This is a genomic window from Streptomyces sp. NPDC103540 (assembly GCF_055584445.1).
In genome coordinates this window covers 55,280-279,845 of the sequence record NZ_JBVJMA010000008.1, presented here as the reverse complement: position 1 = coordinate 279,845, position 224,566 = coordinate 55,280, and the positions used below count along the sequence as shown (strand labels likewise).

Sequence of the window (224,566 nt, the reverse complement as noted above, 5' to 3'; positions counted from 1 at the left end):
AATGTTAGAACCATAGCCACAACATGCGCAACGACCGTTGCGCATGTTGCAACACCCTTCATGGGGTACCGCGTCCCACCAGCCGCACCGGAGGAACACCGTGGATCACCGGACCTACGCACGACGCCCCGCGGCCCGCACCCGTACGGCCGAGAGGACGTCCACGAGGGCGTCCACGAGGGCGTGCTCCTGATGGCCGACCTGCTCTTCCGTGACGCCACCGTCGTCGACGGCACCGGCGCCGAACGCTTCCGGGCCGACGTCACCGTCACGGACGGCGCGATCGAGGAGGTGGCCGTCCCCGGTACGGGCCGGCGCACCGCGCGCCGGGTCCTCGACTGCGACGGCCTGGTCCTGGCCCCCGGGTTCATCGACATGCACGCCCATTCCGACCTGCGGCTGCTCCTGGAACCCGAGCACCCGTCCCGGGTCACGCAGGGCGTCACCTGCGAGGTCCTGGGCCAGGACGGCCTGTCCTACGCCCCGGTCGACGAGACCACGCTGCCGGCGCTGCGCCGACAGATCGCCGGCTGGAACGGCAACCCCGACGAGCGGGCCCCTGCCGAGGGGCCCGGTTTCGCCTGGGACTGGCGCACCGTCGGCGAGTACCTCGACCGGATCGACCGGGGCGCCGGTGTCAACGCCTGCTACCTGGTGCCGCACGGCTCCGTCCGGATGCTCGCGATGGGCTGGGACGACCGCCCTCCCACCCCGACCGAGCTGGACCGCATGCGCGAGATCCTCGCCCAGGGGCTGCGCGAGGGCGCGGTCGGCATGTCCAGCGGCCTGACGTACACCCCCGGCATGTACGCCGACACCGCCGAACTCGTCGCGTTGTGCGAGGTGGTCGCCGCGTACCGCGGTTTCCACGCGCCGCACCAGCGCTCGTACGGGGCCGGAGCGTTGGAGGGCTACGCGGAGATGGTGGAGATCGCCCGGCGCTCGGGCTGCCCGCTGCACCTCACCCACGCCACGATGAACTTCGGCGTCAACGAGGGCCGGGCCGGGGAACTGCTCGCGCTCGTCGACGCGGCGCTGGCCGAGGGCCTGGACCTGACCCTCGACAGCTACCCGTACCTGCCCGGCTCCACCACCCTGTCCGCCCTGCTGCCCAGTTGGGCCGCCGAGGGCGGGCCGGACGCCACCCTGGCCCGGCTGGACTCCCCCGTCGACCGCGAGCGCATCCGGGGCGACGTGGAGGAGCGGGGCAGCGACGGCTGCCACGGCGTGGTCGCCGAATGGACCACGATCCAGATCTCGGGCGTGCAGCACGAGCACCTCGCGCCGCTCGTGGGCCGCACGGTCGCCGAGATCGCCGCCGAGCGGGGCCGCACCGGCACCGAGGTCTTCTTCGACCTGCTGCGCGAGGACGCCCTCGCCACGACGATCCTCCAGCACGTGGGCCACGAGGAGAACGTGCGGGCCATCATGCGCCACCCCGCGCACACCGTCGGCAGCGACGGGCTCCTGATCGGCGCCCGCCCGCACCCCCGGGCCTGGGGCACCTTCCCCCGCTACCTGGCCCGCTACAGCCGCGAACTGGGCGTGCTCAGCCTCGAGGAGACCATCACCCGGATGACGGGCCGCCCGGCCCGCCGGCTGGGCCTGGTCCGGCGCGGCCTCGTACGGCCCGGCCACCACGCGGACCTGGTGCTCCTGGACCCGGACACGGTCGAGGACACCGCCACCTTCGAACACCCCCGACGGCCGGCCGCCGGGATCCCCCACGTCTACGTCAACGGAACGGCGGTCGTCGAAGACGGCACGCCCACCGGCGCGCTGCCCGGACGGGCACTGCGCCGCACCGACCGAGGAACCGAGGCATCCCGATGACCGTCCCCGACCCGAACCCCGCGCGCCGTCCCGTGGCGATACCCCCGCCCGCACCCACACCCGCACCCGCACCCGGCCCTGTCGCGGCGGTCGCACCCGGCCCCGTTCCCGCCGTCCGCGCCCCCTCGGCGTTGTCGGCCGTACTGACCGCGGACCCGGTCATCGCCGTGGTCCGCGCACCGCGCATACCCGACGCCGCCGCGCTCTGCGAGGCGCTGGCGGCCGGCGGCATCCGCACCACCGAGCTCACCTTCACCACCCCCGGGGTGACCGCCCACATCGAGCGGGCCGCGGACGCCGGCCACCGGATCGGGGTCGGCACCGTACTCACCGCCGACCAGGCCCGCGAAGCGGTGGCGGCCGGCGCCGGCTTCCTCGTCACCCCGGGGCTGCGCCCCCTGGTCGCGGCCGTCGCGCACGAGGCGGGCGTGGCGGTGGTGATGGGCGCGTTGACGCCGTCCGAGGTGGCCGACGCGCTCGACCTGGGCGCGGCCGCCGTGAAGATCTTCCCCGCGAGGAACTTCGGCCCCGCCTACTTCAAGGACCTGCACGGCCCCTACCCGGGCATACCCCTGGTCGCGTCGGGAGGCGTCAACGCCTCCAACGCGGGCGCCTACCTCGCGAACGGGGCGCTCGCCGTCTGCGCGGGCACCGACGTCGTCCCCCCGGCCGTCGTCGCGGCCGGGGACTGGGCGGAGATCACCCGGCGCGCGGCGGCGTTCACCGAGGCGCTGGCCGGGGCGGGGACGGGAACCGGGACGGGCCTCGGGGCGGGGGGCGCGCGATGATCGACTGGCTCCGCCACGAGACGGCCGGGCTGCTGGTCCTGTCCGCCGTCTCCATCGCCCTCCTCCTCCTGCTGATCATCAAGTTCAAGCTCGAACCCTTCATATCCCTCGTCGTCACCGGCCTGTTGCTGGCCCTCGCGGCGGGCCTGCCCGTCAACACGATCGTGGGCACGGCCCTCAGCAGCAAGGAGTCCCTGATCGAGGGCGGCTTCGGCGGGATCCTCGGCCACATCGCCCTGATCGTCGGTCTGGGCTCGCTGCTCGGTTCGCTGTTGGAGGCCTCCGGCGGCGCCGAGGTCCTCACCCGGCGGCTGCTGCGCGCGTTCGGCGAGCGGCGCGCGGGCCTGGCGATGGGTCTGACGGGTCTCGTCTTCGGCATTCCCGTCTTCTTCGACATCGGCATCTTCGTCCTCGCGCCGCTCGTGTACGTGGTGGCCAAGCGCAGCGGCCGATCGATGCTGTTGTTCGCCCTCCCGTTGCTCGCGGGCCTGTCGATGACCCACGCGTTCCTGCCGCCGCACCCGGGCCCGGTCGCCCTGGCGGGGTTCCTCGGCGTCGACCTGGGCTGGCTCATCGTCATGGGGTTGGCCTGCGGACTGCCCGCGTTCTTCGTCGCCGGCGTGCTGTGGCCGAAGTGGATCGGCAACCGGATCATGATCGAGGTGCCGGAGGAGTTCGGCGTCCCGCGGGAGAACACGGCGGGCACGGGCACGGGCGCGGGCACGGGCCTAGACGTGGGCGCGGGCATGGACGTGGACGGTCGTGCCCCGGTGTCGTTGGCCAAGGTGATCGTGGTCATCTGCGTACCGCTGGTGCTGATCCTCGGAGCCACCTTCGGAACGGTCTTCCTCGACCAGGGCTCCGCCGTGCTGCCGTTCCTGACCTTCGTCGGGAACCCGGCCGTGGCCCTCACCCTGTCCTGCCTGGTCGCCATCAAACTGCTCGGTACCGACCGGGGCATGAGCGGCCAGCAGCTCTCGGAACTCGGTGCGGCGGCGCTGCGTCCGGTCGGCATGATCCTGCTGGTGGTGGGCGCGGGAGCCTTCTTCGGCGCCGTCATCTCGGCCACCGGCGTCGGCAAGGCCCTGGCCGGCACCCTGTCCACGGCGGGACTCCCGCTGATCGTCCTGGCGTACGTGATCTCGTGCGGCCTGCGCCTGGCCCAGGGCTCGGCGACGGTCGCGATCGTGACCACGGGCGGCATCGTGGCCCCTCTGGTCCGGGACTCCGACTACGGACAGCCCGCCCTGGCCCTCATCGCGGTCTCGATCGCGGCCGGCTCGATCATCGCCTCGCACGTCAACGACGGCGGCTTCTGGATCATCTCCAAGTACTTCAACACCTCGGTGAAGGACACCCTCAAGTCCTGGACCGTGTTGGAGACGATCCTGTCGGTCACGGGCTTCGCGGCGGCGGTGGGCCTGAGCCTGGTGCTCTGAGCCCCCGCGCCGGAACAGCGCGGATCGCGAGCGCGTCCGCCCTTCCCCCTCGACGACCGCGGCCGGAGGCGGCGCGGCCCGGATGCCGCGCCACGCCACCTCCGGGGGGGCACCGACATCGGGGCCGCGCCCACCCTCACGACGGGGTCGCGGACCGGGTCGCCGCCGACTGCCGCTCCGGCGGCGAGCCGAGGGTGGAAACGCCCGGCACGGGCAGGACGGCGACCACGGTGAGGATCAGCGCGCACCCGGCGAAGGCGGTGATCACCGACGCGGACCACACTCCCAGCAGGAGTCCCGCCGCCGCCACGCACACCGGCACGAGGGCCTGGGTGAGGAGGGCGTCGAGGGCGAACACCCGGCCGAGCATGCTGTCCGGAGTGCGGTCCTGGAGTGCCGCGCCCCACAGGACGGCGAACACCGAGGATCCCGCTCCGGCGCAGACGCTGCACAGGGCCACCCACACGGTCGGGGCCCCCGCCCACACGGTGGCGATCTGCGGCAGCTCGCACAACAGGCCGAGCATGGCGACGGTACCGGTCCGGTGGGACCGGATGCGCGGGGCGACGAGCGTCGCCACCAGCGCGCCGCACGCCGTCGCACCGGTGACCAGGCCGAGCGCCGCCGGTCCGCGGCCGCCGATGACGAGCGGTACCACCACCGCCATCGGGGCGATGACCAGCGCGGCCTGCGCGGTGCCCTGCAACATGATGCCGAGCATCCAGCCGTGGCCGCGCACGTACGCGACGCCGTCCAACGCCTCCCGCACCAGACCCGTCTTCGCCGAGCCGTCGGCGGCCGGGCCGGGGTGCGGTTCGTCCAGGCGCACCAGCGTGGCCATGCTGAACACGAAGGTGGCGATGTTGATCAACAGCCCCGCCCCCGGTGACGCAGCGGCGGCGACCAACCCTCCGGCGACGGGTCCGACGATGCCGGTGAAGCGGCTGGTGGCCGCCCGCAGCGCCGACGCCTCACGCCGCCGGTCCCTCCCGGCGAGTTGGGCGATGAGCGCCGTGTACGCCGGACGGTGCACGCCCGCCCCGCAACCGAAGACGAGCCCGAGGAGGGCCAGGAGCTCGATCGGGGCGTCCGGGCCCGCGAGGAGCAGGGCGACGACGCCGAGGATCCGCAGCAGGTCCGCCACGCAGATCACCAGTGAACGACGCGTCCGGTCCGCGACGGCCCCACCGAGGAGGAGCGTGACGATCCCGCCGAGCGCGGTCGCGGCGAGCAGCGTGCCCAACGCGCGCGGGGCGTCGTCCCGGTGCAGCAGGTACAGGGCGACGGTGACGGTGTAGACGCCGTCGCCGACCAGGCTGACGAACTGTCCTGCCCACACTCGCCCCAGCTTGGGCACTCGCAGGACGGAGAACATCGTCACCTCCCCACGACCCGCACCGGCCGGTCGGCCAACGCGCCGGTGACCCGGCCGACCAGGGAGGCGAGGGGCCGGGTACCGGGTGGCCTCCTGCCCGGTGCGGCCGTCGGTACGGGGCCTGCCGTGTCCACGACGAGATCGGCGAGGGGTACGTGCGCCTGGCCGGCGCCCACCAGGGAGTCGAGGAGTCGGCAGCCGCCGTGGTCCAGCCACTCGTCGGTGCCGGTGTCGCCGGCTCCCCGCGCCCGGACGCGGGCGAGCAGGCAGCGCGTGGAACGCTCCCGATCGGCGGCGTGGGGGAGGACGAGTACGGTCAGGTCGGCTGCCGCGAGGGCGTCGCGCACCCGCCGGGCGTCCGCGTCCGCGTGTTGCAGGAGGAGGCCGCCGCCCGTGTCGAGGACCGCCTCGGGGTGGCGCGCCACCTCCTGCGCCAGGGCCCGCGCCTCGAACCGTGCCTCATAGCGGTGGAGCGCCGGTGCTCCCCCTTCCTCGAAGAGCCGGTCGGCCCGGGCACCGGTGTACCCGAACCGCGCGTACCTCTGCGCGCGGGCCGTGTCGAAGTGCACGACGTCACGCCCCAGGGCGCGGGCGACCGTCGCGGCCGCCGTCGTCTTCCCCGCCGCGGGGGGACCGATGAACACGATCGCCACCGTTCAGTCCCGCAGCGCTCGGTACAGGCGGGCGGCGAGGTCTGGCCGCACCTGTTCGCTGAGGGCGCCGTAGAGGAAGGCCACGGGGCTCTCCATCCTGTCGCCCACGTACCACTGGCGCAGCCGGCTCACGGCGAGTTCCCAGATGTGGATCTCACCGCGCAGCACGGCCAGCAGGTCGGCGCAGTTCACGTCGATGCCGCTGGGGATGGAGAAGAGGGCGTCTCGCAGCCCGCCCGGCCGGACCCGGAAGCTCGCGCTGTTCAGGTCGAGGGCGTGGACCTCGTCCCCGCGCGGCGTTCCGCGCAGGTGTACGGCGAACCGTGACGGGCCGACCGGCCGGCCCAGGTACGTGTGGGTGTTGACCAGGTTCCGGCCGAGAGGGGAGAGCATGAGGAGCGGGGCGAGTCCGGCGAGTTCCTCGCGGATGAGGCGCATGTCGGCCTCGTCGACGCCGCGCTCGAAGAGGGGCGGCAGGGGAGCGCTCAGGTCGACGTCGGCACGTGCCTGCCTGTCGGAGGACTCGACGGGCACCGAGGGAGCGACCGGGGTGATCCACGAGACCCGCTCCCTGTCGACCGGGACCCGGCCGTAGGCCGCCGACTCGCCGGGCAGCAGCCCGAGCACCTTCTTGTCGATCGACAGCGCGTTGGCGACCCGCTCCAGCGCCGCGAAGTCATTCCACAGGAACTCGCCGTGCTTGCGCGGGAGTTGGACGTATCCCCCACCGCTGAGCGCGAACAGGCGGACGGAGGGCAGCAGCTCCGCCGTGTCGTTCAGGAGGGCCGACAGCAGCCCCAGTCCCGTGACTTCCGGCGCGTCCGCCGCGGGGACGGGCAGCAGGTTGTCGAACGCCCCGAGTTCACCCGCCGGAGGGACCTGGGCGTTGTGCGTGGCGATGAACACCTCGGGGGTGCAGTCGGCCGGCGTCCGGGGGCTGACGGCGGTGTCGGATTGGACGAGGACGCCACCGGGCGCGCCGGCCGGCCTGACGTAGAGGCTGGTGACGCGGCTCTCCCAGACAGGGACGTCCTTGTCGCCCTGGAGGAGCAGCACTTCGGCTCCGCCGATCTTCATCGGTTCGGCGTGGCCGAGGAGGTGCACCTCACGCCCCAGTTCCCTGAGGTGGTCGACGCAGACCTGGGGCATCAGGCGGTGCATGACGACCGGGACGTCGGCGGGGAGGCGGCGCAGTGACGGCAAGTGGAAGTGGTCGAGGTGTTCGTTGGTGACGATCACGGCGTCCACCGGCGGCATCAGGTCCGTGTCGACGCGGCGAGCCGGGTGGATCTCGAAGCGGAGTGCGGGTGAATGTCCGAAGGACGTGTCGAGGACCGGGTCGACCAGGATCCGCGCCCCTGCGACCTCCACGAGCCACGACTGCTGGCCCATGAACGTGACGGCGTCCGTCATCTACTCGATCCCCTTCGCTATGGCGTCCAGCTGAAGGTCGTACACCTTGCAGCTGATGTCCGGCCGTGCCTGCTCGCCGAGCGCGTCGAAGAGCAGGGCCACCGGTGAACCGAACGTGTCGTTGGCGTACCAGGAGTGCATGGCGATCCCGACGACGTCCCAGATCTGGAGGCTGCCGCGGAGGACGCCGGCGAAGTCGGACGCGTGGACGACCATGCCGTAGGGGTACGCCTGGAGCGTCTCCGCCAGCGGCAGGTCCGCCACCGGAAGGAAGGCGCCGCGGCCGAGGTCGAACGCGAGTGACACATCCTCGCGGTGCGAGCGGAGCAGCTTGAGCACGAGGGGCCTGGTGTCCCGGTCGGGCGCGCGAGTCGCCTCGATCAGATCCTGGCCGAGCGGGGACAGCAGGATCGCACGGGCGAGATAGGTCAGCTCCTTCTCGATGTCGCGGAGGGCGTTCTCCTCGTCCTCCGCGCTCCGCGTCGGGATGATCCGGCGCAGGGGGATGACCTCGCCGGAACCGAGGAACGCGTCCCGCCGAGCCCGGAGCTCCGCGAATCGCCGCCGGTCGGTCCCCAGCCAGGTCAGCAGGCCCGTGCGGCTGATGCCCTCCGGGCCGGCCTCCAGGATGTCACCGGGCTCGGGGCCGTAGACGTCCACCCATCGTGAGAGCGCGGAGGCGTGCTCGGCCAGTTCCTTCTGCTCGGAGAACGGAAAGGGACCCATCTGCTCGTAGTCCTTGAGGAAGCCGCCACCGCAGATCAGGAAGTGGCTGCCCCGGAAGACGGACGTCTGCTCGATGGTGCCGGCGATGATGCCCTGCAGGATCTCCAACCCGGCGAACGCCGCACGCCGCCCGTGGTGCTCGGCCATGTCCGCGGACCGCAGGTTGTCCAACGACCCGAACACACCGGGCGGCGTGATCTGCGCGTTGTTGCTCACCGCGACGACCGCCGGCCGGGGTAGTGCGCCTTCCTCGACCTGTGCCACGAACTCGTCGGAGATCAGCGCGTCGATGCCGAGGTAGACGCCGCCGATCTCCGGGTCCTCGGCGTCCCGGACGTACACCTGACTCACCCGGCTCTCCCACAGGACGGTCTCCGCCCCCGGGGGGAAGAGGGTGATCAGGACCGACCCGTACCTGTGGGTCTCGCCGAAGGCGAGTCGGTGCACGGTGAATCCGAGGGCTTCCACGGCCTCGACAGCCCGATCGATCATCAAAGGACCGACGACGATCGGAACATTGCGGTCGATTTTATCGAGGGAGGGAAGGTGATAATGGTCCGAATGCTCGTGGCTGATCACGATCGCGGACGGCACCGGCATCCGGTCCAGTGCGATGTCCCGGGGCGGATAGATCTCCACGGGACTGGACGTGTATTCCTCGCCGTATCTCGAAAGCAATATGGCGTCGATCAGTACGGGAGCGCTCTGGTCGCCCACCGAAAATCCATTGTGTCCGAGGAATCCGAGCTGCATGGGTGGCCTCCTGTGTGCCTTCGGGCCCGCCGCTTTCACGGGCGCCCCGGCCGGGGGCCGTCTGGCCCCCGGCCGAAGCGTCGACGTGCCGGTCGACTAGCGGACGTAGTGGTGGTGAACCGTCCGCTGGCCGTTCGCCTGCTTCGACTTCTTGACCGGCGCGTTTTCCAGGTCGCCGACCAGCGCCTTCAGCGCGTCCATGTCGGTCTTCTGAAGCGTCTTCGTCTCGGTGCTCGCCATCTCACTCCCTCGTTTTATTCCGTGCCGACGGCGCGGAAATCCGGGTGAATATCTGGTGTTGCCCGAAGATCATCCGAGAGCTTTGAAGAGAAAGTCAAGGCTATTTTTTCGGTCTACAGGAACAGCGATCATCTGCTCGGGAGAATTTTCGGCACGGAAAATCGACCCTGCGGCACGGGTGGCACGCAGAGGGAGGGAAAGGCGGATGAGCGGGCCGCACGGCCGGAGGGGCCGCCCGAAGGATCAGGCCCGGTGGGTGCGCTCCGGCACGCGGCCGGCCCGTGACGCGGCGGGCGCGCCGAGGGACGCGGTGCTCCATCCACTGGAGCGAAGGCGCGTACGACGTCCTCGCGAACGCTGACACATGGGTGCCACCGAACCTCTCCCGGGGAAATCCGCCCCGATAGTCAAGGTATCGACGGGGTGAGTCTCCTGACTCGGGATCGATGCTCCTCCGCGCCTTCCGACCCATCGGGTCGTGGCCGTGCGGATTCGCTCCCCCTTCACAGTGGCGGGACCGTGCCGGATTCTCACCGGCTTCCTCGTTCCACCGTCGACGGTCAACCAGCAGCATCACAGCCGATCCGGCCGCCATGCCAGAGGCATATGAGGCACAACAGCGTCGATTCTCAGCCGAAACCGGCGCTCCCGCGTACGCGAACGATCCCGGCCGAGGCCGGTGCGACACCTCCGGCCAACCGGCCCCCCGGCCTCGCCGACACGCCGGCCACCGCCCCGAGGTGACGGAGGGAGCGCGACGGACACGGCCTCTGTGCGCCCGCCCCGGCACCCGTGGCCCGACACCCGCGTCCCGCGCCGTGCGCCGGGACGCGGGTGAGGCCGGGCGGAGGAGCGGCGTATCCCCTCCGCACCGCGTCCAGGCCGTGCCGTGCCGTGCCGTGCCGTGCCGCCCGATAATCCGGTGATCGCGGCCGGTCCGATGGCGGATGCTTGACGCACCCGGAGGCGGACGGACCGCTCCGGGGGGCGGGGACGCCGGCGCACGGTCGAGCGGCACAGGCGAGGAACAGAGGAAGTGGCGGACGTGGCGGAAGTGGAAACGGCAGTGTGGGAAACGGAGCTGGCCGAGTTCTCCCGTCTGGCCCGGACGTTCGGCGCGTTGCCGATGAGGCACCCGGCACGGCTCCAGGCGGAACGCCTCGCGGACTCCCTCACCCGCGAGGGGCGCCGGCTGCGCCGCCAGGAGCGGCGGGACGGGGCGAGGGAGGCGGACGCCGCACTCCTCGCACGGACCGCCACGGGTGCCACCGTCCGCCGTGAGGACGCCCCCCTGGGCACGCCGTCCGGGAGCGGGCCCGTCGGGGAACTCCGCAGGCCGCGCCGTTGCTACGTCTGCAAGGACCTCTACCAACGGGTCGACGCCTTCTACCACATGCTCTGTCCCGCCTGCGCGGCCGAGAACCTGGCCCGGCGCGCGCTGACCACGGACCTGCGCGGCCGACGCGCGCTGCTGACGGGAGGCCGGGTGAAGATCGGTTTCCAGCTGGCGTTGATGATGCTGCGCGACGGCGCGGAGCTCGTCGTCACCTCACGCTTCCCGCACGACACCGTGAGCCGGTTCCGGGCCGCGCCCGACAGCGCCACGTGGACGGACCGACTCACCGTCGTCGGCGTCGATCTGCGGGATCCCCGCCAGGTGCTCGGCCTGTGCGAGGAACTGCGGGCGGACGGCCGCCCGCTCGACATCCTCGTCAACAACGCGGCCCAGACGCTGCGCCGCCCCCCGGAGTCCTACGCCCGCCTCGCGGCAGGGGAGCGGAAGCCGCTCCCCGCCGGCCTCGGCACGCGCGTGCACCACGCGCCCGGCTTCGCCCCGATGCCGGCCCTCGCCACCGCCTGGCCCGCCGTCGAGCTGGAGGGGGCGGGCGGACCCGGCGACGTCCTGGACGCGATCGACGAGGCGGGGTTGCTGCCGGACACCGCGCCGGAGAACTCCTGGTCCGCGCGGTTGGGCGGACTGGACCCGGCGGAGGTGCTGGAGACCCAGTTGGTCAACTCCCTGGCGCCGGCGCTGCTCTGCGACAGGTTGCTGCCGCTGCTGCTGGCCTCGCCGCGACCACGCCGCTACATCGTCAACGTCACCGCCGTCGAGGGTCGTTTCGCGGTGCGCAACAAGACGGGCGGGCACCCGCACACCAACATGGCCAAGGCCGCCCTCAACATGCTGACCCGTACCAGCGCCGCCGACCTCGCCGAACGGGGCGTGCACATGTGCGCGGTGGACACCGGTTGGATAACGGACGAGAACCCGGCCCCGAAGAAGACCCGGATCGCCGCCCACGGCTTCCGCACGCCGCTCGACGTGGTCGACGGGGCGGCACGGATCTACGACCCCATCGTGCGCGGAGAGGCGGGAGCCCCGGTCTCCGGCACCTTCCTCAAGGACTACCGGGAAGCGGCGTGGTGAGGACCACCGGCACTCCCGGCGCTCCGGCGACCGTCCACCGCGCCCAACGCGTCACGCCCTGCTCCCGGTCCGACCGACCGGCAGGGATCCGCCCGGGACGCCGTCCCGGTGGTGAGTGCGTGATCGGACGCCGGCCACAATGCGGTGGTGCGGCCACCTCACCACCGCACCTCGCGCTTGAATGAACCAAATCGGTAAGGCTGTTGGAGGGCGGGGGCGCTGTGGTCGAGTCGGTGTTGTCCATCAGAGGGCTGGGGTACGAGGTCCCGGGCCGGTCCTTGTTCGATTCGCTGGACCTGGAGGTCCGGGCGGGGGAATCCGTCGCGGTGATGGGGCCGAGCGGTTCGGGCAAGTCCACGCTGCTCTCCTGTGCCCTGGGGCTGGTCCGGCCCTCCTTCGGAACGGTGGAGGTGGGCGGGGCCGACATGACGGCCCTGCGTGGTGCCGCCCTGGCCCGACACCGCGCCGAGCACATCGGCATGGTCTTTCAGTTCGGTGAACTGCTGCCGGAACTCTCCCCCGCCGACAACGTCGCCCTGGCGGCGCTGCTGGTGGGTTCCGGGCGCAAGCGCGCCTACGGGCGGGCGCGGGAGCTGTTGACGCAGCTGGGCGTACCACTGGCGGAGTCCAGCGAGGAGCTGTCCGGCGGAGAGCGGCAGCGGGCTGCCGTGGCACGTGCGGTGATCAACTCGCCGACGCTGCTCCTCGCGGACGAGCCGACGGGCGCCCTCGACGAGGCGGCCAAGGGGAGGGTCGCGGACATCCTCTTCGACATGCCGCGGCGCCGCGGCTGCGGTCTGCTCCTGGTGACCCACGATCCGGCCCTGGCCGGCCGGGCCGACCGGATCCTCAGCCTGGGCGCGGGAGTTCTCGTCCCGGTGACGGACGGGCGGGCGACACGGCGATGACACGGCACGGCTTGGTCCTCCGACTCCTGTCCGTGGGCGCGGCCGCGGGCCGTCGCTCCGAAGCGGGGCGAGTGCGGTTCGTCGCGCTCCTCGCGGCTGCTTCGATGCTGGCCCTGGCCGTGGCGTCGGTGATCGCCACGCATGCCACCTACGAGGGGCAGTCATCGCGGGGAGCCGCGCGCACACCGGTGTTCCAGGAGGACGTACCGGGCGGTGCGGCCCACGCCACGTGGAGCGTCGCCGGCGACTCGGTACCGGGCCGCGGCCCGTACCAGGTCGTCTTCCTCACGCGGTTGACAGCGAACGCTCCGCTGCCGCCCGGCGTGGCGAGCTGGCCGCGTCCCGGCGAGGCCGTGCTCTCGCCCGCGCTGCGCGACCATCCCGCGGCGCGGGATGTCACGACCCGGTACGGCCGAACGGTGGGCACGATCGCCGCCGAGGGGCTGCAGTCGCCGGACGAACTGTTCGCCTACGTCGTACCGCTCGTTCCCGCCGTGGGGAACGACGTCCGCCGGATCATCGGCTACGGACCGTCCGTGGGACCCGCGTTCCACACCGTGGGGCAACTGGACTACGCACAGCCCGAGTGGACGTTCCTGATCATGATCGGGCTGCTGCTCGTCCTGCCCGCCGCCGTGCTGCTGATGGTCGCCGCCCGGACCGGCTCGCACACCCGCGACCGGCGCACGGCGCTGCTCGAGGTCCTCGGCGCGACACCCCGCAGCCGGGCCCTGATCGTCCTGGGCGAGGCACTCCGACCCGTCACGGCCGGCACCTTGCTCGCGCTGTGCGCCGTCGCCGCCGCGTCGACCGTGGACGTGACCCTGCCCTGGACCGGACACGTCCTCGTGGCCGGCGACCTGCTCGGCTGGTGGTGGGCGTTCTTGACGGCCGTCCTCGCGGCAGGGGCGATCGTACTGGCCGTCGTGGTCCTGACGGACCGGGCCGGCCGAAGGCCCACGACCGGCAACCGGATCAGGGGTTCCCACCGCTCCCCCCGGAAATGGGCCGTGGCCTGTCCGGTCCTGCTCGTGACCGCCGTGTTCGGCCCGGACCTCTTCGCTCCGGGAACGACCGCCTACGTCATGACCAACTGGGCCGGTACCGCCGGCACCCTGGCCACCCTCCCCGCCGCCATCGCCGTCGCGACCGGTGTCCTGGGGGGCCGACTGGCGAAGCTGGGACGCCGCTACGGGCGACCGGGGCTCCTCATCGCCGGACGACGCGCCGCCACCCACCCGGGGCCCCTGGCACGTATGACCGCAGGGGTCGTCGTCGCCATCGGGCTTCTCCTGCAAGCAGTCGCCTGGCAGGGCCAACTCGGCGAGAGCGCAAGGCTCGCGCAGGCGACGGTGAACAGCATCGGCTCGTCAGCCCTGGTCGTCCGGCCTCGCGCGGCGACGCACGACCAGCTGACCACGTTCGTCGGCTCGCTCCCCGGCGACGTGGCGGTTCTCTCGCTGTCCGTCGATCCGGAAGCCGGCCGGCTGACGGTCAGGGGGCAGTGCCCCGCACTGCAGACGCTCCGGCTGAGGTGTTCACCGGAGCCCGCGGTCCTCACGGAACCTCCCGCGGACCCGCGCATGCGCGAACTGGTGAGCTGGAACGGCGAAATCCGGGACGAGGTGAGCGTCGAGCAGACCGATCCGGTCACCTCGCCCGAGGACGGGCGCGGACTCACACAAACGGTACTCGTGTCCCGCGGCTCGACGGATCTCGCCGTACCGCAACTCAAACGGGAGGCCTACCGCGTCTTCCCCATGGGGGCCGAAGTCAGCACGATCGGCGGCGAATGGCTCACCAGCAGCAGGGTGACCCAGCTGCAAGGGCACTGGATCACCCTCCTCGGCCTCGTGGGCATCGCCATGCTCGCGGCGGCCTCCGCGCTGGCAGGCCTGGCAGAGTTCCTGCGCAACGGACGCGCGCTGGCCCCCGTGGCCACACTGACGGGCAACTCGCGCGTCCACTGGTCCACGTCCGCCCTCGGCATCCTCGTGCCCTTGACGCTGTCCGGCCTCGTGGGGTCCGTCGTCGGCGCATGGCTCGCGTTCCCCAAGACCCGATCCGGTGCCTCCTACATCAGTGGCGACCTGCTCGTCGCGTGCACTGCCGCGGTCACGCTCGTCGGCCTCGCGGGCTGGGTGTGGGGGGCGTCCGTGTCCGTCCGCCAAGCCGCGGCCTGGCGCCCCCGCGGCGAGTGAGGGGAACGCGTCGTGGTGCCGGCTCGTCCTCTGAAGGGAACGCGTTGTTGTGCCGGCTCGTCCTCCACCCTCGGCCCCTCGTGCGGGTGGGGCCGACGCCGCCGGCGAACCGTCCCCGATGTCGTCCGACCGCATGACGCCTCCTCGCGGCTCGCTCCGGTCTCCTTGGACCGCACCAGCCGGGTACCCACCCGGGTGCACCGGCCCGGAACGACCTTCCCGTGTCGAGGAGGAGCCATGACCGACACGTCCACCCCGATGCCGACCCCCGTCGACATCAGCCTGACGCCCACCCCCCTGCCCGTTCTCCCCGCCGAGCGGCTCGGATGCTCCTGCATCGCCTGCTTCCAGGCCGATCAGACCTTCACCGTCCCGCCGGAACACCGCACGGGGCGGCCCCGGGACTGACCGCACGCCCCGCTGGGACCCGTGGCGCTCCCCCGGCCCGAGACAGTCGGGCCGGGGGACCATGGCGCCCCGCACCGCGGCCGGTGGGCAGGACGGACGTGGCCCGGCCCGAGCCCCGCCCCTCAGGCGCGGGGTTCGTCCGCGCCCGGTGCGCGACCCGGGGCGACGGGGCGGGGGGTCGCGCGGGTGGCGTCCGCGGCGAGCGCGGCGACCCTCTTGCGGACCAGGAACCAGCCTCCGACGAGGGCGACCCCCACGACCGGTATGAACAGCGCGGTCCGTCCGCCGACACCGCCGTCGGAGCAGACCAGGGCGAAGACGGCGAGCAGGAAGAGGAGGGTGACGACCTGGGTGTAGGGCGCGCCCGGCAGCCGGTAGGCGGGCCTGGTGACCAGCCCCTTGCGCGAACGGCGCCAGAACGCCAGGGAACAGGTCATGATCATGCCCCAGGTGGCCAGGACGCAGAACGAGGCGAAGTTGATGACGACCTCGAACGATTCCTCGGGAACGAAGAAGTTCAGGACCACACCCGTCACGCCGAAGGCGGCCGTGAGCAGGATGCCGCCGTACGGTACCCGCCCCTTGTTCAGCCGGGCGGTGAACCGGGGCGCGGATCCCGACACGGCCATCGAGCGCAGGATGCGGCCGGTGGAGTAGAGGCCCGAGTTGAGGGAGGAGAGCGCGGCCGTGAGGACGACCAGGTTCATGATCCCGGCCGCGTCGGGGACCCCGAGCTTGACGAAGACGGTGACGAAGGGGCTCTGGCCGGCCGAATAGGCGGTGTGCGGCAGGAGGAGCGCCAGCAGCACCACGGATCCCACGTAGAAGAGGGCGATGCGCCAGATGATCGAGTTCATGGCTCCGGGCACCACGGTCCGGGCGTTCTCGGTCTCACCGGCCGCGATCCCGGACAGTTCGAGGCCCGCGTACGCGAAGACGACGCCCTGCATGACGAGCATCATCGGCAGCACCCCGGCCGGGAAGACGCCCCCGTTGCCGCTGATCGTGGCGAATCCCGGGGTGTGGCCGTCGATGGGGTGCCGGGTGGCGATCAGGAAGACGGCGACGCCCATGAAGACCAGGAGGGCGGCGACCTTGACGACGGAGAACCAGAATTCCATCTCGCCGAAGTACCGCACCGAGACGAGGTTCGCCGCGAGGACCAGGCACAGGGCGATCAGCGCCAGGACCCACTGCGGCACGCTGGTGAACAGCGACCAGAAGTGGGCGTAGGTCGCGGCGGCGGTGATGTCGGCGATGCCGGTGACGGCCCAGTTCAGGAAGTACAACCAGCCGGCCGTGTAGGCGCCCTTCTCCCCCAGGAACTCGCGGGCGTAGGAGACGAAGGCCCCCGACGAGGGGCGGTGCACGACCAGTTCGCCCAGGGCCCGCACCACCAGCACGGCGAACACCCCGCACACCGCGTAGGCGATGGCCAGGGACGGGCCCGCGTCCGCGAGCCGGCCGCCGGCGCCGAGGAACAGGCCGGTGCCGATCGCGCCCCCGATCGCGATCATGCTCACGTGCCGGGGCCTCAACCGCTTGCTGTATCCCGCGTCGCCCGCGTCCTCGTGGGCCGGTCCGGGTTGATCCCGCTCGGTCACCACCGGTGCTTCGATGTCCGCCATCAGCTGCGCTGCCTTCCTCCGCCGTGCGGTGGACTCGGCGTACGTCCCGGCCCGGGGCCGTTCGGGCCGCCCGTCGGGGCCCCTCGCGCGGGGCCCTTCGGACAGCGAACGCCTCCGGGCGCGGGGCGCGCAGCACCCGATCAGAGGAGGAGGCGGAGGATTGCGTCCGGTCGGGTCGGACCCCGCCGGGGCGCGCCGGAGCGGGTGTCCAGCGGCTCGGGTCCGGCGCCGGCCTCCGTCCGGACACGACGTCCGGGGTCGCCGTCCCTGAGTGACACGGGATCGGCCCCTGCGCCCGGGCCCGAATCGACCCCACGCGCCGTACGGGTGGTCGGGGACCTGCTCTACGGAGCCGGGGACTCTTCCACGTGCTGCTCCAGCCGCTCCGTCGCCGGCCGCGGATCACGAACCAGCCCCCGTGTGGTGCGGACGATCTCGACCACCCCGGAGACGCCGACCAGAGCCGCCAGAATCCGCAAGGGCAGCCACCCTCCCTCCAACGCCCACACCCCACAGGCGACGACCATCAGCCACGAGAACGCGGTCTTCCGCACCCACAGCTCGATCCAGTCCCCCACGACACCCCTTCCACAGACCGACTCCCACCCCTGCCAGGGCGACGCAGGAACACCGTAGACGGCACCCGTCCCCCGGGGCACAGGGGCCCACGCCCCACCGCGCGTTCGCCGACGCGGAGGGCCGAGGGCCGGCTCGCCGCGCGGCGGGACGAGCGGCGAGCCCGAGGAGCGGGTTCCTCCCCGCCGCTCCTGCGATCGGATGAACGGTCGTACCGGGCCGGCTGGGGACGATGGACCGGCTTTGCGCCACCGACCCCCGAGAGGAGCAGCTCATGAGTGAGATGCCGTTCACCTATCAGACCTTCCCGGCCGACGAGGTCATCGTCATCACCGATTGGCAGTCCGCCCTCTTCCGCGGCGACGCGGACTGAGGCGCCACCACCGAGGTGCGCGGGCCGCGCCCACCCTGGTGGGCGCGGCCTCCGCGAACACGAGGAGCGCCATGAACAGGCTGCGCTATCCCCCGGCCCGCCGTACCGCCACCGCGGACCTGCTGCGCGGCCGCCGGGTGCCCGACCCGTACCGGTGGCTGGAGGACGGTGAGAGCGAGGCGTGCGCGCGGTGGCTCGCCTCCCAGGAGGAGCTCTACGCGTCCTGCTCGGCCCGCTGGCCGACGCGCCCCGTCTTCCGCGCCCTGCTGGAGGAACTGACCGCCGCCGGCTGCTCCCTGGCACCGGTCACCTCGCCCCCGGTGGAACGCGGCACGCGGCGGTTCTTCCTGAGCCGCACCGAGCACCAGGAGCTCCCCGTCCTGATGACCGCGCGGGGGGACGGTCCCGGCCGGGTGCTGGTCGATCCCCTCGCGGTCGACCCGTCCGGCGCGACCACGCTCGACTTCTGGCGGCCGTCCTGGACGGGTCGGATGCTCACCTACCAACTCTTCGCCAAGGGGAGCGAGGAGCCGCTCCTGTACGTGCTCGACGTGGACGGCGGAGTCCGGTCCGCCACCCCGCTGCGGCCCGGACGCCCCAGCCCGGTGGCGTGGCTTCCCGACGACTCCGGCTTCTACTACGTGGCCGGGGGCGCCGATGCCCCGTCCCGGACCGTACGGCTGCACCGGCCGGGTACCACCGGCCGGCGGGACGCCGTGGTCTTCGAGACCCCGCTGCGGCAACTGTCGGTGTCCACCGACCCGGGCGGGAAGTGGCTGGCCGTCAGCTGCGCGTCCGGCGCCCAGGCCGGCAACACGGTCTACCTCGCGGACCTGACCCGCGGCGCTCCGCAGGCTCCGGAACTGCGGTCGGTGTACGACGGGACCGGTGACGGGACCCAGGCCCTGGTCAGGTTCGGGCCGGGCGGCCACCTCTACGCGATCACGACCCGTGGCGCCCCGGGCGGCCGCGTGTGCGTCCTGACGCGGACGGCCGCGTCCGCCGGCGGACCCCGCACCCGGACCCGGGCCTGGAACTGGAACTGGAACTGGAGCGACCTCATCACGCTGCCGACCGGGCAGGCGCTGTCCGGCTGCGTGGCGCTCACCGACCCCCGGAACGGCGCCGTCCACTACCTGGTCACGGCGACCGAGGGCGGAAGCACCCTGCTCGACCTGTACGACGCCCGGGGCCGGCGGCTCCGCACGGTGCCCGTGCCCGGCGACGGGCCGGCCACGCTCTCCCACCTGACCGCGCCGCCCGGCGAAGCGGACCACGCGTGGTTCGTGCACACCGACTTCCTGCACGCCCCGGCCGTCCACCGCTTCTCCCTGGCCGATCGCTCCGTGAGCGGTCCGGGATCCGGCCGACGTACGACCGGTGGCGGACCGAGCGTCCGTCAGGTGACCTACCGCTCGGACGACGGGACCGAGATCCCGATGTACCTGGTCCTGCCGCCGTCCGGTCCCGGCGGCGGCCCGCGGCCCACGCTGCTGACCGCGTACGGCGGCTTCGGCCTCACGGCCGCGCCCACGTACAGCCCGACCCTGCTGGCCTGGGTCCGGGCAGGCGGGGTCTACGCCGTCGCGGGCGTGCGCGGCGGCGGGGAGAAGGGGGCCGTGTGGCACGCCGCCGGCCGGCGCCGCAACAAGCCCAACGCCTTCGCCGACTTCGCCGCCGCGGCACGGTGGCTCACCCGGCAGGGCTGGACGACCCCGCGGCAGCTCGCCGTTCGCGGCTCGTCCCACAGCGGGCTCACCGTCGCCGTGGCCATCACGCGCGATCCGGCCCTGTACGCCGCCGCCGTCTGCTCGGACGCCCTCGCCGACATGGTCCGCTACCCCCGCTTCGGCCTGGGCACCTGGTGGCTCGACGAGTTCGGCGACCCGGACGACCCGAGGGACCTCGACACCCTGCTCGGCTATTCCCCGTACCACCACGTGGAGGCGACCACCCCCTATCCGGCGGTGCTCCTGACCGGACCGCGCCGTGACCCGAGGGTCGGCGAGGCCCACCTCAGGAAGTTCACGGCCGCCCTGCAGTTCGCGACCGGCTCGACCGCGCCGGTCCTGCTGCGCACCGAGCACGACGTCGGCCACGGCGGTACCCGGGCGGCTTCCGGACTGATCGCCCTCCAGGCCGACTCACTCGCCTTCTGCGCCGCCCACACCGGTCTCGTGCCGCACGGCGAACGGGTGCCGCCGCGCTCCGCTTGACTCCGTCGGGCGGTGTCCGCTCAGGCCTCGGGTCCGGGGGCGAGGGCGATCAGGGCGCCGGCGATCCGGTCGAGACGATCGGGCGCGAGGGAGTAGAGGACGTAGTAGCCCTCGCGCCGGTGGGTGGTGAGTCCGGCCCGGGTGAGCTGGTGCAGGTGGCGGGAGGTCACCGAAGGGGACAGGCCGAGGAGGGTGGCGAGTTCCTGGGTGGTGCGGCTCTGGGCGGCGAGGTGGGTGACGATCTGCAGGCGTGGGGCGGCCGCCAGGGCCCGGAGCGCGGTCAGGGTGTCCTCCTGGCTGGTGGGGCGGGAGGTCGAGGCGGGGGCGAGCGGCAGGGCGGGGTAGGTGATCCGCAGGGGCCAGGGGTCGTCGCAGGTGACGCGGACGTGGGGCCAGACGTAGTGGCCGGCCGTGAACGTCACGGGGTGGTCGCGGGTGACGGTGATGTCGTGGTCGTGCGGGCGGTCGAGTCGCAGGGTGCGCCGCCCGGGGTCGACGCGGATCCGGGGGACGAGGGAGCGCAGCATCGGGAACAGGCCCTGGTGGGCGATCAGGGTTCCGGAGCGGGCGATCGACTCGTACAGGGAGGGCTCGATGCGCTCCCACTCGTGGGCGAAGGCGGCCTCCCAGTAGTCCTGGAGGACGCCGAGCACGTCGTCGAGTACGGGACGGGGGTCGGTGAGGACGGCCTCCAGCCGTGCCGCCCGGCCGGGGTCGCCGCGCCGGTATTCGGCGAGGACCGCGTCGCGGGCGGCGGGGTCGTCGACGAGGTCGTCCCCGGTGTGGCGGGTGGTGTCGACGAGGGTTCGGGCGAGCTCGGTGGCCAGCAGCCCGGGCGGCAGGGCCCGTACGGCCGCGAGCTGGTCCGCGAAGTCGACGTCGTGATCACCGGCGCGGACCTCGAAGAGGGCGGGGACGTAGTCGGCCACGACGAAACCGTGCTCGCGCATCCGCCGGCGCAGGGCCGGGGGCAGACCTCTGCACCGCCGGACCCAGGGGACGTGCAGGGCGTGGTGGCCGGGGTCGGTCAGGACGTGCCAGGAGTGGACGGCTTCGAGCAGGGGCGAGACGGAGAAGGCGATGTCCTCCTCGGCCGTCTCGGTGAAGCGCAGGGTGATCACGATTGCAGGATTCCACAATCAGTTGATCAGGACCCCACGCGTCGATCAGGCTCGGGGCAGACCACGCGGACCGCGCCCCGTCCGGCCGCGGGTCGACTTCCCCCCTCCCGAGCCGAAGGCCGCTTGATCTCCGTGAACACCCCCGAAGCGCCCTGGCGGGCCGTGCTGGACGCGGCCGGCTGCCCGTACACCGTCCACGCGCACACCGCCGCGCGGAGCGTGCCCGAGCGCCGGGCCCTGCCCTTCCCCTGGACGCAGGCGGTCAAGACGCTCGCCCTCACCACCCCGGACACCCCCCTGCTGCTCGTGGCGCTGCGCGCGGAGGACCGGGTGGACTTCGCCCGCCTGGCGGCTCTGCTGGGTACCGGCCGCTCCCTGCTGCGGGCGGCGGACGCCGACCTGCTCGCGGCGGAGGGGCTGGTACCCGGGGGCATCGCGCCGGTCAGCCACCGGCCCGGCGTGTGGTGCCTGATCGACACCGCGGTCGGCGTACCGGAACGGACCGTCTACTGCGGTGCCGGGGCGGCGGACCGCACCCTTCGGATCGACTCCGCCGCCCTGACCCGCCTGCCGCGCGCCCGGGTGGCCTCCTTCTCCCGGTAGCTCCCTCCGGGGCCTGCCGGACCCGCCCCTCGTCACACCTCACACCTCACACCTCGCACCACGCACCTCGCACCACGCGCGGCCCACACCGACCGCGCCGCACAGATCAGGAAGCACCGGCCCATGGTGAGTACGGAAAACCTTCTCGCGTTCGCGGCGATGTCCTTCGTCGTGATCGTGATCCCCGGACCGAGCGTCCTGTTCGTCGTCGGCCGTGCCCTCGCCGACGGCCGCCGTGCCGCGCTCGCCACCGTCCTGGGCAACCTCCTGGGCTCCTACGCCCTCGTCCTCGCCGTCTCGCTCGGTCTCGGCGCCCTGATCCAGGGTTCCGCCACCGTGTTCACCGCCGTGAAGCTGGCCGGCGCCGCCTACCTCGTCCACCTCGGTGTCCAGGCCTACCGCCACCGCGGCCGGCTGCGCGCCGTCGTGGCCCACGGGCAGGGTGAGCGGCGCGGTGATCTGCGCACCGTCCTGGACGGCCTGCTGGTGGGCGCCACCAACCCGAAAGGGCTGGTCTTCTTCGCCGCCGTCCTGCCACAGTTCGTGAACCACGACGCCGGGGGCGTCCCGCTGCAGATGATGGTCCTCGGCCTGGTCCCGGCCGGGATCGGCCTGGTCTGCGACACGCTGTGGGGACTGGGGGCCTCCGCGGCCCGGACCTGGTTCACCGGCTCCGACCGCCGGCTTTCGACGATCGGCGGCGCGGGCGGCATCGCCATGATCGGCCTCGGGCTCACCGTGGCCACCACCCGCCAGTGACTCCTGTCGGGAGAGGCGGCGGCGAAGCCGACCGGGCTCCCGCCACCGCGACCGGGCGGGACCGGGGAGGGGTCAGGGGCGTCCGTCAACCGTTCTCGGGGTGATCGGGACGACGGCCCGCCACCGTCCGTCGGCCCGCCCGGCGTCGTCCTGCCGGTACTCCGGTCGGACGACGCCCCGCCGAGGGGCCCGGGCCTTCACTGGACCCATCGGCCAGAACCCGGCCCCACCGAAGGTCCCCCACCCTGGAGGAACACACCATGCGCACGTCCCGAGCTCTCACCACCGCCGTCCTGACCGGCACCGTCGTCCTGGCCGGCGCAGCCCTCACCGCCACGGCGGCGAGCGCGGCACCGGTCACCACGTCGCCGCAGGCGTCGGGGTTCGATCTGCAGGGAGGTACGAAGCACCTGAACCTGCCGGCCGGGGAGAAGGCCATCAAGCTGCCCGCGGGCGAGAAGGCCATCAACCTGCCGGCGGCCGAGAAGGCCATCAACCTGCCCGCAGGCGAAAAGGCCATCAACCTGCCGGCGGGCGAGAAGGCCATCAACCTGCCGGCGGGCGAAAAGCGTCTGGATCTCCCGGCGAACGTCCTCAACGTTCCGAACAACGTGCTGAACCTTCCCCACACGGTGGTCCGGGCCTGAGCCCCTTCGGTCCCCGAGGGCCCGGTGCCGGACGGCACCGGGCCCTTCCGCATTTCCCGGCCCCCCGGGCAGCCCCGCGCGCTGCCGCGCCCCCGGACCCCGGACGGCACGGCGCTCGACGAGTCGTCCTCGCCGGTCACGTCCGCTCTACGGGAGAACGACGCGTCGAGAGGGCACGTACCGCACCCACACGTACGACGAACCCCGCGCGCCGGCCGTTCGACACCGTCGTCGGGACCCGGCCGCCGCGTGGACGACGTTCGTCACCGGGCCCGTGGCCGCCTCGACCTCACGACCTCACGCTCGTCCCGTCCGCCCTACGAACGGAGGACGCGGTCGGCCGCCGCGCGTCCCTAGCGTGGTCGCGAGCACCGAGCACCGAGCACCGAGCACCGAGCACAGCGCCCGCGAACCGGCGGGCCGAGAGGAGTTCCGATGAACGCACACGACCTCGCCGACGCCTTCCGCCTCGACCCGCGCGTCGACGCCGTGGACGGCCGCACGGCCGATTCCGCGGACCTCGCCGGCCGCGACCTGTCCGTTCCCGACTGGATGACGACCGGCTGCGCCGACCCGGGCCCCGCCCGGCGGCAACCGGACCGCCGGTAGGACCGGGCCCGGGAAGGGCCGGCGGGCGGTCTCGGCCGAAACCCCCGCGCGCGCGGCCGCCGCGATCCGGCCCCTTCCGTAGGAAGCAGGACCACCAGATGCGACGACGAGTCTTCGAAGCGGGCCCCGGAGCGCTGGCCCGCATTCCCCTGCGGCCCTTCGCGGCACGCCCCGAGCACGGACAGCGGGTGCTGGAGGAGGCCCTGCTGCTCGCCGCCCCGGACCTGTGCGGGCGGGCCGGCCCGGCCGCGGGCGGGGACGCGGGGCGCGCACGGTCCCTGCGTTCCTACGAGATCCGCTCGCGCACCCGCCCGACCCCCAGCGGCGTCTTCAGCGGCATCGCCCCGGTCCGGTTCGCCCCGCGGGAGTCCGCGGCCGGGGACGCCGGCGCCGAGCGGCTGCTCCTGCGCTCGGCCCACCGGGCCGTCACCGCGCCGAGCGGGCCGTGGCTCGCCGAGATCGCGGACCGGATGCTCGACGACCCCGCCGTCCTCGACCGCATCGCCCTCACCACCGACAACACCCTCCGCGCCGTCGACGGCAGGTTCGAGGTCGAGTCCGCGCCCGCGGGCGGCGCACGCGGCGTGCACAGCGTCCGTGACACCCCCGTGTCGAGAAGGGTGCTCGGCGCATGCGCCGACGGCCTGCCGGCGGTCGCCGTCCTCGCCCTCCTGCGTGGGCTCCTCGACGACGCCCCGGAGCCGGGCGGCGAGCCGGCTCCGGGTGCGGCCACGGCCGGGCGCAGGGCCGCCGTCGAGGCGACGGCCCGTCGGTCGCTGCTCCAGCTGGTCCGGTCCGGACTCCTCCTGACCGACCTGACCCCCGACGGCCCGCCCCACCTCACACTCGCCCGCCTCGCCTCCCTCACCCGTCCCGGCGACTCCTGGTCCGTCCTGCCGCGGCTGCGGGACCTGCTCGCCCGTGCCGACGTCCACCCGCCCGGCCATCCCCGACGCGGGGAACTGCTGCGGCGGGCGGTCGCGTTGATGCGGGATCCGAGGCCGTCCGGCAGGCCCCTGGTGGCCGACACCCGGGCCGACGCCGTGCTCGTACTGCCGGGACGGCTGGCCGAGCAGGCCGCCGAGGCCGCCTCCGTGCTGTGGCGCACCGCGCACACGAGACCCCCGCTGACCGACTACCACCGACGGTTCGTCGGGACGTACGGCGTCCACCGCATGGTCCCCCTGACCGAGGTCCTGGACCCGGCCCGCGGCCTGGGTCCCCCGGAACCGGGCGACGGGTTGGGCGCCGTCGACGAGCTCGGGCCCGACCGCCTGGCGCTGCTCGCCCGACTCGCCGTGGGAGGGGGCGCGGACAACGAGGTCGTGCTCACCGAGGATCTGGTGGACCGGCTCGCCTCGCCGCGCACCGAACCCCCGCCGCGTTCGGCGGAGATCCACGTCCGGGTGGTGCGCGAGGCCGCGGGGCCGCTGCGGCCGGCCGTCTGCCCGGCCACCGGTGCCCAGCAGGCGGGTTCGGCCGCCGCCCGGTTCGCCGCGCTCGGTCTCGCGGACGAGGTGCCCCGCCCCGCGGACGGACTCGTCGCGCACGTGGCGTGCCGGCCGCTCTCCCCCGCGGCGGTCGCGCTCGCGCCCGCCTCCGACGGCCCCGGGCCGCGCATCGCGGTCGGTGTGCCGCCGCGGCCGGGTGACCTCGTCCCCGCCGACCTGTACGTCGCCTCCGACGGGCGCGGGCTCGTCCTGTGGTCGGCGCGGCTCGGCCGGCGGGTCGTCCCCGTCGTCCCGCACCGCCTGACCCCCGAACTGCTGCCCGAAGCGGCCCGGTTGCTGCGGTTGCTCGGGCACGCGGGCACCCGCCCCTGGCACACCTGGTCGTGGGGGCCGTACGACGAGCTGCCCGCCACCCCGCGCGTCCGCCACCGGGACGTGGTCCTCGCCCCGGCCCGCTGGACCCTGCCCGCCACGCTCGTCGAAGCGGCGGACCGGGCAGCGGTGTTCGCGGCCCGGCTCGACGACTGGCGCGCGCGGACCAGCCCGTCCCCGCCCCGGCACGTGACGGTGGAGGAGGCCGACCGGTTTCTGCCGCTGGACCTCGACGACCCCCGCGACCGGGAGATCCTGCGCACCCGCGCACGGCACGGGGTGCGGGCCCTGCTGGAGCCGCTCGGCGCCGGCGCCGATCCGGCGGTGGTGCAGGGCCCCGACGGCGCCCACCTCCTCGAAGTCGTGGTCCCGCTCCACCGGGCCCCGGAGGCCGGGGACGACTCCGTACGCCTCGACCCGCGCTGCGCGCCCCGGCCCCGGCGGCGGCCCGGGGACGAGCCCCCGTCCGCGCACGCGCAGTGGCTGTCGCTGGCGGTTCGGGTACCCGCCGCGCGGCAGGACTCCGCGCTCCGCCGCCTCTCGGAGACCGTGGCCGGGCTCTCGGCGCGGGAACCGACCCCGTTCTTCTTCCTCCGCTACGCGACGCCCGACTTCGGTCCGCACCTGCGGGTCCGCTTCGCGGCCTGCCCGGGGGTGCGGGAGTCGGTGCTGCGGCAGGCCGCCGAGCGCTGGGCCGCAGAGCTGCGATCCCTCGGGCTGGCGGGTACGGCCCGCTGGGAGACGTACGTACCGGAGGTCGAGCGGTACGGCGGGCCCGACTGCGTGCCGGCCGCCGAAGCCGTGTTCGCGGCCGACAGCGCCCTGGTCCTGGCAACGCTCGACGCGCACCCCTCGCCCACGCACGACCGGCTGGTCCTGCTCGCGGCGGCCGGGGCGGTGGCCGTGGCGCGCCTGCTGGCGGAGGGTTCACCGCGAGCGGTGGCCGCCACCGCGCTGGGCCCGGAGGTACGCCGCCGGCGCGAGGCGCTCCGGGGCCCCTTCCGGGACTTCCTGTCCGGGGCGACGGCCGGCGGTACGGGCCCGCGGGCGGCCTGGCAGGCCCGCGAGAGCGCGCTGGCCGCGTACCGTTCGGCGCTCACGGCGGACCGGGAGACGTGCCCGGTCCGCCCGGTCCGGCCCGCCCCCACGGCCACCGACATCGCGGAGCTGTGTGCCTCCGACGTCATCCACCTGCACGTGAACCGGCTGCTGGGCCCGGATCCCGCGACGGAGCGCCTCGTACGCTCCCTCGCCTCGGACGCCCTGCACCGGAGGTGATCACGTGCCCCTCACGCGCGAGGCCGCCGCGACGATCGCCCTGGACGTCGCGGCCGCTCTCGCCGACCCGTGCGAGGTCGCGCGGCGGCTGCCCGCCGAACGGGCCCACACCCTGGGCGGCGGGCTCGCGGGCACCGCCCTGCTGCACGCCCGGCTGAGCACGGTCGAACCGGCCTGCGTACGACGCGCCACCGCGCATTGGGAGTCGGCCGCCGAGGCGCTGCACCGGTACGGGCCGGGCGGCCCGGACGGAGTGTTCCATGGGCGCGGCGGACTCGCCGCCTCCCTGATCGTCGGAGCCGGGCTCCTTCCGCGCGGCACCGTTCCCGAGGACGCGGTCCGCGCGGCGACCCGCTGGCTCTCCGACCGGGCCGAGGCGATCGCGGCCCGGACACCACCGCCGGGCCGGGCGCCGGTGCACGACGTCATCAGCGGGCTCAGCGGCATCGGGCGGCTGCTGCTCGCCGCGTCGCGGGGCGGCCGGCCCGCGGAAGCGGCTCCCGGGCTGACGGCGGCCCTGACCCGGCTGACCCGCACGCTCCTGGAGGCGACACCGCACCGGCCGGCCCGTGCTCCGGGCACGCGTGTGGACACCGGCATGGCCCACGGCGTCGCCGGGCCGCTGGCGCTGCTCTCCCTGGCCGAGTCCGGGGGCGTGACCGGACCCGGACGGCTCGCCGCCGTCGAAGCCGCCGCCGACTGGCTGCTGGAGCGGCGCGACGGCGACTCCTGGCCCCCCTGGACCCCGAACGCGCCGGCGAACGGCCGCCGCGACGCCTGGTGTTACGGGACGCCGGGCATCGCCCGCGCGCTGGACCTCGCCTCGTCCGCCACCGGACGGGACCGGTACGCGGAAGCGGGCCGCGCCGCCCTGCGCTCCCTCGCGGACCGGCCCCCCGACGCCTGGGACACCCGCGGAGCGGGCCTGTGCCACGGCACGGCCGGCGTGCTCCAGGCAGCCCTGCGCGTCGACTGCGCGGAGCCCGCCGAGGCGGCGGCCGGGGCGACCGAGCGGCTCCTCGCCGAGGGCGCGGGAGGGGACCCGGGTCTCCTCAGCGGTGCTTGCGGCGCGGCCCTGGCCCTGGCCCAGTACGCCCGCCTCCCGGTCCGGGCCCGCGGAGCGGCGCCCTGGGACTGCCTGCTGCTGACGGCCTGACGCCGGGCGGTCGCCGATGCCCCGGCGGGCGCGGCTTCGTGCGGCAGCCACCCGTTCGGCCTACCGCGTCCCGGGCGTCGACGAGCGCAGGTCACCCGTTCGGGGCAAGCTTGAGGCAGGTGGCCTCCGCCGTCGCGATCCCGTGAATGCCGCACCGTCGGGAGTCTTCATGGCCGTGATCGTTCTGCTGCTCCTGGCGGCGTTGCCGCTCATCCCCTTCGGGCTGGACTGGTGGGAGGACTTCCTGTTCCCTCCGAACGACGACCCCAACCCCTCGACGGAAGCCTCGGCGGGGTTCCCCGAACGGTGACACGACGATCCACCGTTCAGCTGCTCTACCGTTCGGCTGCTCTACCGTTGGGCTGCTCGGGCGATGGGCGAACGAGCCTCAGGAAGACATCGCCGCGCGCTCGGCCGAGCTGCGCAGAACGCAGAACTCATTGCCTTCGGGGTCGGCGAGGACGGCCCAGCCGCCACCATCGGGTTCCCGGCGATCGGCGACGAGGGTGGCACCGAGGCCCAGCAGTCGCTCGACCTCCTCTTCGCGGGAGGTCTCGGGGCGCAGGCACAGGTGGATCCGGTTCTTGATCGTCTTCGGCTCCGGCACCTGGTTGAAGTACAGCTGCGGGCCCTCCGGCAGGGTCACCGCGGTCTCCACGTCACCCGGCTCGCTCCCCGGATGCAGCGGACTACCGAGCGCCTCGCTCCAGAACCGAGCCAGCTCATAGGCATCCACACAGTCGACCGCCACGTTCTGCACCACCGAAACCATGTACGAGATCCTGCCCGGAGCTCCGTTCGGTCGGCAACCCACCACGTTCCGGTTTCATGATCGGAATGTGGTCCGTAGCATGGACCGGCACCGGACGTGGTGCGAACGACGAGGGGGACCGGATGGGACGCTTGGGCGACCAGCAGGCGACGGAGTACTACAACCTGGCGTACAGGCAACGCAAGAGCGCCGACGAGGCGTTCCAGGCCTGGGCACTCCACAAGGAGCAGGAGCATCACGCCGCGGCGATGCTCCACGCCCAAATGGCCACCATGTACACGGGCATGGCCCTCGCGGCCAAGGCCGTCCACACCTCCTGAGGCCGCCGGCTCTGACGCCGCTCGTCAGCGGCGGTGGAGCCGGCCGGCCACGGCGTGGCCGATGAAGAGGTAGGCCACGGCGGCGAGGCCGTAGCCGACGACCACCTGCACCCATTCACGGCTGAAGGTGAACAGGTCGTAGGACCAGCCCGCGAGCCAGGTCGCGGCGTCATGGATCGCGTCGACCAGGCCGTTGGCCTGGTTCGCCTCCAGCAGGTAGAGCAGGATCCAGAGTCCGATCACGAAGGCGAGCAGGTCCGCCACCAGTGCGACGGCTCGGCCCCCCTGACTCCTTCTTCGACCGCGTGCTCGTGTGTGAGTGCTCATGCAGCGCGTGTTGCCGCGCGCGGAGGGCGTAAACCCCCTTTCCCGCGAACGCTGTTGGAGCGCCGGGCCGGGCGGGACGGCGCGGAGTCACCAGTCGATGCCGGCCATCACGGGGAGGTGGTCGCTGGTGGTGGCGGGCAGGACGCGGGCGCTGCGCGGCTCCACGCCCCTGACCAGGATCTGGTCGATCCCCGCCACCGGGAACGTGGCCGGCCAGGTGAAGCCGAAGCCGGCCCCGGCCACCGTCTGGGCCGAACGCAGCCGCGAGGTGATGCCGGTGAGGGCCCGGTCGTCCACCGTGCCGTTCAGGTCGCCGAGGAGCACCACCCGCTCGCTCCGTTCGGCGGCGAGGGCTTCGCCGAGCGCCCGCGCGTTGCGGTCCCGGCTCTCCGTCCAGAAGCCGCCCCTGGGCATCAGGCGTACGGATCCCAGGTGGGCCGCGTACACCACCAACAGCCCCCGGTCGGTGACCACGGTGGTGCGCAGCGCCCGGTTCGAGGCCAGCCGGTCGGCGGCGGGCTTGGCCGCGCCGAGCGGCCCGACGTCGATCTCCGTGTCGACCGGCCGGCTGTCCGACAGCGGCAGCCTGCTCCACACCCCCACCGTGCCCTGCACCGTGTGGTGCGGGTACGCCTCCGCCAGGCCCTTCTCGTACGCGCCCAGGGCCTGCGGGGTCAGCTCCACGAGGGCCAGTACGTCCGCGCCGGAGGCCGCCAGGCGGCGGGCGGTGCCGGCCGGGTCGGGATTGTCGGCGTCGACGTTGTGCTCGGCCACGGTGAGGTCGGCGGCGCCGGGGTGGGAGCGGTCGCCGAGCAGGCCGCCGAAGAGGTGCAGCCAGACCGTGGCGGGCAGCAGCACCGCCGCCACGGCGGAGGCGGAGCGGCGCCATGACGCCCCGGCCAGCAGGAGGGGGACGCACAGGCCGCACCACGGCAGGAAGGTCTCGAAGAGGCTGCCGAGGCTCCACCGGTCCGTGATCCACGGGTGCAGCAGCAGGGCCAGGCCGAGCAGCAGCGCCGTCGCCGCGAGCAGCGGGCCGCGCTTCCAGGGTCCGGGCCGGCCGAGGGCGCGGAGCCGTCGCCTCCCCCGGGCGACGATCGGTGCCGGTGGGGGAGGTGGGGGAGGTGGTGTCGGCGGTTCCGGCTGGGCCGCGTGAACGGTGGGGAGCATGGCGCCCAGTCCACACGAGCCGATGTTGCCGGAGCGTATGCGTTTCCCGATACGCCGGCGATACGCGCCGCCTCGTAGCATCGCCCCATGCGCGTGCTGATCGTCGAGGACGAGCCCTACCTGGCCGAAGCCATCCGCGACGGCCTGCGCCTGGAGGCGATCGCGGCCGACATCGCGGGCGACGGCGACACCGCTCTGGAGCTGCTGGACGTCAACGCCTACGCCATCGCCGTCCTCGACCGCGACATCCCCGGGCCCTCCGGGGACGAGGTCGCCCGGCGCATCGTCGCCTCGGGCAGCGGCATGCCCATCCTCATGCTCACCGCGGCCGACCGGCTCGACGACAAGGCGTCCGGCTTCGGTCTCGGTGCCGACGACTACCTCACGAAGCCCTTCGAGATGCGGGAGCTCGTCCTCAGGCTCCGGGCGCTCGACCGCAGGCGTGCCCACGCCAGGCCACCCGTGCGGGAGATCGCGGGCCTGCGGCTGGACCCGTTCCGCAGGGAGGTCCACCGGGACGGCCGCCACGTGGCGCTCACCCGCAAGCAGTTCGCGGTACTGGAGGTCCTCGTGACCGCGGAAGGCGGCGTCGTCAGTGCCGGGGAGCTCCTGGAGCGCGCCTGGGACGAGAACGCGGACCCCTTCACCAACGCCGTGCGCATCACCGTCTCGGCACTGCGCAAACGGCTCGGCGAACCCTGGCTCATCGCGACCGTGCCCGGCGTCGGCTACCGCATCGACACGGAGCACGGCCTCGGCTGCGGAGCCGGAGCCGAGGAGGCCGAAGGGCATGGAGGGCCGGAAGGGCCTGGAGGGGCGGAAGATCCTGGAGGGCCTGGAGGGGCGGAAGGGGCCGGCCGTGGATAGGGCACCCGGACCGAGCGTCCGCCTCAAGTTGACCCTCAGCTACGCCGGATTCCTCATGATCGCGGGCGTCCTGCTGCTCGCCACCGTGTGGCGGTTCATCCTGCGCGACGTACGGGTCGTATCGAGCAGGCCCGGCGAGTTCGTACCCATCCGGACCGTCATCCTGCGGGACTACGCTCCCGCGACGGCCGGAGTGCTGGCGTTCCTGCTGGTCTTCGGTCTCCTGGGGGGATGGGCCCTCGCCGGCCGCATGCTCGCCCCGCTGAACCGGATCGCGGACGCCGCGCGCACGGCGGCCGCCGGTTCGCTCTCCCACCGCGTCCGGCTGCCGGGTCGCCAGGACGAGCTGCGCGAACTCGCCGACGCCTTCGACACCATGCTCGCCCGGCTCGAAGCGCACGTCGCCGAACAGCAGAGGTTCGCGGCGAACGCCTCCCACGAACTCCGCACCCCCCTGGCGGTCTCGAAGTCCCTGCTGGACGTCGCCCGCGCCGACCCCGGCCGCCCCGCCGACCCCCTCCTCGACCGCCTCCACACGGTGAACGCCCGGGCCATCGACCTCACCGAGGCCCTGCTCCTGCTCAGCCGCGCCGACCGCCGGTCCTTCGAGCGGGAACCCGTCGACCTCTCCCTCATGGCCGAGGAGGCCGCCGAGACGCTCCTCCCCCTCGCGGAACGGCACGGGGTCACCCTGGAGACCGCCGGTGACATCGCCCCGGCACTCGGCTCGCCGGCGCTCCTGCTCCAGCTGACCACCAACCTCGTGCACAACGCGATCGTCCACAACCTGCCCGACCGCGGCAGCGTGCGGGTCACCGCCCGCAACGCCGCCGGGACGGTACGACTCACCGTCGAGAACACCGGTGAGCGCATCGCCCCGGAGCTGGTCCCGACCCTCACCGAACCGTTCCGCCGCGGCACCGGGCGCGTACGCTCCGACCACGCCGGCACCGGCCTCGGCCTGGCGATCGCCCACAGCATCACCCGCGCCCACGACGGCAACCTCACCCTCACCCCACGGCCCGAGGGCGGGCTGCGCGTCACGGTGGAACTGCCCGCCGCGCCCCCGACGCCCGCGCCCCGCTGACCGCTGACCGCTGAGGTCGTCCCGGCGGCGCGTGCGAGGATGACCGGGAGTTCCGCCCTGTCCGACCTCGCGGAGGCCGCACGTGAACAGCAAGTTCCTCCCCTTCCGGCGCAAACGCGGGACCAGGGTCACCTACGAGGTGACCGGCACCGGTTCCTTCGAGGTGACGTACGCCGTGGGCGACCCCCTCAAAGGCGAGGAGAAGCGGGTCGAGGCCGTCGTCGCGCCGTGGAGGCAGGACGTCGTCATGTCGGGGATCGCCGCGATGCCCATGCTCACCATCGTCACGTCCAACCCCGCGCATCCTGACGGATGGCTCCAGTGCACGATCTCCGTCGACGGAGAACTCGCGGTGGAGGGAGCGGTGTCCTCGCGCTCGGCGAGCGCGACCTTCACGGCCTTGCCCGGGGCCACCGGCTGACGCCGGTGGACGGCGATCCGGGGCACGGGCGGACGGGGCTCACGCCGTGACGGGAACGCGCCTGCCCGTGGCGGCCGCGCGCGCGATGTCGTCGAGCAGGCGTTGACGCCGGGCGGCGTGTGCGAAGTCCGCTACGCGTGCGGCGCCTTCGGTCGTCAGGTCGGCGTGGATCGCGGCGTACTGGGACCCGACGTTGTAGGGCGGCCGGTCGCGCAGGTCGGCGAGGGACGGAACCCCGTGGTAGCGGGCCGGTACGGGCAGGGGTGCGAGCGCGGTGCCGGCGCCGCGTGCGCCGCGCAGGGTGAGGACGGCCTGTTGCAGGTGGCCCGAGTCACCGGTGACGACGATGTCGCCGTCGGTGCCGTTGATCTCCCAGTGGAAGTCGGTGCCCCGTGACGAGCCGCCGCGGAAGTGCGCCGAGACGACCGCGCCCGAGTCGAGCAGGCCGCTCACCGCGATCTGGTCCTCGACCGTCATGACCGCCGGGCGCCCCGTGCCGATCTCGTGCACCAGCGGCCGTCTGGTCGCCGTGGTCGCGGAGACCTCGGTGAACTCGCCCAGCACCATGCAGAGGGCGTCGACGGTGTGTCCGAACGGGATCGTCAGCATGGTGCCGCCGTTGGCGCGGTCCAGCAGGTACGCGCCGCGCGGCTCGAACGTGGGGCCCCAGCGCCGTCCGGAGGCCACCAGGCTCGTCGAGAGAACCTCACCCACGTAGCCGTCGGCGATCAGGTCGCGCAGGTAGCGGACCGCCGGGGCGTTGCGCGCCTGAAGACCCGCGAAGGTCCGCACCCCGGCCGTCGCCGCCGCGCGGGCCAGCTCGTCGGCTTCCGCCGCCCCGTTGCCCAGCGGCCACTCCGACACGACCGCCTTGCCCGCCTCCAGGGCGGCCCGTATCACCTCGCGGTGCAGCGGCACCCGGACGCTGACGACGACGAGGTCCACCTCGTCGCTGCGAACGAGCTGTTCGGTGCTGTCGAAGGCCCGAGGGATGCCGTACGCGGTGCCCGCTTCCCGGGCGGACGCGGCGCTGCCGGCCGACAGGGCCCGGACCTCGAAGCCGTCGAGCCGGGTCAGGGCGGGCAGGTGGGCCCGGGCGGCCCAACCGCCGCGCGCGGACAGGCCGACGATGCCGACCCGGATCGGTGCCCGCGTGATCCGGTGGTGCTGCTCGGTGGTGTCGTGGAAGGTCATGGGCGTGACCGTAGGAGCACCGGGGTGATTACCCGCAAGGGACATTGATATCTTCTGGAAACCATGACCCCACAAAGATCATCGCGCCCCCGTGCGGAGGGCGAGCGGCAGCACGACATCTACGCGCTGCTGTGCCCCGGTCGGGCCGTCTTCGAGCTCCTGGCCAACAAGTGGACGGGGCTCGCCATCACCGCCCTCCAGGACGGGCCGCGCCGCTTCGGAGACCTGCGCCGCAAACTGGACGGCATCAGCCCCAAGGTCCTGACCGCGACGCTGCGCCGACTGGAGGACAACGGGCTGCTCCACCGGACGGTGTACGCCGAGGTCCCACCGCGCGTCGAATACGAACTCACCCCACTGGGCCGCAGCGCCCTGGAGCCACTGGCCCACCTGCGGACCTGGGTCCGCGCCAACGTCGACAACTTCACGGTGGACGCCCCGCCCGCAAGCCGGCCGGGAGGCTGACCGGCTGCCGGCTGCCCGGCTGCCCGGCTGCCGGTGAGACGCTTCCTCGCGTTCGTCAGCCGCCCGCGGGCGGTGGCGTACCGAGGTTCAGGGACGGTGCGGGGACGATCTTGAACGACAGGATGGGAGCGTTGATGATGACCTTCCCGGGTTCCATCGGGGTCTGGTCACGCGGGGCTCCGGCGCACGCGTCGGCCTCGTAGACGAACACCGACGTGTTGGTCTGGTTGGCAACCGAACGGAAGTAGCTGCCTTCCGAGGCCTCGGGGAAGACCTCCTTGACGGTGTAGCAGTGTCCGTCGACGGGACTCTTCACGAGCGTGCGCGGGGCCCCGATGATCGGGCCCTCCTTGCCCGGCTCACCCAGCACGACCTGGACGTCGCCGACGGCCGCCGAAGCCGGGCTCGGGAGGCCCGTCGCGAGCAGCAGAGCGGTTCCGGCCGCGACGAGGAGTCCGCGCCGGCGCGGGAACGATTGACGGGGCATGGAAACCTCCGGGGCGCCACGTCGTCCGAAGTGCGTTCAGGGGGGCGCCCGACTCGATCCAGTATCACCCCGGAGCATCGGCGGCGCAGCGGACCGGCCCCGCACGGCCCCGGACCTGCGGCGTCGCGGGTCCGCGGGGTGCTCACGGCCCGAGGCGCAGGCGCTCCGTGACGAGGGCGCGGCTCCGGCCCGGGACACGGCTCGGCTCGGCTCGTCCCACCGGCCGGCCCGCTCGGCGCGATGCGGCGTCCGCGCCGCTCCGGCGAGGGGCACCCGACGAGGATGGTCTCGGCGGTTGCTCGGACCGAACTCGTCGCCCACGCCCTCAGCACAAGGCTCCGCAAGGCACTCGGCTGGAAGACACCGGCCGAGGCCTTCAACGAGCCTTGCGGAGGGAATGCTCGTGCGCTCCGAACGGGTATCGTCCGCAGGGATCCGGATCAGGAGAGGCAACGAGCTTCTTCGCCCGGCCACCCGAGTTCGATTCCGGCCCGCGCGCAGATCCGTGTCCACGCGTCCGCGTAGCTCCGTGGCGAGCGTGCTGATCTGGTCGGGTCCCTTGTCCTGGTACGTCTCGGTGAGGATGTCCACGACCTCGGAGCGCGGCGTGTCGGCGGCGATCGGCCCCGCTTCCTTGTAGCTGGTGGCGGCGTACCCGCCCGCGATCCACAGCGGCGCCTGGTCGCCCGCCCTGCCGGTCGTCAGGGTCCATATCGCGCCGATGGTGTCCAACTGTGCTTCCCCTGACTGGTGGTGCCGCGCCACCCCGAGCTTCACAGGTGCGGCGCGGCCACCCTCCACCGGCCCCGGTCAGGTCCTCAGGACAGGAACTTCTCGATGCCTCCGACGCGGGCGGCAGTGGTGTCGATCGCTTCGACGATGCCCTCGGTGTCGGAACACGCGGCCACCGCACCCGCACCACGTCGGACCCGGCTGCGCCCTCGCCCTGCTGAGGGCGGGAGAAGCGCCTCAGGGATTGGGGAGCGTTCGGTAGGCGGCCGCCATGGGAGAGGAACCGGTGGTGACGTAGTCGTGGATGGCGGCGAGGTAGTCGTCGCGGTCGACGAGGCCGTCGCCGTCGGTGTCGAGGTCGTCGAAGGCCTGGCCGGCGTCGGCCTCGGCATTGCGGGACGCCATGCGCAGCCGCGTGAACTGCTCGCGGGTGAGCCGGCCGTCAAGGTCGTGGTCGGCGACGTCGAAGAGCGAGCCGAGGGCCGGCCGGCAGGACCGCTCGAACGCGTCGTGTCCAGCCCAGGTGCGGTATTCCTCGAAGGTGACCCGGCCGTCGTGGTCGGCGTCCATGTCCGCGAAAACCTCCTCGTGCGCGGCGCGTGCCGTGTGCACCACGGGCTCGTCGGCGCCTCGGCCCATGGCCGCCGCCGCCCGGTCGACCCGCGCGAGGTACTCCGTGTGGGTGATGACGCCGTCGCCGTCCCTGTCGAGCATGGCGAAGATGCGCCGCTTGGCCGTATCGGTCATGGTGGCGGTGGCTCGCTGGGGCACTGTTCTGTTCCTGTCTGCCGTCTACGGGACCGCTCCGGCGTACGCGTCCGGCGTGGGGCTCCGTGCGTGCGCGGGCGTCTGCGGGATGACACCGCCGAGATCATCATGTTCGCCGGCCGGCGGCCCCCCGGCCCGCCCGCCGTTCACCCGAAATGCTTGCGCGGCCGCCGAGCGCGCGCCGGTCACCCGTACGTGTCCCTCGGGCCCGGGCGCGGCGGCACCGCGGGGACGGCCGCCGGCCGGCGTGCGGGACCATCCGGGGAGCTCATCGACATGGCCGCCGGCGCCGGCTGCCGGCCCCTTGCAGGGGTCCTGTGGGGCCTGCGCTCTCATGACGACCGCCTCGTCGAGCGGCTCGCCTCCCGCGCCCTCACCAGCGGCAAGGGCCGGCCGCGCATCCGGCGCGACGAGGACGGGCGGATCGTCGGGGGCCGGCGGCGAAAATGACGGTGGCGGCGAGGACCAAGACGAGGGCGCCGACGCGACGGCCGAATCGGCGCCGCCGCACTCCTCCAGCCCTCGGGACGCCGCCACCATCGCCGCGCTCCTGCGCACCCGCGCCTACCGACCCGAAAGCCTGGTGTGGCTGGACGAAGAGGCGTGGGGGCCCAACCCGTCGCACTCCGGACCTACCGGAAGGCCACCGGCTGTAAGGCGGCACCTGCGGCTGCGGTCACCCCTCAGCCGCAGGTGCGGTCCTTCGCGGGGAGCCGACCGGTCGTCAGGTAACGGGTCACGTCGGCGTCGGCGCAGGACGGCCGGCCGCTCACCAGCACTCCGTGGCCCTCACCGCCCTTGACCGTCACCATGCGGGAGCCGTGCAAGGCACGCCGCAGGCCCTGGGCCATCGCCAACGGCGTCTGCGGGTCCCACTCGTTCTGCACGATCAGCGCGTCGACGTCGTTGTCCACCACCGTGGCCGCCTCACGCGGAGCGGACTTCCAGAAGGCACAGGGCTGAATATTGGCACCGAAGTCGCCGGCCAGGGGGCGGGCGGCGCGGTCCCGAATCGCGTCGCGGCGGTACTGCTCCGGATCGCGCGGCCAGCTTCGGCCTTCGCCGCACAGAACGGACCAGGCGACCGAGACCGTGTTGTCCACGTCCGGCGCGGTGGGTGCGGCGGTGCGCGTTCCCGCCGGGCTCTCGATGCCCGCCGCCGCTGCCTTGAGCGCGACGATGAACGGCGTCACCGCCTCCAGCTGGACGAACGCACGATACTGCGCCCGGATCGCGTCCCCGTCGAACGGTTGGCCCTCCAGCACGATCGGCTTGCGGTCGGCGCTCGCGACCAGTTCCCAGAAGGCCGCGCGCACCGTCTGTGGAGTCGCCCCCAGCCCGTACGCCTCATCGCGGGCCGCGGCCCAGTGCGTCCAGCGGGTGAAGGCGAGTTCGGCCGCCTCGGTCGCTCCGCGCAGCATGCCCCGCCACAGCAGCGACGGGTCGAGCGCGCTGTCGAGGACGAAACGGTCGGACCGGCGGGGGAACATCTGGGTGTAGACCGCGCCGAGGTACGTGCCGTACGAGTGCCCCAGATAGGAGATCTTGCGCTCACCCAACGCGGCGCGGATGACGTCCATGTCCCGCGCCGTGTTGCGGGTGGTGATGTGTGGCAGCAGGTCCCCCGCCTTGGTCCAGCACTTGTCCGCGATGCTCCGGGCCCGGGCCACGTCCTGCCCGAACGTCCGAGCGTCGTAAGGGTGGTTGAGTACCTGCTCGTCCGGCGCCAGAGCGCAGTTGACCGGTGCGCTGCGTCCCACGCCTCGCGGATCGAAACCGATGAGGTCGAAGCGCTCGCGCACCTCCGGCGCCAGCAGCGGCGCCATCCCGGCCGGCATGGTCAGCCCCGAGCCACCGGGTCCGCCGGGATTCATCAGCAGTACGCCGCGCCGCTTCGCCGCATCGTCCGCCTTGACCCGGGACACCGCTATCGGGATGCTCCGCCCCTGCGGATCGGCGTAGTCCAAAGGCACCTTCACCGTCGTGCACTCCAACGATGCCGACTGCTCCTCCCCTTCCGCGCAGCGCTCCCAGCGCAGGTGCTGCCGCCCGAGCTTCTCCAGCGGATCGCCGGCCGCGAAAGCGGTGCCCGGCATCAGCGCCGCCATCACGGTCGTCACCGCCCCCGCCGTCAGGATGGAAGTCATCGGTCCAGCTCGCAGCACTGTGCCGCCCCTCTTCATATGAGTTCAGGATTCATGGCGTCGGGTCCCCGCTCCGAGGCGAGCCGGCCGGCCCTGCCCGGGCACGTCCTCTGACCCCGGCTCGTACACCGGACACTCCGCGCGGCACCCACGGAACCTGCTCCGGGGCACATGTCGCGGGGCCGGACCACGAGGAGGGCACCCCGGCGGACTCGACCCGTCCCTCGACCCGCGGGACGGATTCCGGCGGGTTGGGCGGGACTTTCTCCGCTCCCCCAGGCAACCCGATCCAGCGGCGCTGGAACAGGCAGTTCCACCCGCAAATCTGCGCACCACTTTTGCCGGTGCCACGCGTACGCGCCAAGAAGCTGCCCCAGACGGCGGCCGAGCTGTACGACACCGACACCTCCGAGGCCGGCCTCGTCGCCGCGGAGCGGCGGCTCGCCGCCATGCGCGCGCTCGCGGGCCGGCACGCCACCGTCCACCTGGGTACGCCCCGATCTCCGTAGTCGCGTGGCGCGCATCGGCTCCGAGCTGCGAAACGAGGATGCGGAGGAGCGGCCCTGAGCGCTACAACGAGGGGATGACCGTCTTCCTGTGTTCCAAGTGCGGCTCCGCGATCACGCCGGAGCTCGCCGAGCTCGCCGCCGTCCCCGACGTCTCGGACGACGAGCGCGACCGGGACAGGCAGACACGACGGGCACCGGCCACCGTTCCGCGGGGCCGGTACGCGATCGATCCCGAACCCTGGGGAGCTCCTTACGTCGTGCAGGACGATCAGGAGGACCCGAAGCCGGCTCAGTCGCGCGGACTCCTGGTCTGCGGGGAAGAGGGCTTCGTCATTTCAGTCGGCAGCCGACATATAGTGCTGGTGCATCCTGATGACGCCGCCGGCCTTCAGCCGCTGCCCAACCGGGAGAACAGCAGTGGGTGCTGCGGACCGGCAGGCGACAAGGGACTCAACCGGGCCTGCCCCTGCGGCGCTCCGGTCGCGACCCTCGCGGCCGACTGCTTCGGGCCCTTCGAACTGCACCTCGACCCCGTCCGGACCTACGCGTTCTCCCAGTAGGACCGCGGGGTGCGTGGACGACGTGCCCGACACTCCCGACGGCACCCGTCCACCCCGCTTCTTCACGACTGCTTTCCGTGGTGAACGACGCCTCTCGGTCGGAGCCGCCTCGACCCCGGCCGCAGGCGCGCTGTGCCCGCTGCGCGGCCCGGAAGGGACGGAACTCGGCGGTGACGACGACGGTGAGGGGCGCGTGACGGCGGGACGAGCGCGGGAGCCTTGTCAGCGGATGACGTCGAAGACGTTCAGCTGCAGGCCGTTGGCGTAGGCCTCGTGCTCGACCAGCTTCAGCTGCCGGGTGTCCTTGTCCGTGGTGCTGAACAGGCGCTTGCCCGCGCCGAGCAGGAGCGGGAAGACGAGCAGGTGGTAGCGGTCGATCAGGCCGGCGTCCGAGAGGGCCCGGTTCAGGGCGGCGCTGCCGTGGACGATGATCGAGCCGCCTTCGGTCTCCTTCAGCGCGGCGACCTCGTCGAGCGAGCGCAGGATCGTCGTCTCGCCCCAGTTGTCCACCAGGTCGCCTTCGGTGAGCTGGGTGGAGACGACGTACTTCGGCATCTCCTTGTAGTCGGCGAAGTCCTCCATGTCGGGCCACACCGGGCTGAACGCCTCGTAGCTCGTCCGGCCCAGGAGCATCGCGGTGGCTTCTCCCTGCTCACGGCCCTTGATCTCGAAGGCCTCGGGGAGGAACTCGATGTCCTTGAAGGTCCACCCCGAGTTCCGGTAGCCGGGCTCGCCGCCCGGGCCCTCCACGACGCCGTCGAGCGAGATGAAGGCGGAGCTGATCAGAGTACGCATCTTGTGGATCCTTGGTGTCTCGTGTGGTTGTCATCGAGCCGAACCGGTCGGGCCCGTGCGGCCGCCGGCCGCCCGACGCCGGCGTAGGCGTAGGCGTAGGCAGAGTCAGTGGACCGATTCGACTCGGTCGGCGCCCGCGTGCCGGGCCAGTTGCTCGGTGAGGAAGCGGGCGCGCGGTCGAGTGCGGCGTCGGCCTCGTCGAGTCGGCCGTAGTGGAGCTGGAAGACGTGGGGAAGGCCGGGGCAGACTTCGAGTGTGACCTCGACGTCGTCGGCGCCCGCGCGGCCGGCCAGCCGGACCGCGTCGTCGAGCAGCAGTTCGTTGGCCCCGACCTGCACGAGCAGTGGGGGCAGTCCGGTGAGGTCGGCGAGGACCGGGCTGGCCAGGGGGTGCGTGCTGTCGGCCGTGCCGAGGTACAGGTCGGCGTAGGCGCGCAGGTCGGCGTCGGTGAAGATGGGGTCGGCATCGGCCTTGGACCGCATGCTCGCGCCGGTGAGGGTCAGGTCGACCCAGGGGGAGAAGAGGACCACGGCGGCCGGCTGCGGCAGCCCGGCCTCCCGCGCCGCGAGGAGCGTGGCGATGCTCAGGCCGCCACCTGCGGAGTCACCGGCCAGGACGATGTCCCGTGGGTCGGTGCCGGATGCCAGCAGCTCGCGGTAGGCCGCGAGCCCGTCGTCGACGGCGGCCGGGAAGGGGTGCTCGGGCGCCAGGCGGTAGTCCACGGACACCGTCCGCAAGCCCGAGCGGCGGGCCAGTTCACCTGCCGGCCCGGCGTGGGTGTCGGGCGAGCCGACGACGTAGCCGCCGCCGTGCAGGAAGAGCAGCCGCCCGGGACCGGAGGCTCCGGCCGGTATCAGCTCCAGGGCCGGCCGACCGCCGAGAACGGTCCTGCGGGTGGTCACGTCCTCCGGCGCGGGCCGGGAGACACCCGCGGCGAACCCGATGCGCTGCTCCTCGACGGTGGGCGGCGTCTCGGCGCGCGGGAGGGAGCGGTAGAAGGCGTTCAAGGCGTCGCGCTGCTGTCGGGACATGGTGGGCCTCCAGAGATCAGGGTGCGAAGATGGATTCCCTGGAATCCATCTGCCAGAAGTTAAGCACATTCCGAGGAAGATGATTCCTAGGAATCTATTGGAGGTGTCCGTGAGCTCCGTCACATCACTGTTCATCGATCTGGTCCGTGTCGAGACCCGGCTCTACAACGCCGTGAACGCCCGACTGACGTCCGAACAAGGTATGTCCCTGGGGCAGTTCGATTTTCTTGAGGTCATCGACGCGGTGCCGGGGTGTCGTGTGCTCGACATCGTGGGCGAGTTGGCGATCACGGTCGGAGCGGTCAGCAAGGCGGTCGACCGTCTGGTGGCCGCGGGCTGGTGCGTGCGGGTCGCGCACCCCCAGGACCGGCGCTCGTCCATCCTCCGGCTCACCCCCGAGGGCGAGAAGAAGCTGGCCGACGCCCGCCCGGTCATCGCGGGCGCGCTCGCCGAACTGACGGCGGCGGTTTCTCCCGACGACCTCACCCGCGTCGCCGCGACGCTGTCCACCCTCCGCTCGTCCCTCGAGTCGGGGTCCCACGGCCAGCCGGGCTGAGGGGCACGGCGTACACGGCTGGAGGCCGGCTCTGCGCGAGCCGGAGGGATGAACTCGGCGACCCGCAGGGGCCGCTCCTCGGTGGGCGGTGTGCAGGACCGCGGCACCCACGCCTACGTCAGGGCTTGGAGCGCGTACAGGGCGCCGAGGGCGGTGGCGAGGGCGGCGAGGAGGAGGCGCAGGGCGGTTTCGGGGAGGCGGGGTTGGAGGCGGGCGCCGAGGTAGCCGCCGATCAGGCCGCCGAGGCCGCAGGCCAGGCCGAGTCCCCAGTCGGGGGCGACGTCGCCGGTGGCGGTGAGCGACAGAAGGGCGTAGGTGGCGGCGCCGACGATCGAGGTGGCGAAGGTGGCCGCGAGGGCGGCGGGCGCGACGCGGGTCATGGGCAGTCCGCGGGCGGCCAGGATCGGGCCGAGGAGGGACCCGCCGCCGATCCCGTAGATCCCGCCGATCACACCCACCGCGACCGCCAACACCGTGAGCGCCCTCGGCGACGGCTCCGAGCCGGCCGCAGCCTGCCGGTGTCGGGCGGGGGCGAGGGTGCGCACGCCCAGCCACAGCCCGAGCGGCAGGAGGAGAGCGGCGATCAGGAGGCGGAAGACGCCGGGACCGGGGAGCGCGAAGACGCGGATCGCCGCCCCGATGACCACGCCGGGCAGGGTCCCGGCGACCAGACGCCGGGCCAGGCCCCCGCGCAGCGCGCCGTTACGGCGGTAGCGCCACAGGGCGCCCGGGCCGGCCACCACGTTGAAGAGCAGGTTCGTCGGTGTGATGGCCGGGGACGGTACGCCGAAGACGGACAGGTGGACGGGGAGGAGGAACACCGCCCCCGACACCCCGACCGGCGCCGTGACGACCGCGATCAGCAGGCCGGCGACCAGCCCCGCCCACAGCGTCCACTCCACCGACCGCTCCCGCCCCGTACCTGCTGCCCGGCCAGTATCGGCAGAGCCGGCAGGTCACGTCGGGTTCTGCAACACGATGTTCACGAACGGCAGGAGCAGCCGGGGCCGCGGCCGCACCCGTCCGCGGCGCCGGCCGTGGGCAGGGGACGGCCGGTGGCGGGGGTGGGGGTGGGGGCGCAGCAGCCTTTGCCCTGCCAGGCGTCCCGGCCTTCCTTCAGGCCCCGGTGGAGGCCCGAGCCGCCGGCTACGATCCCCGCGCCGGTTCGCGAACCGCTCGCGATCCGCTCGCGGTCCTCGGCGTCCGGGGCGAGGCGACCCGCCGAACCGGGCACGGGCCCACTCGGATGAATCGGCGGACAATCCGTCAAGCGGACCGTCGCCGCGGCCGATGGCAGGTGTGAACGACCGTACGAGTCGTCACCCCGTGCGAATGAAGGTGCAGTCATGTCTCTCGCAGGAACCCGCCGACGGACGCTCGGACCGCGCGCCGCAAGGAGGAACCGGATCCTCGGCTGCGCCGTGGCGTCGCTGTTCGTCACCCTGCCCGTCATGAACGGGGCCGGGGCTGCGGCCGCCCCTCACGAGTCCGTCGCCGCCGCGCACAGCGTGGATCCGGACCCCGGCCGCCCCAACGGCCCCGGCGGACCGATCGACGACACCGAGCCGGTCGGCGCGAGCGTCTTCAACACGAACATCCAGAACATCCCCCATGCGGCCTCGACCAAGGTCAACTTCAATACGTCCGTCTACGCCACCGGCGTGACCTTCGATCCCGCCGACTCGACTCTCACCGTCGACACACCCGGCCGCTACCTCATCAAGAGCCGCGTCCTGTGGAGTCTCAGCCCGGAAGCCGAGGCGAACGCCTTCCGCTCCGTTCGCATCAACGTCAACGGCGGCATCTACGCCGAGGACGACCAGGCCATCGGCGGCTACGACAACCCCACCCAGGAGGTCTCGACCATCCTTCAGCTCGCCGAGGGCGACGCCGTCTCCTTGAGCGTCTTCCAGACGACCGGGTACGAGGCGGAGCTCTACCCCGGCAGGGGCGCGGACCCCGCGCAGAACGTCGCCCCCCAGCTGCAGGTGGAACTCCTCTCCTAGTCCGTCGGCAACGGGCGGTTCCAGGAGGCCGCCCGGGGCTCCGAGACCGGGAGGCCGGCGTGGGAGTCCGGGCGAAACGATGGCCCGCGACCGCGCGGAGCCCAGGGTCGGCTCGGCGGCCGGCCGTCATCGGCCGGTGGCTTCGTGGAAGCCGCGGACGGCCGTGCGCAGGTGCGTATCGCGGACGAAGGGGTAGTCGGAGCCGAGGACGACGCGGTCCGGGCCCGCGTGGTGCACGGCGAGGCCGAGGGCCGCCGCGCTCGCGTGCGTGTGGCTGTCGAAGCACAGCGTGGACGCGGCGACCCCGCGCACCGTGTCCGGGTCGAGGAGGAAGCAGGCTCCGCCGGCCCTGGCGACGATCGGCCGGATCCGGGGGTGGTGTCGCGACATGCCGGCCGTCAGCCAGTCCAGGACGACGGTGGTCTGTTCGGCGATCGCCCCGACGGACCACGCGAGCGCGGAGGGGTCCGACAGGGAGGGCCCGGCGTGTCTCCCGGTCGGGTGGTAGAGCACGGTGGCGCGGCGGTCGTCCAGTGCCTCGTACAGGGGCGTGTAGCGGGGGTCCAGGGCGGGGGCTCCGTGCCAGGACGCGGGGAGGACGACGCCGAGGGCGCCGAGCCGGTCCATGAGGTGGCCGAGCTCGCGCACCGACTCCGCGACCCCGGCGAGGGGCAGGAGGCCCAGGAAGGCGAAGCGATCGGGCTGCGTGCCGGCGGCGGCGGCCAGCGCCTCGTTCGCGAGCCGCGCCGCCCGGGCGTCGTCCTCGGGTGAGGGCAGGTCGGGGTACAGGGTCGCGGCGTTGAGGACCTGGCGGTCGATGCCGCAGGCGTCCATCTGCCGCAGGCGTCGGCGCAGCATCGCGGGACTGTCGCCGCCCTGCGGCACGCCCCTCTGGGGAAGGGGGCCCTGGCCGTGTGCTTCGAGGAGGTCGAGGTAGGCGTGCGGCCACAGGTGGGCGTGCCAGTCGGTGGTGGTGGTCATGCCGCGCGCCCCGTGGCGCGCACGCCGCGGACCTTGCGGACGCGCAGGGCGGCGTACTGGCCGGCCCGTTCGGCACCGGTGGTGCCGCTGTCCTCTTCGCCGGCCTCCATGCGCAGGCTCGGACCGGTGTCTCCGCCGAAGTGCCGGCAGACGTGGACGTGGGCGCCGTAGAGCAGCTCCAGGGCGTCGGCGAGCCGGTCGTACGCGGCCGTGGCCTCGGGGTCGGGCAGGACCCGGGTACGGAGTCCGTCCAGGGACCGCACCAGGTAGTAGTGGTCGCGGGTCTGGAGGCCGCTGAATCCCGAACCGACGCGGGGTGGCGTCATGGTGGGTCTGACGGAGCGGGCGTAGAGGTCGGGGGCGAAGTCGGCGGCGTGGCGCATGGCCAGCGCGGCGGTCCGGCAGAACAGCACGGTGTGGTCGAGGAACGCGGCCTGTTCGGTGGCGCGGGTGGCCTCGGCGGCGCAGGCGGCGGTGACGGTGACGGCCTGGAGGTGGGCGAAGAAGAGGCGGTGCCCGCAGGCCCAGCGGAGCCGGGCCGTGCGCTCGTCGGGAGGCGTGGCCGCACGGACGTCGGGAGGGCGTATGAGGTCGCCGTCCCGCCGGCCGGCGTGGGAGAGCAGGGCCGAGCCGCCTCCGACGAGCCCGGACCGCTCGGTCGGGCCGAGTGAGGAGGAGGTGCGGGCGAGGTCCAGGGCGGTGTCGATCTCCGCGATCAGCAGGGTGCGGAGGAAGACGTCCGGGGTGCCGTGGGACCTGGTCACGCCGAAGAAGGCGTCGTGCTCGCTGAAGGCCTCTTCCAGGGCGGGCGTCTCCCGCGGCGGGGCGGGTTCGTGGCGGTCCGGGGCGAGCAGTCGGCGCAGTCGTACGTACGCGGCCGCAGTGGCCGCGGATTCGCGCTCGGCGGTCAGCGCGTGGACCGCGGCCGTCGCCGACCACAGTTGTGCCCCCGTGGTGGGGAGGTCGCGCGCGTGGAGGAGGGGCAGGGGCGTGGTGGTCACGGCGGGCTCCTGTGGGGCGGGAACTACCAGGTCAGCGGGTAGCCGGGGTCCAGCATGGGCAAGGCGTCGAGTCCGGGTTCGAGCCGCTCGTGTCCGTCGAGCAGCAGGGTCCACTCGGCGGTCTCCCGGTGGGCGCGGGTGGCTTCGGAGAGGCCGGGGGGAGGGCCGTGGGGAATGCCCGGGGGGAAGACCGCCACGGACCCCTTCCGCACGCCGCTCTCGGTGCGGGAGCTGAAGTCGCCGTCGGCGAACAGCAGCAGTTCGTCGCCCCCGAGGTTCACGTGCTGGTAGGGCACTTTGACGGCGAGGGGGTGGTATTCCAGCAGGCGCGGAGTGAAGGCGATCAGGTCTCCGCCGGGCATGGAGAACACCTGGTGGACCGGGGGTGGTGCGTGCAGTCGGGCGGTGACGGGCTCGCAGTCCGCGATGTTGAGGGCGTACGGGTAGAGCGTCCCGGTCCAGCCGACGACGTCGAAGGGGTGGTGCCGGTAGGTGATCGCGGTGCCGTGGTGGCCGTGCCGGGTCAGTACCGTCGCGGCGGTTTCCTCGACGGTCCGCGGTGCGTGCGGGTGCCGCAGGTCCCGTTCGCAGTACGGGCTCCCTTCCAGGAGCAGTCCGTGCGGGGACACGTAGCGGGCCGGCGGTCCGACGCGGCCCGCCGCCTCGAACAGGGTCAGGCGCAGGGGTGGTGCGGTGTCGGCGGCGGCCGGGGGCGTTCGCCGGCCCGGGTCGGCCGCGGGGGCGGCCCCGGTGGGCTCCCCCGGCGAGGGGTGCCAGGCGTGTACGACACCTGCCGGAACGACGACCAGGTCGCCGGGCCCGACGTCGAGGTGGCCCATGGAGGTGTGCAGCCGGGCCGTCCCCGACTCGACGTAGGCGCACTCGTCGGCGGTGGCGTTGCGGTAGAGCGGGGAGGCCGTGGTGGCCACGGCCCGCCACACACGAAGCGATCGGCCGCCCACCAGCATGATCCGGTGGCGCACGGCGTCGGCCGCGGTACCTTCCTCAGGCGCCGGGGGGCGGGGGAAGTGCAGGGCGGCGTGCGGGGCCGGGGGGCCCGTCGTCGTGGAGGGCGGCTCCCACGGGTCGATCGCCTCCACTCCCGCCGGGTCGTGCGCGTGGTACAGCAGCGACGATTCGCCGGTGAAGCCGTCGTCACCGAGCAGTTCCTCCACCAGGGGCAGCCCCTCGGGACCGCACCAGTGGACGTGGCGTTTCGGCGGATAGCGGCCCACGTTCCTGTAGTGGGGCATGAGGGCCCTCCCGTCGTCGATCGGGACCGGCCACCAGCCTCAGGGCCGCCCGGCCCGTCGCGCGTCCTCCGATCGGTTCCGGGGCGGATGAACGCGGATCGTCCTTCGCGTGCCCCGCTTCGGGGGAAGGGGCGGGCCTAGCATGGAACGGCCGTTGGAAGAGGGAGGGAAGAGGGAGGGGAAGAGAGATTCGGAGCTGCCCGTGACGGTCGAACGAGTCAACCATGTGGTCCTCTGGGTGAGCGACGTGAACCGGTCCGTCGACTTCTACTGTTCCGTGCTGGGGCTTTCGGTGGTCGAGCAGCACGGCGAGGACAAGGCTTTCCTCCGGTCGCCCGTCAGCCCCAACCACCACGACCTCGGGCTCTTTCGCGCCGGCGTTGCGGAGGGCGCGGTGCCGGGCGGGCCGGGTATGTACCACACGGCGTGGCAGTGCGACTCGCTGGCCGATCTGGTGGGCATCCGCGAACGCCTGGTCGCGGTGGGCGCCTTCCTCGGGGGAACGGACCACGGGGCGACCAAGTCCCTGTACGCCGAGGACCCCGACGGCCTGGAGTTCGAGGTCATGTGGCTCACCCCCAAGGAGACCTGGGTCGAGGGGCGGCAGCCGTTCGGTCCGCTGGACCTGGAGGGCGAGCTGCGCCGTGCCGAAGGGGGCAGCGGCAGCGGGCGGTGGTAGCCCGGTCGTTCGGCCCGCCTTCCCCTGGCCCGTGCGGGGCCCCGGACGGCGGGGCGCGTCGTACGAAGGCCGGCCGACGGCCGGCGGGGGAGGACAAGGGCGAACCGACCGTGTGAGCCGCGTGCCACGGCGCCGGGGCCCGGCACGGCCCGGCCGCTCATCGGGACGTGGCCACCAGGCCCGCCTCGTAGGCCAGGATCACGAGGTGTACCCGGTCGCGGGCGCCGAGCTTGGCCAGCAGGCGGGTCAGGTAGGTCTTGGCGGTGGCGACGGTGATGTCGAGCTCGGCCGCGATCTCCGTGTTGGACAGGCCCCTGCCGACGAGGGTCAGCACCTCGCGTTCCCGGGCGGTGATGGCGTCGAGCTCCGCCCGTCGGGGCGGCGCGGCCGAGGGGCGGGCGGTGAACTCCTTGATCAGGCGGCGGGTGACGGTCGGTGCGATCAGGGCGTCCCCGGCGGCGACGATCCGGATCGCGGCGAGGATGTCGTCCAGGGCCATGTCCTTCACGAGGAACCCGGACGCGCCGGCGTGCAGCGCCCCGTAGACGTAGTCGTCGTCGTCGAAGGTCGTCAGGACGAGGACCCGTGTGGACGGGGACCCGGAAGCCGAACCGGCGTCGAGGCCGCCCGTCCTCTCCGTGATCAGCCGGGTGGCCTCGATGCCGTCCATGCCGGGCATCCGGAGGTCCATCACGACCACGTCGGGGGCGAGTTCCGCCGTCAGCCGGACGGCCTCGGCCCCGTCCCCGGCCTCGCCCACCACCTCGATGTCCGCCGTGTCGGTGATGACCATCTGGAGGGCGGCGCGGACCAGGGGCTGGTCGTCGGTGAGTATGACGCGGATGGTCATCGGGCTCTCGCTCTCTCTTCTGCCTCGGTCGTCGCCGGGATCGGCAGACGGACCGCTACCTGGAAGCCGCCCCCGGGACGGGGCCCGACCGTGAAGTCGCCGTGCAGCAGGGCGACCCGCTCGCGCATGCCGATCAACCCGAACCCGGCGTGCCCGACATCCGGGCCGCCGCGGCCTCGGTCCGAGACCTCGACGGCGAGTTCGTCCGCGCCGTACGCGATGCGTACGAGGCAGGAATCGGCCCCCGAGTGCCGTACGGCGTTGGTCACCGACTCCTGGACGATCCGGAACGCCGCGAGGTCGACGTCCGCGGGCAACGGACGGTGCGCGCCCTCCCGGCGCACCTCCACGCGTACGCCGGCGGCCGTGGCCGTCGCCGCCAGCCGCTCCACGTCCGCCAGACCGGCGGCCGGACGCAGGGACGCCGACGTGCGCCCCGCCGGGCCTCGCCCCCTTGCCTCCGGGCCCGAGGCCGGGTCGCGGTCGTGCTCCCGGTCCCGGTCGGCCCGGTCCTCCTCGGCCCGGTCCTCCTCGGCCTGGCGCAGCGCGCCGAGCATCCGTCGCAGCCCGGACAGCGTCTCGCGCCCCGCCTGCTCCACGGCGAGCATGGCCTCCCGCGCCCTGTCCGGCTGGGTCTCGACGACCCGGGCCGCCGCGCCCGCCTGCAAGGCGATGATGCCGATGCTGTGCGCGACCGTGTCGTGCATCTCGCGCGCGATGCGCAGCCGTTCGGCGGTGACGGCCTGTTCGGCGGCGCGCGCGTACAACTCCTCGGTGTGCGCGCGGGCCTGGTGCACCGAGTTGCCGATGAGCCAGGCGATGACCACGGTCAGGGCCAGGAAGGGCTCGGGCGCGATCCCCGAGTCCTCTCCCGTGACCAGCCGCAGCACGAAGTAGCAGGTGAGTACGGCGAGTGCGCCCGCGCCCGCGGCGAGCGAGTCCCGGCGGGACCGTACGGCCGCGAGGTGGCAGAGGGCCACGTCCACCGTCAGGAACTGCAACGGCGGGATCTCGTCCTGACGCCAGGCCACCGTCGAGGCGACCACGCCGGCGATCACCAGCGCGTACGCCGACGAGCCGGCGCGCCGCAGCAGGCTGCTGCCGGCCAGGACCAGGACGAAGGCGAGCACCAGCAGGAGCCGGGAGGCGGGCGAAGCGAGCCCGTCGCGGGGGAAGTTGAGCGAGTGGGTCGGGCCGGGCGGCATCACGACGTACTCGACGATGGGCTGCACCGACGTCGCGCACCACGCCAGCGCCGTCCACAGGCCCGGCGGTATGCGCTTGAGCAGAGGTAAGGACACGGAGACGGAGGCTGACATCCGGCGATCGTAACCGGGCGCCGTCCGGGGGCCATCGGCCCCCGGACGTACAACCTGGGTCGACACCCGGGCCCCGCTTTTGCCGGCCACGGTCCGACGACGGGAGGGGGTGTCCCCCGGCACCGTTGTCCTCGTGATCGAAGTCAACGAGCTCACGAAGCGATACGGCAGCACGACGGCCGTCAAGGACCTGACCTTCACCGTGCGACCCGGCCAGGTGACCGGGTTCCTCGGCCCCAACGGCGCCGGCAAGAGCACCACGCTGCGGATGATCCTCGGCCTGCACGAGCCCACCGGCGGCAGCGTCCGCGTCGGAGGCCGTGCGTTCCGCGATCGTCCCCGAGGCCTGCGCCACGTCGGCGCCCTGCTCGACGCCCACGACGTCCACGGCGGCCGCAGCGCCCGGGCGCAGCTGTCCGCCCTGGCCCGCGGCAACCGCATCCCGCGCTCCCGGGTGGACGAGGTCCTGCGGGAGGTCGGTCTCGCCGACGTCGCCCGGCGACGCGTCAGCGGATTCTCGCTCGGCATGAAGCAGCGGCTCGGCATCGCCTCCGCCCTGCTCGGCGACCCCCCGGTCCTCCTCTTCGACGAACCGCTCAACGGCCTCGACCCCGAGGGCGTGAAATGGGTGCGCGACCTGTTCAGGCGGCTCGCCGACGAGGGCCGCACCGTGTTCGTCTCCAGTCACCTCATGTCGGAGATGGAGCACACCGCCGACCGCCTGATCGTCATCGGCCGCGGCGAACTCATCGCGGCCGAGGGCCTCGCGGAGTTCTCCGCCCGCGGCACCCGACAGAGCGTCACCGTGGGCACGCCCGCGGCGAGCGCCCTCGCGAAGCTGCTCACCGCCGAGGGGGCGACCGTACAGACGACGGGCGACGCGCTCGCCGTGACCGGCATGACGGCGGTCCGCGTCGGCGAGATCGCCATGGAGCACCGCATCCCCCTGCACCACCTCAACGCCCGGTCCGCCTCCCTGGAGGAGGCCTTCATGGAGCTCACCGCCGACAGCGTGCAATACCTCGCAGGAGACCCCTCGTGACCACGACCCCGACCTACGCGGCCGACTCCGCAACCGACTCCGCCGCGTCCCCTTACGCCGACCCCCGCGCCCGCTTCCACGACCTCCTGGCCTCCGAATGGATCAAACTCCGCTCGCTGCGCTCGAACTGGATCGCCTACGGGGCCACCGCACTGGCCGTCATCGCCTTCAACGTCGGCACCGCCTACGACACCTCCACCCACTGGGCGGCGCGCGACGCGGCCGACCGGGCCGACTTCGTCCGGGCCGGCATCCCGCTCCAGGAAGCGTTCACGGCGAACGCGGCCATGGTCATGATGCTCGCCCTGGCCGCCATCGGCGCCGTCGCGATCACCGCCGAGTACAGCACGGGCACCATCCGCACGACGTTCGCGGCCGTCCCGGCCCGCCGCTCGGTGATGGCGGCCAAGGCGGCCGTCGTCGCTGCCGTCGCCACCGTCTTTGGCGCGCTCGTCGCCGGGGCCTCGTTCGGGCTCACGCAGGCGATCCTCGACGGGCGGGGCGCCGGCGTGTCGATCGGCCACCCCGGGGCCTGGCGCGTCGTCATGGCGTCCGCTCTCCTCGCACCCGTCGCCGCGCTCGCCGGTATGGCCGTCGGCTCCGTGATCAGACACACCTCGGCCACCATGGTCGGTGCGGTGGTGATCCTCCTCGTCCTGCCCCTCGCCTTCACCGACGGGCGCCACTGGTCGGCGGTGGCCGGGCACGCGACGCTCTTCCAGGCCTGGTCCCGCCTCGTGGAGGTGGGTGCGACCCGGACCGAGTTCCCGTGGACGACCGGCGGAGCGTGGACGGCGTACGCCCTCTGGGCCCTCGCCGCGGCCGCGCTCACGATCACCGGCGCGCACCGGCGCGACCAGTGAGGGGAACCACCGCTGTGCGGGCCGGCGCCTGGTACCAGGCGCCGGCCGGCGGCATTGCGGGTGCGCCGCGGCGCGTGAGCGGGGTCAGCCGGTGCCGATCGTCGCGTACGTCTCTCCGGGGCCGGGTGGGCGCCTCCAGGAGAGCGATTCGAAGGTGTGCAACCGGCCTTCGGTGAGGGCGAGGCGGGGCACGGTGACACGGTAGCGCCGAGCGACGGCGTCCAGCGCGCGGGCTGCCGCCGCGGCCTGGCCGTCCGCGTCGGGGGCGTCGAACCCGAGCGTGCGTGGGGCCAGCTCGGCGGGAACGGCGCCGGTGATCTCCTCGATCGTTCCGCCCCGCACGGTGAACGCGTGGCGCGGCGTGCCGCCCTCGGCGGCCGACACGTGGAAGACCGGGGTGTCCCCGCGCCGCTCGTGCCAGATCACGATCGCCCGGCCACCGCCGGCCGAGGCTGCCGGCGCGGGAGAGACGAAGCGCTCCGTGTCGAACCTGGCGGAGGGGTCCTGTTCGAAGGCGAAACTCCAGCCCGGTCCGGCCCGGCCGACGCTGAGCAGTGCCTTGTCGTCGTGGCTGGAGAAGACCCGGCGGCCGGATCGGTGGTGCCGGGTGACGTCCCACTGGCGCAGGGGCGGCGAGAGCCGCGCGGCGGGCGATGAGCCGAGCAGTGCGGGTATCCCGTCCGGGGCCACGCCTTCGAGGAGGATCATCCGGTAGTCGGTGACCGAGTTCTGCCAGGGGCGCAGCGCACCGGGCCGGACGAGCCAGGACAGGCCTTCGGGGTTCCGGTCACCGGCGGGGGCCGGGGCCGGGCCCCGCCCGCCGCCGCGCGGGGTCCGCAGGAGTTCCAGGCGCCGCTCGGCGGTGAGCACCGGGGCGAGCAGGGGGTCGGCGAGCAGTCCCACCGGTGCGATGTGACCCGGGCCGAGCGGCTCCCACGACGGGATCGCGGCACGCAGGACCTGCCAGGCGGCGTCGGTGTCGCCCCACCGGGCCAACTCGCGGGCCTCGTGGACGCCTTCCCCGAACGCTCCGCCGGGCCGGTAGCGGTACGTCCCCTCGCGTACCGAACGCTGGATGTCGGCCGCCGCCAGGGCGGTGTCGGGGAAGACTGCGGGGTCGGAATAGTGCCAGTCCTCCGCTGCCCGGCCGCTGTCGAGCAGGTCGGCGGCCTTCAGGGGGAGCTGTTCGCCGATGAAGCGGGGGTTGTCGGGGTGCGGCGTCTCGACCCCGTACCCGCGCGTGCCGCCCAGCTGCGCGATCTGGTGCAGGAGTTCGTGCGCGTACGGTCGGCCGTACTTCCGCGCTTCCGCCAACCGGGCGGTCGCCTCCTCGTGCCGGCCGGACAGTGCCTCGGTCCTGGCCCTGGCCACGGCGGCGTCCTGGGCCCGGGTCGTGTCGTTCTCGAACGCCGGACCGTCCTCCCCGCTCCGGCCCGGCGCGAACGTGTGGAACTCCTGGTGCATCGCGATCATGAACGCCGCGAACGACGGATACCGCGCGGGATCCGCGGCCCGCCAGGAAGCCCACACCCGCACCGCCCATTCGCCGTCCGGCCCCACGTCCTGCGGGTCGAGCAGTACGAAGGTGGCGTCCGACTCGACGTCCAGTCGCAACGCCCGGGACCACAGGCCCACCTGCGCCCGTGTTTCCTCGGGGTTCTCCTCCTCGCCCCAGAGTGCGTCGAAGCCCTCGCCGAGGCCCATGGCATCGTCGTGCCAGTGCGCCTCACGGGTGCCGGCCAGTCTCCAGACGAAGGCGCCGGCGTGCCGCCAGCCGTCACTGACCCGCAGGAACTCCCGGTAGGAGGGCGGCATCGCGCGGCCGAGCCGGCTCTCCATCGCGGCGATGTCGGCCTCGGTGGCCGGGTCGGCGCCGAGCCATCTGCCCTGCCGTGACGCGATGTCGTCGGGGCCCTGTTCCTCGACGTGCCCGTGCGCGTCCGCCCACTCCTCGCTCCACCGGGCCAGGAAGTTCCGCCAGTCGCCGTCTCTGATCTCCATGTCGGAGATCCTCGCAGCGGACACCGACAACGAGGTGAGCCGCGGGCGAAGTCACTCACCCCTACAGGGCTCCACACGGCCGCCCGTCCCCCGGCCGAACCGGAACCGAGGGGCCTGCTTCAATGCGGGCTTCCGCCTCATCGTGGCGCAGGTCCGGCGCGCACACCTGCCGGGATGCTCGGCGCGAGGGCCGGGGGCGTGGCGCCCGCCGACCTGAACCGGCGCGTCGTCAACGCGGCTGGGCTTCGGGCCGCTCGGCGCAGGTCGCGGCGACCGTGTCGGCGAAGGCGCGGGCGAGCGGGGTGAGGGCGCCCCAGCGGCGTACCGCCCAGCCCACCGGGAGCGGGGGCAGGGCGGGCACCGGTACGAGGCGCAACGGAGCGTCGCCGGCGGCGCGCAGGCCCGGTACGGCGGGGACGACGGTGTGCCCCAGACCGAGTTCGGTGAGGAGCAGGGCGGTGTCCCAGTCCGCGACGCTGGTGTCCGAGCCCACCCGGACGCCCAACTCGGTGAAGGCGGCGTCCAGGCGGGCGCCCGAGATGGAGTTCGGGGGCAGTCGTACCAGGCGCATGTCCGTGAGTTCGGCGACGTCGATGGCCGGCCGGTCCGCGAGCGGGTCGTCCGCGCGGACCGCGAGCACCCAGGGCAGGTCGACCACGGGCCGCTGCTCGATGCCGGGCACCGGTGTGCCGATGGTGATCCACGCCAGGTCCAGGGTGTTCGCCAGGAGCGCCTCGAAGCAGCGACGGCTGGAGGTCTCCGTGCGGAATTCGAGGCTCAGCCGGGGGTGGGTCCGCCGGAATCCGACGATGGCCTCGGCCATGAAGTGCCGTACGGTGGCGCCACCGGTGCCGACCCGTACGGATCCGGCTTCGCCGTCGGCCAGTTCGCCGATGCGGCGCAGGGCGCGGTCGAGGCCGTTGATCCCGTCGGAGACGGCCTCGTAGAGGATCCGCCCGGCCGCGGTCGGGACCGTCCCGCGCGGTCGACGCTCCAACAGGCTCACCCCCGTCTCGCGCTCCAGCCGCTTCACGTGCTGGCTCACCGCCGACTGGGTGCATCCCGACTCCCGCGCCACGCCGCTCAGGCTCCCCACCCGGCACACGGCCACGAACACCCGTAGATCGTCCAACGTCACGACACCCAAGCTAATGCTTGGGTGTTGACAAGAAAACCCCAGGATTGACTGGGCTCGTGACGAGGCGGCAGGATCACCGGTGGGCCCAGGCGGCAACCTGTCCGGCGACCCGCGACCGGATCCGGATCCTCTCGCGAGTTGCCGGACGGGTGCCGACCACTCACACTCGCACCTGGCACGACCGACATCGGAGGACCGGCACACCGTGACTCCCGCACCTCCTGGAGGGGCCGACCGCAGCTTCCCCACGGCGCTCACCGCCACCGGTACCGGTCGGATCCGTCTCGTCGCGGCCGCGGGGGCGGGGGCGACCGTCGGCACGGCGTTGGCACTCAGGGCCGTGGCGGCGGGGGATCTCGCCAAGTACGGCGGGGACGCGCTGTACACCGTCCTGCTCGCCGCCCTCGTCGTCCTCGTCGCACCGAGGGTGACCCCGACGAAGGCCGCCGCGTGCGCCCTCGCCCTGAGCTGGGCGGTCGAGTTCCTCCAACTCACCGCCGTCCCCGCCGAGCTGTCCCGGCACAGCACCCTCGCCCGCCTCGCCCTCGGCTCCACCTTCAACGCCCCCGACCTGTTCTGGTACGGGGTGGGCGCCGCGTCGGCCTGGGCCGCGCACACGGGCCTCGCCCGGATCCGGGCGCGCCACCGGGCGTAGCCGCCGAGGACCGGCTCGCGCCCGCGCCGCCGTGGGCGCTCAGCGCCGGCACCCTCACCGTCATCCCCGACACCGGCCACCTGCCACCTGCCACCTGCCACCTGCCACCTGCCACCAGGAACGCCCCGCAGAAGTCGCCACCGCGATCCGCTCCTTCGCGGCGTCCTTGTGAGAACGCGACCGCGCGGGTGGCGTTCTGACGGGAGAGGAGATCGGCCGCCTTGACGACGTCGCGATTCGGTCCGGGGTGTCAGGACGTGTGCGCCCCTCCTGACTCGGGGGCCGTCTCGGTTCGCCACAGGTGGAGCGCGTCGGCGTCGCCGAGTTCCCCGGTGACCTGCCGGCGTTCGGTGTCGGTGAGGTCGAGGGCGGTCAGCCGGCTGCGCCAGTCGTCGACGCCGTCGGTCTCCTCCAGGGCGGTGGCGAGTCCGATCAGGGTGGCGAGTGCACGGGCCACGTCCAGAGGGGGTGCGGTGTCCCCGTACTTGCGCAGACCTGTGGTGAGCACGCGCAGGGCCGCGCGGTCGTCGTTCTTGAAGTCGCTGAAGACACGGGCGTTGTCGAGGACCTTCGCCAGACCGGTGAGGCTCTTCGAGCCGCCGTACTCCAGCTCGGCCGGCTCGTCCCGCTGGATGAAGATGATCGAGTTGCCGGACGGGTCGACGAGGGTGAACCGGCTCGCCCCGGGCCGGAACCGGGTGATGCGCGGCCTGCCCCTGACCAGGACCTTCCCGTAGGCGGCCCGCAAGGCGCGGGTGAACTCGGCGTGGTACGCGGCGACCTCGTCGACCATGACCAGACAGCCGACCTCCTCCTGGCCCGGGTCGATGTTCTTCGGCGGCGGCCCGAAGTGCAGGACGAATCCGGACCATTCCAACGCCAGGTAGACGTAGGGCCGGGTCTGCTCGTAGGTGACCTCGAACCCGAGCGCCCGGTAGAACTCCAGCGTCTCCTCCACCGACACGCACGGCATCACCGGCACCGTCGTCTCGTTCGCCCGCACCATCGACTCCCCCACCCTTGCCACCTCTCCCGGTTCCGGACCTACCCAGGACACCGAGACTGCACCAGAACCGAGCCCGGCGCCCATGGCACTCTTGCCTTTCTCGAGAGCCACAGGTGCCGAGTGCCGATCCGATGCCGACGGGTACGGATACGGATACGGGTACGGGTACGGCAGGGCGGCATGAGAAGCAGAGCGGCCGGTGCGCGGGCTCGGCCTGGCCGGGCGCGGCGCCGGGTCGGGTGGTGGCGGGCGACCGCGGCGACGAGTCCCGAGTGCTCCAGGCCGCCCGGCGCGTGGCCGTGGGCGGCGGAAGGCCGGCGTACGTCGTAGGCGTCGGCGATGCCCGGCGCGCCGACGGCTTCGCGGAAGGCAGCGGCGGCCGGCCAAGGGACGGGCCGTGCACGGGGTCGCGGGCGGGCTGTACGGGTGGTGGCGATGAGCCAGAAGACGGGCGTTCGCCTGTCACATGTCAAGGCGACGGGCCGAGCGGGCACCCTCGCGTGCGTCCGGACCGGGTCCGATGGGCCGGACGGCCGCCGTGGCCTCCCGGCCGGCGGCCAGGCGCGATCCGCGCTCCCGACAGGGGGCCGGAAGAAGCGAGGAGAGTCCATGGTGAACCACCGCCGTCCCGTCCTTGGACGGGCGCTGACGAGTGCGGCGATCGGCCTGGTCCTGGCCGCCGCGGGTCCCGCGGGGCTCGCGCAGGCCGGCGGGAGTGCGGCCTCGGCCCACACCGGTACCGCCGCCTCCAAGGCGCGTGCGGTCTGCCCGCCCACACCGTTGTGGGCGAACACCGGTGGAGCCACCCGCAACCTCATCCAGTACGACGACGCGGGCAACACCCTCAGCACGGCCCCGCTGGTCCGCGACTACGGCGACATCACCTTCAGCCCGAACGGATCGACCCTGTACGGGGTCGACTTCCCCGGAGCCGCCGGCTCGGCCACGCTCTACACGATCAACCCCGTCACCGGCGCGGAGACGGCGAGCGTGGCCATCACCGGACCGCTGGCCGCAGTCGGCCCGGTGACCGCCGTCAACGGTCTGACCGCCCGTGCGGACGGCATGCTGATCGCCGGCTCCTTCAACAGCAGCCAGATCTTCCTGATCGACCCCGCCACCGGCGCCTCCACCCTGCTCCCGGCCGCCTTCCCCGCCGGGATCGTCTCCGCGGGCGACTTCATCACCCTGGACGACGGCGACGTCCTCGCCTTCGGCACCCCGGACACCACCAGCCCCTCCCCCGTGTTCCGGATCCGCCCCGACAACACCGTCGTCCAGATCGGCACGGTCCCCCAGACCTTCGGCGCCGCCAAGTCCGCCGGAACGGTGTACGCGTTCGCCTCCAACGGCGACATCAACCAGATCAACAGCCTTCCCACCACCGCCTCCACCGCGGCCCTGCCGGTCACGACCATCAAGGCGACCGGCAGCGGCTTCTACGGGGCCACCTCCACCCAGGACTCCGGCACCTGCGTCACCCCCGCCTACACGATCACCAAGAAGGCGACCCCGGCGAAGAAGGCCGAAGAGGGCGACACCATCAGCTACACCATCACGGTCAAGAACACCGGCCCCACCGCCGCCGCCGGCAACTTCACCGACGACCTCGGCGACGTCCTCGACGACGCCACCCTCGTCCCGGGTTCGGTCAACGCCACCACCGGCACCGCGACCGTCACCGGCGAAACCCTGGACTGGACCGGCACCCTCGCTCCCGGCGCCACCGCGACCATCACCTACCGGGTACGGGTCAACGCCCCCGACACCGGCGACCGCGTCCTGACCAACACCGCCGTGCCCACGGCACCGGGCGGCACCTGCACCACCTCCCGCTCCTGCACCGTCACCATCAAGGTGAAGGTCGAGGAGAAGGACTGCGACAAGCCCGGCCACGGCAAGCCCGACCACCACCACGGCGACGAGCCCGGCCACGGCAAGCCCGGCCACGACGACCACGGCTACGACGACGATTGCGCTGACGAGGACGACATGAACCGGAAGCAGGCCGCCGCCCGCCCCTGACCACCCCGTCCCCGTCCGGCCACGAGGCGCGCACGATGGCGCCCGACGGCCCACCGGCGCAGCATCCTCCAGGGCCGTCTCCCCCGCCTTACCCCGGGCGAGACGGCCCTGATCTCGTCCCCGGCCACAGGCCCGTCCGCGCCTGCGGTGCCACGAACTCGTACGGAGGCACCCGGCCCACGCACCCGAGGGCTGCCGACCGGCACGCTCCACCCCTAACATCACGCACATGTCGACCACTTCTCACATACCCGTTCTCCACTCCGGCGGGAAATCCGTCGTGCTCGTGGAGAACGATGCGCTGATCGTGCGCCGTCCGCACGAGCAGACGCACATCCCGTTGGAGGCCATCAGTCGTCTGTTCCTCGAGGGACGGTGCGTCACGATCGAGCTGACCGCCGCGCCGACCACGGAGATGACGCACGTCCACCGGGTCTGGGACGTGGTGGACGAGGAGGCTGCCGCCGCCTTCGCCGATGCCGTGAACGCGGCTCTGCCGGTGCGGACCGGGGAGACCGAGCCGATCGACGGCGCGGACCTCGTCTCGGGCGAACGCCTGTACCAGCCCAGCTACCGGAACTGGCTTCGCAGGATGAAGCGCGGCGCGCTCGTCGCGACCCTGCTGGCCATCGGCTCATGCGTGCTCGTGGCCTCGGCGGGCAACCCGGCCGCCCTGACCGTCATCATCCCGCTCTCCTTCCTCGGGATACCGATCCTCACGCTCGGCGTCTTCCTCGCGTACGCGCCCTTCGAGGAGTGGTACCTGCGCAAGCACGGCGTCCGGACGTCCGCCATCCGGCTTCGGGATCAGTCCGGTCTGTACGCGTACTCCGACCCGGGCGGCACGGTCCGCACCGTGCGGCACTCCATCCCGACCTGGAACATCGAGGCGGCCTACGATCCGCGCGACCCCGGCCGCGTACGTTCGCTGCAACCGCGGGGCCGGCGGATCCGGGACGCCGCCCTGGTCACCCTCACCCTCGCCATCGGCCTCCTCTTCACCGGCGGCGCCGTCACAGCGGTGTGCGGCGCCTTCTTCGGCATGTTCGACAACCTCACCTGAAACGCAGCCACTTGGAGACCCTGACTCGGCAGTACACCCGAGTGATCGACTCCGGCAGGGGCGGTACGCGCCGCGTGCCGCCCCTGTGCCGTACCCGCCGTGTCAGCCACCGTCCGGGCGTGTCCCCGCCCGGGCCGAGAGTCATCAGCACCCGGAACTCACCGGTACCGGCGGCTTACGCCTCCCGCGCCCTGAGACGTCGAGAAAAGAATCCGTGAGGCCGTTCGGCCGCTGGACCACCGAGAGGTGGCACAGTCGGCGTGTCCGTCGACCGGCAAGGGCGAAGCCGACACGATGCCGAGCAGGATCTGAGGACCACCCCATCAGAGGCACGCGCGTGATCACACCGTCGGCGGTAGGAACCGGACGTCGAGCGCGAGGTGGCCCGACGACGTGCCCGTGACCAGAAGACCCCGGTGCTCCGTCAGTGCCAGAGCCGGGTCGGCCAGCGGTAGCGCGTGCCCCGTCCCCGTACGCGGGTCCCAGATCCGCACCGTCGTGTCGTCGCTCGCGGTGGCCAGGCGGACGGTCCCGTCCGGCGCGGTGAATACGGACACCGCCCGGACCCCGGCGGTGTGGCCGACGAGGGGTGGGCCCATTTGGAGTCCGGTGGCGGGGTCCCAGACGCGGACCGTCTCGTCGTCGCCGACGGAGACGAGACGGGGAGTGCCGTCCGGGTCGGTGAACGCGGCCACCGCCGTGACCCCGTCGGTATGCCCCAGGAGGGTCGGGCCTCCCTGGGTACCGGTGGCGGGATTCCAGATCCGCACCGTGCCGTCGGTGCCGCCCGAAGCCAAGCGGGGCGCACCGTCGCGGGCCGTGAAGGCCGCCACCGCCGTGACCTGGCCGCTATGCCCCATGAGGGCCTGGCCTTCCTGGGCCTCGGCGGCGGGATTCCAGACCCGCACCGTGCCGTCGGTGCCGCCCGAAGCCAAGCGGGGCGCACCGTCGCGGGCCGTGAAGGCCGCCACCGCCGTCACCACCATCGCCACCCCCGTGAAATCGGCGAGAGCCGGGCCCTGTTGGCCCCCTGTGACCGGATCCCAGACCCGAACGGTCCCGTCCTCACCGCCGGTGACCAGGCGGGGGGCTCCGTCGGGAGCGCTGAAGGCCGCCACCGCCGTCACCCGGTCGGTGTGGCCGACGAGGGGTGGGCCCACCTGGAGTCCGGTGGCCGGGTCCCAGATCTGGACGGTGTCGTCGCGGCCGGCCGAGGCGATGCGAGGGGTACCGTCCGGGTCGGTGAACGCCGCCACGGCCCAGACCACGTTGGTGTGTCCGCTGAGGGGCGGGCCCTCCTGCCTTCCCGTTTCCGGCTCCCAGAGCACCACCGTCCCGTCGTCTTCGGCGATGGCGACCCGGTTCGTGCCGTCCGGTGCGGCGAACGTCCCCAGGACGCGCGGTGAATTGACGTGCCCGACGAGGGAACCGCTCACCGGAGTCCCCGGTACCGGTTCCCAGATCCGCACGGTGTCGTCGCGGCCGGCCGAAGCCAGGCGGGGAGTACCGTCCGGCGCCGCGAACACCGCCACCGACTGCACCCAGTCGGTGTGGCCCACGAGGGGCCGACCCTCCTGGGCCCCCGTGGCCGGATCCCAGATGCGCACCGTCCTGTCGTCGCTGGAGGTGGCGAGGCGCGTCGTGCCGTCGGGGGCGGTGAAGGCCACCACCGCCCAGACCGAATCGGTGTGACCGGTGAACGGCTCCCCCACCTGGGTGCCGGCCTGCGGATCCCAGACGCGCACCGTCATGTCGTCGCTCGCGGTGGCGAGGCGGACGGCGCCGTCGGGGTCGGTGAACACCACCACCGACTGCACCCAGTCGGTGTGGCCCACGAGCGGCTCCCCCACCTGGGTGCCGGTCTGCGGATCCCAGATGCGCACCGTCATGTCGTCGCTCGCGGTGGCGAGGCGGGGGCTCGCCTCCGGACCCGGTGCGGTGAACGTCACCACCGCGGTCACGGACGCGGTGTGGCCCGTGAGGGGCGGCCCCACCTGGGCTCCGGTCGCCGGGTCCCAGATCCGGACCGTACCGTCCCATCCCCCGGTGACGATGCGGGGGGTTCCGTCAGGTGCGGTGAACGCGGCCACCGCCGTCAGCAACTCGGTACGGCCGGTGAAGGGCGGCCCCACCTGGGCTCCGGTGTCCGGGTCCCAGACCCGCAGCGTGTCGTCCCGGCCGGCCGAGGCGAGGCGGGGGGAGCCGTCGGGGGTGGTGAACGCCGCCACCGCCCGCACCCGGTCGGTATGACCCGTGAGGGGCCGGCCCACCTGGGTTCCGGTGGCCGGGTCCCAGATCCGTACCGTCCTGTCGTCGCCGGCGGTGGCGAGGCGGGGGGTGCCGTCCGACGCGGCGAACACGGCCACCGCCCACACCGCGTCAGTGTGGCCGATGAGTTGCAGGTGGAGCCGGTGGGGCTGAACGGCGCCCGCGATGAGGGCGGGGGGCCACGGGCTGCCGGGGAGGAGCTGGTGATGGGGTACGGCGGGGGGTGGGGTGCCTTGGATGTAGGTGGTGCCGAGGCGACGCCACCACCGGCGCCATCCCGTGTCGGTGCCGGGTCGTCCGTGGGGGGTGGTGTCGCGGGCGTGGTGTTGGAGGAGAACGGTTCCGGCGATGGCGGCCGGGAGCGCGTTCGGGGCCAGGCCGTGGTGGAGGGCGTTGGTGGTGATGCCGGCCAGGTCGAGGGTGTCGAGGACGTCCGGGTGGTCCGCGAGGGCCCGGAGGGCTCCGGCCGGGTGGCCGAGGCGGGCGTGGGTGGCCAGGTGGTGGCGGATGTAGGGGTTGACGTGCTCGGGCGATGAGGGGGTGGCCTCGGGGTGGGTGTGCGGGCCCTGGAGGGCGTGCCGGATGAGGGCGGTGGTGATGGCGGCGTGTGCCTGCGGGGTGTCCGAGGCGGTCGTGAAGTGTTCGGCGAAGGTGCGATGGGCGAGGCGGTAGACGGTCTGACCGTGTTCCTGGTCGAGGGCCAGGTAGGGGGCGGCGTCTCGGAGCAGGTCGCGGATGCCGGCGCCGGTGCCGAGGCCCGTGGGGGTGGTGAGGGCGTCGGCGGCGCGTGCCCAGAGGTTGTCCTGGTCAGGCAGGCCACGGCCCTGGGTGAGGCCGAGGGCTTGGAGGAGGGGGGTGTAGTGGGGGTCGGTGCGGTGGAGGCGCTGGAGGGCCCGGGTGAAGAGCCGGCGGTGGGTCTGGCCGATGAGAGGGGTCGGGTCGGCCAGGAGTGCGGGGTCGTTGAGGAGCTCGTGGGCGGCGAGGCGTGCGTAGAGGAACTGTTGGGGCTCGGCACCGGTCTGCGGGTCGTCGGCGACGAGGCGACGGACGGCGTTCGCGATGTGGGTGTCGTCGGTGTTCAGGGTGCCGCGGTGCTGGGCGGCGTGGAGTTTGGCGCGCAGGTATCCGGCGAGCGCCTCCCGGTCCTGGGACACCTCGACGCGCCGCGGGGCGGGTGTGCCCGATCCGCCCGGGGTGGTGGGGCGGGGGTGGAGGGCGTCGAGGATGTTCTCGTCCGCGGGGGTGGGTTGGTCGGGGCCCTCGTGGGTGGAGCGGCGGGTGCCGACGATCACCCGGACGGTGGGCAGCGCGGCGAGGGGACGGAGCAACTGGTCGGCGATGGTGAGGGGTTGGTCGGCTTCGTCGAGGGCGTCGAAGAGCATGGTCAGCGGTTCCCGGCGGTCCTTCAGTCGGTCGAGGAGCCGGCCGGGGAGGTCGGCGGTGGGCCGGCCGTCGGAGGCCTCCTCGGCGAGGTCGGGGAGGCCGGCGGATTCGGCGATGAGCTGGAGCGTACGGCTGAGGGTGACGCCGGTCAGGTGGGCGACGAGGTCGAAGGGGTCGTCGGGACAGGGGGTTCCCGCGGGGAGGGGCTGGAGGTGACCGTGACGGACGAGGACGTCGCGGAGGTGGGTACGGGTGTGCAGGAGTACGTGGCCCAGGAGGGCCGACTTCCCGGCGCCGGCGGGTCCGGTGACCACCAGGGCTCCGCTCGTGGCGGTCGCGAGCCAGTGGAGGATCCGGTCGCGCTCGAGGGTCCGGCCGTGAAAGTACCAGGCGAGCTCGCCGAGCTCGGCGCCGGAGGCCTTGGGCAGGAAGTGGCGCTGCTCGTCGGCGGGGAGCCGGTCGATGACGGCCTGGATCTCGTCGAGCTGGTCCAGAGGTGCGGAAGTGGTGGCGGCGGCGTCGGGCACGACGCGCACCAGCCGGTCGCGGTGGTCGTCGGCGGTGTCACAGCGGTAGCCGCCGAGTTCGGCGCCGAGTTCGATGCCGAGGGTGGCCAGGCCGATGGACGGCCGGCCCCGGAAGGTGACGTTCAGGGCCCGGTCGAGGGCGCGGGTGAAGGCGCCGAGCTCGGCGTACCCCTTCGCGGCGGTGGACAGCAGCAGGTAGCGCTTCGCACCTTGGTGCCGGGTGAGGAGTTCGACGTGGACGCTCGCGGCGAAGCTCTCGGAGAAGCAGGCGTCGATGACGACGATGGCCCAGCTGTTCGCGGTGTCGGGGTGGACCTGACGGCTGCCGATGGCGCGGGCGACGTCGGACGGGGTGACGCCCTCGTCGATGGGGGCCGGTGCGCACTGGTGGGCGAGGAGTTCGGCGCTGCCGTGACCGACCCAGTAGAGCACCGTATCGCCCGCCTGGTGGGCAGCGGGCCTCTTCCAGGGGCCGAGCCGGTTCGACACGGCCTGCAGGTCCTTGTCCTCCGGCGGCACGGTCCACGGGTTGACGTGTACGCCGTACGGCGTGAGCAGGTCGGCGATCGCCCGGACGTGCGGGTCGGTGTCGAGGTCCTCGTGGTTCTCGTAGGCGGTGAAATGGACCGGGAACAGCTCGACCCCGCCGCTCGCGGGCAGCACTCCGCCCGCGTCCTGTTCGCGGGCCGCGGGGATGAAGGCGGATGCGCTGTGCGGGATGGGACCTGTTGAGGGGGCCGAGGTCATGGGCGGGAACCGGGGTCAGGCGTCCGGTGGGGCAACGAGGACGAGTTGGGAGACGGGCGCGTGCCGTCCGGTGTCCAACACCACCCGGTACAGGTCCGGTGCGTCGGCGAAGAACCGGGCGGAGAGGGCACCGTCGGTGCGGTCGGGGTCCCGTTGGAGGGTGAGGGGGTGGCCGACGCGGCCGGTGGTCGCGGACCGGACGCTCAGGCTCACCCCGGCGGGGGTGTCGAGACCGGTGACGGTGAGGGTGAGGGGCTCGCCGTAGGTCCCGCCGAGCCAGGGGGTTTCCAGGCCGGGCCCGGGGGTGGAGCCGTCACCGCCGAGGTGGACGCCTTGCGGGCGCTCCAGGGCGATGCGGCGGATCTGGCGCAGGACCTCGTCGTGGCGCATGAGCGTGCCGTGCTGGCCGAACACGTAGGTGACCGCCTCGGTCCCGGTGCGGGCCGAGGGCATGTGGACCGTTCCGTCGCCGGAGGCGTCGAGGCGGGCGGGGATGCCGGTGGCCGGATCACGTACCAGGTCGCCGTCCTCGCCGACGTCGAAGGAGTGGGGCAGGCCCTCGACCACCGCGGTGCCCTCTCGCGTCCGCTCGGTCAGGGTCTGTACGGTCGCCTGCGCCTCGCCGACGACCGCCCGGTGCCCCGGCAGCACGAACCCCTCCCTACGCAGGCGCGCGTGCTCGCCCAACGACCGCGCGGCCAAGGCCTCGTCACCGCCGAAACGAGCGACGTCCGGCGCGGTGAGCCGGTCCACCTCCAGCCCCCGGTCCAGGCAGCGGTAACCGGGCAGCAGGTCGTGGACGCCGGGCAGGGTGGCCGCCATCGCCTGCACCCCGCGCAGCAGCCGACGCGGTTTGACCTGGGCGTTCAGGAGGTTCAGCGCGAGGACGGCCTTCGCGGAACCCAGGAACGGCGTCCCGACGGTGATCACCGCCCGGGTGTCGGCGGCGAGTTCCGGGTCCTGCTCCAGCGCGGCACGCACCACCAAGCCGCCCATCGAGTGCGCCACGAACAGCAGCCGTGGCCGGCGGCCGGGCACCGCCGCCGCCTGCTCGCGCCACCGGGTCAGGTGCGCGCGGGCCGCTTGGGCCAGCAGGGCGCCGTTGTAGGAGACCGCGAGGCGCCAGTCGTACGGGAACGGCGCCACGGCCGCCGGTGCCAGGGTGACCTTCCGCAGGGTGTCGACCACGTCGCCGTAGGGGTCGAGGCCCTCGAAGACGGGAAGCCACCACGGCTTGTCCAGCAGGCGGGCCGCGCGGATGCCGGTCAGTGGATCGCGCCGGGCGGTGTCGGCGTCGGCGGCCCGCTCCCGCTCGTCCGCGTGCAGCGTGGCGAGCAGGCTCCCGCCGGTCGCCGCGTTCGTCAGCTTCGCCAGGTCGACGCCCCACAGGGGCTCGCCCGTCTTCGCGTCCTCGAGGACGCTGCCCATGATGCCGGGCACCACGACGCAAGCGTCCCTGGTCCGGTCGTCGAACACCGGCGGCAGTCCTGTCGGCGACATGGCACGCCCGGACCCGTCATCCCCCACAGTCGTCCCCATGCCCCGACGATAGGGGCACGCACCCGCCCGCGCAGGAGCTTCGCCGAAGGAGGACCCCACCGAGCGGGGCCCGCGGCGCCGAGCATCTCGGCGAGGACGGCGAAGTGTCCTGCGGGAGGAGCCGCTCGCCGAAGAAGCGCCGCAGCGCCGCCGTTGCCGTAGCCGCTGCCGTCGCCGTCGCCGACCACGACCCGCGGTTCCGGCGCCGCGGCGTCGCCCCGCGCCGTGATTCGCGGCGCGGGGCGACGCCTTCCCTGCCGGGTCAGAGGAGGGCGACCGAGCTCGCCCGGTCGTTCATCGCGTCCCCGATGTAGGAGGTCGACTGCTGGTACTCCTGGTGGACGCCGGAGGTGTTGGGGGCGTCCCACAACTCCAGCCAGCAGGACAGCGTGGTCAACGAACTGACGGAGTTGTTCCACGTGCCGTCGAGGTTGATCTGGGCATCGCGGCCGTTCCCGCTCCGACAACCGCTGGCACCGGTCAGGACCAGGGCCGACCCTCCGTAGTTGGCGTCCGTGTAGACGACTCCGAGCTGCACGGCCGACGCCCCCGTGGTGTCCGGGAGAGCCTTGAGGCGGTCGGTCAGCTTCTGGTCGATGTGCTTCGCCGACAGAGGTGCGTCGGTGACCCGTCCGTCGGTGGAGGCGGCCACGGCCTCCCGGAACGTGCCGTAGCAGCGCATGTCGCCCGAATCGATGTCGAGCACGCAGTTCTTCCGGACGGGCGCCGCGTTCGCGGTGGCGGCTCCCGTGCCGAGGGTCAGGACGGTGGTGGCCAAGGCGATGGCAACGGCGGTACGTGACGTGCGAGCAAACACAGGTCGCTCCTGTCTCGTGGGCGTTCTCCCAACACCGTGGATGCTGCCGCCCCCCGCCCCGCGTGGGACAGAGGCACATTCGGCCAGGGTAGATGTATGCGCCACGCGTTAAGGCGCGGGCGCGGACGGCACCGCGCACCACGCGTGCTCCGTGACCGGCCGTGACACGCCATGAAGGTCATGGGCGGAGGAGGGGAAAGGGGCTGCGGAATCGGCGCAAAAGCGTTCGAGACGCCAGTTACCCGACTGCCGGAGGCGAGGGTCGACGCTTCGAAGCGGCACGGCTTAAGGTGTCGGAGACGAGAGAAGAGACCCACCGGTGGACTCACAGATCACCCGCATACGCACCAAGTTGGCGAAGGTCCCCTACCAGCCGCGCCGAAGCCACTCCGTGTTCGAGGAACGCCACCGATTCCGGCTGCGTCCTCGTATCACCGCCTCGGACGTGAACGCCTTCGAGGCCGAGGAGCGCCTCGTTCTGCCCGCGCCCTACCGGGCGTTCCTCATGGAACTCGGGGACGGCGGCGCCGGCCCCTTCCACGGTCTCCTCCCGCTGGACGCATGCCGGTTGTACACGATGAACCGGAAACCGGCGGACGGCAGCCCGCGGGGATTCACGCACGTGGACCACCCGAACGCCGAGCGGGGCGACCTGTTCCTCCACATCATCGAGATGGGCTGCAGCGACCTGGGCCTCATCGCCGTGACCGGCCCCCTCGCCGGCCGTGTGGTCACCGGCAACGCGGACGGCTTCCGGCCACCGAACGTCTCGTCCGCGCCGGACTTCCTCGGCTGGTACGAACGGTGGCTCGACCACATGCGCGAGGGCAAGGACAACCGCGCGCTGGGACTGACCTCCCCGGCGATCGTCGCCGCCGCCTCGTGGGGCCCGCGCGCCACCGTCCGCGCGGGCTCAGCGGGTCGGGCGCCGCGGCGGGTGGGCCACCCCTGATTCCCGGCCGCTCAGTTCGGCGTCCAGCGTCTCCTGGGCCATGCGCATCGCCTCGGCGTACTTCGGCTCGGACATGCGCTCCCAGGCCCGGTCGGGCGCGACGTCCTCGACGCGGCTCACCACCCACCAGATGTTGCCGAACGGGTCCCGTACGCGACCCCCGCGATCCCCCCACGCGCTGTCGGCCGCCTCGGTGACGACCCGCGCCCCGTGTGCGACGGCGGCGGCCATGGCGGCGTCGGCGTCCGGGACATAGATCCTGAGCAGGGCCGGCATCACCGGCCAGTCGGACCGGCGGTCGAAGGCCAGTACCACCGTGTCACCGACGCGGATCTCGCCGTGGCCGATGGTGCCGTCCTCGACCGGGACGCGGGCGATCTCCTCCCCGTCGAACGCGGCGGTGATGAAGTCGAGCAGCGCACCGGTGTCGTCGGTGACGACCCACGGTGCGACGCTGGTGTAGCCCTCGGGCGCGGTGTGCCTCATCGGTCTCTTCCTCTCGCCGGAACCTTCGCGATGTGACGACCCTAGGACCCAACCAGGACAGCTGCGGTCCTACATCGGGCGTGGGAGGAGCACGAGTCGCCGCAGCGGGTCACGAGTCCAGGGCGTGGTACATGACGTGCAGCCCGACCGGTCCCAGCGTGGGATGCCGGAAGGCGCCGGGAACCGTACCGATCACCTCGAAACCGAGGCGCTCGTACAGTCCGAGCGCCGGCGCGTTGGAGGCCGCGACGGCGTTGAACTGGACCCCGGCGAATCCCTGGTTCCGCGCCCAGTCCAGCAGGTACTCGCCCAACGCCCGACCGACGCCCCGACCGCGTGCTTGCGCGGCGACCATGAAGTTTCCGCTCGCGATGTGCGCACCCGGACCGGGGCGGTTGGCGTACATGTTGGAGGTGCCGAGTACGCGCCCGCCCTCCACCGCCACGACGACGTGCCCCGGCGACGGAACCACCCACAAGTCGTGTGCCTGCGCCTCGTCTTGCAGGGGGTCGTAGCAGAAGGTGTCCCCCTTGCGAACGATCTGCTCGATGATCGGCCAGACCTGCGGCCAATCCCCCTCGTCGTACGTTCGGATGTCCATCCACGCGAGACTAGCCAACGGCGAGGGGCGCTCCCACCGGATATTCTCCGGGGTCCGTGCCGATCCCCGTTCGGATCGGGCTCTCGGTTCGGTGCGCCGTTCGTGGCGTGCGCGGGCGAGGTGACGTGCCCTCCGAGGGGAAGGACACGAGCGCCTCGGTGCGGGCCGTCCGACACGCTCACCCGGTGCGGGTGGTCGCGTGGGACAGCGCCACCCCGCCGATGATCAGGGCGAGGGCCAGGAGGCGGCCCGGGGTCACCGGGTCCTTGTGGAGCACGACGCCCAGGGTGATGGCGCCGGCCGCGCCGATCCCGGTGAAGACCGCGTAGGCGGTGCCGACCGGCAGGCCCTTCATCGCCAGGGAGAGCAGGTAGACGGCGACGGCGGCGAGCGCGAAGCAGAGCAGCGTGGGCAGGGGGCGGGTGAAGCCGGCCGTCGGCTTGATGCTCTGCGACCAGGCGACCTCCACCAGGCCGGCGGCGAGGAGGAGCAGCCAGTTCACAGGGCCGCTCCTGTCGCGCGGGCGAGCTCCAGCGCCGCCGCCCTGGACCGGTCGTGCTCCCCGCGCCGTCCGGCGAGGGCCGGATCGGTGCGGGAGTTGACGAGTTCGGTGCCGAGGAAGGTCATGTCCTCGTCGGGGACGGCGAAGTGGCCGGTGAGGAAGTCGCGCAGGTAGCGCTCCTGGTGGTCGTAGGGGTGGCGCGGGGTGCCCGGCCCGTACGCGCCGCCGCGGGCGTGGGCCACGACGAAGCGCCGTCCGGCCAGGGACATGCGGGGGAAGGTGACCTGGTCGATCCAGGCCTTCAGGGACGCGGGGATCGAGTAGTTGTACATCGGCGTGGCGATCAGGACGGCGTCGGCGGCGAGGAGTTCGGACAGCAGCGGCTCGACGACGGCCCAGGTCTCCTCCTGCGCGCGGGTGCGCACGGCTTCCCGGTAGCGGGCGGGGTCGGTGATCCCGTGCTCCAGGACGTGGTCGCACAGCTCGGTCCAGGCCTCGCCGATGTGCGGTACGGGGGCGGCCGCCAGGTCGCGCCGTACGTGGACGCCTCCTGGGTGGGACGCGCGCCAGGCGGCGGCGACGGCGTCGCCCACCTCCCGGCTGAAGGACAGGCGGCGCGCGCTGGCGTCGAGGTGCAGCAGCGTGGACATGACGGGACCCCCTCGGTACGGCCGGAACATTAACCGGACACAGTGTCCAGTTATACCGGACGTACGACCCAACCGGACAGTGCGTCCACTTATTCCGGTAGGCTGGGCCCCATGGAGACGAGGGAACGCGCGGACGCCGCCCGCAACCGGGCCAAGGTGCTCGCGGCCGCCGCCGAGCTGTTCGCCGCCGGCGATCCGCGGTCGGTCACGATGGACGACATCGCCCGGGCCGCCGGCATCGGCCGCGGCACGCTCTACCGGCGCTACCCGGACGTCACGTCCATCGCGGCGGCCCTCCTCGACGAGCACGAACGCCGCCTCCAGGCGGAACTGCTGCACGGCACGCCCCCATTGGGCCCGGGCGCGCCACCGCTCGAGCGGCTCACCGCGTTCTACGCCGCCATGGTCGACCTGCTCGACGGCCACGGCCACCTGGTGCTGGGCGCCGAGACCGGCGAGAAGCGCTTCACGGTCGGCGCGTACGGCTTCTGGCGCGCCCACGTCCTCGCCCTGCTGCGCGCGTCGGGCACCCCGGACCCGGAGGCCCTCGTGGACGGCCTCCTCGCCCCGCTCGCCCCGGAGGTCTTCCTCCAGCAACGCGCGCGGGGGGTGACGCCCGACCGGATCAAGGCGGCGCTGGGGCGACTGGCGAGGGCGCTGCCGGGCGACTGATCGAACGGGGCGCCCCGGGACCGGCGATGCAGGCGCCCCGTCGGCGGATGTCGGCGGATGTCGGTGCCGTGTGGGTCCGGTGTCGGTGGCGGCTGACACCTTCGAGGGGTCCGGCCGGGTGAGCACCCGGCCCCGGCTCGACGGGCCGGAACTCGGGATTGGGGATCTCTCATGCATGACGTGGTGATCGTGGGCGCGGGCCCGGTCGGGCTCTTCCTCGCCTGCGAACTCGGCCTCGCGGGCTGCTCCGTGCTGGTCCTGGAGCAGGAGCCGGTGCCGGAGTCGCCGTGGCGTACGGAACCGCTCGGTCTGCGGGGTCTGTTCGGCTCCTCCCTCGCGGCGTTCCACCGCCGCGGCCTGCTGGACGAGCTGATGGAGGCGTCCTTCGACTTCGACGGACGACGCGACGCCGACGCCGACGCCGAATCCGACGCCGCCTTATCGGACGGGCCGTCACGACCGCGCATGGTGGGCCACTTCGCCGGGATGATGCTCGACGCGGCCAGGCTCGACACGGCCGCCTTCCCGTTCCGGTCGACCGGCCCCGTCCCGGACATCGCCATGATCAGCCTCCAGGCCCTGGAGTCGCTGCTGGCCCGACGGGCCGTCAAACTGGGCGTCGACATCCGGCGCGGCGTCACCGTGGACGCGCTCGCCCGGCACGAGGAGCACGTGGTCGTCTCCGCGGACGGGGCCGGCTTCGAAGCCCGCTGGGTCGTCGGCTGCGACGGGGGACGCAGCGCGGTACGCCGTCTCGCCGGCTTCGCGTTCACCGGCACCGAGCCGGAGGTGACCGGATACACCGTGCTCGGCACGCTCGCCGACCCGGACCAGCTGCGTCCGGGCTTCAACCTGACTCCGACGGGCATGTACGTCCGGATGCCCCTCGCGGGCCACATCGCCATGCTGGACTTCGACGGCGGCGCGTTCGACCGCACGCGCCAGCCCACCCTCGACCACCTCCAGACGGTGCTGCGCCGCATATCGGGCACCGACGCCACCTTCACCGAGGTCCGGATGGCCTCCAGCTTCACCGACCGGGCCAAGCAGGCGACGACGTACCGCGAGGGCCGCGTCCTGCTCGCGGGCGACGCGGCGCACATCCACTCGCCACTGGGTGGCCAGGGCCTGAACACCGGCATCGGCGACGCCGTGAACCTGGGCTGGAAGCTCGCGGCGACCGCGCGCGGCCACGCCCCGGACGGGCTCCTCGACACCTACGACCGCGAGCGCCGGCCGATCGGCGCCCAGGTCCTCGACTGGTCGCGCGCCCAGGTGTCCGTCATGAGGCCGGACCGGCACGCCCATGCGATGCAGAACGTGCTCCGCGACCTGCTCGACACCCGGGACGGAACGACGTACGTCTTCGGGAGGCTGTCGGGTGCGTCGCTCCGCTACGACCTCGGCGACGCGCATCCGCTGGTGGGCCGCAGCGCCCCCGAGTTCCTGCTCGGGGAGGGCGCGCGCTTGGGCGAGCTGATGCGGGAGGGGCGGGGCGTCGTCCTCGACTTCAGTGCCGACCGGCGGTTGGACGGCCCGGCGGCGGCCTGGCGGGACCGCCTGGAGCACGTGTCCGGGGCGCCGGCGGAGGACTTCGGGCTGGGCGCCGTACTGGTCCGGCCGGACGGCGTCGTAGCCTGGGCCGCCGACCGCGACTTCACCGTGGACGGGTTCGCCCGGGCGGCAGCCCGGTGGTTCGACCGCCCGTAGACCTGACGGGGCGGACGGCGTCGCCTGTACGAACGGCTCCTCGGGGCGGTCAGGTCTGGTTGCGGATCAACCATCCCGGGCAGGTCCGCTCCGACCTGCCCGGGATCGCCCCTCGCCGGCGAGGGGCGCGACGTACCCGTCGGGCGGTCAGTCGTCGAGGGGAACGGGCTCCGTCTCCCAGACCTTGATGCTGCCGTCGCCGGTCTTGGTGCTCCAGGCCCCGAACCGGCCCTGGCTGGTGATCACGCAGAAGTCCCCGAGGGTACTGGCCAAGGGCGTCGTCTTCCGCTGCCATGCGGAAGGCGGCACCGTCAGGCAGTCCCCGAGGCCGGGCTCGTACTCCATGTACGCGAAGCGGGCACCGTTGAGGGCCTCGAGCACGAAGAGCCCGGTCTCGACGTCGGCGTCCTTGTCGGTCACCTTCGCGGTGTCGAAGTCGAAGTCCTGGTAGATCAGCGGGTAGTACTCGCCCTCGATCCTGACCGGGTCCTCCGGACTGTCGACGATGGCCACCGTGGTGTCCGTGGTCTCGGCCTTCACGGTGAGGGTCCGCTTGGCGGGCGAGAGGGTTCCGAGGACGGTGCCCTTGGCGCGCACGCTCACCTCGGCGTCCGCCGCGACCGCGTACACCTCGGAGCGGGCGGCGGTGCCCTCGCCCCGGGTGATGACGAGCCGCCAGTCCTTCGGCGCCCCCTCTCCGAGGAGGTAGGCGCTGAGGGCGTCGGCGGCCAGGTCCCCGATGGTCCGGGTGACCTTCATGCCGGCGGAGGACCGGACCACGGTGCGGCCCGCCTTGTCGGTCACCACGCGGGCCACTCCCACGGCCACCTGCCGGGTGGCCACCCGTGCGGCGGCGCCCGTGCAGGCCGTGAGGGCGCCGACCATCAGGACGAGGGCGAGGCCGATCGCGGGGAGGGCGCGCGGGCGGGTACGGCGGAGCCGCAGGAAGGGGATTCCGGAGCGGTGTCCGGGTATCGGACCTCGGGTCATGGCGTGCCGCCTTTCGGCAGGAGGTCGACGGGGCGGCGGGTCCTCGGGCGACGGGGGCCCGCCGGGGTCATCCGTTCCCCGTTCCCCACCCGCCATGCGCCCAGGGGCGGGCGGCCATCGGCCCTCCACTGCCGCGCATCGGGACGTTGCGGGAGCACCGTCGCCCTCGGCCTGTCCGGCCCGACCGCCCCCGGGTCCGGCGTCCCAGGCCGGCCGAGGCGCCCGAAGCGGTTCCGCGGAGTCGGGCCTCAGGGCCGGTAGATGAGTTCGATCAGCATCCCGACGATGCCGGCCCAGACTCCGATGCCCAGCAGCCACATCAGGTCGAGGGCCGCTCCGGTGACGACGAGCGTCAGGCCGACCGCCGTCAGGGCGAGGACAGTGCGTCGGACGGGTCGGTCGGGGCGCCAGGAAGTCGTCACAGGGAAAGGATCCCGCCGGGGTGACGCTCGGACGGGACGCAGACGGGTTTCCTGGCATTTTCCCTACGCCCGGAATCAACCTGCATGGATGTGGGGGCGGCGGGCGCGGTACGCTTCAGCCTCGCGCATGACCTCGCGCATGACCGGCGGAGACCTCGCCGTGGCCCAGGAAGATGAACCTCGCGAGGTTCCGTGTGCGGGCTCGGGAAGCCGCTCGTGTCGGTGACTGCGGTCGGTCACGCCTGCCGGCGTCCACGCGCGTCGCGTTCCGTTGCGGTGGCGTGGTGGGCGCCCGGATCACGCGTCCCAGGTGACCGGGAGACTCTTCACCCCGAAGATGTCCGCCGCCTCCGGGCGCAGGACTACCTCCTCGGCCGGTACGGCCAGGCGCAGCGTCGGGAACCGATCGAGCAGCGCGCGGAAGGCGACCCGCATCTCGATTCGGGCCAGCTGGGCGCCCAGGCACAGGTGGATGCCGTGGCCGAAGGCCAGGTGCCCGCCGTCCTGACGGTGGATGTCGAGCAGGTGGGGGTCGGCGAAGCGCTCGGGGTCGCGGTTGGCGGTGTGGTACGACAGGACGACGGTCGCGCCGGCCTTGATCGTCTGACCTCCCACCTCGACGTCCACGAGCGCCGTGCGGTGGAACGTCTTGGCGACGCTCAGGTACCGCAGCAGTTCCTCCACCGCCTGGTCGATCAGCGCGGGGTCGGCACGCAGGGCTGCCAACTGCGCCGGGTTCTGGAGCAGCGCGAAGGTGCCGAGGGACAGCATGTTCGCGGTCGTGTCGAATCCGGCCGCCAGCAGGATCAGGCTGATCCCCTTCAGCTCCTCGTCCGTCAGGTCGCTGTCGGTGAGTTCGCTGAGGACGTCGTCGGTGGGGTTCGCGCGCTTGGCGACGACGAGCCGTGCGAGGTACTCCTGGGTCGCGGTGTAGGCCGCGATCAGTTCCTCGTCGCTGGTCTCCCCGCCCATGAACGTGTCGATCTGTTCCTGGAAGGAGGCCCGGTCCTGGTAGGGGACGCCGAGCAGTTCGCAGATGACGATGGTGGGGATGGGCTTGGCGAAGGCGGTCACCAGGTCCGCGGTCGTGCCGGCCCGCTCCATGGCGTCCAGGCGGTCGGCGGTGATCTCCTCGATGCGCTCGGCCAGCAGCCGCATGCGGCGGGCGGTGAACCTGCCCACCAGCGGTTTCCGGTAACGCCCGTGCTGGGGCTCGTCCATGAGGAGGAACTCGCCGGGCGGCGCCGGAGGAAGCTCGAAGTCGACCACGTTCATGAGGTCCCTGCGCGAGCTGAACCGCGCGTCGGCGAGGACGGATTTGACCAGGTCGTATCCGGTGATGACCCAGCCGGGTTTCCCACCGGGGTGGGTGTACTTGCTGATGGAGCCGTGGCTGCGGGCGTCCGTCAGCTCCGCCGGCGGGTCGAAGGGGCAGCCGGACCGACGCTCCGTCGGCAGTGCGGTGACGGTGTGCACGGAATCGCTCATGACCAGTCCTCGTGTCGTCATGCGTCACGTGGTTGACGCATCACGAAAGCTACGTTGCGTTCACAATCCAGTCAATGACATGAAGGAAGCATCCCCAGCTGAGAGGTAGGGAATTGATGCAATGACACTGAGCATTAACGCAATCCTTCGTTGCATTGAATGGCCGCGAAGGCAACGTCGGCCGCCTGCCGTGAGGACTGTCCCCGGGGGCGTGAACGGAGCCCCTCGGCCGTCGCCGTGCGCGTCGGGGTCCCGGCAGCCCGACCGGCAGGAAAACCCGCCGGGGCGAAGGCCTTGGACCGGCTCGGTGATCCCGAGTGGCTGGGAGCGACAGCCGAAATCCCGTGGAGCCCCTACGCGTGACGTGGAATGATCTTGGTCGCTGCTCATGAAGGGGAAGGCCGAAATCGTGTACGTACCGTCATCCGCACGAGCTCTCGATGACGACGAGCGTGAACTCGTGGAGCTGGCACGCCGCACCATCGACGCGCATACCGACGCCGGTCCCGACGAGGATGGGATCCACACGGTGGGCGCCGCGGTCATGGCCGCCGACTACCGGATGTTCGCCGGCGTGAACCTCTACCACTTCACCGGCGGACCCTGCGCCGAACTCGTGGCCCTCGGGGCCGCACGGGCCCAGGGTGCCCGCCAGATGCGCTGCATCGTCGCCGTGGGAAACCACGGGCGCGGCATCATCGGCCCGTGCGGGCGCGATCGGCAGGTCTTCGTGGACTACTACCCCACCATGCGCGTCATCGTGCCCACGCCCGAGGGGCCCAGGTCCGTTCTCGCCGCCGACCTGCTGCCGCTGACCCAGCGGTGGACCCCGGAAGGCATGGGCGGTCTCGACCCGTCGCTCTACCAGGACCCCGAGACCGTCGGTCCCCCGATCATCCGGTTCAATCCCCGCTACCTCGAAGCCGTACGTTCCGGCGCCAAGACCAAAACCACCCGCTTCCGGGATCCGGCCCGACTCGGGCCGGCGCGGCTGGTGTTCGAGAGCGACCCCGAAGTCGTCCTGCCCGCGGAGGTGACCGACATCAGGCACTGCCTGGTCGGCGACCTCACCGACCAGGACGCCCGAGCCGAAGGGCTGACGACCGCGGCCGATCTCCGGGAAGGCCTCACGGGCCACTACCCGGATCTGGCGGGAACCGACGAGGTCGACGTCATCACCTTCCGGATCAGCGACGAGCCAGGGGCCCCCTGAACCTCGGAGCGCCGGTGATACGGGCCCGGCCGCAACGGCAAGGCCCGCCGCACTCCGGCGGAACATCTCCCCCACGTCGAGGAGAGCAACGCCGTCGCCGGGCACCAGGTCCACCGAGTCGTCGCCCTGGGCGGTCGAGCCCCCATGCCCTTCGCTGAGCGCGCGAAGCACCCATCAGAAACATCGAGTGCGGCAAAGGGGCGTTGATGTCAGCCGAAGTTGATCGCTGACTTCGGCTCGTCAGGGTGTCGCCAGGTCGTCGAGGTCTCCATGCACCCGGAGCTGGAGCGGTTCTTCTTCGTCGACGATGACGACGACGATCGCGACCAGCGCCGGTACGGTCCCAGGACGGGTGAGCCGGTGGTCCGGGCGGACAGACGGACCGGCGCGTGGAGTAGGTTCGCGCGCCGGCGCCGCGCGCCTTCCCGCGCTCCCCGAACGTCTGCTCAACTGTGCCCCTTCCAACCAGCAAGGGAGCCAGCCGTGGGAAAACCCGTCACCGGCCGTACCGCCCGCCGACTCTTCGCAGGTGCGGCCGGCGTCGCCGCCGCTTTCGCCTTCTCGCTCGCCACGGCTCCGCAGGCGGCCGCCACGGCGGGCGGCTGCACAACCTCCACCGGGCCCGGCTACGTCTGCGTGAACGTGTACGGCTCGGGCCTGCGGGTCGACAAGGGCAACGTGGTGCGCACCAAGCCCGACGGGATCTGCAACTACCGGGCCGCGCTCGTCGCCAAGTACCCGGGTAGGGCCGACACCTACTACTGGGGGAACTACCACCACGGCTGTGTCTACGGCCGGGCCTACGTGGACGTGACCGTCCAGTGGTCGTTCGGGTCCGGAGTCCGGGTCTGTGGCTACTTCTACGAGAGCGGAACCCTCCAGCCCGGTCAGCCGTGCGTGACCGTCAAACGCTAGAGCCGCACCCCGGCCCCTTCCTGCCGACCCGCGAAGAGGGGCCCGCCGCAGCGGTCTCTCTCGCCATGTGATGCGCCGGTTGGATGGGCAACGACGTCCTCGGCCCTGCGCGGCAGGGGTCGCGGTTGCGGTGGACGGCGACCATGGCACCCTCGGCACCGATCGTGCCTTTGATCCGGCCACCGAGGGTGCGGGACGCTCCGCCGACGAGGACGACCATGCCGTCGAGCCCGTCGGCATGGTGCCGCCCCGAGGCCGCCTCGGGGGTTGGAGCCCGGTGCCGCGGCCTACCGGCTCGGATCGCGGCCGACCGCTCCGCCCCCACTACGTCCTACTTCTCCTCCGGCTCCCAGGCGCGGAGCAGGTCGAGCAGCCCCGCGTCTCCGTCAACGCGCAAGGAGTCGGCCTTGATCCGGTCGTACAGGTAGAGGACCAGCTCACTGGCCGTGCCCTGGACGGAGGCGCCGGCCGCCTCAGCGTCCTCGCCGGTCGCGGGGATACGGGTGACGCGCGCGCCGTCGCCGTCGACGGTGAGGCGCCAGGAGTGGCCCTCGGCGGCGTGGAAGTCGAAGGCCGTGGGCTTGTGCGGCCAGGCACTCGGCGTCGCGCAGACGGTGAACAGGAACTCCTCGACGCCGTCGAGAGCCAGCTCGACCGGCAGCGACTGCGGGGAACCCCCGGCGAGCTGGGCGTCGTACGTGTGCACCGCGGTCTCCTGGACCCGGTGCCGGGCGGTACCGCCGGCGGTCTGCGGTGACTGCGACGCGGGCCACCACGTCCAGCATCCGCTCTCCGGTCCCGCCGTGCGCAGGGCGTCCAGCAGAAGCTGCGTCGACTCGTCCAGCCAGGCCAGCAGGACCTCACGGTCCTGCGGCAGTTCCAGCGCGGCGCGCGCGGCGACTGCCTCGGCCGGGGGACCGTCGGCAGGCCCAGCGCCGACGATGGCGGCCCAGAAACGGTCTCCCCCACCCAGGTGCTTCACCAGATCGAACAGCGTCCAGCCGGGGCAGGACGGCACCTCGGCGTCGAGACCGGGCGCGGCGGCGACCACGGCCCGGAAGGCGGTCGACCGCTCATCGATCAGTCGCAGCAGCTCAGGGAACTCAAGATTCTTTTCCACGCCGGATGTCTATCACCATGTCCGGTGATCGGACAGTGATTTTCACCGTGACCGCCGGTTCGCCGGGCCCCGGCGACGCGCGGATGCGTGCGGACGATCGTGGAGTCGACCGCGACCACCCTGCGCTCGGATCTCTCCGATGTCGGCGCCGTGGTGGAGGATCTCTCGCATGGCTACGACCGCTGCTGACTACCTGTGGTTCGGGAAGGACTTTCCGGACCTCGCCGAGTCCTATTGCGTCACCTTCGTACACAACATACCCCCCAGCGAGCTGCTGAACAGGTTGGGCGGCCGACCTGAACCCGAGGTCGACGGGATCACCGCGCTCGTCGACACCGCATATGACCTCTGGGGCCCCAGCACCACGCGGACGTACCTCGGAATGACGACGCTCGGCCCCTGGACCCTCATGATCGAGCCCAACGGCTGGCACGGAGTGAACGAGGAAAAGGCCCTGCCCGCATCAGTCGGCACCCGGTGGATCTCCCACTACGACAACGCGAACGCCAACAACGACGGATCGTTCCTCTGGGCCGAAGACACCGAAGTCCGAATCCACTTCGAACTCCGCGAAGCCGACCACCTCACCGGCACCCGCGCCGGGGACTTCGCCGACACCATCCGCCGCTTCGGCTTCCCCTTTCCCGAAGACCCCACCGATACGGACGGCGACCTGGCCGTTCCTGCCGCCTTCGCACTGGCCGAGCACCTCACCGGCAACCGCATCACCCCGCCCCTCCTCCAGGACACCACCTTCATCTGCGGCACCGCCGAGTTCCGCTGAAGGGCGATGCCTTGCGTTCCGCTCGCGGACCGGGCCCTCGACGGCCGGAGACCAACGCCCGGGCAGCGAGGGGACCCGATCCCGGCGTGTGGGAGGATGCCGTTCATGAGTTGCATCCGAAGGGGCCGTGCCTCGTAGAACACCGGCCTCGCTTCGATCGCGGACGCGCAGTTGGGGAAGCCCCTGGGTGCGGTACCGCGATGTCCCGGGTCTGTCGGGAGCGGCGAACGCCGCCGTCCGTGCGATCGAACGGGACCGATTGTCGCCCGGCATCGTGGCGGTGGCGCTGAGCGTGTGGTCCGTGCGGGTTCACGGCACGCAGCGGCGGTGGAGGCCATGGGAGGCTGAGTTCATCTGCCTGTGCTGTGGTGAAGGTTGGGCCCGGGACAAGCTGCAAGAGGCACTGTTCCTTCTCCCGGCGAGGGCCGCCGGCGAACTCCGGGTACGGGTCGAGCGCCTGGACGCCATGCTCCTCGGGCGAACGCATCACGAGCCGACGGCAGAGCCGGGGTTGGCGTGGTGGCATCGCAGGAGCTGACCGCGTCCCTGCCGCCGCGCCCGTCCGGCCTCCGGCTCCTTGGCAGCCTCTCCGGACAGCCTTGCGCAACACCCCGTTGCGATGGATGGCGATCCGGGAAGGCTGGAGGACCTTCTCTTCGACGAGGAGGCCAACTACGTGGCGGCCAGGGCGTTCCCCCGGGCCGCGGGGGACGAAGCGTGGGGGGAGGTGGCCAGCGCGGACGACGGCGACACGGACGTCGACCGCGAACGGCTCGATCCGGCGGAGGCGTTCGACTTCGACGACGCGGAAGAGATGCGACGCAGGCTGCCGGCCCTCGCCGCCCTGTTCCTGCCGTGAGGCCTCCCGGACCTCATCGGTGGGGGACGGGTATCCCCGCGGCGCGGAGTCTGGTCTCGGTGAGTGCGGTCAGGCGGGCCGCGACCGGTGCCCGGTCCTCACCGTGGTTGTTGATCAGCTTGTACTGGGCCGAGGCCTTGGCCCATGCCCGCAGGCTGGCCTGGTCCCTCAGCAGCGCGGGGTTGGCGAGGTAGCGGTCGGCCATGGCGGCCGCGAGTTCCTCGATCCTCGGGTCGTCCGGCTCCCAGGACGCGGCCTCCCAGCCGCGCTTGGCCAGGACGAGGTACTCGGGGTCGTCCAGACCGTGTTCGAGCTGACCGAGGAAGCCGTCGAAGCCCTCCGGCACCAGCGCCCGGGCCAGGACCAAGGCCTCCCGCTGGGCGGCCACGTAGTCGGGGCCGAAGCCGAGGCCGGGCATCCGGTCCAGGACAGCGCAGGCGCGTTCGGGCAGCAGGGCCCGGTCACCGTCGGCGAGCCGGCGCAGCGTGTCGCGGCGGGCGATCAGTTCGTCGATGCGCTCGGTGAGCTGCCGCTCGACGTCGGTGAGAGCGGCGCCGAACCGCGCGGCGTCGGCGTCGAGCATGGGCCCGATCTCGGCCAGCGGCACGCCCGCGGCCGCCAGCGTACGCACCTGGACCAGTTGCAGGAGGTCGTCGGATCCGTACCGCCGGTAGCCGGAGCCGTCACGTTCCGGTTCCGCGGCCAGGCCGAGCTTGTGGTAGTGCCGGACCGTCTTGACCGTGATGCCGACGAACGCCGCCGCCTGCCCGATCGTGATTCCGTTCCTCATCGGGCCGACTTTCCTCAGAACACCGTTTGCACGAAGCGCTGTTGGGCGCTCCGAAAGGCCGGGGCTATCGACAGGGCGGCGTCGTCCACCCAGGTCAGCCCGGCGGTCAGGGTCCTGCCGCCGTCGGGGGTGCCGTACATCAGCGACGCCGAGCCCATGATCGCGCCGTTGTGGTGGAAGATGGTGCCGCCCTCCATCTCCTGCGCGAACACTCCCAGGCCGTAGCCGACGGTCGCCTCCGGCGTACGCATCTCGGCCAGCAGCTCGGCGGGCAGGAGCCTGCCGCCCATCAGCGCGGAGAAGTAGGTGTGCAGGTCCCGGGTGGTCGAGATCATGTCACCACCGGCCCCGACCCAGGACGGGTTCTGCCGCGTCACGTCGATCGTCCGCTCCTGCCCGGCATCCTCGTAGCCGTAGTAGCCGTGGTTGTGCGGCGCGGGAATCTCGGACGAGGCGCCCGGCGCCACGGTGCCGGTCATCCCCAGCGGTCCCAGTACCAGCCGCTGCAACTCCTCGGTGAACGAACGGCCGGTGACCCTCTCGACCACCAGCCGGGCCAGCACGTAGTTGGTGTTCGCGTAACTCCAACCCTCACCCGGCGCGAACCGCGCCGGCTTGGACAAGGACAGCCGCACCAGCTCCTCGGGCGGGTAGGTCTTGAAGCGGTTGTCCACCCAGTCCTTGCCCTGCCAGGGGACCCCCGGCACGATCGTGCCGTCCTCGTAGAGCTCGCCGGTGTGGTTGAAGATCCCGCTGGTGTGCTGAAGGAGCATGCGCATGGTGATCCGCGGGTCGAGACCGAACTCGGGCAGGTGGTCATCGGCCGGGGCGTCCAGGCCGATCCTTCCCTCGGCCACCAGCATGAGCACCGAGGTGGCGACGAAACTCTTGGTGCTGCTGCCGATGCGGAAGTGCCCGTTCGTCAGCGCCCCGGTGCTCTGGCCCAGTTCGCGCGCACCGGCGCTGCCGACCCATTCGCCCCGCTCGTCGTTCACCCGGAGCTGGACCCCGACGAAGCCGGCCTCTGCCAGCTCATCGATCGCCTTCCGCAGCTCCGGACGGTCCTGCCCCTGGTCGGAAAGGTCGGTGGACGTGTTGCCGGGCATGTTGCCGGGCCTGTTGCCGGACATGTTGCTCCTCCACATCGGTCGTACCGGGTCGGCGTCGTGCCGATGCGATGAGCCTCCACCCTGCCCCGAGGTCAACCTCAAGCGTGATCCGGCCCACAGTGCCGCTGCCGGTCGGCGAGCCGAGCGTGAAGCGCCCCCTCGTCGGAGCGCGGGCAGCGCCGGTCAGGGTGAGGGGGGCGAGGGGTGGTAGCGGACGGTGGGGCCGGGGCGGTAGTGGCGGAAGTGGTCCACCAGGCTGGTGCCCCGGGCCAGGTCCAGGAGGAAGTCGGTGAAGGGGCCGGGCGCTTCCTCCCAGGTGCCGTCCTCGTCCTGGATGACGATGCGCCAGTCGGCCGGATCGGGCTCTTCGGGAAGGAAGTAGTAGAAACCCATGCCGTCCTCCGCACCGCCCCAAAGGATCAGCCCGCCGGGATCGGGGTGGACCGGGAACGGCCGGCGCTCGGGATCTCCGAGGTGAGAGCCGGGACCGGACGTCGGCCAGAGCCGTTCGAGTTCCTCCCGGCTCCCGTCCACGGGCCGGTCGATCCACAGGAAGCCCTCGAACGCGCCCGGACCGTACAGATCGAGGAAGGCCTTGTAGTCGGGCGGCAGGGCGGTCCCGAGGTGTTCCTCGGCCGCCTCCCACAAGCGCGGCCGGGCCCGGCCCCAACAGGCGGGCTCGCCGAGCAGCTCCCGCAGTCTCTCCAGTGGGGACGGCATGGCTGCTCCTGGGTCGCCGGATCCGGTCCGCGGTGAAGCGTCGCACACGGGTACGACAGCAGCCCACGCGGTGACCTTCCGCGACTCCACGGGCCTGAACACCGTGTCGCGCGTCGTCCGCCGTTTCGTCCCTTCGGAGGACGGGACGGACAAGGAAGCCCGGTGAGATGGAGGAGTCCGTTTCCCCTCCCTCCGGTCGCCCAGGAGATGCCCATGCCTACCGCCACTTCTGCCCACGGTCTTCGCGAGCCTCGACTCGACTTCCTGGAACTGCTTCGGATTCCGGTGATTTCCGACGGGCGCGCACAGGAGCAGGAACTCTGTGTCGCCGCTTGCGGTTCCTTCTGCTTTCAGAGCGGGAGCCGGCGGCGGTCGCCGAGGGTCCGCGCCCAAGTCGAGGTGCTGGCCCTCCGTTGATCGGCCTTCGGCCCTCAGCACTCGGGGGAGGGCCGCACCGGTTCATCCGGAACCGAGGCTTGTCCCGCACGCTGCCCGCTCACGGCCTGATGGCATGATCGCGGCGTGATCGGACGGTGCCTCGGAACTGCTGAACGCCCCGGAGCCCGGGGGCTGCGCGCTCGTGACCTCGAACTACGAGCACCGGGTACGTGGGCGCTTCGCGCGGACGGACCTGCCTGTCCCGAAGGTCGTCGCGGACGCGGACGGGGACGCGGCTGCCTCGGACGGTGCGAGCAGCACGTGGCCCTCACGTGCGACGGTCGCCTTGTCGTCGCTCACGGCACGTCGATGGGATCGTAGAGGACATCGGTCCTGAGAATCGTCTTCGTGCCCTCGAGAATCGGGGCCGAGTCGTGGAGCGTCCGATGCCAGAAGAGGAGCGCATCGCCCGGTTCGGGGCGGTGGGCGCTCAGGATTTCCTCGGGCTTCGCTGGCCGGGGCCAGTCCGAGAAGTCGCGTTGCGCGAAGGGGAGATCGTTCTGCTCGTCGGCGATGAACCGGGTTTCTCCGCCCACGGCCTCATAGGACAGGTAGACGACGACCGTCAGGAGAGTGCGCCTTCCGTCGGGGGCGAAGTAGGGCGAATCGTAATGCGGGACGAGGAGTCCGCCGCCTTCGTACGTGATGAAACGCATGCGGGGGTTGACGGCCGCAGGCTTCCAGGGCTTTCCGTCCGAATCCGTCGGTTCGTCCGATCCCACCTCAGGAGAAAGGAAAGTCCGCAGCCTGCGATAGAACTCCGCCGCCAGGGTTTCGGATTCAGCCGTGGCCCGGAGATGGCCGACCGGATCTCCGTCCGCGTAGTTGGCGGCATCGCCGTCCAGGCCCACCGGCACGAAGCGCTGCGCAGCCAGTTCGGCCGCGAACACCTGGACTTCGGCCGGAGTGAGGAAATGGCGGATGAGTCTGGCGTCGCAGTTCGGGATCCGCGTCTCGCTCGGGGCCCACGACTCGTCGGCAGATATTCGACTCACCGCTTCTTCGGAGAGTTCGAATGGGTTTACCGGCATTGCAAACATGCTCACTTCTCCACCTTGAGGTCATGGTCGATACCGCCGTGGCCGTGGACCCGCTCACCCGGCACAGCCGCGCGCCGCACCTTGAGGCGAGCGGCGGGACGGCCGGCCACGCGCTCGTGCGCGTCGAATCCGTGGGGGGCCTGGGCCTCGTGACCCCTGGCGTCAACGCCCGCGGGGAGCAGGGACCGCCGAGCGGTTATCGTCATGGTGACGATATTAGGCTGAGGCGAGTCCCCAAAGCAAGCAGGACGCAACCGACTCGACGGACGGCGCGCGGGGCGCCTTCCGCGAGAACGGCCCTTGAGTCGACCCCTGTCCGCTCGACCGGCCCCAACGGGCGCGCGCAGCACTGTTGAACATGTTCAGGATTCTTCTTGAACATGTTCAGAAGATCGGCGTAGGGTGCTGACATGAGCGAGCGCAGCGCCCTGCTTCGGCGCATCCGAACCTGGCTGGCCTTCTTCCTGGTCTGCCTGATCCTCAGCGGCGTCACCGCCTTCCCCCTGGTCACCGAGCTGCACTGGCTCAACTCCCTGGTGGACAACGCCTGGATCCAGCGCGTCTCCGACGGACTCGACCGGGCGGACAGCGAGTACCCCTTCCTCCTCTACGGCACCGACTGGCTGGCCTTCGCGCACTTGGTCATCGCCGTCTTCTTCCTGGGCGTGTACCGGGACCCGGTGCGCAACATCTGGATCGTCGAAGCTGGCATGATCGCCTGCGCCGGCATCATCCCGCTGGCGCTGATCTGCGGACCCATCCGGGGCATCCCGTTCTGGTGGAGCGTCATCGACATGTCGTTCGGCGTGTTCGGGGTGATCCCCCTGCTGATCCTCCGCCGCGGCATCCAGCGCCTGGAAGCACTGCCCGCGCCCTCCGGCGACGCCGAGTCGATTCCCCAGGCCACCGGGTCGAACCGCTCCGACTTGACGTTCTCCCAGGTCACGCAGTGACGAGGTTCGAGAAGCAGCCGGCGCGGGCGACGGGCGCTGTCGCCCGGCAGGAGTCGGCGCTCTGGGCCGACGCGACCGAGGCGGTGCGGGTTGTCGCGTGCCGGCGACGGCGGCACGCGACGACCCGAGTCACTTCCCCGCACGCATCAGCAGGTGCCCCCGGCGAAACCGCTCCCCGTCGCACGGCTCCCGCAGCATCCTGCCGATCTCGGTGAAGCCGGCTTCACCGGCCAGCCCCGCGAGGTCGTCGATCGGCCATCGGTAGGCCGTCGCCACCTTGTGGTCGAACGCCGTGACCGGTTCGCCTTCCGACTCGAAGAAGGCGAGCAGAAGAGTTCCCCCGGGTGCGAGCACCCGACGGAACTCGACGAGGTACGGCGGCACGTCCCGCGGTGAGGCGTGAATGACCGAGTACCAGGACACGATGCCTTGCAACTGGGCGTCGGCCAGGTCCAGGGCGTCCATGGAACCGACCTCGAAACGCAGGTCAGGGTACGTCTCGCGGGCGAGATCGATCATCACCGGCGACAGGTCGATGCCGAAGACGTCCAGTCCCAGATCCCGCAGGTGCGCGGTGACGGGTCCGGGTCCGCATCCCAGCTCGGCGACGGGTCCGAAGCCGGCGGCCCGCACGCTCTCGGCGAACGCGGCGAGCACCGCGCGATCCAGCGGCAGAGTGCGGAGGTCGTCGCGGGGCAAGGCGGCGTAGCGAACGGCGACGGCGTCGTAGGCGTCAGCCGTCGCGCGGTGATTTGAGGAAGGGTCGGTCACAAACGAGGACTCTAGAGTCTTCTGACGCCGGCGGCTGACCATCGGCCAGGTCCGCTGGTGACCATGCGAAGCGAGAGCGGCGCCACAGGTGTTGCGCGCGTGTCTTCGTGGGCGAAGGACAGTGAGCGGGTCGTTCGCCGACGCTCTGACACGCCGCGACTGAGGACCACCCGGAGTCAGGTCCGCGTCGTCCCCTTCGCCTGCGAAGCCGGCCAGGCCGTGCAACAGGACGACGGGTGCCCCCGACCCGCCCCCGTCGCGGCAGGAGACGCGTACGCCATCGCGCACCACGGTGCGCTCGGACCATGTCATGGGTTCTCCCCGGGTGTCCGTCCGCTCAGTGCGTCGTCGCGGCCGGGATCAGCGGTAGGCGGCGAGGAAGGCGCGGACGCCGGCGGTGGCGTAGTGGTCGAGGTCGGCCTCGGTGTGCCGGGGCCCGCCATGGAACATGGCCCTGTTCACGGGGATCCACAGGAGCAGGCCGGAGAAGTGGTTGGCGGCCAGGAGCGGGTCGCCGGTCTTGAGCACTCCCTGGTCGGTGAGGCGTTGGAAGGTGGCCGCCAGGGTCGCCAGGACCCGCTCGAAGCCCTGCTCGTACCAGGCCGCGCCCAGTTCGGGGAAGGCGTCGGCGTTGGCGATGATCAGGCGGCGCAGCTGGATCACCTGGGGCTGGGTGAGGGCGGCCAGGAGCCGGCGGGCGAGGCGGGTCAGGTTCTCGTCCAGGGCGTCGGCGTCCGCGGGGACGTCGGCCACCAGGTCGACCGTGGCGTCGATGCGGTCGGTGGTGGCGAGCACGATCTCGGCGAACAGCTTCTCCTTGTCCGAGAAGTGCTTGTAGACGGTCTGTTTGGATACCGCGGCGAGCTTCGCGATGTCGTCCATGCTCGTCCCCGCATAGCCCTTGTTCAGGAACACGGTGGTCGCCGCGTCCAGGATCGCCTGGTGCTTGCGCGCTGACCGGGTGTCCGTCATCGGCTTCCTCGTCTCTGTTCACTGCGTCGGCTTCTCCGAAGAGAGTACTGGACTGATCAGTACTCGCCCCGTACCGCGCTTCAACGGGGGTATTCGCATGGACGAGGTGTTCTCGGCGGACGGCACGGCCATCGCCTTCGAGCAGCAGGGCTCAGGCCCCGTGGTGGTGCTGGTCGGCGGCGCGTTCATGACCGGCGCCGATTCCGCCGAACTCGCCGGTCTGCTGGCCGAGCACTTCACGGTGATCACGTACGACCGCCGGGGCCGTGGCGCCAGCGGCGACGGTCCGGCGTACGACGTGCAGCGCGAGATCGAGGACCTCGACGCGCTGATCGAGGGTCCTGGCGGCCGGTCGGCCATGGTGTTCGGCATGTCCTCGGGCGCCGTCCTCGCCCTGGAGGCGACCGCTCGCGGCAGTGCCGTATCGCGCCTCGCGCTGTACGAGCCGCCGTTCGTCACCGACGGCAGTCGTCCGCCGCTGCCTTCCGACTACGTGGCACACCTGACGGCGCTCGTGGGCCGCGAGGCGTACGGGGACGCCGTCGCCCACTTCATGACGGCGGCGGTCGGCCTGCCCGACGAGATCGTCGCGGGCATGCGGCAGGCCCCGTTCTGGGCGGGCATGGAAGCCGTCGCCCGCACCCTCCCCTACGACGGCCAGGTCATGGGCGACACCATGTCCGGCCGCCCCCTGCCCCTCGACCGCTGGGCGTCGGTGACCGTGCCCGTCCTGGTCGGCAGCGGAGACGCGGGCGCGCCGCACATGCTGACCGGTGCGCGGGAACTCGCCGCGGCGGGCGACAACTTCACCCTGCGGATCTTCCCCGGCGAGGAGCACGCCATCGACGCGAAGGTCCTGGCCCCGGCCCTCGCCGGCTTCTTCGACGAGGCGCACACCGCATGAGCACGGTCTTCGCGAGCCTGGGCATGTCCCTCGACGGTCTCGTCGCGGGCCCGAACACCGGCGGCCCGGGAAACCCCCTGGGGGACGGCGGCCCGCGCGCCTCCACGAGTGGGTCGAGGAGGCCGAGACCTGGCGGGAGCGCCGGAGCATGGCCGGCGGCACCGGAACGGTCAAGGCTGCGGCTCCTTCGACAAGAGAGCGGTGGTCCCGTCTGACGGCGGGACCGCTCGGTGGTGCTCGATTCGCGAACGTCACACTGCGCTCGGCAGTGCTACACCAGACCGGCGACGGCCCCGCGCCGGGGGGCTATCCCCCCTTCCGATCTTGGGGTGCGCCGGATCGCGCCCCGGTAGGGGGCGAAACCAGCGTCCAGCCATGACTTCGACTCTGCGAAAGCACCTGGTCATGGCACTCGGTGTCGTTGCGCTGCTGACCGCCGAGGTGGTCCCCGCCATCGCTCGGCCCGCCGGTCACTCCCCTGCGGAGCGGTTACGCCGGGACACCGAGGCGATCCACGCCCTCGGTGTGAGCGGTGTGCAGGCCCGCGTGATCAGGCCCGCGTGATCGCGCCGGAAGGGCTTCCTCGCGCACGTCACCGAGCCGCGGACGGCCGAGCTGCGCGTCGACGTCGTCGAGCGGATCGTCGTCCCCGTCACCGCCCTGCCCGGCTCGGCCCGGAAGAAGGCGAGCCGCCCACGGAGATGTTCGCCCTGGAGGCCCTCGGGAGGGTCCTGGTGACCTCCCTGCGGATGTGGGCGCAGACCGGTCCGGATACGGCGGAGGGCATCGCCCAGGTCCTGCGCCGGCCGGAGGCGGTGGGAGTGGGCCAGGCCCTCGCCGCCAACCCCGCACCGTCTGGAGCACGCCCGGTGCCCTCTCCATCGTGTGGTCCGCGTCAGGACGGCGGTGAGCCTCCGCCGACTTGAAGTCGCGGTTCAAAGGGCTGGTGCGACCGATGCTCCACATGTTCACGCTGGTCATGGACGGGAGTCCGCGAGGAAGATCATCTGTCAGCGGTTGATTTCGATGTTCGTCAGGACGAGCGGAGCACGCAGGAGGCGGGGTGGCGCGGGCGGGGTCGGAGTCGGTGCGGAGCTTGCTGAGGATCCGCCGGTTCTCGGGATCGGCGAAGTCGTGCTTGACCGGTGTCCGTGCGATCGCGAGGACGCGGCCTGCTTCCTTCCGGTCCGGGGTGAGGTGGTGAGTGCGGCCGGCCGGCCGGGGTAGACGGCTGACCGGCCCGCCCATCGGCGCGGCCAGGACCCAGGAGAGGACACGATCAGCGTGAGCGACGCCGAGCACCGGAAGCAGACCCCCGACGGAGCGGCCGAACTCCTGGTTCGCTGCCTGGAGAACGAGGGCGTCGAGGTGGTGTTCGGCGTACCCGGCGAGGAGAACATCCGTTTCACCAACGCCCTCGCCCGCTCGGAGAAGATCCGCTACGTCCTCACCCGGCACGAGCAGGCCGCGTCCTTCATGGCGGAGATGTACGGCCGGCTCACCGGCTCGGCGGGGGTGATGTCCGCGACGCTGGGGCCCGGCGCGATCAACCTGATGCTGGGCGTCGCCGACGCCATGACGAACAGCACGCCCGTCGTCGCGATCACCGCGCAGGTCGGCAAGGAGCGCAACTACAAGGAGTCCCACCAGTTCGTGGACCTGGTGAGCATGTTCGCCCCGGTCACGAAGTGGTCGGCGGAGGTCCCGGCCACCCGGGCCGTCCCCGAGATGGTGCGGCGCGCGTTCAAGACCGCGGAGTCCGAACGGCCCGGCGCCGTCTACCTCGCCGTGCCCGAGGACGTCGACGCGGCGACGGACGGCTCGGACCTGCGCCCGCTGCGCAGGGACGTCGTGCGGCCCGAGGCGCCGTCCCCGAAGCAGATCGAGCGAGCGGTGGAGCTGCTGCGGGAGGCCCGTCGGCCGGTGATCCTCGCCGGACACGGCGCGGCGCGCGGCGGCGCCGCGGAGTCGCTGACGGCGTTCGCCACCGCGCTCGACGTGTCGACGGCGACCACCTTCCACGGCAAGGGCGTCCTGCCGGACGACCACCCGTGCGCGACCGGCACGTTCGGCTTCATGCGGCGCGACTACACCAACTTCGGGTTCGAGGAGGCCGACGTCGTCATCGCCGTCGGCTACGAGCTGCAGGAGTTCGACCCGTCCCGGATCAACCCGGACGGCGACAAGAAGATCGTCCACATCCACCGCGTCCCGGCGGAGGTGGACGACAGCTACTCGGTCGACGTCGGCATCATCGGCGACATCTCCGCCTCCCTCGACGCCCTCGCCACCGCACTCGACGGCCTGCGCTGGACCGTCGACGACGAGGACACCACGGCCACCCGCGCGCTGTTGGCCAAGGAACTCGAGCAGGGCGCCGCGGACGAGCGGTACCCGCTAGCCCCGCAGCGCGTCGTCGCCGACACCCGCGCCGCGCTCGGTCGCGACGACATCGTGCTGGTCGACACCGGCGCGCTGAAGATGTGGATGGCCCGGCTCTACCCGACGTACGCGCCGAACACCTGCCTCATCTCCAACGGCTTGTCCACCATGGGCTTCTCGCTGCCCGGCGCGCTCGCGGTTCAGCTCGCCAGGCCGCGGACGAAGGTGCTGGCGGCGGTCGGCGACGGCTCGTTCCTCATGCACTCCCAGGAGATCGAGACGGCGGTCCGCGAGAACATTCCGCTGACCGTGCTGATCTGGGAGGACAACGGCTACGGGCTCATCAGGTGGAAGATGGACCTGGAGGTCGGGGAAAGCTCCAACACCGACTTCGCCAACCCGGACATCGTCCAGTACGCCCGCAGCTTCGGCGCGAAGGGCTACCACATCGAGTCCGCCGGGGACCTGCTGCCGACGCTCCGTGAGGCACTGGCGGACCCGGGCGTGTCGATCATCAACTGCCCGGTGGACTACGCCGAGAACATGAACCTCATCGAGCGCCTCGGGCACCTCGACTCGGCGCTGTGACCCGCCCGCGGCGCGGCCCGCCCCCCGTACTGGCCGCGCGGCGGCCCTCCCGCAGGGGCGGTGCCCTCGGGTCGCGGGCACCGCGTGGCATTTCCGCGACTCGGGGTAGACGGTCACCGTGAGGTTCGGCCAGTCGAGGAAAGGAACGATCGTGACGCGTGCTCGGAGGATAGGTGCGGCGGCCGCCACGGGGTTGGCGCTGGTGGCCGCCCGCGACCTCGTGCAGAAGAAGCACGCGCTGCTGAGGAACTTCCCGCTGGTGGGACACGCCAGGTACGTGCTGGAGACGATCGGCCCCGAGCTACGGCAGTACATCGTGACGTCCAACGACGAGGAGCGTCCCTTCAGCCGTGACCAGCGCAGCTGGATCTACGCGTCGGCGAAGGGGGAGAACAACTACTTCGGGTTCGGCACCGACAACGACGTCGAGCACGTGCAGGGTCACGCATACGTGAAGCAGCGTACGTTCGCCGGTGCGCTGCCCGATCCGAGCGACCCGCAAGCGGCGTTGCCCTCGGCCAAGGTGCTCGGCGGACCACGCGGCCGCGCGAAGGCGTTCCGCCCGGCGAGCGTCGTCAACATCTCGGCGATGAGCTTCGGCTCGCTGTCCGGCGCGGCCGTCACGGCGCTCAACAAGGGCGCGGCGCTGGCCGGGACGATGCAGAACACCGGCGAGGGCGGCCTGTCGCCCTACCACCTCAACGGCGGGGACCTCGTCCTCCAGATCGGTACGTCGTACTTCGGCTGCCGCGACGAGGACGGGACGTTCAACCTCGACAAGCTCAAGTCACTGGTCGCGGGCGCGCCCGTCAAGGCGATCGAGATCAAGCTCTCCCAGGGCGCGAAGCCGGGGCTCGGCGGCATGCTGCCGGGCGCGAAGGTGACCGACGAGATCGCCGGGATCCGCGGCATTCCCGCGGGCGAGGACTGCGCTTCGCCGTCACGACACACCGCGTTCCACGACGTGGACTCGATGCTCGACTTCGTGGAACTGTTGGCCGCGGAGACCGGATTGCCGGTCGGGATCAAGAGCGCCATCGGGGAGATGGACTTTTGGGAGGAACTCGCCACGCTGATGGAGCGGGGTGAGCGAGGGGTCGACTTCGTGACCGTCGACGGTGGCGAGGGCGGCACCGGGGCGGCTCCCCTGATCTTCGCCGACTCGGTGTCCCTGCCGTTCCGCGTGGGCTTCTCCCGCGTCTACGGCGTGTTCGCCGAGCGGGGCCTGACCGACGACATCACCTTCATCGGCTCCGGCAAGCTCGGCCTGCCCGAGAACGCCGTCGTCGCGTTCGCCCTCGGCGTCGACATGATCAACGTGGGCCGCGAGGCAATGCTGTCCATCGGCTGCATCCAGGCCCAGAAGTGCCACACCGACAAGTGCCCCACCGGCATCGCCACCCAGAACCCGTGGCTGGCGCGCGGCATCGACGCGCCCTCGAAGGGCGTCCGGGCCGCGATGTACCTGCGCACCCTGCGCAGGGAGTTGCTGAGGGTCTCGGGCGCCGTCGGTGTCCCCCACCCGTCGCTCATCACCCCCACCGACATAGACATCCTGAACGGCGACTACGACGCCCGCACCCTGGGGAGTGTGTACGGCTACAAGGATGGCTGGGGCTCGCTCGGGCCGGAGCTCGCCCGTGAGATCGCCGAACTGCTCACCACCTGAGCCGGCGACCACTCGGCCACCTTCCCGGGACGGTGCTCGGACGTCGCGGCGCGCGGCGGCGTTGCCGATGCGGTTCTGCCGGAACCGGGCTGTGCCCGCACCGCGTCGGTGCGGGCCCGGGACGGGCTCGCACGAGGCGCGCCCGTGGGGCGCGGTCCGGACCTGGTCTGACCGGGCGAAACGTGGTGGCGTGGGGGCCTGGGGGCCTGGGGGCGTGTGAGGGTTCGGGCATGGGCAACTCCACGGCGTATGCCGTTTTCCGTACCGACGACGCCGCCATCGCGTACGCGAAGGCCAGGGAGCTGTGCGCGCTGTTGTCGTACCCCGAGGATCTGATCTGGTTCTCCACCGAACTGTTGACCGTGGAGGATGTCCGGCGGCCGGCGGGGTTCCTGCCCGAGGCAAGGTTCAATCACCTGGGCACACGCACCGGGCCCGAGGGCGAGGAGCTCTGGTTCGACCTCGACGTCACGACGGCGGACGATCGCGCGCTGGAGCCGCACCTGCCCCTGGAGATCGTGGCGGAGCACGTTCCGGCGGAGGTGGCGGACCGGTTCGCGGCGGCGCTGGGTCGGGGCGTCGCCTTCATCGAGTGGCATGGCTCGTGGCCGGACGAACCGGAGGCCGGCCGGTACGGGAACCCGAAGTACGACGGGGTCCAGGTCGTCTTCCACGGCGACGAACCGTATCCGGACTCGCGGAGCCATGATCACACCGTCCTCGTCCACCTCAGCAAAGCCGACTGCCTGCCCCGGGCCCGCGACTTGGCCGCCCTGGTCGGCAGCCGGGTCCTCGGCGGGCCGCACACCGGCTGATGACGGAATCCGGTCCAACGAACCGTCTTCCATCACCCGGCCGGCCGCCGTGCCGTGATCGGGGCACCACGGCCGGCGGGTGACGCCGTGCAGGCATGCCGGACGCACCCGAGCTCCCCGCCGACGCCGGAGTACAGCACCGCGTGGTGGGCCACTCCCCGAAGCGGGCCGCCGTACCTCGCGGGCCGGCCGGCCAGGCCGGCCCCACCAACAGCCCGCTCGCACCCGGCTGCTCCCTACCGGCGAACCGCAGACAGCCCAGGACCGCGACCGGCCGCGCCCCGGGCACCGTCAGCCACCCGAGCCCACGGTCGTGCTCCCCTCCAGCGGCCCGGCGAGCACGTCGGCGCCCTCGGGGGTCATCCAGCCGGCGATGCGGTCCTCGCCGGCCGCGTCCCCGGCAAGGTCCAGCGCCACGTCCTCGAACCGGACCGACCGCGGCCCCGTCCTGCGCAGCACCAGCACCCCCGACGGCAGACCGGCGGGAACGGTCGCTTCCCGACAGCGCCGAGCCAGGCCACCACCGTGAGGTCCGGAGCGGGGCTCTGTCTGTCAGCAGCGCTTGGCGAGGAGCTGCATGAACGCGTCTCCCATGACGTCCTTGTACTCGTAGGCCTCGTTGTCCGGCTTGATGCCGGACAGGAACAACGCCCTCACCAGGTCGGGCCCGAAGGTCTTGTACGAGGTGCACATCTCCTTTTGCTCGGATGCGGGCATCTTGTTCCACTGCTGTTCCGCGATGCCGGGGGCGATGGCGCGTGCCAGGGCGGCCTTCAGGGACGGGTCGACCGATGGGGTAGGGGTCGGCGCGGGGGTCGGGCTGTAAACGGGCGTGGGGAACGACGAGGGGGTGGGGGACGACGTCGACGGTCTGGGTGCCGCGGTGGTGTCGGAGTCGCCAGTCAGGGCCCAGGTGGTGAGCGCGGTTCCACCGATGGCCAGGACGGCTGCCGCGACCCCCGTGACAACCTTGGCCGAGGTGGGCCATTTCTTCGGCAGCTGCGGAGGTGCCGGCCATGCGGCAGGGTCAAGGCCTCCGGACTGCGGGTAGCCGTATGCGGGGTGCGGCGGTATCGGTTCCGGGCTGCGCGGAGGTGGAGTGGTCATGAGAATCTTCCGGGCTCAGGGGCACAGATGCCCTGGTGGTAAGGACGAGGCGCCAGACATGGCGTGCCCATGCCGAGATGAAGGCGACGGAACCCCGCCGGGTCCGGATCGCTCCGGGAGCGGGGACCGGGCTGGTCAGCCGAAGCACTCGTCGGCGAACTTCGTGAGTTCCTGCTGCGTGTTCTTGGGGGTGCGGATCGTCCAGCGGTGCGTTCCGAGATCGGAGACGAGGTCTGCGAGGTTCTCCGCAAGGACCGGCGTGGCCCACTTCGTGCGCAGGATGTGGCGGTGGTCGACGTCGTGCTCGAGGTGGTACTCGTACGGGTTCTTCTTGACGCGTCCGATGAGGAACTTGGCCCCGCCTGCGATGCGGGTGTAGAGGTAGTCGCCCTTCTCCACGTGGTCGCGGATGTGGATCAGCTGAGACGCGTACCTGATGGCGGTCGACCGTTCGATGATCTTGCCGGGCTTGTCGAGGTACAGCTGTCCCTCGAAGCGGGCGATGATCTGCGCCTTGGTGAGGCCGGATATGTCACCGCCCTCCTTGAAGGAGAAGACGGCGGCCTTGTACTCATGGAACTTGGGGAGGAAGGCGTCGTCAGACCCTCCCGCGGAGATAAGCCAGACGGTCATGTGCGCCTCTCGCTGCGATGAAGCCCCACCAGGTCCGAAGCGTTCCAGGGCGGGGCTTGGGGGGTGCGGCTCGGGTCAGAACGCGTGCCGGGTGACCTTGGACATCTTGCACTCCACCTTGTCGGAGGACTTGGCTTTCTGTGCAATGCCCTACCCGAGGCCGCCCGCGTTGTCGTCAACGAACTTCCCTCCGGGGCGCGGTTGTTGCGAGCGGACATGATGTCGGCCTTCTTCACGCCGTTCAACAGGAACTCGCCCTCGGCGAAGCAGCTGTACTTCTTGTCAGCGCCGTTGGCGGTCGCGACGGTCACCTTCAGTTCCTTGTTGCCGAAGTAGCCCTTCTCGACCTTGCACTTGGCGATCTGGACGTCCTTGGTGATGTCCGGACGGCCGTCGCCCGCCTTGCCGCCCGCGGCCGACGCGGAAGGGCCGACCTGGGCCAAGTCGAAGTTCTTGTCCAGCTCCTTGGACACGTCGTCAGCGGCTTTCCCGACGAGCGCGGTGCAGCCGCCCACGAGGATCAGGCCAAGGACGATCGGGATGCCGCAGCCGAGAGCGATCTTCTTGCCGGTGCTCATGCCCTGATGCTGCGGAGGCATGGAGGGCCGGCCGTACGGCTGCTGGGGGTAGCCGGGCTGCGGGGGCGTCGACACGCGTTGTCTCCTGCTTGTCCAAGTTGAGCGACGCTCAGCTTAAACAAAATGTCAAAGCGTGCCATCAATGCATACAGCGACGTGATGCAAGTTCGGTGGAACCGCCGGACCGAGGGCTGCCACGACCCCGGAAACGACGATGCCCTGCCCGCTCGGTACCGGGCCTTGGGGGTTGCTGGTCATGGGTTGCGGATTCCGCCAAGAGACGCGCCGTAGCGTGTGAAGCACAGGGATGCCATGGACTGTCTCGGGGCGCACATGCGCGGTGAGCGGCGGGCCGAGGAAGGCGCGTGACGCCGCTTGGCGTGATGGTCCGCGCGAACGGCGACCACCCACGCCTGTTTCGGGCCGCTGCTGCCGACAGGCCGCGTGACCGGGCGTGCGTTCGGGGGGACCGAAGTGTCCCGGCTGCCCCGGCACTCCGACGATGGAGTACCGGGGCAGCCGGGACGTGCGGTGGTGCGGTGGTGCGGTCAGAGGATGCCCAGTTTCTCCTCGATGGCCATGACGATGCCCAGAGTGACGGTGAAGCTGGCGGCGGACCAGCCGACACCGATGAGCGCGCTGCCACCAAGGTGGCGGCTCAGCATGTAGGCGATGGGGGCTGCGACGAGCCCGAAGAGGATGGCGATGATGATCGCCATAATCTTCACCGTCTTCGTCAGGCCCTGTGAGGGCGGGTTGTTGACGGCCATGGGTGGCTGATCCTTTCCGCGGTTCTTCCCGCTCCGGGTGGGGCGGGCAGCCTCGTGAGCGGCATGGGACGAGGCAACAGGACCGGTGAGAGCCGATCGAGAGGAGGAGCGTTCCTGAATTTTCCCGGTCCGCCGGGCGCGACGTTCACGCAGTTCAGCCATGCAAGTAGAGATCGAATGGACAAGATTGTCAGGCGAGTGTGCCGTTCTAGGACCGTGACAGGTGGGATGTACGGGATGCTGGTCCCGTGGCACGGCGGCGAAAGGGGCTGCACGGGTGGGGACTTGGCTCGAAGAGTTGGAAGCGGCGGGCGAGTGGAAGGGCTACCGCAAGGCCCTGCGCACGCTGCAGAAGGAAGGACCGACGTTCGAGGAACTGGCCATCCAGAGCCGTGACGTAGCCAGAGAGACGGCCACAGATCGCGGCTACAGCAAGACCACCTTCAGCAACCTCCTCGACCGCCGACTGCCCGACACCCAGCCTGAATGGCACAAAGTCGAGCTGCTGATCAGGATCTGCCTGAAACACCAACGGTACGAGAACATCACCGAGACCCTGACCCACTGGGCCGATGCCTACCGGCGGTGCGGAGGAGACCCCGGGCCGCGGTTCCCACCCCCGACCCCTGCGGTTCACGCGCCGGTCTCCGATCCGGCCGAGCCGGTCGCCTACGATACGACTCCCGCCACAGTTGGGCACGCGCGCCGCACGGTGGCCGTCGTCTCGATCGCCGCTGCCGTCGTGGTCGGCCTGGCCGCCGCCGTCCTGGGCATTCGCGCGTTCATCCAGGGCGGGGACGGCGGCGGCGAGAGCACGAGCGACAAGCCCCGCGTCCAGTCCCCCGCCGCCTCCGCACCTCCCCAGCCGAGCGCGTCCGCAGCCGACACGGGACCACTACGTCTGAACTCGTCATGGCCGGCATTGAAGGAGTGCGACGGCGCCACATCGGTGGCGATGCCAGCCGGCGGGCCACCACTGGCGGACTTCGTGTCCAGGGGCATCGACTTCCGCTCCAGCATTGACTTCCGCGAGACCGTCACCGCCGAGGGCGGGGCCACCTGGGGCGCCGGCCATCTGTACCTCACCCTGAGCGCCGAGGCAGGCAAGACCGTCATCGTGGAGGACATTCGGCCCTCCACCTCCGTCCCCGCCCGGATCGGACCTCCCGCATGGATCGCCGTGACCCAGGGCGGCTGCGGTGACACTTACGGTCGCGTCTTCGACTACGACCTGGACAATTCAACCTTCGCTGACCAAGGTGTCGTAGGCAAGACGCTTCCCGACGGCGAGAAGGCCAAGGCCAATCCCTTGGGCCCCGGGTTCTCCGTCAGCGCCACTGATCCAGCCATCATCCGCGTAGACGTGAAGGCCTGTAAGGGCAACTACGAATGGGGAGTCCTCGTCGACTACTCCCATGACGGGAACACCTACCGCCGCTTCGTCGGGCCCTTCCGCGCCCTGGGTACTGCGGGCAAGGACACCGTCGCCCACTTCCCTGACCCGCTGACTCAGATCTTCGGTCCCGCGACCAGCCCACCAAAGGAAGCCGTCGGCTGCCCATAAGCCCTACAGCAATCCAGTTCCGAGGTTCGGCGCCCTGTGGGTCTATCAATCGAACGGCTCTGCCTCACGTTCGGTGGTAACGGAGCGTCATCTCGAGTACCCGAAACAGGCGATCTGGAGGAATCGCAGGTCAGTCGGCTAAGAGCTGTCCCGCTAACTGCCGGTCGCGGGCGAGATGATCTTGGTATGGCTGGTGCGATCACAGCGTCAGAGCCGTCTTGGATAGTCCCGATTACCGGGCTGAGCCCGCGCGACTTCGGCAAGCCGGTGACGGTGCTGCGGCGCGAGGGCGCCGACGCGGTCCGCAAGGGCCGGCCGTGGAGCCTGCCACCGGAGGACCGCGCCCTGCTGGTCAACACCTACTGGTGAAACGAACCCGACGATGCGACAGCTCGCTCCGTTGTTCGGGGTCTCGAAGTCGGCGGCGGACCGCACCATCGACCACCTCGGCCCATGCTCGCTCTCCAGCCCCGCAAGAGGTTCGCCAAGGGCACCGCGCTCATCGTGGACGGCACGCTCGTACCCACCCGGGATCACACCGTGGCCGAACACAGTCCAAGAACTACCGCTACTCCACCGCCCACCAGATCGTCATCGACGCGGACACCCGCCTCGTCGTGGTGATCGGCCGACCGCTGGCGGCCAAGCGGCACGACTCCCGCGGTTGGGAGGAATCCGGTGCCAAAGCCGCCGTGGGCAACACCACCACGATCGCGGGCGGCGGCCACCAGGGCACCGGCCTGGTCATCCCGCACCGAAAGGCGAAGGGCCAGGCCGAACTCCCGGGCCGGAAGGAGCAGCACAACCGGCTCCCACAATCAGGTCCGCTCCCGCATGAAGACATGGAAGATCCTCTGCGGCTCCCGCCTCAAAGGCGACGGCGTCCACCACACCATGCTCGGCATCCCACGGATGCACAATCTCACGCTCGCCGGATAGCGACGCTGCCCACGCTACCGCCGCCCGCGCCCGAGACAGCTCTGAGAGCATTTACGAGACAGCCCTCTAGCCAGGTCTTTACTGGTCTTCTGGAATTCGGTGACCGGCAGGATTTCCTGATACCCAGCTGATTGATTCAGACCGCGCCCCTGTGCCGATTCGACAAAACTCCTCAACTGCTGCAGCGACCTCATGGATGGGCAGTGTACTGCGACGGTCGTGAAATGCCAGACTTCCACTGTCGCCCACCACTACGGGGTCAATAGTTGGAGGATTCGGGTTGTCGAATATCCACATTCAAAACTCCTGCTCGATTCGGTGCCCGCCTGAGCAGTGGATGCGAATTCAGCCGGCTTCGATGATGTCGCCGACTGCGCAGACGAAACCCTTCACCAGCGCATGCGGACGTGGTCCGGTTCGACCGGAAGATGCCACGTTCCCATCGCGAGGAAAGATGACCGCCTCGGCGACTTCAACTCCCCTGCGGATGATTTTCACGTGATCTCCGGTACGGAAATCTCCATTGATGGGATCAAAATAAACTGCACCATCCCCCTTGGCAAAGGGGAAAAAATCTGTCACCACGGCCCGGTTCACCCAGCAGTCCTCCATCAGTAAGCCACGCTCCCGCAGCGTAGCAATCTCTGCCTCCAGCTCACCGATTTCCTCTTCGGTGAGGGCATGCTTCTCAGCGTTTTCGAGCCATCCCTCTCTCGCTTCCGGGTAGCACGCCCGGGCCCGGCGCCGGCGTGCCGAAGGCACCGAGTCGGGCACCATTGCCGTCGCGGGCAGCACTCCCCGCCACCGGGCAAGGGCGCCCTCAAGCCGGAACCGACTGCGACCGCCCGGCCCCTGCTCGTGGAAGAACGACAAGGTGCTGCGGCTGTTCAATCTCGCTCCGAGACCTACCAGGCCCAGGCCGATTCCCGGCAGCACACCATGGAACCCCCTGCGCCGGCCCCGGTGGAGTCCCTCGAATCCGGGTCGGCCCCGGCCCATGTTCCTCCCCGCGCACCGCCGACTCCGCTCAACGGCTGACGGCAGCCCCCTCCCGGCCCGCGCTCCGGGGCCGGGTCAGGGCGCGCAGGGCCCATTCCAACGGGCCGCGCCGCAGGGGGCTGCCGCGCCATGCGTACTGCCAGGTCAGGCAGCCCAGCAGAGCTGCCGCCACGTACCAGAGGAGGGACGCCCAGTCGCTCCTGGCGTCCGGGAGCATGACGAGGGCGAGTGCGTGTGCGACGTACACGGACAGGGCCATCGCGCCGACGGCGGCGACCGGACCCAGCGCCTTCGCCGCAACCCGCGTTCGGGCGAGCGCCACCATCAGTCCGATCAGCAGGGCCCCGACGCCGGCGTTGCCGAGGGTCTCCAGTGGGGTCTGGCTGTACGGGGTGGCGAGGAGCAGCCAGTCCCACGAGGTGCTGGGTACGGCGCCGAACTGCGATTCGAGGACGGCGGCGATCGGGTCGGGGTGAGCCAGTGCCCAGCGGTGTTCGCGCGCGACGGCGTCGAGGAGCGGGCCTTGGCGCCCTCCGGGGTGCAGGGCGAGCCAGGACAGACCGTACCCGGTGACGGTGGCCGCGGTCCCTCCGATGATCAGCAGGCGGTCGGAGCGAGTGCGGCGCAGGTCGGTGAGGCGGCCCAAGGCCATGCCGACCAGGATGTACGGGAAGTAGGTGAGCAGGGGGTACGCGCCTGACAGGGTCAGTTGTCCAAGGGCCCGGCCGGCGTCGCTCCAGTCGGCGAGGTCGCCCGGGAGGGGCGTCGCGCCGCGTCCGCCGGTGCGCAGGCCGAACGCGTTGCCCAACACGTAGGAGAGCACGGGGCCCACCACGATGCTCGCGGCGGCCACCGCGATCAGCGTGCGGGTGCGGAGGCGGGTGAAGGGCTCCGCGGCCAGGAAGTAGAGGGCGTAGAAAGCGAGGATGACGAGGATCCCGGGGGAAAGGGCCGCGAGCCACAGACCGAGGGCGGCGAGGACGGCGCAGCGGGTCAGCGTCGTCCACAGCAGGCGCTTTTCGGCGATGCGAGAGCGAGCCAGGGCAAGGGAGAAGCCCGCTATCAGCGTGAAGACGGCCGGGGCTCGGCCGTCGGCAGCGACGAGCAACCAGCCGGCGCCGGAGAAACGGGGGGTCGGGCCGACGTGAACCGCGAACATGCCGAGGACTGCGATGCCGCGGGCCGCGTCGAGCCCCATGAGTCGATTCGCTCCCATGTGGAGTGGGAGGGTGTAAAGGCTCCCGAGGTTGCGTTCGCAGGCCCTGTTGATTTCGTCGGGGTTTTGGTCAGAGGGGGTACGCCGCCCCCCGGGGCCGGGCCGCGGCGGCGTCGTTGCCCACCCTCTTCACCGGCCTGGGGTCCACGTACTCCACGCCTTCCCGGCCGTGGGAGGGCGAGTACCCCGGCAGGAGCCTTGGGCCCGGCCCGCGAGGACCGGGCCGGGCCGGTTCGGTTCGGTTCAGCCGAACAGGTCCGCGAGCAGCTCGGGGCCGATCGGGATCGGTGCCGGACGGTGGGCGGGGGGCTGCTCGCCCATCAGCTCGCGCACCAGGAAGTCCCAGCAGCGGGTGCGGACGTAGGCCAGGTGGTCGATGAACGTGTGCTCGGCGCCCGGCACGATGAACAGTTCGAAGTCCTTGCCGGCGGCGATGAGGCGGTCGGCCAGGCGGAGCGTCTGCTCGGGGTGGACCTGGTCGTCCATCTCGCCGTGGATCAGCAGGAGTCTGCCCTCCAGGCGGTCGGCGAGGTCCACGCTGGACGTGCGGGCCCAGGCCTCGGGGTTGTCCGCGCCGTCGTAGCTCTCCACGAAGCCGGCGTTGAAGTGGCGGGCGTCGTGCGAGCCGGCGAGGGCGACCCCCGTCTTGAAGACCGCGGGGAAGTCCAGCATCGCCCGCGCCGCGGCAAACCCGCCCCCCGAGTGGCCGAACACGCCCACCCGGTCCGGGTCCATCCACGGCCGGGTCTCGGCCAGCTGCCGCAGTGCGGCGACGTGGTCGGCCAGGTTGCCGGCGTCGGCGAGGCGGCCGGAGGAGGCGTCGTGGAAGGCCTTGCTGCGCCCCGGGGTGCCCCGCCCGTCCAGGGCCACCACGACGAAGCCCAGCGCGGCGAGGGGTTCCGCGTCGATGCCCATCCCGCCGGGGTCGAAGCTGGGGGTGACGCGGGTGAGCTGCGGGCCCGGGTAGATGTTGTCGATGACCGGGTAGCGCCGGGTCGGGTCGAAGCCCCGCGGCCGGTACAGCACCCCGTACAGGTCCGTCTCCCCGTCGGCGGCCTTGACGCGGAACCGCTCCGGCGGCGTCCAGCCGGTGGCGGCGAGCCGGGTGACGTCGGCGCGCTCCAGCTCGACCAGCACCTTTCCGGTCCAGTCGCGGACCGTCGTCACTGGCGGGGTGTCGACCGTGGACGCGGAGTCGATGAAGTAGGCCCGGTCACCCGGCAGGGTGGCGACGTGGTCCAGGCCGTCGTCGGTCAGCCTGGTGAAGCCGGAACCGTCGAGACCGGCCCGGCACACCGTGCGCCGGTACGGGTCCTCCTCGACCAGGCCGGAGGCGGTGAAGTACACCGCTCGCTCGGCCTCGTCGACGTGCAGGATCTGCCGCACCGCCCACTCCCCGGAGGTGACCTGCCCGAGCAGGGCGCCGGTGCGCAGGTCGTAGCGGTACAGGTGGCCCCAGCCGTCCCGCTGCGAGTACCACAGCACCTCGTCGGTCAGCACCCGTACGATCGGCGGTTCGTACGCCCACTGGTTGGGCTCCACCCGGGTGGAGCCGGTCTCGCCGAGCACGGTGGTGACCTCGCCGGTGGCGGGATCCAGCCGGTACAGGGTGAGCGTGCGCTGGTCTCGGGGCCGGCCGAGGTAGTACACGGCCGAGCCGTCCGCGGCCCACCACGCCCACTGGGCGGCTATGGGCGACATCACGGGCATGAGCAGCGGCTCGGCCTGCGCGCGGACCACCGTGCCGGAGGCGACGTCCAGCACGATCAGTTCGGCCCGCGGCACGTGCTCGTCGCCGGGGTGGGCGAAGCGCTGGGTGTGCGTACGCGGCGCGCCGCCGTCGGCGGGCCGGGCCTCGATCAGGTGCGTCTCGCGCACTTCGCGTTCGTCGGTGCGGTGGGCGAGGACCTTGGTCGAGTCGGGCGACCAGGCCACCGCGGGTGGCAGGTACGGCAGGCCGATCTTGCGCAGCAGGGTGCTGTTGGCCGTGGATTCCGGGCCGGTGCCGTACTGGTGGCCGGGGGCGCCGTCGGCGGTCAGCGCCCACTGCCTGCCGTCGGACAGCGAGCGGGCCCACAGGTCGTGGCCGTGGCGGAAGACGGCGGTCTTCCCGTCGGGCGACGTCACCTCCAGCGGGTTGCCGGGCGGCGTGAACTCGGCCTGCTCGCAGGTGTACCGGTCCAGGTCGCAGCGCCAGTACCGGCCGAACGCGTCGAACTCGACGGCGTTGCCGAGCAGGGCGATGCCGGTGAACGGCAGGGCCTCGGGGTCGGTGTGCTGTCCTGCGGCGGCGGTGAGCGCGGTGGCGAGCCGGGCGTGGTCGAAGGCGGGCTCGCGGGTGCCGGCCACCGGGTCGACCAGGACGAACCGCTTGCCGGCGCCGTTGCCGACCGCGTACCAGAAGCGGGCGCCGCCGTCGGTCCACTGGGGCCTGACCTTGTCGCCGGTCACCAGCTCGCCCGGGACGGCGATCCGGCGCAGGAGCCGCTCCGCGGCCTGGTAGTCCTGTGTGGTGCTCATCGTTGTCGTTCCTTCGTCGGTCGCGGTGTGCGGATGGCCGGGTCGGGGTCAGAGACTGCGGGCGGTGATGTCGCCGTAGGAGGTGGTCGCGCGGATCTTCAGACCGGCGTCGGCGCCGTCGGTGTTGGCGAGCGCGTTGTGGATCCGGCCGTGGTCGGTGCGGGCATCCAGGGAGGCGGATACGCCGGGGGCGGCGCCGACGGAGATCTCGCCGTGCTCCGTGGTCAGGGTGACGGTGCCGGTCACGGCCTCGGTGACGCGGATGTCGCCCTTGCGGGTGCTGATGTGGGCGGCGCCGCCCAGGCGGCCGACCGAGATGTCTCCGGCCTGGAGCACGAGGCGGGCACCCGCGGTCTCGGCGAGTTCGACCGTGCCTTGCGCGGCCTCGTAGGCGACCTCGCCGAGCCGCCCGACACCGTGGAACTCGGTGGCGGCCGTCTTCGCCTCGACGCGGGAGCCGGCGGGCAGGTGGACGGTGACCTCGACGGATCCGGAGTTGCCGAGGAGCTGGTTGTTCGCGGCGGGGGCCGTGATCCGCAGGACTCCGTCGCCGTACGTGACGGTGGTCTGCTCCGCCGCGCGCACGTCTCGGGCCTTCGAGGCGTCCGAGGGGAGGACCTCGACGGTGGTGTCGGTCCGGTCGGCGGCGACGAGCCGGATACGTCCTGCGGGGAGCTCCAGGACGGCGGCGGGCGCGGTGGGGGTGTCGAACTTGTGCATGGTGCTCTCCTTGAGCTCGTTGTCGCTGGTGGGTGGTCGTGCGTCAGGGGCCGGCGACCGCGGCGAACCGGTCCTGGCTGGGCTCGGGTCCGCCGGCGGCGGCTCCCCCGGCCTGGTCCTCTTCGACCGCCGCTTCGGCCTTGCGGCTCCGCAGGAGGCACAGGGCCGGCAGTGCGGCACCGACGGAAGGCCCTTCGACTAGGAGTGTTCGGGGGCGCCTGCCGGCGGGACCCATTCGGTGAGCTGCACCACGACGCCGTTGGGATCCGTGAGCTGGAGCAGTCGTTCACCCCACGGCTCCCGGCGGATGCCGCCGTCGACGTGGGCTCCCTCGCGCCTCAGCCGTTCGTACTCGGCGGTGAGGTCCGTGACGGTCAGGGTTACTGCGAGGTCGGCCAGGCCCTGCCCCCGCCAGGCCCGCGGCGACTGCTCGGGGTCCCGCTCGGTCAGGGCGATCTCGGCGGCGGTGTCCTCCCGACGGAGGCAGACGTACCCCTGCGCCGACTCGGTTTCGTGGAAGCCCAGATGAGTGGTGAAGAACCGGCTGGAGGCGTCCACGTCATCCACGATCAGGGACACCTTGGTAGTGACGACGTTCATGCAGTGAGCATCCGGTGTGGACAAGATGATCATCAACGGTTGATCATGCAACGCCGGTTAAGCCAGGGGTTAACGAACATGCGGGGACGTGGGGGCGCGTGGAGCTGCGCGACATAGAGATCTTCCTGACCTTGTCGGAGGAGCTGCACTTCGGACGGACGGCCGAACGCCTGCACGTGTCGGCGGCGCGGATCAGCCAGGCCATCAAGAAGCAGGAACGGTCGATCGGAGCCGAACTCTTCGAACGCACCAGCCGCCAGGTACGGCTCACACCGGTCGGGGAGCAGCTGCTCGGTGATCTGCGGCCGGTGTTCCGGGGCCTGAAGCAGAGCCTGGACCGGGCCCGGCTCACCGCCCAGGGCAAGACGGACGTCCTGCGGATCGGCCTCATGGTCACCAACGGACACGAACTGAGGCCCTTCTGGGACGCTTTCCGTTCACGGCATCCGCAGTGGGGCCTGCGCCTGAGCCACAACGGCTACATAGACCCGTTCGCCCCGCTGCGGCGAGGTGAGGTCGACCTGCTGCTCTCCTGGCTCCCGGTGGAAGAGCCAGATCTGACCGTGGGGCCAGTGCTCTTCGAGGAGTCCCGGGTGGCCCTGGTGGCCAACGAACACCGGCTGGTCGGCTGCTCGTCGGTGACCCTGGAAGCGCTCGCGGACCACGGAATCGTGGGGCCGGACGGGCCGCAGCCCGACTACTTCGAAGACGCCTTCGCTCCGTTCACCACGCCCAGTGGCCGTACCATCGAACGGAAGTTCCTGGTCACGACGCTGGACGAGCTGTACACGCTCGTCGCCGACGGGGAGGTCATCCACCTCTTGGGCAATCAGGTCACCCGCTTCTACGTCAGGCCCGACGTCACCTACATCCCTGTCCGCAACACGTCCCTCCTGCGCTGGGGGCTGGTCTGGCGCTCGGACAACGACAACCCGATGGTCAGGTCGTTCGTCCGCATCGCCCGCGAACTCGGGCCGATGTCCTTGTAAGCACCAGCCGCCGTCGCGATCCTCCGGTTCGCACCGTGTGCACCCGGCGACAAGCCGACGGTCAACGCCTGATCAGGCGTCGCTGATCAGGCCCCAATCAGTAGACAAACGAGAACGTGAGGGCGCGACGTGGAACTGCGCGACATAGAGATCTTCCTGACCTTGTCGGAGGAGCTGCACTTCGGACGGACCGCCGAACGGTTGCACGTGTCGGCGGCGCGGATCAGCCAGGCCATCAAGAAGCAGGAACGGTCGATCGGAGCCGAACTCTTCGAACGCACCAGCCGCCAGGTACGGCTCACACCGGTCGGGGAGCAGCTCCGCGACGACCTGCTCCCCGTCTTCCGGGGGCTGAAAGCGAGCGTGGACCGGGCCCGGCTCACCGCGCAGGGCAAGACGGACGTCCTACGGATCAACCTGCTGGTCTCCAACGTCCAGGAACTGCGGCCCTTCTGGGACGCGTTCCGCTCCGTCAACCCGACGTGCGGGATACGGCTGCGCTACAACGGCTTCATCGATCCGTTCGGGCCGCTGCGCAGGGGCGAGGCGGACCTGCTGTTGGCGTGGCTTCCCGTGGAGGAACCGGATCTCACCGTGGGCCCGGTGCTCTTCGAGGAGCCCCGGGTCGCGGCCGTGGCGTCCGACCACCGGCTGGCGGTCCGGCGCTCGGTGTCCCTGGAGGTGTTCGCCGACCACGGTGTGATCGGCGGGGATTCGCTCCAGCCGGACTACTGGGAGGACGCGTTCATGCCCTTCTACACGCCCAGCGGCCGGACGGTCGAACGGAACATCTGCTTCGCCAGTGATCTGGACTCGATCTTCATGATCATCGCCTCGGGTGAGGCCGTCCACTCCTTCGCGTCCCAGGTCACCCGCTTCCACGTCCGGCCCGACGTCACCTACATCCCCCTCCACGACGCCCCGATGATGCGCTGGGGCCTGGTCTGGAGGTCGGACAACGACAACCCGATGGTCCGGTCCTTCGTACGCATCGCCGGGGAACTGGGGACGATGTCCTTGTGAGGGGCCAGGCCCGTCACGGGGGCAGACCATGCCGGGGGCCGTGGTCGGGGTGCCTTGCCGGGAAGCGCGCGCCACTGTCCGCATGCAGCTCAGTGGCTGCGGCGGTAGCGGGCGGCGATCAGGGAGATCGTGAACATCGCGGTCATGACGCCCACGGCCAGCGTCAGGGTGCCCGCCTTGCCGCCGCTCATCGACCAACCGTTGCCGAGCAGGAGGGCGGTGCCCCCCGTACGGGCGAGGGCGGCGTAGCCGCGGTGGGCGGTGCGGCTGAAGTGGCGGGCCAGGACGTAGCAGGCGGCGATCATCGAGAGGAAGGTGACCGCGCCCGCGGCGAAGTGAGCGTAGCTGTGCCAGGTGAGTGCGGTGGGCATTCCGTAGGGGGTACCCGCCGGGAAGCCATCGGCCGGGTCCATGACGAACACGCCCGCCGCGATCATGCCGATGCCCGACATCCGTACCAGTCGAGGCGCCCAGGTGCTTCCGGGGGTGCCGTGCAGGGCCCGGCGCAGGCCGGTCGCTCCGAGGATGAGCAGGGTGCCCACGGCGAGGAAGTTGGCGATCTGGAGCCAGCCGAGAGAGCCGTTGCTCAGGGCGCTCAGGGGATGGCGGGTGATGTCGAAGCCCTCCCGGGTGGCGGCCTGGGTCAGGGCCACGACCGCCCACAGCGGTGAGGCCACCACCGTGGCGGTGAGCAGCCGGCGGGTCGTGGACCGGGCGGCGGCCGGGGTGCCCGTCGCGGTGGACGTGGTGGGGGTGCGGTGGTCGAGGGTGGTCATCGGGTGCCTCCGGCTCGTCGTGTTCGGTGCTTGCCCTCACGTCGAAGGAGCGATGTGACAGGGAATGCTCGAATTCCCTGTCACATAGGCTCGTTCGACGTGAGGGTGGACAGGAGAGCCCGCCGCGATCGACCGTCGCGGCGTCCCGACACGAAACGAGAAGAGGGATCCCCGTGCGCTACCTGATGACGACCAGGCCTTCCGCCACCGTCCCCGACGAGAAGCTCTACGCCGAGATGAGCCGGTTCATCGAAGAGTTGACGGCCGCCGGTTCGCTGCTGGCCACCGGCGGCCTGGAGCCGGGAGGTGTCCTGCTTCGCTCGGCCGGTGACGAGATCACGGTGACGGACGGGCCGTTCGCCGAGGCCAAGGAGGCCGTGGCCGGCTTCGCGTTGATAGAGGTCCGGTCCAGGGAGGAGGCGATCGAGCTGGCCCGGCGTTTCCGAAGGATCGTCGGGGACGGCGAGAGCGTGGTTCAGCAGGTCTTCGGCCCCTGAGCCGCACCGCCGCCGCGGCCGGGGGCGTGGCCCCCGGCCTACGGCGAGGCGTGCCCCGGCTTGCCGGCGACCCGGGGCCCGTGCTGTCATCGGGCCTGTGTCCACGCCCGATGTCCACCGCACCGTCGACGCGGTCTGGAAGCTCGAATCGGCCAGGATCGTCGCGGGACTCACGCGGATGGTCCGTGACGTCGGGCTCGCCGAGGAACTGGCTCAGGACGCGCTCGTCGCCGCACTGGAGCAGTGGCCCGACTCGGGGGTCCCCGACAACCCCGCCGCGTGGCTGACGACCACCGCCAGACGACGGGCCGTCGACCACATCCGGCGCTCCGAGCGGCTGACGCGTAAACAGGAGCAGCTCGCCCACCGTCTCGACCAGCAGCAGGACCACGAACAGGACGACGTCCTGCGGCTGATGCTCGTCTCCTGCCATCCCGTGCTGCCGGCCGAGGCCCGGGCCGCGCTGACGCTGCGTCTGCTCGGCGGTCTGACGGCCGAGGAGATCGCACGGGCCTTCCTGGTCACCAAGACGGTGATCACCCAGCGCCTCGCCGCCGCCAAGCGGACCCTGGCCGAGCGGCGTGTGTCGATCGACCTGCCGGAGGCCGCAGAGCTGGCCGGGCGGCTCTCCTCCGTGCTGGAGGTCATCTACCTGATCTTCAACGAGGGGTACTCCGCGACCTCCGGCGACGATCTGATGCGGCCCGGTCTCTGTCTCGAAGCCCTGCGGCTGGGGAGGTTGCTGACCGAGTCGGCGCCTCAGGTGGCCGAGGTGCACGCGCTGGTCGCGCTGATGGAGATCCAGGCCTCGCGCTCGGCCGCGCGCACCGACCCGGCCGGCGAACCCGTCCCGCTGCACGAGCAGAACCGGGGCCGCTGGGACCAGCTGCTCATCCGCCGTGGCTTCACCGCGATGCTGCGGGCCAGGGAGATCGGTGGAACACCCGGCCCGTACCTGCTGCAGGCGGCGATCGCCGTGAGCCATGCCCAGGCGCGTACCGCCGAGGACACCGACTGGGCGCGGATCGCGGAGCTGTACGGGGCTTTGGTCCGGCTGCTTCCGACACCGGTCGTGCAGCTCAACCGGGCGGTGGCACTCGGCATGGCCCACGGACCGCAGGCGGGCCTCGCCCTGGTCGATTCCCTGGTCACCGACGCGACTCTGCGCGACTACCACCTCCTGCCCAGCGTCAGGGGGGATCTGCTGCTCCGCCTGGGCCGGGAAGAGGAGGCGCGGCTGGAGTTCCACCGGGCCGCGGCGCTCACCGGCAACGCCTCCGAGCGTGCCTTCCTGAACCGACGTGCGGAGGCGATCACACCCACCGGCGGCCCCTCCCGTCCGACGCTCGCGCAGGCCGCGCACGATTTCCTGGGCCGCGATGATCTGGACGCCGCGACGCTCCACTCCTACGGGCAGACGCTGCGGCGTCTGTGCCTCGCCCTCGGCGGACAGCTGCCGCTGGCCGCGCTGACCGCCGACCAGGTGGCGCAGACGTTCACGACCGCCTGGGGAGGGGCCGCGGCCAGTACCTGGAACCGGCACCGTTCGGCCGTCCGGTCGTTCGGCACCTGGGCCTCGCTGGGCGACCTCGCGGCGGGGCTGGAACGCCGGGCCGACACCCGTCCCCGCGCCGGCTCCCGGGCGTTGGCCCGCCCGCCGCTCGACGCGCTCTTCAGCCGCAGTGACCTACCGTTGCGCGAAGAGACGTTGTGGAGCCTCCTGCACGAGTCGGCGGCCGGTGTGAAGGCCGTCCTGGCACTCGACGTAGAGGACCTGGACCTGGACGACCGCAGGGCACGCACGGGGCGCGGCTGGTTGAGCTGGCGCTCCCGTACCGCCGCGCTCCTGCCCCGGCTCCTGGACGGCCGGACACGGGGCCCGGTCTTCCTCTCCGACCGGCGGCCCGGACCGGCCCGGACACCCGCGCCGGCGGATCTCTGCCCGGACACCGGCCGTCGACGTCTGTCCTACGAACGGGCCGAGTACCTGTTCAAGGCGAGCACCAAGTCCCTGGATCCGGCAGGCAACGGCTTCACCCTGCACCAGCTCAAACCCCGGCCGGCGCCGCGGTGATTCGCCCCGCCGGGTACCGAGCGCGGCAGTGCGGGGTGGGAATTCCGCGCCACCGCGGTCACAGCCGGCCGTCTTTCGGCCTGCCGCGGGCAGCCCGAGCCCCAGCGCCGTGGCGGTCGTGCGGAACCGGATTTCCTACGGTCGGCCCTGGTCCTGGGCGTATTGAGCCGCGTACCAACCGGAGTCGATGGCAGGGTTGCGCAGGGTCCCCCAGAAGCGATCGTCGGGTACCGGTGGCAGTGGCGGGTAGCCCAGGTCCGCGTGCAGATCCGTACGCCAGTCGACGGCGAGGCGACCGCGGATGCTCGCGCTCTCACACACGGACCTGTAGGGCGAGCCCCAGATCCCGTGCACCATCTTCTCCGCCGCCCACCGGCGAGGAGCGTCCCGGTGAGCGTCCGCCTGAACGATCACCGTGCGCAGTCGCAGGGCGAGCGGGCCGGTTTGTTGCGGTGGGGGCGGAGCTTCGCCCCGTTCCAGCGCGTCCAGCGCCGTCTGGATCTCCGGGTACTTGTCCAGGCCCGTCTCGACGGCCACTCTGCGCAACTGCCTGCGTGCGGCTTCGGCCACCTGCTCACGTGGCAGGACCGCGAGGAGCGCCCCGATCTCCTCCAGCCCCTCCAGGGCTCCGACGTGGAGGACATCGGTGGGGCCGCAGGGCAGGTCCAGCTCCGGCACGTGCTCGTCCGGCCCGGGAAGGGGGTCGTCGGCGTTGCCCCAGTCCGGGCGGGGCGGCAGGGCCCACTCCCAGAAGAGTCGGCCGTTGAACGTGACGGCGCCCCCGTCCCGGCCGCTCTCCAGCAGGCCGGCCAGGTCTTCCAGATACCTGCCCAGCGAGTCGGCCCGTCCGAAGTCGGTGCCGGTCTCGTCGAAGAACCGTCCGATGGCACCGTAGGAGTCCTGCCCACGGCGGCAATCGACCGTCAGACCGTCAGATGTCACCCCGTAGGAACCGAACTTCAGGTACTCGTCGATCCAGTAGTACTCGGCGTCCTCCTCATCCAGGTCCTCGGCGATGCCGCGCATCCACTGCGTGTCCTCGACGATCTCGCCCACTCCGAGCAGCCGGTCGTCCGTGCTGAAACAGAACGCGTCCGGGCCGTCCACAGCCCCGTTGTGCCGAAGCAACGACGCGACCAGGTCGGGAGGAAAGGTGACGCCCAGAACCTCCTGCGCTGCCGCGATCTCCTCATGCCCAGCGGGCGGCCTCAGCGTGGCGAACGTGCGGGGCGCGTGCTCGCGCAACCAGGCATCGATGCGGTCCCATGATTCCTGGACCAGGTCATTTCTCATGGGCTGACCCTAGAGACAGCCACTGACAGCTCGCGCACGGCGGCCCGTACCGGACGAGCCGTCATGCCCGAGACCACCGCCCTGCCGCTCGCGCCAGTGACCCCGCACTCGGCGATCAACGCGGCGGGATACCGCACCGCCGGCAGTCGTTCGCGTGGTCGTCCTGGCAGACGTAGCGGAGGGCGCCATCCACGCACCATTCGGCGGCCTCCTCGGACAGCAGGTCGGGCCCGGCAAGGAGCAGCCGACGAAATTCCGCGGTGTCCGCAATGTCGGCCGGCCGGTTGGTGAACCACTCGTCGAACCAAGGCCTGTCCCGGTGTATGCGCCAGTGCGCGTTCTCCCGGTCGTCGACAGCCGTGAGGAACCGATCGACGATGCGCCCCCAACTCGGGGCTCCGAACCAGCCGTTGTCGAACGCGCAGAAGGATTCGATCAGGGTTCTCAAGCCGAACTCGTTCTCGTCGAGGCAGCACCTTCGCCCCCATGAGATCGCGACCTGTGCCATCCCCGCGAGTTCTGCGCGCGGATCAACCTCGTGTGCCGGGTCGTCAGGGTTGTGGCAGGCCAGCCCGAGCTCGAGAACAGACTGCCCGGTCGGTAGAACCCGGGACGGGTTGACGATCGCGAGACCGAGAGCGATCCAGTCGACATGGTCGAACGACAGCATCGAGCGCACGAGTCGGGTGGTTGCCGTGTTGATCCGCATCATTGTGCCGTCGTGGAGCGGACTCTTCCCGGCATGCCAGTTCTCGACGGGTGTGTTGCGCCACACGGCGAGCGTGATGCGGGTGGCAGCGAGCCACAGCAGGGCGTCGTCGTCGAGGTGCCCGAACCGCTTGGCACACTCCTGGGCGCCGTAGGCGATCAACTCTTGCGGTTTCGGCCACTTGTGGCTGTCGGGCCCTTCAGGCGCGTACTCGTAGTCGTCGGCGTACTCGTCGAGGGTCGCGCTCAACTCGGCTGCGCTGTAAGCCTCGCTGTACTCGGAGCCGTCCGGCCCCTCGACGGTGTACATGTCGTGGTCCCAGGAGACGTACACGTCGCCCCAGAGCACGACGTCATCGCACTCGCCGGCGTTGTCCGTCACCACCGGCCTGATGGTGATCGGGGCAGTACGCCCGTCGGTTCGCTCGCCGTCCTTCTCGGCGGCCCATGCGGTGATGACCCCGAGCGGCTTTGGCAGGAGAGGACCGACCTCGGTGATGCCGAACGGCTCGTCGTCGTCATCGGTGTCGAACCGGCTGTTGACGAACGCGACCGCCTCGGAGGGCGTGCTGACGATGGACTGGATACCACTCTCGTTGTCGACTACACGCCACAACGCCCTGTTCTTCACGGGGCTCTCCGATCTCGGTGAGTGCACCCGGAGCGGGTGCGATGCGCCGGGTCGCTCGGCACCGACACCAGCTTATGAGCTGATCAACCCACCCGTAGCCCCGAAGGTGCTTGTCGGCGATACCCGGGTCGCTTCCCCACCAGGTGATCAAAAGAACCGCGCGGCGCCCCGACGGCCAAGCGTCGCCCGGACCTTCGGGTTCGGGTCCGTCGCCGGCCGGGTACGCAGGTCTGCCGGCATGTGATCGCTCTCCGCCAGGTGTTCGCGGACCTGCGGGTCGCCGTCGTCGAGCAGCAGCTCGAAAAGCTCTCGCGGTGCGCCGCCCGCCATGCGCTCGGCCCTCCGGTACTTCGGCGCGTTCACAGCCGCGCCACTGCTCTTCGTCGGCTTCGCCTCCCCGACGCTGATCCGCCACGCCTTCGGCACCTCCGAGGTCCACCATCAGCGCCCTGATCGGCGGACCGGCATCCGTCTCGGCGGTGGCGTGGTGGGAGATCGTCCGCCTGCGCACGAGGTACGGCGTGAGGCTACGGAGCCGTTAGGGCGTTTATCGAAAGGCATGAACGGGCCGGGCGGGGTGAAGTCCCGATCCGGCACGTGCGCTCTCTGCTACAGGTCGAGCTGATACCGGTGTGTCGTGTGCGTGGGTGTGTAGCCGAGACCGTCGTTGACCCGTCGCATGTGCGCGTTACTGTCGGCGGTGTCGGTCAGGAGGCCACCGAGGTCCGGATAGGCCCTGGGGCCCGTCCGATGGACTCGGCCTTCATCCATCGGCCAAGACCGTGACCTCGATGCTCGGGCAGCACCCCCGTGCCGTAGTACCGGCCGTCACCTGGGCCATTGCCGGGAAGGACAAGTTCGGTGAAGGCGGCGACGAGCCGCGGAGTTGAGCTCGGCCGCCTCTTGGCTGCCCTGACCTGACACGTTCCCTGAGACGGCGAAACGCCGCGGCATGCGGGGGCGTTTCGTCCGTGCACCGAGTTCAGCGCAAGCCGTCTGTGTCGTCGTACTCTTCGCCGACTGGGAGTGGCGGACGGTCGTCCCCCGGGTCATCGCTGTAGATGACCGCGGAGACCGCGTTGTCGTAGGCATCGGCGAGACCGTCACCGCTTGCGTCGAGTATGTTCTCCCAGTCGATTCCCATACCTACGAGCCTACCCGTAGTGCGCCTCGGGAGGTTGTGGACGGCTGGGCAGCCTTTCAGTGAAGGATTACAGCCACTCGTTGGTCGGCTCCGAGACCCTCGGGTGCGGCGACGAGCGCGGCCTGACGACCGGTCAGCCCCCCAGCGGTCGAGGAGAGATTCCACTTCGTCGGCCTCGCCGTGGTCCGCGACCCAGTCCGCGAAGCCCTCGGGAACGGACCCCCGTTCCCGCAGGATGTCCGCCCGTTGCCGCGGTCCGAGTGCTTCGGCCACGAGCGCCGCGGCGTGATGTCCGGCGTGCCGGAACAGGTGGAGCAAGGCCTCGCCGCGTTCTTCGGCCATGTCTGTGCTCACGTCACCGCACGCTCCCCCTGCGGGAGTCGGGTGGATCCACGGTGCCGGCGCCACGGCGGATCGACGGAGCCGTCACGGCGATGGACTGACTAGGCTGCGTGGCCATGCGAATACTCAAGCGCGCCGCCGTGGTCCTGGCTCTCGTGGTGCCGGCGGTCTGCTGCGCGGGGGCGTGCACGGTGGTGGGTGCCCTGACGGGCTGCTCGGCGCGCGACGCGTCCCTCTCGGCCGATCTGGGCAAGGATCCGATCCTGGACGCCGCACGGCCCGGGTCCACCCCGGTCGGTGAGCCCTACAGCGGGTGCGACGAGGACGACGGCTTCGCCTACGCCGGCCGGACCTACGACCACCCCGGAAGCCGCGCCGACCTCATCGCCCACTACCGGGCCGCCGCGACCACGCACGGCTGGCAGCCCGACCTCAGCGAAGCCACCGGTGGCCCGCACTGCTTCACCCGCCGGCAGGGCCCCCTCACCGTCCACCTCTCGCTCGGTTTCTCCGACGCCTACGACATCCCGGGCCGGGCGCGGGCCAAGCCGAGCGAATACACCATCGAGCTGACGGCCAGTCACGACGGATCCGCCTGGTGCTGACGGTCCCCTGGCCGGACCGGCCGGCCGCCCCGGGCCTCGATGCCGCTTCCGCGCCCCCTCCAAGCCCCCACGCCCGCAGCGCCGAGCGGGCCGCCCCGCCCAGGGGGGTACTGGCGTTCCCAGGGAACGGCAGAGTCTGGTTGGCCGTCCCGGCCGGGCGCAGAGTGGTCCGCATCCGCCCAACGCACCGGCCCGCCGGGGCACCGGGCCGGCCCACCGGGACCGGCCCGCACAGCAGACCCAGGAGCACCCCATGAGCTACCCCGCCCTCGCCACCCGCACCGCCGTCGTCACCGGAGCGGCCAGCGGCATGGGCGCGGCCACCGCCCGACTGCTCGCGGCGGACGGCGCCCGCGTTGCCCTGCTGGCCCGGCGCACCGAGCGGCTGGACGCGCTGGCCGCCGAACTGACCGCCGCCGGGGGCCAGGCCCTCGCCGTCACCGCCGACGTCACCGACCAGGCGTCCGTCGACGCCGCCACCGAGGCCGTCCACGATGCCTACGGCCGGGTCGACCTGGTGGTCAACAACGCCGGAGTGATGCTGCCCAACCCCCTCCCCGAAGGCCGGCTCGACGAGTGGACCCGCATGATCGACACCAACCTCACCGGCGCCCTGCGCGTCATCCGCGCCTTCGTACCCGACCTCACCGCGTCCGCCGCCGACGGCCTCACCGCCGACCTCGTCAACGTCTCCTCCATCGCCTCCCACGTCCTCTTTCCCGACTACGCCGTGTACGGGGCCACCAAGGCCGCCCTCACCCAGCTGTCCGCCGCGCTGCGCACCGAGCTGGGTCCGCGCGACGTCCGGGTCAGCGCCATCGAGCCGGGCCTGACCGACACCGAACTCGGTGGGCACATCGACAACCCGGAACTGCGCGAGCAGCTCGGCGGCATGTTCACAGCGATCCCGGCCCTCACCGCCGAGGACATCGCCGACCTCGTCGCCTACACCGTCAGCCGTCCCCGGCACGTCAACCTGCGCCGGTCGATCGTCCTGCCGACCCGCCAGGCATGACCTGCCCTGGGCCGTCGTCGCGGCCGCACGCGGCACGGTCGACGGCGGCCCGGTGACCGTACGGGCTCCATGGGGGTGCGGTCGCGCGGGGCGCCGGCGCGGGCGTCGGCCTCGTAGACGAACACCGAGGTGTTGGTCTGGTTGGCCACCGAACGGAAGTAGCTGCCGTCCGGGGCGTCGGGAAAGACTTCCTCGACCGTGTAGCGGTGTCCGTACGTGGGGCTCTGCACGAGTTTGCGCGGGGCTCCGACGCGGCGGCGTCCAGCCACCGGATTCCACGCCTGACCGCCTCACCAGCCGCCGGGCGTCTCCCGGTAGGGCTGCGGGTCCGTCACCCAGCCCGCGGCGAGCACCAGCCGGGAGACGCGGTGCACGGCGAGGAAGCCGAAGGGCCGCCGGAACGAGGCGTGGACCTCCTTGTTCACGTACGTCGGCTCCGGCATCCGCGCGCTGCCTTCGCCCAATTCGAAGGCGGTGACCACGGCGGCCTCGAAGCCCTCTTCGGTGAAGGCGGCCGTGGCCGACTGGCGGGCACGGTAGTCGGCGAGTGCGCGGTCGCTGATGCCGGGGAAGTGGCCCGCCGACCGGTCGATGGCCGAGGTCAGTCCGAACACGTCGGGGTGGGCGGTGAGGTCGTGGGTGGCGGCGATCTCGAAGGCCACCGTCGCGACGTGCAGCTTCGGTCGCACCGGATAGAAGTTGCGGACCGCCTCCACGGTGAGTCCGGGCCCGACCTCGCCGTGCGGCAGCCGGTCGCCGGGTACGAGGGCCTGCCGGCCGGAGAGGACGTCCACGCCCGCGCCGAGCACCCGGTCCGCGGGCATGTCCCGCTCGCCGAGGAGCAGGTGGACGTCGATGCCGCGGTCGCCCACGACGCGCAGGTCGGTGACGTGGCCGGCGGGGGTGTCGGCGACACCGACCCGGTCGAGGAGGGACGTGGTGCGCGACAGCCCGGCCAGGTCCCGGCCGGCCCACGGCCCCCTACCGGAGGCGCGGTCGGCGGTGAAGGGGCGGATCCACCGGGTCGCCAGCGCGAGCGCGCTCGCCAGCACCAGGAGGCTGTCCGGGCCCAGGTCGACCGGCATCCTCTCGATCCGCCCGCCCGTCTGCTCGGCCGCCCAGGCGTCGAGCGCCCGCCGGTCGACGGCCCGAAAGCCCGTCAGCTTGCGGTGGCTGTGCGGCGGCAGCCCGGCGATCCACTCCGGACGCACCTTCAACTGCCGGCGGGTCCACAGGCCCAGCGCCGCGTCGACGCCGCGCAGTTCCCGCAACGCGACCAGGAACTCCCGCGCCCTTTCGGCCGCCTGGTCGGCCGGGAGCCCGACGGCTGCCGCGAGCTCGGCACGGGTGGGCCCGGCCGCGCCGTCGGCCAGGAACGCGAGGAGGGGCCACACTCCGGCGGCGGAGAACACCGTGCCGCCCCTCGCCGCATCGGACCCGGGGTCCGCACCCCCGGTGGCCGCGGCCGCCCACCGCGCGGTCAAGGCGTTGACCACCCCGACCGTCTCCTCGACCCTGCTCCGCGCCCCCGCAGTCGTCGCACGCATGTCGCCCCTCATCGCCTCGGCATGTCCATGAACATTGTCCGACAAGGCGCGTCGCCGGGACCCGCCTCCGGGGTTCCGGCTCGGCGCGCCGGCCGCCGGTGTCCGTTCCGCGAGCGGCTCAGTGGGCTCGTCGCAGGAACTCCTCCACGCGCTGAGGGGCGAAGTCGGACCAGAGCTCCGCCGCCTCCTCCACGCGAAGACGCGCGGCCTCGGTGTCCCCCGCGCCGCGCAGCGCGTGCGCCAGGGCGACGAGCGCGTCCGCCCGGCCCCTCGGGTGGGCGTTCGCCAGCTGGAGCGCCACCGCTTCCGTGGCCCGGAGCGCTGCCTCGATGTGGTTCCCCTCCTGGCAGGCCGTCTCGGCCAGGAGCGTCAGCGCGTAGCCCCGAAAGAGCCGATAGCCGTCGGCCGTGGCCTCCTCCAGCAGTTCCTCGGCGAGCGAGCGGGCCCGTTCGGTCCGGCCCAGTGCGAGGGAGCAACGCGCCATTCCGGTCAGGGCGTCCAGCTCGGGTTTACGCGAGGCGCATTGCCGGGCCAGGTCCCTGGCCCGCTCGAAGCTCCGCAGAGCGGCCTCGTGTCCGCCCGTGCGTTCGGAAAGCATGCCCCGCGCGGTGTGCAGGTGTGCCTCGGCCCTGACGTCGCCGCCCGCGAGGGAGAACCCCTCCTCCAGGTGTGCGAGGGCGCCGGCCCGGTCGCCACACTGGAGTGCCATGACCGCCTTCCAGAAGAGGGTGTAGGTCAGGTTGCTGGGTCCCTGACCGGCCCTGCGCTGGATTTCCTCGGCCCGCGCGAGGAGTTCGGCGGCCCGCTCCGGTTGCCCCCGGTCGTGCAGGACGGCGGCGAAGTTGCGGAGGATGTGGCCCTCGGTGGTCGGCGCGTGGGCCATGGCCCGGCCGCCCATCATGCTCTCGTAGAGCTCCTCGGCCTGGCGGAGCATGCCCGCCTCGTGCAGGATGGCGCCCAGGTTGGAGCTGACGATGAGTTCGGGGACGACCTCACCCTCGCTCTTCGCCAGGGCGAGACCGCGGCTTCCGTGAGCGACCGCGTCGTCCAGCCTGCCCGCGTACCAGGCGGCGAGTGCGAGGCTGTTGCGGGCCGCGGCCTCGGCGGAAGCGGCCCCCAGGCTCCGGTAGAGGCGTGCCGCGGCCAGGTCGTGCCGGGTGCTGTCCTCGTACCGGCCGAGGACGAGATGGGCGCTCGACAGGATCCGGTGGGTCGCCGCCTGACCGAAGGCGTGGCCGTCCGCCTCCGCCGCCGCGAGTCCCGCCTCTCCCACGGCCAGCCAGTCGGCGGTGTGTGCGGAGTGCATCAGGTAGGGCCGAAACACGTCGGCCAGGCCCCACGCGAGTTCGAGGGGTCCTTCGTCGGCGGCCCGTTGCACCATCGCCACGACGTTGGCCCGTTCGGCGTCGAGCCAGCCGGCGGCGTCGTCCAGCGTGTCGAAGGCGAGGTCGGCGCCGTCCGCGTACGTCCGCAGGCGCACCATCTCGGGTTGGATCATCCTGGCGGCCTTGTCGACGTTCGCCAGGTACCAGTCGTACAGACGCCGCAGGGCGGCGTCGCGCTCGCTGTCGGGTTCCTCGGCGTGGGCCCGTTCGCGGGCGTAGGCGCGCAGGAGGTCGTGCAGGGCGTACCGGCCGACGGTCCGTTCCTCCAGGAGGTGGGAGCGGGTGAGGGTGTCCAGGAGCTCACGGGCGCGGGCGGGGCGCGTGCCGTCGAGCGCCGAGGCGGCCCCGGCCGTGATGTCCTTGCCGGGCAGGAGGCCGAGGAGTCGGAACATGCGGGCGGTGTCGGGCTCCAGGGTGGCGTACGACCTCGCGAAGACCGTGCGCACCGCGCTCTGGCTGTCGCCGGGGAGTTCCAGGGCGGACAGGGCGTCGGTCCCGGCCAGCAGCGTGACCTGCTGTGCCAGGGTCCGGTCCGGGTGGAGCGCGAGGTCGGCGGCGCTGATGCCGACGGCGAGGGGCAGTCGGGCGCAGGCGGCCGTCAGCGCGGCGGCCGCTGCGGGCTCCCGCGAAACCCGTGCGGGCCCGAGGATGTTGACGAGCATCCGCTCGGCTTCGGAGGGCTCCAGGACCGGCAGCGGGACGGGCAGCGCCCCGTCGCGGGCCACGAGGCCGGAGAGGGCGAGTCGACTGGTCACGATCACCATGCAGTCCGCACTGCCGGGGAGCAGTGGCCTGACCTGCTCCTCCGACCGCGCGTCGTCCAGGATCACCAGCAGCCGCCGGTCGGCGCACAGTGAACGGAACCGGGCGGCGGCGCGTTCCTCCGTCGTGGGGACGTCGCGCGGGGCCACACCGAGGGCCTCCAGGAAGCCGCTCAGCGCGTCGATCGCCCGCAGGGGCCGACCACCTCCGTGACCACGGAGGTCGACGTAGAGCTGGCCGTCGGGGAACCGGTTGCGTCGGCTGTGGCCCCAGTGGGCCGCGAGAGCCGTCTTGCCGACCCCGCCCTGGCCGGTGATCGGGACGACGCGTGCCGCTCCCGGCAGGCGTGGTCCTGCGGCGGGCATCAGCTCGTCGAGTCTTCGCAGGGCCTCCGCGCGCCCGGTGAACACCATGGTGGTGGGCGGGAGTTGGTAGGGAAGGACGGACGGCGCGGGGCCGGCGGATCCGGTCCCGGTGTGACCGCGGTGGTCGGAGTGGCCGGACGGAGCGGTGGGCGCGGGCGCCGCCGCGGGTCGGATCTCCATCAGGGCGGGATCGTCGGCGAGGACGCGGGTGTGGAGCGCGGCGAGTTCGGGACCGGGCTCCAGGCCGAGTTCCCGAGCGAGGTGTGCGCGGGCCTGTCGGACGGCCGCGAGCGCGTCGCCGCGCCGTCCCGAGCGGTAGAGGGCGAGTACGAGTTGCACCCGGAGCCGTTCCCGGAGGGGTTGCCGGGCGGTCTGGGTGTGCAGCTCGGCGATCACGGCGGCGTGCCGCCCGAGCCGCAGGTCGGCGTCGACGCGCTGCTCGAAGGCGACCATCCGGGCCTCTTCGAGGCGGGGCCCCTCCACCTGCCGGAGGTACTCGGAGCGGCTGCCGGCCAGCGCCTCGCCGCGCCAGTGGGACAGCGCCGCGTCGAGCCGGGCGGAGACGGTGACGTCGTCACCGCGTGCGGCGGCCGTGGCGGCGCTCTGCACGAGCCGCTCGAACTCCCCGAGGTCCAGGAACTCGCCGTCCAGCCGCAGCAGGTAGCCTCCCGGCCGGGTCTCCAGCAGTTCCCGGTGGGTGTTTCCCGGTGGTGGGAGAACTCGGCGCAGCCGCTTGACGTAGTTCTGCAGCGTGGTGCGCGCGGTCGTCGGCGGTGTGGTTCCCCAGAGCCCGTCGATCAGCTCCTCCGCCGGCACGGTGTGACCGGCCTTCAGCAGCAGCAGGACGAGCAGATCGCGTTCCTTGGGGGCGGTGACGGCCACCGTCTCCCCCGCGCACCGCACCTCAAGGGGCCCCAGTATCCGGAAGTCGAACAACGCGCCTCGCTGACCATGCATGACGGGAGCCTACGTCAGCCGCCCCCGTCCCTAGTGATCCGCTAGCGGGGTCTCCTCATGCTGCGCCAACCTGCCGGAACCACATCGGAGTTTGAGCCTTGACGACGCACGCATCCCGAGCCTGGCGGAGCCAGGAAAACGCGGTGACACACCTGCGCCCGGCATCACACGACGGCGAGAAGGCCATGCCCTTGGGCGCCCTCGGACTCGACTCCGGCACCGAGAGGGTCTACCGGCTCATGCTGGAGCAGCCTTCCTGGGACGTCGACCAGCTGGCCCGGGGGTTGGGCCAGGACCGGTCGGTCGTCACGCGGGCGCTGGACTCGCTTGCCGATCTCGCCCTGCTGCGCACGGCGGACACGGACGGCTCGGCCCCGGGCACGCCGCTGCTGGTTCCGCCCCGGGCGGGCCTCGGCGCGCTTCTGGAGCGCCGTCAGAACGAACTCGCCCGCACCCGGCTGGAGATCGAGGCGAGCCGTTCCGCCGTGGACGCCCTCCTCGCCGACTACGTCGCGCACGGCCGCACCGGCGCGGCGAGTGTGGAACGGTTCACCGGCGCCGAGGCCGCACGACGGGTCCAGTCCGACCTGTCGGCGCAGGCCCGCGGCGAGCTCCTCGTCCTCGCCCCCACCGCCGCGGCCGGTCGCGGCCCTTGGGACCTCGATGTGCCGGTCCTCCTCGACCTGCTCGCCCGGGGGGTGCGCGTGCGCGTCCTTCACCTGGCCGGCGTTCAGCGTCGCAGTGCCGTGCGGCGCCTGGCGCAGGCCGGCGCCGAGACGCGCACCCTGCCCTCCCTGCCCCTGCACCTGCGGATCGTCGACGACGCGCGCGCCGTCCTGCCCCTGGATCCGCGGGCTCCCGACGCCGGAGTCGTCGCGCTGACCGAGTCGGGCGCCCTCATGGGCCTGCGCGCTGTCTTCACGTACCTGTGGGACCTGGCGGCCGAGGAGGAGTCCGAGGGCGAAGCCCCCGCCACCTGTTCACCTCAGGAGCGGGCGCTGTTGCGCTTCCTGGCCGAAGGGCTGACCGACGAGGCGGCGGCGCGCCGGCTCGGCATCTCCCTGCGCAGCGAACGACGGATGATCACCGCCCTGACGGAGCGGTTCAAGGTCAGCAGCCGATTCCAGCTTGGGCTCCAGGCCGCGCAGCAGGGCCTGATCTGACACAACCGTGCCAGGGGGACTTCATGTCAAACCAAAAGGATGACAACACCCTTGAGCGAATGTCAGAGTTGTTTTCAGAACGGAGCGGGGAAAGGAACGGAACGCCACCCGGCGAGCCCCGTCCCATCCCGCCCCGGAGGGTTTCGACGCTCCCGCCGGAACCTGGGGAAGAAATCAACGGAAAGAAAGGCTCCACATCATGGAGAACGAGCAGAACCTCGTCATGGAGATCCTCGAGGACGACAACTACGACTTCGAGGCCGAGTTCCACCCGCGTCGGGACGTCGGCCACTGAGTCCGCACCGTCACGCGGTCGGCCGTCCTCACGGACGGCCGGCCGCGCCGGCCGTACCTCCCGAACGAGTGGTGAGCTGAATGAGCATCGACATGAGGACCTGGAAGGCGTTCGCGGCGGCCCACGCTCCGGGCTTCTCCCGCCCCGTCTTCCTTCCCGGCCTGGTGACCGACCCGCAGCGGCTGGGTCGGCTGATCGACCGGAGTCTGCGGACGGCGACCCGCCGGGCCCCCGGTGACCTGCGTCTACGAGCCTTCCGCCCCGGCGCCTTCGACTACCCGCTCACCAAGCGTTTCGTGGATTCACCCCTCGCGGACGACGAGAGCGCGGTGGAGTGGCTGGCCCGTACCGCCGGCGACGACGAGGCGTGCGTCGCCGTCAACGACGTCTCCGCATGGGACCTCGGGCTGTCCACCGAGGTCTCCGAGATCGTCGAGGAACTCGTGACCGACGGGGTCCACGAACTTCTCTCCGGAACCGATGCATACACCTTCATCGCCCATTCCGGATGGACTCCTTTCGGTATCCACAAGGACGACGAGCCCTCGCTGATATTTCACCTCGGCCCCTCTCCCAAAGAGGTGTGGATCTGGCACGAGAACCCGTTCGACGCCTCCCGGACGATCCCGAGCCCTTCCTTCGGACATATCTCCTTCGATATCGACGACCATCTCGGCTCCGCCGACCGGCACCTCCTGCGGCCCGGCGATTTCCTCCTGATTCCGCAGGACACCTATCACGTGTTTCGAAACCTCGGCCCCTCCGTTTTCCTCGGACTCACCCCGTACCCGGCCAGGACCCGGTCCGTGATCACCGAGGCACTGTGGCGCGCGGCGGGTCCGGCCGACCCCCTCCCCGCCTACCCGCCCGCCGCCACCGTCGCCGACCGCGCCCGCGCCCTGCTGACCGAGGACACCGCCCATCCCCCTCTCGCCGAGCGCGTCGACCACGAACTGGCCCTGGCCCGACTCCGGTTGCGCACGAACGGCCATCTCGGCCGGCCCCACCGCGCCGCGCTGCCGCGCTCCGGCGCCGCCGTCACCGACCGCCCGTTGCGTTGGTCCCGACCCGGTGCCGTGGCGGTGGCCGCGCACGCCGGTCGTACGACCCTCGTCGTCCGCGGCCGCAGCGTCACGGTCCCCGTCGAGGACCGGGCCGCATTCGACGCCCTGGTGCGGGCGACCGCTTCCACCGCCCCCTTCTCCTTCCGTGAGCTGACGGCGCTCCTGCCCTCCGGACTCGCCCCGGACAGCCGAGCCGAACTCGCCCGCACCTTGTACGCCTTGGGAGCGGTGATCGCCGCATGACCGCGTTCGACGCCTTCCGGCACGCCGACGCGCTGCTCGCGGGCCTGGGAGACCAGCGGCCGCCGGCCGGCGGGGTCCGCCTCCACGAACCCACCGATCCCGACCAGGACCACGGCGCGCGGGAAGCCCTGCTGGCCGGTGTCTGGTCCGCGCTGGCCCGACCGGGCGCGCTCGCGACCAACTTCCGGCTCGTCGAGTCCGGCCGGCCCGTCGACCGGAGCCGGTGGATGCGGTCCCGGGTCGGCGACGGGGAGATCCTGCACACCGCTCTCGTGCCCGCCTACCTGCACAACGCCGTCGAACGCGGAGCAACCCTCGTCATCAGCCACCTCGAGGCGCTCGACGATCGGGTCACGCTGCTGGGCGAGGCTCTCGAATACCTCCTGTGCGCCCGCGCGTGGGTCACTGCTACATCACCGCGGGCGACTCCTCCGCCTTCGACCTGCACAGCGACGGCCACCACACCCTCATCCTGCAACTCCTGGGGCGAAAGCGCTGGCAGGTCGACTCTCGTACCGGCGCACGCTCCACGAAGCTGGCGGACGACAGCCTCGACCGCGTCCTGACCCCCGGCATGTGCCTGTCCGTGCCGCGCGACACGGCGCACCGCGTCAGCGGCACCGGCGAACTCAGCATCCACCTCACCGTCGGATACGAGCCGCTCGCCGAACTCGGCGACGCGTCCCCGACCGACCGCCCGGCGGCTCTGCGCCCCGACCGACGCGCAGGGGCCTCCCTGCGCAGTGCCCTGACCGGGGACGTCGGCCCGAGCACGCGGATCCGTTGGGCCGGCCGGTGGCCCCCGCACATCACCACGGACGACGCGCACGTGACGGTCACCACCATGGGCCGGCGCATACGTCTCGATCGCCGTCTCGAACGTCCCGTCGTGCTCCTGTGCGGCGGTGGCGCCTTCACTTTCGACACCCTGCTCGCCGCGGCCGGCGTGCCCGCCGCCGACCTCCGTGCCCTGGTCGCCTTCGGCGCCCGCAACGACTTCCTGATCTGCGAAGGATGACCCGCCTGTGCTCACCGCCCCCCTCAAGGACCGGGCCGCGATATTCCGGGAGCGCCGCTTCGCGACGTTCTTCGCGGGTCACGCGGTCTCCAGCCTCGGCGACGCGGCCGTCCCCGTCGCGTTCGCGCTGGCCGCCTACCAGGTGTCGGGGTCGGCCGGCGGACTCACGGCGGTGCTGCTGTCCCTGTGGGCGGTCCGCTTCCTCCTCGTCGCCACCGGCGGCCGGCTCGCCGACCGTTACGACCGGGTGAAGGTGATGATCGGCGCCGACGTGCTGCGGATCCTGGCCCAGGGCGCGCTGGCCGTCGTCGTGGTCGGTCCGCTGCCGCTGCAAACCTGGCACCTGTGCCTGTCCGCCGCCGTGTACGGGGCGGGCACGGCCCTCTACAACCCCGCGCAGATCGGGCTGACCCCCGAGCTGGTCCCCGAAGGCAAGCTCCACTGGGCCAACAGCCTGCTGTCCCTCCTCGCCGACGTGGGCTTCCTCCTCGGGCCCGTGCTCGCCGGTGTCCTCATGAGCACGGTGGGCTTCTCCTGGGTGCTCTGGCTGGACGTGGCCTCGTTCGCCGTCAACCTCGGCTGCCTGATCCGACTCACCCGTCTGCACACCCCGGTCCGTCGGCGGCCGGAGCCGTCCGTGGAACCGGAGCACGGCACCGCCCCCGCGGACAGGGTGGACGAGGACGGCGACACCCGGTTCCGCGCCGCGTTCCCCGTCATGGCCCGCTATCCGTGGTTCTCCTTCGGCATGGCCCTGTGGTTCGTGATCTCCCTCAGCATCGGTCTGGCCGCCGTCGCCGGTCCGGTCATCGCCGTGGAGTCCCTCGGCGGCACGGGAGCCTGGTCCGTACTCGCCACCTGCCTCGCCGCCGGTTCCCTCGTCGGCTCCCTGGCCGTCATGGCGATGAACCGGCATCCGTGGAAGGCGGCGTCCGTCGTCGTGACCCTCGGTGTCGTCCTGCAGATGGCGGCCCTCACCCTGCGCGAGGAACTGCCCACCGCGGTCATCGGCGCCGCCTTCGCCCTGGCCTCCCTGACCATCGCGGCCTGCGGCATCATCTGGGACACGACCTACCAGAGCGAGGTACCCGAACGGTTCCTCTCCCGGCTCGGCTCCGTGGACAACTTCGTCAACGCCGCCGGCGTCCCGGTCGGCATGCTCATCGGCGGCGTGTTCGCCGCCCACTACGACACCGTCTTCGCCGTCGTCGCCGTTCTCCTCGTCCTGTTGAGCATTCCCGCCGCACGCCTCGCCGGACGGACGAGGAAGGCGAACGCGTGAACCGCGACGCATCCGTCACACCCCCTGATCTCGTCGAGACCCCCGCGGGCGACCGCATGCACCACCGCACCCGGACCGGATTCATCACCACCAAGGACACCCCATGACCGGCATTCCCACCGTCACGCGGCTCGGCCGGGCACCCGACGGCCACGGATGGGCACGAGCGGTCGTCAACCACGGCACCGTCTGCGAGGTCCTCCAGCCCCGCGACGACGGCAGCCTCACCGCGCACACGGTCGGCTCGGCACCCTCCCTGCACGTCACCCCCGTCGCCGGCGACTGGGTCCGGCTCGGCCACGACGGCCGCATCCACGCCGTCGCCCCCCGCACCACCACACTCGGCCGGGGTCAGAACTCCGGCCACGGACGCCAGGTCCTCGCGGCGAACATCGACACGGTCATGATCGTCGTCCCGCTGGAAGGCGGGCTGAACACCACCATGGTCGAACGCCTGAGCGTGATGGCCTGGGACAGCGGCGCCCAGCCCGTCCTCGTCCTCACCAAGAGCGACACCACCGACGACGCCGGTGCCGAGGGCACGGCCACGGCCGAGCACCTCAGCCCCGGTGTCCCCGTGATCCCCGTCAGCGTCCTCACCGGCGACGGACTCGACCTCCTGCGCGGCCACCTCACCCACGGCACCACCGCCGTCATGCTGGGTCCTTCCGGCGCGGGCAAGACCTCCCTGCTCAACGCCCTGGAAGGAACCACCGAGGCGGTGGCCGCCCCCGGCCGCGCGGGTGGCCGCCACACCACCACCACACGCCGCCTCCACCTGTTGGCCGGCGGCGGGGTGCTTCTGGACATTCCCGGCATCCGCTCCCTGGACGTGGCGGCGGCGCAGGCATCGGTCGACGACGTCTTCACCGACATCGCGGCCCTGGCCGTCCACTGCCGGTACGGCGACTGCGGCCACGACGGCGACGGCGACTGCGCGGTCGAAGAGGCCGCCCGTACCGGAGCCTTGGACGCCGACCGCCTCGCCACCTGGCGCAAGGTCCAGGCGGAGATCGCCTATCACCGCCGTCGTGAGGATCCGGCCGAGATGGCCGACGTACGCCGCCAGTGGAAGGCCGTCAGCAAACAGGCCCGCCGCACCCCCCGTCGCGGCGGGCACCACTGACGCCGGCAGTCCGGCCGGCACCGCTCGGCACGCGACCGGTCGCTTCGGTCGACCACGTTGCCGAGCGGATGCACAGGATCGCCGGCATGGCACTGCGACCTGTCCTGGTGAACACAAAGGCTCTTGACGACTCGGCGGTCGGCCGGTTCCGGGTGTCTCGAGCACGGGCCCTCCTCCCTTCGGCCTTGGCCATTACCCCACGAGTAATCGACCCCTGCGTCGACCGGCGGGCATGGTCTCCATACGAGCGGCAGCGGGCCGCGTCGGTGTGGCGAATCGAGGGGCTGGATGTTCGTGGGACGGCGTGGTGTGGTGGCGACGGTGGTCGCGGCGATCGTCGCGGGGGTGGCGACCTCGGCGGCAGCGCTACCGGGCGGCGAGGAGGGAGCCGGCGGGGGCGACTGCCGGGACGTGCGCGCCAAGGTCGAGCGGTTGGAGGGTCGGATCACCCCGAACGCCTGCGCGTTCATGCGGCGTCAGATCGCTTTCGGTGAGGCGCCGACCGGTACCCCGCCGGCCGCCGGGGAGCTGAGCCACCCTCGGGTGAAGGCCTATCTCGACATCTTCGACGAGGACGCCACTCTCTGGGAGGCGGGCGGCGCACCGCAGCGCGGCCACGGCGTGATCGGCACCTCCATCACCGGTTCGCTCAGGCTCGTGCCCGACCTGCGCTACCGGGGCACGGACGTGGTGGCCGACGGCGCGGTCATGATGTTCGGCCAGTGGAACGAGGTCACGGTCAAGGGCCACAAGGTGGCCTACCCGCAGATCGCGCGCAATGTCCTGGGGGACGACGGCAAGACCCTCCAGGCCCGCCGCTACTACGACCGCTACGCCCTGTTCCGGGACACCGTCCCGGAGGTGGCGCCCGAGGCCCTGTTCGACGGGATCGCGGACTCCGGTCCCGTCGCCTCCCGGAGCCCGGATCCGCAACCCCTGAGGGCTTCGGAGGTCCGAGACCGCCTGGCGGCGTGGAACGGGGAGGACATCGACGCCCTGCTCGCCCGGACGGGCAACGCACGACTGTCGGGCCCGGGGCTGGACGCGCCCCTGAAGACCACGGCCGGCAAGCGGGCCTACCTCCAACGACTCTTCGACAGGGCGGAGGTTCGGTTCAAGGCCGGCCAGGTCGCCTTCGGCAGCACCACGACGTACGTGGAGTGGCACGGCACGGCCTCCGGACCGAAGGGCAGGGACATCCCGTTCGGGATCGTGGAACGCTTCGGCCCGGGCGGTGAGTGGGAGCTGTACTTCGACACCCTCCCCCTGATCGCCGACCGGGACGAGATCGGCGCACTCTTCCAGGAGCTGGCCCAGCCCTAGCCCTTCCCGCACCGTCCCCGGGACACGTTCGGCGGCGGGGAGTTCCTCCCGCTCGACCCTGACCGCGACCGCCTTCCTCCGACGGGGCCGCGGACGGGGTCAACCGCCGGTCGGGATGGTCTTGAACTCGACGGGGCCGGTGCCCATGCGGAACTTGCCGTTGGAGTAGAGCGTCGGCCGCGCCTCGACGTTGCGTCCGCTGTACTGCTCCATGTGCCTGATCCGGACGCCCTCCTCGGCCGTGAAGTCGACCATGGCGATGGCCACCCAGTACGCCTGGGCCCGGGTGCTGAACAGGGGAACGGTGACCGTGGAGCCGCGGTTGTCGGTGACGACCACCCGCGCCCCGTACGACCGGAACGATCCGACGCCGTTCTCCACCGCGCTGTAGGCGCACAGCAGGACGTAGCCCTGGAGGTCGGGGCGGACGATGGAGACGGTCTCGCGCCCCGGCAGGCGGGCGTCGCCGTCCAGGGCGATGAACGGCGGGCCGGCGAGCGAGCCGAGGCGGCGGTAGTACACGGTCAGGTCGGAGGCCTTCGGCCGCTGCCCCCGCGCGGTCACGAGGTGCCTCGGGACCGACAGGGCGTACAGGTCGAGGTCCGCGCCGGCCTGCCGGCGCCGGGCGCTCCCGCCGTCCCATTCGAGGGTCGCGGTGACGACGACGCGGGGATCGTCCTTGCGCAGCGAGAGCACGTCCGTGCCGGACTTGGTGAGGACGACGTGCCGCGCGGCGGGGGCCGGCGGGGCGACCGGCCGGGCCGGGGCGGGGATCCGTACGGGTGCGGGCGCGACGGTCGGGGCGGGTGCGACGGTCGGGGCTGGTGTGGCAGCTGCGGCGGGTGTGACGGTCGGGGCCGGGCCGGGGTCGTCGACGACCACGCCGAAGTCCGTCGCGAGGCCGGCGAGGCCGGTGGCCCAGCCCTGGCCCACGGCCCGCACCTTCCACGCGCCCGCCCGCCGGTACAACTCGACCACCAGGGCCGCCGTCTCCCCGCTCACCAGCGGCGGCGGCTCGAAGACGATCCGCGTCCCACCGCACTCGACCGCGGCCCGCGGCGTGCTCCCCGCGTCGAAGGAGGCCGGTCCGTCCACACCGGCGTCGAGGGCGGCGACGATCGCGACGCGCTCGACCGACGCGGGGACCGCGACCAGGTCCACGGTGATCGTCGTGTCCGTCAGCTCGACCCCGCTCTCCACCGGATGGTTGAAGAAGACCAGGTCGTGGTCCGCGCGCACCCTGCCGTCGGCTCCGAGCAGCACGGCGCACACGTCGATCGCCGTGCCGGGCGCCGCGAGCCGGACCCGGCACGAGGACGCGGGCAGGGGGGCGTTGGCGCCCTTGGCGAGTCTGATGTCCATCGGTGGCCTTTCGTCGTGTTCCTGCGGGGCGGCCCCGTCCGCGGGTGTCCACCCCGTGCGTGCGATCAGCGTCCGGTGGCGATGAAGCCCGCCCAGGCGCTCAGGTCGTCGGGCACGATGCGCGGCAGCAGCCGCGCCGGCCCGTCGGGCGCGTGCGGCGGCAGCACCCGGCCCGGGTCCGCCATCCACCGCTGCGCCAGCCTCAGGGCCTCGGCGGGTTCGCGTCCCTCGGCCCGCAGGTAGTGGTGGGTCATGAACATCAGCAGCGACGTGGCCTCGTCGGGCACCGGCCACAGCGAGCCGACCACCGACCGCGCCCCGGCCGTCAGGAACGCCGTGGCGAGGGTGTAGGCCTCGTTGGTGCCGCGCCCGGAGACGTGGCTGCGGCAGGCCGCCAGCACCACCAGGTCCGGGTGGCCGTCGTCCGCGTCGCCGTCGATGGCTTCCGTCAGCTCCTCCGCCGCCAGGTGCCCGCCGTGCAGCAGGAGTGCCGCGCTGTGCCGTACGTTCTCCACCACCGTGGCGTGACAGGCCAGGTGCAGCGTGCCGCCCCGGCCGGCGCCGGACCGCAGCCAGGCGATCACCTCCTGCGGACTGCCCGTGCCGGCGGGCGTGGTGGTGGCGCCGGTACCGGCGCGGCCGAGGAAGGCGGCCCGCGGGTAGTAGGCCTCGCGCACGGCCACCGCCTCCCGGCCGGCGAAGGGCAGGTCTCCGGTCGGATCGCCGACGATGAGCGCCGCGTCCGTGCGGGGCCGCGCCGGGCGTTCGGCCACCTCGCACAGCAGTCGGGCGGAGGCGGTGTAGGTGAACTCCGCCGTGTCCAGCGCGTAGCGGCGCCCGCCGCCCACCTCGGCGCTCCAGGCGGCGTGCCACGGGACGGCCGACAGGTCGCCCATGGGCACGAGGACCAGGCGGGGCGTCCGGCCGGCCGGCGCGACGCGTACGTCCTGCCGCAGTCCGCGCGCCAAGGGGTCCGCCACCGCCCGCCAGGCCCATTCGCATACCTGATCGAGCCGCTGGGGAAACGACCGGACGCGTTGCGGGACGGGGGCACCCGGCCCGGCTCCCGCGTCCCGCCGCGACCGCCCGGTGGCGAGGGAGGCGAGGCGGTCGAACGCGGCGACCGGGTCGAAGCCGATGCCCCACCCCGGTCCGCCCGCTTCCGGCGCGGCGGCCGTGCCCCGCGCATGGCGGACCGGCCCGTCCTGTGGCCGGGCGAGGAGCCGGCGCATCGGCTCCGCGTCCTCGCGCAGCAGGGGCAGCGGTACGACGCCGGTCCGGCCGTCGGCCGCCACCACCAGCGCGGCACCGGCGTCTTCGCCGACGCTTCCCGCGGGCCCGGCGGGAAGCAGGTAGACCAGGGCGTCGCGCCCGAGCGTCCGCAGGGCCGCGGCCGTACGAGGTACGCCCGGCGGGGAGAGCAGCCGGTCGGCCGTGCCGTCGTCCAGGGCCAACAGGACGTCCAGGACCTCGCGGCGCAGGGCGCTCGCCGGCGGGGCGCCGGCCGCGAGCGCCCGTGCCCAGCGGTCCGCCAGCGGGCGGTACCCGGCGTCCGTCAGGCGTCGTTCCACGGTCCGGGCCGTCGTCGCCGCGTGCAGGACGAGGCCGCGGCAGGCGTCGAGCGTGGCGGCGGCCTCGGCCGGCCGGCCGTCGGCCAGGCACCAGTGGGCCACGGTCGACGCGGTGGCGCTCGCCCAGGCCGCGGCCGTCGCGGCGTCGGCCGTACCGGACTGGAGGAGCACGCCGTACGCGGTGGCCCGCAGCACGTCCGCGGCGATGCTCCGGGCGGCCTGTCGATCGCCCCGGGCCCGGTCGTCGCGCAGGCGCAGCGACTTGGCGAGGAGGAATCCGATGCGGGCGCGCAGCGGGTGCTCGGGGCCTTTGGTCTCTCGGTACGTCTCTTCCAGGGCACCGATGGCCTCGTCCAGCCGCCGGCGCCGCGACCAGGCACGACCGAGGACCGCTTCGGCGCAGCCGACGAAGCCGAGGAGCGTGCCGGTCATGAGCCACAGGTCGTCACCGCGGACGGCCAGCTCCCGGGCCGCGCCCAGCAGGACGGCGGCGTCGCGCAGGACGGTACGGTCCTCGCGATCCCGGTCCCGGGCCAGGCGGACGGCGCCCATCATGCCCAGCAGCGCGGCGCGTTGCGGCGGCGGCAGGTCCGTCGTGGAGCGGACGAGCTCGTGCGCGGCGACGTCGTGACCCACCGGTCCGGCGGCGGTCCGATCCAACCAGGGCCGCAGGGCCGCCCACCCCGGGTGATCGGGATCCAGACCGAAGGCCTCGGGGGGCAGGGAGGCGAGTGCCACGTCCCGCCCGTCGGCGGGTCCCGAGATCAAGAAGGGCGAGAGAACGGAGAAGGCGCGCTTGAGCGGAGCGAGGTCGGGCAGGCCCTCGCGTTCGGCCTCGGTCATCGCCTCCATGCGCCGGATCGTGTCCCGCAGCGCCCCCATGCCCGCCAGGACGTCGTCGTGGCCGCCGTTCATCACGCCGTGGAGGATCCTGAGGACGGCCCCCAGGCCGACCATGGCCTCCGGGTGCCCTGCCGCCGCCGGGCCCGCGCCGGGGGCGTCGGCCAGGTTCGCCGCCACGGCGGCCGCCTCGACCGCGCGGCCCAGGAGCGGACCGGCGCGCAGGGCCCCGTAGTGCGCCTGCGCGACGCTGACGGCCATCCCCGCGATCCGAGGGTCGGCGGGCCCGCTCTCGACGGTGTCCAGCAGTGCCCGGAGGAGATCGGGGGTGAGCCGCTTGCGTTCGGGGTCGAGCACGGGGGTGTGCCGCAGCAGGAACATCGCGTGCGCGACGTGTTCCCTGTCGCGGCCGGCCCCTTGCCGCCAGCGGCGCAGCAGTTCCTCGAAGGTCTCGGTGGGGCCGACGAGCCGGTCGACGGTCGCGGTCCAGTGCCTCGCGGCCGTCGGCGTGTCCGCGCCGGCCGCCGCGGCCGTCTCCGCTCGAAAGCCGGCCGCGTCGCGACCGGCGGGGTTCCCCCCGCCGTCGATGAGCTGCGCCCGGACGACGGCCCGCAGGAGCAGCGCCGACAGGAGCGGATTCGGTTCCTCGGTCCGGTCGAGGACGACGGCGGCGGCTCGGGCGGCGGCCAGCAGCTCCGCCGGCCGGTCCCCGGACAGGTCCAGGCGGTACGACGCCAGCTTCAGGTACGGGACGTGCGCGGGACCGTGTTCCGGAAGCCAGGCGTGGGCGGCGCGCTCCATCAGCCGCAGGGCCCGCGCCCGCTCCGCCGCGTCTGTGCCGCCGGTGGGGAGGTCGAGGAGGAACGAGGCCAGTGCGACGAGGACGTTCGGGACGGCCGTACCGAGGTGGGCGGGGGAAGCGGTGACGGCTCGGACGCGGGACGCCAGTGCGTCCGGCGGGCCGACGGACCCGTCCGTCCGCCAGGCCTGCACCGCGGAGCAGACGGCCAGGGTCTCGGCCCGTTCCGCGCGGTCGGCCCAGAAGGCCTCCTCCTCGGGCTCCGAAGCCGTCGCGGAGGCGGCCTGCCGGGCCCTGGCCGCCCGGCCCGACTCGGTGAAGGCGGTTTCCGCCTCGCGGAACAGGGCGGCGTCGGAGGTGAGTACCGCCTGGTCGAAGAGGGCGAAGCCCCGGCCGCCCGCGAGCAGCGACACGTCGACGGCGTCCGCGTCCTGCGCCCGCTCGGCGGCCGCCTGGGCCTCGGCGAAGCGGCGGGCGCCCTCGGCGAGGCCGGCGGCGTCGCCGTCCGCCGAGGCCCCTTCGTACAGCAGCCGGGCCAGGGCCTCCCGCGTGGCCGCGAGGTCCGCCGGTGCCAAGGCGAGTTCGCCGCCTTCGCCGTCTGCGCTCTCCAGAAGCTCGGTGTAGCCCGCGACGGCCCGTGCGCGGTCGGCGGGCTCGCCCGTGAGCGACCAACGCAGGGCGGCGATCTCGGGCAGGTGCAGACGTGCCCACCGGGCCGCTTCGGCGTCGACGGTGCCCACTGGGAGGCCGACGACGACGGCCACCAGCGTCTCGGCCCGGTCCACGGTCGCCGGCGTCGGGTGTTCGTCGTCCCCGAGGAGCAGTCGGGCCAGGTGCAGGTGGCCGCGGGCGCGCAGTTCCGCGGGCCCGCCGTCCGCCGCCAGGCCCCGCTCCAGCGCTGCCCGACCCAGTTCACGGTCGTACGGGGCCTGTTCGGGGTCCGCGTCGTCCGCCACCCGTTCGGCGCAGAGCACTCCGAGCAGCAGCCAGGCGCCGGCCGCCTCCGGGGACCCGGGGGCGGCCTGGCGCGCCTCCCCCAGCAGGAGGTCGCGGTCCCAGCGGGAGGCGTCGTACCACCGGCTCTCCCACGGGGGCGGCAGCGGGTGCGCGGGATCGAAGCGGGGGTGGCGGGAGCCGGTCATCGGGATGTCCCCTCAGGGTGCTTCGTCCGGGTACGGGGGCTGGGGTGCCGGGGCGCCGGGGCGCCGGGGTCGGTGTCGTCCCGGTCAGGGGCGCAGGACCACGCCGTGCCGGGTCGTCAGCCGGTGGACCTCCCACCACGTCACGGCGGTGACCGTGAGCGGGCCGCCGAACACGAACAGCAGGGCGAGCGGCACGGGTCCGGGCGGCAGGCCCGCGGTCAGGAGGCCGACGGGCACGAACTCCCACACCAGGAGGGCGGTCAGCAGACCGGGCAGGGCCTTGTGGATCTGGCCGGTCCCGAAGCCGGCGCGCACGACGACGGTCGAGGAGAACAACGTGAACGCCACGGCCCACACCAGCATGGCCAACAACACGACAGCGACCCAGAAGGCGATGAACGGGCTGCTTTCCCCCAGGGTGTCCGGCAGCGGCACGGTCACCAGCGCGAGCAGCGGTACGGACGTCAGCGCGCCCACGTACTTGGCCAAGGTGATCAGCGGGACCCGCAGCGTGCTCCGCATCCGGGCGTGCTCGCTCACCGACGCCCATCTCATGAGCAGGTAGACGAGCAACGGGGCGGTGAGCGCCAGCAGCCACGGCGCGATCATCATGCGTACGGCGCCGCCCACCATGGCGTCCTCGATGTCGTTCTGCGCCCCGTAGGCGAGGAGGAAGACGGACGAGGCCAGCACGGCGAGGACCGCGCGCGCCTTCTTCACCCGCGACAGCGGAGGGTCGAGGACCGGATCACGGTCCAGGCGGAAGACGCGGTGCGCGCGGTTGCGCGCGGACCGGACCAGCTCGTACAGGATCACGCAGAGGAGCCCTCCCGGCGTCAGCACGACGAGGGCGCTGACGCAGCCGTGTGTGGACCCCGCGAGTTGTCGCACCGACCGCCACTCGCGGTAGCCCTGCGGTTCCTCCGGCGCGGCGGCCGGACCCCAACTCCCAGCATTCTGCTGGCTGTTGCTCCAACCCTGGGCGGGGTAGGGGCCCGGCTGTCCCCAACCCTGGGCGGGGTACTGGGGCGCCGGCTGCCCCCAGACCTGCCCGGGCTGCGGCCCGGGGCCCCAGGGCTGCGGCTGGCCGGGTATGGCCCCGTGGCCGTACGGGCCGCCGGGGTTGCCCGGCGGTGTCGCGTTCGGAGTGGTGTCGGTCATGGTGTCCCCCTTGCGCCGGAGACCTCCGAGAGGGCGGCGCGGTGCTACGGAACGGATCAGGCGGAGGCATCCGGGCGACGGCGCGGTGGTACGGCCGTACGGGCGGGTGCGGAGAGACGTGCTGTACGTGTGCGGTACGAAGGTGTGCGTACGAAGGCGTGTGCGGGTGCCAAAGCGTGCGGTCGGAAGCGTGCGGTACGAAGGCGTGCGCGGGCACGCCGGGTGACGGTGACGTGCGTGCCCGAACGCCGTCACGGCCCGGCCCCCGAGCCCGCGCGCCGGACGGGTGCCGACCCCAAGTGAACCCCAACCCGCCCCGTTCGGGGGCCGTTTCACCGTCTACGCCCCGAAGACAACCCGGATTCGCCCTACGGGCGACCCGCGCTCTCTGCCAGGCTTGCCGCATGCCAACGGTCAACTGCCTCCTCGTGGGCATCGACGCCTACCCCACCCACCCCCTGACGGGCTGCCGCAACGACATCGCGTCCGCCGAGCGGTGGCTCCGGTCGCTCGGGGACCCCGCGGTGGACATCCGCGTGCTCACCGACGCCGAGGCCCACCGGTCGGCCTTCGTCGAGGCGATCACCACGCATCTGGGCGCGGTCGGCCCCGGGGACACCGCCCTGCTGTGGTTCAGCGGGCACGGCTCCGACAGGGCGACCGAGGATCCGCGGGAGGCCACCGGCCGGGCACAGGCACTCGTCTGCCACGACAGCCTCGACGACGGCGGCCTGCCCCTGGCCGACGACGAGCTGGGCGCGCTGCTGGACGGGATCGCGGCGACCGGTGCGCACGTCGTGGCCGTCCTCGACTGCTGCTACTCGGGCGGGGCGACCCGCGACGGCCTCGGGGCCCGTGGTCTGCCCTGGCGGCCGTCGTGGGACCGGGTCGCCCGCCGCGGCACCGAGAGGTCGGCCTCGGGGCTGGCCATCGGCACGCGCCGGCACGTCCTGCTGGCGGCGAGCCGCCTCGACGAACTCGCCTACGAGACCCGCGTCCCGGACCCGGCCATGGACCCGGCCGTGGATCCGTACGCGGACCCGTACGCGGGCCCGTACACGCCGACGGGGGCCTCGGCCTCCCCCGTCGAGCCGGGCAGCAGCCACGGGGTCTTCAGCGCGGCGCTGTTGGAGGTCCTCGCCGACCTGGGCCCGGGCGCGTCGTGCCGCGAGCTCCTCGACCTCGCGACGGGGCGGATGCTCGGCAGGCCCGAACGGCAGCACCCCACCCTCCACGGGCGGGGCGACCTCGGGTTCCTGCACGGCGGGCAGGTGCCCGCGTCGCGCTTCCGGCTGGGCTTCGCCCACGGGGCCTGGTCGGTCAACTGCGGTTCCGTGCACGGATTGCAGACGGTGGGCGGGGAGTTCACCGTACGGACCCCGTCGGGCGGGGCCGGGACCGTCGTGGTGCGCGAGGTGTTCCCCGAGCGGTCCCGGGTGGAACCGCTGGACGACACCGCCGGGGCCCTGGACCGCACCCGGCTCACGCCGGTCGTGCCCTCCGCCATGGCCTTCCGCCCCGCTGCCGTCACGGTGGCCGGAGGCGGCGCCTGGACGGGTCCGCTCAGGTCCGCGATCGAGGACCATCCGCTGCTGTCGACGGGCGGCGACGGAACGCCGCTGACCGTCGCCGTCGCGGACGGGGCGGCCCGGGTCACCGACGGCGTCCGCCCCCTGCCGCCGCTGCCGCTGCGCGGCGACGGCGACGTGGCGGGCGTCGTCAACGCCCTGTCACACCTGGCGCACTGGCACCGCGTGCGCACCCTCGCGAACCCCGACCCGCTGCTGTCCGAGCTCGTCCACCTCCGGGTGGAGCCGATCCTCGGCGCCCAGCACCTCTCGGCCACGGGCGAGCTGACGCACGAGTACACCCCTCAGGGGCAGCCGCCGCAGGTCCGCATCACGATCCACAACACCTCGGACCGCAAGCTCTGGTGCACCCTGCTGGACCTGACGGACAGCCACGGCATCTCCCACGCGCTCTACCCGGGCGACCTCGTGGCACCCGGCCACACGGCGTACGCCCGCAGGGGCGCCCCCACCCTGCTCTACCTGCCCGGCGACCGCCCGGTGCTGCCGGGCGCGTACGTTGAGGACTGGCTGAAACTCATCGTCTGCGAAAACGAGTTCGACCTCGATCCCCTCCTGCTCCCCGCCTGGTCCACCGAGAACGCGGGGCGTGCGACGCGCGGGGCGTCCGCACCGCTCCTGCGCCTCGACACCCTCGCGAGAGGGCGCGACGCGGGCGGTCCGCCGACGGTCGGCGAGTGGGGCACGTCCATGCTGGCTCTGCGCACCGTGGTCCCGGGCCCGGGACGACGCTGAGGGCGGGCGTCCGGGAATCCCCGCGCGGGCACTCGCGACAGGCGACGCCCGCGCGGGTCAGGACACGCTCCGCGACGCGGACACGGCGGGAGCGACCCTGGCCCCGTATCCGGAGAGCACCTGGTTCAGCCAGTGCTCGCCCTCCGGCGTACCGAAGTCGATCGGCGGGGCCGCGTCCGCCTCCAGCGGCTTCGCCGGGCAACGGTCCTCGAACAGCACCGTCGCCCGGTCGGCCGGCTCCCGCTTCGACGGCCACACGAAGCCCGCCGCCCAGGGCTGCGTCCGCTCCCTGATCCACCGGGCCCAGTCACGGGTCTGCGGGTACTCGGGGGGTTCGGCGTGAATCAGCCAGGAGTCCTGGCCGACGGCCGCGAGGTCGGCGCCCGACATCAGCGACAGCACCTCGATCTCCTCGGTCAGCCGCAGGAAGGACAGGCTCCGGCGGGCCACCGCGGCCCTCGGCAGGAGACGGAGCCCGCCGTCGGGACGGAAGGGCACCGACCGCAGCAGCACCTCGCTCACGGCGGCGCCCACGCCGAACCCCGCGTAGAGGAATCCGAAGGGGGCGCGGGCGGTGGCGTCGAACCGGCCGCCGCCGTAGAGCTCGTGCGCCGGAACGGGGTTGAAGGCCGTACCGGGACGGCGCGAGGAGTGCACCCGGTACAGCGGGGTCCCGGCCGGGAGGACCGCCTGTCGTGGAACGCCCGGCAGGGTGGCGGGCGGCGGCTGGTTCGGCACGTCAGTCCTCCTCGCCCGCGCCGGCGGCCTCACGGCCCGCCGTCCACAGCACGGCGTCGTGGCCGGTCCCGAGCAGTGCCGACGGGGGCCGCCCCCACCAGGTGTGCTCGGAGACCCACCAATCGGCCGTGCCCCACGGGTCCTCGGCCGAGCCGAGCAGGGCATTGATCCGGGCGACGACGTCCCAGAGGTCGGCGCCCGACTCGAACTGGAACGCCGGGAAGCGGCGCCTGCCCCGTGCGTCGGACAGGGCGATCAGGTCCCGGCGGGCCGGATCGCCGCCCGCCCGCACCACCTCCGCCTCGGACAACGCCGGCACGCCGAGCAGTCGTTCGCGTACCGGTCCGAGCCGGGGTCCCACCATGGGATTGCCGTCGATGACGAGCATGCACAGGTCTGCGGCGTCGAACCCGGCCGCGACCTGGGCCTGTGCCTGGGCCTGGGCCTGGGCTCCGGCGTACCGGGCCGGGTCGGTGTCGTCGCGCAGTCGCTCCGCCTCGTCCTCGGGCAGGGCGTCGAGCACGGCCCGTACGGCGCGCCCGACGGCCTCTTCGCGCGCCGTGGCCCCGGCCTCCCCCTCTTCCGCGCGGAGCCGGCCCAGCAGCACCGCGAGTTCGTCCCTCGCGGACCGCGGGAGCCGCGGCGCCAGACGGTCCCACCGTGCGGCGAACACGCCCAGCATGTCGGGTGGACTCACCATGTCCCCTCCACCACCTCGTCGCACCGGTACGCGGCCGGGTCCCCGGCCCCCTCCACCCGGCGGCCGTCCAGCACCCGCAGCAGCGTCCCCGCGACCGCGGGCCGCCGCATGACGAGGTGCACCTCGCGCCCGGCGCCGACGGCGGCGGCGAGCGCCGGCCACAGGGCGCTCACGCTCTCCTGCACGGGCAGTCCCCCGCGCCCGGCGCCCAGCAGGGCGAAGCAGACCGAGCGCAGCGGCGGATCGAAGAGCGGACCTTCCCGCGCCATCAGGGCCAGGGCCCCGGAGGCGGCGGCCGCGATGTCGCGGGGCAGGACGTCGTAGTCGTTCGAGCCGGCACGCGGGATCGCCACCGCCGCGTGGTAGACGCGGCGTACGCCCTGCCCGGCCAGGGCTCCGGCGGTCGTGGGGACGACGGTGCCCGCCGCCACCGTTCCGTGCGTCAGGCCGTGTTGCCCGCGCCAGGCGGTCAGCCCTTCCTGGAGCGGATCCTGGAGAACGGCCCCCGAGGCGTCCCGGACCTCCGCTGCCCGGCGCAGGGCGGCCGCGACCGAGGCCTTGTACGGGCCCGGCAGGTTCAGGTGGGTGTTGGTCGGCGCCACGACCACGTCCACCCCGCGCAGCAGTTCCACGGGGTGGACGTGCAGGACCACCCGCGCGTGGCGCCCCGCGCCGCGCAGTTCGACCCGCTGGTGCTGGAGGTCCGGAGCGGGCAGCGGGGCGGCCCGCTCGGCGGGCGTACCGGAGCGTGCGGCCGCGCCGTTCGCGGCGATCCAGCACACCTGTTCCGCCACCTGGTTCAGGACCATGCCCTCCTGGAACTTGCGGAACCGTTCGGTGCTCACCCCGTAGACCCCCGCCGCGAGCCGGCGTCGATCGGCGGCGGCCCGGCCGCGCATGGCCGTCGTGAGGCCGAGCGAGTACTCGGCTGCCTGTCGGAGCTCTCCCTCGCCGAGCAGTTCGACGGCCGTGCGCAGCATCCGCTCCACGGCCATCGGCCAGGCGACGGCGGCCGGTTCCGCGACACCGGCCGCGACACGACGCAGCAGCGGGACGTCGAGGTGGCTCAGCCGCGTCACGCCTTCGCGTCGGACGACCTTGATCTCGGCCAGCATCGACGCGGGGTCGAGCGGCTCCTCGGTCGGCCATGGCATGCCGCCCATCGTGGCACAGCCCCGCGCCCGATACCCCGTACTTCCCCGTTCTCGATCTGGCCCCCAAGCCCTTCGCGCAAGGGGCAGTGGGTGTTGCTGAAGCCGATGATCACGGCCGGGAGGCAGGAGAGGGCCGCACGGTCGGCGACCGGGGATCCTGGGTCCTGCGAGTTGTGGGAGTTCGTGCTGCGGGACCGGGGAGCCGGCCGCCCACCTGGCCGGCGTCGGCCGCACCGTGCACGCCGTCGACCTCACGGACAGCGCGAGCCCGCGAGGAGCACGGCGCCGTCGAGGGCGTGCTCCGGCCGCAGCTGGACATCGAGCGCGACAACGAGGCCCCGCATCCCTCGGAGGAGGAACGCGGGGCCGCCAGTGATCGGGGAATCGCCGCTCTGTAAGGGCTACTTGGGCATCAGGACGGTGTCGACGATGTAGACGTTGGCGTTGGCGGTCTTGACGTTGCCGCACACCACGTTGGACGTGCCGTTGACCTTGTACGCCTCGCCGGAGCCGGCGGTGGTGACCATGCCCTTCTGGAGGGTCTCGAAGCTGCCGTTCTCCAGCTGCTGGGGCGTGAGCTTCCGGCCGACGACGTGGTAGGTCAGGATCTTGGTGAGGGTGGCCTTGTCGGCCAGGACCTTGTCGAGGTCGGCCTTCGGGATCTTCGCGAAGGCGTCGTTGGTCGGGGCGAAGACGGTGATGTCCTTGGCGTTGTTGAGGGTGTCCACGAGGCCGGCCTGCTTGACCGCCGCGACCAGGGTGGACAGGGCCGGGTTGTTGGAGGCGGCCGTGGCGACCGGGTCCTTGGCCATGCCGTCGAAGGAGCCGGCGCCCTCCTTGGGCACGCCCGCGCAGGCGGCACCGAAGGGCTGGTCGCCCGTCATCGCGTCGCCCGAGGGGGTGGCGCCACCGGTCTTGGCCTCGTCGCCGGAGGCCGCCGAGGGGGCGGCCTTGGTGTCGCCGCCGGAGTCGGAGCACGCGGCCAGGGAGAACGGCAGCAGGGCCGCGGCGGTGACGGCGATGGCGGTACGGCGGATCTTCAGGCTGTTCATGATCTTCCACTCCGTGAAGGTTCGGTGGTACGGGGATTGCGAGATGGCTGGTTGGGCTGGTCGGGCTGGTTGCACTGCCGGATCCGGCCCGGGGGGCCGTTCCGGTGGTCTAGGGGACGGTGACGAACACGCTGTGTCTGCCGCTCGCGCCGTCGGGGATGGTCCGCGTGCGCTGTTCGGTCTGCACCGTCCCGGTGCCGTCGGTGGCGCGGACGGTGATCGTGTGGCCGCCGGGGCCGGCCTGCCAGGGGTAGGACCACTGGCGCCAGGTGTCGACGGTGGCCTGGGGGGCGAGGTCGGCGTCCTGCCACGGGCCTTCGTCGACGCGTACCTCGACGCGGGTGACGCCGCGTCGCTGTGCCCAGGCGACTCCGGCGACAACGACGGTGCCGGCGGCGGGGCGGGCGAAGGGCTTGGGGGTGTCGATGCGGGCCTGCGTCTTGATCGGCGCCCTGCGGGCCCACTGGCGCTTGACCCAGTACGGGTCGTAGGCGTCGAAGGTGGTGAGCTCGATGTCGGTGATCCACTTGCAGGCCGACACGTACCCGTACAGGCCCGGGACGAGCATGCGGACGGGGAATCCGTGGTCGAACGGCAGGGGTTCGCCGTTCATGCCGATGGCGAGCATCGCGTCGCGGCCGTCCATGACGTCCTCGACCGGTGAGCCGAGGGTCATGCCGTCCACCGAGCGCGCCACCAACTGGTCGGCCTTCCCGCCTCGGGACGGTGGCCGGACTCCGGCTTCGCGCAGGAGGTCGGCGAGGGGTACGCCGAGCCAGCGGGCGTTGCCGATGTAAGGGCCGCCGACCTCGTTGGAGACGCAGGTCAGGGTGATGTCCCGCTCCATGAGGGGGCGGGCCAAGAGCTGCTCGAAGGTGTAGGTGCGAGGACTGCCGACGCCTTTGCCGTGGATGCGCAGGCGCCAGGTGCTGGCGTCGACCCTCGGTACGGTCAGGGCGGTGTCGACGCGGTAGAAGTCGCGGTGGGGGGTGCTGAAGGGGCTGATGCCGGCCACCTTCAACTGGACTCCGGCCGGAACCGCGGGCGCCGGGGAGGCGGGCGCCGGCAAGACGAGAGCCTCTCGGGAGGCGACGGCGCCCTGGCCTCGGCGGCCGGTCAGGAATCGGCCCAGGACCCCGGCGGATGCCGCCGCCGCGGCGGTCACCCCGGCCGCGGCGAGGAAACCACGCCTGCTCCAACCCTCGTTGCCGTCCTCCCGTCCGTCGGTATCGGCCCGGGCAGGCACGGGCAAGGCGGGGACGGGCAGGGCCTTCGACGCGAGGACGTACAGGACGACCGCTCCCGCGAGGGCCCCGGCGATCGAGGGCAGCGCGTCGGCGATGCCGGTGGAGTCGGGACGGCCGAGAGCCGCCGCTGAGCCGACGATCCCGAACAGCAGCACGCCCGCGGCGCCGGCGCGCCGGTGGGACAGGGCCAGGACGCCCAGGCCGACGGCGATGACGGCGAGGACCGCGAGGATCCCCAGCTCCAGGACCGCCTTGTCGTTCTCGCCGAACGTCCGGATCGCGAAGTCCTTCACCGCGGCAGGGGTCCGGTCGATCACCGCGCCCCCGACGACCGTCACGGGCCCGGCCGCCGGACGCACCAGCCCGGCGACCAGCTCGGCCACGGCCAGGGCCGTGAACGCGGCCAGAAATCCGGCCAGGGCGCCCCGTGCGGCGCGGGAGAGGGTGTCGCGGAAGCTGCTCACGTCCGGGATTCGGCAGCACCCACCCGGCGGATTGGTCAGACCCTCGAAAGAGTGACTCGCCGGTTCGTGTTGCCTTCACCGGCCCCGACGCCCGCACCGTCCACGGCGAGGCCGCCAACGGGGCTCCGGTCACCGTCGTCGCCTCGGAGGGACGGAACGAGGCCGTCGTCACCGCGGTCGACCTGCCCGCCCCGGCTCGGGCAAGGCCTACGGCTGTGGCTCGCCCACGACGGCGCCATGGGCCCGCCTGACCGAAGGCCCCCATCGCGCGGCACGTCCTCGAACGTCCTGCCTCAGTCGGTGCCGTGCGGTACCGGATAGTGGATGATGACCGGATCGCCGGTGACGTAGTTGGCGACATCGGCGGCCAACCGCCGGCCGTGTGGCGAGGTCAATGCGGCGTCCATGGCGGCGGCGTCGGCGAAGTCGGCTTCGAAGACCGCGAAGTAGGGCGTTTCGCCACGTCGAAGCTGTGGCGCCACGCGAGCGGACCGGGCCAAGACCTGACCAGCGGAAGGTGGCTGGTCACGTAGTAGTCGCGGAAGTGGTCGGGGTCGGCGGGCTCGGAGTAGAGGACGACGAGCCTATGCATGACGACCTCCGTCCCCAGGCGTCAGGGTGCTGCCCCATTCGTAACGCCCCCACCCGGGCAACATGCGCGCGAGCCGTGCGCCGACCTGGTCGGTACACGGCGGTTCAGGCACGACTTTCCGCGACATCGGCTCCCCCATCGGGTTTGTTTCGGAATCAGAAACGCTGGGTGGATGCTAGTGTTTCGAATAACGAAACACAAGGAGGGTCATGTCGACACCACGCCCAGGAACACCGGTTCGTGGATCGACCACCGGCCGTCCCCTCATGGCCGCGATGGACCTGTTCGGCCGTCGGTGGGCGCTGCGCATCCTCTGGGAACTGCGTGAAGGTCCGCTCGGCGCCCGCGCGCTGCTCGCACGGTGCGAAGGACTGTCCTCCAGCGTGCTCTACCAGCGGATCCGTGAACTCACGTCGAGCGGGATCATCGCCCCCTCGGCCGAGGGCTACGAGCTGACTCGGCTGGGGGCCGCACTCCGCGACGCACTCCGTCCGCTCGACGAATGGGCGACCACCTGGGCACAGGAGCGGGAACACGACGATCAGGAACCGACGGAGACCTGAAGACCACAGCCGACCAAGTCGGTTGGCGCGTCGGGCAGGACCGGGGGGAGCCTGCCCCGGCGGGCACTGTCGCTGGGGTGACGTAGCGTCGCACGCGTGATCTGCGAGCAGACGGGTCGAACCGCGGGCCCCTGCGACGCCACCGCTCCGACCACCTTGAAGGCCGGTCCATGTGGGACCGCGGCTGAGGCGCTTCGGGAAGGTGACGGTCGTCGACGGCTGATCGCCGAGGCGGAAGAGCACCGCCTCACGACGTGGCGGAGGGGCGAGAGGGCCGCCGCGTCATCACCTGCTTGCGGTAGGCCCCCGGCGGCGACCCGAAGTGTCGTTTGAAGGCTTTGGCGAAGGCGAACTCCGACGTGTAGCCCGTGTGCTGCGCGATGGTGCTCAGCGGGGCGGGCGACTGGTGCAACAACCGCGCCGCGGTGGCCATCCGCCAGTTCGTCAGGTAGGTCAACGGCGGCTCGCCGACCACCGAGGCGAAGCGGCGGGCGAACGCCGCGCGGGACAGTCCGGCGCGGGTGCCCAGCGACTCCACGGTCCAGGGATGGCCGGGATCGTCGTGGATCGCCTTCAGGGCCGGGGCGACTGCCGGGTCGGTCAGCGCGGCCGCCCAGCCCCGGGTCCGCTCCTTCGGCAGTTCGGCGTACCACGACCGGAGGATGTACAGCAGCAGCAGATCGATGAGCGCCGTGACGACCGCGTCCGAACCCGGCTGGGGCGCGTGGAACTCGGCGCACAGCTGATCGACCGCCGAGCGCAGCACCGGGTGGCGGCCGGGAACCGCGGGGAGGTGGATGACCTCCGGCAGATCGCTGAACAGTGGGTGCGGGCGATCGACGTCGATGGCGTACGCGCCGCACACCAGCACCGTGTGCGGCCCCGGTCCGTCCACGGTGACCTGGCCGATCGGCGAGGAGCGGTCCACGCGCTCCGGTACGAAGTCCACCGGGTCGCGGCCGGGCACGTCGCACAGGGTGTGTCCGCTGCCGCGCCGCAGGAACACGATGTCGCCGGGTCCGAGCGCGAGCGGTCGGCCGTGCGGTGGCAGCAGGTGGCAGTGCCCTTCCACCACCACGTGGAATCCGGCTCCTGAGAGGGGTTGGAACCTCAGGGCCCATGGGGCGTGCGCGTCGGTGCGCGTCACCATCGGGCGTCCCGTGCGCAGGACTTCGAGGGTGTCGCTCAGGATGTCCATGGCGCCACTCTAGTGCCCGTACAGCGAGACGATATGACAGGCAATCGAGATCTTTGGTCATTCAGCGTCTCGATGTGGAGGCGTACGTTCTTGTCATGGCGGTTGCCGAACCCCGCACCGCATCGACGAAGGAACGGATCCCATGTCTCTGGCCGGCAAGAAGATCGTGATCATCGGTGGAACCTCCGGCATCGGCTTCGCCGTGGCCCGACAGGCCGTGGCGGCCGGCGCGGACGTCGTGGTCGCCTCCAGCGATCAGGACCGCGTGGACGCCGCCGCGAAGCGGTTGGGCGAGCCGGCCGAAGGCCGCCGCCTGGACGTCGCCGACGGCAACGCCATCGCCGCGTTCTTCGAGCGGGTCGGGGAGTTCGACCACCTCGTCTACACCGCGGGCGAACCCCTGCTGATCAAGCCGTTGGTCGACACCGCCCCGCAGGAGGCCAGGGCCGTCTTCGAGCGCCGGTTCTGGGGCGCGTTCCTCTCCGCCAAGTACGCCGCACCGCGACTGCGCGACGGTGGCTCGATCACTTTCAGCTCCGGCGTCCTCGCGATCCGCCCCCTGCCCGGAACCGCGCTCACGGCGGGTATCACCGGCGGCATCGAGGCCCTGTCCCGGGCACTCGCCGTCGAACTCGCCCCTCTGCGCGTCAACGTGATCCAGCCCGGTGTGATCCGTACCGAGCTGTGGGACGGCAGTGTCCCGGACCCGGAGGCCTTCCTCCAGGGCGCGGGGTCCGAGCTGCTCACGCGGCGTGTCGGTACTGCCGAGGAAGCCGCGGCGGCCTATCTCTTCGTCCTGGCCAACGCCTACGTCACCGGCACCACGCTCGCGATAGACGGCGGCGCGGCACTGGTGTGACACAGGCGCCACGACAACCCTGAACGCACTCCTGCGCCGGTCGAACCGGCGCAGGAGCCACCGGGCTTCGGCACGTCGCGATGAAGGCACAGCTCGTCGAGGTGGGCATCCCGCCGGCTCCGCGCCTCACCGAGCGAGTCGTGGTGCAGGGCGTCCTGTGGGCCCGGGCTCCTCGACCGCCGGCTCCACCGACCTCGGGCCGGCAGGTCACGGGCCGGCACGTCACGGGCCGCTTGTCTGCGGGCGCGCGGGGATGCCAGGCCCGTCACTGAGATGCTCTCCCTGTGGGGGCGGCGTGTCCCGTCCCCCACGCGACTCCCACGTCACACGCCTGCGCGCCTTCGGCGCCGGCATCACCGCCGCGGAGGCCCGCCGATGACGCAGCTCGTCCCGTTCACGTCCGCAGACACCGCCCGCCTCCGCGAAGCCCTCGACCGGGCCGTCGCCGACGGTGCCACCCCCGGCGGCGTCATCGCCCTCGGCACCCTCGGCGAGCCCCCGCGCTTCCTCGGGGCCGGCCGCGTCGCCGACGAACTCGGCGACACCGCCCCGGACCCGGACACGCTCTACGACGTCGCGTCCCTGACGAAGGTCGTCGCCACCTGGCCGCTCGTCTGCCGGGCCTTCGACGCCGACGTACTCGCCCGTACCGCCCCGGTGCGCCGGTTCCTGCCCGCCATCGACGGGCCCGCGCCCAGCGGCGAGGCCACGATCGAGCAGCTCCTGACCCACACCGCCGGGCTGAAGGCCTCCACCCGCCTCGACCGCTACCGCGGCGCCGAGACGCCGCTGCACGAACTCCTGTGCCGCGAGCCCCTCGAAGCCGAGCCCGGCACCCACCGGTACGTCAACCGCGGCTACGTCCTCCTCGGCCTGGCCCTCGCCCACGCCCACCGGCGCCCGCTCGACGAACTCGCCCGCGCGCTGTGGGACGACCTCGGCATGGCCGGCACCACGTACGGGCCCGTCGCCCGTGGCCCGCAGGTGGCCCCCACCGAGCAGCGGATCCCCGGCGCGCCGCGGATCTGGGGGCAGGCACACGACGACAACGCCGCCCTCCTCGGCGGCGTCGCCGGCCACGCGGGCGTCTTCTCCACCGCCCGCGACCTCGCCCGCTACGCCGATCACCTCGTCGACCCCGCCGGCCGCCTCCACGACCGGCTGCGCGCCTCCATGGTCCCGTTCGCCCCGATCGAGCCGGGCCTCGACCGCGGCCTGTCCTGGATCCGCGCCCGGGGCGATGTCGCCTTCCACCACGGGTTCACCGGCACGAGCCTCTACCTCAAGCCGGACGCGGGCCGCTACCTGGTCGTCCTGACGAACGCCGTCTACCACGGCGAGGCCCGCCGCCGGATCGCTCCCCTGCGCTCCCTCGCCCTCAAGACCATCACCACCACCTGACACCACGGAGGCCCGCCACGGGGCACGACGATCCGGGCGCTCCGGGAGAGTGCCGCGTCCTCAACGAGCTGCCTGACCCATGCCAGACCCTGCTCGTCGGCGTACAGGCCGAACTTCAGCTCCCGCGTCCTCATCGGATCGGTCCTTCGTGGTGGCCTTCGTGGTGGTCTTCCCCGCTCTTGGCGAAGGCGGCGGTGAACCAGGAGTGGACGGGAGCGAGCGTGGGTGACGCGGGCCATCCGTTGATCGTTGCCAGGAGCTGCCAGTAGCGTTCTGCCCGCGGGTCGGCGGTCGCCCGCAGACGGGCGAGGAGCCAGCGGCGCAGATCGTCTTCGTCGGCCCGCTCGAATGCATCGGCATAGAGGTCGCCCAGCAAGTCGGCAAGGGAAGCCTCTTGGGCGGAGGCCGGCAGGAGGCCGACGGACACGGCCTCCGCGATCCGTTCGCGCATCGCCCGGTCGAGGGCGTCGTGCAGTGCGGTGACGTCCTGCCGGGAAGGTTCCTGCGCCTGGTCCTCGGCTGTGCGGCGGATCGCGGCACAGAAGTCCGCGTCCTGGCAGAGTCCGACGAGTTCCACCCAGGCCTCGATCTGTTCGGGCGTGGGATCGTCCGGGAGCTCGGGCACGGCGGATCGCATCAGGGTCACGAATTCGGGGTTGACGTGAGGACCTCCTTCGAAGGCGTCGTCGATGAATCCGGCGACGAGCCGGCTTCGTTCGGCCTGGGAGAGCGTGGCGAGTCGGTGCATGAGATCCATCTCCATGGGAGTGGGGCCGCGTCGGGCGACTGCGCGGAGCACTGCCCGGCGCAGGCGGAGCGTCTCGATCTGCACGTCCAGGGCGTTGGCGTGCGCTTCCGTGACTTCCGCCAGGGATGCCTCCCGGTCCAACACCTTGCGTACGGTCGCGAGATCGAGCCCGAGATCACGCAGCGTGCGGACCAGGTCCAGGCGCGCGAGCGCGTCGAGGCCGTAGAGCCGGTAGCCCGCCGGACTCCGGTCGGTCGGCGGGACGATGCCCTGGTCGGAGTAGAACCGGATGGTCTTCACCGTCAGGCCGGTCCGGCGGGATAGTTCTCCGATGGAATGGAGCGTGTCGCTGTCCATGCCCCCACCTTGGTGTCTCCCCCCACGGGAGACTCAACCGGGGCCGGTCCTCCCCGCGGTGTCCACGGTCATGCGTTTCCCCACGATGCACATCCGGGCGGTGGGCACACGACGCTCAGGCTGAGCAGGCCCGCTTCGATGGTCATCGGCCCATGATCGAGGGGCGGTTCACCGCTGCCACACGAATGCGCGCGGCCCCGCCCGCGGCGGCGCTTCGGGGCCGCTGTCCGGCGCGTGGAACCACGTGGTCGTAGCGGCCGCACGAGGACCCGGCACGGCGCCTGGGTCCGGTCGAGGCACGTCTCCACGAGGCGAAGGCGCCCACGATCCAGGACGCCTCGCCGTGAGTCGGCCGGGCCCGGATCCGCCGAACGTACCGCGGGGGCCGGGAAGACCGGAAGGAGTACCCAGGATCGGTCCGGTCCGGAGCGGTCCCCCGTTCAGGCTGTGAGCAGGCGGAGGCCGAGGTCTGCCGTGTCGAGGTGGACGAGGTCGCCGTTGCGCTCGGCCCACCGGCCGGAGTCGAGGTCTTCGCGGAGGCTCCGCACCGCCCGCTGCTCGGCGTCGGGCCCGACCCTCGTCCACACCGACATCGCGCGGCGGACGTGCTCCTCCAGATAGGCCTCCGGGCGGCGCCAGTACGCCTCGAACAGGCCGTCCGCACAGTCCCAGGGAACGGGCACCGGCTCGGCGCGGGCGCCGATCGCGTCGGCCATCCCCGCGAGTGAGGGGAATCCCGCCAGGACGCCGGCGAACTCGGGCAGGTAGTCGCGGGTGAGCCAGAACCGGTCCTGCCATCCGGGCTCGTCGGTGTCGAACGTCAGCACCACCACGCGGCGGGCCACGCGCCGCATCTCGCGCAGCCCCGCCATCGGGTCCCCCAGTGGTGAACGGTGGAGACGGCCATGGCGACGTCGAAGGAGTGGTCCTCGAACGGAAGGCTCTCCGCGGCGGCGGCCACGCACGGCGCCGAGCCGGCGGGCCGCCGACGCCGCATGACCTTCGACGGCTCCACCGCGATCACCTCGCGGTCGGCAGGTTCGTAGGAGCCGGTGCCGGCCCCGACGTTCAGTACCGTCCGCGCGTCCCCGAGCGCGTCCGTGATCTGCGCGGCGATCCGCGGATCGGTGCGCCGCGTCGCCGTGTAGGCGCCGCCGATCGCGTCGTACAGCCGTGCGCCGAGCATCCCCAACTGCTCCTCCGGTGTCACCTTGAGCCCCCTCGCCCGTGCCTCGAGTTCCCTGTCGATGGCCGCCACCATGGCGCCGGCACGATCACGCCGCTCCAGTAGCAGGCCACGCAGTCGGCGCAGGTGCGCGACCGCGTCGGTGGTCGAGTCGCCGACCAGCTCCGCGACCTCCCGCAGACCGAAGCCCAGGCGCCGGTAGGCCAGCGCCTCCCGCAGCCGCTCGACGTCGTCCGCCGAGTAGGCGCGGTATCCGCCCGCCGTCCGCGCCGACGGGCGCACGAGCCCGATCTCGTCATAGTGATGCAGCGTGCGGACGCTCACGTCGGCCAACTCGGCCACGCGCCCCACGGTCCAGTGATCTTCCACGGCACCGACTATGCGGCCTGACGCCACGTGAGGGTCAAGAGCAGACGCGCAACCGTGGCCGCACGCTGCGGGGTCTTCGATGCGTTCGCCCTGGTGGGAAGGCATTCGCCGACAGACCGTAGATCATCTTGTCCGACCGGCAGCCCGTCGAGACGCGCGGGTCAGCGGTTGCCGGTCCAGACGATGCGCTGCGCGAATCCGCCCCGCTGTTCCGCCTTGGCCGCCCGCAGCCTCTCCAGCCCATCGGCGTCGACCCCGAGGTCCGCGGCGAGTGCGAAGGCGACCTCGAGCACGTCCGCGAGCTCCTCGGGTGCGTCCGTATCGTCCGCCTCCATGTACTCGGCGACCTCTTCGGCGAGCTTGGCGCGCAGGCGCCGACGGTACTCGGCCGGATCGGCCACGTAGACCTCCGGTTCGGCCCCGGCCGCGCGGATGATCTCGGGGATCCGGTCCCGTACCAGCTTGGCTTCGGCCACCACGCACTCTCCCGCACCGCTTCGTCCCGGCCCGCCGCGCGGCCGGCCCCTGTCGTCCGAGGGTATCGGCCGGCTCGCGTGCCGCGGAGGGGCTAGGAGGGCTCGTCGCGGGCGGTGTCGAGTCGGGTTTCGAGGTCGGCGGCCCAGGCGCGGGCCCAGGCGCGGAGGCCGGCGATGGCCTCGTCGTCGAGGTCGTAGGCGGTGAATTCCTCGTCGTCGTACCAGTCGGCGCCGATCAGGCGGGCGTGGAGGTCGTCGAGGCGGAACTCGTCGCGGCCGTGGCGGGCGCCGAGGCGTTCCAGGTCCGGGAAGGCGCTGTGGTGGCGGCGGTGGGCGGCGTGGACGTCGATGAGGTCGCGGGGGGCTCCGCGGTCGGCCAGGGCGCGGACCTTGGTACCGATGACGTCGTCGAGGGCGAGGACGGGCCCGTACTCCGTGGGCTTCGGGTCCGCCCAGAGGTTCTCCTTGAGTACGTCGACCTCGCACCGCTCGCCGTCGCGGGGGTCGGTGACCATGAGGCGGGCGGCCAGCGGGTCCACGCCGAGGACCTCGACCCGCCAGCCGCGTTTGGCCAGCTCGTGGACCAGGTCGGTGGCGATGTCGTCCATGGGGGCCGGGTTCTCGGTGGCGACGTCGAGGTCCTGGCTGAGGCGGTCGACGAGACCGTGGGCCTGGACGGCGTAGCCGCCGGTGATCACCAGGGGGTACGGGCTGCCGATGGCGATGACGTCGGCCAGCAGCCGGCGGTGCAGGGCGCTGAGGTTCACCCCGGCGGCTACGCGGCCGTGGTCGCGCGGGCGGCGAGCTGCGGGAAGGCGTCCTCCCAGACCTGCCGGACGTGGCGGCTGACCAGGGTGCGCAGGACGGGCCACTGCGCGATCAGCAGGCGCCGATCGAGGAGGGTGGTCAGGTCGTCGCGGAGGCCTTCGGCGAGGACGGTGCGGTAGAGGCTCATGCGCTGGCGCGGCCGGTCCAGGTCGTAGGTGCGCAGCCCCGACCAGGCGACGTGCGGGGGCAGGGTGACGGGCCCGGCGGTGGGGCCGGCCAGCTCGGCGAGGGAGGCCGGCAGACGGTCGGCGTACCGGGCGCGCAGGACCGCGCCGGCCTTGGCCGGAGGGACGGGAGAGGACAGCTGCGCCATGCGGCCAGTATCGCGCGTCGCACCCGCCCCCTGCACCGCAGGGGCGGCTTGCCGCCGGCTGCGCTCATCGGGACGACGGCCGGGCGGATGACCGCCGGCTCGACGGGGAGGGCCTCAGGGGACGGCTCCGCCAGGTCGTGGGCGGTCGGCAGGCAGCGCCGGCCTCTACATCCACCGCCGCAGCCGCGGCGAGCAGCCGTCCGCACCCGTCTCGATATCGATCGGCGGGGGAGGGGCCGGTGGCGCTCCTCCCCCGCTGTCAGCCCAGGAAGTCCATCAGTCGCTCCTCCAGCTGCTTCGGCGCGGCGAGTGGCAGGGAGTGGTGGGTGGCGCCGGGAAGGAGTGCCACCTCGCCCTGCGTGAGCGTGCGGCGGGCTCTGGTCGCGGCCTTGGCGGCGTCGTGGGCGCGGCTTCGCTCCGCGAGCAGGGCCAGCACGGGCATGCGCAGGTCTGCGGTCCGGGGACGGCCTCCCGCGACGAACTTGCGGCCGGGGACGGTGGTGGCCAGTGCGTAGAGACGTTGCCAGGTCTCGTCCGGGCAGGCGTCCGCCGTCTCCCAGGACAGGAAGGCTCGGGCGCGTGCCTCGCTCGGGCGGAGCAGCGTGGGCAGTGCGCGCAGCAGGTAGCCCGGGCGGAATCCGGCGAAGACCTGGGTGGGGTCGACGAGGGCGAGGCGATCGATCCGCTGCGGGGCGTGAAGTGCGTACCTGACGGCCAACCAGGCGCCGTACGAGTGGCCGCACAGGTGCGTGCGGGCGAGGGCGAGCCCGTCCAGCAGCGCGTCCAGCCAGGCGGTCAGGTCGTTGGCGCCCTTCAGCGGTGTGCCCCGGCGTTCGGTGCGGCCGGCGTCGCCCAACAGGTCGACCGCGTAGATCCGGAATCGCTCGCCGAGCGCCGGTGCGTTGGCGAACCAGACCAGGCCGGTGGCCGAGCCGCCGGGCAGCAGCACGAGCGGGGGGCCGTCCGCTCGGCCGTGTACATGGACCCGGGTGCGTCCGTACGGGGTGTCGACGTCGCGTTCCTCGGTGGACTCGGGCCAGCGGGCGCGGAGTTCGTCGTAGACACGGTCGAAGGCGGACGGAGACGACATGGCCATTCCTCTCGCTCACCGATAATCTCGTTCAGCGAGATATTAGCCAGTGGTTCGGGGAGTGGGAATGGACGATCGGGACCCGGTGAGGGGACTGGTGCACCTGCTGCGCGCGGTGACCGTGGAGTTCGACCTGCTCGGCGCCGAGTTCGCCGCGCGCCACGGACTGCATGCCACCGACGTGCGCGCGCTGATCCAGCTGCTGGACGCGACCCGGGCCGGTACGCGCCCGACGCCCGGGTGGCTCGGCGAGCAACTGCGCCTGAACTCTGCCGGGACCACCGCGCTGGTGGATCGGTTGGAGCGGCTCGAACTGGTCCGGCGCAGCAGGGACACCACCGATCGGCGACGCGTGCTGCTGGAGGTGGAGGAGAAGGCCGAGGAACTCGGGTGGGCCTTCTTCGGGCCCGTGATCGGCGAGGTGGTCGAAGCCGCGGAGGACTTCGAGGCGAGCGAGCTGGAGACGGTACGTCGCTTCCTGACCGCGGTCCTGGAGTCCGCCGGGCGGTCACGGTCGGTCTGAGGAGGGTCCGGGACCGGAACGAAGCGGTGGAGGCCGACGCTCCGCATGGCGGGCGACCGGGGCTCCGACGTGTGTCGCGGGGCTTGCCGTGGATCCGGGCCACCCGGGTTCGATTCCTTCAGATCACCGATTCCATGGCGGCGCCATCAGCTGACCGTCATGATCGAGGACCGAACCGTTGCCGCCGGGCCGGACTCCCCCGCGGGGCGCCGGACGGCGCGATCGCCGACCGACCCTCGGAGGACATCCCCGCATACCCGGGTAGCGGGCCACGCTCAGCTCCGGCCGCTACCGGGCCGCAGGGCCATCCCCGCGGTGCAGGGAACAGATGTAGGCCTGGCCGAGGCCCTCTCACACGTCGGGGACATCCCCTCGAATGAGGGGCAGAGGCAAAGGCAGCACGCGGCACGCTGTCTGGTGAGGGGGGCGCACCACTCGACGCAGCGTGCCAAAAATTCCCCAACTGCCCGTCTTGTCAGCCGAATTGAAGTTCTCAAAACATGCCATACCCACCCTGTTCGGCTGCTAGCGTCCTGGCTCATTGCACCAGCCAACCGTTATGAGCAGAGAGCGAACGATGCAACTTGGCTGAATCACGCGCTCACCGCGACGAGGCGATACGACCGCGTTGGGACCCGCGGCACGAGCCGTGCGTCACGGCTCTGACCCGCGGTGGCGAGCTCGTCGATCACAACCTCGTCGACCTGCTCCACGACGCGGACCGGCTTCGGACCATCGAGGCGAACACTCCCGGTGAGAAGGTCGCGCTCATCGAGTTCCTCCTGGCCGTCTGCTACGCCTCGGGCACCCATCCGAAGTCCGCGGACGAGTGGCCCGCCTGGGTGGACCGGAAGGACGCCCTCCTGCCCGCTGCCGCGTGGCTGGCCGAGACCCGACCCGGCGAGGTCTGGGACCTCTTCCACCCCACCGAGCCACTCGGACAGAACTCCCTCCTCGCCCCCTTCCTCGACGAGCACGGCGCCGGACCGGCGCAGTTGGTGATCGAGCGAGTCGGCGACTACAACCAGTTCTTCGACCACCACCATCTGGCGGATCCGCGCCCCTTACCCGTGGCCGAGGCCTTCCGGGCCATGCTCACCCAGCACGTGTACGGGCCCGCCGGCAGGGCCCGGATCTCCGGCAAGGCGACGCTCGGCCCCACCCTCACGAATCTGGCCGCCACCCGCCTCGGCACCCGGATCCGGGTCCTCGCACTGGGCTCCACCCTCGGCGAGACGCTCCGCCTCAACATGGCCCCGGTCTCCGGGCCGCGCGGCGAGCTGAACCTCTCCTGGACCGCGGGCAAGGAGCGCCGGGGCTTCAAGACCAAGCCCGCCGGCCGACCCGTCACCGGTCCGGCGGACCTGCACAGTTGCCTGGGCCGTTCGGTCCTGCTCCGCCCCACCTCCGACGGGAAGGCCGTGGACCGGGTGCTCCTCGGTGCGGGCGAACTGCTCGCGCTGACGGACGAGCACCTCCAGGACGCCGTCCCGGCCAAGAAGGCGGACGGCACCACGAAGCCCCTCTGGGCCTCGGCGACGCGGGCCGTCTGGCGCGACGCGCACTCCCTCTACGCCGCCGTGGGCGAAGCCCGTTCCTCCGGTACGAAGAACGACGGCGCGACCCTGTACCGGAGGCTCGCGCTCTTTCCCCCCGAGAACGTGGCTCCCGAGGCGGGCCAACAGCCCGCGCGCCGGGTCGAACTGTGGGCGGTCGGGTTCGTCGCCAGGCAGACCACGGGCATCGCGTGGGTCGACGGGACCTTCCCCTTCGCCCCGGGGCTGGAGACCCGGCTCTGGATCGCCTCGTCCCGTGGATCGGCGATCGCCGAGTACGTGGCCGCGGCCTTGAGCAAGGCGGCGTACGCCGCCTGGACCGTGGAGTACCCGAACCCGAAGCCGGCCGACAAGGCCGGCCAGATCGCCCGCTTCGACGCGCGCGGCCGACACTGGGCGGCCACCCAGGAGCCGTTCGAGTTCCTGATGGACGAGACCACCATCGGCGAAGACGTCCACACCGGCCTCCTCGACTACGCCGCCACCGTGGCCGAGGCCGCCCGGAAGTTCCTCACCTCCCGCCTCGACTCACTCCCGAGGAACTCACGCGGAGCGAAAGCCCAGGCCGCCGCCCTGCAGCGGTTCGACGACGAGCTGGCGCACCCGAAGGCCCCGGCCGAACTCCGAGGGGAGAGGGCATGACGAACCCGACCGATTCCACGCCCGGAACCGAGCCCAGCGAGAGCGCCGCCGCCCTCACGACCTGGCTCGCGAGCCTGGTGCGCAACCACCAGTACGGAACCCTCGCGGAGCTCCGCAGGCCGAGGATCCGCAAGGAGCCCCACTTCCGTGCCGTCTGGTACAGCCCGAGCCGGGAACAGGAGGAGATCTACGAGCAGGTGGCCTTCCTGTTCGCGATCTACCACCAGGGCCGCTCCCGGGCCGACCACGGCCGCGGCAGCCTCGGCGAAGCGGCCCGGCGCATCGGGAACGGACCGAAGCCGGGCACCGGGGACCAGGTGGACCCGGGGGCCGCCCGGCTCGTCGACCGGATCGTGTCCAGCCGGCGCATCCCGTGGCGTCACCTTCAGCACGCCGTGGCCCGGCTGCGCGCCTGTGATCAGCGGCCGCCTTCCTGGGCACGGCTCGCCGACGACCTCGGCCGGTGGCACGACCGCAAGGCCCGCGTCTCCTACGAGTGGGCCGTGGCCTTCCACATGGCCCGGCCCCGATCCACCGGCGCCCATGCCCCCCGCACCTCCGCCGCCGACTCGACCCAGAAGGGCACCACCACGTGACCAGCACCTCCCCCTTCACCGGCAGCCAATTCCTCTCCCTCCACCTGCTGGAGACGCTGGTCGCCGTACTGCCCGTGCGCGACGAGAACGGTGCCCCGAAGTCGATCGTGTACGGGGGATTCGAACGGCACATGATCACGAGCCAGGCGCGCCGCCGTGCCGAACGGGTCCACACCAGGGACCGCGCCAACGCGGGCGTCGGTGCCCTCGCCGGCCGGAGCACCGGCATCCGCACCCGTGAGTGGGCGCTGTTCTCGGCACGGGAACTCGACTCCGTACACGGCTGGGACCGGGACGAGGCGGTCCGAACCTCGCGTGCCGTCATCGAGGCCACCGGGCTGAAGTTCGGCGACCCCACGAAGAAGACCGTCGCCAACCTCACCAAGGTGCTGCTGTTCGCCCCGTCCGACGCGGGCGTACGCATCGCGGCCCACATCAACGAGAGGGCCGAGGAACTCCGGCCGTGGACGGACGCGTACACGTCCGCGCAGGCACAGGCGGCCGCGAAGAACACGAAGTCCCGCCGCAAGTCCGCCGACCGGGAGGCGGCCGAGTCCGACGAGTCCGACGAAGGCGCCCCGGCGGCCGACGCCAAGCTTCCCGCCCTGCCGAAGGAGACCCGCGCCGCGGTCCTCACCGCGCTGGCTCCGCGCGATGCCATCGACATCGCCCTGTACGGTCGCTTCCTCGCCGAGATCGCCGACTCCCCGAACGTCGACGGCGCCGTCCAGAGCAGCCACGCCTTCACCGTGCACGAGGCGGAGCAGGTCGACGACTTCTACGCCGCAGCCGACGACGCGAAGCTGGACCGAAAGAAGAACGCCCTGGACTTCCTCGACGTGGCCGACGACGCCGGCGCCGGCATGACCGGATACCAGTCCCTGATCACCGGCACCTTCTACCGGCACGCCGTGCTCGACCGGCACAAGCTCCGCAGGAACCTCCACGCCGCCGGGATGTCCGTCGAGGAGGCCGAGGAGGCCTCCGTCGCCGCCGAGGCCGAATTCGTGACGGCCTTCGTCGACGCCTTCCCCGAGGCGAAGAAGAACTCGACGGCCTCGACCGGTTCCCTGCCCGCCCTGGTCCTCGCCTTCGAGGCCGAGCGCCCGTACAACTACGCGGCCGCCTTCCAGGCACCGATCGACGAGAACCCCCTGGACAAGGGCGGGGAGGGCCCGGCCGGACCGGCCGCCGTCAAGCGGCTCGTCAGGCACCACACCTTCGTCAGCGGACGTCGCCCCGACATCCGGTCCGGTCGGGTGCTGACCTACGACCCGCAGATCGACGAACTGCTGGGCACGCTGAAGGCCCCGGGCCTCCACCCGGTGGCCTCCGTCGAGGAGCTGACGGCGTGACGCACGTCCTGCTCGTACGGCTCGCCGCTCCCCTGCAGTCCTGGGGCGTGGCGAGCCGGTTCTCCTACCGGGACACCCACAGCAGGCCCACCAAGTCCGCGGTGATCGGTCTGTGCGCGGCGGCACTCGGCAGGGACCGCACCGAGCCCGTCGACGACCTCGCCCGGCTCGTCTTCGGAGTTCGCGCCGATCACCCCGGGACGCCGGTGCGCGACTACCACACCGTCGGCGCGGGCACGTTCCCCCTGCGACCACGCGACGTCATCACCGACCACCGGCGGGCGGACGCCGTCGCCGAGACCATGGCGGCCGCCGAAGGGCCCGCGTTCGGCCACCACGAGCTGTCCGGCTGGTACGGGGCACCCAAGAAGATCGCCGCCGATCCGGTGTCCGGGGCGCTCACTTCGGGGGAGCTCTCGCGCAGCGCGATGATCACCGAGCGCTGGTACCTCTCGGACGCGGCCTTCGTCGTCGGGCTCCAACACGAGGACGAGGCACCGCTGCGGGAGGTCGCCCACGCACTGGAGCACCCGAAGCAGCTGCTGTGGCTGGGCCGCAAGTCCTGCCCGCCCTCCGGTACCCTCGCCGCCGAGATCCTGCCCGGCACGATCGCCGAGGCCTTCGCGAGGAAACGACTGTTGCCCGGACCCGAGGGCCCCGCAGCATCGGACGCCCCCGCGCGGCGTCCCTGGGCGTGGATCCAGGCGGCTCCCGGAGCCAAGGGCGCCACACCGATCAACGACCAGCCGATCAGCTTCGATCCGGAGCGACGGGCCCACGCCACGCGCTGGGAGACCCGTACGCGCGTCACCATCGCACCGACCGCCACCGAATGGGACATCATCCCGTGAACCTCGTGAACCCGGTGAACCCGGTGAACGGCACGCGGGCCTCCACGGCCCGCTTCGTCGCGACGCATTCCGTCCTGTCCCTGGACGCCCGCCACCCCCTCGTCGCCAAGTCCCTCGTCGACGCCCAGGAGATGCACCGCACCGTGATGAGCGGATTCCGCGGGTGGGTGGAGGACGGAGATCCGGGGGCCCGCTCGCAGATGGGCGTGCTGTCGACGTGGTCGGTCGACCTCAAGGCGGCGGCGCTCGTCCTGGTCGTGCAGTCCAGGATCCCCGGAGACTGGGCCCGTATCCCCCGGGCGGCCTTCACGACCGCTCCGCACATCATCACCGTGGACCGGACCTACAAGGCGGGCGAGGTCGTCGGCTTCCGCACGGTCGTCAACCCGACGCACAGCCGGCCCTCGGGCAAACCCGCCTCGGAGAAGGCCCGCGGTACCAGGGCGGCACACACCACCCCGGAGCACGTGAAGCGCTGGTTCGCCCGCAGGTTGCAGCCCGACGGCGATCCGGCCACGGCCGAGGACGGCGTGGTCCGCATCGGCGCCGCCGCCGACTTGGACGGCCTCGGCATCCGGATGCTGCCCACCGTGACAAGCGCCCACCGCAACAAGTCCGTGCGCGTCGGCCGCGCGGAGATCCGTGGATCCCTGACGGTCACCGACCCGGAAACCCTGGTCGCGGCCCTGTCCAACGGCATCGGCCACGCCAGGGCCTACAGCTGCGGGCTGATCCTGACCCGGTGAGGGAAGGGCGCCGCGGGGCCCCGACGCATTCCCGCGCACGCGGGATCGGGAGGCTCTGCTCCTCACGGGAGCCATCCCCGCCTGTGCGGGCAGTCAGTCGAGACCAGCGCCGATCCGATCGGCGTGACGAGGGAACGGGCAGGGGTGGGTCACGGAGATGCCGAAGGAGTCCGATCAGCAGGCCGAGGCGTCGACCCGTACGGCCCCGGGGGCGGCGCCCGCCGGCGGGGATCACGCAAGCGGTCGAAACCCGGAAGGGGCCCTGGCGCTCCTGCCGGTGGAGGGCTTCGGCACCGACCCGGCAACCCTGTGGCTCCCGTCGCTGGTCGGAGCCCTCGTACACATCGACGCGACACGGGACGCCGAGGCGCTGATCGGTCGGTGCAGCACCCTCGCCGACCGGGTGCGGGCGCACGCCGCCTCGGCCCTCGCCTACGCCGACGCGTGCCGACGCGACGATGCGCGCAGGCACGCGTCCGCGGCGGCCCGTACCTCCGACGAGGCTCCGATCGACGGGGCCTGGGCTCACGCCGCGCAGGCGCTCGCCTGCGCGGGAGAGGGGCAGGCCGCCCTGGACCTCGTCCGACGACGGTCCAAGCCCGGGCGCGGCGTCTCGAAGGCGGCCTGGAGGACGGCTGATCGGCAGGCTCGCGTCGCCGTCGCCGAGGGGCTCGCCCCGCATGATCCGCACACGGCGGGCGAGCTGCTGCGGTCCCTCCTCGACGAGGTCCACGCGAGCCGGGGGGCACCGAAGGGGGACGCCGCCCTGCTCGCCCGCTTCGCCGAACTCCTGCCCGCAGAGGCGGCCATGGGGCACGCGGACCGGAAGCGGCTCCACGGGCTGAAGGACGCCGGGCTCGCGCACGCGGACACGGGCGACCCCCAGGCCGGCCGGCCCGAGTCCGTCCTGGTCCACGCCCTCCTGCGGATCGGGGCGGGAGAGCAGCCCGACCCGCAGGTGCGGTGGCTGGCGCGGGACCTGGAGAGCCGGGGGCCCGAGCACTTCCCGACAGCCGCCCTCGCCGTGGTCCACGCGGCGCGGGGCGACGTCGAATCCGCCTGGCGCGTGGCCGAGCGCTCGGCGGTGGCACGGGTGCGGGCCGTCGCGCTCGCCGCCGTGGCGGGCCACCTGGCCCGGGTTCCGGTCCGTCCGGTTCCCGGCGACGACCCGGTGCCGCCGGACCCCTTCACCCGCACCGTCCAGGGCCTGGCGTTGCGCGTGACCCCGTACGCGACAGCCGACGAACGACGGGCCGCCCGGTTCCTCCGCCCGATCCTGCCGACCGCCGACTGGCACCACGCCCTGCCGGTCCTGGCCCGGATCGAACCCGGGGCCGTAGCTCGGGTCGGGGGCGTCCTGGCCCGCCCACGGTGACCGCGGGCGCGGCCGAGCCCCGGTGATCGCGGGCGCGGCCGAGCCCCCGGGACCGGCTCCGGGGAGGTCTTCGCGAAACGGCGGTCGACAGCCGGCGCACGAGGCTACGATCGGCCGCGGGAGAGGTCCGGCGGACCGGCCGGCCGGTGGGACGGGGGCGAACATGCTGCAGATCGTCGGTGTGCACGGGATTCGACAGGGGGCGTCGGCCACGCAGGAGGGGCTGAGCCGCACCTGGCAGGAGCCGTTGGACAGGGCGCTGGCCGCCTCCGCTCCCGGCGGGAGCGTGGGTCCGGTCCGGATCACCGTTCCCTCGTACCAGGGCGTCTACCCGAAGACGGCCACCCGGTACATGCGCCTGGGCACCGAGGCGGAGGCCGAGGACGCGCCCGTCGACGAGGCGGAAGAGGAGTTCATCCTCCAGGCCCTGGCCGCCTACGCGCCGTCGGCGGTCGCCGAGGAGGACGGTTCTCCCACAGCCGGTCGGACCTTGGGGGACGGCCGGCTCACGCCACGCGTCCTCGCGCGGGCCCACGCCGTGGACCGCCTGGCCGGCAAGGGGGTCACCGACCGCCTGCTGTGGCTGGTCCGAGAGGCCCACGGCTACCTGCGCGACGCGCGGACGGGGGCCGCCGTACGCGCCGAGGTACGGGCGGCGCTGGTCGCCACGGGCGCGCGGACCGTCATCGCCCACTCGCTGGGCAGCGTCGTCTTCTACGACATGCTGAGCCGTGGCGAGGTACCGGCGGGCCCGGGCGCGGAGCCCGGCGTCACCACCCTGATCACCTGCGGATCTCCACTGAGCTGGCTGGCCGTCAGGAGGGGCGTCCACGCCGGCGACGGCCCGCTGTCGGTCCCGGCCGGCATCGAGTGGACCAACCTCTACGCCCCCAACGACGCGGTGACCAGGGGCAAGGGCCTGTCCGACCTGGCGGTCGGGGTGAGCGACGTGGCGGTCGACAACGGCGGGCTCAAAGCCCACGACGTCCGTCGCTACCTCGACAAGCCGGCCCTCGCCGAAGGCCTCAGGAAAGCCGGGCATCTCTGAGCGTCGACGCGCTCCTTCCCGACCACAGGCCTTCGTCAAGGGTCAACGTCGCCAGGCCCGCCGGGCCGTGCAAGTGGAGGAGGGCGCCCGTCGGTCCGTGGCCGAAGGCCAGGCCGTGCACCGGCGCCCCGGTGAGGACGGTGTGGCGCAAGTCGCCGGACTGCGGGTCCCACAGACGGAGCCCGCTGCGGTTCCCCGAGGCGAGCAGGGTGCGACCGTCGGGGTGGGGCAACTCGGAGAGGACCAGGGTGTCGTGTGTGGTGCGCGTCGCGAGCAGGGCGCCGTCCGCGGTGTCCCAGACGTGGAGGGTGGACGACGTGGCGGCGGCCAGCAGGGTGCGCCCCCGACTCCGGAAGGCGCACGGGGACCGGAAGGGGCCCACGGTCGGACTCGGATCCTCGGCACGCAACACCCGCAGGAGGTTCCCGGAACCGAGGTCGACGAGGTCGATGCCGTCCGCGGCGGCCACGGCGATGACGGTCGAGCCGCCGCGCCCGCTCCCCGCCGGCAGGGCGGTGCAGGCCTGCGCCTCCCGGGTGCGGTGGTGGTAGGTCACGGGCGGGGCGAGGACGCCGTCGCGCACGGGGTCCCAGGTGAGGACGTCGATCGTGCCGCCCTCGGAGACGGTGGCGAACAGGGTCAGGTCCGTCGGCGTGCGTGCGACGCACGAGGGTGCGTGCGGGAGCCCCTCCCCGCCGGGACGACTCACGAGCTCACGGCGGTCGAGGTCCCAGACGGCCCATCCCGCCCGTCCTCTGACGGCCACGTACGCGGCGCCCGAAGGAGCGGGGATCGGCTCCACGGACAGCACCGGGCCCGTGTGCAAGGGCTCCAGTCGTAGCCCCGACACCGCGTCGTGGACGTCGAGCCCCGTACCGGTCCCGATGAGCACCACGCCCGGGGCGCTCCGGCACGAGGGCCACTCGGCGCTCTGGTTCAGCGGCGGTCGGTACGGGGCCTGCGGCGTCCTCGCGCCACTGGGACCACCGTCCTCCCCGAGGTCCCAGATCCTGATGCCCCGAGAATCGGCCGACACGATGCGCGGGCCCTCCGCTCCCGCGAACGCGCCGAGGGCGTCGACGTACGGGGTGCCGGTGTCGAAGGACGTCTCCGAGAAGCCCTCCGGATCCGAGACCACGATCCGGCCGCCCTCGGCGTGGACGAACCCCTTGCCGTCCGGCAGCGCCGCGACCGCCTCCGTGGCGATCCTGCCGTACGGAACCCGTACGCCTCGGAACGGATCCCACACCTGGCCGACGGAGGTGGCCGAGATCCCGTTCATGACCCGGAGCAGGTCGTCCTCCCCCTGCCGTGGAACGGACATCAGGGCGTACGTGTGCACGCCCCCGAAGGGGGGCGCGGCGGTCCGTCGTCCCGCGACGGGGTCCCACAGCCGCACTCCGTCCGGGGTCGCGACGGCCACCCGGGGATGCCCGTCGGCCCCGCGCACCACGGCCGTCGCCGCATGGGGGAGCCTCCGTCGCACCGGCGGGAAGCCCTCGGCCCGGACGAGGTCCTCGATACCGTCCCCTCGTTCGTCGGCCCTGGCGGGGGTCCACAAGAACGCGCCCTTGCCGGTGAGGACGAACAGCTGCCGGCCGGCGGAACCCTCGTGCAGGACGTGTGCCTCCTCCGTGAACGGCAGGTGCACGTGGGCGAGCGTCTGGCCGGACGTCGGATCGTGGATGGCGGCGCTGCGGGAGTTCAACACGACCAGGAACGTCCGCCCGTCGGCGGACCGGATCGCCCGCAGGGACCGCACCCGTCCGTTCTCGGAGCCGATCTCGGCCGTCAGCCGTCCTGACGCCGAGTCCCGGATCTCGATCCGGCCGCTCCGCGTCAGCACCGCGATCAGCGTGTGCCCGTCCAGGGTGGGCACACAGCAGATGCCTTCCGCGCCGTCACCGAGAGGAGCCAGGACGTTCACCGGAGCCGCCCATCGGCCCCATGTGAGCTTCGCCGGCAGACCCGGGCCCTCGGGGACCTCCTGCCGCGCTTCGTGCCGGGCTTCTTGCCGGGCTTCCTCCCTCACGGACCGCTGGAACGCGATGCTGCCCAGGTGCGAGGCCGTGTCCACGGTCGCGTCGACGTACGGCTCGATCAGCGCCGCGGCCGTCAGCGTCCGACGGTTCGGGTCCGTGATCGGCAGTGGCAGTCCCAGGCGGGTCCGCAGCGTGTCGGACGTCTCCTGTGCCAGCAGCGCCTGCGGCACGCCCTCGTCGGTCAACATCCCACCGGCCGCGGCGTGGTGGAGGAAGTGCCTGCGGACGTAGGGGTGGGCGGTGTGGGGCCGGGACAGTTCGACGAGGTCCGCCAGGGCGCGGGTGATCGCCGCGTGGGCCGCGGCATGTGCCTGCGGGGTGGTGTCCGAACGTTGCCCCGGGGTGGACGTGTCGTCGGGCGGGGCCAACAGCCAGGTGTGGTCGGCGGTCAGGAGGTCGGCCAACCGTTGGTGGACCGGACGGTAGACGGCACGCTCGTCCTCCTCGGCCGTGGCCAGGTAGCCGGCGAGGCGGCTGTCGCGCAACACCCGAACGGCCCGGTCGGCGGTGTGCCGGTCGATGTCGGGCCCGGACTCGGCCACGGCAAGGGCGGACGTCACGGCGGGCCACACCTCCGCCCAGGGAAGCCCGGCCCCCGGAGCGAACGTCGTCGCCCGTAAGACGGTCACCAGCGCGTACGTCGACACGCCGGAGCTCAGCGACACCGCCGCGAGGTCCTCGCGCAGCAGCCCGCCGGTCCCGTCGCCCAGACTCCGCAGCCAGAGCGGATCGGTGAGGTCCTGGCGCGACGCGGCCCGGCGGAGCTGATCGGCGGCGATCCGGGCGTCCAGAAACGAGGGCGCGACGGCGTGCGCGATGGTCCGCGAAGCCTCGGCGGCGGCCTCGGCCGACGAACGGTAGGGGCTGTCCGGAGGGGCGAGCAGCAGGGTGGTGACGTAGGCGGCGATGTCGTCGACGCACGACGGCCCGTCGCTGCGCACGATGCGGGGTCGCAGTCCTTCGCTGCCCAGGGCTTCGGTCAGGCGCAGCAGCAGTGCGTCGGCGCGTTCATCGCGCAGCGCCTCCTCGCCCAGTTCGTCCGGGAGCGGGGAGCTCCGCATCCCGAGGAGGAGGCGCACCGGGCCGCTGCCGCCACCGGCGGCATCGAGGCGGGCCAGGGGGAGGACGAGGCCGTTGAGCAGGGCGAGGGGGTCCTGGGCCTCGTCCAGCGCGTCGATGACGACGGTGAGGGGCCCGCGGTCGGCCGAGCCGCGGGCCGCGATCGTGCGCAGGAGCGCCCGCAGGGGCACGGCCGTGTCCGGACCGGCGGCGTCCTGGGCGCCCAGTGCGGCGAGGAGATCCCCCACCACCTCCTGCGCGGACTTGTTGCGGGCCAGGACGGCGGCGTCCACCGAACCCGGGAGCGGCCGTGCGCCCTGGGGCACCTCCGCCACCAGGGCCGCGTACTGGGGATCCGCGAGGAAGCCCGGGTCGGAGAGGGTGACGAGGCGGGCCAACAGTGCGGACTTCCCGGATCCCGCGGCCCCGGTGACGATGAGGATCCGTTCGTCCTCGTCGCCCCGGAGGAAGGACGTCATGACCTTCATCGGGGCGACCCGGCCGCTGAAGTACCAGCCCATGTCGTCGGCGGCCGCCCGCCCCGAGGCGCGCTCCAGCCAGAACTCGTCGAGCTGGTCCAGCGGTACGTCGGTGCCGACGGCCGTCGTCAGAGCCAGCTGCCGCAACGCGGGGGCCGTGGTGCTCGGGGCGGGCCGGTGGCGGGGGTTGGGCAGGCAGGCGCTGGGGAGCCGCTTGCGCGCCTGAGGAAAGGCCCACACGGCCTCGGGGAGACTCCTTTCGAGGCCGCCCTCGTCCTGCCCGACCATGTCGAGGAGCTCCTCCCACTCCTTGAAGGACAGATGCGAAGCGGTGTATCCGGCGGCCTCGTCCCGCATCCGTTCGCAGGCCAGGGCCAGACGCTCGGTGAAGGTTCCGATCAAGGGCTCCTCGTCGAAGTCCCCGGCGGTGACGACAGCGGCTCCGTGGAAGGAGCGGCGTTCCTTGCCGAGGTCTTGGCGCAGGGAGCCGAGCTCGGCGTGCAGGGTGCCGGAGAAGCAGGAATCGACGAGCACGAGGACGTGCTCCGACTCGCTGTCCAGGACTGCGGCGATGAGTTCGCTGGTCTGGAAGGCCGTGGCGAGCGGGCGTTTCCTCTCCGTCTCCGCGAACGTCAGGTAGTGGCGTTGTGATGCGCCCTTCAGGCCGTGGCCCGTGATGTAGACGACCACGGCTTCCTGGTATTCGGCAGCTGCCAGGTTCTCCGTCTGGAGGAAGGTGCGCAGCTCTTGGACGGACCGTATCGCGGGCGCGCGGCTGACCTCGAAACGCCGCTGCTCGTCCAAGCCGGGGCCGGCGAGCCAGTCGATGATCCGTCCGGTCTGAACGGCGATGGCCTTGCTGAACTCTTCGTCCTCGGCGGCCCCGTAGTCGGTGATCGCCACGATGACCAGCCGCCGTCGGGTGATGCCCTCCAGGCCGTCCATGGTCGTGCCCCCCACTCCGCGCGATGCGGAGCGCGCGGGGCCGTCAGCCTAGTCGGGCGGTGCGATCGGCCGCAGCCGATTCTGGGCGCGACCGCTCCCCGCACCCGCGGGGAGCGGTCTTCCCCGACAGCTCGGACAGGGTGAGGACGCGATGTTGCCGACTCGGGCGGATTCCGCGCGCGGGGAAGAGGCCGTGCCCGGAGCAGCTTCCTCGTGCAGGGGTGCCTGGTCGGAGCATGCCGCCCCGGCGCGGTCGAGGTCGTCGCGCCGGCGACGGAAATCCCTGGCGACACCGCAATCCCTGTCGACGGGAGTCCCGCCCGGGTTCGACGGCGGTCACTCGGGCATGCGCAGAGCGATCATTCGGCCTGGCTTCGACGACGCGATCGGAGCGTAGACGGTGGGCGAGAGGGAGACGGCCCGGGGGCGCGCCGTGAAGGAGGGGACGACCACCACGTTCTCGAAGCAGGCGTACGCCCAGTCGTCGCGGCTCCCGGGGAGTGCCACGTCGCCGGTCACCACTCCCCTCAGGAGCCATCCCGGGCCGTCGCACCCGATGAACCGTACCGTCCTGGAGTCACGCCCCCGAGCGTTACGGATGACGGGGATCACCGCCCTGAGCTCGATACCCGTCCGCCCCGACCATCGTTCGGCCTCGCCGCCGCGTGCCCGCACGTCCGCCTCCAGTCGGGCGCAGGCCCCTTCCCACTCCGGCTCTCCGGACGTGCGAAAGGCCTGGAGTTGCAAGCCGGCGGTCGTATCCCGCAGGAGGACCGCCTCTACGTACTCGGTCTCCGTGCCGGATCGGGAGGAGTTGAGTTCCACCTTCCGCACGCCCTCGTGCGGGATCCTCAATCCGCCGAGGTCGAGCAGGTCCAACGCCTGCCATCCCCTCTCGCTCACGTCCCAGGGCCCGACGTCGACGCCTCGGTACGGCGGTCGCAACAGGTCGCCGGATCGCAGCGCCTCCTCGTTCATCGCCCGCGCCGACGCGAGCACGAAGGCGACGTCCTCGTCCGTCATCGCCTCCTCGGCGATCACGCGGACCAGGAGGGCGAGTACGTGTTCGAGGTTCAGCAGTCCGTCCTCGCGGGCGACACGGGCAGCCGAGAGGTTGCCGCGCAGGACCTCGATCAGGCGGTCGGTCTCGTCATGGGACAAGCCGGAAGGCGGCTGCCCGGGAAGGAATCCCGAACCCGCAAGGCCTGATTCCCAGCGCAGGACGACCAGGGCCTTGAGGCCGAAGAGGAGGACCCAGGCCGGAGTGACCCGTTCCCATTCCCCCCACCCGGCACGCTCCGCAGAACGCGGTGACAGGCGACCGTCACGGGTGAACTCCTGCAAGATGGCACGCGCTTCGCTCTCCGCGACCCCCATGCCCACCACCCCCCTCATCGATTCCCAGGCACGCCGTCCGACGACGCCGGCCTCGGGCGGGGCCGCTTCCACGGCGCCGCCGGACGCGCCACTGGAGTCTGCCAGATGCGCCCCGCACCCCACGCGGGCCGGATTCGGCCCCTCACGGTCGGCCGGACCACAAGCCGCCCCAACCGCTCAAGATGTTCGTGACACCGAGCCAGGGCACTCGGACCCATCCACCGCGTCAGCCGCTTCCGATCCGGTCACGGACACCCGCCGCCTCAGGTCATCGGCCGCGGTCCTCCCAGTCCGGCGCGAAGAAGCGGGCTCCGCTCACGACGGCGTCACCGGCCCGGGTGGCCCGTACGTACATGTTGAGCTCCTCCGGACCCGGACCACCGTCGCAGTGGACCGTCCACTCCAGGCCTCGTTCCTCGATGCGCCGGATCACCTCCGCGTCGACCTCGGAGACCGGGCGGCCGATCAGCCGGATGCCGTCCCAGTCGACCTGGGGCCCCGTACGCCCGTCCACCGTGACGGCCGCCAGGGTGGGAGGGCCCTCCGGGGACCAGTAGTGGGCGGTGACCCCCGCCGCGTCGAACTGCTCCTCCCTCAGGTACCACGGTCCGGCGCCGCGTCCGGCCCACAGGTTCCACCCCCGGCGGATGGCCGGCGCTTCGCCACCCAGCACGGCGGACACCTGGTTCACGGACATCCCGAACCGAAGCGGTCCGACGCCCGCCGACGGCGTCCAGGCCCAGTGGGGCCGCTCCCGCGGAGGCAGCGGGGACGTCCCCGGGTTCGGCCTCGCCTCGCGAACGTCGTACCAACCGATCACCGGGGCGGTCGCGTACGGATCCTCGGCCGACTCGGGGCCGACCAGCAGGGCGTCCGTGATCACCCGGTCCGTGCGCGTCCACTCCTCGGACGGAGTGCCCCGTTCCTGCGCCGCCCCCATGGACAGCCCCCAGGCCGCCACCTCCGGATCCCCGCTCCAGTTCGACCTCACCGAGACCCCGGCACTCCGGGCGAGGCCCAGGATGTCCGCACGGACCTCGGAGGGCGCCCGAGCGATCAGCTCGACGTCCCCCAGCCGCACCAGCGGCCCGCACCGCGGATCGATCGCCACCGCGACGAGGCGCGGCCCGTGCCCGTGCCCATGCCCATAGATCGCGGTCACGCCCACGTCGGGGTACCGCTGCCAGGACAGCCTGCCGCCCGACGTCCGCGACGGCGATACGCGCGCCCCGCCCAACGCCGCCCGCACCCGCTCGGGATCCATGCCGAAGCGCAACGGCCCGACCCCCAGCAGCGGTTCGAGCACCCACCGGGCCCGCTCTTCCCGCGGCTTCCTGGTCCACCGACTCATCAGCACGTCCCCCGATCTCCCTGAACGGTCCGCGACCCGCGCTCCTCCGCAGGCCCGGCGTACCGTTCGTGATGAAGTCCTATGATCACGCCGTGGACGACATCCCTTGGTTCCGGGGCGACGAACTGACAACACACGGTCGTGCGGCTTCCGGGGGAAGGAGTGCTGCCCCGTACGCGGTGTGGGAGCCCCGGAACCTGAGCCGAAGCCCTGCCTGCGGCAAGGTCGGTTGCCGACTTGGTGGTCTTGAGCGGTGTTGATGCGCACTGAATGGTCCTGGCCGGCTCACCTCCGTGGAAGGCCGACTGACGGTGGTGTCGGTGGCGTGTGGTGGGATGGCTGGATTCTGCTGTCCTGATCCGCTGGGAGACCACGTTGTTGCCTGTGTACCCGTCTCTGACCCATGCCCTGGCCGAGGCCTTGGTCGATGTCCTCTGGTTCATCGAGGGCAGTGAAGACGAGCAGATGGATCCGGATGAGGCCGTCAAGGTCCTGGAGGGTGTCGCCCATCTGGTCGGCCGGCTGTCGAGCGTCCAGCGGGGCGAACTGATCGGCCTGCTGGGAACGATGGCCGAAGCCGAGTCCGACCCCGCGCGGCGGGAGTTCCTGGAAGGGTTCCCCGAGGGGTTCGGCCTCATTGATGATGCGGTCTGACCTGTGCTCCACGAGTGGAGCAGGACGCGCTCGCGGAGGGGACGGAGCCGGCCCGGCCGAACATCCGGCGTTCCGTTGAAGGGCGCCGTCGCCCGTGGTCGGGCGGTATCTTGCCGGGATGGCGGAGCCGTTCACCACCGAGGACAGCGACCATCCGGCGTGCGGGATCTGTCCGTCGCTGCGACTGCCGCGCGAGGCCTTCGTCGTCTACGACCGGCCCTCACGCGAGTGCCCGTTCGACCAACGTGACGGGCACCGCTACACCGCCGACGGGACGCCCGCCTGCGTCCACCCGGACAGGATCGGGGTGGAGCCGGACCGGATCGCTCCCCCGCCGGCGCGGTTCGTCGTCGAAGAGGAGCCGCCTCGCGGGCGCTGGTGGTCCTCTCTCCGCTCGCGTCTCCACTCGCGGTGATCCGGACGGCGGCGAAGTCGATGTCGTGCTCGCGGCCGGACCGGTCCGTGCCGATGGGGACGTGACGACGAACGCCGGCTCGGCGCCGTGGCCGACCCCACAGCGGAGTCCGGAAACCCTTCGCTCCCGCACCGGGTCATCCGGGATAGTTGCCTCATGCTCGTGAACTTCGACGGGGTCACTCCGATGCCGCGCATGTTGCTGGTCAGTGAGTTCCTGCTCCGACCGGACTTCAAGGTCGAGTTGGACGGACCGTTGCTCGTCGAGGCGGGTGACCGGGTCGCGTACGAGGGTCACGCCGTCGTGGTGACCCGTCCGACAGGAGAGCGGCGTACGCACCCGGTCCGGGACGGCTACTGGATCTGCCGCCGGTAGGCGGGCGGCCGAGATCGCCCGCAAACGGCCGGGCCCAGCCTCCCGTCGGAACAGACGCTCGGGGCCTCTGCCGGCCGTCAGGTGGTGTCCGGCCAGGTCAGACGGCGGGCGAAGTGCGCCCACGCGGCCACGACCATCAGCAGGGCGGCAAGGCTGCCGAGGGTCATGACCGTGGACGGCGAAGTCCGGTCCACGATGACGCCGCCGGCCACCGCGCCAAGCGAGATCGTCATCTGGAAGGAAGCGGTGAACAGCACCGACGCCGCCTCGGGCGCGTCGGGGGTCGCCTTGGCGAACCACGTCTGGGAGGAGACGGGGACGGCGCCGTAGGCAACACCCCAGACGACCAGCAGGGCGATGGCGCCGATCTGCCGGTGCCCCAGGATCGGCAGCAGCAGGGTGGCGGTTGCGATCATGCCGGCGGCGAGGGCGAAGGTGGCTCGGGGGTGGCGGGTGACCATCGCTCCGCCCAGGAAGTTGCCGACGATTCCCGCGGCACCGTAGAGCAGCAGGGAGACGGTGATCAGCTGCGGGCCGGCGTGGGTGACCTGCTCCAGGAACGGAGTGACGTAGGTGTAGGTCCCGAAGTGCGCCAACACGGCCAGGAAGGTCAGCAGCAGCGCGAAGCGCGTGTTGACGCCCTTGAGCATGGCGCGCAGCACCCTCGGACGGGTCGTGCGGTCGGGCGGCAGCGGCGGCATCACCAGGAGCAGCACGGCCAGTACGCCGACGGTGAGGACACCCATGACGACGAAGGCCGTACGCCAGCCCGCCAGGTCTCCGATGAACGTGCCGGCCGGTACGCCGAGCACGGAGCCCAGCGGTACCGCGGAGAAGATCACCGCCGTGGCGCGGCCGACCGACGCCGCGGGCACCAGCCGCTCGGCCAGTCCGGCGCCGATCGACCAGAAGCCCCCGATGACGATCCCGACGATGACGCGCGAGACCAGGACCAGCCCGTAGTCGGGTGCCGCGGCGGCCAGGAAGTTCGCCATAGCCAGCAGGAGCATGAACACGCACAGCATCAGACGGCGGTCGACGCGTGCGGTCGCCACGGTGACCACGGGGGCGGCGACGGCAGCGAGAAGTCCGGGCATGGTGATCATCAGCCCGGCCATCCCGTCGGAGATGGCGAAGTCGGAGCCGATCGTGGTGAGCAGGCCGATCGGCAGGATCTCGGTCGTGACGATCGAGAAGATTCCCAGCATGACCGAACTGACGGCCAGCCAACCGATCAGGGGAGAGCGGGTCGGTAAGCCGAGTCCGCCGGAGTGACGCGCGGTGGTGTTCGTCGAGGCCATGAATTCCGTCCCGTGGAGGGCCTGTGGTTGCGTGATCAGTGCACCAAGGTCCGCACCGTGGGGGCCGGCCGGTCCGCGACATCATCTCTGCGCCGCGAGGGTCATGTCGCGGATCTGCTGAACCGCTCCGCCCCATGGCAAGACCGGTGCGGCCACCGATGCGGCGAGGGGCTCCAGGCGAGGGAGCAGCAAGTCGCCGACCTCCCGAACGAGGTCGGCCGTCAACTCGTCGGCGGGCCGTGTACGGTTCGCTGCCGGGTCGGCAGCGTTCGTCGAAGTTCGCGACCGGGCGCCCGACCGGTGGTCGGCCGGCCTGATCGGCTGGTGCGTCAGGTGTCGTACAGGCCGTCCCAGGGAGCCGAGAAACCCAGCCCGTCGGGATACAGCTCAGCCCGGTCTTCCTCGCCGTCTCGATCTTCGGCATGGCATTCGGCGACGAGGCCGAAGACCACGCCGTCGTCGGTGAGTCGGAACGGCCGGATCGCGATGTCGCAGTACTCGCGGCCCGGGAGGGCGGAGAGGACGGCTTCCAGCCGTGCTTCCGCGCGGGCGGTCACGGAGTCGTCGCCCCACCGACGCCTGGTCTGCTCCGCCCAGGTGCCGGCGCACCAGATGTCGGACTCCTGATGGTGACCGGCGGCGTCGAACGTGTGGAGCACGACGAACAGCCGCTTGCGTTCCTCCCAGCCGTCCCCCATCACGAACCCTTCGGGGAGCGCGTAAGTGATCGAAGCCAGGAACTGGCCGCCGTCGAACCGGCCGATGGTGCTCGTTCGATGGTCCGGCTCATACGCGATGGGGATGATCTCGGGAACGGCCACGGCCGCACTGTAGACACCCGGCGGATCCCGCACCCTACCGGGTCACTGGCCATCGCGGTGATCATCGCCGCGCCGTGATCGACGGGATGGGCAACGGTCTCGGCACCAGATGACGTCAGCTCGGCTTCTTCGCGTCGATCTCGGCGATCAGGCCCTCGACGAGGCCCCGGATCTCGTCGCGGATGGGGCGGACGGCCTCGACGCCCTGGCCGGCCGGGTCTTCGAGCCGCCAGTCGAGGTAGGTCTTGCCGGGGAAGTACGGGCAGGCGTCGCCGCAGCCCATGGTGATGATGTAGTCCGACGCCTGGGCGGCCTCGGGGGTCAGCACCTTCGGGGTCTGGTCGGAGATGTCGATGCCCAGCTCGGCCATGGCGGCCACCGCGGAGGAGTTGACCCGGTCGCCGGGCACGGAGCCGGCGGAACGGACCTCGACGCGGTCGCCGGCGAGGTGGCGCAGGAACCCGGCCGCCATCTGGGAACGGCCGGCGTTGTGGACGCAGACGAACAGCACGGAGGCGGCGGGAGCGGTGGACATCTGTTCTTCCTCGGGGTGGGGCGGCTGTGGTGGCGTCGCGGCGGCCCGGACAGGCCGGATCGGGCTGGTGTCAGTGCCGACTGATGTGAAAGTATCAGTACATGATGACATCAGTCGACACTGATCTGATGCGGGTTCTGGCCGACCCCCTCAGGCTCCGGATCGTGACCCTCCTCGCCCGCGAGACGCTCTGCACCACCCACCTGGTGGAGGAGACGGGCGCCAGGCAGACGAACCTCTCCAACCACCTGAAGGTGCTGCGGGAGGCCGGGGTCGTGGAGACCGAGCCCTGCGGACGGTTCACCTACTACCGCCTGCGCCCGGACGTCATCGAAACCCTGGCCGGCCAGTTCGCCGACCTCGCCCGGACCGCGCGCCTCACCGCCGAGGCGAACCTCAAGCGGTCCTGCCCCTGAGCCCCCGGCGGGCCCGCCCGCCGATGCCTCACCTGCCCGAGGAGTTCCCGCCTTGACCGCCATCGAGCCCGCCGCCGAGTCCGCCATCGAGCCCGCCGCCGAGTCCGCCGCGAGCGACGCCATGGCCTCCGCCGGTACGTCGCCGCGGCCCGCGCCCGGCGCCACCGCGCCCCGTACCCCGCTGGTCGCCCGCGCGGCCGCCGAACTGGTCGGCACCGCCGCCCTGGTCGCGATCGTGGTCGGCTCCGGCATCCAGGCCACCGCGCTCACCGACGACGTCGCCCTCCAATTGCTGGCCAACTCCACCGCCACCGTGTTCGGCCTCGGCGTCCTCATCACCCTCCTCGGCCCGGTCTCCGGCGCCCACTTCAACCCCGTCGTCACCCTCGCCGAGTGGTGGAACGCCCGCCGCGGCGACGCCGGCGTCACCGCCCGCGAGCTCGCCGTCCACGTCCCCGCGCAGATCGTCGGCGCCATCGCGGGCGCGGTCCTGGCCGACGCCATGTTCGGCGAGCCGCTGGTGAAGTGGTCCACCCACGACCGCTCGGCCGGCAACCTGCTCCTCGGCGAGGTCGTCGCCACCGCGGGCCTGATCCTGCTGGTCTTCGGCCTCGCCCGTACGGACAGGCTGCGCCTCGCCCCCGTCGCGGTGGCCTCGTACATCGGCGCCGCGTACTGGTTCACCTCCTCCACCTCCTTCGCCAACCCCGCCGTCACCCTCGGCCGCGCCTTCACCGACACCTTCGCCGGCATCGCCCCGGCCTCGGTGCCGGGCTTCGTCGCCATGCAGCTGATCGGCGCCGTGGTGGGCCTAACGCTGGTCTCGGTCATCTTCACGCGCGGCAGGACGGAGAGCGGCCACGGGGCGCCCGCGGCACGACGCACCGCACTGCGATGATCGGCGCATGAGCGAGCGTGAGTGGCAGGCGTTGACCAAGTCCGAGGAAGCCTTCATGGTCAACTCGTACGAGATCGACATCCTGGCGGGCGTCTGGGGGGACCTCGACGAGGCCGATCAGTCCCGGCCCGTGCGGGAGTTGGCGCAGATCCTGCTCGGTCTCGTCGATCGCGGCTGGATCGAGGTCCGTCGAGTCGCTCCGTGGACGCCCCCGTCGGGTGGGGAAGGCCGCCGGCCCGGGGAGTTGATACCTCGTGACGAGCTCCCGGCGGTCCTGGAGGACCCGGCCAACTGGGAGTATCCGGAGGGCGACTGGATCGGTGCGGTGACTCTGGTGGAGACGGAGGCGGGTATGAAGATCACCCGTCTCTCTCCCGAGGAGATGGCCGAGTAGACCGCCGGGCGGGGATCATCGCGCCGCGGCCGGATCCCGTGATCCCGCGCTCCCGTACTCCCGTACTCCCGTACTCCCGTACGCCGCCCGCGTGCCCGAAGTCGCAGGCGGTCGGGTCACGTCACCAGACGGCTGCGGCGCTCCAGGAGGACGACGTCCCGCCACGTGCCGTGGTGGCGGCCGAGCCGTTCGCGGGTGCCGATGGTCCGGAAGCCGGCCCGCTCGTGGAGCCTGAGGCTCGCGGTGTTCTCGGGGAAAATCCCGGACTGGATCGTCCAGATCCCGGCCGCCTCCGTCGAGGCGATCAGCGCGTCCAGGAGCGTACGGGCGACGCCCCGGCCGCGGGCGTCGGGGTGGACGTACACGGAGTGCTCGACCACGCCCGCGTACGCGCACCGGTCGGAGACCGCGCTCGCCGCGATCCACCCGAGCACGCGCCCGTCGTCGTCGAGGGCGACGAACCGGTGCCCGGCCAGCTTCCCCTCGTCGAACGCCGCCCACTCGGGGGCCCGCGTCTCGAAGGTGGCGTCACCCTCGTCGATCCCGGCCCGGTAGATCGCCAGGACCTGCTCGCCGTGCTCGGGCAGCATCGCCCCGATCCGCACCGCGCTCACGCCTCGGCTCCCGCGGCCCCCGCCGCGCCGGACAGGAGCGCACCCATCGCGGCGAGGACGGCGGGCTCGACGCGGTAGTACACCCACGTCCCGCGCCGTTCGGAGGACAGCAGTCCGGCCTCCTTCAGCTTCTTCAGGTGGTGCGAGACAGTGGGCTGGGAGACTCCCACGTCAGAGATGTCGCACACGCACGCCTCCCCACCCTCGTGGGAGGCGACGGCGGAGAACAGGCGCAGCCGGACCGGGTCGCCCAGCGCCTTGAACATCTTCGCGGCGACCTCGGCCTCGTCCGCGGACATGGGGCGCTCGTTGAGCGGGGGGCAGCACGGGGCGACGACCTCGGGCTCCAGGAGCGGCAGAACCTTCGCATTCGACATACGTCTATGTTGACATACGTCGAATCAACATGGCAGGGGACTCGGCGCGCTCCGCCACCACCCATGAATTAGATAAATGTCTATGTTGACGGCCATCGAAACAGCTGCCATGCTGATCACACAAGCCGACATCGACAAACATCGAAATACCGACGGGATCCCCCGGCGCCGCCTGCCGACTGCGCATCCGAGCCCCGCCCACTACCCGCCCGCTCGCCCGCCTGCCTACGTGCCGAAGGCCCGGAAACCCGGAGACACGCCATGAGCGAGACCACCACCGCACTGCCCACCGTCGTGATCGGGGCCGGCCCCGTCGGCCTGGCGGCCGCCGCCCACCTCCGCGAGCGCGGTCTGGACTTCCTCGTCCTCGAAGCCGGCCGCCACGCCGGAACCGCCACACGCGAGTGGTCGCACGTACGCCTCTTCTCCACCTGGGGCGAAGTCGTCGACCCCGCCGCCGAGAAGCTCCTCGCACGGGCCGGCTGGACGAAGCCCGACCCGGGCGGCTACCCGACCGGCGGGGACTGGGCCACCCTCTACCTCCAGCCCCTCGCCGACGCACTCGGCGACCGGGTCCGCTACGGCGCCCGCGTCACCGGCGTCTCCCGGGCCGGCCGCGACCGCGTCGTCGACGCCGACCGCGACGCCCAGCCCTTCACCGTCCACGTCGAGACCACCGACGGCCGCGAGGAGCGCGTGTCCGCCCGCGCCGTCATCGACGCCTCCGGCACCTGGTCCACCCCCGGCCCCGCCGGCGCCGGCGGCCTCGCCGCCCTGGGCGAGAAGGCGGCCGCGGACCGGATCACCCACCGCGTCCCCGACCTGCGGGACCCCGCCGTCCGCGCCCGCTACGCCGGGAAGCGCACCGCCGTCATCGGCTCCGGCGCCTCCGCCTTCACCGCGCTGGCCTACCTCGCCGACCTCGCGAAGACCGCCGAGGGCGCGGGCACCCATGCCACGTGGATCCTGCGCCGCGGGATCTCCGGCTCCACCTTCGGCGGCGGGGACGCCGACCAGCTGCCCGCCCGCGGGGCCCTCGGCCTGGCAGCGAAGGCGGCGGTCGACGACGGCCACGCCGACACCGTCACGAGCTTTCGTACCGACGCCTTCGAGCGGGACGGCGACGGCCGCCCGGTCCTGGTCGGCGAGGACGGCCGCCGCCTGGACCCCGTGGACGAGGTCATCGTGCTGACCGGCTTCCGCCCCGACCTGACCTTCCTGGACGAACTCCGCCTCGGCCTCGACGAACGCCTCCAGGCCCCCCTCGCCCTCGCCCCCCTCATCGACCCCAACCAGCACTCCTGCGGCACCGTCTACCCCCACGGCCAGGCCGAGCTCTCCCACCCGGAGAAGGACGTCTACCTCGTCGGCATGAAGTCCTACGGCCGCGCCCCCACCTTCCTGGCCATGACCGGCTACGAACAGGTCCGCTCCGTCGCCGCCCACCTCGCCGGCGACCGGGCGGCCGCCGAACGCGTCGAACTGACCCTCCCGGAAACCGGCGTGTGCGGCGGAGCCGGCCTCTTCGACCAGCCCGAGCCCACCGCGCGGGAGCAGGAGCACAACGGCGGCGGCTGCTGCGCGGCGCCGGCCCTCCTCACCCTCGGCGCCTCCGGCCCCACCCCCGCCGCCGTCTCCTCCGGCGGCTGCTGACGGTGCCGAACACCCAGGCCGGCGTGGCCGCGACCGGGACGGGGGTCCGGCCGCGGCCCCGCGCCGTCCTCCCCGCGCTGTGCGTCACGCAGATCACCAGCTGGGGCGTCCTCTACTACGCCTTCCCCGTCCTCAACCCCGCCATCACCGCCGCCACCGGCTGGCCCGCCGGCCTGACCACGGCCGCGTTCTCCGCGGCGCTCGTCGTCTCCGCCGTCGTCGGCATCCACGTCGGCCGCGTCCTCGACCGCCAAGGGCCCCACAGGGTCATGACGGCCGGCTCCGTCCTCGGCCCGCTCAGCCTCCTCGTCGTGGCCGCCGCGCCCAACCTCGCGGTCTTCGCCGCCGGATGGCTCCTGGCCGGCGTGTCCATGGCCGCCACCTTCTACCCGCCCGCCTTCGCCGCCCTCACCCGCTGGTGGGCCCCCGACCACGTCCGCGCCCTGACCATCGTCACCCTCGCCGGAGGACTGGCCTCCACCGTCTTCGCCCCGCTGACCGCCGCCCTCGCAGACCACCACTCCTGGCGCACCACCTACGCCGTCCTCGCCGCGGTCCTCGCCGCCCTCACGATCCCCACCCACGCCCTCGCGCTCCGCGCCCCCTGGCCGCCTGCGCCCGAAGGCCCCGACCATCCGACCGCCGGGCCCGACCCCGCCGTACGCAGCCGGGCGTTCCGGATGCTCGCCGCGACCTTCACCCTGTCCTCGTTCGCGATGTTCGCCGTCCTCATCGGCCTCGTCCCGCTCCTCCTGGAACGCGGTTACACCACCACCCAAGCCGCCTGGGTTCTCGGACTCGGAGGCGCCGGGCAGGTCCTGGGCCGCGTCCTCTACGCCACCCTCGCCCGCCACACCGGCGTCCTCACCCGCACCACCGCCCTGGTCGGGCTCGGCGGACTGACCACGGCGGCCCTCGCCCTGGTCCCCGGACCGTACGGGCTCCTCGTCGTGCTGTCCGTCCTGGCCGGGCTCGTCCGGGGCAACCTCACCCTCCTCCAGGCCACCGCCGTCACCGACCGCTGGGGCACCACCCACTACGGCCGGCTCTCCGGACTCCTCGGCGCACCCGCCCACGCGGCAGCGGCCCTCGCACCGTTCGCCGGAGCCACGCTCGCGGTGCCCCTGGGCGGCTACGGACCGCTGTTCGCCCTGCTCGCCGCCATCTCCCTGGCCGCCACCCTCACCGCGCCCTGGACCGGCGTCACCGAAACCCGCGCAAGAGCAGGTCGCCGTGATCCAACGGACCGACTGGACTCGGTCCGGGAGAATACTTGAGCGGCTGCGGAGCCGATCGAACTACTCTCCGCGCACCCCGCTTTCCGGCTGGTCAAGTAGCCCAGGAGGATGCGCGGCGGAGGTGGTGCCGTGGCCTGGAGGCTTCGTCTGCCCATGGGACTCACCGGGTCGGGTGATCCCGCGGCCGGCCCGACGGTTACACGTCGCGCCAGCTCACGAACACGTGGGGTCCTGATCCCGCGATCCGCTGGCTGAACGGATCCACCACGCCGGTCAGGGCGGCCAGGCAGAACTCCGCCATGCCACCGTCGAAGACCGTCCATCGGTTCGTCCCCCACGGCGCCTGCCTCCGGAAAATGGCCACCCTCCAGCTGTCGGCGGCGCCCTTTCGCAGCCAGAAGGCGACATCGCTGCTCGCCGAGTCCGCGAAGGGCAGCAGGGGCGGCAGGTCCTGCCCTCCAAGGAGAGCGCCCAGTTCCTGGAGGTCCCGGTCCGAGAGTGCGGGATCGACTCTCTCGAGGAGATCTCCGTACGGCGATCCCGGGACGGGAGGCGTGCTGACGGACAGGTACTCGTCGATCTCTCCCCCACCGTACGATTCCACGAACTCGCGGTAGTCCTGCGGGAGTTCCAGCTGCACCGCCTCGGTGAGTCCCTTCCAGTCCACCGCGTCTCCTCCGGAGACAGGTGCCGGGAGTAGCTGACGCAGGCGGGTGACAGCAGGCTGAGACATATCGGAGTTCCTTCCTTGTCTCCGTGGCGCTCCGTCAGGGTAGGAGCCCGGTTCCGAATTCGCTTGCCCTTCGCCGAGCGCACGGACTCCGAGACGCGGGGCGCCCCGTGAGGCGGCCACCGCAGCGGCCTCGGATCCTGCCTAGTACGTGGGGCAGAGGTGCGTGTGGACCGCGTCGCGGATCTTGGCCGCCTTGGCCGGCCCGAATCCGTCCGGGTGGTTGGGCGAGGTGAACCTCTGGTTGGTGAGGTCGACCTGCTTCTGTTCGTCCTTCGGGAAGTTGGCGATCGTCTCGCACTGGTTGCGGCCCCGGTCGACCGCCTTGTCAGGCTTGGTGTTGACGATGTCCGGGTCGATGGCAGTCAGGGCGGCGATGTACTTCGCCTGCGTCGCAGCATCCGGCTTGGGCGGAATCCCCTTGCCCTTGGGCCCCTCGGCCGCGGCCGACGGGCTGCTCGAAGCCTTCGGTGTGGTGGCAGCGCTCGGTGCGGCGGCAGGCGGTGCGGCAGCACTCGGTGCGGCAGCGGCCGGCTCCTTCGCCGAGGGCTTGTCCGTGCCCTTGTCGCTGCTGCCGCAGGCGGTCAGCGCGGCGGCGACGACTACGGCCGAAAGTACGGCAGTGGCGGTGCGGTGGTTCACGGCTCTCCCCTGTGCGATGACGGTGTACACAGGAGCAGATCGCTCACCGCGGCCGATGGTTGTACGGCCGGTGCCATCCCGCCTTGCCGTGCGCGTGTTCGCGTCATGGAACGACCCTCGGGGTCAGCCGCGGTGATGGCAGTAGGTACCGTGCAGCTCTTGAGCGAGCAACGACAGGGGCAGCATGGGAACGAACGCACCACACGATGATTTCCGGGTCGGCGACGTTCTGCGCGTGAGCTGCCCGCCGGCTCGGGGCCGGGTGGCCGACGTGTCCCGTTCCCACGTTTCGGTCGAGTGGCCGTGGGCCGAGGTCGATCCGCGGTCTCGGATCGGGTGGAACGGCCGGCGGGCCTTCGCCGTGTCGGCCGACTCCTCGGAGTGGACCATGAGCCTCTTCAAGACCGACCCCGAGCCGTGGAACCTGCGCGTCGGTGACAGCTGCCTCGTGGGCATCCCCGAGACGCTGGTGCGGATCGTCGACATCGGCCGCTACGACCCTCCCCAGGACGTGGGCTGGCTTCCCCGCCCGCACACGATGCTGGTCGTGGTGCCTGCCGATCACCCCGACGAGGCTCTGTCCGAGGACGACGGAGACACCCTCGACCTGGACTCGGCGGCACCGGTGACGATCGAGCTGGTGTCCCGGAGCTGACCCGCCCTCCGGTGGCCTCCGGTGGCTACACGCCTGGTACCAGCCCGTGTGCGTGCGACGTCAGGAGACGTTCCGTGCGGCCGGTAACCGACGCGAGGCACTGGAGAAGCACCTGGTGGAGGACCACCCCGAGGTCGTGCGTCCGGAACGTGATCGCGGTGGGGCGTTCGCCTGACCCTTTCCGCGTCCGGGTGAGTCGATGGCGGCCGTGACCGATGCCGACGGTACCCCGCGCCCCGTCGCCGACGTGTCGGCTGCCGCCGGCGTCGTCGTGCCGGCCCGGTAGGAGGGCGCGGGGCGGGGGGTCAGGCGGGGGCGGTCAGGCCGCGTGGATCGCGTAGCCCAGGTACGTCACCAGCGGGCTGGCCTTCGGGGTGAGGACCATGGCGACCAGGCCGGGGAGTTGTTCGTCGGTCAGGGTGCCGTTCCTGCGTCCGCGGGTGGCGCTCACGAGGCTCCGTACGTTGCCCGGCTTGAACGCCGTGACGTCCTTCGTGGCCAGTCCGACCTGGGCGAGGGCGAGGGCGACTTCGGTGGGGCGGCGCAGGCGGTGGGCGGCGTAGCGGCCGGGCGGCATGATCCGGGTGCCGGGGATGGTCTGGAAGGCGCCGAGGTAGATGAGGCGGGACAGCGGCGTGCGGTTGACCGTGTCGTAGACGAAGGCTCCGCCGGGACGCAGGACGCGGGCCGCTTCCGCGAGGACGGCGTTGTGGCGTTCGGTGATCTCCAGGGTGTCGGCGCAGTAGACGAGGTCGAAGGAGCCGTCCGGCAGGTCGAGCGTCTCCGCGGGCGAGGTCAGGTACGTGACGCCGAGGCCGTCGTCGGCCTTCTGGGCGAGGGCCGTCGCGGTCGGGGACGGGTCCGTGGCGACCACCTCGAAGCCGAGCCGGGCCAGGCCCTGGGCCAGGAGGCCGCGGCCGCTGCCGATGACGAGCGCGCGGCTGCCGGCCGGGGCGAGGTCGACCTCGGAGAGGACCTGGCGTAAGTACTCCAGCCGTACGGACTGGAAGGTCAGGGCCCGGATCTGGCGGCCGTCGACGGCTCCGGGGCCGGTCGAATCGAGTGCGATGTGCGGGGCGTTGGGCATGGCGGGCTCCCTCGACGTCGTGTGTCAGGTTGCCTCGATCAGCGCGACGGGGGCGCGTTCCATTCCCCGTGTCGGCGGGCGGTGACGTCGAGGAGGAGCTTCCGGAGGGTCGCGAGGCCGCGTCCTCGGGTCTTGATCGCGTGGCGGTTCGGGCACGGCGCGACCATCCGCTCGGGTGCGCCGCGGCCACCGCCTGCCGTCTCGACCGCACGGTCGACCTCCAGGAGGGGACGGCTGAGCACCTCAGACGACGTCGGTCTCCCGTGTCGGCTGTGCCGGGGTCCGGGCCCAGCCAGTGGCCTTGAGGATCGTGGCGGCGACGTCCGCGGGTGCCAGATGGGTGGTGTCGACCGTGACGTCCGTGATGTCGGCGCCGTCGAGGATGAGGTCGAGTTCCGCGGCTCGTGTCAGGTGCCAGGGCAGGGACTCCGTGTCGTGGTCGCTCTCGTGCCGTTGCTGGAGACGGGTGCGGATGGTCGCCGGCTCGGCGGTCAGGCGGCACACACGAAGCGGCACTCCGAGTGCGGCTTGGAAGGAGTTCCGTTCGGTCGCGTTCTCCGCGATGCCGGCCAGCACGAGGTGCCGTACGCCTGCGTTTCGGTAGTTGGTGGTGATGGCGCGCAGGTTGCCGAGGAGAAGACGGTGGTGGAAAGGGTCGTCGTCGGGTGCGGGCCATGCCTGGCACAGGCGGTCGAGGTCGATGACGGCGTGCGGGACACCTGCGTCGGCGAGGAGGTCGCCGAGGAGGTCGGCGGTCGAGGTCTTGCCGACGCCGACCGTGCCGGTGATCAGGAGGGCGCTCGGCTCAGTCGGAGGGGTCGGGTGGTGAGGGGTCGGCATGCTGGTTCCTTCGTACGTGCGGTGATTGCGCCGGCGAGTCGGGTACTCCGCCGAGTGCGTGGTCAGTGGACGATCGACACGATCTGGCAGGCGGCTTCGGCCAGGTGCCGGTCGCCGTCGATGCGGGCCGCGGCGACGGCGGTGTCCGGGGTGACGACCCGTGTGCACAGGCGCCAGGCGGTTTCCGTGTCGAGTTCGATCCGTGCCGCCGGGCGCGCCTGCGTGTACGGGGCGAGGGACCAGGAGCCGTCGGCGGAGGTGACCGTCCAGGTGCCGCCGGCCGAGCCCTGGATGTCGACGCGGATCTGTGTTCCGGTCGAGGCGGCGACGTTGCGGAGGGTGTGGGGCAGGGCCCGCATGAAGGTGTCGAGGACCATGCCGAGGAGCTGGGGGTCGGTGTCCGTTCCCTGGCCGGTGGCGTGACGGATCTGCTGGCGGTGGGTCCAGAACTCGGTGAGGTCGCGGGCGCAGTCCAGCCACATCGGGGCGGGGTCGACGCCGGCCCAGGACACTCCCAGGGATGGGGCATCGAGGTCGACCCCCGAGAAGTGCCGGGCGAGCTGGGTGCCGGCCCGGTCGAGCGCATCGGTGAGCAGAGCGGGGCTGACCCGGCGGTGGGCCTCGACCCATTCCTGGTTGATCCGGTGGATGAACGCCTCCACCCGTTCGCCCGGCATCGGTGCAGGGCCCGCCTGATGACCGTCGCGGTCGCGGCTCAGCCGTCCGTAGAAGTCGCCCAGGAGATGAGCGGCGAGGTCCCGCACGGTCCATCCGGGTACCGCCTCCGCCCGCCAGTCGGCAGGCGTCAGCCCGCGTAGCGTCGCCATCAGGGCTGTCTGTTCGGGGAGGAACAGGCGACGGACATCGACAGGAGGGCCGATCCGGGACAGACCGGTGGAATCAGCTGAATGTGGCGTCATGCCCATGATCCTGACAAAAACCTCCGAGCAGGCCAACCCGATTTCACGACCGTCCTGGAGGTCGGGGCGCGGTTGCCCGCCAACACGAGTGCGCAGCGCTACAAGCTCGGCGCCCATTGCACAGATCCGGCACTCAGTCACAGCCGGGCGGGGCTGTCGCGCCCTTCGCCGTGCGCCAGAAATCGAACATCTGATTGAATTAGTGGATGACGTCCATCCGCTTCCCCGACGACCTCCTCATCCTGGAGACGGCCTGGCTCCGCACCTACGAGGACATGGCCCGGCTGCCGCGCACGGCCGGGGCCACCGCGCACCGGCGGCAGCTCCTCGACCTCTCCCGACGGATCTCCGCGCACCCCTTCTGGGCCGTACCCGGCCATCCGGGCGCGACCATGGCGGAACTGCGCCGGCAGGCCCGCGTACGTCGATGGGTGGAGGCGGCGTGAGTGGGCGCGACCGTCCCCGACCCCTGGGCGAAGGCCCCCGCCGACACCGGGGTCGACCCGCGTCCGGCCCGGTGGGCGCCGATCATGATGGTGCTGCCCGACGGGCGCCAGCGCCTGCGCGTCCGTCTCCATGAGCGCCGCCGCGACGACGACACCGGCCGGTGGCTCTACCTGATCGGCGCGCCCCTGTGGCAGTACGCCGGGCAGGGCGACGTAGAGGCCATGGAGTTCCGTACGTGGGTCACCGCCGAGCAGCTGCGGCCCATCGACGGAGTCGACCTCTCCGCCGTCCCGACCCACCGCGGCGACCTCGACCGCCCGGCGGCCCCCACCCGGTGGGGTTGGGTCCTGCGCCCCGACCCCGGCGGCCGCACCGCCACCCTCCACGACCACGACTGCGAGCTCGCCGCAGGCACGGGACCGGCAGCGGGGCCGGCCGCGGGACCGTACGGCGCCGAGCTCGGTCTCGACGGGGCCCTGGACGCCCTGCTCCGCCCCGGGACCCAGGCGTGTCACCACTGCGACGCGGCCGCGGTCCTCGTCCCCATGATCGAGCTCGGGCATGGATATCCGTAGGCCGTCAGCCGCCCGAGCCGGGCGTCACGGGTGGCGTTCCAGGTAGATGCTGGTGAACACCGCCACCTTCGCCCGCAGGACCCAGGGGTCGAAGGGCTTGGAGATGTAGTCGACGGCGCCGGCCGCGTAGCCGCGGGCGGAGTGTTCGGGGTCGGTGCCCATCGCGGTGAGGAAGATGATCGGCACGTCCCGGGTGCGGGGCCGACGTTTGATGTGCGCGGCGGTCTCGTAGCCGTCCATGTCCGGCATCTGCACGTCCATGATGATCACCGCGAAGTCGTCGTGGTCCAGCAGCGCCTTCAACGCCTCCCGGCCCGACGAGACGGCGACCAGCTCCTGATCGAGGGTCGAGAGCACGGCGCTCATCGCCAGCAGGTTGTTCGCCTGGTCGTCGACGACGAGGATCTTGGGCATCCCCTGCGGTGTGGGGGTCGCGGCGGGAGACGGGGAAGGCGCCGCGCCGGGCATCGTGGCCACACCGGGCCGGTAGACCTGCTCGACGGCCTCCAGCTGCCGCTCCAGAAGGGCGCAGCGCTCCTCGGCCTCGCCGTGCTGCTTCTGCGCGGCCAACAGCTCCGCGCAGAGCCGGGCCACCTCGTCCTGGAGCACGTCGCGCTCCCTCAGCAGCTCCGAGATGTCGGGGTGGGCCGCTGCCAGTCGGTCCGCCCGCTCCCGCTCCGTGCTCCACTCGGCCTCCAGGTGGTTCAGGCGCACCTCCAGGTCCGCGATGCGGTGCTGACGATCCAGCAGCGCGTCCCCGAGGACGTCGCCGCGGACCGTGGAGCGCCGCGACACCCGGTCGGCGTCGGCGAGCTGCTGCTCCAGGACCTCCATGGCGTGTTTGGGCGAGGTGCTCGCGGAGACGGCGGCGCGGTGCAGACCCCGTACGAGTTCGATCGCCTCGGGGGTCGGGCTCATCCCGCGCTGCTCGGCCAGGTCGGTGAACAGGTCCATGACCACCTCCCAGGGAGGTACGCGGGTTCCGCTCAGGTAGCGCGAGAACGTGCCCGGGTCGCGGGTGCGGCGGGCGGCGTACCGCCGGACCGAAACCCGCAGCCCGTCAAACAGCTCCCTCAAGGCCAGGGCCAAGGACCGTGATTCGGGGGTCAGACCGTCCGGCAACGGCCGCAGCTCACCCATGGCGGGTCTCCGATCCCGCCCGGTCGCGGACCGGCTGCTCCCCGTCGGGGTCGACGGCGATCAGCCGGTTGAAGAACGGAACTCCCAGCGCGACGACGGCCAGGCCGTACAGCACGCCACGGGCGAGCCCCTCGCCGGCGAACCTGGCCAGTACGCCGGCCACGGCTCCCGCCTGCGCGGCCGACAAGAACACCAAAGTCGCCCGCGGCGACAGCAGTGAACGGTCCATCACGTTCCTCTTCATCCACCCGCGCCGAACCGGAACCCGACGCTGCACAGCTCCCCCGGCGACGACCGGACGAGAGAGCCACAGCATGGAACGTGAACGGACCGTTGCACCCGGGCAACGGGAATATCGGCAACGTTGTCGGGACATCTGGCATCACCGGCCCCGCCGGCAACGGGAACCGTGGCTCGTCAGCGGCCTGCCCCGGGTCGAGAGCCGCGGCAACACCCCGTCCGCGCGGCAGGGCGGCGCGGGAGCCGGTCCGAGTCGGGTTCCGCTCAGGCCGACGGAACCGGTCGGGAGTCGGCGTACGGACTGATCATGGTGTCGAAGTAGCCCTCGGGGGTGCCCTCCAGAAAGGCCGACAGGTTCTCCAGGAAGGCGCGCAGCGGGGGCGTCGCGTTGTGCCGGTCCAGGTCCTCCTGGGAGCGCCAGACCTCGTACAGGAAGAAGCGTCCGTCGTCGTGCTCGTGGAGGTGGTACTGCAGGTTGCCGGGCTCGCTCCGGGTGGGTTCCACGAAGGAGGAGAGGATGCGCCGGACTTCGTCCGCGCGCTCGGGCCTGGGACGCAGGAAACCGTAGAGGGCGATGGGGTGGTCTGTGTTCGTCATGACCCCCACGCTAAGATCTCACATCCATGTGAGATTCAAGGGGTTGTGAGGACCACCACATGAAGATCGGCGAGCTCGCCACGACGACCGGCACGTCCGTCCGGCTGCTGCGCTATTACGAGGAACAGGGCCTCCTGGCATCCCACCGCCTCGACAGCGGTCACCGCCGCTACGCCGACGACGCCCCCGCCGTGGTCGGGCGCATCCGGGCGTTGCTGGACGCGGGGCTGCCGACCAGGGTGATCCGCGACCTGCAGCCGTGCATCCGCCAGGACGGCACGGTCGCCGAGTGCAAGCTGGAGACGCTCCAGGAGCACCTTCAGGGCCTGGACGACCGCATCGCCGCACTCTCGGAGACCCGCACCTCGCTGGCCGGGCTGATCTCCGCCACCCGGGCGACGAACCGGTAGGCACGCAGGCGCCGCCCCGTCGGGTGAGCAGGTCCCCTCACCGGCCGGGCGAGAGGGCTTCGTCGGCTCCGTCCGTCCGCCTACGGCCGATGGCGGGTCGACTTGAGTACGTGTCCGCACGGGTCCAGCGTGATCAGCCGACCCGACGCGGAGTACCGGACCACGTCCCGGCCGGGAACGTGCACCTCCGGGTGGATGGTGTCGATCGACAGGCCCGTCGTCGGCGCATCGCAGGCCGGGCAGGCAATGGTGGTCCGCCGGCCCGCCCGGCATTCGTCCACCATCGCGGACATCTCCCGCGTCCAGTGGCCGTCGGGCCGGTCCCACTTCTCGAGTGCGATGTCCACGGCACCCTCCTTCCGGGCCAGTGTGGCAGCCGTCAGGGCGCCGGGACCTCAACGACGAGGCCCGCTTCGAGGATCGCCGACGGGGAGACGTCCCAGACGGCTTCCTGGCCAACCCGCCGATACCGGCCGGCCGGCAGTTCGACGGCCGGCGTACGCAGTTCCCACGGCAGCCGGTGCGGCTCGCGGACGACCACGAGCCTGGGTTCGGTCGCGCAGTCGACGGCCACGTACAACCACCAGTCCGGCCCGAGCGCGTTCATGGCATCCCGCTGCCGGTCCACGATCGACACGCTCGTCGCCTTCCCGCGGCCCTTGACCTCGATCAGGCGCTCGAAGTCGCCGGCGTCGTCCTGCGACACGAGGTCACACCCGGGCCGGCCGGGTACGTCGGTGTGGCGCGCTCGCGCCCAGGCCATCACGGCCGGCAGGAACCCGGGCGGCGCCCCTTCGCCCACGTAGGTCACCTGGCGTCCCTGCGACCGCTCGTAACGGATCGCCAGGTCGAGGGCGATCCGCTCGGTCGTGTTCATGGTGGTGCCTTCCCTGTCTCCGGTCCGGTGTCGCGACGGTAGGGGGAGCCACCCAAAGCGGTGGCATCAGCAGGTGGCGTGACGGCCGACGCCACCCCGATCCGGCGGGCTACGCCGCTCAACTTCCATCGCGCCCGGCGCCTTTCGCCGTGCTCGGCGAGAGGCCGTCACCGTCGATCCGCAGGGCGACGCGGAAGCGCCGGCTCGGGTGCCGGGTCGACGGCGCTTGCCCATGCGCCCGATCCTCTCAGGGCGTTCAGGATTCGGAGGAACGCGCTGGAGCGTAAGGGCCTGTGCGTCATATGCGCTGATTGCCAGTCAGCACAGACGGAAAGCGATATATATCCTATTGCCCGATTCGGCGAAAGTGGTCTACCAGAGCTTCCTGTCCTCGTAGACTCCCAGCTCAGAAAGCCCGCTCCCCGCACCCGCGGGGATGGTCCCTGCGGGACACCACCGGCCGCCACTGCATCCTCCTGCTCCCCGCACCCGCGGGGATGGTCCCTGCTTGAGGCACGGCTCGTCGCTGAGGATGTTCTGCTCCCCGCATCCGCGGGGATGGGTTCCGCGTTCAAGGAACCCGGCAGCTCTCCCAGGAGGGGGCCCCTGAGTCCAGGACCGGATGCGGCAGGTCGAACGCCTGCGAACGGCTCCCGGAGCCGCGGCGCCGTCTTCCGAACGGCTGCTGATCGGCCTGCGGCGGTTCGCCACTGCCCGGGCACGGGCCGCCCTGTGAGCCGGCGGTGCATCCGGCGGCGGTAGGGGCGGGCGTGGCCGCGCCGCTGATCCGCTCCATGCGTACCGTGGTCGCGGGGCGGCGCACTTCGGCGGGCGGCTCCGGGCGGGTCCGTCCGATGCCGACGTAGAAGGCTGGACGCGCCCGCACGCGCTCCGCGAAGGCGGCCCGCGCAGCGACGCCGCTCCCCGATGGGCCATGGCCGGCGGGCCCTGTTCTGCGGGGCCGGTCCCCAAGGCAAGGAGGAGTGCGATCATCTGTGTGTGAACCGCCTCGACATCTCCGCCGAGTACCACGGGACGCTGTCCCGCATGGTCCTCCTCGCTACCGACGTCCACGACCAAATCGCCTGGCTGGGCGAGCGCGAGGTGGATACGGTGGAGCTCATCGAGGAAGTGGAACTCCTCTGCCGCGCGTGCATCCGGGTCGGGGAAGCCGAAGTCCCCGAGCCCGAGGGCTGGCATCACCTGCGGGCGGTCAACCGTCGCCTGGGGGAAATCGACGCCGCCGGCCGCGGCGGCCTCTGGCATGAGGCCTTGACCACCGACCCGGCGTGGAACGACATACGCTCCCTCGCACAGCAGTTCCTCGTCACGCGCCTGGGCGACTGGAGCCACCTTCGCCGCCGGCCGGCCACGGACGAACGCTGAACCTCGGCTGCCACGCGGCCTACACCAGCCTCGCCTTGAACGTGGATGATGGCGGGGTGTTGGTCGACGTAGAGGCAGTCCAAACGTCCGCGACGCCCTGGACCTGCTCGGCTTCCCCCTGTTCGTCCGCGCCGGCCGGGACTTGATCGACAACGGCATCCCCACCCACCGGGGCTGACGACCCCGGTGGGCCCGACACCGGACCGAGAGGCCGGCAGCGCACGGCGGCACGAAGGCACGCCGGCCGGGGGCGGATGCGCTCCCGGCCGGCGCGGTGCGGGGTGGGTCAGTGCACGCTGACGACCTGGAAGTCACCCCAGCTCTGGGTGGTGTTGATCCAGGCAGTACGGGTGTAGAAACGGCCTCCGCCGCAGTTGTTGTAGGTGTAGGCGGTCACCTCGACGTTGTTCTTCCACCACCAGCCGCCCAGCTTCGTGGACGAGTCCCGCGTGATGTTGAAGCACTTGCCGACGGTGCTGCCGTTCTGGTTGGAGCCCTTGATGTAGACGGACTGGGCCCGGCCGGACGCGTCGTCGATCTGGATCTGCTGGCCGTTGGCCCCGGCGAACGCCGACCCCGTCCCGGCGACGAGGCCGGCTCCGGCCACGGCGAGCGTCACTGCGGCGGTGGCGAGCTTCCTGCGGATCTGCATGGTCTTCCCCCTGAGTTGCGGTGCTTGCGGGCACCGAAGTTGATCTTGGTTCGGAAGAACCTTCTCCCGGGGACCCCGTGCGGAGCAAGCCGCTCCGTCGACAGGAACGTCCCGGTTCTGTCCCGTTTCGTCGACAGCCGTTCGAACCGGTACGGATCATGTCTGCGCGTCGCGTCGATGACGTCCCGGCGCCGGTCGCGGCCCCGGCTAGATGAAGTGGGGCAAGAGGATGCCGACCAGGGCGATGCCCAGGGTCAGGGCGCAGAAGAAGACCAGGGCGCCCTGGTTGAAGGCGGCGTTCACCGATGCGCCTCCCAACCGGGCCGTGCTGTAGCCGAGGACGCCGATCACGGCGCACAGCACCAGAAGGACCGTGAGGGCGAGGAGCAGGAACAGGAGGGCGTACGCGCTCATGCGGCACCTCCCCGGAGGCGGTTGTGGCGGGTCGGGCCGTTCGTGTGGCGCGTCCATCCGTTGCCGGCGGGCGGCGTTCGGTCGAGCATGGATTCCCTCCGTTGTGAGGACCGGGGCCCGCTGGACGCAGGGGGTGGAGCCTGTCCGGCGGGCTTGGTGGATGCCCTCAGTTCTAGGGTGTCGAAGGAATGTCCGCCCAGCCGGACAATGCCTTGACCTGCACTTTTGCGACTTTGCCGAATGTCATCACGCGAGCGGTCGGCAGGGGCCAGGATTGTCCGTAGCCACACGGGCGCGCGAGGCCGGGAGGACATTCGATGACTTCGACCCCGAGGAGTCGGCCCGGTCGGAAGCCGGTCGCCGACCCGGTGTTGCTGAGGAAAGGAACACCCGAGGTCAAGGAACTCGTCGCGCGCGTCAAGCAGATCGCCGTCGAGTGTGACGTCGCCCTGACCGCGGCGGCCGAAGCACGGGGCATGACCAAGCAGGCCCTCGACCGTCAGCTGCACCGCGAGGCGGGCCCTGACTGGCATGTGGCCGAAGCGGTCGTGACGTACTTCGTCCAGGAGGCGGGCGGCCACGATCCGCACGGATGGCTCCGGGAGGTTCGCGGGCTCTGGGAGAGGGCCCAGACGAGCCGACCCGCCGCGCGCCCTGCCGCACAGGCGCCCCCGCCGGCTCCGGAGCCCCTGGCCGGTCCCGGTTTCCTGGTGCCGCTGCTCGGGCTCGTCATGGAAGGCCGCTACGAACTGGTGGCGGAGCGGCTGGTCGACGTCGGCCTCGACGACGCGTCGGGTGTCGGGGAGGTGTTGAGGGAGATCGGAAGCCGCAGCCCGGGTGCGGCGGCCGCCGTCATCGAAGAGGTGCTGGCCCAGGGGCACCGCGGCCGGGCCGAGACCTGGCTGGAAGCCCTGGAGGGCTGTGCGGAGGACGTGGCCGCCGCCGTGCGGCGTCATCTGCCGCCCGACGCGCCGGACGAGGTGGAGGCGTACGAGGCTGCCGTGCCCGCGGTGAGCATCGGGGACCTCGACCCGGCGGCCTTCGAGGGCAGGCGTCTGGCGCTGCTGATCCGCCGCGGTGACGTGGCCCGGGCCGCCGCGGACCTCCTCATCCGGGCGACGCCCCCTCCGAGGGAGGAGAGCCCGCGGCCCGACTACCTGGCCGGTCTGGGTCTCGGGCACGAAGGCGTCGACCTCTCCGACGCCGCCCGAAGGATCCTGGACCTGCGTCAGGGCGACGCCGAGGACGCGCGCACCTTGGCGGCCGTCCTCGGGGCCCTCGTCCTGCGGGGCCACGGCGAGCTCGCCGCCCTCGCCCTCCGTCGGCTCGACCAGGACGACAGGGCGCTGGCCACGGACGTCCTGGGGGCCGTATCCCGTTCCCAGGCGCTCGCCGTCCTGCGCGGTTCGACCTCCGCGAACCGGCTGACCATCGGTTTCGGGGCCACCGAGGCGCTGCTGGCGCGAGCGCCGGCGCCGGTCGCCGCCGAGTTCCTGCTCGCCACCGCGCGGGACAGCGAGGGCGCCAAGGAGCCGGCCGACCTGCTGGTGGGGCTGCCCCACCCATACCCGGTCCTGCACCACATGGCGGCCGGCGACCACCAGCAAACCGCCCGCGTCCTCAACGCCGTGGCCGTGGAGTGGAGCCTGCTCGGCGACGCCACCCCGGAACGCCTGATCAGCAAGTCGTTCCTGAACGTCGCCCGTGCCGACAGCGCGGTCGCCGCCAGGGTCCTGCTCCACTTCCTCCGCATCAACACCCGCGGCGCGGCCGACCTGCTGTACCTGATGGAGACCTCATCGACCCGGGGCGATGCCACACGGGTGACGGCCCGGACGCTCGGGCGCATGCTCGACCAAGAGCCTTCGACTGCCGCCGCGTTGATCACCCGCATGGCCCGGCAGGAGGACTTCCCCCTCCTCCTCCTGGAGCAGGTGGCCGTGGACGACCCGCCCCACGGGACCCTCCTCGCCACGCACATGCTGGCCCAGGGCCTCGCGCACTTCCGTTCCCGGATCCCCTCCATGATCCGCGGCGGGGCCACCACGCTGGCCTCGGAACTCCTGCGGCAACTCGCGCGGCAGGAACCCGAGGCCCCCTGGAAACTGATCCACGAGGCCCTCACCGCAGGAGCCACCGAAGCGGCCCTCGCGAACGCCGACGCCTACGTCGCCACCCGGTGAGCGCTGGAAGGGGGTCCCGGAACGGCCTCTGGCCCCGGCGCCTGGCGAGGGCCGAGGGCCGAGGGCCCGTGGGCCGTGGGTCCGGTCCTCGGCGCACCCTTTCACACGTCCACGGCCGGCGCGGCTTCCCGACCTTCGACGATGGGGGTCAGGCCGTCGAGCAGTGCCTTGAGGCCGAGGGCGAAGAGCGCGTCGAGACGCAGGTCGTAGCCGTTGCCGTCCTCGAAGGATCCGACGACCCTGCCGAAAGTCGGGAAGCGGCCGGATTGCGCCAGTTCCCGGAGGGCGGGGGCGCGGCTGTCCATCCACTGGTCCTCCGACTGGCCCGTGGCGGCCTCGGCGTGCGCTTCCCTCTCCAGGTGCACCGCCAGGCCCTGGACATGGCTGTAGATCAGTACGTGGATGTCGAACAGGGTCGTGGGTTCGAGGCCGTGGCCGTCGAGGGCGCCCAGCATCCACTCGCCGTGGACCATCAGATTGGGCACGAGCAGCGGGCGCGTGAGGGAGCCGAGTTGGGCCAGCCACGGGTGCCTGCGGTACAGGCTCCACAGGGTCCGGGCGCCCAGCTCGACCCGGGTACGCCAGTCCTCGGGGGCGTCCGCGCGGTAGGACTCCTCGCCGAAAGCGGCGTCGGCCATGTGCAGGACGAGGTCCTCCTTGCTCGGGACGTACCGGTACGTCGACATCGCCGAGACCCCGAGCCGTGCCGCGACGCCGCGCATGGACAGCGCCGGTAGCCCTTCGGCGTCGGCGATCTCGATGGCGGTACGGACGATCCGGTCGAGGCTCAGCTCCTGCTCGGGAGCCGGGGAGGGCGACGGGGAGGGAGCCGGGGAGGGCGACGGGCGCCTGCGGGCCGGCGCGGCGGGGGTGACGGGGGTCGCGGGGATCCCTGTGGCGGTTCCGGCGACGACGGTGCCGATCCGGGGCCGGGCCTCGACGAGTCCCTCCAGGCGCAGGGTGGTCAGGGCCTTGGTGGCGGTGGCGAGCGCGACGCCCCATTCCCGGGCGATCTGACGGGTCGAGGGGACCCGGTCCCCGGGGGCGAGTTCACCGTCCGCGATGCGCCGCCGGATCGCGGCGACGATGCGCAGGTAGGGCGGATCGCCGGCTGTGCCCGTGGTCTTCGTCACGTCCTGCCGCCTTCCTCTCCTGTACTAGTGCAGAGCGTAGCAGCGGCAATGCCGATCGGGCAGGCGCCTGCCCTAGTACAGCCAGCGCATCCGACCAGTTGAAAGGGCTGCGTGTACGGCGTACGTTCAGATCGCTTACACCGTACAGAGCACTGGAGGAGCTTCTCATGCGCACCGTACTCGTCTCCGGCGGCGGCATCGCCGGGCCCGTCCTCGCCTACTGGCTGCGCCGCCGCGGCTTCGCGCCCACCGTCGTCGAACGCGCTCCGGGCCCGCGCCCGGGCGGCCAGGCCGTGGACATCCGCGGGGTCGCGCTCGAAGTCGTGGCGCGGATGGGCCTGTTGGAGCGGGTGAGCCGCGTACGGACCCGCATGCGCGGCATGTCGATCCTCGACGCCGACGGCCACGAGGTCGACCGCTCCACCGAGGCGACCTTCAGCAGCGGCCGGCTCGACGGCGAGGACATCGAGGTGCTCCGCGAGGACCTCGTACGGATGGTCCACGAGCACACGCGTACCGACGTCGAGTACCTCTTCGGCGACAGCGTCACCGCACTGCACGAGCAAGAGGACGAGAGCGGGGTGCGCGTCGACTTCGCGCACGGGCCGGCCCGCACCTTCGACCTCGTGGTCGGGGCCGACGGCCTCCACTCCACCGTACGGCGCCTGGCCTTCGGCCCGGAGGAGCGGTACTCCCACCACCTGGGCAGCTACCTCTCGGTGTTCGGCGCGGACAACTTCCTCGCCCTGGACGACTGGCAGATGTGGCTGCGGGACGGCGACGCCGGTTTCGGCATCATGCCCGTACGCGGCAACACCGAACTCAGGGTCGCCTTCGGCTTCGAGTCCGCCCCGCTCCCCCACGACCTCCGCGACGGCGGCGCGCTGCGGCAGCTCGTCGTCGACAGGCTCGCGTCGCTGCGGTGGGAAGGGGCCCGCCTGGCCGAGGCCGCCCGCGAGGCGCCGGACTTCTACTGCGACGCCATGGCCCAGATCCGCATGGACCAGTGGTCGCGGGGCCGGGTGACCCTGCTCGGCGACGCCGGCTGGTGCCCCTCCCCGCTTTCGGGGCAGGGCACCAGCCTGGCCCTCGTGGGCGCCCACGTCCTGGCCGACTGCCTGGCCCGGGACGCCGGCGACCACCGCGCCGCGTACGCGCGCTACGAGCGGCGGATGCGCCCCTTCGTCACCCTCAACCAGGCCCTGGCCACCGAGAACCCGGGCGGTCCCGCCTCCGAGGCATCCCTCGCGCACGCCAAGAACGCCCTCTCGCTGGACGGCTGATCCCCTGCCCCGAACGTACGATCTCCCGAAGACCGGCTATCCGGCTTCGGGCCGGACGGCGGTCGGTGCGTCGCCGGTTCGGCGGCGTCGGTGGTACGCGACGGTGAGGATGGCCAGGAGGGGGCCCCACGCGAGGAGCGGGGCGTACGTCGTCCACAGGGCCCAGGCGGCCGGGCCGCTGGTCGGGAACCCGTCGCCGCTCTCGTTCAACGGTGCGACGAAGCCGAAGATCTGGTTCAGCACGCCGTACGCGCAGAGCATCATGATCAGCGCTGCCCCGAGGGCGGCCGGGACGACCACCGCCGGGATCGGGATCCGTCTGCCGCCCAGCTTCGGCACCCAACGAGGGACGACCTCGCCCCACGGCCGCACCAGCCCGAGAGCGAGGAGCGCGAGTCCTTCGGAGACCACGGACAGCCCGATCACGTACGGGCGTTCCCACACCGCCCACCGGTAGTCCGCGTCGTAGCCGGCCAGGCCCAGCACCAGCGCGACACGCCACAACCCGGACGGCAGGACGCACAACGGGATGGCATGCGCGACCCGGACCGCCCAGCGCGGAACGGGCTCCACCCGCCCGCGTCCGGCCGGAGCACCGACCGGCACCTCTGCTGTGGTTGCTGCCGCTGTGGCCCTGACAAGCGTGGTCATGTGCGCCCTCCCCGACGGAATCCGACGTTGTCGATCTTCGCGTGCGGGGCGGTTCTCAGCGTCCGCCCCCGGGTTGAGCGGCGCTCACCCGTGCGGGGGAGACCGAAGGCGACCACAGGGTGACCGAGGCGGGGCCGTGGAGGACCGCGCACCAGCCGCTGACGGACCGGGCCGCGACTTCACCGGCGGGCGCCGGCGACGTCATCGCACGCCGCTCTTGACCACGGCGAGGCGGGCCACGCCGGCCACCAGGCAGCCGGTGACCGCGACGACGCCCCCGGCGGCGGTCAACGCGAGGCTCACCTCCGGGGACGCCGCGGTCAGGCGCGGGATCGCGTTCAGGGGCGCCACGGCGTACAGGCCCAACAGCGCCCAGCCGTGTGCGCGCACCGGCGTCAGCCGGCCACGCAGACGAGCGGGTGCCCTGCCGGCAGCCATGGCCAGGCCGGCGGGCAGCAGGGTGAGCGAGAAGACCGTCAGTCCGATCCACTGCCAGATCATCGGTATCGGCTCCTGTCGGGTGTCAGCGGCAAGAGGGCACACTGCCCCCGGGACGCCGACCAGACTTCCCGGCACACCGCGCGCCGGCTGTTGGCGCGTTCTTCGCACCGTATCCGCCGAGCCTGACGCCTGTCCGCCTCGCGCCCGGAGCATGACCACATTGGTGTCAGCTTGTGATCATTCCTGCCGGGAGGGGCGCCGCGCCGCCGGGAGGCGAGGGGCGACGCGTCCGCTCGTCACCTGCCAGAACGGCAGCGGGGTGTCGCGAACAACCTTGCCCGTGGAGGGTACGCGGCCGTTCCCGTTCCCGTCCGTCGTGCGCACTCGGTGGGGAGGCCGGTTCGCGGATCCTCGTCCGTCCGGTGACCTCGGCGGTGCCGGCGTACCGGATGCCGCATGCCGTGCGGGGTCGCGTCCCCGGCCCACTCCGCGATCGTTCGACGCGAGCGATTCGGCCCGCCGTCCGCTCCATCAGGCTCTCGAACGTCTCCCACCAGGGAGTTCCCTCGGGCGATAGGCCGCTGACGGGCGTTCCCGCCCGAGGGTGGCACTCGCAGGCCCGAGCACAGACGAGGTGTACGGCGACCTCATGGGTTACGACACCTACTACTGGGGCGCGCAGAAGCAGGTGCGGTGGGATGCCTGGGACGACCGGATATGCCTGATCAGCCTGGGCGCGTTCGAGGGCAATACGGGTCCGTGAACCTTGCCGACGCACGCTACGAGAAGGTGCTCCGGCTTGGCCTTGATCCGGCCTCATCCGGTGGACGGGCTCGCGCGATTGGCGCCGGTCGCTGCGGGCTGACCTGACCTGGCCTGACCTGATCCGACCAGGGGAAATTCGGTGGCACGGGGTGCTCGGTGCGTGTGACGGTTCGGCCATGGGCAACTCACAGGCGTATCCCGTCTTCCGTACCGACGACGCCGCCATCGCATACGCCAAGGCCAGGGAACTGTGCGCGCTGCTGTGGGAGCGTGATGACCAAATCGCTCTCTTCACGGAGCTGTTGACGGTGGAGGACGTCCGGCGGATGGCGGCGATCCTGCCCGGGGCGACCTTCGATTACATGGGGAGGCGGACCGGCTCGGCGGGCGAGGACCTCTGGTTCGACCTCGACGTGACGACGATGGACGACCGCACTCTGGAGCCGCACCTGCCCCTGGAGATGCTGGGACTGAAGGCTCCGCTGGGTGTGGAGGATCAATTCGTGGCGGCACTGGGCCGGGGCATGGCCGCCATCGACTGGTACGGCTCGTGGCCGGATCATCCGGAGGCGGGCCAGTACGCGCATCCGAAGTACGACGGGGTCCAGGTCGTGTTCCACGGCGACCATCCCGATTTCGACTCTCCGACCCACGACCACACCGTCTTCGTCCACGTGGGCAAATGGGGCTGCCTCTCCCGGGCCCAGGACCTGGCCGCCCGCATCGGCGGCGAGGTCCTGGGTGAGCCGGTGCTCGGCTGGTGACGAGACCCCCCGTACGCCCCGTCAGGACGGTGAAGCCAGGGCCCGGCGCGTGACGTCGGCCGGGGCCGCGGCGATGGCGCGCGGTGCTGAGCCTGATCGGATCGGCCCTCACCTCCCTCGCCCTGCCCCGGACACGGACGCCGGCGGAGGACGCCGAACATGAAGCTCCGATCGCCGCCTGACTCCCGGTCCACTCGGAGTCGCGGTCAGGGCGCCGCGTCGGTCGTATCGAGCAGGACGCACTGATCGAATTTCATGCAGCCGCACTCCAGACAGTCCGCAACCGCCTGCCGCAGCGCCTGGGCCTGGGCGATGTGCCGATCGAGTTCGGGCAGCTTGCGCGTGGCCATGTCCCGCCACTGGCGGGTGGCGGACGGAGTCGTTCCCTCGGCCAGCAGTTGGGTGATCTCGGCCAGTGTGAACCCTGCTCGCTGCGCCATCCTGATCAGGGCGACGCGGCGGAGAGTGGTCGCGGGCCACACCCTGCGTCCCCCTTCGCGACGCGCTCCGGGCAGCAGCCCGCGTTCCTCCCAGTAGCGCAGCGCCGAAGCGCGCACGCCGACCTTCTCCGCGAGCTCGCCGATGGGCAGGTACCGCATGCCCGGCCTCCTTCGCCCCAGGTCCGGGCTTGACTTCAAGCGCGCTTGAAGAACCACTGTGACCCGCATGTTCTCATCAGCACGGGGACGTTCGACCCCCGGCCCCTACCGCTCGCTGTTCGCCGACCGCGCTTTTCGGAGGCTGATGCCGGTCTTCGCGCTGTCCGACCTGGGCGACGGCATGTCCGTCGTCGCGGTCGCGTGGCTCGCGTTCGCGCTGGGGCCGGACGGTGGCCAAGGCACGCTGGCCGGGCTCGCCGTCGCCGCCTACGTCCTGCCCGGCGCACTGGGGGCGCTGATGCTGGGCAGATGGATGCGCCGGCTTCCCGCGCGGCGACTCCTGGTCACCGACTCGGCGCTGCGGGCCGTCCTGCTGGGGGCCGTTCCGCTCGCGCACATGGCGGGGGTGCTCACCCCCGCCGTGTACGTCGGGCTCCTGGGCGCCTCCTCGTTGCTGCACGCCTGGGGCAAGGCCGGCAAACACGCGTTCTTCGCCCCGCTCCTCTCCGACGACCAGCGCTTGGCGGCCAACAGCGTGCTCAGCACGAGCGTGTGGAGCGCGACCATCGTGGGCCCCGCTCTCGCGGGGTTCCTCGTGGGGGTGGTCTCCCCGGCATGGATCATCGGCCTGGACGCCGCCACCTTCGCCGTTCTCGCCCTCCAGGCCTGCCGCGTCGGCCCACCCCCGTCATCGGTGCCCCGTCTACCGCCGGGGCACGGCGGCGGGCTGCGCGTTCTGCGCCGTCAGCCGGAACTGCTCGGCCTGCTCCTCGTGACCTGGGTGTTCAACCTCGCCTTCGGCCCCGTCGAAGTCGCTCTGCCCTTGTTCGTCTCCGGCAACCTCGGCGCCGGCGCGGGGCTGCTCGGCGTCTATTGGGCCGCCTTCGGTATCGGAGCCGTCGTCGGCGCCCTCGCGCTGGGCGCGGCCAGACGCCTTCCCTTGTGGCCGGCCATGCTCGGCATCATCGCGGGCCACGGCATCGGCATGCTCCCCTTCGCCCTCACGGACAGCGCCCTCCCCTCACTCCTCGGGTTCGCCTTCGCGGGACTCGTCTACGGCCCGTACTCCGCGCTCTCCTTCACCCTGATCCAGGAGCGCGCACCCGCCGACTCGCTCACCACGGTTCTGGCCGCGCGCGGCGCCGTGCTCCTGACCGCCTCACCGCTCGGAGCCGCGCTCGGGGGTTTCCTCCTGGATCGGACGGGTGCCCCGGCCGTCCTCGTCGGCTGCGGTGTGGTCATGAGCCTCATGGTCCCCGTCAGCATCGTCGTCCTGAGGCTTTACGGAGGTCGTCGACGGCTGCGGCCGTCCTGACGCGTCCTGCCGGAACGGGCGGGGGACGCCCTTGGGGGGCGTTGACCCGCCGGTGGTCGCGCGGTGGCCGGCCGAGGTCAGGTAGGTGATGCGGGTGGTTCCGGTGGTTGGTTCGCGGTCGACGAGCGCGTTGACGCCGTAGACCGCCTCGATCAGGTGTGGGGTCAGCACCTTCTCGGGGCTGCCGGCCGCCGCGACCTGTCCGTGGTCCAGGACGACGATGTGGTCGCAGTATCGGGCGGCGAGGTTGAGGTCGTGCAGGGCGACGACACAGGTGACGTCCAGCGACGTGAGCAGTTCGAGGAGTTCCAGTTGGTGCCGGATGTCGAGGTGGTTGGTCGGTTCGTCGAGCAGGATCTCGCGGGGCTCCTGGGCGAGGGCGCGGGCGAGCTGGGTGCGCTGCCTCTCCCCTCCGGAGAGGGTGTGCCAGCTGCGGCCCTGCTTCTCGGTGAGGTCGGTCCGTTCGAGCGCGGCGTCGACGATCCGTCGATCGTGCTCGGTCAGGCCGTCGAAACGGCCGCGGAACGGTGTGCGTCCGAGTTCGACGACCTGGCGGACGCTGACGTGGTGGTGGGCGGAGACGTCCTGTTCGACGACGGCGAGCCGGCGGGCCAGTACGCGGCGGCCGAGGTCGTCCAGGCTGGTGTCGTCGTAGCTGACGGTTCCGGCCTCGGGGCGGCGCAGGCCGGCGAGCAGGCGCAGCAGCGTCGACTTGCCCGATCCGTTGGGGCCGAGGAGACCGACGATCCCCCCGTCGGGTGCCGCCATGTCGATGTCGTCCAGCAGGCGGTGGCCCTTGACCGACCAGGAGAGTCGGGTGGTGGTGATGCGGCCCATCAGGACTCCAGACGCTTGAGCACCAGCGCGAAGGCGGGCGCGCCGAGGAGCGCCGTGATGACGCCGGCGGGTAGTTCGTGGGGTGAGAACGCGGTCCGGGCGAAGACGTCGACCCAGATGAGGAAGACGGCGCCGACGATCGCGGACATCGGGAGCAGCAGGCGGTGCATGCTCCCCGTGACGATGCGGACGGCGTGGGGGACGAGCAGGCCGATGAAGCCGATCGCCCCCGAGGCCGCCACCGCGGCCGCCGTGATGACGGAGGTCAGGACCATCAGCCAGACGCGGGCCGCGGTGACGTTGATTCCCAGGGCGGAGGCGGAGTCCCAGCCGAAGGTGAAGGCGTCCAGGGCGGGTGCGAAGAACTGGACGGCGATCACACCCGCCAGGATGATGACGACGGTGAGGGTCACGCCCTCCCATCGGGCGCCGCCCAGGGTGCCGAGCAGCCAGTAGGTGAAGCCGCGGGTGGAGTTCGCGTCGCCGCTGACCATGAGGATGACCGAGGTGACGGCGGCGAAGAACTGGGACACGAGTACGCCGGTGAGCACCACGCGGGACGCGCTCGCGACGCGTCCCCCGCCGAGCAGGAGCAGCAGCAGGCCGAAGGAGACCAGGCCGCCGACGAACGCCCCGGTGGACAGCGAGACGCTTCCCCCGATGCCCAGCAGGAGCACGGCGACGGCGCCGGTGGAGGCGCCCGAGGAAACCCCCAGCAGGTAGGGGTCGGCCAGGGGGTTCCTCGTCACCGCCTGAAGGACCGTGCCGGAGACCGCGAGGGCCATGCCGACGACGGCGGCCAGCAACACGCGCGGGAATCGGGATTCCCAGACGAGGGCGTCGAGCAGGCCCGGCAGGGGCGGGGTGGGTGCGAGGTCCTCCAGTCCCGCGTGGCGCAGGATCGTGGAGACGACGTCCAGGGGGCGGATGTCGGCGCTGCCGAAGAGCGACGCGGCGACGATCGACACCAGCAGCGCGGCCCCGGCCAGGAGGAGGAGGGCCATCGCCGGGGCGGGCCGGCGCGCCGGAGCCCTCTCACGACCGGCGGTCGGCGCTCCCTTGGGCTCCGCGGTCTTGTGTGTGGTGGTCATGGTGTGGGCGGGTCACCCGAGCCTGTTGAGGCCGTCGACCAGCGCGGGGACGGCGGAGGCGCTGCCGTGGCCGGGGTCCATGTGCGAGCCGGGGATGGAGATGAACCGGTCGCCCTTCACGGCGGCGAGCTTGCTGGTGAGGGGGTCCTTCTTGAGGAGGTCGATCTTCTCCTTGGCGGTGTCGTTGGGTTCGCCCCGGGTCAGGTCGGCCAGGATGATGACGTCGGGGTTGCGGGCGGCGACCTGGTCCCAGCTGACTTCGGCCCACTTGGTCTTCGCGTCGGCGAAGACGTTCTCGACTCCGACGAGTTCCGAGATGTGCTGCGGCAGGCCGCCGGGGCCGGCCGCCCACGGCGTGCCCTCGTAGGTGGAGTAGAACCACATGACCTTCAGCGGGGTGTCGCGCTTCTTGACGGTGCTCAGCGCCTTGTCCACCACGGACTTCTGTTCGGCGGCCAGCTTGTCCCCGGCGGCGGGCACGCCCATGATCCTGCCCAGCCGGCGGTACTCCTCGTACAGCATGTCGAAGTCGGCGCCGGCCACGCTCTCGTGGAACGTGCAGTCGAACTCGGTCAGGTAGGTCGGCACGCCCAGGTCGTGCAGTTGCCTGCGGTCACCGGACTGTTCGGCGGTGAACATGCTCGCGAAGGAGCCGTAGACGAAGTCCGGCTGCGCTTCCAGGAGTCGTTCGTGCTTGATCTCCTGTCCACGAGCGGACAGGAGGGGAATCCGCTTGTACTGCTCGGCGATCGCGTCCGGTGTCTTCTCGACCTCGTAGCCCGAACCGACGATGCGGTCGCCCACACCCAGGTGGATGAGGATCTCGGCGGCGCTCTGGTTCAGCGTGACGACCTTCTTGGGCGCCGCCTTGTACGTCACGTCGGTGCCGCAGTTCTTGAGCGTGAAGGGGTAGGCGGTCGCGCTCGCCGTCTTGGCCGTGTCCTTCGTCGCGTCCTGGGCCTTCCCCTCGGCGTCCGAGGAGCCGCCGGCCCCGCAACCCGCCGCCGCGAGCACCGTCAGAGCCGTAAGCGTTATGGTAATCGTTTTCGTTTTCATTGTCTGGAGAGTATCACTTTCGAACGAGGTGGCAGAAGGGGACGGGTGACGCGAACTCCCCACGCCAGTAGCGCAGTTCGGTGCGTCGGTGTGGGTTCGACGCGGCGCCGCGCGCACCGCGCGACGCGGGGGTCTCAGCGCAGCATGGCGGCGAGCCGGTGGACGACCCGCTCGTCGTGCAGGCCGTGGGCGGCCATCCAGTCGTCGTTGAACACGGTGTCCAGGTACTTGTCTCCGCCGTCGCAGACCAGCACCACGATGGTGGTCCGGGGCCCGGCCCCGCGGGCCCGCTCCAACGCCTTGTAGACCACGCCGCCCGCCGAACCGCCTATCAGGATGCCGAAGTTCCGGGCCAGGTAGCGGCAGGTCTCGAAGGCCTCCGCGTCGCCGGCCTTGACCCCCTCGTCGAAGAGTTCGTAGTCGACGACCGCGCCGATCTCGGAGCCCTCGGGCGTGCCGGTGCCGGACTGGTGGTAGGGCGCGCCCGCTCCGCCGAAGACGACGGATCCCACCGGCTCCACGCCGATGATCTTCAGGTCGGGGATGCGCTCGCGCAGGACGCGCCCGGTGCCGCAGAGGGAGCCGCCGGTGCCCACGGCTCCGTACAGGTAGTCGATCTCGTCGCCGAGTTCGTCGTGGAGTTCGCGGGCGAGGGGCCGGTAGCCGTTGGGGTTGCCCTGGTTGCGGTGTTGCGCGGTCCAGTAGGCGCCGTGCTCTGCCGCGAGCCGCTCCGCCACGGTGTCGCGTTCGGCGGTGGCCAGGCCGTCGGCGTCGCCGGCGACATTGAGGATGTCGGCGCCGTAGGCGCGCATGGCGCGGAGCTTGTCCGGGCTGGAGTGGTTGTCCACCACGGCGGTGAACTTGTAGCCGCGTTCGGCCGCTATCAGCGCCAGACCGAGGCCGGTGTTGCCGGAGGTGGACTCGACCAGCCGGCCGCCGGGGGTGAGCAGGCCGGCCGCCTCCGCCTCGTCCACCATGTTCCTGGCCATCCGGATCTTGGCGGTTCCGGTGGGGTTGAACTGCTCCAGCTTCAGCAGGACGGTCGCCGAACCCTCCGCGACCGACAGTTCGAGCAGGGGCGTGCGCCCGATGAGGTCCGACACTTTGCTCGTGATCACTGGTTGCCCTTCGCGCGGATCTCCGTCAGGCACCGCACGAAGACGTCGTTGTCCTCGGGGGTCGACAGGGAGGCTCGGATGTAGGTTTCGTATCCCGGCTCGCGCCACGCCTTGACGATGATCGCGGCGCGGTGCAGGTCCCGGGCGACCCGGTCGGAGGGGAGGCCGGTGTCGATGAACAGGAAGTTGGTCGAGGACGGCACCACCCGCAGCCCCGCGCCGCGCAGCCGCTCGGTGACCCTGGCGATCTCCAGACGGGTGCGGCGTACCGTGTCGGCCAGGTGCGCGTGGTCGCCGAGGGCGGCGAGGGCGGCGTCCTGGGCCGGCCGGTTGACGTTGTACGGGGTACGGACCCGGTCCAGTGCCTGGACGAGGTCGGCGTCGGAGGCGATGCCGTATCCCACGCGGAGTCCGGCCAGACCGTAGGCCTTGGAGAAGGTGCGCAGGACGATCCACGGCCGGTCCAGGCCGCGCAGGGCCTCCAACCCGTCGGGATAGGCGGGGTCGGGGCGGGCGAACTCGCCGTACGCCTCGTCGAGTACCAGCAGGGCCGACTTCGGGACGTCGGCCACCACGGCCGCGAGCTCTTCGCCCGTGAGCACGGCGCCGGTGGGGTTGCAGGGGTTGGCGAGGAAGACGAGCTTGGGCCCGGCGGCCAGCGCGTCACGCCAGGCGGTGACGTCGCATCCGAACCCGGCGGTGACCGGGACCTTCGTGACCCGGGCCCCCATGACCCGCGGGAAGATCTCGTGCAGGCTGAACCCGGGGGCCTGGGTGACGACCAGGTCGCCGGGGCCGAGTACGGCCTGACACAGCAGCTCCAGCAGGTTCTCCGAGCCGTTGCCCAGCACGACGCGCCCGGCGGGAACGTCCAACGACGTGCCGATGGCCTCGGTCAGGCGCTTGCCGGAGGGATCGGGGTAGCGGGCGAAGCCGGCTTCCGCCGCGAGGCGTACGGCTGCGGCGACCGCGGGGGAGACGGCGTACGGGGTCTCGCTGTTGGACAGCTTGATGACGCGACGGGAGCCGCTGAGGGCCGCCACCTCGTCCGTGTCGGCGCCGGGATCGTAGCGCGGCAGGGCCGCCACCTCGGGACGTATCAGGGGCGCCGAGGTCGTCGACGCGAGGACGGGGTTCACGAGGGCTCCGATCTCGGGGAGGGTGCGGTGCGGTGCAGCCGGTCGACGCGGCGCAGGAAGGCGAACAGCAGGAGGGCGGCGGTGGCCGCGAGGCCGACGGTCTGGCCGATCCAGACGCCCTCGACACCCAGGCCGGCGCTCACGCCCAGCAGGTAGCCCGCGGGCAGTCCGATCAGCCAGTACCCGACCAAGGAGATCCGGAAGGGGCCGGCGGTGTCGCCGATGCCCCTCAGGATGCCGTTGCCGATGTTCTGCACGGCGTCGAACACCTGCATGAGGGCGGCGATCAGCAGTCCGGTCACCGTCAGGGCGATGACGTCCGCGTTGCCGACGTGCTCGGCCGCGAGGAACAGGGACACGATCCGGTCCGGGATCACCAGGTAGACGACAGCGACGACCAGCGTCGCGATCACGCCCCAGGCGGTGGCGAGGACGCCCATCTTGCGGGCGGTCGCGTGGTCGGCGCGGCCGTCGGCCTCGCTGATGTGGACGGACGCCGCGTGGGAGAGCCCCGCGGAGATCATGAAGACGATGTAGACGATCTGGTTCAGCACCGTCTGCGCGGCCAGGGCCTGCGCCCCCAGGGAGCCGATGACCAGGGTGAGCACGCTGAAGAACCCCGCCTCGGAGGCGTAGGTTCCCGCGATCGGCAGCCCCAGGCGCCAGACGGACCGGACCGCGTCACCGTTCCAGCGTCGCGTCCGGGGCGAGGTGAGGTACGGGCGCAGCACGTCGTCCCGCAGGATCACCGCGAGGAAGGCGAGGAAGGAGAGGAGGAAGACCGTCACGGTGGCGATGGCGACGCCGACGAACCCGAACGCCGGCAGGCCGAACTCGCCGTGGATCAGGGCGTGGTTCAGCCCGACGGTCAGCGCGACCGACACCAGGGTGATGGCCAGCAGCGGCCCGGGTCGCTTGAGTCCGGTGGTGAAGTGCCGCAGCGTCTGGAACCACAGGCAGGGCAGCATGCCCGGCGCCAGGACCATCAGGAACCGGCCCGCTTCGTCGACCACGGTCGGGTCCTGGCCCAGCAGGACCAGGAGGGGGCCGATCATCAGGAGCGCGGCGCAGAACACCACGCCGCACACGGTGGCCCAGAAGAACCCGGCGAACAGCAGCGCGGCGACGCGCGGGCGATCCTCCCGTACGCGCGCCTCGGCGACCAGGTTGCCGAGGCCGGTGACCAGGCCCGTTCCGGTGGTGCGCAACTGGTTGAACAGGGCGATGGCCAGTCCGGCGGCGGCTATCTCGACCGTGCCGAGCCTGCCCAGCATCAGGATGTCGACGGTGGTCAGGGCGACGTAGGCGAAGTTGGTCAGGATCAGTGGGAGCGCGAGCGAGAGGAGCACCCGCGAGTTCTCGACCCACCATCGGGCGCCGCCGGTGCCCGCGCCGCCGGTGCCCGCCGCGCGGGTCCCCCCGGCGCCGGGCCCCGCGGCGCGGGTCGCTTCGGTCATGTCGCCGCTCACCAGAAGTCGACCTGTTCCCCGCGCCCCGCCGCCCGCGCGAGATCGGCGACGTAGCGGCCCAGCGCGGCGTCGGTGACCGCCATGCCGCTGTTGTAGGCGAAGACGACGTCGTCCCGGTGGCGGCGGGCGGGGGCCCGTCCGAGCAGGATGTCCGGCAGTTGGGCGTCCACCGGAGGGAGGCTGCCGTCCGGGCCGCGGAGGTCGTCGCAGGTGGCGTGCATCTGGGCGGTGTCGGTGGCGATCCGGTAGTCCGCCTGGTGGCATACGTCGGGGTGCACCCCGTACCCGAGGAGGACGGCGACCGAACCGGGCTTCATCCAGGCACGGCGGACCTCCCGCGTGGCGGACAGGCCGGCGGCGCCGATCACGACGTCCGCCTCGCCGGCGGCCTCCCGGAGGTCCTCGACGACCTCCACCTCCCGGCCGTCGACGCTGTCCCGGACGGCGCGCAGGCCGTCGGGGAAGGTCCCGAAGACCCGCAGCCGTTCGAGCTTCGGCAGGGCCGCGAGCAACATCGGCAGCGCCGCCCGGCCCTGGACTCCGGTGCCCACGACCAGGGCGTCGCGGGCGTCGGGGCACGCCGCGCGGGCGAACAGGGCGGTGGTGGCCGAGGACCGCAGGGGGCCGAGCCTCACCACGTCCATCAGGGCGATGGGCGCGCCGGTGGTGTCGTCGACGAGGAAGACGAACGACCGGAAGCGGTAGCTGTCGCGGGTGCGGCGCGGGTCGAACTCGTAGACGGCCTTGAAGCAGACGGTGCCGCTTCCGGCGTCCCTGGCCACCATCGAGTAGCTCAGCGAGCGGTGCTCGGGATCGTCGATGATCGTCTTGACCGGGTTGTCCGAGCCGCCCTCGCGCAACGCGCGGTAGGCCTGCTCGACGACCGCGATCACCTGTCGGTGGTCGAGGTCCAGCCCTTCCTGTTGGGATTGCGGCAACAGCCACAACTTGCCGGGTGGGGCGTAGCTCTGTGACATGCGGGATCTCTCCTCTGTTCTCTGGTGGTTGCGTCGGTGGGGCTGGGCGTCGCGTCAGATGCCGTCGAGGCGCCAGCGCGGTCGGCCCGACGCGTCGTCGAGACGGATCACGGCCTTCAGCGGGAGGGCCGCGTCGTGGAACGGCGACTCGTTGGAGTCCATCTGGTAGCCGGCGGTGTTGAGGTAGGCCAGCTGGTCGCCGCGCCGTACGGGCTGCGGGAAGCCGATCTTCCGCCAGGTCACGAGGTCGCTCTCCAGGCAGGTCGACCCGGCGACGCAGGCCGGGAACGTCTCGCCGGCGCGGGCCTGGGTGTGGGCGTGGGCGTCGGCGTCGGCGGGGAGCAGCAGCGGGTCGGGGAGGTAGTCGCTGTTGAACCACTGTTCGGAGAGGCTGAAGCTGCTGCCGGCGACGGTGACGATCGCGTAGCCGTCGGTGTCCCGGCGGTCGTCGACCTGTTGCACGCGGTACAGGGTGAGGCCGGCCTGGTCCAGCAGGGCCCGGCCGGGCTCGACGACGAAGCGGATGCCGTTGCGCCGTGCTTTCGCCGAGAGGCTCTGTCCGCCGGCCACGGGGTGTTCCATGATCGCGCGTGCCACCTGGGCGGCGGTCGGTCCGCCGTAGGGGTAGAAGTCCTTGAAGTCCTTGGCCGCGTGGTAGTGGGCCGGCCCGTTGTCCCGCAGGAACTCCTCCCAGACCCGCGGGTCGACGTAGCGGACCGGCAACCCGCCGCCGATGTCGACCAGTTCGGCGGCGGGTGAGCCGCGGCGCCTGGCGTCGAGGCAGTGCTCGATCATCTCGTTCGCCGCTGTCGCGCGTTCCGCCGCGGAGTACCCGTTCAGGTGGAAGGAGAACCCGCGGAGGGCGATGTGGGCGGCGAGTTCCGCGCAGAGGCCGACGGCGGCCTCGCGCTCGGCGGCGGACATCCCGAAGCGGCTGCCCGGCTGCCCGGCCGTGCGACATCGCAGCAGGACCGCGGCCTGGCGGCGCGCGAGCCGCGCGGTCGCCGCCAGTCGACGCAGTTCGCTGATCGAGTCGACGGCGACGAGGCAGCCGTGCCGTACGGCCAGAGCGTGGAGGGTGTCGTCCTTCTCGGGCCCGGATACGCCGATCCGGTGTCCGGGCACTCCCCCGGCCAGCGCCTTCACGAGCTCGGGGGTGCTGGCGACGTCGACGCCGATGCCGAGCCCGGCGGCCGAACCGACGTAACAGTCTGCCTTGTTGGCCTTCTTGGCGAACAGGATGTCCACGGGGGCGCCGGCGTCCGAGAACGCCTCGCGAAGTCGGCCGACGTTCTCTTCGAAGATCTCGGGCAGTACCACGTGCAAGGGGGACCCCAGGCCGTCCATGAGGTCGGCCAGCAGGGAGCGGTGATCCGTGAGGAGCGTGGAGACGGTGGGATGTCGGAGCGCGGTGACGGCGAGGGGCCGGACATGGGCCGGCCGTCGCTCGAGCACCTGTCGTGAGGTGAGCACCCCGTACTTCTATCTGATTATGACACTCGTTTTCAATAGGGATCCGGGGCGCGGGTGCCGCGATCCGGAATGCCAAGTGAACTGAAATCATCATGAATCGGTCATGTCGCCAGGCAATCCCGATCGCGCGGCCCACCCGCGCGGCCCGCTCCGCCCCACGTCCCGACCCGCACGCGACCCCCTGCGGCGGGCCTCCCGGGCGACCCCCGTACCCGCCCCGACCTCGCCTTATCGATGGCCCGAGCTATTGCGTACGGTGATCAACTCCGGGATCATTCCCCGCCGTGACCCTCTTCCTCGTCGCCTTGCTCGGCGTGCTCCTCATCACCCTCTACCGCGTCTTCCTCAGCACCGAACGGGCGGACGCCTGGGCCGAGAAGCACTTCGTGGCGACCTCCTACGGTCTTCCGCCCCGTGACGCCCTCGACAACCGGCGCGCCGGTCCGCTCCCGTCGGCACACCGGTCGCAGGAGAGGCAGGCCGTCGCCGACGCCGCGTGGGAGGGGGACTGGAAGGCCGCCCGGCGCTACATCGGGGCGGCGGGCGAGGACTGGGACGAGCGGTGGGCCCGGCTGGAGTTCCTCCAGCACGTGGCCGGGCGCGACGACGCCTGGCTCGACGCCTGGCGTGCCGCCGAACCCGGCGACTGCGACGCGGCGACCCTCCTCGCGAGCCTGATGGTCCACCGCGCCTGGGCGATCCGCGGCAGCGGCTACGCCGACCGGGTCCCGACCTCGGACATGAACCGCTTCCGCGAGATGCTCCCGGCCGCGATCGAGGAGGCCCGGAAGGCCGCACTGCTCGATCCCGCGAACCCGGGCCCCTGGGTCGTCATGATCACGGCGGCGCGCGGCGCGCGGTACTCCCGCTCGCGGTTCAAGCAGCTCTGGGCAGAGCTCACGGCGCGCGCCCCCCACCACTACGAGGGCCACTGGCAGGCCCTCCAGTACTGGTGCGCCAAGTGGCACGGCAGCAACCGGCTGATGATGCGCTTCGCCCGGGAGGCGGTCCACAAGGCGCCGACCGGCAGCCCGCTCGCCGGCATCTACCTGCACGCGCTGGACGAACTCGCCGAACGGTCCGGTTCCCGGTTGCTGCCCGTCACGCCCGTACGCCGGCGTCTGCTGAAGCGGATCGCCGCCTCGTTCGACCACGTGGCGCCCGACGACGAGCACCTGCCGGTCCTGCGCCACCTGCTGGCACACCACTTGGTGGAGTCCATGCTGTACACGGCCGCCCTGGAGCAGTTCCGCCGGATCGGACCGTGGTGCGGCGCCGAGCCCTGGCGCGCGGCGGGGAATCCGGTGATGGCATTCGAGAAGGCCCGCGGCAGAGCCGCGAAGCTGTCCCGGACCCGCCCCACCCCGGCGCGGCAGGTCCACGGGATGGCACGCTGACCGGTCCTCGCGGGTCCTGTCGGAGGGTGTCGCCGGCCGCCCTGGAGCCCCTGAAGTCGGGCGCCGCCGACGAACCCTGCCGCGCGGCGGTGCGCCACATCGCCCGGGTCGGCTCACCGGCCCGCGCCGCGGCACCTCTCCTGGAAGCCGCCCTGTCTTCCGACCGGTGCTTCCCCGCAGACGTCCACCCAGCGGCCCGCGCGGCACTGGCCGCCTTCGAGACGGGTCCGCGCGGCGGACGGCAGACGCCCGGCGAGTGAACAGCCGTGCGGCGCTCTCGGTGGCCGGGTCAGATGGTCACGCCGGACACGCGTACGTGCGCGACGTCCCCGTCCTCGTAGTCGACGCGGACGTTCAGGACGTCACCCTGCCGGTCGCCGTTCCCGTCCGTGTGCGGCACCGGGCGCGGCTGCGGGTGCGCACAGGCGTCGGAACCGTTCCGGCAGTCGCCCCGGCGGACCGGCGCGTCGGGATACGAGGCCCGCAGCCAGGCCTCGGTCGCCTCCCGGGGGGCACGGAAGTCCAGTTCGTAGGAGATGCTCATCCACTGCCCCGTGGTGCAGCGCCGGTCGTACGTCCCGGCGGGCAGTTCGGCGGCCCGGACGAACCGGGCGGCCCTGTCGCAGGGCGCCCCCAGGGTGCCGTCGAGGGCCGACGCGAACAGGTACGCCTGCCGGCCGCCGAACGCCACGGCCGCCACGACGGCTGTGGTCGCGATCCATCGGGCGGCGCGGCGGGATGGTGCGGTCATGGGTGGAAACCTCCTGATGGAGCTCGACTTGAACGCGTTCAATGATCCTGAACATGTTCAAAGACGGGGCTCGATGATCTTCGGTTCCCTCGGGGACGAATCGATCGGGGACAAATCGATCGAGGCCCGGGCGATCGTGTGACAGGCCCGCCCGCTGCGGCCCCGGCCACGCCCGTCCGGGCGGCCACCACGATTCATGGAGGACCGATGACATCGATCAAGAGGAGCGCCTCACCGCGCCGGAGGCCGAGTGCGCGCGACTGCTGGCGCTCGGCGCGGTGCGCGTGCGGCTCCCGCGCGCAGACGGGTTCGACGAGTCCCGCATCGCGATGCAGGACGTCGAGGGCAACGAGTTCTGCCTCGACGGAGACGCGTACGGGTCGTCGGCGCGACGTCGGCCGGTCGGCCGGCTATACCCTGCGACCCAGGAAATTGAGCAACCTGGTCTGGGCGTCCGCGTCGGAGGCCGAAGGGACCTTGGCGCCGAACGCCCTCGGCATCCGGATGTCCCCGTCTTCCGGCAGCAGGATCTCGGTCGCCACGGCCACGGCTTCGCGATCCAGTGCCTCGTCCTGACCGGTCGCCCGCGCCAGGTCCCATCCGTGGATCAGGGTGTCGGCACAGGCCATCCGCCTCACGAACTCCTCGAACGGGATGGATCCGAACTCCTCCCCCAGAAGGGCGCGCGCCTTCACCGGGTCACGCAGGGCGTTCTCGATCTCCCCGGATACCGCCTCCCACGCCCGGATCAGGTCCTCGTCCCGGCCCGGCTCCGCATAGGCCGATCCGTCCAGCCCGGCGACGGCCCGTCTGTGATTCGAGACCACGTGGGCCGCGACGTCCCGGGCCGTCCAGCCGGGACACGGGGACGGATCGTCCCATCTTCCCGGCGGGCAGTGGAGGATCAACTCTCCGAAGCGCTCAGCGATCCGCCCGTAGAGCTCCGGCACTGTAGACGCCACTTCGTCCCTCTTCCACTGATCGGACCGGCGAACGCGACCATCCACCCTGGCACGAAACTCCCGGATGCGTGAGACGAGGAGGAGACCTGTTTCGTTCAGGGGCGGGTCGGCCGTGACCAGGGGAAGGCCCGCGACGGGCTCGGCGTGACGGACGGGATCCCGCCCCGATGGCGCGGTGAGGGAAGGGCTCCCAGAAGCTCCCACAGGGGGCGCGATCCGCCCGCCCATTCGGCGAGGAGGTGGCGGTCGACCAGGTGCAGTCGTTGGGAGTGCGCGAATGCGACGGCGTTCGCGGTGATCCGGCCGTTGGTGAGCATGACCAGGATGTCGCCGTCGTGGATCTGCCTGCCGGTGCCGTTGAGTACGTGGAGATCCGGGGTGCCGACGGGTTTTCCGGACCATCCGTCCCTCTTGTGTTTGCATTGGATGACCCAGCTGCGTCCATAGGGGTCCGTGGCTTTGACGTCGGCGCCGTTGTCGCCACGGCCGCCGACCTGTCGCGCGTCCGCACATCCGTCGCGGTACATCAGATCCCGGACCGCGTACTCGAAGGCGCGGTGTTGGAGGCCGTCGAGCTGCTGGAGCGCGTAGCGCCGACCGGCGGCCCGGACCCGATCTCTCCGCGCGGCTTCCCTCCGTCGCCACCCCCATGCGCAGGCTCCCGCGGCCACGGCCGACAACAGGAGGACGACCGCCCACGGGTGGGCTGCCAGCCACCGCAGCGCCGCGGTCACCAGGGCCACCGCGGCGACCACCGCGAAGCCGGCGAGGAGAACCCGGTCCTGGCGCCGGGCACGCCTCCCCCGGGGGCGCCGGCGGGAGCGCGGGGTGGGACGACGGCGGCCGCTCATCGGGCTCCGCCCGACCACGTGGCCGGTACGGGCCGGGAGGCGGCCGTACCCGGTCGGGCCTTTCGCGTACGGGCAGCGGTCACGCTCACTGGGCGGCCTGTGAGACGCCCCTGACGATCCGGCCCAGGATGTCGGTGATGCCCCGGCCCACTTCGGTAGGCGCCAGGATGACGCCCAGCGCCAGAACGATGACCACGGTCATCTTCTCGTCGAACCTGCTGCGGGCCTCGGTGCGCCGACGCAGGCGCAGTACGACGATGACCACCAGTAGCACTGCCACGTTGATCGAAAGCACCGCTCAGCCCCCCGTCCGAACCCCTGCGGGGCAGCCCGTGTCGCCCCCACCCCCTTGTGTAGCCGGGGGTTCGCGGCGGTGCGGCCGGATTGCCGGAGATTGGCCGCAATACACCGCTACGGCCGGATTGGGTGGCACGCCGGTTCGAGGAGCGCGGCAGACCGTACGAGCGGCTCGCCGACCGGCGGCCGACCCCTCCTGACGTCCACCGCCGCCGCGACGAGCGCACGTTCCCGCCCAACCGGGACCGGTAGGCGTCTTTGCCGGGGCAGCCGACGTACGGGCTTCAGGAACCCGGTTCGATCAGGCTGCCGGTCCGGGCGTCCACGAACGCGTCCGGTACCCGCGACCCGTCCGGCATGCCCATCATCCAGACCGGGCGCCAGACTCCCGCGATCTTCTGAGCGAGGAGCACGGCGCCCGTGGGGCGTTGGCCCGTGCTGTGCCGGACCCGTTCCTCGGCTTGGCCGCGGGTGAGGACCGGAGCGTCGAAGGAGGGGTCCGGCTCCGGAGCGCACACCGCGCTGAGGATCCGTCCGCCCGATGTGACCGCGATGTCCAGTCGCATCGGCATCATGACGTCGTTGACGTACCTGCGATAGGTCAATTCGTAGACGCTGCGGTCGTCCGAAGCTCCGGCCGGCGCGGATGTCTTCAGAGTGCTGCCACGCACCTCGTCGGGAAACCACTTGCCGGCGAACTCCTGTCCGACCGCGGACGCCTCGGCAGCGCTCAGACCTCCGGACTCGGCCCTGTTGTCGGTGGCGATCACCCGCGTGATCTTTCGCTCCGGCCACGTGCCCTCGATCGTTCCCTTCTCGTTCTCGGCCGACACGATCCAGTGCCCCTCACGCTTGACCGTCCGGACACCCCGCGTCGCGGCATCCGGGCCGAAGGCATCCCTCGCGGCTTGCCCGAGCCACTCGGCCGCGCCGTCCGTCTCCGCCACCCTCTCGGCCGCCTCCCGGTCCGAACCGACCGCGTCGTGAACAGCCGGAGGCCATACGACGAGGAGCGCCGAGGCCACCGCCCCGCCGATGGCCCCCACCAGGAGCGCCACGCGCGCGTCACGACCCCATCGGAACCCGGGCTCTCTCGCCGAAACCGAAATCCAGAGGACACCTGCCGCGGTCCCCACCACGGCGCCGGTCGAGTTCATGAGGAAGTCGGTGAGGCTGCACGACCTCCCGGTCACCCGGATCTGGGCGATCTCGATCAACGCGCTGCCCAGGCTCGCGCACATGGCGGTCAGGACCGGCGCGCGGAAGTGGAGTACGGCGAGCAGCGAGGGCGGGACGAACAGCGCCAGGTTCAGCCAGGCCGACTGGTTGAGACCCGCCAGGCCGAACCCCGTGTCGCACGCGTTCTTCCCCGCGTAGCCCGTGAGGGCGGGGACGAGCGTGACGCAGAGGACCCCTGCCACCGATGCCGCGAGCAGTACCGGCAGAGCCACCGGCCCGCCCCTGCGCCGGGCGACGACACCGACCGGGACGCACACCAGCAGGGCCAGTACGGAGAAGGCGAGCAGGAGGCCGGGAACCGCGCCCATCGATGCCTCGATCAAGGTGGTTCTCCTCAAGGACATGCGTGGCCACACGATCAGCAGAAGTGGACCGTCGGCGTGTAGTGGACGGCGCCGTTCGCGGCCATCGCAACGGTCGCCCTCGTCACGACCCATCACAGGAGAAGAACGCTAAACGGACAGAACCTATTGAGATAGACAGATATCAGCCTTTCGTTGCCCAGTACGCATTTCGAATGAATTCACCCATCTCGAACATTCGCGTCCAGACAGCCCCGCCCCGATGCCTGTCAACCCCGACGATCGTCGGGGTGGCGGGGTGCCGTTCGGCCGGGGTGCGCCGTCCGCCGGGTTCCTACGGTCGGGGCATGGATGCGAGCAAGCGGTACGGATGGGGTCGACGGTCGGCGATGGCGGCCGCGGCGGCGGGTGTGGGCGCGGCGGTCGTGGTCCGGTCGGCGCCCGACGGAGCGCTGGGGACGAACGAACCGGTGCGCGTCACCGCAGGGCTGTCGGTGCGGGTGCACCGGGCGTTGACCGGGAGCGTGGCGGACGGGCCGTCGTGGGCGGGGACCGTTCTGGAGGCGGCGAGCGAGGGCACGCTGCTGTTCCTGGGCCTGCTGTTGGCCTGGGTCGGCGTGCGCGCCCTGCGCCGCGGGGACGCGCGGGGCCTGGCCGGGGTGGTCGCGGTCGGCGCGGGGACCGTCGTCGCCTACGGGCTCAGTGAGGCGGTCAAGCTCCTCGTCGACGAGGAACGGCCCTGCCGGGCGCTGTCGGGGGTCGCGGCCCTCGCGCCGTGTCCCGAGCCGGGCGACTGGTCGTTCCCCAGCAACCACGCCACCCTGGCCGTCGCGTCGGCCGTCGGCGTGGTCCTGATACGGCCCCGGCTCGCGGCCGTGGCCCTGCCGGTGGCCGCGTCGGCCGCGCTGTTGCGGGTGCTGGTCGGGGTGCACTATCCGCACGACGTCCTGGCGGGTGCGGCGCTCGGGGCCACGGCCGTGGTGACCGTGTGGCTCCTCCTGGGGCCGCTCGCCCTGCGGGTGGTGTCAGCCGTCGGCGTACGGCAGCCGGTCGGACGGCACCGGGACCGTGCCGGCCTCGTGCGCGACCACGGCCGCCGCGGCCCGGTTGTCGACGCCCAGGCGCGCGAGGATCGAGCTGACGTGGGCCTTCACCGTCCCTTCCGCCAGGCGCAGGCGGCGCGCGATCTGCCCGTTGGAGAACCCGCTGCCGAGGAAGCCCAGTACGTCCCGCTCCCGCGCGGTGAGGGCCTCGACGCGGGCGCGGGCCGCGGAGCGGCGCTGGGCCTGGGCTCCCGTCCCGCCGGCGGCGAGGTGAGCGACGACCCGGGCCGCGACCTTCGGTGACAGGTAGGCGGCGCCGTCACCGACCGCCCGGACACCGGCGATCAGTTCCTCCGGCTCGCCGGATTTGATCAGGAATCCGGTGGCACCCTCGCTCAGGGCGCGCAGGATGTACTCGTCCTCGCCGAAGGTCGTCAGCATCACGACCCCCGTTTCGGGGACGGTCCTCCTTATCTCGGCGGCGGCTTCCAGACCGCCGGTCCCCGGCATCCGGATGTCGAGGACGGCCACCTGCGGGCGGTGGAGCCGGGCGAGTTCCACCGCCTGCCGGCCGTCGGCCGCCTCGGCGACGACGGTGATGCCGGGGTCGGTGGCCAGGACCGCGCGGACGCCCGCGCGGATCATGGGTTCGTCGTCGGCGATCAGGATCCGGATCATCGGACGTCCTTCCCGGTGTAGGTATCGGTGGAGACCAGAAGCCCGTCCCGGAAGCAGAGCCGGTAGAGGTCCCCCGAACGGTCGTCGAAGGGGTCGGCGGTCTGTACGTAGAACGCGCAGGCCGCGCCCCGCGGCTCCGGCGTGGGCGCGGCCGGGCGGCGCGTGGTCTGGCGCTCGGGCAGGTGGCGCGCCACGTCGGCGCGGGCCTGGCCGACGTACAGCAGGGCGAAGTCCCGCGGGGCGAGGACCGACTGCCGTGCCGTCACCGTGTCCCACACCCGCACCCCGCCGATGAGCAGGGCGCAGGTACACAGGGGGACCAGGACGGCCGCGGCGGCGGTACGGCCCAGCCGGCGGCGGGCGCTGCGGTGTTCCGGCGGCAGTGGGTCGCCCGGCCGGCCGGGCCCGGTGCCGCGGCGCGGCGGGGGCACGGCCCCGGGGCGGTGCGGGAGGGTGGCCCGGACGGCGAACCCGCCGCCCTCGGGGCCGGAGGTGAAGGTGCCACCGGCCAGGCGGACGCGTTCGTCCAGGCCGATGAGCCCGAAGCGGTGGCCCTCGCCGACGGTCGGGATGCCGGGCTCCTGGGCGGCGCGGGCGGCGCGGTCGTGGTGAGGCGTGGACGCGAGGGCGGGCGGCGGCGCGTTCGTCACGCTGACGTCGGTCCGTCCCTCCGCGTGCCGGACGACGACGTCGGCCCGGTGCCCGGGCGCGTGTTTGGCGACGTTCGTCAGCGCCTCCTGGACGACGCGCCGTGCGGCCCGCCCGACGGCCGGCGGCGCGTCGACGGCCGCCGCTTCGCCCTCCACCCGCAGCCGGACGTCGAGCCCCGCCGCGACCGCCCGGTCCACCAGGCCGTCCAGACCCTCCAGGCCCTCCGGTTCGGTGGGCCCGGCGCCGGGTCCGGAGCCCGGAACCGGGTCCGACGGCTCGCGCAGGACGCCGATCACCTCGCCGAGCCGGTCGACGGCCTCGGCCGCCCTGGCGCGGATGTCCCGCGCGGTGGCCCTGTGCTCCTCGGACAGGCCGGGGGCCAGCTTCAGCGCCCCCGCGGACAGGGCGATGAGGCTGAGGTCGTGACCGAGGAGGTCGTGCATGTCCTGCGCGATCCGGGTCCGCTCGCGCAACCGGGCCTGTTCGGCGACCAGATGCCGCTCCCGCTCCAGCCGCGCGGCCCGCTCCCATCCGGCCCGGACCAGTTCGCGGGACTGGCGCAGGAACCGGCCCGCGAACCACGGCAGCATCGCCGCCACCAGCAGCAACCCCACGAACCGGCTCGCCCAGCCCAGCCACGCCGGCACCAGGAGCACGGCCACCACGGCCGCCGCGAGCACTCCGACGAAGGCCACCCCCGTGCTCCGGTTCCGCCCCGGCTGCCACCCCGCGAGGAAGGCGCAGACCGCCGCGGGTACACCCCACCACAACGTGGCGGCGCCCGTGCCGACGGCCGCCATCGCCCCGACGAAGAGGCCTGCGGACAGTACGGGTGCCGGCGCCCGGGTGATGATCGTTTCTCTCACGGACGCGACCCTACGGAACCCGGCCGACGCGCGGCACTGCCGAAAGTCCACTACCGCGGGCCGGGATCCCCGGTTCCGAGCCGGCGGACCCCGGCGGTGGTCACGTGAGGAAGTCTCTCCTGCGGGGCAGGGATCAGGCGGTGGGACCAGTCGGTGGCGGCGCCCGTTCGTCCAGGAACCCGAAGGAGTCTGTCGTGAAGTACACGGTCTCGATCGAGGTCGCCCTGCCGAGGGAGAGAGTGGTCCGCTTGCTCGCCGACCCGGCGCACCTGCCGATGTGGCTGAGGGGCCTGGTGCTGCACGAGCCGCTCAGTGGGGTGCACGGGGAGGTCGGGACCACGTCGCGGGTGGTGATGCGGACGGGGAAGCGGACCTTCGAGGCCACCGAGACGATCACGCGCCGCGAACCGGCGGACCCTCACGGGATCCCGGCGGGCAGCGTCGTCCACTTCGACCGCGAGATCGTCGCCGAGGGCATGTGGAGCGCCACGCGCGACCGGCTGACCGAGGCCGGCGCGCACACGACGCTCTGGGTGAGCGAGAACGAGTACCGCTTCAGCAGCCTGCCGATGCGGCTGGTGGGACTTCTGATGCCCGGAGCCTTCCGCAGGCAGTCGCTGCAACACATGCGGGACTTCAAGGCGTTCGCCGAGGAGGGCAGGGACGTCCGCGAAGCGAGGGACTGAGCCGTTCGCGACGACCGGCGGAGCCGAGGCGCCACCGCGTCCGGTCACCACGTCCCCGCCACCGCGTCCGGTCACCACGTCCCCGTCACCACGTTCGGTCACCGGTGAAGGTGGACTCGGCGATCCGGGCGAGGCCGTGGTCGAGGCGGCGGAAGTACGTGGCCCGGCTCAGGTGCAGGCGGTGTGCGACGCCCACGTGGTCGGCCCGGCGGCGCACGTAGTAGGAGTCCAGGATCCGGCCGGCCTGGGCGGTGCGCGGATCGTCGGAGGCGCTCAGGGCCGCGATGGCGTCGAGCAGCGCGCGGCGCAGCGCCGCGGCGGTCGGGGTGGTCGTCGAGGCCAACAGGGGGCTCCGGGAGAGGCGTACCGGGTCGTCGAGGTGTTCCAGGGCCTTGCGGACCTCGGCCACGTACCAGCGCAGGGTCGGCGAGGGCTGCGTGGTCAGGCCGGTGGCCGCGATCCGGCCGAGCCACGCGGTCAGGCCGTCGGGGGTGGGGAACGCCAGTTCGTGGATCTCCGCGGCGCCTCCCCCGTCGCAGGTGTCCCCGCGCGGGGTGCCGACGAAATCGAAGCCGAGTCGGCGTACCAGTCGTTGGTAGTCGGGCGAAGGCGTGGCCACGACCATACGCCGTCGGGCGATGCCGTCCGCGAGGATGCGGCGCAGCAGCGCCGCGTGCGCTTGGGGGTGTCCGTCCGCGCATGCCGCCATGCCGATGAAGGAGCCGCCGTCGCCGCGGGCCAGCCGGTCGGTGTGCTGTCGGGTCACCGGTTCGATGACGGCCATCGAAGCGTCGTCGAGCAGGGGGGTGTAGGTCATGCCCACGACTTCGTCGGCCTGGTCGCACACCACGTGGAAGCCGTCGGGGGTGTGCCGGAGCCAGGCGTCGAGCAGCCGTTCGGTACGGGCGGTGCTGTGGCCGAGACCTCGGGCCCACCGGTCCGCCAGGGCGAGGATGTGGTCGTGATCGCCCGGCCGGGCCGGTCGTACGGTGGGCAGGCGGGGAGCGGGCGGGAACAGCGCCTGACGGATGACGGGGTCGTCCGTCAGGTGGAGCGCGTGCTCCGCCAGTGCCTGCCGGCGGGATCCGTCGGTGGTCGCGCCCAGCAGGAGCAGGTTGCGCGAGGCGGCCCGGGTGAGCGCGGCGCGGTGCGCGACCGGGCGACGCCAGCGGTAGCGGAGGTCGAGGAGGGAACGGTACGGCTCGACCACGGCCGGCCCGCATTCGGTGACCGTGATCAGGGCGAGGTCGGTGAGCGCGGCGAACCAGTCCGCGGCCGCGGCCGGCTCCACCAGCTCGGAGAGCAGTTCCTCGTCCCCGCGCCCGATGGCGGCCAGCACTTCCACCACCCCCGACAGGTGGCGGTCCAGGGGGACTTCGGCCAGGAGCTCGCGCAGCGCGCGGTCGGCGACGGCGCCCGGGACCTCGGGCGGTGTCGGCGCGAGCAGCGCTCGGCTCAGGGCGGCCGCGACGCGGGGCAGCCCGCCGGCCAGCGTCACCACGAGGTCGAGGCCGGCCGTCACGCCGAGGGAGGTCGCCAGCTCGCGGACCTGCGGGCCCGTCCAGGGTGGGACCCGTACGGTGGTCGCGCCGGGGAGGGGGTGCCTGCTCGTCAGGACGACGCTGACGTCGTGCCCGTCGGGGCGGTGGAGTCGCTCGCGCGGCATCCCGGCGAGGCCGAGGCCGGGCCCGTCGGCGTCGTCGACGTAGACGACCGGGTGCGCGCTGTCGGAGGCCTCGCGCAGGGTGGCGTTCGGATCGTCCTGAGGGGCACCGAGGACCGGTCGGCCGGCGGCGAGTCCGTTCAGGATGGTGCTCTTGCCCGATCCGAGGGGGCCGACGATGGCGATGACGGCAGGGGGATCCGATGTCGCGAGGAGGGTCGTCACCCGTTCCCGGACCTCGTCCTGCCCGGGGTTCGGCAACGCGGGGGGCGATGTGTGGGGTGACGCAGGGGGTAACGCGGGCTCGGATGTTCCTCGTTCCATGGCGGACCTCCCGGCCGTCGGACGCCGTAGCGGGCGGACCACGGAGCGTGAGGTCCACTTCCGGTGATGCTACGGGTCGGGCAGGGCCGAAGAGGGCATTCCGCCGGCTCCGGGAGGCCTGGGGCCTCCCGGAGCCGGTCGTCAACGGAGCCTGTCAATCGCAGATGTAGACGTGCACCACCCGGCCGTTCGAGTAGATGATGTAGCCCCCGTAGCGGCAGCCCTCGGCCGCGGCCGACGCCTGAGCGGTGGCTCCGTCGGCCACGAGGTGGACCTTCCCCGTCGAGTCGGCCGGGCCGGCCGAGACGGGCGCCGCCGAAGCCGGAACGGCCGCGAGCAGCATCGCGCCCAGGCCGAGCGCTCCCCCGAGCAGGCCGATCCGCATCCGTCGCATCATGATTCCCCTCACTATCCTTGACACCCCGATGGGGTGCGCCTCTGCCCCCTGACGTCAGAGGCGGACACCAACGACGTTACGGGCGGCGACACCCGCCGGAGTCTCACGAGGGTCTCAACTCCTTTGGCCGGCGGGCCTCGTGCCGGGCCGGGGTGTGCGGGGCGGGGTACGGGGTGGGTGGTCGCCGGGTGGGCGGTCACCGGGTGGGCGGCGCGGTGTGTCGGGCGCCCGACGTCATGAGGGTGCCGTGGGGTCGGAGGGCTCCGGCCGGGTCGGTGGGGTGGTCCCGCAGGGTGGCGTCCAGGAAGGCGAGGGTGGCCGCGGCGACGACCCGGGGGCTTTCGGTGCGGCCCAGGGTGCCGACGATCGAGGGGACGGGCGGCAGGTAGAGGGGGCCGTCCGTGAAGGTGAGGTGCCCGGCGCCGGGGATGGTGAGCCGGTGGCTCGTGGCGGTGTTGTGCGCGAGGGCCTCGGTGAGCCGGGGCAGGTAGCGCGGGTCGGTGTCGGCGTTGATCTCCTGGGTGAGCGCGAGCGCCGGCTGTCGGAGGGCGGGCTCGGTGGGGCCGTGGGGGTAGCCGTCGAGGTCGATGACGGCGGCGAAGCGGGGGTCCTGCCGGGCCGCCTGGAGGGCGGCGGCTCCGCCCAGCGAGTGGCCGGTCACCGCGGCGCGGCCGGTGTCCAGGCGTCCGGTCAGCGGGTCGGCGTCCTCCCCGCGGTCCAGGCGCTCCAGTCGGGTGAGGACGAAGCCGAGGTCGGCGGCCCGTACGGAGGCCCAGCCGGCGGCGAGTTCCGCGTCGCGGTCGCGGTCCCCGGAGGAGGCGGTGGTGGCGCGGATCGTGCGGCCGTCGGTGAGGAGGACGGCGGTGGAGTCGTACGGGTGGTCGAGGGCGGCGACCACGTAGCCGTGGCCCGCGAGTTCCTCCGCCCAGGCGGTGTTCTGGGTCCGCACCCCGCCCGACCCCGGGGAGAACAGGACGACCGGGAACCGCCGCGCGCCGCCGGCCGGCGGGGCGTCGACGACCGCGTGGCCGCGGGCCCTCGCAAGGCCGTCGAGCAGGAATCCGGGCAGGCCGACCCCGCCGGCGAGGGCCTCGGAGACGGTCCGCGCCTCGTCCCGCGTGCGTCCGAGGTACCGGGCCCGGGGGACGTCCGCGGGGCTCTGTCGCGCCGGGTACCAGAGTTGGACCACGACGGTGCGCCGGTCGTCCGGGTCGGCGGTGAACCCCTCGGGGCGCAGCGGGTCGGTCCACTGCACCACTCGGGTGCCGACCGCGAAGTCGCCCGTCGGTTCGGGGAAGACGGGTACGGGGAAGGCCCAGGCGGCGACCGGGCCGGTGGCGATCAGGCCGGCGCAGGCCAGGGAGGCCGGGAGGGCGACCCACCGGCGGGTCCGGCGCGCCGGTCGGCCGGTACGGCGCCGGCCGGTACGGCGCCGCCCGCGCCGCAGCAGGGGCGGGAGGGCGTACGCGGCGGCGGCGAGGGCGGCACCGGCCAGGACCGGCAGCATCTGCCAGCGGATCCCCGCGACACCGAGCACGACCGCCGACGGCACGAGGAGCGCCCCGGCCGCGAAGGTGCCGGGCCGGCGGGCGGCCGGGGGGAGGCGGGGCGCCACGAGCAGCGTGACGGCGCCCAGCAGGAGGAGGAGTTCGGGGAGGGACAGGTGGAGCCCCGGGATGGTTTCGGTCACCCGGCCATGCTGGGCGCCGGGCCCGCGCCGCCACATCGGCCCCGGGTCGTCGCCGATCTCGGCCGGGGTGGCAACGGGCCGCCCCGGACCGGCGGTCGGACTGCGACCGTGGGGGGTACGCGGGGTCCTCCTGTGGTCGTACCCCGGCGCGGTGCGATGCGACGCCGGGCTCATGTGCGGCGGGGACGGGCCGCCTACGCTGCGGCTGTACGCGGTGGCGGCCCCGGCCGGGCCGGCACGACGACCGATCGGCAAAGGGGTGTGACGGTGCGCCACCGGGACCGGATACCGCCCCTGGTGTGGGACGCGGCGCTGCCGGCGCTGCTCCTGCTCCACGTCGTGGGCACGTACCCGGCCCGGGAGCTGCCGGTGGCGGCGGCGCTCACCGTCGCCCTGGCGCTGCCGTTGGTGTGGCGGCGCCGGGCCCCGCTCGCGGTGTTCGCCGCCGTGGTGGCCGCGGCCTGCGTCCAGTGGCTCGCGGACGTCCCCCTGGCCGCGGACGTCGCCCTGCTGGTGGCCCTGTACACGGCGGCCGCGCACACGGGCCGGCGCGGCGCGCTGCTCGCCGCGGCCGTCGTGGAGGCCGGGGCCGTGGCGGCCTGCCTGCGCTGGGCTCGGGACGGCGCGTTCGCGGCCCCGTTCGTCGCGCTCTCCGCGATGGTGGTCGCGGCCACCGTCCTCGGGGTGAACGTGCGGACCGGCCGGGCCCATCTCGTCGCCGTGCGGGAGCGGGCCGAGCGCCTCGCGCTGTACCAGGAGCAGCGGGAGGCGCTCGCGGTCGCCGAGGAGCGGGCGCGGATCACCCGCGAGGTGCACGACATCGTCACCCACAACCTGTCCGTCATGGTCGCGCTCACCGACGCCGCCCTCTGCGCGCAGCACGGGGCCCCGGAGCGGGCCACCGCCGCGATGGCGCAGGTCTGCGAGACGGGACGGCAGGCCCTCACCGACATGCGGCGTTCGTTGGGGGTGCTGCGGGCCGACGAGCCGGACGCCGAGCGCCATCCGCCTCCGGGCATCGGCCAGTTGGGGGCGCTGGCCGACCAGATGGCCGCCGCCGGGCTGCCGACCGGCCTGGAGGTCCGCGGCGGCCACGCCCACGTGCCGGCCACCGCGCAACTCACCGTCTACCGCCTGGTGCAGGAAGCCTTGACGAACGCCCTCAAGCACACCCCCGCGGGCACCCGCGCGGCGGTCCTGGTCGCGTGTTCGGCCGGGAGCGTCGGCGTGGAGGTCGTCGACAGCGGCCCCCGGCCGGCGCTGCCCGCCGTCGAGCCGTCCGGGCACGGCATCCCCGGCATGCGCGAGCGCGCGGCGGCGTACGGGGGGACGCTGGCGGCCGGTCCGCTTCCGGGGGGCGGCTGGGGTGTGCGGACCCGGCTCCTGCTCGACGACGACGGGACGGGGGTCGCCGTATGACGATCCGTGTCCTGATCGCCGACGACGAGGCGCTGTTGCGGATGGCCTTCGCGACGGTCCTTCGGGCCCAGAGCGACATGACGCCGGTCGGCGAGGCCGCGGACGGCGCCGAGGCCGTCCGTCTCTGCCGGGAGCTGCGGCCCGACGTGGTGCTGATGGACGTG

The 224,566-nt window shown here is 72.3% G+C and carries 209 protein-coding genes, 9 pseudogenes and 1 riboswitch (1 of these 219 only partly in view); of the genes and pseudogenes, 97 read left to right on the top strand and 121 right to left on the bottom strand.

Annotated features, from left to right (window positions below):
- Positions 1–192 precede the first annotated feature (192 nt).
- From ACZ6ZI_RS21320 to ACZ6ZI_RS21310, 3 genes are read left to right on the top strand one after another with little or no spacing between them, the layout of a single operon-like run.
- Entirely contained in the window at positions 193–1,833 is a 1,641-nt protein-coding gene (locus ACZ6ZI_RS21320; RefSeq protein WP_469523143.1) for an N-acyl-D-amino-acid deacylase family protein, read from the top strand.
- Positions 1,830–2,621, top strand: a complete 792-nt coding sequence (locus tag ACZ6ZI_RS21315; RefSeq protein WP_469523140.1) for a bifunctional 4-hydroxy-2-oxoglutarate aldolase/2-dehydro-3-deoxy-phosphogluconate aldolase — start codon at positions 1,830–1,832, stop codon at positions 2,619–2,621. Before ACZ6ZI_RS21320 ends, ACZ6ZI_RS21315 begins: the two co-directional genes overlap by 4 nt.
- Positions 2,618–4,060 carry a GntP family permease gene (locus ACZ6ZI_RS21310; RefSeq protein WP_469523138.1) on the top strand — a complete coding sequence of 481 codons (1,443 nt, stop codon included), beginning with the start codon at positions 2,618–2,620 and terminating at the stop codon, positions 4,058–4,060. The genes ACZ6ZI_RS21315 and ACZ6ZI_RS21310 overlap by 4 nt, the downstream gene beginning before the upstream one ends.
- A 136-nt stretch (positions 4,061–4,196) precedes the next feature.
- Here ACZ6ZI_RS21310 and ACZ6ZI_RS21305 read toward each other — a convergent pair whose 3' ends face one another.
- From ACZ6ZI_RS21305 to ACZ6ZI_RS21285, 5 genes are all read right to left on the bottom strand, one after another.
- A complete protein-coding gene (locus ACZ6ZI_RS21305; RefSeq protein ID WP_469523135.1) occupies positions 4,197–5,435 on the bottom strand; it encodes an MFS transporter in 1,239 nt (412 codons plus the stop codon).
- A 2-nt stretch (positions 5,436–5,437) separates the two neighbouring features.
- The gene (locus ACZ6ZI_RS21300) at positions 5,438–6,079 is read right to left on the bottom strand and encodes an AAA family ATPase (RefSeq protein WP_469523131.1); all 642 of its coding nucleotides are present in this window, start codon (positions 6,077–6,079) and stop codon (positions 5,438–5,440) included.
- A gap of 12 nt (positions 6,080–6,091) precedes the next feature.
- Positions 6,092–7,501 carry an MBL fold metallo-hydrolase gene (locus ACZ6ZI_RS21295; RefSeq protein WP_469523128.1) on the bottom strand — a complete coding sequence of 470 codons (1,410 nt, stop codon included), beginning with the start codon at positions 7,499–7,501 and terminating at the stop codon, positions 6,092–6,094.
- Positions 7,502–8,980, bottom strand: a complete 1,479-nt coding sequence (locus ACZ6ZI_RS21290; RefSeq protein WP_469523125.1) for an MBL fold metallo-hydrolase — start codon at positions 8,978–8,980, stop codon at positions 7,502–7,504.
- A gap of 96 nt (positions 8,981–9,076) precedes the next feature.
- Positions 9,077–9,220, bottom strand: coding sequence for a hypothetical protein (locus ACZ6ZI_RS21285; RefSeq protein WP_469523121.1), 144 nt, complete (start codon positions 9,218–9,220; stop codon positions 9,077–9,079).
- Positions 9,221–9,624: 404 nt separating this feature from the next.
- Positions 9,625–9,804: riboswitch (cobalamin riboswitch) on the bottom strand.
- A gap of 542 nt (positions 9,805–10,346) precedes the next feature.
- Between ACZ6ZI_RS21285 and ACZ6ZI_RS21280 the strand changes: the two genes are divergently transcribed.
- The 4 genes from ACZ6ZI_RS21280 to ACZ6ZI_RS21265 all read left to right on the top strand — a co-directional run bounded on the left by ACZ6ZI_RS21280 (position 10,347) and on the right by ACZ6ZI_RS21265 (position 15,165).
- On the top strand, positions 10,347–11,648 hold the full coding sequence (locus tag ACZ6ZI_RS21280; RefSeq protein WP_469523451.1) for an SDR family oxidoreductase: 1,302 nt from the start codon (positions 10,347–10,349) through the stop codon (positions 11,646–11,648).
- 278 nt (positions 11,649–11,926) lie between these two features.
- On the top strand, positions 11,927–12,556 hold the full coding sequence (locus ACZ6ZI_RS21275; protein WP_469523118.1) for an ABC transporter ATP-binding protein: 630 nt from the start codon (positions 11,927–11,929) through the stop codon (positions 12,554–12,556).
- A gap of 11 nt (positions 12,557–12,567) precedes the next feature.
- Positions 12,568–14,757 carry an FtsX-like permease family protein gene (locus tag ACZ6ZI_RS21270; RefSeq protein WP_469523116.1) on the top strand — a complete coding sequence of 730 codons (2,190 nt, stop codon included), beginning with the start codon at positions 12,568–12,570 and terminating at the stop codon, positions 14,755–14,757.
- Positions 14,758–14,994: 237 nt separating this feature from the next.
- Positions 14,995–15,165: a hypothetical protein gene (locus ACZ6ZI_RS21265; RefSeq protein WP_469523111.1), complete on the top strand. Its 171-nt coding sequence runs from the start codon at positions 14,995–14,997 to the stop codon at positions 15,163–15,165.
- 122 nt (positions 15,166–15,287) lie between these two features.
- Here ACZ6ZI_RS21265 and ACZ6ZI_RS21260 read toward each other — a convergent pair whose 3' ends face one another.
- On the bottom strand, positions 15,288–16,793 hold the full coding sequence (locus ACZ6ZI_RS21260) for an amino acid permease (protein ID WP_469523109.1): 1,506 nt from the start codon (positions 16,791–16,793) through the stop codon (positions 15,288–15,290).
- Positions 16,794–17,137: 344 nt separating this feature from the next.
- The gene (locus ACZ6ZI_RS21255) at positions 17,138–17,371 is read right to left on the bottom strand and encodes a hypothetical protein (RefSeq protein WP_469523108.1); all 234 of its coding nucleotides are present in this window, start codon (positions 17,369–17,371) and stop codon (positions 17,138–17,140) included.
- A gap of 442 nt (positions 17,372–17,813) precedes the next feature.
- On the opposite strand from ACZ6ZI_RS21255, the gene ACZ6ZI_RS21250 reads away from it, so the two are divergent.
- A complete protein-coding gene (locus ACZ6ZI_RS21250; protein WP_469523105.1) occupies positions 17,814–19,958 on the top strand; it encodes a prolyl oligopeptidase family serine peptidase in 2,145 nt (714 codons plus the stop codon).
- A 20-nt stretch (positions 19,959–19,978) separates the two neighbouring features.
- Here the strand turns inward: ACZ6ZI_RS21250 and ACZ6ZI_RS21245 are convergent, their stop codons facing one another.
- Positions 19,979–21,079, bottom strand: coding sequence for an ArsR/SmtB family transcription factor (locus ACZ6ZI_RS21245; RefSeq protein ID WP_469523103.1), 1,101 nt, complete (start codon positions 21,077–21,079; stop codon positions 19,979–19,981).
- A gap of 132 nt (positions 21,080–21,211) precedes the next feature.
- On the opposite strand from ACZ6ZI_RS21245, the gene ACZ6ZI_RS21240 reads away from it, so the two are divergent.
- From ACZ6ZI_RS21240 to ACZ6ZI_RS21210, 7 genes are all read left to right on the top strand, one after another.
- On the top strand, positions 21,212–21,682 hold the full coding sequence (locus ACZ6ZI_RS21240) for an aminoacyl-tRNA deacylase (RefSeq protein WP_469523101.1): 471 nt from the start codon (positions 21,212–21,214) through the stop codon (positions 21,680–21,682).
- Between the two features lie 123 nt (positions 21,683–21,805).
- Entirely contained in the window at positions 21,806–22,441 is a 636-nt protein-coding gene (locus ACZ6ZI_RS21235) for a LysE family translocator (RefSeq protein ID WP_469523098.1), read from the top strand.
- A 260-nt stretch (positions 22,442–22,701) separates the two neighbouring features.
- Complete coding sequence (locus tag ACZ6ZI_RS21230; RefSeq protein ID WP_469523095.1) at positions 22,702–23,088, top strand: hypothetical protein; 387 nt, start codon at positions 22,702–22,704, stop codon at positions 23,086–23,088.
- 435 nt (positions 23,089–23,523) lie between these two features.
- The gene (locus ACZ6ZI_RS21225) at positions 23,524–23,697 is read left to right on the top strand and encodes a hypothetical protein (RefSeq protein ID WP_469523092.1); all 174 of its coding nucleotides are present in this window, start codon (positions 23,524–23,526) and stop codon (positions 23,695–23,697) included.
- Positions 23,698–23,795: 98 nt separating this feature from the next.
- Positions 23,796–26,798 carry a lantibiotic dehydratase gene (locus tag ACZ6ZI_RS21220; RefSeq protein ID WP_469523090.1) on the top strand — a complete coding sequence of 1,001 codons (3,003 nt, stop codon included), beginning with the start codon at positions 23,796–23,798 and terminating at the stop codon, positions 26,796–26,798.
- A gap of 4 nt (positions 26,799–26,802) precedes the next feature.
- A complete protein-coding gene (locus ACZ6ZI_RS21215) occupies positions 26,803–27,954 on the top strand; it encodes a lanthionine synthetase LanC family protein (protein ID WP_469523087.1) in 1,152 nt (383 codons plus the stop codon).
- A 169-nt stretch (positions 27,955–28,123) separates the two neighbouring features.
- Complete coding sequence (locus ACZ6ZI_RS21210) at positions 28,124–28,264, top strand: hypothetical protein (RefSeq protein WP_469523084.1); 141 nt, start codon at positions 28,124–28,126, stop codon at positions 28,262–28,264.
- Between the two features lie 78 nt (positions 28,265–28,342).
- Here ACZ6ZI_RS21210 and ACZ6ZI_RS21205 read toward each other — a convergent pair whose 3' ends face one another.
- Positions 28,343–28,726 carry a VOC family protein gene (locus ACZ6ZI_RS21205; protein ID WP_469523082.1) on the bottom strand — a complete coding sequence of 128 codons (384 nt, stop codon included), beginning with the start codon at positions 28,724–28,726 and terminating at the stop codon, positions 28,343–28,345.
- 122 nt (positions 28,727–28,848) lie between these two features.
- Here ACZ6ZI_RS21205 and ACZ6ZI_RS21200 point away from each other — a divergent pair, with 122 nt between their 5' ends.
- Complete coding sequence (locus tag ACZ6ZI_RS21200) at positions 28,849–29,046, top strand: hypothetical protein (RefSeq protein ID WP_469523079.1); 198 nt, start codon at positions 28,849–28,851, stop codon at positions 29,044–29,046.
- A gap of 24 nt (positions 29,047–29,070) precedes the next feature.
- On the opposite strand, the gene ACZ6ZI_RS21195 is transcribed toward ACZ6ZI_RS21200, so the two are convergent.
- Positions 29,071–29,373, bottom strand: coding sequence for a hypothetical protein (locus ACZ6ZI_RS21195; protein WP_469523076.1), 303 nt, complete (start codon positions 29,371–29,373; stop codon positions 29,071–29,073).
- A gap of 87 nt (positions 29,374–29,460) precedes the next feature.
- A complete protein-coding gene (locus ACZ6ZI_RS21190; RefSeq protein WP_469523073.1) occupies positions 29,461–30,543 on the bottom strand; it encodes an endonuclease/exonuclease/phosphatase family protein in 1,083 nt (360 codons plus the stop codon).
- A gap of 87 nt (positions 30,544–30,630) precedes the next feature.
- On the opposite strand from ACZ6ZI_RS21190, the gene ACZ6ZI_RS21185 reads away from it, so the two are divergent.
- From ACZ6ZI_RS21185 to ACZ6ZI_RS21175, 3 genes are all read left to right on the top strand, one after another.
- The gene (locus tag ACZ6ZI_RS21185; RefSeq protein ID WP_469523071.1) at positions 30,631–31,410 is read left to right on the top strand and encodes a response regulator transcription factor; all 780 of its coding nucleotides are present in this window, start codon (positions 30,631–30,633) and stop codon (positions 31,408–31,410) included.
- Positions 31,403–32,497 (top strand): sensor histidine kinase, encoded by a 1,095-nt coding sequence (locus ACZ6ZI_RS21180; protein ID WP_469523450.1) that lies wholly within the window; start codon positions 31,403–31,405, stop codon positions 32,495–32,497. Before ACZ6ZI_RS21185 ends, ACZ6ZI_RS21180 begins: the two co-directional genes overlap by 8 nt.
- An 82-nt stretch (positions 32,498–32,579) precedes the next feature.
- On the top strand, positions 32,580–32,918 hold the full coding sequence (locus ACZ6ZI_RS21175) for a hypothetical protein (protein WP_469523067.1): 339 nt from the start codon (positions 32,580–32,582) through the stop codon (positions 32,916–32,918).
- Between the two features lie 39 nt (positions 32,919–32,957).
- On the opposite strand, the gene ACZ6ZI_RS21170 is transcribed toward ACZ6ZI_RS21175, so the two are convergent.
- On the bottom strand, positions 32,958–34,112 hold the full coding sequence (locus ACZ6ZI_RS21170; protein ID WP_469523065.1) for a Gfo/Idh/MocA family protein: 1,155 nt from the start codon (positions 34,110–34,112) through the stop codon (positions 32,958–32,960).
- A gap of 63 nt (positions 34,113–34,175) precedes the next feature.
- Between ACZ6ZI_RS21170 and ACZ6ZI_RS21165 the strand changes: the two genes are divergently transcribed.
- A complete protein-coding gene (locus tag ACZ6ZI_RS21165) occupies positions 34,176–34,577 on the top strand; it encodes a winged helix-turn-helix transcriptional regulator (RefSeq protein ID WP_469523062.1) in 402 nt (133 codons plus the stop codon).
- Positions 34,578–34,632: 55 nt separating this feature from the next.
- Here the strand turns inward: ACZ6ZI_RS21165 and ACZ6ZI_RS21160 are convergent, their stop codons facing one another.
- Together ACZ6ZI_RS21160 and ACZ6ZI_RS21155 are read right to left on the bottom strand one after the other, a co-directional pair.
- Entirely contained in the window at positions 34,633–35,064 is a 432-nt protein-coding gene (locus ACZ6ZI_RS21160; protein ID WP_469523059.1) for a hypothetical protein, read from the bottom strand.
- 969 nt (positions 35,065–36,033) lie between these two features.
- Positions 36,034–36,567, bottom strand: a complete 534-nt coding sequence (locus ACZ6ZI_RS21155) for an EF-hand domain-containing protein (RefSeq protein WP_469523056.1) — start codon at positions 36,565–36,567, stop codon at positions 36,034–36,036.
- 273 nt (positions 36,568–36,840) lie between these two features.
- Between ACZ6ZI_RS21155 and ACZ6ZI_RS21150 the strand changes: the two genes are divergently transcribed.
- Positions 36,841–37,014 carry a hypothetical protein gene (locus ACZ6ZI_RS21150; RefSeq protein ID WP_469523054.1) on the top strand — a complete coding sequence of 58 codons (174 nt, stop codon included), beginning with the start codon at positions 36,841–36,843 and terminating at the stop codon, positions 37,012–37,014.
- Positions 37,015–37,247: 233 nt separating this feature from the next.
- On the opposite strand, the gene ACZ6ZI_RS21145 is transcribed toward ACZ6ZI_RS21150, so the two are convergent.
- Entirely contained in the window at positions 37,248–38,684 is a 1,437-nt protein-coding gene (locus tag ACZ6ZI_RS21145) for an alpha/beta hydrolase (protein WP_469523051.1), read from the bottom strand.
- A 368-nt stretch (positions 38,685–39,052) separates the two neighbouring features.
- Between ACZ6ZI_RS21145 and ACZ6ZI_RS21140 the strand changes: the two genes are divergently transcribed.
- Together ACZ6ZI_RS21140 and ACZ6ZI_RS21135 are read left to right on the top strand one after the other, a co-directional pair.
- Complete coding sequence (locus tag ACZ6ZI_RS21140; RefSeq protein ID WP_469523047.1) at positions 39,053–39,217, top strand: hypothetical protein; 165 nt, start codon at positions 39,053–39,055, stop codon at positions 39,215–39,217.
- Between the two features lie 74 nt (positions 39,218–39,291).
- Entirely contained in the window at positions 39,292–39,777 is a 486-nt protein-coding gene (locus ACZ6ZI_RS21135; protein ID WP_469523044.1) for a hypothetical protein, read from the top strand.
- Positions 39,778–39,999: 222 nt separating this feature from the next.
- On the opposite strand, the gene ACZ6ZI_RS21130 is transcribed toward ACZ6ZI_RS21135, so the two are convergent.
- Positions 40,000–40,572, bottom strand: a complete 573-nt coding sequence (locus ACZ6ZI_RS21130; protein WP_469523041.1) for a dihydrofolate reductase family protein — start codon at positions 40,570–40,572, stop codon at positions 40,000–40,002.
- Entirely contained in the window at positions 40,560–41,603 is a 1,044-nt protein-coding gene (locus tag ACZ6ZI_RS21125) for an alpha/beta hydrolase (RefSeq protein ID WP_469523038.1), read from the bottom strand. The genes ACZ6ZI_RS21130 and ACZ6ZI_RS21125 overlap by 13 nt, the downstream gene beginning before the upstream one ends.
- 109 nt (positions 41,604–41,712) lie before the next feature.
- On the opposite strand from ACZ6ZI_RS21125, the gene ACZ6ZI_RS21120 reads away from it, so the two are divergent.
- On the top strand, positions 41,713–42,159 hold the full coding sequence (locus tag ACZ6ZI_RS21120) for a MarR family winged helix-turn-helix transcriptional regulator (RefSeq protein WP_469523035.1): 447 nt from the start codon (positions 41,713–41,715) through the stop codon (positions 42,157–42,159).
- A 113-nt stretch (positions 42,160–42,272) separates the two neighbouring features.
- Here ACZ6ZI_RS21120 and ACZ6ZI_RS21115 read toward each other — a convergent pair whose 3' ends face one another.
- On the bottom strand, positions 42,273–43,061 hold the full coding sequence (locus ACZ6ZI_RS21115; RefSeq protein ID WP_469523033.1) for a TSUP family transporter: 789 nt from the start codon (positions 43,059–43,061) through the stop codon (positions 42,273–42,275).
- 80 nt (positions 43,062–43,141) lie between these two features.
- Positions 43,142–43,279 (bottom strand): annotated as a pseudogene (locus ACZ6ZI_RS21110) (cation transporter); the annotation flags it as partial.
- 226 nt (positions 43,280–43,505) lie between these two features.
- Between ACZ6ZI_RS21110 and ACZ6ZI_RS21105 the strand changes: the two are divergent.
- A complete protein-coding gene (locus ACZ6ZI_RS21105) occupies positions 43,506–44,165 on the top strand; it encodes a hypothetical protein (protein WP_469523029.1) in 660 nt (219 codons plus the stop codon).
- 126 nt (positions 44,166–44,291) lie between these two features.
- On the opposite strand, the gene ACZ6ZI_RS21100 is transcribed toward ACZ6ZI_RS21105, so the two are convergent.
- From ACZ6ZI_RS21100 to ACZ6ZI_RS21090, 3 genes are read right to left on the bottom strand one after another with little or no spacing between them, the layout of a single operon-like run.
- Positions 44,292–45,146, bottom strand: coding sequence for an amidohydrolase family protein (locus ACZ6ZI_RS21100; protein WP_469523026.1), 855 nt, complete (start codon positions 45,144–45,146; stop codon positions 44,292–44,294).
- The gene (locus ACZ6ZI_RS21095; RefSeq protein ID WP_469523023.1) at positions 45,143–46,147 is read right to left on the bottom strand and encodes a hypothetical protein; all 1,005 of its coding nucleotides are present in this window, start codon (positions 46,145–46,147) and stop codon (positions 45,143–45,145) included. Before ACZ6ZI_RS21095 ends, ACZ6ZI_RS21100 begins: the two co-directional genes overlap by 4 nt.
- Before the next feature lie 23 nt (positions 46,148–46,170).
- Complete coding sequence (locus ACZ6ZI_RS21090) at positions 46,171–47,400, bottom strand: cupin domain-containing protein (protein ID WP_469523020.1); 1,230 nt, start codon at positions 47,398–47,400, stop codon at positions 46,171–46,173.
- Positions 47,401–47,602: 202 nt separating this feature from the next.
- Here ACZ6ZI_RS21090 and ACZ6ZI_RS21085 point away from each other — a divergent pair, with 202 nt between their 5' ends.
- On the top strand, positions 47,603–48,079 hold the full coding sequence (locus tag ACZ6ZI_RS21085) for a VOC family protein (RefSeq protein WP_469523017.1): 477 nt from the start codon (positions 47,603–47,605) through the stop codon (positions 48,077–48,079).
- Positions 48,080–48,236: 157 nt separating this feature from the next.
- On the opposite strand, the gene ACZ6ZI_RS21080 is transcribed toward ACZ6ZI_RS21085, so the two are convergent.
- Together ACZ6ZI_RS21080 and ACZ6ZI_RS21075 are read right to left on the bottom strand one after the other, a co-directional pair.
- Positions 48,237–48,929 carry a response regulator gene (locus ACZ6ZI_RS21080; RefSeq protein ID WP_469523014.1) on the bottom strand — a complete coding sequence of 231 codons (693 nt, stop codon included), beginning with the start codon at positions 48,927–48,929 and terminating at the stop codon, positions 48,237–48,239.
- On the bottom strand, positions 48,926–50,248 hold the full coding sequence (locus ACZ6ZI_RS21075; RefSeq protein ID WP_469523012.1) for a sensor histidine kinase: 1,323 nt from the start codon (positions 50,246–50,248) through the stop codon (positions 48,926–48,928). The genes ACZ6ZI_RS21080 and ACZ6ZI_RS21075 overlap by 4 nt, the downstream gene beginning before the upstream one ends.
- Positions 50,249–50,381: 133 nt before the next feature.
- Here ACZ6ZI_RS21075 and ACZ6ZI_RS21070 point away from each other — a divergent pair, with 133 nt between their 5' ends.
- Positions 50,382–51,290: an ABC transporter ATP-binding protein gene (locus tag ACZ6ZI_RS21070; protein WP_469523009.1), complete on the top strand. Its 909-nt coding sequence runs from the start codon at positions 50,382–50,384 to the stop codon at positions 51,288–51,290.
- Complete coding sequence (locus tag ACZ6ZI_RS21065) at positions 51,287–52,153, top strand: ABC transporter permease (protein WP_469523006.1); 867 nt, start codon at positions 51,287–51,289, stop codon at positions 52,151–52,153. The genes ACZ6ZI_RS21070 and ACZ6ZI_RS21065 overlap by 4 nt, the downstream gene beginning before the upstream one ends.
- Before the next feature lie 84 nt (positions 52,154–52,237).
- Here the strand turns inward: ACZ6ZI_RS21065 and ACZ6ZI_RS21060 are convergent, their stop codons facing one another.
- Together ACZ6ZI_RS21060 and ACZ6ZI_RS21055 are read right to left on the bottom strand one after the other, a co-directional pair.
- Positions 52,238–54,154 (bottom strand): SMI1/KNR4 family protein, encoded by a 1,917-nt coding sequence (locus ACZ6ZI_RS21060; RefSeq protein ID WP_469523003.1) that lies wholly within the window; start codon positions 54,152–54,154, stop codon positions 52,238–52,240.
- 229 nt (positions 54,155–54,383) lie between these two features.
- Complete coding sequence (locus tag ACZ6ZI_RS21055) at positions 54,384–55,292, bottom strand: LysR family transcriptional regulator (RefSeq protein ID WP_469523001.1); 909 nt, start codon at positions 55,290–55,292, stop codon at positions 54,384–54,386.
- 277 nt (positions 55,293–55,569) lie between these two features.
- Between ACZ6ZI_RS21055 and ACZ6ZI_RS21050 the strand changes: the two genes are divergently transcribed.
- Complete coding sequence (locus ACZ6ZI_RS21050; RefSeq protein ID WP_469523448.1) at positions 55,570–55,947, top strand: ribosomal maturation YjgA family protein; 378 nt, start codon at positions 55,570–55,572, stop codon at positions 55,945–55,947.
- 250 nt (positions 55,948–56,197) lie between these two features.
- Here ACZ6ZI_RS21050 and ACZ6ZI_RS21045 read toward each other — a convergent pair whose 3' ends face one another.
- A complete protein-coding gene (locus ACZ6ZI_RS21045; RefSeq protein ID WP_469522998.1) occupies positions 56,198–56,965 on the bottom strand; it encodes a VOC family protein in 768 nt (255 codons plus the stop codon).
- Between the two features lie 597 nt (positions 56,966–57,562).
- On the opposite strand from ACZ6ZI_RS21045, the gene ACZ6ZI_RS21040 reads away from it, so the two are divergent.
- Both ACZ6ZI_RS21040 and ACZ6ZI_RS21035 read left to right on the top strand, forming a co-directional pair.
- The gene (locus ACZ6ZI_RS21040) at positions 57,563–58,978 is read left to right on the top strand and encodes a DUF7927 domain-containing protein (protein ID WP_469522995.1); all 1,416 of its coding nucleotides are present in this window, start codon (positions 57,563–57,565) and stop codon (positions 58,976–58,978) included.
- Positions 58,979–59,207: 229 nt separating this feature from the next.
- A complete protein-coding gene (locus tag ACZ6ZI_RS21035; RefSeq protein WP_469522993.1) occupies positions 59,208–60,041 on the top strand; it encodes a hypothetical protein in 834 nt (277 codons plus the stop codon).
- Positions 60,042–60,382: 341 nt separating this feature from the next.
- Here the strand turns inward: ACZ6ZI_RS21035 and ACZ6ZI_RS21030 are convergent, their stop codons facing one another.
- The 3 genes from ACZ6ZI_RS21030 to ACZ6ZI_RS21020 all read right to left on the bottom strand — a co-directional run bounded on the left by ACZ6ZI_RS21030 (position 60,383) and on the right by ACZ6ZI_RS21020 (position 67,322).
- Positions 60,383–64,966 (bottom strand): AAA family ATPase, encoded by a 4,584-nt coding sequence (locus ACZ6ZI_RS21030; RefSeq protein WP_469522990.1) that lies wholly within the window; start codon positions 64,964–64,966, stop codon positions 60,383–60,385.
- Positions 64,967–64,981: 15 nt separating this feature from the next.
- Positions 64,982–66,409, bottom strand: a complete 1,428-nt coding sequence (locus tag ACZ6ZI_RS21025; protein WP_469522986.1) for a lipase/acyltransferase domain-containing protein — start codon at positions 66,407–66,409, stop codon at positions 64,982–64,984.
- Positions 66,410–66,767: 358 nt separating this feature from the next.
- The gene (locus tag ACZ6ZI_RS21020; protein ID WP_469522983.1) at positions 66,768–67,322 is read right to left on the bottom strand and encodes a hypothetical protein; all 555 of its coding nucleotides are present in this window, start codon (positions 67,320–67,322) and stop codon (positions 66,768–66,770) included.
- Between the two features lie 319 nt (positions 67,323–67,641).
- Between ACZ6ZI_RS21020 and ACZ6ZI_RS21015 the strand changes: the two genes are divergently transcribed.
- Positions 67,642–68,274, top strand: coding sequence for an SMI1/KNR4 family protein (locus ACZ6ZI_RS21015; RefSeq protein ID WP_469522980.1), 633 nt, complete (start codon positions 67,642–67,644; stop codon positions 68,272–68,274).
- On the opposite strand, the gene ACZ6ZI_RS21010 is transcribed toward ACZ6ZI_RS21015, so the two are convergent.
- The 4 genes from ACZ6ZI_RS21010 to ACZ6ZI_RS20995 form a co-directional block, all read right to left on the bottom strand.
- Entirely contained in the window at positions 68,236–68,760 is a 525-nt protein-coding gene (locus ACZ6ZI_RS21010; RefSeq protein ID WP_469522977.1) for a VOC family protein, read from the bottom strand. The genes ACZ6ZI_RS21015 and ACZ6ZI_RS21010 overlap by 39 nt on opposite strands.
- Before the next feature lie 109 nt (positions 68,761–68,869).
- Complete coding sequence (locus ACZ6ZI_RS21005) at positions 68,870–69,361, bottom strand: GNAT family N-acetyltransferase (RefSeq protein ID WP_469522974.1); 492 nt, start codon at positions 69,359–69,361, stop codon at positions 68,870–68,872.
- A 178-nt stretch (positions 69,362–69,539) separates the two neighbouring features.
- Positions 69,540–69,863, bottom strand: coding sequence for a DMT family transporter (locus ACZ6ZI_RS21000; RefSeq protein WP_363053951.1), 324 nt, complete (start codon positions 69,861–69,863; stop codon positions 69,540–69,542).
- Positions 69,860–70,513, bottom strand: a complete 654-nt coding sequence (locus ACZ6ZI_RS20995; protein ID WP_469522970.1) for an FMN-dependent NADH-azoreductase — start codon at positions 70,511–70,513, stop codon at positions 69,860–69,862. Before ACZ6ZI_RS20995 ends, ACZ6ZI_RS21000 begins: the two co-directional genes overlap by 4 nt.
- 111 nt (positions 70,514–70,624) lie before the next feature.
- Here ACZ6ZI_RS20995 and ACZ6ZI_RS20990 point away from each other — a divergent pair, with 111 nt between their 5' ends.
- Positions 70,625–71,185, top strand: coding sequence for a TetR/AcrR family transcriptional regulator (locus ACZ6ZI_RS20990; RefSeq protein WP_469522967.1), 561 nt, complete (start codon positions 70,625–70,627; stop codon positions 71,183–71,185).
- Between the two features lie 171 nt (positions 71,186–71,356).
- Positions 71,357–72,895 (top strand): FAD-dependent oxidoreductase, encoded by a 1,539-nt coding sequence (locus ACZ6ZI_RS20985; protein ID WP_469522964.1) that lies wholly within the window; start codon positions 71,357–71,359, stop codon positions 72,893–72,895.
- A gap of 147 nt (positions 72,896–73,042) precedes the next feature.
- On the opposite strand, the gene ACZ6ZI_RS20980 is transcribed toward ACZ6ZI_RS20985, so the two are convergent.
- The 3 genes from ACZ6ZI_RS20980 to ACZ6ZI_RS20970 form a co-directional block, all read right to left on the bottom strand.
- Positions 73,043–73,885, bottom strand: a complete 843-nt coding sequence (locus ACZ6ZI_RS20980) for a hypothetical protein (protein WP_469522962.1) — start codon at positions 73,883–73,885, stop codon at positions 73,043–73,045.
- Between the two features lie 248 nt (positions 73,886–74,133).
- On the bottom strand, positions 74,134–74,307 hold the full coding sequence (locus ACZ6ZI_RS20975) for a hypothetical protein (RefSeq protein ID WP_469522959.1): 174 nt from the start codon (positions 74,305–74,307) through the stop codon (positions 74,134–74,136).
- Positions 74,308–74,604: 297 nt separating this feature from the next.
- Positions 74,605–75,795 carry a cytochrome P450 gene (locus ACZ6ZI_RS20970; RefSeq protein WP_469522957.1) on the bottom strand — a complete coding sequence of 397 codons (1,191 nt, stop codon included), beginning with the start codon at positions 75,793–75,795 and terminating at the stop codon, positions 74,605–74,607.
- A 460-nt stretch (positions 75,796–76,255) separates the two neighbouring features.
- On the opposite strand from ACZ6ZI_RS20970, the gene ACZ6ZI_RS20965 reads away from it, so the two are divergent.
- Positions 76,256–77,008, top strand: a complete 753-nt coding sequence (locus ACZ6ZI_RS20965) for an ASCH domain-containing protein (protein ID WP_469522955.1) — start codon at positions 76,256–76,258, stop codon at positions 77,006–77,008.
- 483 nt (positions 77,009–77,491) lie between these two features.
- The gene (locus tag ACZ6ZI_RS20960; RefSeq protein WP_469522952.1) at positions 77,492–77,923 is read left to right on the top strand and encodes a hypothetical protein; all 432 of its coding nucleotides are present in this window, start codon (positions 77,492–77,494) and stop codon (positions 77,921–77,923) included.
- A 331-nt stretch (positions 77,924–78,254) separates the two neighbouring features.
- On the opposite strand, the gene ACZ6ZI_RS20955 is transcribed toward ACZ6ZI_RS20960, so the two are convergent.
- Positions 78,255–79,043 carry a maleylpyruvate isomerase family mycothiol-dependent enzyme gene (locus tag ACZ6ZI_RS20955; protein WP_469522949.1) on the bottom strand — a complete coding sequence of 263 codons (789 nt, stop codon included), beginning with the start codon at positions 79,041–79,043 and terminating at the stop codon, positions 78,255–78,257.
- 169 nt (positions 79,044–79,212) lie between these two features.
- Here ACZ6ZI_RS20955 and ACZ6ZI_RS20950 point away from each other — a divergent pair, with 169 nt between their 5' ends.
- Both ACZ6ZI_RS20950 and ACZ6ZI_RS20945 read left to right on the top strand, forming a co-directional pair.
- Positions 79,213–79,827: a DUF6461 domain-containing protein gene (locus ACZ6ZI_RS20950; RefSeq protein ID WP_469522946.1), complete on the top strand. Its 615-nt coding sequence runs from the start codon at positions 79,213–79,215 to the stop codon at positions 79,825–79,827.
- Between the two features lie 619 nt (positions 79,828–80,446).
- Positions 80,447–80,686: a hypothetical protein gene (locus ACZ6ZI_RS20945; protein ID WP_469522944.1), complete on the top strand. Its 240-nt coding sequence runs from the start codon at positions 80,447–80,449 to the stop codon at positions 80,684–80,686.
- 13 nt (positions 80,687–80,699) lie between these two features.
- Here the strand turns inward: ACZ6ZI_RS20945 and ACZ6ZI_RS20940 are convergent, their stop codons facing one another.
- The 3 genes from ACZ6ZI_RS20940 to ACZ6ZI_RS20930 form a co-directional block, all read right to left on the bottom strand.
- Positions 80,700–81,476, bottom strand: a complete 777-nt coding sequence (locus tag ACZ6ZI_RS20940) for a MerR family transcriptional regulator (RefSeq protein ID WP_469522941.1) — start codon at positions 81,474–81,476, stop codon at positions 80,700–80,702.
- Between the two features lie 14 nt (positions 81,477–81,490).
- Entirely contained in the window at positions 81,491–82,606 is a 1,116-nt protein-coding gene (locus ACZ6ZI_RS20935; RefSeq protein ID WP_469522937.1) for a serine hydrolase domain-containing protein, read from the bottom strand.
- A 162-nt stretch (positions 82,607–82,768) separates the two neighbouring features.
- The gene (locus tag ACZ6ZI_RS20930; RefSeq protein ID WP_469522935.1) at positions 82,769–83,305 is read right to left on the bottom strand and encodes an SMI1/KNR4 family protein; all 537 of its coding nucleotides are present in this window, start codon (positions 83,303–83,305) and stop codon (positions 82,769–82,771) included.
- Positions 83,306–83,834: 529 nt separating this feature from the next.
- On the opposite strand from ACZ6ZI_RS20930, the pseudogene ACZ6ZI_RS20925 reads away from it, so the two are divergent.
- Positions 83,835–84,011 (top strand): annotated as a pseudogene (locus tag ACZ6ZI_RS20925) (phosphatase); the annotation flags it as partial.
- A 28-nt stretch (positions 84,012–84,039) separates the two neighbouring features.
- On the opposite strand, the gene ACZ6ZI_RS20920 reads toward ACZ6ZI_RS20925, so the two are convergent.
- The gene (locus ACZ6ZI_RS20920; protein WP_469523447.1) at positions 84,040–84,783 is read right to left on the bottom strand and encodes a 2OG-Fe(II) oxygenase; all 744 of its coding nucleotides are present in this window, start codon (positions 84,781–84,783) and stop codon (positions 84,040–84,042) included.
- A 2-nt stretch (positions 84,784–84,785) separates the two neighbouring features.
- On the bottom strand, positions 84,786–84,989 hold the full coding sequence (locus tag ACZ6ZI_RS20915) for a hypothetical protein (protein WP_469522932.1): 204 nt from the start codon (positions 84,987–84,989) through the stop codon (positions 84,786–84,788).
- Positions 84,990–85,193: 204 nt separating this feature from the next.
- Between ACZ6ZI_RS20915 and ACZ6ZI_RS20910 the strand changes: the two genes are divergently transcribed.
- Positions 85,194–85,736, top strand: a complete 543-nt coding sequence (locus ACZ6ZI_RS20910) for a hypothetical protein (protein WP_469522929.1) — start codon at positions 85,194–85,196, stop codon at positions 85,734–85,736.
- A gap of 129 nt (positions 85,737–85,865) precedes the next feature.
- On the opposite strand, the gene ACZ6ZI_RS20905 is transcribed toward ACZ6ZI_RS20910, so the two are convergent.
- Together ACZ6ZI_RS20905 and ACZ6ZI_RS20900 are read right to left on the bottom strand one after the other, a co-directional pair.
- Entirely contained in the window at positions 85,866–86,507 is a 642-nt protein-coding gene (locus ACZ6ZI_RS20905; protein WP_469523445.1) for a class I SAM-dependent DNA methyltransferase, read from the bottom strand.
- A gap of 360 nt (positions 86,508–86,867) precedes the next feature.
- The gene (locus tag ACZ6ZI_RS20900) at positions 86,868–87,479 is read right to left on the bottom strand and encodes a TetR/AcrR family transcriptional regulator (RefSeq protein ID WP_469522926.1); all 612 of its coding nucleotides are present in this window, start codon (positions 87,477–87,479) and stop codon (positions 86,868–86,870) included.
- Positions 87,480–87,576: 97 nt separating this feature from the next.
- Between ACZ6ZI_RS20900 and ACZ6ZI_RS20895 the strand changes: the two genes are divergently transcribed.
- The 5 genes from ACZ6ZI_RS20895 (at position 87,577) to ACZ6ZI_RS20875 (ending at position 93,837) form a co-directional block, all read left to right on the top strand.
- Positions 87,577–88,383, top strand: a complete 807-nt coding sequence (locus ACZ6ZI_RS20895; RefSeq protein WP_469522924.1) for an alpha/beta fold hydrolase — start codon at positions 87,577–87,579, stop codon at positions 88,381–88,383.
- A 375-nt stretch (positions 88,384–88,758) separates the two neighbouring features.
- Entirely contained in the window at positions 88,759–88,947 is a 189-nt protein-coding gene (locus ACZ6ZI_RS20890; protein ID WP_469522920.1) for a hypothetical protein, read from the top strand.
- A gap of 720 nt (positions 88,948–89,667) precedes the next feature.
- Complete coding sequence (locus ACZ6ZI_RS20885; RefSeq protein WP_469522917.1) at positions 89,668–91,353, top strand: acetolactate synthase large subunit; 1,686 nt, start codon at positions 89,668–89,670, stop codon at positions 91,351–91,353.
- 151 nt (positions 91,354–91,504) lie between these two features.
- On the top strand, positions 91,505–93,022 hold the full coding sequence (locus ACZ6ZI_RS20880) for a glutamate synthase-related protein (RefSeq protein ID WP_469522914.1): 1,518 nt from the start codon (positions 91,505–91,507) through the stop codon (positions 93,020–93,022).
- 230 nt (positions 93,023–93,252) lie between these two features.
- Positions 93,253–93,837 (top strand): hypothetical protein, encoded by a 585-nt coding sequence (locus ACZ6ZI_RS20875; protein WP_469522911.1) that lies wholly within the window; start codon positions 93,253–93,255, stop codon positions 93,835–93,837.
- Between the two features lie 291 nt (positions 93,838–94,128).
- Here the strand turns inward: ACZ6ZI_RS20875 and ACZ6ZI_RS20870 are convergent, their stop codons facing one another.
- The 5 genes from ACZ6ZI_RS20870 to ACZ6ZI_RS20850 all read right to left on the bottom strand — a co-directional run bounded on the left by ACZ6ZI_RS20870 (position 94,129) and on the right by ACZ6ZI_RS20850 (position 96,925).
- Positions 94,129–94,296 (bottom strand): hypothetical protein, encoded by a 168-nt coding sequence (locus tag ACZ6ZI_RS20870; RefSeq protein ID WP_469522908.1) that lies wholly within the window; start codon positions 94,294–94,296, stop codon positions 94,129–94,131.
- A 93-nt stretch (positions 94,297–94,389) separates the two neighbouring features.
- Positions 94,390–94,554 (bottom strand): hypothetical protein, encoded by a 165-nt coding sequence (locus ACZ6ZI_RS20865; RefSeq protein WP_469522906.1) that lies wholly within the window; start codon positions 94,552–94,554, stop codon positions 94,390–94,392.
- Positions 94,555–95,079: 525 nt separating this feature from the next.
- Positions 95,080–95,577: a hypothetical protein gene (locus ACZ6ZI_RS20860; protein WP_469522904.1), complete on the bottom strand. Its 498-nt coding sequence runs from the start codon at positions 95,575–95,577 to the stop codon at positions 95,080–95,082.
- Positions 95,574–96,155 (bottom strand): hypothetical protein, encoded by a 582-nt coding sequence (locus ACZ6ZI_RS20855; protein ID WP_469522901.1) that lies wholly within the window; start codon positions 96,153–96,155, stop codon positions 95,574–95,576. The genes ACZ6ZI_RS20860 and ACZ6ZI_RS20855 overlap by 4 nt, the downstream gene beginning before the upstream one ends.
- Positions 96,156–96,703: 548 nt before the next feature.
- Positions 96,704–96,925: a hypothetical protein gene (locus ACZ6ZI_RS20850; RefSeq protein WP_469522898.1), complete on the bottom strand. Its 222-nt coding sequence runs from the start codon at positions 96,923–96,925 to the stop codon at positions 96,704–96,706.
- 277 nt (positions 96,926–97,202) lie between these two features.
- Here ACZ6ZI_RS20850 and ACZ6ZI_RS20845 point away from each other — a divergent pair, with 277 nt between their 5' ends.
- Both ACZ6ZI_RS20845 and ACZ6ZI_RS20840 read left to right on the top strand, forming a co-directional pair.
- Complete coding sequence (locus ACZ6ZI_RS20845; protein ID WP_469522895.1) at positions 97,203–98,489, top strand: hypothetical protein; 1,287 nt, start codon at positions 97,203–97,205, stop codon at positions 98,487–98,489.
- A gap of 186 nt (positions 98,490–98,675) precedes the next feature.
- Positions 98,676–99,428: pseudogene (locus tag ACZ6ZI_RS20840) on the top strand (transposase family protein).
- Between the two features lie 345 nt (positions 99,429–99,773).
- Here the strand turns inward: ACZ6ZI_RS20840 and ACZ6ZI_RS20835 are convergent.
- The 5 genes from ACZ6ZI_RS20835 to ACZ6ZI_RS20815 all read right to left on the bottom strand — a co-directional run bounded on the left by ACZ6ZI_RS20835 (position 99,774) and on the right by ACZ6ZI_RS20815 (position 105,483).
- Entirely contained in the window at positions 99,774–100,319 is a 546-nt protein-coding gene (locus ACZ6ZI_RS20835) for a hypothetical protein (RefSeq protein ID WP_469522893.1), read from the bottom strand.
- 136 nt (positions 100,320–100,455) lie between these two features.
- Positions 100,456–101,643 (bottom strand): DUF418 domain-containing protein, encoded by a 1,188-nt coding sequence (locus ACZ6ZI_RS20830; protein ID WP_469522891.1) that lies wholly within the window; start codon positions 101,641–101,643, stop codon positions 100,456–100,458.
- A 243-nt stretch (positions 101,644–101,886) separates the two neighbouring features.
- Positions 101,887–104,163: a S9 family peptidase gene (locus tag ACZ6ZI_RS20825; RefSeq protein ID WP_469522889.1), complete on the bottom strand. Its 2,277-nt coding sequence runs from the start codon at positions 104,161–104,163 to the stop codon at positions 101,887–101,889.
- A 48-nt stretch (positions 104,164–104,211) separates the two neighbouring features.
- Positions 104,212–104,883 carry a DUF4097 family beta strand repeat-containing protein gene (locus ACZ6ZI_RS20820; RefSeq protein WP_469522885.1) on the bottom strand — a complete coding sequence of 224 codons (672 nt, stop codon included), beginning with the start codon at positions 104,881–104,883 and terminating at the stop codon, positions 104,212–104,214.
- 198 nt (positions 104,884–105,081) lie between these two features.
- Positions 105,082–105,483, bottom strand: a complete 402-nt coding sequence (locus tag ACZ6ZI_RS20815) for a VOC family protein (RefSeq protein ID WP_469522882.1) — start codon at positions 105,481–105,483, stop codon at positions 105,082–105,084.
- 98 nt (positions 105,484–105,581) lie between these two features.
- Here ACZ6ZI_RS20815 and ACZ6ZI_RS20810 point away from each other — a divergent pair, with 98 nt between their 5' ends.
- Together ACZ6ZI_RS20810 and ACZ6ZI_RS20805 are read left to right on the top strand one after the other, a co-directional pair.
- Positions 105,582–106,472, top strand: a complete 891-nt coding sequence (locus ACZ6ZI_RS20810) for a LysR family transcriptional regulator (RefSeq protein ID WP_469522878.1) — start codon at positions 105,582–105,584, stop codon at positions 106,470–106,472.
- A gap of 129 nt (positions 106,473–106,601) precedes the next feature.
- The gene (locus tag ACZ6ZI_RS20805; RefSeq protein ID WP_469522876.1) at positions 106,602–107,495 is read left to right on the top strand and encodes a LysR family transcriptional regulator; all 894 of its coding nucleotides are present in this window, start codon (positions 106,602–106,604) and stop codon (positions 107,493–107,495) included.
- Positions 107,496–107,584: 89 nt separating this feature from the next.
- Here the strand turns inward: ACZ6ZI_RS20805 and ACZ6ZI_RS20800 are convergent, their stop codons facing one another.
- Positions 107,585–108,271, bottom strand: a complete 687-nt coding sequence (locus tag ACZ6ZI_RS20800; protein ID WP_469522873.1) for a DUF998 domain-containing protein — start codon at positions 108,269–108,271, stop codon at positions 107,585–107,587.
- Positions 108,272–108,444: 173 nt separating this feature from the next.
- Between ACZ6ZI_RS20800 and ACZ6ZI_RS20795 the strand changes: the two genes are divergently transcribed.
- Positions 108,445–108,768, top strand: coding sequence for a YciI family protein (locus tag ACZ6ZI_RS20795; RefSeq protein WP_469522869.1), 324 nt, complete (start codon positions 108,445–108,447; stop codon positions 108,766–108,768).
- A 97-nt stretch (positions 108,769–108,865) separates the two neighbouring features.
- Entirely contained in the window at positions 108,866–110,842 is a 1,977-nt protein-coding gene (locus tag ACZ6ZI_RS20790) for an RNA polymerase sigma factor (RefSeq protein ID WP_469522866.1), read from the top strand.
- Between the two features lie 135 nt (positions 110,843–110,977).
- Here the strand turns inward: ACZ6ZI_RS20790 and ACZ6ZI_RS20785 are convergent, their stop codons facing one another.
- From ACZ6ZI_RS20785 to ACZ6ZI_RS20765, 5 genes and pseudogenes are all read right to left on the bottom strand, one after another.
- Positions 110,978–112,135 carry an SMI1/KNR4 family protein gene (locus ACZ6ZI_RS20785; protein ID WP_469522863.1) on the bottom strand — a complete coding sequence of 386 codons (1,158 nt, stop codon included), beginning with the start codon at positions 112,133–112,135 and terminating at the stop codon, positions 110,978–110,980.
- 115 nt (positions 112,136–112,250) lie between these two features.
- Positions 112,251–113,474 carry a hypothetical protein gene (locus ACZ6ZI_RS20780; protein WP_469522861.1) on the bottom strand — a complete coding sequence of 408 codons (1,224 nt, stop codon included), beginning with the start codon at positions 113,472–113,474 and terminating at the stop codon, positions 112,251–112,253.
- Between the two features lie 147 nt (positions 113,475–113,621).
- On the bottom strand, positions 113,622–113,900 hold the full coding sequence (locus ACZ6ZI_RS20775; protein WP_469522858.1) for a hypothetical protein: 279 nt from the start codon (positions 113,898–113,900) through the stop codon (positions 113,622–113,624).
- A 183-nt stretch (positions 113,901–114,083) separates the two neighbouring features.
- Positions 114,084–114,349, bottom strand: a pseudogene (locus tag ACZ6ZI_RS20770) (GNAT family N-acetyltransferase); the annotation flags it as partial.
- A 107-nt stretch (positions 114,350–114,456) separates the two neighbouring features.
- Positions 114,457–114,618, bottom strand: coding sequence for a hypothetical protein (locus ACZ6ZI_RS20765; protein WP_469522855.1), 162 nt, complete (start codon positions 114,616–114,618; stop codon positions 114,457–114,459).
- Positions 114,619–115,076: 458 nt separating this feature from the next.
- On the opposite strand from ACZ6ZI_RS20765, the gene ACZ6ZI_RS20760 reads away from it, so the two are divergent.
- Entirely contained in the window at positions 115,077–115,565 is a 489-nt protein-coding gene (locus tag ACZ6ZI_RS20760; protein ID WP_469522851.1) for a hypothetical protein, read from the top strand.
- 253 nt (positions 115,566–115,818) lie between these two features.
- The gene (locus tag ACZ6ZI_RS20755; RefSeq protein ID WP_469522848.1) at positions 115,819–116,580 is read left to right on the top strand and encodes an SDR family oxidoreductase; all 762 of its coding nucleotides are present in this window, start codon (positions 115,819–115,821) and stop codon (positions 116,578–116,580) included.
- A 290-nt stretch (positions 116,581–116,870) separates the two neighbouring features.
- On the opposite strand, the gene ACZ6ZI_RS20750 is transcribed toward ACZ6ZI_RS20755, so the two are convergent.
- The gene (locus ACZ6ZI_RS20750) at positions 116,871–118,127 is read right to left on the bottom strand and encodes a serpin family protein (protein ID WP_469522846.1); all 1,257 of its coding nucleotides are present in this window, start codon (positions 118,125–118,127) and stop codon (positions 116,871–116,873) included.
- A gap of 118 nt (positions 118,128–118,245) precedes the next feature.
- Positions 118,246–121,596: an AfsR/SARP family transcriptional regulator gene (locus ACZ6ZI_RS20745; RefSeq protein ID WP_469522843.1), complete on the bottom strand. Its 3,351-nt coding sequence runs from the start codon at positions 121,594–121,596 to the stop codon at positions 118,246–118,248.
- A gap of 143 nt (positions 121,597–121,739) precedes the next feature.
- Between ACZ6ZI_RS20745 and ACZ6ZI_RS20740 the strand changes: the two genes are divergently transcribed.
- The 6 genes from ACZ6ZI_RS20740 (at position 121,740) to ACZ6ZI_RS20715 (ending at position 129,110) form a co-directional block, all read left to right on the top strand.
- Entirely contained in the window at positions 121,740–122,759 is a 1,020-nt protein-coding gene (locus tag ACZ6ZI_RS20740) for a LuxR family transcriptional regulator (RefSeq protein WP_469522840.1), read from the top strand.
- A gap of 375 nt (positions 122,760–123,134) precedes the next feature.
- Positions 123,135–124,361 carry a hypothetical protein gene (locus tag ACZ6ZI_RS20735; protein WP_469522838.1) on the top strand — a complete coding sequence of 409 codons (1,227 nt, stop codon included), beginning with the start codon at positions 123,135–123,137 and terminating at the stop codon, positions 124,359–124,361.
- Positions 124,362–124,758: 397 nt separating this feature from the next.
- Positions 124,759–125,379 carry a JmjC domain-containing protein gene (locus tag ACZ6ZI_RS20730; RefSeq protein WP_469522834.1) on the top strand — a complete coding sequence of 207 codons (621 nt, stop codon included), beginning with the start codon at positions 124,759–124,761 and terminating at the stop codon, positions 125,377–125,379.
- Positions 125,380–125,386: 7 nt separating this feature from the next.
- The gene (locus ACZ6ZI_RS20725) at positions 125,387–126,661 is read left to right on the top strand and encodes an MFS transporter (protein WP_469522832.1); all 1,275 of its coding nucleotides are present in this window, start codon (positions 125,387–125,389) and stop codon (positions 126,659–126,661) included.
- A gap of 103 nt (positions 126,662–126,764) precedes the next feature.
- Positions 126,765–127,787, top strand: coding sequence for a ribosome small subunit-dependent GTPase A (gene rsgA / locus ACZ6ZI_RS20720; protein WP_469522829.1), 1,023 nt, complete (start codon positions 126,765–126,767; stop codon positions 127,785–127,787).
- Between the two features lie 294 nt (positions 127,788–128,081).
- Entirely contained in the window at positions 128,082–129,110 is a 1,029-nt protein-coding gene (locus ACZ6ZI_RS20715; RefSeq protein ID WP_469522826.1) for a hypothetical protein, read from the top strand.
- Between the two features lie 99 nt (positions 129,111–129,209).
- Here ACZ6ZI_RS20715 and ACZ6ZI_RS20710 read toward each other — a convergent pair whose 3' ends face one another.
- The 3 genes from ACZ6ZI_RS20710 to ACZ6ZI_RS20700 all read right to left on the bottom strand — a co-directional run bounded on the left by ACZ6ZI_RS20710 (position 129,210) and on the right by ACZ6ZI_RS20700 (position 135,985).
- Positions 129,210–130,472: a TerD family protein gene (locus tag ACZ6ZI_RS20710; protein ID WP_469522824.1), complete on the bottom strand. Its 1,263-nt coding sequence runs from the start codon at positions 130,470–130,472 to the stop codon at positions 129,210–129,212.
- 65 nt (positions 130,473–130,537) lie between these two features.
- Entirely contained in the window at positions 130,538–134,824 is a 4,287-nt protein-coding gene (locus tag ACZ6ZI_RS20705) for a CHAT domain-containing protein (protein WP_469522821.1), read from the bottom strand.
- Positions 134,825–134,908: 84 nt separating this feature from the next.
- On the bottom strand, positions 134,909–135,985 hold the full coding sequence (locus ACZ6ZI_RS20700; protein ID WP_469522818.1) for a hypothetical protein: 1,077 nt from the start codon (positions 135,983–135,985) through the stop codon (positions 134,909–134,911).
- Positions 135,986–136,389: 404 nt separating this feature from the next.
- Between ACZ6ZI_RS20700 and ACZ6ZI_RS20695 the strand changes: the two genes are divergently transcribed.
- Positions 136,390–138,309: a caspase family protein gene (locus ACZ6ZI_RS20695; protein WP_469522815.1), complete on the top strand. Its 1,920-nt coding sequence runs from the start codon at positions 136,390–136,392 to the stop codon at positions 138,307–138,309.
- Positions 138,310–138,366: 57 nt separating this feature from the next.
- Here ACZ6ZI_RS20695 and ACZ6ZI_RS20690 read toward each other — a convergent pair whose 3' ends face one another.
- The 6 genes and pseudogenes from ACZ6ZI_RS20690 to ACZ6ZI_RS20665 all read right to left on the bottom strand — a co-directional run bounded on the left by ACZ6ZI_RS20690 (position 138,367) and on the right by ACZ6ZI_RS20665 (position 144,256).
- Positions 138,367–139,047 carry an RES family NAD+ phosphorylase gene (locus ACZ6ZI_RS20690; RefSeq protein WP_469522812.1) on the bottom strand — a complete coding sequence of 227 codons (681 nt, stop codon included), beginning with the start codon at positions 139,045–139,047 and terminating at the stop codon, positions 138,367–138,369.
- A 1-nt stretch (position 139,048) separates the two neighbouring features.
- Complete coding sequence (locus ACZ6ZI_RS20685) at positions 139,049–139,747, bottom strand: hypothetical protein (protein WP_469522809.1); 699 nt, start codon at positions 139,745–139,747, stop codon at positions 139,049–139,051.
- A complete protein-coding gene (locus ACZ6ZI_RS20680; protein ID WP_469522807.1) occupies positions 139,741–140,901 on the bottom strand; it encodes a macro domain-containing protein in 1,161 nt (386 codons plus the stop codon). The genes ACZ6ZI_RS20685 and ACZ6ZI_RS20680 overlap by 7 nt, the downstream gene beginning before the upstream one ends.
- A gap of 401 nt (positions 140,902–141,302) precedes the next feature.
- Complete coding sequence (locus ACZ6ZI_RS20675) at positions 141,303–141,953, bottom strand: fasciclin domain-containing protein (RefSeq protein WP_469522804.1); 651 nt, start codon at positions 141,951–141,953, stop codon at positions 141,303–141,305.
- 109 nt (positions 141,954–142,062) lie between these two features.
- Positions 142,063–143,673 (bottom strand): sulfite oxidase, encoded by a 1,611-nt coding sequence (locus ACZ6ZI_RS20670; RefSeq protein WP_469523443.1) that lies wholly within the window; start codon positions 143,671–143,673, stop codon positions 142,063–142,065.
- A 284-nt stretch (positions 143,674–143,957) separates the two neighbouring features.
- Positions 143,958–144,256, bottom strand: a pseudogene (locus tag ACZ6ZI_RS20665) (EthD family reductase).
- A gap of 266 nt (positions 144,257–144,522) precedes the next feature.
- Here ACZ6ZI_RS20665 and ACZ6ZI_RS20660 point away from each other — a divergent pair.
- A complete protein-coding gene (locus ACZ6ZI_RS20660) occupies positions 144,523–144,819 on the top strand; it encodes a winged helix-turn-helix transcriptional regulator (RefSeq protein ID WP_469523442.1) in 297 nt (98 codons plus the stop codon).
- 247 nt (positions 144,820–145,066) lie between these two features.
- On the opposite strand, the gene ACZ6ZI_RS20655 is transcribed toward ACZ6ZI_RS20660, so the two are convergent.
- Positions 145,067–146,017, bottom strand: a complete 951-nt coding sequence (locus ACZ6ZI_RS20655; RefSeq protein ID WP_469522801.1) for an AraC family transcriptional regulator — start codon at positions 146,015–146,017, stop codon at positions 145,067–145,069.
- A 142-nt stretch (positions 146,018–146,159) separates the two neighbouring features.
- Between ACZ6ZI_RS20655 and ACZ6ZI_RS20650 the strand changes: the two genes are divergently transcribed.
- A complete protein-coding gene (locus tag ACZ6ZI_RS20650) occupies positions 146,160–146,876 on the top strand; it encodes an SDR family oxidoreductase (RefSeq protein WP_469522799.1) in 717 nt (238 codons plus the stop codon).
- A gap of 375 nt (positions 146,877–147,251) precedes the next feature.
- Entirely contained in the window at positions 147,252–148,277 is a 1,026-nt protein-coding gene (locus ACZ6ZI_RS20645) for a serine hydrolase domain-containing protein (RefSeq protein ID WP_469522796.1), read from the top strand.
- Positions 148,278–148,407: 130 nt separating this feature from the next.
- Here ACZ6ZI_RS20645 and ACZ6ZI_RS20640 read toward each other — a convergent pair whose 3' ends face one another.
- The 6 genes and pseudogenes from ACZ6ZI_RS20640 to ACZ6ZI_RS20615 form a co-directional block, all read right to left on the bottom strand.
- The gene (locus tag ACZ6ZI_RS20640; RefSeq protein ID WP_469522793.1) at positions 148,408–149,382 is read right to left on the bottom strand and encodes a helix-turn-helix domain-containing protein; all 975 of its coding nucleotides are present in this window, start codon (positions 149,380–149,382) and stop codon (positions 148,408–148,410) included.
- Between the two features lie 440 nt (positions 149,383–149,822).
- A pseudogene (locus tag ACZ6ZI_RS20635) lies at positions 149,823–150,919 on the bottom strand (MerR family transcriptional regulator).
- Positions 150,920–151,098: 179 nt separating this feature from the next.
- Positions 151,099–151,413 carry a pyrophosphohydrolase domain-containing protein gene (locus tag ACZ6ZI_RS20630; RefSeq protein ID WP_469522790.1) on the bottom strand — a complete coding sequence of 105 codons (315 nt, stop codon included), beginning with the start codon at positions 151,411–151,413 and terminating at the stop codon, positions 151,099–151,101.
- Positions 151,414–151,505: 92 nt separating this feature from the next.
- Complete coding sequence (locus ACZ6ZI_RS20625; protein ID WP_469522786.1) at positions 151,506–152,180, bottom strand: nucleotidyl transferase AbiEii/AbiGii toxin family protein; 675 nt, start codon at positions 152,178–152,180, stop codon at positions 151,506–151,508.
- Between the two features lie 8 nt (positions 152,181–152,188).
- Positions 152,189–152,554 (bottom strand): hypothetical protein, encoded by a 366-nt coding sequence (locus ACZ6ZI_RS20620; protein WP_363053925.1) that lies wholly within the window; start codon positions 152,552–152,554, stop codon positions 152,189–152,191.
- 259 nt (positions 152,555–152,813) lie between these two features.
- Complete coding sequence (locus ACZ6ZI_RS20615; protein WP_469522783.1) at positions 152,814–153,644, bottom strand: alpha/beta fold hydrolase; 831 nt, start codon at positions 153,642–153,644, stop codon at positions 152,814–152,816.
- 67 nt (positions 153,645–153,711) lie between these two features.
- Here ACZ6ZI_RS20615 and ACZ6ZI_RS20610 point away from each other — a divergent pair, with 67 nt between their 5' ends.
- From ACZ6ZI_RS20610 to ACZ6ZI_RS20575, 8 genes are all read left to right on the top strand, one after another.
- Positions 153,712–154,167: a MarR family transcriptional regulator gene (locus ACZ6ZI_RS20610; RefSeq protein ID WP_469522780.1), complete on the top strand. Its 456-nt coding sequence runs from the start codon at positions 153,712–153,714 to the stop codon at positions 154,165–154,167.
- A 584-nt stretch (positions 154,168–154,751) separates the two neighbouring features.
- Entirely contained in the window at positions 154,752–156,365 is a 1,614-nt protein-coding gene (locus ACZ6ZI_RS20605; protein WP_469522778.1) for a type I-E CRISPR-associated protein Cse1/CasA, read from the top strand.
- A complete protein-coding gene (gene casB, locus ACZ6ZI_RS20600) occupies positions 156,362–156,961 on the top strand; it encodes a type I-E CRISPR-associated protein Cse2/CasB (protein ID WP_469522775.1) in 600 nt (199 codons plus the stop codon). The genes ACZ6ZI_RS20605 and casB overlap by 4 nt, the downstream gene beginning before the upstream one ends.
- Complete coding sequence (locus ACZ6ZI_RS20595) at positions 156,958–158,316, top strand: type I-E CRISPR-associated protein Cas7/Cse4/CasC (protein WP_469522772.1); 1,359 nt, start codon at positions 156,958–156,960, stop codon at positions 158,314–158,316. Before casB ends, ACZ6ZI_RS20595 begins: the two co-directional genes overlap by 4 nt.
- Positions 158,313–159,167, top strand: coding sequence for a type I-E CRISPR-associated protein Cas5/CasD (gene cas5e, locus ACZ6ZI_RS20590; RefSeq protein WP_469522770.1), 855 nt, complete (start codon positions 158,313–158,315; stop codon positions 159,165–159,167). Before ACZ6ZI_RS20595 ends, cas5e begins: the two co-directional genes overlap by 4 nt.
- Positions 159,164–159,913: a type I-E CRISPR-associated protein Cas6/Cse3/CasE gene (locus tag ACZ6ZI_RS20585; protein ID WP_469522767.1), complete on the top strand. Its 750-nt coding sequence runs from the start codon at positions 159,164–159,166 to the stop codon at positions 159,911–159,913. Before cas5e ends, ACZ6ZI_RS20585 begins: the two co-directional genes overlap by 4 nt.
- Before the next feature lie 157 nt (positions 159,914–160,070).
- Positions 160,071–161,288 carry a hypothetical protein gene (locus ACZ6ZI_RS20580; protein ID WP_469522766.1) on the top strand — a complete coding sequence of 406 codons (1,218 nt, stop codon included), beginning with the start codon at positions 160,071–160,073 and terminating at the stop codon, positions 161,286–161,288.
- A 163-nt stretch (positions 161,289–161,451) separates the two neighbouring features.
- Entirely contained in the window at positions 161,452–162,336 is an 885-nt protein-coding gene (locus ACZ6ZI_RS20575) for a hypothetical protein (RefSeq protein ID WP_469522763.1), read from the top strand.
- Here ACZ6ZI_RS20575 and ACZ6ZI_RS20570 read toward each other — a convergent pair.
- The 3 genes from ACZ6ZI_RS20570 to ACZ6ZI_RS20560 form a co-directional block, all read right to left on the bottom strand.
- Positions 162,314–166,861: an AAA family ATPase gene (locus ACZ6ZI_RS20570; protein WP_469522761.1), complete on the bottom strand. Its 4,548-nt coding sequence runs from the start codon at positions 166,859–166,861 to the stop codon at positions 162,314–162,316. The genes ACZ6ZI_RS20575 and ACZ6ZI_RS20570 overlap by 23 nt on opposite strands.
- A gap of 336 nt (positions 166,862–167,197) precedes the next feature.
- The gene (locus ACZ6ZI_RS20565) at positions 167,198–168,022 is read right to left on the bottom strand and encodes a DUF3710 domain-containing protein (RefSeq protein WP_469522758.1); all 825 of its coding nucleotides are present in this window, start codon (positions 168,020–168,022) and stop codon (positions 167,198–167,200) included.
- Between the two features lie 484 nt (positions 168,023–168,506).
- On the bottom strand, positions 168,507–169,595 hold the full coding sequence (locus tag ACZ6ZI_RS20560; protein ID WP_469522756.1) for a hypothetical protein: 1,089 nt from the start codon (positions 169,593–169,595) through the stop codon (positions 168,507–168,509).
- A 321-nt stretch (positions 169,596–169,916) separates the two neighbouring features.
- On the opposite strand from ACZ6ZI_RS20560, the gene ACZ6ZI_RS20555 reads away from it, so the two are divergent.
- The 3 genes from ACZ6ZI_RS20555 to ACZ6ZI_RS20545 all read left to right on the top strand — a co-directional run bounded on the left by ACZ6ZI_RS20555 (position 169,917) and on the right by ACZ6ZI_RS20545 (position 171,033).
- Positions 169,917–170,243, top strand: a complete 327-nt coding sequence (locus tag ACZ6ZI_RS20555) for a hypothetical protein (protein ID WP_469522754.1) — start codon at positions 169,917–169,919, stop codon at positions 170,241–170,243.
- A gap of 118 nt (positions 170,244–170,361) precedes the next feature.
- Entirely contained in the window at positions 170,362–170,658 is a 297-nt protein-coding gene (locus ACZ6ZI_RS20550; RefSeq protein ID WP_469522751.1) for a hypothetical protein, read from the top strand.
- Positions 170,659–170,814: 156 nt separating this feature from the next.
- Positions 170,815–171,033 (top strand): hypothetical protein, encoded by a 219-nt coding sequence (locus tag ACZ6ZI_RS20545; protein WP_469522749.1) that lies wholly within the window; start codon positions 170,815–170,817, stop codon positions 171,031–171,033.
- 77 nt (positions 171,034–171,110) lie between these two features.
- On the opposite strand, the gene ACZ6ZI_RS20540 is transcribed toward ACZ6ZI_RS20545, so the two are convergent.
- The 3 genes from ACZ6ZI_RS20540 to ACZ6ZI_RS20530 form a co-directional block, all read right to left on the bottom strand.
- Positions 171,111–172,334, bottom strand: a complete 1,224-nt coding sequence (locus ACZ6ZI_RS20540; protein ID WP_469522746.1) for an MFS transporter — start codon at positions 172,332–172,334, stop codon at positions 171,111–171,113.
- Between the two features lie 329 nt (positions 172,335–172,663).
- Positions 172,664–173,155 (bottom strand): hypothetical protein, encoded by a 492-nt coding sequence (locus tag ACZ6ZI_RS20535; RefSeq protein WP_469522744.1) that lies wholly within the window; start codon positions 173,153–173,155, stop codon positions 172,664–172,666.
- Between the two features lie 115 nt (positions 173,156–173,270).
- The gene (locus ACZ6ZI_RS20530; RefSeq protein ID WP_469522741.1) at positions 173,271–173,690 is read right to left on the bottom strand and encodes an arsenate reductase ArsC; all 420 of its coding nucleotides are present in this window, start codon (positions 173,688–173,690) and stop codon (positions 173,271–173,273) included.
- Positions 173,691–173,791: 101 nt separating this feature from the next.
- Here ACZ6ZI_RS20530 and ACZ6ZI_RS20525 point away from each other — a divergent pair, with 101 nt between their 5' ends.
- The 3 genes from ACZ6ZI_RS20525 to ACZ6ZI_RS20515 all read left to right on the top strand — a co-directional run bounded on the left by ACZ6ZI_RS20525 (position 173,792) and on the right by ACZ6ZI_RS20515 (position 175,398).
- A complete protein-coding gene (locus tag ACZ6ZI_RS20525) occupies positions 173,792–174,106 on the top strand; it encodes an ArsR/SmtB family transcription factor (protein WP_363053895.1) in 315 nt (104 codons plus the stop codon).
- A gap of 121 nt (positions 174,107–174,227) precedes the next feature.
- Complete coding sequence (locus ACZ6ZI_RS20520; protein WP_469523441.1) at positions 174,228–175,004, top strand: aquaporin; 777 nt, start codon at positions 174,228–174,230, stop codon at positions 175,002–175,004.
- Positions 175,005–175,011: 7 nt separating this feature from the next.
- Positions 175,012–175,398 (top strand): hypothetical protein, encoded by a 387-nt coding sequence (locus tag ACZ6ZI_RS20515; RefSeq protein ID WP_469522739.1) that lies wholly within the window; start codon positions 175,012–175,014, stop codon positions 175,396–175,398.
- A 116-nt stretch (positions 175,399–175,514) separates the two neighbouring features.
- Here the strand turns inward: ACZ6ZI_RS20515 and ACZ6ZI_RS20510 are convergent, their stop codons facing one another.
- Both ACZ6ZI_RS20510 and ACZ6ZI_RS20505 read right to left on the bottom strand, forming a co-directional pair.
- Positions 175,515–175,988 carry a GNAT family N-acetyltransferase gene (locus tag ACZ6ZI_RS20510; protein ID WP_469523439.1) on the bottom strand — a complete coding sequence of 158 codons (474 nt, stop codon included), beginning with the start codon at positions 175,986–175,988 and terminating at the stop codon, positions 175,515–175,517.
- Between the two features lie 20 nt (positions 175,989–176,008).
- Positions 176,009–176,389 carry an ArsR/SmtB family transcription factor gene (locus tag ACZ6ZI_RS20505; RefSeq protein ID WP_469522736.1) on the bottom strand — a complete coding sequence of 127 codons (381 nt, stop codon included), beginning with the start codon at positions 176,387–176,389 and terminating at the stop codon, positions 176,009–176,011.
- 261 nt (positions 176,390–176,650) lie between these two features.
- Between ACZ6ZI_RS20505 and ACZ6ZI_RS20500 the strand changes: the two genes are divergently transcribed.
- Together ACZ6ZI_RS20500 and ACZ6ZI_RS20495 are read left to right on the top strand one after the other, a co-directional pair.
- Positions 176,651–178,042: an NAD(P)-binding domain-containing protein gene (locus ACZ6ZI_RS20500; RefSeq protein WP_469522733.1), complete on the top strand. Its 1,392-nt coding sequence runs from the start codon at positions 176,651–176,653 to the stop codon at positions 178,040–178,042.
- A complete protein-coding gene (locus ACZ6ZI_RS20495) occupies positions 178,039–179,319 on the top strand; it encodes an MFS transporter (RefSeq protein ID WP_469523438.1) in 1,281 nt (426 codons plus the stop codon). Before ACZ6ZI_RS20500 ends, ACZ6ZI_RS20495 begins: the two co-directional genes overlap by 4 nt.
- Before the next feature lie 157 nt (positions 179,320–179,476).
- On the opposite strand, the gene ACZ6ZI_RS20490 is transcribed toward ACZ6ZI_RS20495, so the two are convergent.
- Positions 179,477–179,947, bottom strand: coding sequence for an SMI1/KNR4 family protein (locus ACZ6ZI_RS20490; protein ID WP_469522731.1), 471 nt, complete (start codon positions 179,945–179,947; stop codon positions 179,477–179,479).
- A gap of 207 nt (positions 179,948–180,154) precedes the next feature.
- Entirely contained in the window at positions 180,155–180,652 is a 498-nt protein-coding gene (locus tag ACZ6ZI_RS20485; RefSeq protein ID WP_469522730.1) for a hypothetical protein, read from the bottom strand.
- A gap of 388 nt (positions 180,653–181,040) precedes the next feature.
- Between ACZ6ZI_RS20485 and ACZ6ZI_RS20480 the strand changes: the two genes are divergently transcribed.
- A complete protein-coding gene (locus ACZ6ZI_RS20480; RefSeq protein WP_469522727.1) occupies positions 181,041–181,307 on the top strand; it encodes a hypothetical protein in 267 nt (88 codons plus the stop codon).
- 319 nt (positions 181,308–181,626) lie between these two features.
- Here ACZ6ZI_RS20480 and ACZ6ZI_RS20475 read toward each other — a convergent pair whose 3' ends face one another.
- From ACZ6ZI_RS20475 to ACZ6ZI_RS20465, 3 genes are all read right to left on the bottom strand, one after another.
- Positions 181,627–182,394, bottom strand: a complete 768-nt coding sequence (locus ACZ6ZI_RS20475) for a class I SAM-dependent methyltransferase (protein WP_469522724.1) — start codon at positions 182,392–182,394, stop codon at positions 181,627–181,629.
- Positions 182,395–182,637: 243 nt separating this feature from the next.
- A complete protein-coding gene (locus ACZ6ZI_RS20470; RefSeq protein ID WP_469522721.1) occupies positions 182,638–183,234 on the bottom strand; it encodes an AAA family ATPase in 597 nt (198 codons plus the stop codon).
- Positions 183,235–183,296: 62 nt separating this feature from the next.
- On the bottom strand, positions 183,297–184,154 hold the full coding sequence (locus ACZ6ZI_RS20465) for a maleylpyruvate isomerase family mycothiol-dependent enzyme (RefSeq protein WP_469522718.1): 858 nt from the start codon (positions 184,152–184,154) through the stop codon (positions 183,297–183,299).
- 206 nt (positions 184,155–184,360) lie between these two features.
- Between ACZ6ZI_RS20465 and ACZ6ZI_RS20460 the strand changes: the two genes are divergently transcribed.
- Together ACZ6ZI_RS20460 and ACZ6ZI_RS20455 are read left to right on the top strand one after the other, a co-directional pair.
- A complete protein-coding gene (locus ACZ6ZI_RS20460; protein WP_469522715.1) occupies positions 184,361–184,600 on the top strand; it encodes a hypothetical protein in 240 nt (79 codons plus the stop codon).
- The gene (locus ACZ6ZI_RS20455) at positions 184,601–185,176 is read left to right on the top strand and encodes a DUF6233 domain-containing protein (RefSeq protein WP_469522712.1); all 576 of its coding nucleotides are present in this window, start codon (positions 184,601–184,603) and stop codon (positions 185,174–185,176) included.
- A 24-nt stretch (positions 185,177–185,200) separates the two neighbouring features.
- On the opposite strand, the gene ACZ6ZI_RS20450 is transcribed toward ACZ6ZI_RS20455, so the two are convergent.
- The 3 genes from ACZ6ZI_RS20450 to ACZ6ZI_RS20440 all read right to left on the bottom strand — a co-directional run bounded on the left by ACZ6ZI_RS20450 (position 185,201) and on the right by ACZ6ZI_RS20440 (position 187,153).
- Positions 185,201–186,316, bottom strand: a complete 1,116-nt coding sequence (locus tag ACZ6ZI_RS20450; RefSeq protein ID WP_469522709.1) for a response regulator — start codon at positions 186,314–186,316, stop codon at positions 185,201–185,203.
- Positions 186,309–186,545 carry a hypothetical protein gene (locus tag ACZ6ZI_RS20445; RefSeq protein WP_469522707.1) on the bottom strand — a complete coding sequence of 79 codons (237 nt, stop codon included), beginning with the start codon at positions 186,543–186,545 and terminating at the stop codon, positions 186,309–186,311. The genes ACZ6ZI_RS20450 and ACZ6ZI_RS20445 overlap by 8 nt, the downstream gene beginning before the upstream one ends.
- A gap of 275 nt (positions 186,546–186,820) precedes the next feature.
- Entirely contained in the window at positions 186,821–187,153 is a 333-nt protein-coding gene (locus ACZ6ZI_RS20440; protein WP_469522704.1) for a putative quinol monooxygenase, read from the bottom strand.
- A gap of 59 nt (positions 187,154–187,212) precedes the next feature.
- On the opposite strand from ACZ6ZI_RS20440, the gene ACZ6ZI_RS20435 reads away from it, so the two are divergent.
- A complete protein-coding gene (locus ACZ6ZI_RS20435) occupies positions 187,213–187,563 on the top strand; it encodes a MerR family transcriptional regulator (protein ID WP_469522701.1) in 351 nt (116 codons plus the stop codon).
- 80 nt (positions 187,564–187,643) lie between these two features.
- Here ACZ6ZI_RS20435 and ACZ6ZI_RS20430 read toward each other — a convergent pair whose 3' ends face one another.
- Together ACZ6ZI_RS20430 and ACZ6ZI_RS20425 are read right to left on the bottom strand one after the other, a co-directional pair.
- Entirely contained in the window at positions 187,644–187,910 is a 267-nt protein-coding gene (locus tag ACZ6ZI_RS20430; protein WP_469522698.1) for a hypothetical protein, read from the bottom strand.
- A gap of 32 nt (positions 187,911–187,942) precedes the next feature.
- On the bottom strand, positions 187,943–188,440 hold the full coding sequence (locus ACZ6ZI_RS20425; protein WP_469522696.1) for a protein NO VEIN domain-containing protein: 498 nt from the start codon (positions 188,438–188,440) through the stop codon (positions 187,943–187,945).
- A 999-nt stretch (positions 188,441–189,439) separates the two neighbouring features.
- On the opposite strand from ACZ6ZI_RS20425, the gene ACZ6ZI_RS20420 reads away from it, so the two are divergent.
- On the top strand, positions 189,440–189,826 hold the full coding sequence (locus tag ACZ6ZI_RS20420; protein ID WP_469522694.1) for a hypothetical protein: 387 nt from the start codon (positions 189,440–189,442) through the stop codon (positions 189,824–189,826).
- A 286-nt stretch (positions 189,827–190,112) separates the two neighbouring features.
- Here the strand turns inward: ACZ6ZI_RS20420 and ACZ6ZI_RS20415 are convergent, their stop codons facing one another.
- Both ACZ6ZI_RS20415 and ACZ6ZI_RS20410 read right to left on the bottom strand, forming a co-directional pair.
- Positions 190,113–190,478, bottom strand: coding sequence for a hypothetical protein (locus ACZ6ZI_RS20415; protein ID WP_469522691.1), 366 nt, complete (start codon positions 190,476–190,478; stop codon positions 190,113–190,115).
- Between the two features lie 207 nt (positions 190,479–190,685).
- The gene (locus ACZ6ZI_RS20410; protein WP_469522689.1) at positions 190,686–190,892 is read right to left on the bottom strand and encodes a hypothetical protein; all 207 of its coding nucleotides are present in this window, start codon (positions 190,890–190,892) and stop codon (positions 190,686–190,688) included.
- A gap of 317 nt (positions 190,893–191,209) precedes the next feature.
- On the opposite strand from ACZ6ZI_RS20410, the gene ACZ6ZI_RS20405 reads away from it, so the two are divergent.
- Positions 191,210–193,075, top strand: a complete 1,866-nt coding sequence (locus ACZ6ZI_RS20405; RefSeq protein WP_469522686.1) for a hypothetical protein — start codon at positions 191,210–191,212, stop codon at positions 193,073–193,075.
- A gap of 101 nt (positions 193,076–193,176) precedes the next feature.
- Here the strand turns inward: ACZ6ZI_RS20405 and ACZ6ZI_RS20400 are convergent, their stop codons facing one another.
- Positions 193,177–194,208, bottom strand: coding sequence for a GntR family transcriptional regulator (locus ACZ6ZI_RS20400; RefSeq protein WP_469522683.1), 1,032 nt, complete (start codon positions 194,206–194,208; stop codon positions 193,177–193,179).
- A 167-nt stretch (positions 194,209–194,375) separates the two neighbouring features.
- On the opposite strand from ACZ6ZI_RS20400, the gene ACZ6ZI_RS20395 reads away from it, so the two are divergent.
- Positions 194,376–195,491, top strand: a complete 1,116-nt coding sequence (locus tag ACZ6ZI_RS20395; protein WP_469522681.1) for an FAD-dependent monooxygenase — start codon at positions 194,376–194,378, stop codon at positions 195,489–195,491.
- Positions 195,492–195,527: 36 nt separating this feature from the next.
- Here the strand turns inward: ACZ6ZI_RS20395 and ACZ6ZI_RS20390 are convergent, their stop codons facing one another.
- Positions 195,528–196,142, bottom strand: a complete 615-nt coding sequence (locus ACZ6ZI_RS20390; RefSeq protein WP_469522679.1) for a hypothetical protein — start codon at positions 196,140–196,142, stop codon at positions 195,528–195,530.
- Between the two features lie 201 nt (positions 196,143–196,343).
- Positions 196,344–196,643 carry a hypothetical protein gene (locus ACZ6ZI_RS20385; protein ID WP_469522675.1) on the bottom strand — a complete coding sequence of 100 codons (300 nt, stop codon included), beginning with the start codon at positions 196,641–196,643 and terminating at the stop codon, positions 196,344–196,346.
- Between the two features lie 544 nt (positions 196,644–197,187).
- Between ACZ6ZI_RS20385 and ACZ6ZI_RS20380 the strand changes: the two genes are divergently transcribed.
- Both ACZ6ZI_RS20380 and ACZ6ZI_RS20375 read left to right on the top strand, forming a co-directional pair.
- Complete coding sequence (locus ACZ6ZI_RS20380) at positions 197,188–197,346, top strand: hypothetical protein (RefSeq protein ID WP_469522672.1); 159 nt, start codon at positions 197,188–197,190, stop codon at positions 197,344–197,346.
- Between the two features lie 178 nt (positions 197,347–197,524).
- Positions 197,525–198,112, top strand: coding sequence for a hypothetical protein (locus ACZ6ZI_RS20375; RefSeq protein WP_469522669.1), 588 nt, complete (start codon positions 197,525–197,527; stop codon positions 198,110–198,112).
- A gap of 206 nt (positions 198,113–198,318) precedes the next feature.
- On the opposite strand, the gene ACZ6ZI_RS20370 is transcribed toward ACZ6ZI_RS20375, so the two are convergent.
- Positions 198,319–198,711 carry a MerR family transcriptional regulator gene (locus ACZ6ZI_RS20370; RefSeq protein ID WP_469522666.1) on the bottom strand — a complete coding sequence of 131 codons (393 nt, stop codon included), beginning with the start codon at positions 198,709–198,711 and terminating at the stop codon, positions 198,319–198,321.
- A gap of 67 nt (positions 198,712–198,778) precedes the next feature.
- Here ACZ6ZI_RS20370 and ACZ6ZI_RS20365 point away from each other — a divergent pair, with 67 nt between their 5' ends.
- Entirely contained in the window at positions 198,779–200,026 is a 1,248-nt protein-coding gene (locus ACZ6ZI_RS20365; protein WP_469522663.1) for an MFS transporter, read from the top strand.
- Positions 200,027–200,080: 54 nt separating this feature from the next.
- On the opposite strand, the pseudogene ACZ6ZI_RS20360 reads toward ACZ6ZI_RS20365, so the two are convergent.
- The 8 genes and pseudogenes from ACZ6ZI_RS20360 to ACZ6ZI_RS20325 all read right to left on the bottom strand — a co-directional run.
- A pseudogene (locus ACZ6ZI_RS20360) lies at positions 200,081–200,863 on the bottom strand (ABC transporter ATP-binding protein); the annotation flags it as partial.
- The gene (locus tag ACZ6ZI_RS20355) at positions 200,863–201,867 is read right to left on the bottom strand and encodes a FecCD family ABC transporter permease (RefSeq protein WP_469523437.1); all 1,005 of its coding nucleotides are present in this window, start codon (positions 201,865–201,867) and stop codon (positions 200,863–200,865) included. The gene ACZ6ZI_RS20355 and the pseudogene ACZ6ZI_RS20360, both read right to left, overlap by 1 nt.
- A gap of 99 nt (positions 201,868–201,966) precedes the next feature.
- Positions 201,967–202,968: an ABC transporter substrate-binding protein gene (locus ACZ6ZI_RS20350; protein ID WP_469522661.1), complete on the bottom strand. Its 1,002-nt coding sequence runs from the start codon at positions 202,966–202,968 to the stop codon at positions 201,967–201,969.
- Between the two features lie 176 nt (positions 202,969–203,144).
- Positions 203,145–204,128 (bottom strand): PLP-dependent cysteine synthase family protein, encoded by a 984-nt coding sequence (locus ACZ6ZI_RS20345; RefSeq protein ID WP_469522658.1) that lies wholly within the window; start codon positions 204,126–204,128, stop codon positions 203,145–203,147.
- Complete coding sequence (gene hisC / locus ACZ6ZI_RS20340; protein ID WP_469522656.1) at positions 204,125–205,267, bottom strand: histidinol-phosphate transaminase; 1,143 nt, start codon at positions 205,265–205,267, stop codon at positions 204,125–204,127. The genes ACZ6ZI_RS20345 and hisC overlap by 4 nt, the downstream gene beginning before the upstream one ends.
- A complete protein-coding gene (locus ACZ6ZI_RS20335) occupies positions 205,264–206,724 on the bottom strand; it encodes an MATE family efflux transporter (protein ID WP_469522653.1) in 1,461 nt (486 codons plus the stop codon). Before ACZ6ZI_RS20335 ends, hisC begins: the two co-directional genes overlap by 4 nt.
- 8 nt (positions 206,725–206,732) lie before the next feature.
- Positions 206,733–207,713: an ornithine cyclodeaminase gene (locus tag ACZ6ZI_RS20330; protein WP_469522650.1), complete on the bottom strand. Its 981-nt coding sequence runs from the start codon at positions 207,711–207,713 to the stop codon at positions 206,733–206,735.
- A gap of 54 nt (positions 207,714–207,767) precedes the next feature.
- On the bottom strand, positions 207,768–209,186 hold the full coding sequence (locus ACZ6ZI_RS20325; protein WP_469522648.1) for an alanine racemase: 1,419 nt from the start codon (positions 209,184–209,186) through the stop codon (positions 207,768–207,770).
- A 284-nt stretch (positions 209,187–209,470) separates the two neighbouring features.
- Here ACZ6ZI_RS20325 and ACZ6ZI_RS20320 point away from each other — a divergent pair, with 284 nt between their 5' ends.
- Positions 209,471–210,583 (top strand): hypothetical protein, encoded by a 1,113-nt coding sequence (locus ACZ6ZI_RS20320; RefSeq protein WP_469522646.1) that lies wholly within the window; start codon positions 209,471–209,473, stop codon positions 210,581–210,583.
- A 26-nt stretch (positions 210,584–210,609) separates the two neighbouring features.
- The gene (locus ACZ6ZI_RS20315; RefSeq protein WP_469522643.1) at positions 210,610–210,843 is read left to right on the top strand and encodes a hypothetical protein; all 234 of its coding nucleotides are present in this window, start codon (positions 210,610–210,612) and stop codon (positions 210,841–210,843) included.
- Between the two features lie 29 nt (positions 210,844–210,872).
- Here ACZ6ZI_RS20315 and ACZ6ZI_RS20310 read toward each other — a convergent pair whose 3' ends face one another.
- Positions 210,873–211,334 (bottom strand): hypothetical protein, encoded by a 462-nt coding sequence (locus ACZ6ZI_RS20310; protein WP_469522640.1) that lies wholly within the window; start codon positions 211,332–211,334, stop codon positions 210,873–210,875.
- Here ACZ6ZI_RS20310 and ACZ6ZI_RS20305 point away from each other — a divergent pair.
- Both ACZ6ZI_RS20305 and ACZ6ZI_RS20300 read left to right on the top strand, forming a co-directional pair.
- Positions 211,333–211,476: a hypothetical protein gene (locus ACZ6ZI_RS20305; RefSeq protein WP_469522638.1), complete on the top strand. Its 144-nt coding sequence runs from the start codon at positions 211,333–211,335 to the stop codon at positions 211,474–211,476. The genes ACZ6ZI_RS20310 and ACZ6ZI_RS20305 overlap by 2 nt on opposite strands.
- Positions 211,477–211,555: 79 nt before the next feature.
- Positions 211,556–211,699: pseudogene (locus ACZ6ZI_RS20300) on the top strand (VOC family protein); the annotation flags it as partial.
- A 45-nt stretch (positions 211,700–211,744) separates the two neighbouring features.
- On the opposite strand, the gene ACZ6ZI_RS20295 reads toward ACZ6ZI_RS20300, so the two are convergent.
- The 4 genes from ACZ6ZI_RS20295 to ACZ6ZI_RS20280 all read right to left on the bottom strand — a co-directional run bounded on the left by ACZ6ZI_RS20295 (position 211,745) and on the right by ACZ6ZI_RS20280 (position 215,120).
- Entirely contained in the window at positions 211,745–212,284 is a 540-nt protein-coding gene (locus tag ACZ6ZI_RS20295; RefSeq protein WP_469522635.1) for a TIGR03086 family metal-binding protein, read from the bottom strand.
- A 107-nt stretch (positions 212,285–212,391) separates the two neighbouring features.
- Positions 212,392–213,147 carry a restriction endonuclease gene (locus ACZ6ZI_RS20290; RefSeq protein ID WP_469522632.1) on the bottom strand — a complete coding sequence of 252 codons (756 nt, stop codon included), beginning with the start codon at positions 213,145–213,147 and terminating at the stop codon, positions 212,392–212,394.
- Between the two features lie 85 nt (positions 213,148–213,232).
- Positions 213,233–213,442 carry a hypothetical protein gene (locus ACZ6ZI_RS20285; protein WP_469522630.1) on the bottom strand — a complete coding sequence of 70 codons (210 nt, stop codon included), beginning with the start codon at positions 213,440–213,442 and terminating at the stop codon, positions 213,233–213,235.
- 286 nt (positions 213,443–213,728) lie between these two features.
- Positions 213,729–215,120: a VanZ family protein gene (locus tag ACZ6ZI_RS20280; RefSeq protein ID WP_469522627.1), complete on the bottom strand. Its 1,392-nt coding sequence runs from the start codon at positions 215,118–215,120 to the stop codon at positions 213,729–213,731.
- A gap of 80 nt (positions 215,121–215,200) precedes the next feature.
- Between ACZ6ZI_RS20280 and ACZ6ZI_RS20275 the strand changes: the two are divergent.
- A pseudogene (locus tag ACZ6ZI_RS20275) lies at positions 215,201–215,923 on the top strand (phosphatase PAP2 family protein); the annotation flags it as partial.
- Positions 215,924–216,010: 87 nt separating this feature from the next.
- Here ACZ6ZI_RS20275 and ACZ6ZI_RS20270 read toward each other — a convergent pair.
- Positions 216,011–216,706: a response regulator gene (locus ACZ6ZI_RS20270; protein ID WP_469522625.1), complete on the bottom strand. Its 696-nt coding sequence runs from the start codon at positions 216,704–216,706 to the stop codon at positions 216,011–216,013.
- On the bottom strand, positions 216,703–218,223 hold the full coding sequence (locus tag ACZ6ZI_RS20265; RefSeq protein ID WP_469522623.1) for a sensor histidine kinase: 1,521 nt from the start codon (positions 218,221–218,223) through the stop codon (positions 216,703–216,705). The genes ACZ6ZI_RS20270 and ACZ6ZI_RS20265 overlap by 4 nt, the downstream gene beginning before the upstream one ends.
- A gap of 194 nt (positions 218,224–218,417) precedes the next feature.
- Between ACZ6ZI_RS20265 and ACZ6ZI_RS20260 the strand changes: the two genes are divergently transcribed.
- Positions 218,418–218,909 (top strand): SRPBCC family protein, encoded by a 492-nt coding sequence (locus ACZ6ZI_RS20260; RefSeq protein WP_469522621.1) that lies wholly within the window; start codon positions 218,418–218,420, stop codon positions 218,907–218,909.
- Positions 218,910–218,994: 85 nt separating this feature from the next.
- Here ACZ6ZI_RS20260 and ACZ6ZI_RS20255 read toward each other — a convergent pair whose 3' ends face one another.
- The 3 genes from ACZ6ZI_RS20255 to ACZ6ZI_RS20245 form a co-directional block, all read right to left on the bottom strand.
- Positions 218,995–220,797 (bottom strand): hypothetical protein, encoded by a 1,803-nt coding sequence (locus ACZ6ZI_RS20255; RefSeq protein ID WP_469522617.1) that lies wholly within the window; start codon positions 220,795–220,797, stop codon positions 218,995–218,997.
- 253 nt (positions 220,798–221,050) lie between these two features.
- On the bottom strand, positions 221,051–221,293 hold the full coding sequence (locus tag ACZ6ZI_RS20250; RefSeq protein ID WP_469522616.1) for a hypothetical protein: 243 nt from the start codon (positions 221,291–221,293) through the stop codon (positions 221,051–221,053).
- Positions 221,294–221,489: 196 nt separating this feature from the next.
- Entirely contained in the window at positions 221,490–223,019 is a 1,530-nt protein-coding gene (locus ACZ6ZI_RS20245) for an alpha/beta hydrolase family protein (RefSeq protein WP_469522615.1), read from the bottom strand.
- A 231-nt stretch (positions 223,020–223,250) separates the two neighbouring features.
- Here ACZ6ZI_RS20245 and ACZ6ZI_RS20240 point away from each other — a divergent pair, with 231 nt between their 5' ends.
- Positions 223,251–224,402 (top strand): sensor histidine kinase, encoded by a 1,152-nt coding sequence (locus tag ACZ6ZI_RS20240; RefSeq protein ID WP_469522612.1) that lies wholly within the window; start codon positions 223,251–223,253, stop codon positions 224,400–224,402.
- On the top strand, positions 224,399–224,566 hold the beginning of the coding sequence (locus tag ACZ6ZI_RS20235) for a response regulator (protein ID WP_469522610.1). The gene runs 492 nt beyond the window's last position; only the first 168 of its 660 coding nucleotides appear in the window; its start codon is at positions 224,399–224,401; the stop codon falls past the right edge of the window. The genes ACZ6ZI_RS20240 and ACZ6ZI_RS20235 overlap by 4 nt, the downstream gene beginning before the upstream one ends.

Coding starts and splice junctions, on each gene's coding strand:
- ACZ6ZI_RS20305 (WP_469522638.1), top strand. CDS start 211,333: ATGGGTGGAAACCTCCTGATGGAGCTCGACTTGAACGCGTTCAATGAT.
- ACZ6ZI_RS20820 (WP_469522885.1), bottom strand. CDS start 104,883: ATGCACAAGTTCGACACCCCCACCGCGCCCGCCGCCGTCCTGGAGCTC.
- ACZ6ZI_RS21295 (WP_469523128.1), bottom strand. CDS start 7,501: ATGACGGACGCCGTCACGTTCATGGGCCAGCAGTCGTGGCTCGTGGAG.
- ACZ6ZI_RS21035 (WP_469522993.1), top strand. CDS start 59,208: ATGTCGACCACTTCTCACATACCCGTTCTCCACTCCGGCGGGAAATCC.
- ACZ6ZI_RS20500 (WP_469522733.1), top strand. CDS start 176,651: ATGAGCGAGACCACCACCGCACTGCCCACCGTCGTGATCGGGGCCGGC.
- ACZ6ZI_RS20515 (WP_469522739.1), top strand. CDS start 175,012: ATGAGCGAGCGTGAGTGGCAGGCGTTGACCAAGTCCGAGGAAGCCTTC.
- ACZ6ZI_RS20530 (WP_469522741.1), bottom strand. CDS start 173,690: ATGTCCACCGCTCCCGCCGCCTCCGTGCTGTTCGTCTGCGTCCACAAC.
- ACZ6ZI_RS20480 (WP_469522727.1), top strand. CDS start 181,041: ATGAGCCTCTTCAAGACCGACCCCGAGCCGTGGAACCTGCGCGTCGGT.
- ACZ6ZI_RS20370 (WP_469522666.1), bottom strand. CDS start 198,711: ATGCGGTACCTGCCCATCGGCGAGCTCGCGGAGAAGGTCGGCGTGCGC.
- ACZ6ZI_RS21210 (WP_469523084.1), top strand. CDS start 28,124: ATGGCCGTGATCGTTCTGCTGCTCCTGGCGGCGTTGCCGCTCATCCCC.
- ACZ6ZI_RS21235 (WP_469523098.1), top strand. CDS start 21,806: ATGGTGAGTACGGAAAACCTTCTCGCGTTCGCGGCGATGTCCTTCGTC.
- ACZ6ZI_RS20735 (WP_469522838.1), top strand. CDS start 123,135: ATGAGCATCGACATGAGGACCTGGAAGGCGTTCGCGGCGGCCCACGCT.
- ACZ6ZI_RS20785 (WP_469522863.1), bottom strand. CDS start 112,135: ATGAGAAATGACCTGGTCCAGGAATCATGGGACCGCATCGATGCCTGG.
- ACZ6ZI_RS20640 (WP_469522793.1), bottom strand. CDS start 149,382: ATGGACAGCGACACGCTCCATTCCATCGGAGAACTATCCCGCCGGACC.
- ACZ6ZI_RS20650 (WP_469522799.1), top strand. CDS start 146,160: ATGTCTCTGGCCGGCAAGAAGATCGTGATCATCGGTGGAACCTCCGGC.
- ACZ6ZI_RS21305 (WP_469523135.1), bottom strand. CDS start 5,435: ATGTTCTCCGTCCTGCGAGTGCCCAAGCTGGGGCGAGTGTGGGCAGGA.
- ACZ6ZI_RS21205 (WP_469523082.1), bottom strand. CDS start 28,726: ATGGTTTCGGTGGTGCAGAACGTGGCGGTCGACTGTGTGGATGCCTAT.
- ACZ6ZI_RS20525 (WP_363053895.1), top strand. CDS start 173,792: ATGATGACATCAGTCGACACTGATCTGATGCGGGTTCTGGCCGACCCC.
- ACZ6ZI_RS21090 (WP_469523020.1), bottom strand. CDS start 47,400: ATGCCCCACTACAGGAACGTGGGCCGCTATCCGCCGAAACGCCACGTC.
- ACZ6ZI_RS21165 (WP_469523062.1), top strand. CDS start 34,176: ATGACCCCACAAAGATCATCGCGCCCCCGTGCGGAGGGCGAGCGGCAG.
- ACZ6ZI_RS20390 (WP_469522679.1), bottom strand. CDS start 196,142: ATGACCACGCTTGTCAGGGCCACAGCGGCAGCAACCACAGCAGAGGTG.
- ACZ6ZI_RS20540 (WP_469522746.1), bottom strand. CDS start 172,334: ATGGCCTCGACGAACACCACCGCGCGTCACTCCGGCGGACTCGGCTTA.
- ACZ6ZI_RS20945 (WP_469522944.1), top strand. CDS start 80,447: ATGGATGGCGATCCGGGAAGGCTGGAGGACCTTCTCTTCGACGAGGAG.
- ACZ6ZI_RS20570 (WP_469522761.1), bottom strand. CDS start 166,861: ATGGACGGCCTGGAGGGCATCACCCGACGGCGGCTGGTCATCGTGGCG.
- ACZ6ZI_RS20890 (WP_469522920.1), top strand. CDS start 88,759: ATGACTTCGACTCTGCGAAAGCACCTGGTCATGGCACTCGGTGTCGTT.
- ACZ6ZI_RS20365 (WP_469522663.1), top strand. CDS start 198,779: ATGTTCTCATCAGCACGGGGACGTTCGACCCCCGGCCCCTACCGCTCG.
- ACZ6ZI_RS21190 (WP_469523073.1), bottom strand. CDS start 30,543: ATGCTCCCCACCGTTCACGCGGCCCAGCCGGAACCGCCGACACCACCT.
- ACZ6ZI_RS20335 (WP_469522653.1), bottom strand. CDS start 206,724: ATGACCGAAGCGACCCGCGCCGCGGGGCCCGGCGCCGGGGGGACCCGC.
- ACZ6ZI_RS20375 (WP_469522669.1), top strand. CDS start 197,525: ATGGGCAACTCACAGGCGTATCCCGTCTTCCGTACCGACGACGCCGCC.
- ACZ6ZI_RS20610 (WP_469522780.1), top strand. CDS start 153,712: ATGGACGATCGGGACCCGGTGAGGGGACTGGTGCACCTGCTGCGCGCG.
- ACZ6ZI_RS20280 (WP_469522627.1), bottom strand. CDS start 215,120: ATGGGTCGTGACGAGGGCGACCGTTGCGATGGCCGCGAACGGCGCCGT.
- ACZ6ZI_RS20875 (WP_469522911.1), top strand. CDS start 93,253: ATGGGCAACTCCACGGCGTATGCCGTTTTCCGTACCGACGACGCCGCC.
- ACZ6ZI_RS21200 (WP_469523079.1), top strand. CDS start 28,849: ATGGGACGCTTGGGCGACCAGCAGGCGACGGAGTACTACAACCTGGCG.
- ACZ6ZI_RS20575 (WP_469522763.1), top strand. CDS start 161,452: ATGCTGCAGATCGTCGGTGTGCACGGGATTCGACAGGGGGCGTCGGCC.
- ACZ6ZI_RS20935 (WP_469522937.1), bottom strand. CDS start 82,606: ATGTCCGGCAACAGGCCCGGCAACATGCCCGGCAACACGTCCACCGAC.
- ACZ6ZI_RS20310 (WP_469522640.1), bottom strand. CDS start 211,334: ATGACCGCACCATCCCGCCGCGCCGCCCGATGGATCGCGACCACAGCC.
- ACZ6ZI_RS20405 (WP_469522686.1), top strand. CDS start 191,210: ATGACTTCGACCCCGAGGAGTCGGCCCGGTCGGAAGCCGGTCGCCGAC.
- ACZ6ZI_RS20760 (WP_469522851.1), top strand. CDS start 115,077: ATGCGAATACTCAAGCGCGCCGCCGTGGTCCTGGCTCTCGTGGTGCCG.
- ACZ6ZI_RS21060 (WP_469523003.1), bottom strand. CDS start 54,154: ATGGAGATCAGAGACGGCGACTGGCGGAACTTCCTGGCCCGGTGGAGC.
- ACZ6ZI_RS20920 (WP_469523447.1), bottom strand. CDS start 84,783: ATGTTTGCAATGCCGGTAAACCCATTCGAACTCTCCGAAGAAGCGGTG.
- ACZ6ZI_RS20655 (WP_469522801.1), bottom strand. CDS start 146,017: ATGGACATCCTGAGCGACACCCTCGAAGTCCTGCGCACGGGACGCCCG.
- ACZ6ZI_RS20385 (WP_469522675.1), bottom strand. CDS start 196,643: ATGATCTGGCAGTGGATCGGACTGACGGTCTTCTCGCTCACCCTGCTG.
- ACZ6ZI_RS20940 (WP_469522941.1), bottom strand. CDS start 81,476: ATGAGGAACGGAATCACGATCGGGCAGGCGGCGGCGTTCGTCGGCATC.
- ACZ6ZI_RS20930 (WP_469522935.1), bottom strand. CDS start 83,305: ATGCCGTCCCCACTGGAGAGACTGCGGGAGCTGCTCGGCGAGCCCGCC.
- ACZ6ZI_RS20900 (WP_469522926.1), bottom strand. CDS start 87,479: ATGACGGACACCCGGTCAGCGCGCAAGCACCAGGCGATCCTGGACGCG.
- ACZ6ZI_RS21320 (WP_469523143.1), top strand. CDS start 193: ATGGCCGACCTGCTCTTCCGTGACGCCACCGTCGTCGACGGCACCGGC.
- ACZ6ZI_RS21080 (WP_469523014.1), bottom strand. CDS start 48,929: ATGACCATCCGCGTCATACTCACCGACGACCAGCCCCTGGTCCGCGCC.
- ACZ6ZI_RS20830 (WP_469522891.1), bottom strand. CDS start 101,643: ATGGGAGCGAATCGACTCATGGGGCTCGACGCGGCCCGCGGCATCGCA.
- ACZ6ZI_RS20685 (WP_469522809.1), bottom strand. CDS start 139,747: ATGGTGAGTCCACCCGACATGCTGGGCGTGTTCGCCGCACGGTGGGAC.
- ACZ6ZI_RS21195 (WP_469523076.1), bottom strand. CDS start 29,373: ATGAGCACTCACACACGAGCACGCGGTCGAAGAAGGAGTCAGGGGGGC.
- ACZ6ZI_RS21130 (WP_469523041.1), bottom strand. CDS start 40,572: ATGCGTACTCTGATCAGCTCCGCCTTCATCTCGCTCGACGGCGTCGTG.
- ACZ6ZI_RS20745 (WP_469522843.1), bottom strand. CDS start 121,596: ATGCATGGTCAGCGAGGCGCGTTGTTCGACTTCCGGATACTGGGGCCC.
- ACZ6ZI_RS21125 (WP_469523038.1), bottom strand. CDS start 41,603: ATGTCCCGACAGCAGCGCGACGCCTTGAACGCCTTCTACCGCTCCCTC.
- ACZ6ZI_RS20510 (WP_469523439.1), bottom strand. CDS start 175,988: ATGCTGCCCGAGCACGGCGAGCAGGTCCTGGCGATCTACCGGGCCGGG.
- rsgA (WP_469522829.1), top strand. CDS start 126,765: ATGACCGGCATTCCCACCGTCACGCGGCTCGGCCGGGCACCCGACGGC.
- ACZ6ZI_RS20680 (WP_469522807.1), bottom strand. CDS start 140,901: ATGCCATGGCCGACCGAGGAGCCGCTCGACCCCGCGTCGATGCTGGCC.
- ACZ6ZI_RS20545 (WP_469522749.1), top strand. CDS start 170,815: ATGCTCGTGAACTTCGACGGGGTCACTCCGATGCCGCGCATGTTGCTG.
- ACZ6ZI_RS21230 (WP_469523095.1), top strand. CDS start 22,702: ATGCGCACGTCCCGAGCTCTCACCACCGCCGTCCTGACCGGCACCGTC.
- ACZ6ZI_RS20995 (WP_469522970.1), bottom strand. CDS start 70,513: ATGTCCACGCTGCTGCACCTCGACGCCAGCGCGCGCCGCCTGTCCTTC.
- ACZ6ZI_RS20765 (WP_469522855.1), bottom strand. CDS start 114,618: ATGGGAATCGACTGGGAGAACATACTCGACGCAAGCGGTGACGGTCTC.
- ACZ6ZI_RS20910 (WP_469522929.1), top strand. CDS start 85,194: ATGAGCGAGCGCAGCGCCCTGCTTCGGCGCATCCGAACCTGGCTGGCC.
- ACZ6ZI_RS20980 (WP_469522962.1), bottom strand. CDS start 73,885: ATGACCCGAGGTCCGATACCCGGACACCGCTCCGGAATCCCCTTCCTG.
- ACZ6ZI_RS20435 (WP_469522701.1), top strand. CDS start 187,213: ATGAAGATCGGCGAGCTCGCCACGACGACCGGCACGTCCGTCCGGCTG.
- ACZ6ZI_RS20440 (WP_469522704.1), bottom strand. CDS start 187,153: ATGACGAACACAGACCACCCCATCGCCCTCTACGGTTTCCTGCGTCCC.
- ACZ6ZI_RS21185 (WP_469523071.1), top strand. CDS start 30,631: ATGCGCGTGCTGATCGTCGAGGACGAGCCCTACCTGGCCGAAGCCATC.
- ACZ6ZI_RS21290 (WP_469523125.1), bottom strand. CDS start 8,980: ATGCAGCTCGGATTCCTCGGACACAATGGATTTTCGGTGGGCGACCAG.
- ACZ6ZI_RS21030 (WP_469522990.1), bottom strand. CDS start 64,966: ATGACCTCGGCCCCCTCAACAGGTCCCATCCCGCACAGCGCATCCGCC.
- ACZ6ZI_RS20415 (WP_469522691.1), bottom strand. CDS start 190,478: ATGCAGATCCGCAGGAAGCTCGCCACCGCCGCAGTGACGCTCGCCGTG.
- ACZ6ZI_RS20660 (WP_469523442.1), top strand. CDS start 144,523: ATGGCCGCGATGGACCTGTTCGGCCGTCGGTGGGCGCTGCGCATCCTC.
- ACZ6ZI_RS21135 (WP_469523044.1), top strand. CDS start 39,292: ATGACCGTCTTCCTGTGTTCCAAGTGCGGCTCCGCGATCACGCCGGAG.
- ACZ6ZI_RS20395 (WP_469522681.1), top strand. CDS start 194,376: ATGCGCACCGTACTCGTCTCCGGCGGCGGCATCGCCGGGCCCGTCCTC.
- ACZ6ZI_RS20520 (WP_469523441.1), top strand. CDS start 174,228: ATGGCCTCCGCCGGTACGTCGCCGCGGCCCGCGCCCGGCGCCACCGCG.
- ACZ6ZI_RS20985 (WP_469522964.1), top strand. CDS start 71,357: ATGCATGACGTGGTGATCGTGGGCGCGGGCCCGGTCGGGCTCTTCCTC.
- ACZ6ZI_RS20675 (WP_469522804.1), bottom strand. CDS start 141,953: ATGAACAGCCTGAAGATCCGCCGTACCGCCATCGCCGTCACCGCCGCG.
- ACZ6ZI_RS21040 (WP_469522995.1), top strand. CDS start 57,563: ATGGTGAACCACCGCCGTCCCGTCCTTGGACGGGCGCTGACGAGTGCG.
- ACZ6ZI_RS21280 (WP_469523451.1), top strand. CDS start 10,347: ATGAGGCACCCGGCACGGCTCCAGGCGGAACGCCTCGCGGACTCCCTC.
- ACZ6ZI_RS20705 (WP_469522821.1), bottom strand. CDS start 134,824: ATGACCGGCTCCCGCCACCCCCGCTTCGATCCCGCGCACCCGCTGCCG.
- ACZ6ZI_RS20950 (WP_469522946.1), top strand. CDS start 79,213: ATGGCTACGACCGCTGCTGACTACCTGTGGTTCGGGAAGGACTTTCCG.
- ACZ6ZI_RS20990 (WP_469522967.1), top strand. CDS start 70,625: ATGGAGACGAGGGAACGCGCGGACGCCGCCCGCAACCGGGCCAAGGTG.
- ACZ6ZI_RS20755 (WP_469522848.1), top strand. CDS start 115,819: ATGAGCTACCCCGCCCTCGCCACCCGCACCGCCGTCGTCACCGGAGCG.
- ACZ6ZI_RS21250 (WP_469523105.1), top strand. CDS start 17,814: ATGAACAGGCTGCGCTATCCCCCGGCCCGCCGTACCGCCACCGCGGAC.
- ACZ6ZI_RS20850 (WP_469522898.1), bottom strand. CDS start 96,925: ATGGCCGTCAACAACCCGCCCTCACAGGGCCTGACGAAGACGGTGAAG.
- ACZ6ZI_RS20750 (WP_469522846.1), bottom strand. CDS start 118,127: ATGCGTGCGACGACTGCGGGGGCGCGGAGCAGGGTCGAGGAGACGGTC.
- ACZ6ZI_RS20450 (WP_469522709.1), bottom strand. CDS start 186,316: ATGGGTGAGCTGCGGCCGTTGCCGGACGGTCTGACCCCCGAATCACGG.
- casB (WP_469522775.1), top strand. CDS start 156,362: ATGACGAACCCGACCGATTCCACGCCCGGAACCGAGCCCAGCGAGAGC.
- ACZ6ZI_RS20700 (WP_469522818.1), bottom strand. CDS start 135,985: ATGACCGACACCACTCCGAACGCGACACCGCCGGGCAACCCCGGCGGC.
- ACZ6ZI_RS20620 (WP_363053925.1), bottom strand. CDS start 152,554: ATGGCGCAGCTGTCCTCTCCCGTCCCTCCGGCCAAGGCCGGCGCGGTC.
- ACZ6ZI_RS20460 (WP_469522715.1), top strand. CDS start 184,361: ATGACGTCCATCCGCTTCCCCGACGACCTCCTCATCCTGGAGACGGCC.
- ACZ6ZI_RS21265 (WP_469523111.1), top strand. CDS start 14,995: ATGACCGACACGTCCACCCCGATGCCGACCCCCGTCGACATCAGCCTG.
- ACZ6ZI_RS20465 (WP_469522718.1), bottom strand. CDS start 184,154: ATGACGCCACATTCAGCTGATTCCACCGGTCTGTCCCGGATCGGCCCT.
- ACZ6ZI_RS20895 (WP_469522924.1), top strand. CDS start 87,577: ATGGACGAGGTGTTCTCGGCGGACGGCACGGCCATCGCCTTCGAGCAG.
- ACZ6ZI_RS21225 (WP_469523092.1), top strand. CDS start 23,524: ATGAACGCACACGACCTCGCCGACGCCTTCCGCCTCGACCCGCGCGTC.
- ACZ6ZI_RS21010 (WP_469522977.1), bottom strand. CDS start 68,760: ATGAGGCACACCGCGCCCGAGGGCTACACCAGCGTCGCACCGTGGGTC.
- ACZ6ZI_RS20825 (WP_469522889.1), bottom strand. CDS start 104,163: ATGAGCACCACACAGGACTACCAGGCCGCGGAGCGGCTCCTGCGCCGG.
- ACZ6ZI_RS20475 (WP_469522724.1), bottom strand. CDS start 182,394: ATGCCCAACGCCCCGCACATCGCACTCGATTCGACCGGCCCCGGAGCC.
- ACZ6ZI_RS20865 (WP_469522906.1), bottom strand. CDS start 94,554: ATGCCCGCATCCGAGCAAAAGGAGATGTGCACCTCGTACAAGACCTTC.
- ACZ6ZI_RS20915 (WP_469522932.1), bottom strand. CDS start 84,989: ATGACGATAACCGCTCGGCGGTCCCTGCTCCCCGCGGGCGTTGACGCC.
- ACZ6ZI_RS20815 (WP_469522882.1), bottom strand. CDS start 105,483: ATGAACGTCGTCACTACCAAGGTGTCCCTGATCGTGGATGACGTGGAC.
- ACZ6ZI_RS21310 (WP_469523138.1), top strand. CDS start 2,618: ATGATCGACTGGCTCCGCCACGAGACGGCCGGGCTGCTGGTCCTGTCC.
- ACZ6ZI_RS20505 (WP_469522736.1), bottom strand. CDS start 176,389: ATGTCGAATGCGAAGGTTCTGCCGCTCCTGGAGCCCGAGGTCGTCGCC.
- ACZ6ZI_RS21220 (WP_469523090.1), top strand. CDS start 23,796: ATGCGACGACGAGTCTTCGAAGCGGGCCCCGGAGCGCTGGCCCGCATT.
- ACZ6ZI_RS21005 (WP_469522974.1), bottom strand. CDS start 69,361: ATGGACATCCGAACGTACGACGAGGGGGATTGGCCGCAGGTCTGGCCG.
- ACZ6ZI_RS21170 (WP_469523065.1), bottom strand. CDS start 34,112: ATGACCTTCCACGACACCACCGAGCAGCACCACCGGATCACGCGGGCA.
- ACZ6ZI_RS20250 (WP_469522616.1), bottom strand. CDS start 221,293: ATGATGCGACGGATGCGGATCGGCCTGCTCGGGGGAGCGCTCGGCCTG.
- ACZ6ZI_RS20855 (WP_469522901.1), bottom strand. CDS start 96,155: ATGAGCACCGGCAAGAAGATCGCTCTCGGCTGCGGCATCCCGATCGTC.
- ACZ6ZI_RS21075 (WP_469523012.1), bottom strand. CDS start 50,248: ATGTCAGCCTCCGTCTCCGTGTCCTTACCTCTGCTCAAGCGCATACCG.
- ACZ6ZI_RS20245 (WP_469522615.1), bottom strand. CDS start 223,019: ATGTGGCGGCGCGGGCCCGGCGCCCAGCATGGCCGGGTGACCGAAACC.
- ACZ6ZI_RS20695 (WP_469522815.1), top strand. CDS start 136,390: ATGCCAACGGTCAACTGCCTCCTCGTGGGCATCGACGCCTACCCCACC.
- ACZ6ZI_RS21160 (WP_469523059.1), bottom strand. CDS start 35,064: ATGCCCCGTCAATCGTTCCCGCGCCGGCGCGGACTCCTCGTCGCGGCC.
- ACZ6ZI_RS20615 (WP_469522783.1), bottom strand. CDS start 153,644: ATGTCGTCTCCGTCCGCCTTCGACCGTGTCTACGACGAACTCCGCGCC.
- ACZ6ZI_RS20410 (WP_469522689.1), bottom strand. CDS start 190,892: ATGAGCGCGTACGCCCTCCTGTTCCTGCTCCTCGCCCTCACGGTCCTT.
- ACZ6ZI_RS20290 (WP_469522632.1), bottom strand. CDS start 213,147: ATGAGCGGCCGCCGTCGTCCCACCCCGCGCTCCCGCCGGCGCCCCCGG.
- ACZ6ZI_RS20800 (WP_469522873.1), bottom strand. CDS start 108,271: ATGACCACCCTCGACCACCGCACCCCCACCACGTCCACCGCGACGGGC.
- ACZ6ZI_RS20970 (WP_469522957.1), bottom strand. CDS start 75,795: ATGAGCGATTCCGTGCACACCGTCACCGCACTGCCGACGGAGCGTCGG.
- ACZ6ZI_RS20645 (WP_469522796.1), top strand. CDS start 147,252: ATGACGCAGCTCGTCCCGTTCACGTCCGCAGACACCGCCCGCCTCCGC.
- ACZ6ZI_RS20580 (WP_469522766.1), top strand. CDS start 160,071: ATGCCGAAGGAGTCCGATCAGCAGGCCGAGGCGTCGACCCGTACGGCC.
- ACZ6ZI_RS20425 (WP_469522696.1), bottom strand. CDS start 188,440: ATGAACACGACCGAGCGGATCGCCCTCGACCTGGCGATCCGTTACGAG.
- ACZ6ZI_RS21315 (WP_469523140.1), top strand. CDS start 1,830: ATGACCGTCCCCGACCCGAACCCCGCGCGCCGTCCCGTGGCGATACCC.
- ACZ6ZI_RS21285 (WP_469523121.1), bottom strand. CDS start 9,220: ATGGCGAGCACCGAGACGAAGACGCTTCAGAAGACCGACATGGACGCG.
- ACZ6ZI_RS21260 (WP_469523109.1), bottom strand. CDS start 16,793: ATGGCGGACATCGAAGCACCGGTGGTGACCGAGCGGGATCAACCCGGA.
- ACZ6ZI_RS20710 (WP_469522824.1), bottom strand. CDS start 130,472: ATGGACATCAGACTCGCCAAGGGCGCCAACGCCCCCCTGCCCGCGTCC.
- ACZ6ZI_RS20330 (WP_469522650.1), bottom strand. CDS start 207,713: ATGTCACAGAGCTACGCCCCACCCGGCAAGTTGTGGCTGTTGCCGCAA.
- ACZ6ZI_RS21150 (WP_469523054.1), top strand. CDS start 36,841: ATGGCCGCCGGCGCCGGCTGCCGGCCCCTTGCAGGGGTCCTGTGGGGC.
- ACZ6ZI_RS20445 (WP_469522707.1), bottom strand. CDS start 186,545: ATGGACCGTTCACTGCTGTCGCCGCGGGCGACTTTGGTGTTCTTGTCG.
- ACZ6ZI_RS20270 (WP_469522625.1), bottom strand. CDS start 216,706: ATGATCCGGATCCTGATCGCCGACGACGAACCCATGATCCGCGCGGGC.
- ACZ6ZI_RS20355 (WP_469523437.1), bottom strand. CDS start 201,867: ATGGCCCTCCTCCTCCTGGCCGGGGCCGCGCTGCTGGTGTCGATCGTC.
- ACZ6ZI_RS20860 (WP_469522904.1), bottom strand. CDS start 95,577: ATGACCGTCTGGCTTATCTCCGCGGGAGGGTCTGACGACGCCTTCCTC.
- ACZ6ZI_RS21100 (WP_469523026.1), bottom strand. CDS start 45,146: ATGACCACCACCACCGACTGGCACGCCCACCTGTGGCCGCACGCCTAC.
- ACZ6ZI_RS20470 (WP_469522721.1), bottom strand. CDS start 183,234: ATGCCGACCCCTCACCACCCGACCCCTCCGACTGAGCCGAGCGCCCTC.
- ACZ6ZI_RS20550 (WP_469522751.1), top strand. CDS start 170,362: ATGGCGGAGCCGTTCACCACCGAGGACAGCGACCATCCGGCGTGCGGG.
- ACZ6ZI_RS21105 (WP_469523029.1), top strand. CDS start 43,506: ATGTCTCTCGCAGGAACCCGCCGACGGACGCTCGGACCGCGCGCCGCA.